Origin of the sequence: Pseudomonas sp. PvP100, assembly GCF_017833055.1 — a bacterium.
GTDB classification, from domain to species: domain Bacteria; phylum Pseudomonadota; class Gammaproteobacteria; order Pseudomonadales; family Pseudomonadaceae; genus Aquipseudomonas; species Aquipseudomonas syringae.
This window is the reverse complement of sequence record NZ_JAFIBO010000001.1, coordinates 230,687-461,372: the sequence shown is the minus strand read 5'-3', so window position 1 is coordinate 461,372 and position 230,686 is coordinate 230,687. Positions and strand designations below refer to the sequence as shown.

Here is a 230,686-nt window from a genome sequence, read left to right as displayed (position 1 = left end):
GCGCGCGACAATGCCACAAAAAAGCTGCAGGCCAGCCGCCAGACCCTCACCGATCTGGACAGTGAGCAAATCCTCAGCAACCAGAGCAAACGCGAATTCGAGCAACTGATCGAAAACCGCCTGGGCCTGAACTTCGAACAGTTCACCCGCGCCGTGATGCTTGCCCAGAGCGAGTTCAGCGCGTTCCTCAAGGCGGATGACAAGGAACGCAGCGAATTGCTGGAAAAGCTCACCAACACCGCGATCTACAGCCAGCTCGGTCGACGCGCCTACAGCAAAAGCAAGGAAGCCGAAGACGCCCTGAAAACCCTGACCGCGCAGGCCAGCAACATCATCACGCTGGCCCCGGAGCTGCTGGCTGAACTGGAGCAGCGTCTAAGCGACGCGCAGCAACAGCTCAAGGCCCATCAGACACAGCAACGGCAACTGGAAATCAAACAGCAGTGGCTCACCGAACTGCACCGTCTGCGTGATGAACAGCTCGCTGCCCAGGAAGCCCTGAACAGTGCGCAACAGGCCTGGGACGACCACAGCGGAGCACGCCAGACCCTCGGCCAGCTGGAACGCCTGGGCCCGCAGCGCCATCGCTTCGCGCGTCGGGTCACGCTGAACGCCCAGCTTGATCCGCTGGCTGAACAGATTCGCCAGTATCAGCAACAGCAGACCTCGCTGCATGACCAGCAGCAACAGCTGGAAAGCCGCCGTACTCAGGCGCAGACCAGTCTGCTGGAAGCCCAGCAAGCGCACGGCAGCGCCAAACCGCTGTTGCTGCAGGCTTTCGAAGCACAGAACACCCTGAATCACCTGGCCCAGGAACTGGCCAAGGCGTCCGACCTGCACCAGCAAAGCGAGCAGCTCTGCGTTCAGGGCCAGACCAGCCTGCAAACCCTGCTCGATCAGCAACAGCAGGTAGCGCAACGTCTGGAGCGTATTGCCGGGCAACTGCAGCACAGCAGCGAACTGGCGCCACTGGCTCAGGCCTGGAACGCGTGGCGTGATCGCCTGAAATCCCTCACGCTGATCGCCAATCGTCTCAAGCACGGCCACAGTGAGCTGCCTGCGCTGCAGCAACGTGCCAACGCTGCCGATCAGCAGCTGACCGAGCAACGCAGCGCGCTGGAGTTGCTGTACCGCGAAGCCGATTGCGAAGTGGAGGCAGTGACCGAGCAGGTGCAGATTCTCGGCAGCCTGTTGCAGGACAACCGCAAACAGCAGCGGGCCTTCGAGGAACTGGCCCGTCTGTGGGCCAGTCAGCAGGACGTCGACCGCCAGCTTGCCGACCTCACCCAGCAACAGCAGAGCGCCCAGCAGCAACGTGAACAGCTCAACAGCGAAGGCCTTCGCGTTCGTGATGAACTGACCGTCGCCGAGCAGACCCTGAGCGTCACCCGGCAACTGCTGGAGCGCCAACGCCTGGCCCGCAGCGCCAGTGTCGAGGAGTTGCGCGTGCAGTTGCAGGACGACCAGCCCTGCCCGGTCTGCGGCAGCATCGAACACCCCTGGCATCAGCCGGAGGCGCTGCTCGAAAGCCTCACGCAACACGACGACAACGAGCAGGCCAACGCGCAGAAAGCCGTGGACCTGCTGACCGAGCAACGCAATCAATTACGTGAACAGGTCGGCGGCGTGATCGCCCGGCAGAAAGAGCTGCTGCGCCAGCATGAGCAGCTCACCGCGCGCCATCAGGCTTTGGCACCGGACCTGGAGTCACATCCCCTCGCCGCCCAATTGCTCGACCGCGACGCCGACAAGCGCGACGGCTGGTTGAGCCAGCAATTGAGTCAACTGAGCGAAGTCATCAGCCGTGACGAGCAACGTCAGCAAGCCTTGCTGGCCCTGCAAAAAGACGCTGCCCGCCTGCAGCAGCAGCTTCAGGCAGCGACCGAAGCCAGCCAGACCGCTGCGGGCCATGTTGCCGAGCAGCTCAAGCAACTGGAGGCCGATGGGCAGCGACTGGAAGAGGAACTGACGGCATTCACGCCGCTGGTATCGCCGCAGGTGCTTGAAGGGCTGCGCAGTGATGCATCGGCGACCGTGCTGCAGCTCGAACAGCAGGTGACCCAGCGTCTCGATCAACTGGAGCAGCAACACGAAGAGCAGCAGGAGCAAACCGAGCGCCAGCAGAAGATCGAGAAGCAGCAGGTCGAGCAGCAGACTCGCGTGCATCGCCAGACCGAACTGGCGCAGGAAGTCACCCGACTCGGCGAGCAACGGCTGAACAGTCAGCAGACGCTTGCCGGTCTGCTGGGCGAACACGCGAGCGCAGAGCAATGGCAGCAGGCGCTGGAGCAAACCATCGAGCAGGCCAGACAGGCGGAAAGTCTGGCGGCGCAGGCGCTGCAGGACATCCACAATCAACTGATTCAACTGGCTGCCGAACTCAAGTCCGGACAGCAACAGCAGCAGGCCCTGCAACAGGAACTGGCTGAACTTGATGTACAGATCAGCGAATGGCGCGCTCAGCATCCGCAGCTCGACGACAGCGCGCTGGATACGTTGCTGACCTACGACGATGCGCATGTCGAGCAACTGCGTGTGCAATTGAGCAGCACCGACAAGGCGCTGGAACAGGCAAAAGTGTTGCAGCTGGAACGCGATCAGCGCCTGCAACAGCATCAGGCGCAACACAGTGATCTGACCGACAGTGCGCAACTGGCGGCAGCGCTGCAACAGGCCCATGAACAGTCGGCGCTCAGTGAGCAGCACTGCGCCGACCTGCGTGCCGAGCTCAGTGAAGATCAGCGTCGCCGCAACGCCAACAGCGAACTGCAGGCGCGCATCGCCGACGCCAACAGCGAATACCTGCGCTGGGCACGTCTGGCGTCGTTGATCGGCTCGGCAGAAGGCGACAGGTTTCGCAAAATCGCCCAAGCCTACAACCTGGATCTGCTGGTCCACCATGCCAATGCGCAGCTCAGACAACTGGTGCGCCGTTACCGCCTGAAACGCGGCGGCAGCATGCTCGGTCTGCTGGTCATGGACACGGAAATGGGCGACGAACTGCGCTCGGTTCACTCGCTGTCCGGCGGGGAAACCTTCCTTGTCTCGCTGGCACTGGCGCTGGGCCTCGCCTCGATGGCATCCAGCACCTTGCGCATCGAGTCACTGTTCATCGACGAAGGCTTCGGCAGCCTCGACCCGGAGTCACTGCAACTGGCGATGGACGCCCTCGACGGCCTGCAGGCGCAGGGTCGCAAGGTCGGCGTGATTTCCCACGTCCAGGAAATGCACGAACGAATCCCGGTGCAGATCAAGGTGCGTCGTCAGGGCAATGGATTGAGCACCATCGAGGTGGGGCACTGAGAGACCTGTGACGCGGAACGTGAGGCACGGCAGTTGACTATCGTTCCTCACGCTCCGCGTCGGAATGCCGTTCTGGACGCTCTGCGTCCGCTCTTGAATGTTGTGCCACCAGCGCTTTCGCGAACAGGCTCGCCTGGCAGTCTTCAGCTTTTGATTCTGCCCGGGAGGGCGTAGGAGTGGACCGGGCGACGCTTCGCTTGTTCGCGAAAGGGACGTAAATTCAGAGAAAATGTAGCGCCCGAAGTACCGCCTTCGCGAACAAGTTCGCTTGTATGGTAAGACTTGAAGGGAGGAGGAGGGACTTAGTTCGCTTCTGACTGTTCGCGCAGTACAGACCCGTAGGAGATTTCACCCCTCCTCCTTTCACCCAAGCGCCGATAAAGAATGCTTAAGGCTCACAACCTACGATAGAAACAAGCCTGCGCCTCTGGGTGGCCCCTTCAAGTCTGTAAACCTTATCCCCGAGGAGGCGTTATGGCAATGCGGGTTACTCTGGAAAAACCGATCATCGGTGTAGATGTCGCCAAGAATGAGCTGGTGATCTACCACGATCAATATGATCGACTTGAGGCAATCCCCAATACCAAAGTCGCCATCACCCAATGGCTGAAGGCCTTGGCGAGCAGCTGCGCCATCGCCATCGAAGCCACTAACGTCTATCACGTCCTGTTCGCGGATGCGGCCTACGAAGCAGGCTGTGACGTTTATATGGTGGATGGCTATCAGCTCAGTCATTACCGTAAAGGCGTCAACATACGCGCCAAAACCGATGCCCAAGATGCTCGTTTGTTGGCCCGATACCTGAAAAACGAGCTTGATGAGTTGCGGCCCTGGATACCTGCGAGCCCGCTTTATCGGCAGCTTCTGAGCCTGTTCCGACGTCGTGCAGCCTTGGTTCAGGCTCGTACTGGCCTGGTACAAAGCTGGACCAACGAGCCTTTTCTGAGAACAGCGTTCGCCAATCAGGTCAACTCGATGAAACGATTTGAGGCGCTCGTTGAAAAGAAGATTCGCGATGTACTGCAGGAAGCCGGGCTGATGAGGCAGGTCAACCGCTGTATGAAAGTAGAGGGGATCGGCTTTCTGACTGCAGCTCGCTTGGTCACTTCTTTTCAGCGAGGCGAGTTCAGCGGAGCGAACGCCTTTATCGCGTTTCTTGGGCTGGACCTGAGAGTATCCAAATCAGGGCAAAGTGATGGACCTCGTCGATTGACCAAACGCGGCGATCCAGAAGCCCGACGGTTGCTGCACAACGCGGCTATGTCCGGGAGCCGTACGCCGGCCTGGAAGCCTTTTTATGAAGAGCAGAGAAAGCGTGGCTTTAGTACAACTCAAGCGCTGGTCATGCTCTCCCGAAAGTTGGCTCGAGTAGTCTTCGCTCTGTTAAAGAACCAGAGCGAATATCAAACAAAAGTGGCTTGAGGGCTTTCCCAAAACCATAGAATCTCCTACGCCCGCGGGGCAGAAGCCTTGTTTCCAGGCGTGGATGTGCCGCCACCAGCGCTTTCGCGAACAGGCTCGCCTGACATTCCGTGCATGGTCTGCCACGCATTGGGCAGTAAGTCGCAGGGACCTGTGTGGGCGAACATGCTCGCGAAAGCGTGACGGCTGATCAATCACTGGACGGATTTGTGGTCCAGCGCTGCGTAGAAATTAGCGCTCTGTTGCAGGTATTTGGTTGTGTAGGTCGCAGTGTAGGTCTGAGCAGCATGAGCTTTCTTGTCGTTCACTTCGACACTGGCGCTGGCCGGGAGAGCGACGCTTGCCGAGATAGCAGATGCAGCGATGATGGAGAAAAGATTGAAATTCATGTCGGTCACCCCTCTTGTCTGTCTTTACGCTGGTTTGAAGTCCGGACCGTTATGGCCGTGACTCAAACTTACGCCCGAGGGTGGTTCAGCAGAAATCTTTTGTAGCACTAACCCATATCATCAAGAATGATAACGGCTTCAGCCCTTATATCGTAAGGGCTGGAGCCGGGGCGGCTTACTTGTCAGTCAGAAAACGCAGGTAAGAAGGTGCATCTGCATCGAATTTCTGTACCGTTTCACCGATCTTCCCGCTCTGCGGATCACGGCGAACGGTCACGATCTGGTTGCTCTTCTGATTGGCGAACAGCATGAACTGGCCAGTCGGATCGAATGCGAACTCGCGGGGCTCCTTGCCTTCCAGGGAACGACGCTGAATTTCTTCAAGCTTGCCGCTGGCCTGATCGATGCGGAACACCACAACCTGATTCGCGTCACCCCGATTGGTCACGTACAGAAACTTGCCATCCGGTGAAGTGTGCAAGGCGCCACCACCGTTTTTCTCGTCCACGCCCTTGTTCTTCATGTCGACCAGCTGGGTCTGCTTGAAGGCGCCGTCATGGTAGTCGAACACCGCCACCTGAGCCGTCATCTCCAGTACCAGCCAGGCATGTTTGCCATCGCCACTGAAGAGGGTATGACGGGGTCCGGAACCGCCCGGCAACTGCACGAACGGTACCTTGGCTGGCTGCAACGGCTTGGCCTGGCTTGCGTCGTAGTGATACACGAACAGCTTGTCAGCGCCCAGGTCGGCAGTCACCACGTACTTGTCATCCGGGGTCGGCACTGCCAGGTGCACATGTGACGACATCTGCCGCTCACTGTTTACCTTGCTTCCAGGCCCCAGCGGCAGCACCTGAACGGCTTCGCTCAACGTGCCGTCCTTGCCCACCGGCACCACGGTCAGCGCACCGCCCGGGTCAGGGTTTACGGCGTAGTTGGCCACGAACAGGTAGCGACCGTCATAGCTCAGGCTGGAGTGCGTTGGTTCTTCACCGCGGCTTTGAACCTGATTGATCGGCGTGATCTGACGGGTTTTCGGGTCAATCGCAAAGCTGCTGACCTTACCGACCGCGTCTTTTTGTCCGGGGCCGTTTTCATTGACCGCGAACAGATAGCGCTGGTCTCTGGAGACGGTCAGCCAGGACGGGTTTTCGGCCTTGACCACTTGCAACGGCTTGGCATCGATCATCCCGGTTTTGCTGTCGAAGGCAAAACGATAGATCCCTTCACTCTTGCCTTGCGTGTAGGAACCTATCAGCAATTCAGTATCGGGCATGGCTTGGGCCTGCAGGGTAAATGCGCTCATGGCACTGGCAATCGCCAGCCACGGCAGAAATTTATGGGGCATGGGGCATCCCTTGTTATCGAAGTTATTGATGCCTGTTACGGCACTGTCGGGGTCTATGACAGCGCCAGCCCGCATTTACTCAATCCTGCGCGGAATCATCTTCATCGGAGGGGGTAAAGGCATCCAGGCAGATGATCCGGTGATCGGCGTTGCCGTCATTGATCACCCAGCTTTGCAGGGACTCATCGAAGGTCGCAGCCTCGACTTGCGCCTTGGTGAAGCGCCATACCTTGCGCTCGCGGCCGTCCATGCATTCGACGTTCAGTTCCTCGCCCAGAGAGAAATCCCAGGCGTGCAGACCGTCGATTTCCAGCATGGTGGAGGCTTCGAGTGCGGCGAGCAGTGTGGTGGGTGTGGTGGTCATGAAATTCATCCGGCCAGCAAAAGCGCGAATGATAGGGCAAAAGGCAGGCGCAGATACAGTCGGAGCGCAAGTAGAGCCGTACCAGCGCCGAGCGCTGGTACGGTGGGCAATCAAACAGGTACGGCGAGTTTGTGCTTACAGCTTGCCGATGCCGCCCGGCTGGAACACTGGCTCGCTCGGTGCCAGGCCATTGACCAGCGGCTTACCGAACTCGGCCTGACTGATCTCGAAACGATCGCCGGGCTGTGTGCGTACGCCATCGGCAAACGACAGGGTCGCGGTGCCGAAGAAATGCACATGCACGTCACCGGGCCTGAGGAACTGTGCATACTTGAAGTGGTGGTATTCGAGGTTTTCCAGGCTGTGGCACATGTTCGCTTCGCCACTGAGGAACTCTTTCTCCCACAGCACCTTGCCGTCGCGCCAGACCCGGCTGGTGCCCGACAGGCTTTGCGGCAAGTCGCCCACGCGCAACTCCGGCCCGAACGAACAGGCGCGCAGTTTCGAATGCGCCAGATACAGGTAGTTGCGACGCTCCATGACGTGATCGGAGTATTCGTTACCGATGGCGAAGCCCAGGCGATAAGGCTTGCGGTCATGACCGATGACGTACAGGCCGCTCAGCTCGGGCTCTTCCCCGCCGTCTTCGGCAAAGGGCGGCAACGAAAACGAATGTCCGGGGCGCACGACAATGCTGCCGTCACCCTTGTAGAACCACTCGGGCTGAACACCGGCCTGCCCCGCCACCGGCTTGCCGCCTTCGACGCCCCATTTGAAGATACGCATGGTATCGGTCATCGAGGCTTCGTCGCCGGACTGCTGGTGCATCTTGTCGCGTGCCGACGCACTGCCCAGATGGGTCAGCCCGGTGCCACTGACCAGCAGGTGCGCCGGATCAGGATGGTCGAGCGGCGGCAGGATCCGCAGCTCCTCAAGCAACTGTGAATAGTCATGCGTTTCGCCAACGCCCCGCTGCTCGACCTGATGCGCCAGAGCCGAACCCGCCTCGATCGCCGCCAGCGCCAGCTCGCGAACACTCTCGACACCCTGGACCTCACGCACCTGATCATCGTCGACCAGACCGACCCGACGCTGACCGTCGCTCAATTCAAACTGTACTAAACGCATGAAATTCTCCTTCCAGATAATGGGCCGCTGAAAACCTATCTCGCCTTGGCACTCACCGCGAAGTCGGACACTGGCAGCACATGCTTGCGCTCCAGCACGTGATAAACGATGCCGGTCAGCAGCAGCCCGAAGACCATGACGCCCGACAGAAAATACAGGCCCGATGCCAGGCTGCCGGTGATTTCCTTCAACGCACCGATCACGAATGGCCCAATGTAGCCGCCCAGGTTGCCGACCGAATTAATCAGCGCGATACCGGCTGCGGCACTGGCACCGGCAAAGAACCGTCCTGGCAAGGTCCAGAACACCGCCGTGCAGGAAAACAGTGCGAACGCCACGACGCACAATGCAGCCAGCTGCGCCACCGGCATGGTCAGCCAGGCGCTGCAGAACAGGCCGATGGCGCCCAGTACATACAGCACGGCCAGATGCCCGTAACGGTCGTTGAGGCGGTCGGAACTGCGCGGCACGATCAGCAGACCGATGATGCCGAAAATGTACGGCACCGACGACACAAAGCCGGTGGTCAGGTCACTGCCACCGAACTGTTTGATCAGCGTCGGCAGCCACAGGCCCAGACCGTAGATGCTCAAGGTCACCGGCAGGTAGAACAGCGCCAGAAGCAACACCCGCTTGTCTTTCAGGGCATGCAACGGATTGCCGTGACGAGTCTGGCCGTACTCTTCAAGATCCTTTTTCAGCTCACCGGTCAGCCAGTCCTTCTCGGCCTGGTCTATCCATTTGACCTGCTGCGGGCCATCCGGCAACCAGCGCAGCACCGGCCAGGTCAGCAGAATCGCCGGCGTGCCGATGACGATGAACAGCCACTGCCAGCCATGCAGGCCGAGTATGCCGTCCATGCCCAGCAAACCACCGGAAACGGGCCCGGTGATCATCATGGCGATGGGTTGCGAGAGGATGAAAAGGCCAAGGATCTTGCCGCGATGGCGCACCGGAAACCACTGGGTGATGTAGTACAGCACACCGGGGAAGAAGCCCGCCTCGGCAGCGCCCAGCAGAAACCGCATCACGTAGAAGCTGTGCGGGCCCTGGACGAAGGCCATGCCGATGGTGATCGCGCCCCAGGTGATCATGATCCGCGCGAACCAGCGGCGTGCGCCGAAACGCTCGAGCATCAGGTTGCTGGGGATCTCCAGCAGGAAATAACCGATGAAGAACAGTCCGGCACCCAGCCCGTAGGCGGCGTCGCCGATACCGATGTCCGCGCCCATGTGCAGCTTGGCAAAGCCCACGGCAGAGCGGTCTACATAAGCGATCAGGTACAGCAGGATAAGGAAAGGAATCAGTTTGAACGTAATGCGGCGTATAAGCCGCAGTTCCTGGCTCATGTGGGCGGTCTCCCATTGTTTTTGTTATGGAACCTGCGGGGATCGCCTCTGTGCCTGGGGGCTGAATAACACTGCACATGCGCCAGGATGATCCCTCGTCTACGAACGACTATATAGTAATACTATTTAAACTGACAACTCTTCCAATACGCGTTTTTTAGGCTTACCTTAGCCAGCAGTATTGCCATTAAGTCTTACAATAAGAGAGCCGATCATGTCTGACTCCGATAAAAAACCGACCCTCCGTTCTGCCCAGTGGTTTGGCACTGCCGACAAGAATGGCTTCATGTACCGCAGCTGGATGAAGAATCAGGGCATTGCCGACCACCAGTTTCAGGGCAAGCCGATCATCGGCATCTGCAATACCTGGTCGGAGTTGACCCCCTGCAACGCGCATTTCCGGCAGATCGCCGAGCATGTCAAACGTGGCGTGATCGAAGCAGGCGGCTGGCCGGTGGAGTTTCCGGTGTTTTCCAACGGCGAATCCAACCTGCGCCCTACCGCTATGTTCACCCGCAACCTGGCCAGCATGGACGTTGAAGAAGCGATTCGCGGCAACCCCATCGATGGCGTCGTGCTGTTGACCGGCTGTGACAAGACCACCCCTGCCCTGTTGATGGGCGCTGCCAGTTGCGACATCCCCGCCATCGTCGTCACCGGCGGACCGATGCTCAACGGCAAGCATGAAGGCAAGGACATCGGCGCCGGCACTATCGTCTGGCAGATGCACGAGTCCTACAAGGCCGGGACCATCAGCCTTGATGAATTCCTCTCCGCCGAAGCCGGCATGTCGCGTTCGGCTGGCACCTGCAACACCATGGGCACGGCGTCGACCATGGCCTGCATGGCCGAAGCGCTGGGCACTTCGCTGCCGCACAACGCGGCCATTCCGGCGGTGGATTCGCGGCGTTACGTGCTGGCGCACATGTCCGGCATGCGTGCCGTCGACATGGTCCGCGAAGACCTGCGCCTGTCGAAGATTCTCACCAAGGCCGCTTTCGAAAACGCCATCCGGGTAAACGCGGCCATCGGTGGCTCGACCAACGCCGTCATCCACTTGAAAGCCATCGCCGGACGCATCGGCGTCGATCTGGACCTGGATGACTGGTCACGCATGGGCCGTGGCATGCCGACCATCGTCGACCTGCAACCTTCCGGGCGCTTCCTGATGGAAGAGTTCTATTACGCCGGCGGCCTGCCCGCCGTGTTGCGCCGCATGAACGAAGCCAGGCTGCTGCCCAACCCGGATGCCTTGACCGTCAATGGCAAGAGCATTGGCGAAAACACCTGTAACTCACCGATCTATGGTGAAGATCAGGTGATCCGCGCGCTGGATAACCCGATCCGCGCCGACGGCGGGATTTGCGTGCTGCGCGGCAACCTCGCGCCGCTGGGTGCCGTGCTCAAGCCCTCGGCCGCGACACCGGCACTGATGCAGCACCGTGGCCGCGCAGTGGTGTTCGAGAATTTCGAGATGTACAAATCGCGAATCAACGATCCGGATCTGGACATTGATGCCAACTCGGTCATGGTGCTCAAGAACTGCGGCCCCAAGGGCTATCCGGGCATGGCCGAGGTCGGCAACATGGGCTTGCCAGCCAAGCTGCTGGCGCAGGGCGTGACTGACATGGTGCGCATTTCCGATGCGCGCATGAGCGGCACGGCTTACGGCACAGTGGTTCTGCATGTGGCGCCGGAAGCCGCAGCGGGCGGACCGCTGGCGGTGGTCAAGGAAGGCGACTGGATCGAGCTGGACTGCGCTGGCGGGCGTCTGCATCTGGACATCCCGGAAGCCGAACTGGCTGCGCGCCTCGCCGACTGGCAGGCTCCGCCTCAATTGCTGCTGGGTGGCTATCGCCAGCTGTACGTAGACCGGGTGATGCAGGCGGATCAGGGCTGTGATTTCGACTTCCTGGTCGGTTGCAGAGGCTCCGAAGTGCCCCGCCACTCGCACTGACAAAAGCGGCGGTTTGCCTGACTCAGGCAGCCGCCGCAAGTGTTACGCAATGGTATGATGCCCAGCAAACACCGCCAGGACCGACCAGCGTTCCCATGGATTATCGAAAGCCTTCCGACCGAAAAAGCATGCACGCCCGTATTGTCCAGGAACTGGGCATGCAGATCGTATCCGGACGTTTCAAGCCTGACGAAAAGTTGCCTGCCGAAGCGCTGCTCTGCGAAGAGTACGCCGTCAGCCGACCGGTCCTGCGCGAAGCGACACGGGTTCTGGTGGCCAAGGGTCTGGTTTATTCGCGTCCGCGTGTCGGCACGGTAGTCAAGGCGCGTCGCGAATGGCATCTGCTGGACCCGGACGTGCTGCACTGGGTCATGCAAAGCTCGCCGCAGAATGAGTTCTTCCATCTGCTGACCAGCGTACGCGCGGTCATCGAGCCAGCGGTTGCCGCACTGGCCGCGCAGCATGCCACCGACGCAGAGATCGAGTCGATCCACGAAGCCTATCTGCGCATGGAAGCTGCGCCGACGCCGGAAGACCTGTTGCAACCCGACCTCGACTTCCACAGCCGCATCGCCGACGCCACCCACAACGATCTGCTGGCGCACTTGTGCAACATGCTGTCACTGGCGTTGCGCGAAGCGCTCAAATACTCCAACAAGCGTCCTAACCTGCACGAACTGGCCATGCCACGCCACAAGGCGATCCTCACCGCCATCCAGAACCGCGACGCACTGGGCGCACGCCACGCGTCACTGGTGCAACTGGACGATGCGCGCAATGCGCTGAGTGTGGTACTCGGCGGAGGCTGATGGGTTGCCAGCGCGAGGATCAACCGTTGCAGGCCGCTGATGTTCTCCCCCTCTGGATGCAGCCTATCGCCAGCACGTACATCAACAGGCTGACTACAAAGGGAGCGCCCAGCCACAGAACATGCTGGCCTGAGCCCAGGTTACCGGCAAATATCAGGGCACCAATCACTGGCGCCAGACCGCCCACCAGACTCAACAGGGACGTCAGCCCGCCTTGCAGCTCGCCCTGGTGCCCCGCCCTGGCATGACGCGAGAGCTCACTGCGCAGTGCCGGCTCGGCAATCAGCCCGACAGCATGGAAACACATCCCTACCACCGTCAGCCAGACGCTTGCAGCGGCCGTATAGAAACCATAACCCAGCAGGCAACAGGCATAACCTGTAACGATGATCCGCTGGTTGGACATGATCGGCGTCAGCTTGCGTACCAGCACGCGCTGCGCGAACGCCATGCCCAGGGCGAGCGCCGCCAATGCGTAAGACACTTCGAGCATGCTCCAGCCATAACGCATCTGATTAGCCAGCACAAAGCAGCTTTGAAATATCCCGTAGGCGAACCACGAGCACGTCGCAGCCAGCAGATACGGCCGCAGGCCTTGCGTACTCCATAGTCCTCGCAGGCTGCCAAACGGGTTGGTTCGCCGCCATTCGAAGGCACGCCGATGCTCGGCCGCAAGGCTCTCCGGTAATCTCATGTAGCCGTACAGCAGATTGATTGCCGCCAGGCCGCCAGCGACCAGAAAGGGCAAGTGCGGTCCATAAGACGCAAGTCCCCCGCCTATCACCGGGCCAAAAACAAGCGCTATGGCGATAACACTTCCCGCGGCACCGTAGAAATGCGTGCGCTGCTCGCCCTCACTGATGTCCGCAATATAGGCCATCGCAGTGGCAATATTGGCGGCAGTGATTCCTGCGATGGCACGGCCTATCAGCAAGACCGTCAGGCTGCCGGCGAAGCCAGCCATCAAATTGCCCAGGCACATGCCGGCCAGCGCCAGAAGCAATATCGGTCGGCGCCCATGGCAATCGCTCAGCGCCCCCAGCAGCGGCGCGCATAGAAACTGCATTGCCGAATAAAGTGTCAGCGCAACGCCCAGCGCCAACGAGACATGCTCGGCAGACGATGGCCAGATAGTCGCGATCAGCGTAGGCATCACAGGGATCGCCAGACCGATGCCAAGTACATCGAGCCCCAATATCAGAAGAATGAATCGCATGGGTGGACGGGTGTCACCTTTTGAGTAACCTCCAGGCATATGTAGACCTCAGACTGATTAATGTAGGCGAGCAGGCGGTGAGCCCGCTCGCCATGTTCGGCAAAGAACGGGTTATCGATCACACTCGGCAAGTTGCTCGATCAATACATCGGCAATTTGCTGGGCGTGGACGGACAGGCAAGTAAAGTGGTCTCCCGAGACATCGACCGTTCTTACCTTCGCCGCACTGAACGACTCCCAGCCCCAGGCATCCGTGTCGCGGATCTCGGGCAGGTTGATGCCGGAGGGCATCGAGTCGACCGCACGAAACAGCACCAGCGAGGCATCAAGCGCAACTTTGGGCGGGTCATAGCGCATACCGAAGGCGGCAGCAGCCTTGTACACGTTGAACAGCCCCCGGATGCTTCCCTCATCGCCACGTGCATCCAGCAACCCGTGACGTTCCAGCGTGTCTTTCAGGTAGCGGATCTTTTCCTCATCATCCAGATGCTCGAGCGCCAGCAACTCCTCGCGGCCAAGCTTGATCGGCTTGTCGAAGTAATGCCCGAAGATACTCAGCAACGAACCCAGTACCTGAGCATCAGTGGGCACCTGCATTTGCGTATACGGAGGTGCCGCCGAGTCGAACAGCGCCAGCAGGCCCACCTGGTCGCCACGCGCTTCAAGACGTCTGGCGATTTCATAAGCTACTTTTCCGCCAAGTGAATGACCACCCAGCAGATACGGCCCGTGCGCCTGAACCGACTTCATGCAGCGAATATAGTGTTCGGCCATCTCCTCGACGCTGAAGTGAGGCTCAGTCTTGCCATCGAGCCCAAGGCATTGCAGACCGTAGAAAGGCCGCTGCATACCCATGGCCTTGGCCAACCCAAGCACTTGATTGACGTTGCCCCCCATGCCCGGCAGACAGAAGAATGGTCTCCCCTCGCCGTTTCGCTGCACCGGCACCAGACAGTAGCGGACGGCGGCTTCATCGGCATCGACGGGCGTATCGTCGGCGCCACTGCCCAACGAGCGAGCGATTCGCTCGATGGTCGGCTCATCGAGGAACTCGGCCAACGTCAGGCACTGCTGAAAGCGCGAACGAATTCGCGAAATCAGCTGGGAGCCCAACAGCGAGTGTCCGCCCAGATCGAAGAAGTTATCCAGCACACCCGGCATATCACCGCCTAGCAGCTCTTGCCACAACTGCGCGACTTCCTGTTCCACAGCATTGCGTGGCGCGACACGCTCGGCCCCAGAGTCGAACAGCGCTGTTGCACGGCCAGCCGATGTCGTGCCGCCGCGCTGCAGTTGATTGATCAGTTGTTGCAGATCCTGCGCCTTGCTCACGACGATCTGGGCCGTGTTCTGCGCCAGGGCCAGCTCGAACAACTGGCAACCTTCTGCGTTGGTCAGCCCGCGCACTTCGTCAATCGGCGCCTGCTCGGGGTGCGCCCTGTCATAGGCAACACGCATACCTGCCTGCGCCCATGCATCCCAGTTGAGCGAAACCACAGGCATGCCCTCCTGACGACACGCCTGCGCGCGAGCATCCAGATAAGCGTTGGCGGCGGCGTAATCCGCCTGGCCCAGACCACCCAGCACTGACGCCAATGAAGAACACAGGAATATGAACTCGACAGGTTCCTCGCGCAAAACCTCTATCAGCACATCGGTGCCGACTACCTTGCTGCCCATGACCTGGGCCCATGCATTCGCCTGGCTCAGTTGGATGAGACCGCTGGCTTGCACGCCTGCGGCGTGTATGGCTCCAGAGATACGCCCGTGCTGACGTCTGACCTGGTGCAACGCTGCGGTGAAAACCTCACGATCAGCACAATCGACCGCCATGTGTTGAATCCGCGCACCCTGCTGTTCCAACGCCTGCAGCGCTTGCCCGACCTCATCCGTGACCGTCGCAGAGCGGGACATCAGGACTAACGTGACGGCTTTTACCTTCGCAGCCAGATGACTGGCCAGCGCAAGCCCCATGCCGCCCAGACCACCGGTAACCACATAGGTCCCGCCCTCCTCGAACTGCTGCGGAGGTTGCAAGACTTGCAGCGCTCGCAGGCAAGGCTCATGGAACGTCTGTTTGCGCAACGCCAGGGTCGAAGCAAGCGGGGATGCCTGGTCTGGATCGATGTGCTGGAGTGCCTGAAGCAGCAGCGTCTCGTTCTCCGCCGCATTGGCCAGCGGCAGATCGAAATGACGGCACTGAATCTGTGGCAGCTCCCACGTAAGTGTGCGAACCACGCCAGACAAGGTCGCTACACAGCTGTTGACCGGCTCATCGTCATCCACCTGGCAGGCACCTTCGGTCACCAGTGACAACACTGTGGTGTTTGCGGCATGAGGGATGTACGCCTGTACCAGCGACATAAGATCGGTAAACAGCGTAATCGCAGCGTGTTCGCCTTGCGTCGGTTGCGCCCCACCAGCCATGTAAATGATCTGACTAGGCAAGGCCTCTTGCGCCGCCAGTGTATTGAACAGTTGCTCATACGCCTGAGCATCGCCGCGAGCAATTATCGCGACCGCAGTGCCGGAATCACCGGCATCTGCTATGCAGACACTGTCCGGCGGCAGCGAGAAGAGCATGCTGTTATCGGCTGCAACGCCGCGCATCACAACCAGCCAGGGCCCTTGTAATGGCGAGTCGCTCCTTGGCGGCAATGCCGGGCGCCATGCAGGCGCCTGGCACCAGTCAAGGGGCTCAGTGCGCTGTGCCTCCGATGCAACTCGCTCCTCGCGCAAAGTGAAGCCGATGACCTCGGCCAGCAGCGCCCCGACTCCGCCGTCGTTGTCGACTTCGAACAGTTGCACATCATAGACATTACTGCGGACCCGCCGTGCATGGCTGTAAAGCCGGGAGCGCAGTGGTGCATGAATAGTCAGGCGCTGGTAATGGAACGGCAATCTGCGGGTGCGGTTTTCCATGATCGAGAGAAAACCGGTCGCCATGTCGAGCAACGCCGGATGCAGCGCAAAGCGCTCAACATCATCGGCAAACGCCTGATCGAGCTCCAGGAGCGCCAACCCCTCATCCTCACTAAGCCAGATCGAACGAAAGCACTTCCAGCGAGGCCCGAACAAGCCGAGACGCGTGTTCAATGCCGCATGTTCGACTTCATCGGCAAGACAGTCGGCATGGTCGGCCTGAAGCTGCATCAGCGCTGTTGGTACGGAACGCTCCCGGTCGTGGCGCTTGATGAAGCCTTGGGCGTGCAGCATTGTGTGCTGCTGCGGACTGTTACCCTCGTCCGATACCGACTCGAGGAAAAACTCAGTGCTCTCGGCGTGATCCTTGAATGTAATCAGCACGCGTTGCGAGGCCTGCTCATCTTCCATAACCAGAGGGGTCGGGAAGTAAACATCACTCAGCTCGATCGACTCGATACCTTCCATACGCGCATAGGCATTGCGCACCAGTTCGACGCATCCGGTGCCGGAAAGCACTGGCCTTCCTTCGAAGACCCGATGTTCGTCCACCAGCCAGAGTTGTGGCGACAGGCTCAACCGGAATTGCCGGCGATTACCATGCATACGCTGCCAGTGCAGGAACAACGGTGCCTCGTGCTGCGCAGAAGAAGCCGTCCCGGCAGCCTCGATCCAGTGGCTGTCCCGCGCGAACGGATAGGTCGGCAGCGGCACGCGTGCGCCGTCTGTACACCCTGTGGCCTGCGCCCAACCGAAACGTGCCCCCTGCCTCCACAATGACGCGATGCCTTCCGCCAACGCCGCCTCGTCCGACCGGCTGTCCCGTGCATGCCGAGTGCAACCAAGCACACACAAGGGCTCAGCATAGGATTTCAGTGCACTCTGAAGAGCACGGCCAGGGCCGACTTCGAGAAAAATCGGGTCTTCCAGTTCGTCGGCAAGCAGCGCGATACCGTCAGAAAAGCGCACGGTATCCAGCAGATGAGACGCCCAATAATCACTCTGGCTGCTCGAATCGATCGAGAACCAACCACCGTTGTGGTTGGACACCAGCGCGATAGTCGGGGGCTGAACAGAGAACCCGTTAACAACTGCCTTCAACGCGTGCGCCGCAGGAGCCATCATGCGGGAATGAAAAGCGTGCGAGGTATCCAGTACACGCCCCACGAGCCCTTCATCGGCCAGTTGTCGCTCGACCCGCGCAATGGCATCAAAATCACCCGCCAGGACACATTGCAGCGGCCCATTGACGGCAGCCAGCTCCACGCCGTGCCCCAGAAAACGCGTGCAGTCTGCTTCCGAGAGGCCAACGGCAAGCATTGCACCGGGCGCTTGACGTTGCATCAGGCGGCCCCGTTCGACAACCAGCTTCAAGCTGTCCTCAAGACTGTAGACACCCGCAAAACAGGCAGCCACCAGCTCACCAAGGCTATGGCCTATGAGCGCCTGCGGTTGGATACCGCGGCCTTGCAACAACAGGGCGCACGCGTACTCGACCACAAAAAGTGCCGGCTGCGCGACCTCGGTCCGGCTCAGGGTGTCGCCTGTTTCGCCACCCGCTGGCGGGTACAGACAGGCCAGGATGTCGACGCCATAGCGCTGCAATATGACTGCACAGCGGTCAACTGTCTGCCGAAATACCGCCTCACTGTCGTAGAGGCCCTTGAACATGCCCGTGTACTGGCTGCCCTGCCCGGAAAACATGAACACGATCGGACGATCCTGTCTGCGTTCCATTAGCGCTGTGGACGAAGGCGCCTGCAGCGCGTGCAAGGCTCCGGCAATACTCTGGCTGACGACGCTATCCCTGAAGGCAAATCGCGTGCGACCCTCTCCCAGCGTGAAGGCGATATCGCGTAGGTCGGCTGCGGGATTCTGCAGGCAGGTGATCAGTTGCCGACGCTGATGATCCAGCGCTGCAGCGGAGCGTGCGGAGAACGGCAGTATGTACCAGCGTTCGCTATCGTCATGCGGGCGTACCGACGGCCGAGGAGGTTCCTCGACAATGACGTGCGCATTGGTCCCGCCGATGCCGAAGGAGCTGACGCCTGCCCGACGTGGCGAGGCCGCTGCCGGCCATGGTCTGGAGGTCGTGTTGACATAAAACGGGCTGTCGCTGAAATCGATTTCGGGATTGGCCCGCGTGAAGTTCAGGCTTGCAGGCAGGACGTCGTGTTGCACGGCAAGTATGGCCTTGACCAGCCCGGCGACGCCCGAGGCCGCATCAAGATGACCGATGTTGCTCTTCAATGAACCAAGGGCACAAAAGCCCGGCGTGACATGTGGCAAAGCGCTGGTATAGGCCTGCGTCAACGCACGGACCTCTACCGGGTCACCCAGACGAGTGCCGGTGCCATGCGCCTCGACGTAACCAATGGAATCTGCGCTGATATTCGCTGCATCGAGTGCAGCGCTCACCACTTGGGCCTGCCCATGAACACTGGGCGCGGTGTAACTGACTTTACTGGAGCCATCATTATTGATCGCCCCGCCCTTGATCAAGGCATGAATATGGTCGCGATCTTCGATTGCCCTGTCAGCCAGTTTGAGGACCAACACTGCACAACCGCTGCCGCCAGTAGTGCCACTGGCCTGGGCATCGAAAGGCCGGCAATGGCCATCGGCAGAAATGATGCTGCCCGGTGCCGCCTGGTAACCGTAGTATTGAGCTTCGACCGAAGCACCGCCGACGATCACCATGTCCGACTCGCCACGCAGCAAGCTTTCGCAGGCCATCTGGACCGCTACCAGTGACGAGGAGCAAGCCGTTTCGACGGTAATCGCAGGTCCCGCGAGATTGAGTTTGTAAGCCACACGCGAAGCCATGAAATCGCGGCCATTACCCAACAACCACTGGATGTTCTCCAGTTGCAGCTCCTGGCGCCTCGGGTAAACGTGATCGAGCAGGTAATGGCTGGTGCTCGCGCTTGCAAATACGCCCACGCGCAAATCGTTCAGAGCGCCGCCATAACCGGCGGCTTCCATCGCGGCCCATGCGCATTGAAGGAAGATGCGCTGCTGAGGATCCATCAACTGTGCTTCCCGCGGTGAGAAGCCGAAGAACTCGGCGTCGAACTTGTCGACGTCCTCAAGACGATTGCCACACTTGACGAAATCGTCACGCTCCAGCAGATCAGGGCTTACGCCATGCGCGAGCATGACTTCATCACTGAAGTAAAGAGTCGACTCCACCCCCTCGGTGAGGTTCTGCCAGAACTCGCTCAGGTCAGCGGCGCCCGGAAAGCGCCCGGCCATGCCGACCACCGCCAGCGTGCGGTTCCCAGGATCAATGACAGGTGATGCCTCGCTGGCTTGGCGAACCTCCGGCAAAGGCCCATGCAAGCGTTCCAGATGAGCGACCAGACCACGCAGCGTCGGGTATTCGAAAAGGTCTGTCATGGCCACGGGCGCCTGCAAAAGCTCGCTCAACCGTTTTTGCGTCTCGACAATGCGTAACGAGTGGCCACCGAGATCGAAAAAGTTATCGTCCGAATCGATTTCCTGGCAATCGAGCACTTCCTGCCAGATCTTTCTGACCGTGTTGTGCAGGCGTTTTCCAGCAGGCCTGACCGCGGCAGGAAGGGTCGCCGTCGTCCCGACTGCAGTACCTTCCTGAGCGCGCTGATCAACGCGATTTTCGAGCGACTTGCGATCGACTTTGCCAGTACGGCTAAGCGGCAGCTCGGGCAAGCAGATAAGACGCTCCGGCACCATGTGCGCTGGCAGCACCTTGGCCAGTTCTGCACGTACCTGCGCAACGCTCGGCTTGCCGATGTAATACCCCACCAGAACCTTGTTGCACTGGTCATCCTGTTTGACGACCACGACCGCCTGCTCCAGCCCGGCTATCGCGTTCAAACGCGTTTCGACATCGCCCAGCTCAATGCGAAAACCGCGAACCTTGACCTGATTATCAATACGCCCGACATAGCTCAGGCTTCCATTGAATTGACGCACGACAAAGTCGCCGGTGCGGTACAGACGCGCCTCGGGCAAAACGCCGTATGGGTCGGGAAGAAACACGTGCTCGGTGCGCTCATCCAGATTCAGATAACCCTGTGCCACCCCGCTTCCGCCAATGTAAAGCTCGCCGGGTACACCGCAGGGAAGAGGGTTCAGATACGGGTCCAGGACGTACATTCTGACGTTGTCCAGAGGCCGCAATACCAAGGCACCTCGTTCATCCCAGTAATCCCGGGCAGATGCATACACCGTCGTTTCGGTCGGACCGTAACCATTGAGGAAGCGTCTGCCCGCTGCCCACGTCTGGGCGACGTTGGCCGGACAGGCTTCACCGGCGCTGATGATGACTTTCAGCTCGGCAAGTTCGGCATGGGGGAGCAAGCGCAGGGCCGTCGGCGTGATCTGCAGATGAGTAATATGTTGCTCGCGCAGAAGCGTCACCAGGTCCGGCCCCGGAAGCAGCTGTTCAGACGCTGCAAATACCAGTGTGGCGCCGCTGATCAGCACCGGAAACACCTCGCCACAAACCCCGTCGAAGACTGGCGAAAAGTACTGCAGCTGGCGCGACTGACCAGTCAGTTCCAGTGTTCGCGCAAATGCATTCGCGGTGTTATCGATATTGCGCTGCGAAACCATCACCCCCTTGGGCTGCCCGGTCGAGCCAGAGGTGTAAAGAATATAGGCCAGATCCTGAAGCTCACGCTGGCAGGCCGGAGCAGACCATTCGCCCTGGGCACCTTCGAAGTCGTCGACCAGTAACGTGTCCAGCCCCAGAGCGGCAAGCTCGTGTGCCAATCCTCGATGACCCACCACGCGGTGCAATGCTGCGTCTTTGATCATGTAGCCCAGCGCACCTTCCATCGAATCCTGCGGATTCAAGGGGACAAAGGCACAGCGCGCCTTGAGGATCCCAAGCATGCCTGCCACCAGATAGGGATGCCGTCCAGTGAACAGGCCGATGTGCTCACCGGCTTGCACACCCTTCTTTATCAACGCGTGAGCGATGCCGTTAGCTAATCGGTCCAGCTCGGCATATGTCCAACAGCGTTGCTGCAACTGAAGGGCAATAGCCTGCGGAGTCTGACGTACACGCTGTTCGAAACGGCTGACGACATCGCCATCGCCAAAGTCGCGTGCAGTATCGTTGTACTGGCTAATCAGCCTCTGGTGTTCAGCTGCAGACAGCATCTTCACCTGAGCGACGGTCTGCTCGTCATTAGCCAGCATATTTTCCAGCAGACACTGAAAATGTCCTGCCATTCCCGAGATAACGGAGCGCTCGAACAGCGACGTGCGATATTTGAATACCCCACTCACCCCTTCGCCTTTGACAGCGCGCAACTCCAGCATAAGGTCCAGCTTCACCTCAGAGGAGGCCAGGGAGATTTCTTCCGATTTCACGTGCGGCAAGGCAAGCGGCACAGCCGTCGTGCTCTGCACCACCAGGCCTGCCTGGAAAAAAGGATGCTTGCCCGGCAGCCGCTGCGGGTTGAGCACTTGCGCCAGGTAATCGATTGGCACCGAATGATTTGCCTCGGCGGCAAGCAGGGCCTGACGACTCTGCTCGATAACCTGCGCCACACGCAGAGGGCCTCGCAAACGCAGCCGTAACGGAAGCAGGTTAACGAAAAACCCGATCAGGTTCGCACTTTCATCATGGTCCCTTCCCGAGAAGGGCATGCCGATCAGAATGTCGTCCTGCCCGGTGTAGCGATGCAATAGCAGCGCGAACGCGGCATGCATGATCATGGCCGGCGTGCATTGCAGACGCAGGCAAAGCTGATCGAGCCTTGCCGAGCAGTCGGCAGGAAGAGTCAGCGCAACGTAGTCGCCAGCCAACGGATTTCCTTCTCGCGGACTGGAACGTACAGGCAGTACCAGAGGCGGCGGCAAGTCCTGCAGCGATGACTTCCAGGCGTCGAGTTGAGTCGCGAAGGCCCCGGTTTCGAGTTGATTTCGTTGCCAGGCAGCATAGTCCTGATACTGAGCCTCCAGTGCGCTCAGTGTGAGGCGTTCACCTTGCGTCAAGTGCCGATAAAACACTGCCAGCTCCTGACGAAGCAAGGCGCTCGACCAGCCATCGTAGGCAATGTGATGCAGCGTCAGGCACAGAACGTACTCATCCGACGCCGTCTGCAGAAGCAACGCGCGTATCGGCAGTTCCTGGTCCAGCACGAACGGCGTGTGCACCTCCCGCTCCAGCGCAGCCGTGAGCGCTTCGCGAGCGATGGTTTGCTGCCTGAACGGTACACGCGCGGTGTCTGCGTGGCTTGTCACGACCAACGGCTCTTTCTGCGTGACGCCCCGAGCGTCTACAAACGTTTCAAGCTCTCGGGTGAAATGCGTGCGCAAGACTTCGTGGCGCTCAAGCAGCAGATTCAACGCACCTTCCAGCGCAGGAATATCCAGTTGGCCGGTCAGCCGGCATATTTCCGGCATGTTGTAGGCAGTGCCCGGCTCACTGTGCTGGGTCAACCATAGTCGGCGTTGGGCAAACGACAGACGTTGACGCTCGATACCGCTGCTGCGACCGATCGCGGCCGGTCTGGAAGCGACACTGGCCCCTTGGGAGATCTGGATCATACTCAGCATGATCTTTTCGGCGACCTGGGCGACGGTGGGCCCTTCGAACAGGTTTGCAATGCTGAGCGCCACGCCAAAGCGTTTTTTAATCTGCGCGATGACTTGGGTGACCAACAGAGAATGCCCGCCACTCTCGAAAAAGTTATCGTCAATGCCGATACGCGGAATGTTGAGCAGACCTTGCCAGTCTTCGACAAGTTGCTCTTCCAGACTGTTACGCGGTGCGGCATAAGCGCGTGAGTCCTGCGTCCAGTCGGGCTCCGGCAGGCTCTTGCGATCGATCTTTCCGTTTGCGGTCAGGGGCAGTGCCGCCAATACCACCAACAGGCGCGGCACCATATGGCCTGGCAGGCGCTCGCCAAGGTAGGCATTGAGTTGTTGCGCTGTAGCACGGGTTTGCACATAACCGATCAGCTCGGCCTCAGCGCCTGGTGACTGGCGGGTGACCACCGCGCATTCATTCACATCCGGATGGTCGGCAAGTACGCTCTCGACTTCCCCCAGCTCAATGCGGAAGCCGCGAATTTTGACTTGGTTGTCACTGCGTCCAAGAAACTCGATGGTGCCGTCGCGCATGTGCCGACACAGATCACCGGTACGATAGAACCGCTGCTCGCCGACGCCAGGTAAAAACCGTCCGCTGGCCGAGAACGAACCTGTCAGGAAGCTCTTCTCGTTCAATTCAGGGCGATTCATGTAACCGGACGCCACTGCACCGCCACCAATCAACAATTCACCGGGGACAGTGCGCGGCACCAGATTCAGCGTTGCGTCGACCAGGTACAGGGACGTGTTAGGCAGCGGACCGCCAATTGGCAAGCTGCGCTCAGGGTCATACCACCCCGCGTCGGGCTCGAACGTAGCGCTTTCGCAAGTTGCCTCGGTGACTCCGTAAACACTGACAACCCTGGTCTGCGGTCCACACAGCGTCTGCATTTTCCGATACTCGTGGACGAACCAGACATCCGCGCCACAGGTCAGCGTACGCAGGGTATCCAGACGCCGTCCCGTCTCTTCCAGGTAACGTATCATCTGCCGCAGGACCGCCGGCACGAACTCGAGCAACGTCACCCGTTCAGCCGTGATCAGCTCATAGAGTTGTTCAGGGTCAGCCAGACTCTGCCGCGGGCACATTATCAACCGTGCGCCAACCGCCAGCGCGCGGACCACATCGCTCATGAATACGTCAAACGTGAAATTGGCCATCTGCAAAATGCCGGTGACACCTGGCTCGGTCTGACCGTAAGTCTGCTCCAGCGCCTGGAGCAGACTTACCCAACTGCCGTGGGAGACACTGACGCCCTTGGGACGCCCGGTAGAACCGGAGGTAAAAATAATGTAGGCGATGTCCTCCGGCTGTGTGTTGCGCCCCTCGAATTCGTTCTCGTGCAGTGTGCCGGTGGCCTGCGGCAAATCATCCTGCAGAAGGCATGGATAACCCCTCAGTTGCTCCTGATAGGCGCTCAGTGTGAGCACCAGTCTGGGCTCGATGTCCTTGAGCAGATCAGCATGACGGGCATCGTCAATCGCCAGCGGCACATAAATGCCCCCGACCTGATGCACCGCCAGTAACGCGACGATGACCTCTGGCCCATAGCGCTGCACCACTGCGACCCGGTCACCATGCCGAACGCCGGCAGCATGCAGGTGACCCGCCAGGACCCGGGCCTCTGCATCCAGTTGCGCATAGCTGTAACGACGGTTTTCATAGACCAGCGCATCCGCCTCGCCCCATTGCGCGGCACTGCGTTTGAACCATTGATGAAAAGGTGCAAAGGGCGCTTGCGGCGCTGCTGGCTGATGATTGGCCAGGCGCAACGCCTGCTCCACAGCTTCGCACGACAATAGCGAAAAATCGTCAATAGCCCCGTCCGGGTTGCGTGACACCTGCTCCATAATAATCAGCAGGCTATCGATCATCCCCTGCACTGCGCGCTCATCCAGCAATGCGGTGTCATACTCGATTGCGCCGCTCATGCCGCGCGCAGTCAGTGCCAGGGTAAGACTCAGGTCATATTTGGCGGTACAGGAGTCGAGCGTATAAACACGAGTGCGCAGGTTTTCCAGCTCGACCGAAAAATCTTCGTTGGCCATATCGAACAGCACCTGAAACACCGGCGCATGGCTCAGGGAACGCGGGGGCTGAATGGCCTCGACAATCTGATCGAAGGGCACATGGGCATGCTCGAACGTATCGAGTACCGAGGCACGAACTCTTTTGAGCAATTCGACGAAAGAGGGAGAACCCGATGCATCGATCCGGTTTGGCAGCGTATTGACGAAGAAACCGATCACGCCTTCCAGGTCATCGGATTGCCGATTCGACATCGGCGACCCGATGACCAGATCCGACTCTTGCGTATAGCGATACAGCAGCACGGAAAAGGCCGCAAGCCCTACCATATAGGGCGTGACGCGACACTCCTTTGCCAGGTTTTTCAGCGCGTCCGAGACGGCTGCAGGCACTTGAAAATGACAACGCTGACCTGCGTAACGCTGAATGGCCGGACGCTTGTTATCCAGCGGTAATGGCAGTACCGGCGGCGCGCCGGCCAATCGCTGCTGCCAGTGAGCGATATCGGGAGCCCGTTCAGCGTTCGATGGGCTCTGACTCAAATAATCGCCAAAGTCGAAATTCAACGGCTCCGCGTTTACCTCGCTGCCCCGCACCAGCGCCGAATAGGCTGAGGCCACTTCGGAGAGGAAAATCTGCATCGACCAACCGTCGAAAACGATGTGATGAACGTTGATCAGCAGAACATGCTCGTCGGTCGCACAGTGCAGCAACGTCACGCGCAGAAGCGCTTCATGCTCAAGATCGAAAACATAACGCGCTTCGCTTTGCTCGAACGCTTTCAGCGCGGCTTCGCTGTCCGGTTCGGCTCGCAGGTCAACCTTGCGAATCAGCAGTTGCTCATCCACAAGGCGAATGACCGGCTGCCCATCAATACAGGGAAAACGATAGCGCAGTGCGCTCTGGCGCTGATAAACGCTGTCCACTGCTCGCTCGAGGGCCGCGCAATCCAGCGCCCCGTCAATACGCAGTGCAAAAGGCACATTGTAAGTGGCGCTGGCATCTTCCATCTGGTGCATGAACCAGAGGCTTTTTTGCGCAGGCGATAAATTCAGGAAACCCCCGGCTGCCGGGGTCGGCATCCTGACAGCGGACTCGGTGGTTGAAGTGACCGGCTTTTTTTGAGACATGACCATCTCCACCTCGACAGCGACCGATGTCGCTGCGAGGAAGGGTAAATTGGGAGGCTGAGAGGTGAGAAAGCGCGTGGGGGTGCTGTTGCTACCCACCACGCGCCTGAAAAACGGTCAGGCCGTCAACGGCTCGGCCGCGCGTTCGATAGCACCTGCAAGCGTCTCGACGCTGGGATACTCGAAGAGCAGGTTCAGCGACAGACGAGTGCCAAATTGCTTGCTCAGCCTCGACATGATCCGCATACCGGCCAACGAGTGCCCGCCGATGGAGAAGAAGTCTTCATTTCTACCCACGTCCGGTACGTTGAGGATGTGCGCCCACACCTCGGCAATGGATTTTTCCAGGGCCGTCGACGGTCGCTCGCTGGTAACCCTTGCACGGCCGTTTTGAGTCGCCAGTTCAAGCAAGGCACGCTTGTCGACCTTGCCGCTCGCATTGACCGGCAGTTGCTCGATCACATGCACTTCGGCAGGCACCATGTAGTCGGGCAGGCACTCTCTCAACGCCACACGAATCTGTTGCTCATCCAGTGCAACACTTCCGTCCAGACTGACGAAGGCGACCAGCTGTTTGTCCAGGTTCAATGTGCGCAGAATCAGTGAGCACGCTGTGACGCCCGGCAATTGACGTATCGCCTGCTCGACCTCACCCGGTTCTATGCGCAAGCCACGGATCTTTATCTGACTGTCACTGCGTCCAAGGAACTCGATGCCGCGGCTGGGGGTCCAGCGCGCCAGATCACCGGTGCGGAAGAGTGTTTTGCCGGGGAACCGCTCCAGCGTCACAAACCGCTCCCGGCTCAGTTCCGGACGCTTGAGGTAGGCACCGGTGATCCCTGTGCCGCCGATGAATAACTCTCCAGGAACACCGGGCTCGGCAAGCTGCCCGAAAATATCCACGATGTAGGCATCGGCCTGTGCAATCGGCCATCCGATCAGGGGCTTGTCAGTCACTTGTTCGACCTTGTCCATGCTGTAGGCCGTGGTAAAGACCGTGCCTTCAGTCGGGCCGTAACAGATGGTGAGCGTCCCGGTGGAGCGTGCCAGCAAACTGCGCATGCTTTGCGGCGAAACAACGTCACCGCCGGTCAGTACGTGCCTGACGCCAGCCATCGCCTGAGGATATTGATCGACCATCTCCTGGAACAAGGCGGACGTCAGCCAGAGCACACTGACCTGCTGATTTTCCAGTGTGTGTGCCAGGTCATCCAGTCCGCCGGCTTCGCCAGGCTGAACCACCAACTGCGCGCCGTTCAGCAAGGCGCCCCAGATTTCAAAAGTCGACGCATCGAACGCGAGGGGCGCGAAAAACAGGAAGCGGTCGTCACTCTTGATATCGATATAGTCCGTACCCTTGACCAGACTCACCACCGCGCGGTGGGTACTGGCCGTGGCCTTCGGAGTGCCCGTGGAACCCGATGTAAACATGTAGTAGCAGTGAGCATCCGCGCTGATGACAGGCTTGGCCAGGGGCGACACGCGTGGGTCGTCCTGCTCATTCAGCAACTGCCCTATCAACAGTGTTGAGGTTGCATCACGTAAAGCCGGAGCACTCTCATCGATCAGTGCCCACTTGACGTCCGCCTCCTCCAGAAGCCAATTACGACGCTCTGCAGGCAATGCACAGTCGATCGAGAGGTAGCACGCACCGGCCTTGAGCACGCCCAATAGCGCCGCAACCAGCAATTCGGAGCGCATCATGCAGATGCCCACGACGTCACCCGGCTGCACGCCCTTGCGAAGCAATGTATCGGCAACTTTGTCGGCGGATTCATTGAGCTGAGCGTACGTCAGCACTGCATCGCCGCACCTTACAGCGATGGCCTCGGGCTGTGTGGCCGCAAAGGCCTCGACGATGGCGTGCAGGGACGTTTCAGGATAGCTCGAGTCAAGCCCTTCACACTGTGTCTGAATGGCAGCCTGGTGCTGGGCCGATAGGCTTTGCGCCAGCGTTTGGTCCAGTGATTCGCTGGCTTTTTCCAGCAAATGGACGTAATGCCCGGCCATTGAAGTCGCTGTTTCCTGAGCGAACAGATCAGCGGCATAGGCGAGTGACAACGAGGCCTTTGTGCTGGAACGGTCCAGGACGAATTCGATGGGCGGGTGCAGACTGCCCGATTCACCTCCCTGCTCGGCACACGCGGAAACGCCGTCGCAGAATACCGACTGTATCAATGACTGCGGCGCTCTTCCCGACGCCGCAACACTGTCATCAAGCGCTTGTTCCAGACCTTGGGCAGAAGATGCGTGCCAGTGACGAGCCTGCTCGCAGTGCTGTTGTGCGCGCAGGAAGACATCGGCAAACGTGTCATGCGCAGCGAGCGTCAACTTGAGTGGCAACGGTGTGGCCAGACGCTGTCCATCGGCAGCAGTACCCAGACCGGCCACGACGGTTTGATGCCCGCCATAACGTGCCATGGTCACGGCATAGAGAGAAAAAAGCGCTGCTTCAGGTTCAATGTTGCGCTGCTCACACGCTTGAAACAGGCGCGCAAGGCTTTCATCCGAAAGAGGGATTTCATGACGCGCAAGCGGCCCGCTGACTGCGCGATTAAGCGCATGGTCAGGCAGAAGCCCCGAAGCTTCGAGGTCGAGTGATTGTTTCCAGAATTCCACACCGGGATTGACAGAAGAACTGCCTGACGGCGCGGCAAGAACAGCAGCCTTGCGTACATTGGCGAGACTTTCTGCAGGTTGCTCGAGCCAGGCGCCAGCCAGGTGAAGAAAATCGGCCATCAGCGCTCTGACATCTGCTTCTTTGGCGACAGCGGTGGAGTACTCAAGCATGAAGCGACCGCCAGCGGCCGGGTTCACTTCGTCATCGAAAACGCAAATGACGTTGAGGTCGAATTTCGCAGAACCGTTTGCCAGCCCTTCAACCACCTCGACATCAATGTCCGCGAAGTCCAGGGTACGGGACATGGAGTTATGAAAGCTGAAAGCAACCTGGATGTACGGCAATTGCTGAGTGACACGATCCGGACTCAGATCGGCAACCATTGTTGAAAACGGCACATGCGACTGCAGGCAAGCCGTGCGGATTTCTTCTTTCACGGCTGCCAGTAGAGGCGCCCAGGACGTATTCGCATCAATGTCGATGCGCAGCGGCAACATGTTGACCAGCATACCGATGGTGTTTTCGATGCCCGGCAAGTCACGGTTGGCGACGGCGGTGCCTATTAGCTGTTGCGTCTGACCCGAACGCGCCGCTACCACGCAGGCAAACAGCGAAAACATGGTCTCGAACAGGGTGGATTTATTTTCCGACCCATACGCCTGCAGTGCGCTGATCAACTTACCCGGCAGCGGCACCGACACCGAACTTCCGACAAAATCTAATGCGGCTTGCGCGTCCTTCTCTGCCGGAAACGGCGAATGCGTGTAGGCCGGCCAGGTTTCAAGACGTCCGTACCAGAAGTCTCGGCCTTGACGGCCTTCAGCAGAATCCAGCCAGTCGCGCTCCCATTGGCAGTAATCGATAAACTGGATCACCGGCTCAAGGGGCTCCTGATTCACGCGGCCCTTTTCTTCATTGTAAAAATGATTCAGCTCTTTGAGAAACAGCCGGAATGACCAGCCGTCATGAATGAGGTGGTGTTCGATATGCAGCAATACGTGGAATTGATCGCTGAATTTGAACAGTACCCAGCGAATCAGCGGAAGCTTCGCCACTTCGATCTTCTGGGCAATTTCAGCTTTCACAATAGAATTCATGTAGGTCTGCCGTACCGCTTCACTGCTGGCAGACAGGTCAACGATCGGAATATTCACGGACCAGGCGTCCTGGATAGTTTGCCGCGGTTCTCCGTCAACCTCATCAAAAACAGTGGACAGTGACTGATGGCGTTCAACCACCCTGCTCAGCGCACGTTCAAGCACTTTGATATCAAGGTTGCCGCGAATGTTCAGCATGGCCTGAAAGTTATAAGCAATACTCTCTGGTACTAACGTCTCAAGAAACCAGGCCTGTTCCTGAGACATGGAGAGTGGCCCTTCGGTACCGGTTATATGCTGTGCGCCGGCCCGCATAGCGAGATCTTGAGAGCGTGACGGTGCGGTATTATCTTTCTCAAAACTGTTCATGACGGCCTCAGATAACATATTGATCAGGTGACATCAACCTCGTAAAAAAACCGGTGTATCCGTTTTTGTTAGCGGTGATTGACTTCTTTAAAAAGACCACACGCCACTGCGAACTGTCTACCTGTAAAAAATATCAGCTTACGCTGCTCCCCGACCCTCTCTAGTCTATATAACGCCCTAATTACCAACGCATTGCAGAGCACAACCTGTCGAGGTAAACGATGCAGACCGTCCAAAGATTTCACTGTAAAAATGCACTAAAACTTGAACTGACGTGTCTTTATAAAAAGAATAACTGGCGATGGCTATTGGGTTGGTCGGGGGATGTTCTTGTCATTGTTTGCGCTGTCGCACTCACCCAATGGTCATTGTATGCTTACCCCCTCAGTGTGCTGATTATCGGTTCACGGCAACGCGCCCTAGCCTCTCTCGTTCATGAAGCAGCCCATTTAACCCTGACCCAAAGCCGCCGCCTCAGTTATGCCATTGGCCACTACCTGACCGGATTACCCATCTTTCAGGATTACGAGGCTTATCGACATTCGCATGTGCACATGCATCACCATCATCTCGGTGACGCCGACAAGGACCCGGACTATCGTTACTATATTGAATCCGGGCTGCAGGCGACCGAAGATCGATTCGACTTCATGTTCAACCACCTGCTTAGAACCGTGCTGTTTCTGAATATATTCAGCTACCTGCGCTACCTCGTCATTCATCGGTTGGGCGCACTGTTGAAATCCCCTCGCAAAGCCCTGACACTGATCGCGGTACACGCTGTTTTATTCTCGCTTTTCTATGCCACCACGGGCGTGTACGGTTACCTGATGTTCTGGCTCGTTCCTTATCTGACGGCCTTTCAGGTCATCGGCTGGCTGTCGGAAGTTTCTGAACATTTTGGATTATTCGGCAGGGAGCAGGAGGCCTTGCGGATCACCCGCAACCGTTTTCCCTCCTGGTGGGAGAGGCTGTTTATCGGCATGCACGGGGACAACCTGCACCTGACCCATCACCTGTTCGCAGGCATCCCCTACTGGAACCTGCACAAGGCACACTCCATTCTCCTGCAAGACCCTGACTATGCCGAAGCCAATCTGGCCAAGGGTGGCATCATCTCGGGTCGTCGCGATACGCAATCGGTCATGCGCCAGATACTGAGTATTTATCGCCTGCAAAACAGACGTCATTCGCCGTACGGCACCGCACCGCAGACACTGTGCGAACAGTCGGCACGCGAAGGTACGCAGACCACGAATGGCGATGACCGATAGCCATCGCGCGGGCATCCAGATGGGGTCAATGAGCATTCCGATCGGCCTAGCGCTGTGTCGGAATCGCACAAGAAGAACCCAGGCTCACTCAACGCGTTGACTGCCTTGGCGCCCGCCACTCAACCCAGTCGTCATGGGTTCCAAAAACCCCTTACAAAATCCCCATCTTGGTCAGTTGTATGCAGGCCTGGAGTTTGGTTCTGACACCCAACTTCGAGATGACATTGGAAATATGAAAATCTACCGTTCTTTTGGATATATTTAGAATGACGGCAATTTCATTACAGGTCTTGCCGATGGCTGTCCATATGTACACCTCCTTTTCACGGTCCGTAATAGTGAAGTTTTCGTCCGACTCATTGACGCCCATGACCAGGCCCGTCAACTTATGATGAAACTCACGAACCAGCGACTTCACCTCTGCCGCAAGACTGTACTCGCCTTGCGTACTTCCTGTTCCGGTTTCTTTATTTGCAAACCGCAGTAAACTGAATGCCTTCTCTTCGCCGAGGTAGAACGCCCTCATCCCGTCAGAGGTGGTACCGGCGTCGATCATTTCGCCGCGGTCATTTGATGATGCCGGCCTGTTCAGTAAACCGGTAAATAGTGGCTCAGAGCAGGCAACGTCCCAAATCGCATCCGCGACGTCCTGCCGCTCTGCGCAATGACTATTATTTTTCCCTGCCTCCGGACCGCTGACCAGAACAAAGCCATGTTGCTGTAACGCTGGCGCGTGATGATAAAAAAAATAGGTATACTGATGAACACCCCGCTCACTTGCACTCTGTTCGAACTCCCATTCCAGCTTTTGTCTGTCGGTGCTTTTTTCATGGCCAAACGTATCACCGCGCAATGAAAGTGCCATCATTCTACTCCATGAACTACTTGAAATGGCTAACTCTCACGTGAGAAGCCCATGCAAATTATGATAACTATGCACCACCCTTCACGCAACTTAAGTAACTCTCAGACTTTAAATACCGGCCTATTGCCCGCACACTGACACTCGCTTTGCGCGATCATAGTATTTCTTACGGCATCTTATTAAGCCGCAAACTAACAGCCCCGCCCGACAGAACAATAGCCTGATATTTCTGATAGGCGTCTCATAAAAACCTTAACTCTATCACCCTAAAAACTCTATTTTTCGCCCTTTTTTTCACCCCGTTGTCCCCCTTTTACAGGTCAAGACAACCTTGACCTGCCACAAGCCGTTCAACAAAGCAACCGCGCGCTGCGAAACGTTCAGCACAGAGCGAAGACACATCACCAAGAAGAGGATGGATAACCTCATGTGTGTCTCAATGCGAAAACAACGAGTTCCCCACCTTCCCCGCCATCTTCTCCGGCTTGATCAGAAACCGCGCCAGCGCGGGCAGCAGCCACAGTGCGCCGAACATGTTCCACAGCAGCATGAAGGTCAGCATCAGGCCCATGTCGGCCTGGAACTTGATCGCCGAGAAGATCCAGGTGCACACACCGATGGCCAGACACAGGCCGGTGAACAGCACGGCCTTGCCGGTGGATTTGAGGGTTTCGTAATAGGCTTCCTGCAATGGCAGTCCGGCGCGCAGGAAGCTTTCCAGACGGCTGTAGATGTAGATGCCGTAATCGACGCCGATGCCCACGCCCAGCGCCACCACCGGCAAGGTCGCGACCTTGACGCCGATGCCCATGAACGCCATCAGGGCGTTGCCCAGTACCGAGGTCAGCACCAGTGGCAGGACGATGCACAGCGTAGCGGCCCATGAGCGGAAGGTGATCATGCACATCGCTGCCACGCAGAGGTAGACCAGAATCAAAATGGTCAGCTCGGATTTTTTGATCACCTCGTTGGTCGCGGCCTCGATACCAGCGTTGCCGGCGGCCGGCAGAAATTGCAGGTCCGGCGTGCTGTTCTGTTTAGCGAAGTCCTGCACTGCGTGCACCGCACGGTCGAGAGTCTCGGCCTTATGGTCGTTGAGGAACACCAGCAGGGGCGCCAGCGAACAGGTGTTGTTGTAAAGGCCGTCGGCGCGGGCGATGGAGTTGTTCAGCACGTCCTTGTTACGCGACAGGCTCTCCCATTTCAGGTTGCCCTCGTTCATGCCCTTGATCATCTGTCTCGACACCGTCACCAGCGAAATGGCCGACTGCACGCCCTGGGTGTTTTCCATCTTCCAGGCCAGCTCGTTGATCGCTGACATGGTTGGATAAGCCGAGCAACCTTCTGGTGGCGTCTTGACCATCACCACCAGCACGTCCGAACTGGTGGAGTAATGATTGATAATGAACGCGTTGTCCTTGTTGTAGCGTGAATCGGGACGCAGCTCCGGCGCGCCCTGGTCCAGGTCGCCGATCTTGAGGTTCTGGCTGTGCCAGAGGCCGCCACCGAAGGCCAGCAGCGCCAGCACAATCGAGACAGGTGCAACCTTTGGGCTGGCAAAGTTGGACAGCAAGCGCCAGAACGGATGCTCGGAGACCGCATCCTGCTTGCTGCGATTGATCGCCCGCTTGCTGATGCCCACGTAGGAAATCGCCACCGGCAGCAGGATCAGGTTGGTGAACACGATCACTGCCACACCAATGGAAGCGCCGATGGCCAGCTCGCGGATCACCCCGATGTCGATAATCAGCAGCGTAATAAAGCCGACCGCATCGGCCAGAATCGCGATCATGCCGGGCAGAAACAGCTGACGAAACGTCCGCCTTGCAGCGGTCAGGGCGTTGTCGGCCTCGCTGGATTGCAGGGCAATACCGTTGATCTTCTGTACACCGTGAGAGATGCCGATGGCGAAGATCAGGAACGGCACCAGCATCGAGTACGGGTCAATACCGAACCCCACGACGTGCATCAGCCCCAATTGCCAGATCACCGCAATCAACGTGGTGATCAGCACGGCGATGGTGCTGCGAAGACAGCGGGTGAACCAGATCAGCAGCACCAGCGTGATCAGAAAGGCGATGCCGAAGAACATCACCACCATGAACAGACTGTCGATCAGATCACCGACCTTCTTGGCGAAACCGACGATATGAATCTTGATGTTGGGGTTCTGTGCTTCGTACTTGTCGCGGATCTTCTCTTCAAGCTGGTGCGAGAACTGCTGATAGTCCAGCGCCAGCAACTTGCCCTGATCTGCCGGGTCGGGGTAGGACTCCTGCAACGGCACATCAATGATGCTGGATTTGAAATCGTTGGCCACCAACCGTCCGACCTGTCCGGACTTGAGTATGTTGTTGCGCAACAGATCCAGACTCTCATCCGAACCGTTGTAACTCTGCGGAATCACTTCGCCTCCGGCAAAGCCCTCCTCCGTCACTTCGGTCCAGCGTACGCTCGGGCTCCACAGCGATTTCAGGCCAGACCGGTCGACGCCGGGAATATAGAACACCTCGTCGCTGATCTGACGCAGCGTCTCCATGTACTGTCTGGAAAAGATATCACCATCCTTGGCCTCCACCGAGATACGAACGGTGTTACCCAGATTCGCCAGATCGTTGCGGTGTTCCATCATGTTCTGAATGAACGGATGAGACAGCGGGATCATCTTCTCGAAACTGGTGGAAGGCCGCACCTGCGTGGCCTGCCAGAACAGAAAGAGGCTGGCCAGCAGGCAGAGGATGATGACTGCCGGGCGATGGTTGAAAATCAGGCGTTCAAGGAAGGTTGCCTTTTCATCCGGATCTTGCGCGTGCTGGTGCGTGCTCATGCCTGAATATCCCCGCCCTGAAAGGTCTTATTGTTGGGTCGTCTCGGCGCCCGTTGGCGAGGCGATGCGAACACCGCCCTGCCCGACCAGAATCAGATTGCCCTGAGGGTTGCCGGTGACCCCGGCCAGCGAGATGCGATCAGGTCGATTGAAGACCGCGAATGTTTCCCCGTCATCGGTGCTGCGCATGACACTGCCGCCATTGCCGACCAGCACCAGCGAGTCATCGGCCAGCAGCGTGGCGCTGGCCAGACCGAACTCGAGCGGCCCGCGCGCGCCCTTAAGTTCGATGGGCTGCCAGCTGTCACCAAAATCGCTGGAGCGAAACAAATTGCCGCGCAGACCATAGGCCAGCAGCGTGGACGGCTGAGCCGTGCCGATCACGCCGAATAACGAGCCTTGATACGGGCCGGCGATTTTCTCCCAGGTCCGTCCCTCGTCGCGGGAGCGAAACATGCTGCCCGCTTCGCCGACAATGAACAGGCCGGCGTCCTTGACCTGAGCGATGCCGTTCAGGTGGTATTGGTCTTCGTTGTCCAGCCGGTCGCTGACATCTTCCCAGTGCTGCCCGCCATCGGCGGTACTTAGCAACAGGCCGTATGCGCCGATGGCCAAACCGTTGTCGAGGTCCTTGAACCAGACATCCAGCAACGGAGCCTCGCGCTTCAAGTCCTCGAACTGCTTGTTCCAGGTCTTGCCGCCATCGCTGCTGGCCAGTACCTGCGCGTCGTGACCGACCGCCCAACCGTGCTGTTCATCCACAAAAAACACGGCCGTCAACAACTGCCGGGTAGGCACGCGGGCCTGACTCCAGGTGTTGCCCTGATCATCGGAAAGCAGAATATGCCCATGGTCACCCACCACGACCAGCCGCGCGCCCGCATGGGCGACGTCCAGTAATAACGTGCGAGAGGCTTTGGCCGACTCGATGGCATAAACAGGAGCGTCTGCAGCAACGGCAGTGGCTAGCGCCTCGGAACCAGCCATGGCTGGCAGCGCAAACAGGGATGACGCAACGACAGCCAGAAACATGCCTGCGCATAACCGGGTGCGACGATGGAAAGACTCACGCATGGACTTTTCCGCTCTTATTATTATCAGGTGGCTGTTATCGGGTGCGGGTGCCGGACAACTCATATCGATGTCGACGCCCGCAGCGCTATGGCGTTACCTGTCTGGAAGCTCAGCCATCCTAGGCAGCTTTGCAAATGCCTGACAATCGACATGTCGTTATCTTTTGTTAAGCGTGCTGAATGTGATTGATGAAACATAACGACGGTTGATCGGACAGATTGACCAGACGCCGGTCAGCGAATGCTTCTGCGCCGCAAGGCCGCTGGTTTGAAGGCGTTCACGCTGGGTACCGGCTGAGAGAAGTCACTGGTGCCAGGCTCCTGATTGTCGAGGTTCTGTACGTGATAACGCCGCGCCTGCAGGTCATGGAAGACGTCCAGAGCGGACCAGGTCGTCGGCAGTTCGTAATAGTTCTTCAGGTACGCCATGGAGACGCGCCACAACTGCCCCCGAGCGTCGTACTGATCGACGATTGCAGCCTGCCAACTGTCCTCGTCCAGGTACAGCGTGCGTCTTGAATAGACATGACGCGCGGTCGGTTTGAGCGTGCCCTCCACCACCCATACGCGATGCAACTCATGGCGCGTATAGGCCGGGTTGAGATGACCCACCTGCAATAATTGCCGATAGGTAATGTCGGGGCTGGAAATCCGGTAGTTGTTGTAGGGAATATAAATCTCGCGTTTGCCCAGTAACGTCCAGTCGTAACGATCCGGCGAGCCATTGAACATGTCGGTGTCGTCGGCCGTGCGCAAGCCTTCAGAGGCCGGGATCGGCATGTCGTAAGCCAGACTCGGCGCGCGGCGTACCCGACGTTGCCGCACACTGTAGGCCCACGCCTGCCGCGGCTCCTGAATCTGGTCCAGTGTTTCATGGACCAGCACGGCAGAACCGGCCATGCGCGTCGGGCACTGGATAAACGACAGGTAATAGAACAGCACATTATCCAGACTGGCAAAGCTGCCCGCAGGATCGTAGAAGCGAAACAGCACTTCCTGACGCGAAGTGTTCAGTTTGAAACTGCCGTCGCGCTTTATAGCGACTTCCGAAGTGCGCCGCACCGCATAATGGCCGCGATACCGGACAATGTGATTCCACACGGCCTGAATGCCCTTTTCCGGAAGCGGAAATGGAATGCCGCCGTAGGCATCGACAAAACCGTTGCCGCCGCCGATCAATCGGGCTTTCTGCGCATTGCGGCGGGTGTTGTCGTACACCCATTGCGGTGCCGATCCGGAACGTCGCGTGGGGTATACCGGCATCCGGTAGCTGTCGGGGTAGGTTTCGAACATCGCCACCTGCCCTGGCGTCAGGCGCGTGCGGTAGTGCTGCATGTTGGCGTGAGTGATGGTGAACAGGGGCTTGTCAGCCGCATACGGGTCGACATGCCGAGTGCCCGACCCCTTGTATCCGGACGGCGGTCGGGTGATTCCGCCCGTCCAGGGCGGAATGGTCCCCGTGGCATTACCTGCCATCTCGCCTCCCAGCGGGGTCAAACGACTCCCGAGTAACGTGGTATCGACTGCCTGGCAGGTGTTGATCGTGAACAGCAGCGCCAGCGCGCTGCCCAGCCGTTGTTTCATGAGCATGTGGGCTCTCCTTGCATGGCCACGTCGGGACGCATGTATGGCGTCCAGGCCGGGATTGGTTCCGTGTAAACGGCAGGTTATGAGGGCGAGACGGTTATTGACGCTCGGCCAATAACCGTATGTTGAACAGGCGAACTGAATTGCCCACGTATTCTTACCGCGAACAGGTTATCTATCGGGTATACGTCTGTAGGAAACTTCACAGAACAAGAAGAATGGACAACACGCTGTTAAACACCAACAAAACAGGCACCCGTAATAGCCCACAGTAATGCAACGCGAATGCCAATACGCGATAAAGAACAGATCACTACTTATATAAGGTACAGATCTGAACTATCGCGCACCCGCGTTATGACCAGAATTAAAAACAACGACAGCGTCTGTTTGATTGTCAGACACCGCACTCACAAGGCAACTCATTACGGCGACTTATTGGCGGGTATATGAACAGAGGGTAACAACAAGAGTGTTACGTGCTCGAAGCCAGTAACACCGGGTGACGACAGGCAAGGCTCAGTCGATGACAACGTGTGGCAGAAAGCGACTGGTGTCCTTGGTGATCAGGCTGTCGTCTTCACGAATACCGATCCCTGACGCAAGATCGCCGATGACCCAGGAGCCGATCAGCGTGTAGCTGTCGCCGAATCGCGGAAGCGGCGAGTAGGCCTGCAGAATGTAGGGCGCATCAGTGTACGGCCCATCGACCGAGATGACCTGATCGCCGGGCGTGCGCATTTCAATGTTGGCGCCCTCACGGGAAAAGTACGGTTTGCGTACCCAGCCTTTGGGGACCGCTTTGTTCGGGTCCTGGTCGACGTGCGCAGGCAGCAGGTTCGGATGGCCTTCGTTGAACTGCCACAACAACGGCAGAATCCCCTTATTGCTGAGAATCGCCTTCCACGCGGGTTCGACGAACTGGGTGCCAGCGGCTGACACGTGCTGGCCGAACTCCTCGTGAAAGATGTGCTCCCACGCATGCAGCTTGAACAAGCGCTCGATCCAGCGCCCGTCCAGATCGACAAAACGCCCGTCAGCGCCGAGCCCGATGTCTTCGATATCGATATGCCTCGCATCAATGCCGACGTGTGCTGCCATACGCCGCAGGAAATCGGTGGTGCCCCGGTCTTCGATGGAACCGGACATCGCCGAAAAGTAGAAGGGAGTCGTGCCGGGAAACTCGGCAAAGGCCCGAACCAGGTCCTCGGCAATCGAGTTGAACTGGGTGGCATGCGCAGGCAACACGCCGCGTGCCATCTGCTCTTCCAGCCAGAGCAGCTGCACCGCCCCCGCTTCCATCAGACTGGTCGGCGTATCGGCATTGATTTCGTACATCTTTGCCGGGCCCGTACCGTCGTAGGCAAAATCGAAGCGCCCGTACAGATGCGGATGTCCCTCCTTCCACGAGGTCTGGATCAGGTCGAAGAACGCTTCCGGAATCGCCAGTTGATGGAGCAGCGCTTCGCTGTCCACCACTCGCGCCACGGCGTCCATGCACATCTGGTGAAGCTCCTGGGTGGGCGCTTCAAGATCGCGGGTAATCTGCTGTTCGCTGAACAGGTAATACCCGCGCTCGTCCCAGTAACGCTCGCCGTCGATGGTGTGAAAGTTGAACCCTTCACGTTCGGCGGTGGTGCGCCAGTCCGGACGTTCCTCGATGCTGATCTTTTTCATGCCGCGAACCGTCAGCCTCCGAAACTGCCGCTGCCACTGCTGCTCTTGCCGCCCCAGCCACTGCGTGCCGAAGCCTGGCTGCCGAAGCCGCCGCGCGAGATAGTCGATGACACCGAGGACGAGCCGGAACCCGAGCTGCCCAGGTTGCGCCCCAGGGTGCTCCTGCCGTAGCTGCGATCCGGGCTGGATTGCGCCTGAGTCGAGCGCCCGAAGGTCTTGCCGCGATCGATCTGGCTGGGCAGAGAGGAGCTGTAATAGCCGCCACGGTCATCGCGCGTCTGATAGATGGGCTGCGAGTAATAGCGGTTATTGCCGAAACCGTTGCTGAGCAGATTGCCGATCAGCAAGCCGGCCATCAGCCCGGTGGTGCCACTCATGCCTGCCGAAGCAGACTGGTTGACTTCCTGATTGGCCCGGTCCAGCGCCTCTTTCGGCACTTGCCCGGAAAAACCCAGTTCGAAGCCGCCGAGCTTGGGCATGTACTTGCCGTCAGAGGTGACCTGGCAATAATCCGGTACGAAGTCCGCATCGCAGGAGGCCTTGTCATCATAGGTGGGCGCAATGCGGCGATGATCGGACAGCGCCTGCATGTAGGCATCCGAACAGATATTAACCGGCACCTTGGCATCGGCGCATTCCTGCACCGAACTGAAGTTGGCCTTGGCGTTGACGGTGTCCTTCTGCTCGGACGGACCGCACCCGGCAAGGGCCAGCGGCAGCGCACCGGCGAGTACCAGTTTTACTGAACTACGTCTCATCGTGAGTCTCCTTGTTCAAGGCTGCCGTCAGACCGACGGGGTCATGCAGGCGGCGTTGAGAAGACCGACGCTGATCGCGACGCTGGCCGAATAGATGGCTGCCGCCATTTCGCCCTTGGCGATACGCGTCGACAGGCCTTTGAGCACCAGGCTGGTAACGCCGAACGCCAGCAGCTGCACGACGGCGGCAATCACTGCCCAGACGATCACGTCCAGAATGCTGATGCTGTAGCTGATGATGTTACTGGCTGGCAGCGCGAAACCGATCAGCGAACCACCGAGGGCAACTGCCGCTGCACTGTTATTCTCGCGAATCAGCGCAAATTCCTTGTGTGGCGTGATCCGGCTGTAGATGAACTGGAACAGCGCGAACAGAATCGCCGCCACCAGGATGTACAGGACGAAGCCGAACACAGCAGTGGCATTGAGCGACATACGCAGCGCGTCGATCATGAGGATTTCCTTGTCAAAGAACGTTGATATCAGTGGATTGCAGCGTGATGCCGACTGCCGTGGTGAGCGTGATGCTGCCCTCCTCGTCTTCCTCTACGGAAAACAGCAGAAACTCACGGCGGTTGATCAGCCCCGTTTCGCGGGCGTACAGCATGCTCAGGTGCTTGACGCGATAAGTCGCGTCAGGACTGACGATGTCTTCATCGAGTGGCGTCAGCTCGGTCTGGCCGGGTGAAGTCCCCCATTGCCGCTCGAAGACCTCGCCATCGTGCTCGTAGGTCGGCAGGCCGATCTTCGACGACGGGCCGGTCAGGCGCAGCAATTCATCCTTGCTGGTGATCGGCTCGGCACTGTAATAGCCGAACAGGATGATGTCCTGCACGTCTTCCGGGTTGGGGCCGTCGCTGACCACTTGCAGAAAGTAGTCCTCGTTATCGAGGTAGAAACGATGCAGCGCCATGGATTGGCCGAGATCGATATGCCCTACGGACCAGACCTTTTCATCGCCCGGGACGACCACTTCCGAGTGACCGTCGAGCAACAGCTTCAGTGAACTGTCCAGGCATAGCATGCGTCCGGACGCCAGCCCCAACGGACTCACCGTGCTGACCGGTTGTGCGCCGTCCCGGCCTGATGCCTTGGGGGCTTCTAGGCCCATGGCCCGTTTGAACCAACTCATAATCCATTTCCTTGCAGTGACGGGTGACGATATATAACGCTCTTCAAGCGCAAAAGGCGCACTGCTTCCGCGCGTGAGACTGACTCACTTCTGTGCCAGCAATGCCCTGGAATGCATCAGCCAGGCCACACAAACGCCCGCAAGTGCGCCAGCGATATGTGATTCGAACGACACGCCGGCCACCGGAACGAAGCCAAACACCAGCCCGCTGTAAGCGGCCAGCACCAGCAACGCGATCAGCACGCTGGCGATACTGCGCTGATACCACGCCCGTGCCAGCAGATAAGCCCACAAACCAAAAATCAGACAGCTTGAGCCGATATGGATATTGCTGCGACCGAAGCTCCAGACCAGAAGCCCGCCCAGCAGGCAGACCAGCCCGGCGACCCATGCATAACGCCTGACACCCTCGGTCGCCACCAGCCAGCTCAGCACAATGAACGGCAACAGATTGCTGAGCAAGTGCTGAATGGACCCGTGCAGGAAGGGGGCAAACACAATGCCGCGCAACCCGATGAGGCTGCGCGGCATGATACCGAAATGGAGCAGACTATTGCCGGTGACCGAGTTGATTGCCTGTACCGCAATCAACACGGCCGAGAGGACGAGGATGACCTTGAGTCGTCGGGAAAACGCCATGCACCACCCTCGCCTGCCTTGTTGCAGCGCTTACTGAGCCGGCGTCTGACTTTTGGCTTTCAGGCGCGCCAATACATCCTGCGCACCGCCGCTTTTGGCACCGATTCCGGCATCCTGCAGACGACGCTCCAGATCGCTGCCGCTGGACTGGCTGGCCAGTTCTTCAGCGGCTTCAAGCTTGGCGTCCTGTTCATCCTGGCGCTGCTTGAGGCGTGCCAGCGAGCCGACTGCGGTTTCTACAGCGCCGCTGGCGCCACCGGTTGCAGTGGCCGTTGCAACGCGGGCCTTTTGCACGGTTTCACGGGCCTTGGCCATCTCGACCTGCTGCTTGAGGCTCTTGATTCGCGATTCGGCCTTGATCACCTGATCCTGCAGCAGGTTGACCTGCTTGCTGAACTGCTCGGCCAGTTCCTGCTCCTGATCACGCAGGGCTTCGATTTCGGCGATCTTGTTCGCGCATTCTACGGCCAGCGCTTCTTCGCCCTTGTCGAGGGCCTGCATGGCGCGACCTTCCCAATTGGCGATGCTGGTGGCGTGCTCTTCAAGACGCTGTGCCGAGAGTTTGTGCTTGGCCTTGATAGTGATCAGCCCGTCGCGGGCCTTGACCAGCGCGTTCTCGGCGTCACGAATTTCCTGGTCCAGGATGCGGATGGCATTGGCGTCGGCAATCGACTCGCCCACTTCGGAAGCACCACCACGAACGGCGGTGACCAGTTTTTTCCAGATACTCGTAGTCATGAATGTTCTCCGCCTGACAGCGCTGTTCAGTAGATGAAATGATCTTCAAAAGCATCGGCCGCACGGATCACGTTGTCCGCGAGGGTGAGGATTTCCTGCACGATTACGGTGAGCGACGAGGCAGCGCTCAGTGCGCCGAACAGGCAGTAGACTTCCTGATCGCCGCCCAGCTTTTCAATGCCGATCGAGGACAGTGGAAACAGGTCGCGACTGCGCAGCACAACGTCGTTGAAGGCCTGCACGTTCTTGATCTTGTTCACTTCGATCAAAGTCGCGTCGGCGAGAATCTGCTCGCCTTCCACGGCGATATAGATAGGCAGGTCGCCGTAGTCAGCCATGGTCAGCCTGATCCCCGAGGCATCGCCCTCGGTCACGTCGAGCTCGATCTTGCCGTTCGTCACCAGCTCCAGTTCGCTGAGTGCCTTCTGCAGAGAGCTGATGGTCCAGTGGGTATTCTCGGTCATGAAGTCCTCCAGTTTTATTCTGTCGCCCAAAAAGGGCTGTCTTAAGGCTTTTTCGATACCCCGCAGGGCATCGACATTTTCGGGCCGGATCCAGAACTCGCGCTTCACCAGCCCCGCCTCCTTGAGCCGCTGACGCATTTCACGCATGTAATCGGTGGAACTCTTGGAAACCTTGGCCGGGACCGCTGCGTTATCGCCCTGGGTTTTACGAGGCATTGGCGCTTCCCTCTGTTGCTGGCCGTGGATCAGGTGAGCAACGTAGCAGATGTTTCTGAAGATAGATATGTATCACATGTGAGATTTTTTATAGGAAGGACCGCCCTTTTTGGATAGCACTACGCCGCAGCGCTCTGTACGTGCTGATTGATCGCGAGGAGGTAAAGCCCTGACCGTGCAGCTGCTGACCGCAGGCACCCGTATTGGCGACTTATTTCAGCGCCAACGTCACTTGAAAACGCCCGAGCGGGCGGAATGTTCGAACAAGGTTAGAGACAGGAAGGCGGGGAAGAAAAGACCTTCCTGTCGATGGTGTGACGCAGCCTGGTCGTTAACGGACTTGGGGTATCCAGTCGTTGATAGCGGCATTCTTATTGTGAACCTGCATACCTACCGATTCGCCACGAATAAGAAATGCCTCGGCCCCCATAAGCGAGACGATATTATTCTTGAACGTGTTCAGTGCCTGCTGCCTCTCGTTGATGGAAGTGTTGGCTTTATCAAGAAAACCGCCGAGGTACATTTCAATATTACTCACGTACATTCCGGATACGCCATGCGGGGCCAGCCCGGCCAACTCTGTTGCGCTGTCACTGGCCATATCTGCCCGGACGAGGCTGACGCCTCCGCGATGCAGGCGCTGCTTTAACGAGTCGAATGACAGATGCTCCTGATTGCGTTGTATCAATAGTTCAAGATGATCTGCATAGCCGGACTTATGCTGGCGTTTCACCTCTCTCAACCACGCCTCTTGACTGCCAGATGATTGAGCAATTGCGAGGACTGATTGCACGCCGGCAAGGTGTGCCTTATCCAGGTCGGCGACAATAACATTACCGTGCCCTTGCCCCATCGCAGCAAGGACCGCCATTGAGTTTGCTACGGATATAACGTCGCCCTGGAACGTCGCGTTGCTTAGAAGGCAAGGAATCTGATTGGCGGCCTTGGTACCCACATAATCAGTGACCTTTGTGGTGTTGGCCCTTACATTTAAATTATCATGCAAACCATACGACTTTACGCCCTCAGAACCTTCAGAGGATGCGGAACTTTGAACGTTATATGACGACGATCCGGTATTGATCCTGAACACGTTTCACCTTATTTAAAGTTAGTTTAACGAGAGTGGGCGAACGTACTTTTTCCGCACCAGGCACCGCTGAAAACAGACCTCCGTGATCTTGATTACTTCCAAGACAGGACGGCCTCTACCGCGTTGCCAACACTGTGTGGCCGTGTCCCGAAGACGGTTCCATTACCTAAATTTCATCTAAAAAGACTTATATTTTTTGTCCATGAGCCATAAGAACTTTAGCGAGTGCTGAATCAGGCGTGATGCGCGGATAGCAGACAATCGCCCCCCATCAACGGGACGCAAAAAAGGCGCTGTCCGCATCAGCAGACAGCGCCTTTATCACCCATGCAGCTCAGGCAACAGGCACAGCACAAACCCTTATTCAGCCAGGCTTTTGCTCACCACTTCATACACGTCCGCAGACAGTTTGCCGGAGGCGAGGATGCGCTCCAGCTCGGCTTTCATCAGCGCCTGACGGGCGCTGTCATATTTGCGCCAGCGGGTCAGTGGTGCCAATTGACGAGAAGCGATCTGCGGATTCAACGCGTTCAGCTCGATGACCAGGTCCGCCAGGAAGCGATAGCCGGAGCCATCTGCCGCGTGGAAGTTGACCAGATTCTGCCCGGCGAAGGCACCGATCAAGGCACGCACCTTGTTCGGGTTCCTGATGCTGAAGGCCGGGTGTTTCATCAATTCCTGCACACGCTGCAGGCCGCCCGGCAGAGTGCTCGCGGCCTGGACGCTGAACCACTGATCCATGACCAGTGCATTGCTCTTGAAGTTCTCGGCAAACACGGCGAGCGCCTTGTCACGCTCGGCAGTGAACGGCGAATTCACCAGCACGGCCAGCGCAGCAAGGCGCTCGGTCATGTTGTCGCTGGTGTCGAACTGGTCGATAGTGGCCGCCAGTACCTCCGGCTTGCCGCTGAGCATCAGGTACGACAGCGCGATGTTCTGCAGCGCGCGACGGGCAAAGTGAGCGGCTTCGGCAACATAAGGCGTGACCTTCGACACTTCACGGTTGGCCTGATAGCGCGCCAGCAGCCCATCGAACAACCCCTCTGCCAATTGCTGACGGGCAAAATCGCGAGCGGCGTGAATGGCATCGACATCGGCCACTTCGCTGATTTCGGCCAGATAAGCTTCGCCCGGCAACGAAAGCATTTCCGCGACCATCGCCTGATCAAGACCATCGTCCGCCAGCACGCTGCCCAGTGCAGTGATCAGACGCTGATCCATGACCAATGGCTGACCTTGCTGATGCTGGCCGATCAGTTCCTGCAATACCTGAACCGACAACTGCTGACCGGCATCCCAACGATTGAAACCATCGCTGTCGTGCTGCATCAGGAACATCAACTGGTCGCGGTCATACGGGAAGCTCAGCTTGACCGGCGCAGAGAAACCGCGCAGCAGCGAAGGCAGCGGCTTTTCGGCGACATCGACGAAGGTGAAGGTCTGCTCGGCGTCGATAACCGACAATACCCGCGTGGTGCCGGTCGCCGCCGTTTCGTTCGCCAGACGCAGGGCAATCTCGCTACCCTTGTTATCCAGCAGCCCCAGTTCGACGGGAATCACGAAGGGTTGCTTCTGGTCGCCAGGCTGGCCCGGTGTGGTCGGGCAGCTCTGGCGGAAGGTCAGACTGTAGGTCTTGGCCGCAGCGTCGTACGACTCGCTGACCGCCAGACGCGGCGTGCCCGCCTGGCTGTACCAGCGCTTGAACTGGGTCAGATCGACGCCATTGGCGTCTTCCATGGCCTTGATGAAGTCGTCGCAGGTCACGGCCTGGCCGTCGTGGCGCGCGAAATACAGATCGCTGCCCTGGCGGAAGCCTTCAGCGCCCAGCAGGGTGTGAAGCATGCCGACCACTTCCGAGCCTTTTTCGTACACGGTCAGGGTGTAGAAGTTGGAGATTTCGATGAAGCTGTCCGGGCGTACGGCGTGCGCCATCGGGCCTGCGTCTTCGGCGAACTGGTGGGTACGCAGGTAGGCAACGTCCTGAATACGCTTGACCGTGGCCGAGTTCATGTCGGCCGAGAAACCGGCGTCGCGGTACACGGTGAAGCCTTCCTTGAGCGACAGCTGGAACCAGTCACGGCAGGTCACGCGGTTGCCCGACCAGTTATGGAAGTATTCGTGGGCGACGATCGCTTCGACACGCTGGTGTGCCGCGTCGGTCGCCGTCTCGGCACGCGCCAGCACGGCACTGGAGTTGAAGATGTTGAGGCCCTTGTTTTCCATCGCGCCCATGTTGAAGTCGTTGACCGCGACAATCATGAAGATGTCCAGGTCGTACTCGCGACCGTAGGTCTCTTCGTCCCAGCGCATGGACTTTTTCAGACTGGTCATGGCGTGCTGGCACTTGTCGACGTTTTCCGGTTCGACGTAGATACGCAGGGTCACGTTCCGCTCATTCATGGTGGTGAACGTGTCTTCGATACACCAAAGATCACCGGCCACCAGTGCAAACAGGTAAGCCGGCTTCATGAACGGGTCTTCCCAGGTCGCCCAGTGCCGGCCACCCTCTTCTTCGCCGCTAGCCACCGGGTTGCCGTTGGACAGCAGGATCGGGAAACCCTGCTTGTCAGCGCTGACGGTGGTGGTGAACTTGCTCATCACGTCAGGACGGTCAAGGTAATAGGTGATCTTGCGGAAGCCTTCGGCCTCGCACTGTGTGCAGAACATGCCACTGGATTTGTACAGCCCTTCCAGCGCGGTGTTGGATTCCGGATGGATGCGCACGGTGCTGTCGACCGTAAAGGTGTCAGCCTGTGGGTGCAGGGTCAGGTGGTCGTCGGTCAGTTGATAATCCGCAGCGCTCAGCTCGACATCGCTCAGCTTGACCGAGACCAGTTCCAGATTCTGGCCGTCGAGCACCAGCGCTGGCAGGCCTGCGCCACGCTCAGGGTTGCGGCGCATGACCAGCTGCGCGTGGACCAGCGAGTGGTCGTCGAACAGTTCGAAGGTCAGGTTCGTCTCATCAATGAGGTACTCGGGAGCCTGGTAATCCTTCAGGTAGATCATTTTCGGTTGTTCGGTGCGCATGCTGGAATCCTTCTACTGATGCACGGCCAGCTGATAGGCCGTGTACTTGCGGATATTGATCACGCCCGTGTCGAAAATCAGGTATTGGCCCTTGATCCCCAGCAGCGTGCCTTCGGCAATCGGGTTCTTGTCCAGATTGAAGCTGACAATCTTGGTCGGATACGCCTCGACCGGGTAACGAAACTCGACAGGCTCGGCGTCATGTAGCAATTGGATGGCCTGCAGCCCGAATCGTTCTTGCAATCCCTGCAGCCCTGCGCCGCAACTGTCGAACAGCGCCTGGCGAATGGCCTTGAGGTCGACAGGCTGAGCGTCACCCTTGAGCAAGGCACGCCAGTTGGTACGATCGGCCACCTGGCTGCGCAGCAGGTCTTCGACGAAGCCGGACTGCTGACGGGTTGCCACGCGCAGGATCGGCAGGGCCTGGCTTGCGCCCTGGTCAAGCCAGCGGGTCGGCAATTGCGTTGAGCGGGTAATACCGACCTTCACGCCTGAGGAATTGGCCAGGTAAACGATGTGATCGGTCATGCAGAACTGCTCGCCCCACGCCGGATCACGGCAGGTACCCTGATCGTGATGGCATTTCTCCGGGCTCATGATGCACAGGTCGCACTGCGCCAGCTTGAGCATGCACGGGTAGCAGTAACCCTGGCTGTAGCTGGACTTGGTCTTGCGCCCGCAATGACTGCAATGAATGGCGCCGAGAAACTCCAGACGCAGCGTCTTGCCGATCAGCGGGTTGACCGCGATCTCGGTCTCACCGAGGCGAAAAGCGTATTGCACACACGACGTGTCATCCTGACGCGCCGACATTTTGTTGACTGCTCCGCGACCAATTTCGATCAATGAATAGCATCCGATTTGAACAGGATATTGGGCACTGGGGCCGATTTAGAGGCGCATTCCTGCGGCCCCATGTAGCCAGTACGCTGGTCTTCCGGCAGGTTCTGCACTTCCCAGGCGATCAGCGCCTGCAGCGACAGCTCACGCTGCTCCTGAGTGAGCTTGCGACCGTCGGACCATTTGCCGATTTCCACAGCCAGTTTCAGGCTCTCGTAGATATCCGGGGTGATGTTTTCGATCATTTCTATAAAAGACGACATGGCGCACTCCAGAAAATAGCGGGTAATTCTAGGCCTTGCGGCGCGCAATCGCACCACCCAGCAGCCCGGTGACACAACCGATGATCAGCCCGCCGACATGCGCACCGTTGGCGATTTCGCCGAAACCGAGCATGCTCACCAGCCCGGACAGGCACAGCGCCAGCCAGACCAGCATCATGATCAACACGCCGCGCGGCAGGCGATAGACCGGGTTGGGCGCCAGCATCTGGAAAATCCAGCAATGCCCGAGCAAGCCATACAACACGCCGGACAGTCCGCCAAACAGGCTTGGGCCGCTGAACAGGTATTGCACGTAATTTGAAACCGACGAAAACAGCAAGGTCAGCAACAGCAGCGACAGGCTACCCTGACGAATTTCAATCCGCCGCCCCAGCTCCCAGAACCACATGCCGTTCATGGCCAGGTGCAGGATGCCGAAGTGGATCAGCATGGGCGAGATGATCCGCCACCACTGTCCGGACGCGAGGCTTTCGGACAACGGCAGAAACGTTGCGTACTCGCCATTGATGCGGAAATCCTGAAAGGTCAGCCAGCGGACGGCTTCGAGGTTATCGCCCAGCAGCGTCAGGCCGGCGACCAGCAAGGTGACCAGCAACACCAGGGCCGTCACCGGACTGCTGCGTAACTGCTCGATCAGGCCGGGCGCCTTGTAGGTGGCGCTTCCGGTGTCTTGCGTCAGTTGCACGTGCTCGTCACCTTCGGGGAAGCGCGTGTACAACTCGCGTACTTCTTCGACCAGTCGCGGCGCGTCCGGCACCCACAGGACTTGCTCGCCAGCCTCTTCACTGACCCGGTGAGGGATCTGCAAGCGCAGCAACAGCCTGACAAAACCGCTCAGGTCGGTGGTCAGCGGCAAACGCAGGACAGCTACAGGACTCATTCTCAAACCTCGGGACGCTGCACGTCGACCCAGACGAATTTGTCCGGATCGATTTGTGTTTCCTGGTCCAGCCGATAGGCGACCAGTTTGCCGTAGAGCACGGCGCTGTAATCCAGACAGGCCAGGTTAGGCCGGATAGGCGCAGGGATGCCGCTGCGCCAGTAATGACCGACAAACAGCAGCGGCTCATTGATGCCATACCGCAGCAACGCGTTCTTTTCCGACGTGGACAATGGCGTCTTGGCGACCCCTTCGGGCAAGGCGTCCGGCTGAAAGACCACGTCGCCATAGGTCTGCGGATCATCCTCCCAGAACTTGGTGCGGAAGAATTCGCGGGTCAGTCCATCACCGCCAGTCAGGGTCAGGCCATGCGGCAGGCGCATGTCGGTGCCACGCAGCAGACGGTTGAAGACATTACTGGCGAAGCTGCCGGGCACTGCCGACGCCTGGACGAAATGCTGGTCGATACACCCAGTGCCATGCAGGCCACGCAGCGGATCGATCAGCGTCGCATCCCAGCAGGCATGCACGACCCTGAAGCGACCGGCATCGAGGTACAGCGGTAGCTCGTAGAACCAGTTGACGAACTCGCTCCACTCATCCGGATACGGCTCGAACTGTGCCAGGGTTTCGCCGATCAGCCGCGCATGACGCGGGGTGTGCTCGCGCACGAACTGGTGACCGCTTTCGGACAGGGCCGGTGTCACCCAGCCCAGCGCGTTGAACTCATGGTTGCCCATGATGCACAACGCCTGACCAGCCTGAACCATGTCGCGCACGATGTGCAGCGATTCGCGAATACGCGGGCCGCGGTCGATGATGTCGCCGAGGAAAATAACGATACGCTCGGGATGACGCCACACGCCAGCCTGCAGACGGTAACCGAGAAGCTCCAGCAAGTGCTCGAGGGTATGGGCACACCCGTGCACGTCACCGATCAGATCATAGCCACGCGCCGGATCGAGCATTAATCGCCCCCGCCGCCGAGCTTGCTGCCCCAGCCGAGCTTGGTGCGGCAGACCTCGTAATAGTTGTGATCCAGCGGATGGATCAGACGCAGTTTCTGCGGTTTCTTGCTGACCGTAATGGTGTCGCCCGGCGCGCAGGTGAAATGATTCTGACCGTCGCACGACACTTGCGGGTAAATGGTCATGTCCTTGGACACCACGATTTTCAGCTCGCTGTTGCCGTCGACCACGATCGGCCGCCCAGACAGGGTATGCGGGTACATCGGCACGATGACGATGGCGTCGAGCTTGGGGTGCATGATCGGCCCGCCTGCCGACAACGCGTAGGCCGTCGAACCGGTCGGGGTGGCGACGATCAGGCCGTCGGCCTTCTGACTGCACACGAACTGACCGTCGATGTAGATCTCGAATTCGATCATGCGCGTGGACTTGCCGGGGTGCAGCACCACGTCGTTGAGCGCATCGCCCTGACCGATGGCCTCGCCATGGCGACGCACTTCGGCCTGGAGCAGGAAACGGTTTTCGACCAGGTAATGCCCGTCGAGCACTTCGGCACATTTGACCTCCAGCTCGTCGGGACGGATGTCGGTCAGAAAGCCCAGGCTGCCTCGGTTGATGCCCAGCACCGGAACGTTATGCCGGGCCAGTGCCCGCGCCGCGCCCAGCAGGCTGCCGTCGCCGCCGACCACAATGACCATGTCGCAGACCTCGCCGAGCATCTTGCGCGATGAGGTCTGCAGGCCATGACCGGGCAGGACCTCGGCGATCGTCTCTTCGAGAATGACGTGCAGGTGGCGGTCCAGCAGGAATCTCTTGAGTCGGCGAACGGTCTCGAGCACCTGAACACTGCCCAGGCGACCGATGATGCCGATATTGCGAAATTGCTCCATGAGGCTCCTGCTGCGGGTTCGAGACGACTTTAAAACGTGATTATGGGCGAAAGGGCCTGATCGCAGCAAACCGGGGTTTAAAAAGGGTTTCGCGGACCTTGCAACAAGGTACGGGCAGCGCGATAAAGTCCGATGCCCGCCTACCGTGTCAGGACGCGGGTTTTATCGCATTCCACACTGATGCCGCCCGCCTGATGGCCGCCTATCTGCGCACCTCGCCAGAATGCCCGGTCCTTGCCGCCCCGCTTGGCCTGATACAGATTGATGTCGGCGGTCTTGAGCACTTCCGAGCTGTCCGCTGCCGCAGGGATGTCGGCCAGCCCGGCACTGCAGGTCAACGGGCTGACAGCGAGGGATTTTCTGATGCACTCCAACAGGTTCAGCACATAATCCCGAGCGTCATCTTCACTGCACATTGGCAGGATCACGCCGAACTCCTCTCCGCCCATGCGTCCGAAGGCGAGACTGCCTACGGTCTTTTGCAGGCAGCCTGCCATAACACGAAGTGCCTGATCACCGGCGTCGTGACCGAATTGATCATTGATCGTTTTGAAGTCATCAATGTCGAGCATCAGAAAATAACCGGCCGAGTTATTCAGCACATGATTGTCCAGTGCCTGCATCAATGCCCGGCGATTCAATATAGCGGTCAGGTCATCGGTCAGCGACAGTTCGCGAAACTGATGTTCCAGACTCAATACCGTACGAAGTGTGCGCGTGTAAGTATGATTCATCACACTGCCCAGACTGACCGACGTGATAAAGAACAGCGTCATGAACACAGCCGCGACACTGTCGGTATCGACCCCCTGAGCGGGAGAGAGAATACACCAGGCGAGTATCGCCACCACCAGATAATCCCGGGTATACACCACTAACAATGTCGAACACAGGATAATCATCACGGCGACCGAGAGTGACCAGTTGATGTCCGTGCCGGTGCGCAAATGCCCAGCCCTTGAAAAGCACAGTGCCACAATGATCACGAATGCCATGCCCACGCAGCGCCAGACTCTGAAGTCGACTGCGCGATATTGCCAGGCGCACGCCCCCAGCAGGCCAAGGGTCAGCAGTATTTCCGGCAGACCGAATTGCAGATACGGCGTGACCGAAAGAACAACCAGCCAACAAACGATGGCAATACATTGCACGCGCGCAATGGCGGGTGAGAGCAGTTGTTTTATACGGGTCTGCATGTCACCGTTCATAGAAAACTCCAGGCATCCGACTTGCCGAGTCAAATATCCGCCGCCTGAAGACCACCTATAATTAAGCAGCCCAAGCGTCGACCGACTGATTGAATGACGTTCACCACAAGGTGACCACAATTGAGACAGACCGGCCAATGAACATAATTGAGCAGTGCCTGAATTGTTTGACGCAAACAATATACTGGATATGAATGACCGTTTGCACAAAGAGAAGGCCACTGATAGTTTTCGATAACCTTTCGTTATTCGATGAACATCCTGTCGCACGTCATACGTCATACGTTGTCTTTGAAGCAGAAACACCAGCGCGAATATGCCGCTTGCCAAACATGCTGTCTGTCGGCGGCGACTCACGCTATCCTCGGCGCATGACTCTATTCCCCGGCCTGATCGATCTCCCCCGCCAATTGCGGCATCCCGAAGTGCGCGACCTTGCCTGGGTGATCCTCGCGCCCCCCATGCTTGAAACCGCGCCTTGGCCGCAGCGCCATCCACTGGCGGGCAGCGACTGGGTAAAAGCCCCGCAGCAACTGACGGATTTTCTCCAGCAACTTGACCGCGACAGCCGCCCGCTCGAAGACTGGCTCGCGCAGGCCAGCACACGAAGACTGGGCCGCTATTACGAACGGCTCTGGCAATTCGCCGTGCAGCATGCCCCAGGGGTGGAAATAATCGCCGCCAACCTGCCGATCAGGCTTGGCAACCAGACCCTGGGCGAGCTGGATATGCTGCTGCGTGATGGTGACGGCGTGCACCACGTCGAACTGGCGATCAAGCTTTACCTGGGGCCGCAGGACGGCGATGGCCGCGATCCGGCGCACTGGCTGGGGCCGGGCTGCCAGGATCGGCTGGACCGCAAGCTGACTCATCTGAGCCAGCATCAGTTGCCGATGTCGGCACGTCCGGAAAGCCGTGCGACGCTGGCAGCGCTGGGGGTCGAGGCGTTCAGTGCGCGGTTGTGGCTGGGCGGCTACCTGCTGTATCCGTGGCCAGGCTCATGCCAGTCCCCCGCCGGCGTTCATCCGCAGCACCTTAAGGGTCGCTGGCTGCATCAGCGTGACTGGAAGTCGTTTCAGGCGCAAAGCCACCCTGGACGCTGGCAGCCCCTGCCGCGCCATGCCTGGCTGGCGCCGGCACTCTACAACCAGGCCTGGAGCGATCAGCAGTTGCACGAATGGCTGAGTGAACTCGACCCGCTGGCCCCGGCGCAGCTATTGGTGCGCCTCAGGGAGAATGCCGAAGGCCACTGGGAGGAAGCCGAGCGGCTGTTTCTGGTGTCGGACATGTGGCCGAATCTGGCCCAGGGTGTGTAAAAACGTCACGAGCGAAGGCAAGACAAGGCAAAAACAGGCGAAAAAGCGGAGTTTAGGTGTTCTAAATGAGCATTTTTCGCCTGTTTTTAACGCAGTATTGCCAAGCGCAGTAGTTTTTACACAGCCTGGGCCGACACCAGTCATCCGCTCAACTCAACCGCAATGCCAGCGCAGCCAGTGTGACCAGCAGTACAGGCACGGTCAGCACGATACCGACCTTGAAGTAGTAGCCCCAACTGATAGTGATGCCCTTGCGCTGCAGCACATGCAGCCAAAGCAGCGTGGCCAGGCTGCCGATTGGAGTGATTTTCGGGCCGAGGTCGCTGCCGATCACGTTGGCGTAGATCATCGCTTCCTGGATGGCGCCGCTGGCATGACTTGCGTCGATGGACAGCAGCCCGATGAGTACCGTGGGCATGTTGTTCATGATCGAAGACAGGAACGCCGTCATCAGGCCGGTGCCCATCGCCGCGCCCCAGATACCATAGCCCGCGAACCAGTCCAGCAGATTGGCCAGGTAATCGGTCAGCCCGGCGTTACGCAGGCCATAGACCACCAGGTACATGCCCAGCGAAAAGACCACGATGTGCCACGGTGCTTCTTTCATCACCTTGCGCGTCTTGATCGTATGCCCTTTGGCAGCGATGCCCAGCAGCAACACTGCGCACACCGACGAGATCGCACTGATCGGGATGCCCAGCGGCTCAAGGGCGAAACAGCCCACCAGCAAAATCACCAGCACCGCCCAACCGGCCAGAAACGTGGCCCGGTCATGGATAACCGTTTCCGGCTTGTCCAACTGCTCGGGCTCGAACTCGGCGGGAATATCCCGACGGAAGTACCACATCAGCACGGCCAGGGTGGCGGCGACACTGGCCAGATTCACCGGCACCATGACTGCTGCGTAACGGTTGAAACCGATCTTGAAGTAATCCGCCGACACGATGTTCACCAGATTCGAGACCACCAGCGGCAGGCTGGCCGTATCGGCGATGAAACCGGCCGCCATGACGAACGCCAGTGTCGAGGCAGGCGAGAAGCGCAACGCCAGCATCATGGCAATGACGATCGGGGTGAGGATCAGCACGGCACCATCGTTGGCGAACAAGGCGGATACCAGCGCGCCGAACAGCACGAACAGGGCAAACAGACGGCGTCCGTTGCCCTTGCCCCAGCGCGCCACATGCAGCGCTGCCCAGGCAAAGAAACCGGCTTCATCGAGCAACAGCGTGATGATGATCAGCGAAATGAACGTTGCCGTGGCATTCCAGATGATGCCCCACACCACAGCGATGTCACTGACGTGCACGACGCCTGTCAGCAGCGCCAGGATCGCCCCGAGTACGGCGCTCCAGCCTACGCCCAGACCCTTGGGTTGCCAGATGACCAGCGTGATGGTGAACAGGAAAATCAGCGTTGCTATCAGCATTATTTGGTCCGAGGCAGAAGAATCGCGAGGATGCCGAGCAGCGGCAGGTAAGAGCACAGCGTGTAGACGAACAGGATGCCGTGGCTGTCAGCCAGATACCCGAGCAAGGCAGCGCCGATGCCACCAAAGCCGAACATCAGGCCGAAAAACAGCCCGGCGATCATGCCCACGTTGCCAGGCACCAGCTCCTGGGCGTAGACCACGATGGCGGAAAACGCCGAGGCCAGGACAAAGCCAATGATCACACTGAGTACGCTGGTCCAGAACAGATCGGCATAGGGCAGCGCCAGGGTGAACGGCGCAGCACCAAGAATCGAGAACCAGATCACCGCCTTGCGGCCAATGCGGTCACCGATCGGCCCGCCGAAAAAGGTCCCCGCCGCCACGGCGCCCAGAAACAGGAACAGGTGCAATTGCGAGCTGGCAACCGACAGGTCAAATTTCTCGATCAGGTAGAAGGTGAAATAGCTGGTCAGGCTGGTCATGTAGAAGAACTTGGAAAACACCAGAAACGCCAGCACTGCCAACGAGGCGATCACGCGCTTTCTGGACAGACCATGAGTGGCGGCCTGACCGGCCTTGAGCTTGAACAGGTTGAGGTGCGCGCGATACCAGCGGCTGATTGCGTACAGCAGCCCCAGCGAGAACAATGCAAACAGGCCAATCCAGGCGACATTGCCCTGGCCGAACGGGATGATGATCGCCGCCGCCAGCAACGGCCCGAACGCCGTGCCTGTGTTGCCACCGACCTGAAAGGTCGATTGCGCGAGCCCGTAGCGACCACCGGAGGCCAGTCGCGCGATACGCGAGGCTTCCGGGTGGAACGTCGAAGAGCCGATGCCGATCAACGCGGCGGCCAGCAGGATCAAGGGGAAGCTGCCTACCATCGACATCATCACGATGCCGATCAGCGTGCAGATCGATCCGACGGGCAGTACCAGCGGGTTGGGATGGCGATCAGTGTAATAACCGACCCAGGGCTGCAGCAGCGAGGCTGTGATCTGAAATGTCAGGGTAATCAGGCCGATCTGGGTGAAGCTCAGGTCGTAGCTGGCCTTGAGCATGGGGTAGATCGACGGGAGGATGGCTTGAATCAGGTCATTGACCAGGTGCGCGAGGGCAACGGCGCCGATGATGCGCATCACCAGCGGACTGGCTTGAGGGGTGGTCGAGGCCTTCGCCGTCGCGGGCGGAGCACTGGTCGCCATGGTATTTATCCGTAAAAGGGTTCGCGGGTCGCCCGGTAAGGATGATTACAAGATGTGTCACGCGTACCGAGGCGCGCCAATGTGCCATTTTTCGGGGCGACTGTGCCACGTTTTGTTGCGTTTTTGCTGACGGGTCGGAACGTGCTCTGCCGGGCATGGTTCTTTCCTGTGTCTGACTATCGTGCCGATGCTCCGCGCTCAGCGTTATACACACATCTGTTTTTGATTCTGGCCGAAGGCCGTGGGAGCGAACTTGTTCGCGAAAGCGCCGGTACAGTCACCGAAAATACATCGTCTGAACCGACGCCTTCGCGAACAAGCGAAGCGTCGCCCGGTCTGCTCCCATGCTCTGCGGGCAGGAGCCTGAAAGCGCCGTCCTCCCGGCTCTTCAGCACTTAAGTATAAAGATGAGCGTTCCGCGTGGTAATGCAGCTCGTGACGCTCCGCGTCACACAGCGTTCTGCGATGTGAGCGATGTTGTGGCCCTAGTCTTCAGGCAATTGACCCCACCACCGGCTCCTCGCTTGCAACAGGTACATCATGTAGCGAGATTTTCGAGGTTTCCGGCAGGGCCATGCCGCCGGCCATTGCCAGTGCTGCCACGGCGATGAGGTAGAACGCGGGCGAAAGGTTGCTGCCGGTCATGCTGATCAGCCAGGTCGCCATCAGCGGCGCGGTGCCACCGAACAGGGTGTAGGCCATGTTGTAGGTGATCGCCGAGGCGGTGTAGCGGGTACGGGTGGGGAAGGTTTCGGACAGCAGTGCCGCTGTTACCACGCCGCATAGCACTGCGCCCACGGCGAGCAGCATGACGCCGATGATCGAGGCGATGAAAGAGCCGGAGCTGGCCATCAGGAATGACGGAAACACCACGACCATTAACAGGATGCAGGCCGTTGCCATGGTGGCGCGGCGCCCTACCCGGTCCGAATAGGCACCGGCCAGTGGGCAGAGGGCGGCGGCGAAGGCCAGAGCGATCAACGAGACCAGCAGCGCCGTTGCCCTGCTCAGTCCACCGGCCACTTGCAGGTAGGTCGCGAAATAGGTGGTGAACATGTAGAACGACAACGCCGTTAATGACACGAATGCACCCAGACAGCACATCGCGGCGGCATGATGGCGCAAGGTGTCCTTGAGTGGCGAGTGAGCAACAGCGTGCTCTTGAGCCACCGCCTGAAACGCCGGGGTCTCATCGAGCTTCCAGCGCAGGTACAGCCCGACCAGCCCAAGCGGTGCAGCAATCAGAAACGGCAGACGCCAGCCCCAGTTACCCATGGCCTCAGTCGACAAAAACGACTCCAGCGCATAGGCCACCACTGCCGCGGCAGCGAACGCGGAGAACGTCGAAACCGGAACGAAGCTGCCATACCAGGCACGTTGCGTGCGTGGTGCGTGTTCCATGAGGTAGGCGCAGGCACCGGCATACTCCCCGCCGGCGGAGAAACCCTGCGCACAGCGAATGATGGTCAGCAGCACCGGCGCCATCACACCGATCGCAGCATAGGTCGGTAACAGGCCGATCAGTGTGGTTGCACCGGCCATCAGCAGGATGGTCATCGCCAGGGTTTTCTTGCGCCCGATCCGGTCACCCAGCATGCCGAAGAAAATCCCGCCCAGCGGTCTGAATGCGAAGGCCACGGCGAACACGGCAAAGGTTTTCAACAACGCTGCACTGCTGTCGCCGGTGGGGAAAAACTGCAATGCGATCGTCGTCGCCAGAAAGCCATACACGGCAAAATCGAACCACTCGACGAAGTTGCCGATGGCCGCAGCAACGATGACTTTTTTCAGCGTGGCAGGATCGACTTGCTCTACGGTAGTAGTTGTCATGGCGGGCCTCGGCGTCTTGATCTGGAATGGATCGATTATCGAGACAGCGACCCGGATGCCCCTCTCCAGAAGTGTCATCCGCGTAGTCAGGGCCGACGTCTTGTCATCGAACTGCGCAGGATTCATGCCAAAGGCTCTGCCACGTGGCTTACAGGCACATGGCGCGTCGTCCCTGGAGGCCTCCGGTGTGAACGAAGACCAGGCGCGTGCCGGGCGCGAAACGACCGGCCAGCACCTGATCATGCAGGGCCAGCAACGCCTTGCCGGTGTACAGCGGCTCTAGAGGTACACCGCTCTGAGCCTCGCTGTCGGCAATGAAATCGAGCAGCGCCGCGTCGGTTCTGGCGAAACCGCCGCGGCTGGCATCGAGCAGAATACAACCGGGGGGCAAGCACGGCTTGACATCGGCCTGAGCCTGCGCAGCGTCATTCAGCACCGCGATAATGTTTGGCGCGACCCCGTGATCCTCGGGCACAGCCATCGCTCCGTACACCGGACGGGCGCCCGCCTCAGCCAACAGCAAGCCGGCCAGCGTGGTGCCGGTGCCTGCCGCCAGCCACCATCCGTGGTAATCGTCCCAGCCCAGATGCGCGAGCTGCGCGTCGAGCATTGCCCGCAGCCGACCGCACCCCAACGCACCGGCAAGCCCGCCACCGCCTTCGGCAATCGGATAAAGACCGGGATAGCGGGCCTGCCACGGCAACCAGAAGCCCGTAGCATGCCGCTCACGATAACCGGCGTAACCCAGCCAGTGCAGTTGCATGCCGAAAGCCTGCAGATCGAGCACCGTCGGCGTCTGCTGCGCATGACCGCGCAACAGGCCGACCGTCGGGAAACCGAAGCGCTTGCCTGCTGCGGCAAGAGCATGCAGATGATTGGAGTGCGCACCACCGAGGCTGATCAATCCCTCGGCACCCGCGTCGACAGCCAGGCTCAGGTGCTCGCTGAGTTTGAACCATTTGTTGCCGCTGATCAGCGCGTCGATGAGGTCCAGGCGCAGAATCGCAACCTCGACCCCGGCTTTTTGCAGCCAGGGCAGGTTCAAGCGTTCCAGGGGAGCAGAGGGTTGCCAGCCAAGGGCGTCGAGCATCATGCGCCGCAGTTTACAGCCAAGCCGTTTCCGGGTCTTCGCCGGTCAGCAGGCTGCGTTGCGAAACCCTTGATCAGGCGTTGTCTGTCACAGGGTGGCGGCCAGACGTGAGCCTTGGTCGATGGCCCGTTTGGCGTCCAGCTCTGCGGCAACATCCGCGCCGCCGATCAGGTGCACGCTTTGCCCGGCATTGAGCAGATCGTCATACAGTTCGCGTAACGGGTCCTGCCCGGCACAGATCACCACGTTATCCACCGCCAGCAGCTTTTCCTCGCCATCTTCGCCAATGCGAATATGCAGCCCTGCGTCGTCGATTTTCAGGTACTGCACAGCATTGAGCATTTGCACCTGTTTGTTCTTGAGCCCCGTGCGGTGAATCCAGCCGGTGGTTTTGCCCAGGCCGTCGCCGACCTTGGAACTCTTGCGCTGCAACAGAAACACCTGGCGTGCCGGCGCGTGGACTTCGGGCTTGACCCCGGCGACACCGCCGCGAGCCTGCAAGGTCGTGTCGATGCCCCACTCTTTCCAGAAAGCCTCGCGATCCAGACTGGTGGCCACGCCCTGATGCACAAGAAATTCAGACACATCGAAACCGATGCCACCCGCGCCTATTACTGCCACCCGGCGCCCGACCGGCTTGCGCTGCAATATGACGTCCAGATAGCTCAACACCATGGGGTTATCGATGCCGGGGATGGCCGGCGTGCGCGGCGCGATGCCGGTCGCCAGAATCACCTCGTCAAAGCCTGCGCCCAGCAAGTCTGCGGCCTTTACCCGATTGCCAAGACGTAACTGAACACCCGTCTCCTGCACTTTGTTGCGGAAGTAACGCAGGGTTTCGGCGAACTCCTCCTTGCCCGGCACGCGCTTGGCGATATTGAACTGGCCGCCGATTTCGCTGGCCGAATCGAACAGCGTCACCTCATGCCCGCGCTGTGCGGCAACGGTTGCCGCGGCCAGACCGGCAGGACCGGCACCCACTACGGCAATTTTCCTGACCTGCAGGGTGGGCAGGTAATTGAGCTCGGTCTCGTGGCAGGCACGCGGATTGACCAGACAGCTGGTCAGCTTGCCGCCGAAGGTGTGGTCGAGGCAGGCCTGATTGCAGCCGATGCAGGTGTTGATGCGTTCGGCATGGCCCGCAGCAGCCTTGTTGACGAACTCGGGATCGGCCAGAAACGGACGAGCCATCGAGACCATGTCTGCATCACCTTCGCTGAGAATGCGCTCGGCGACTTCCGGGGTGTTGATCCGGTTGGTGGTAATCAGCGGGATGCTCACCGAGCCTCGCAGTTTGGCAGTGACCTTGCTGAACGCGGCGCGCGGCACCTTGGTGGCGATGGTCGGAATGCGCGCTTCATGCCAGCCGATGCCGGTGTTGATCAGCGTCGCACCGGCCTGTTCGACCGCCTTGGCCAGCTCGACGATTTCTTCCCAACTGCTGCCGCCTTCCACAAGGTCGAGCATCGACAGGCGAAAGATGATGATGAACTGCGCACCGACTGCCTCACGCACGCGCCTGACGATCTCGACCGCCAGACGCATGCGGTTTTCATAGCTGCCGCCCCAACGGTCGGTCCGGTGGTTGGTATGCGCGGCCAGGAACTGATTGATGAAGTAGCCTTCCGAACCCATGATTTCGACACCGTCATAACCGGCGCTGCGGGCCAGTGCCGAACAGTTCACGAAGTCAGCGATCTGCTTTTCGATGCCTTCTTCGTCCAGCTCTCGCGGCATGAACGGGTTGATCGGCGCCTGAATGGCGCTCGGCGCGACCTGCTTGCGGCTGTAGGCGTAGCGACCGGCGTGGAGGATCTGCAGGCAAATCTTGCCACCAGCCTCGTGAACCGCGCGCGTCACGAGGCGATGGCGATCCGCTTCTTCGACGTTGGTGAGCTTTGCCGCGCCGTCATACACACCGCCCTCTTCATTGGGCGCGATGCCGCCGGTGACCATCAGCCCGACACCACCACGGGCGCGCTCGGCAAAGTAGGTCGCCATGCGCTCGAAACCGCCCGGCCGCTCTTCAAGACCGGTGTGCATCGAGCCCATCAGGGTGCGGTTGCGCAAGGTCGTAAAGCCCAGGTCCAGCGGGGCCAGCAGGTGCGGATAATGAGCAGCAGTCATGGCAAAGCTCCATCGAGTCAATCACGCAATAGCAAGGACCTCTGCGGGTCCTCTGGTTCATTGGGCACCAGTAAAGACGCATCCCGCCACACACTCAATGACCGAAAGTGACAAGTTATTGATCCAAACGCGCAGTGGCACTTGGCAAGCGCCCGACGCAGCCCTACCCTAGTCGACAATTTCCCGATGGCCGTCATTCGATCCTTTTTATGCGCAAACTCTTCGCCATCTGCCTGGTTCTGCTCAGCGTCGCCAGCCTCGTCAGCTACGCAATCTGGACCGATCAACGTCCGGCGGGTCACTACCTGTCCGATCTGCGCATTCGTCTGGCCATCAATGAAGGCCAGCCCGGTGAACGCGGCAACCTGCTGGGGATCGAGCCCGAACTGTTTCCGACTGATTACCAGAACATCGAGCGACTGCACCGCAAGCTCGCCGCTTATCTGCAACAGGCCCGTGACAAAGGGCTGATCAACCCACGCACGGTGGTGGTACTGCCGGAACATATCGGCACCTGGCTGTTCGCAAGTGGCGAGAAGGATCAACTCTATCAGGCTGCCACGCTGGATGACGCCATGGACTGGCTGTCGTGGAGCAATCCGCTGCAATTCATCAAGGCGATGCTCGAGGCTGAAGGCAGAGGCCGTCTGGATGATGCCCACCTGCGGATCAAGGCACAATCGATGGCGCGGGACTATCAGACACTGTTTGGCGGCCTCGCCAGAGAGTTCGGCGTCACACTGGTGGCAGGCTCGATTGTGCTGCCCGATCCCAGCGTTGAAGGCGGTCAGCTGAAAGTCGGCAGCGGCGCCCTGTATAACAGCAGCCTGACATTTGGCAGCGATGGCCTGCCGCTGGGTCAGCCGCAACGTCAGTTGTACCCCGAGCGCTATCAGAAGCGTTATGTGCGCACGGCAAGCGACGCGCCGTTGAATGTGATCGACACCCCGGCCGGGCGTCTGGGAGTGCTGATCGGTAGCGACAGCTGGTACCCGGAGAATTACGCACGCCTGAACCAGAAAGGTGCGCAACTGATCGCGGTGCCGGCCTTTGTGATCGGCAAGGCCGCCTGGTCCGAAGCGTGGCGCAAGCCCCGGCATTCAGACATCGACGTGCCGACTGACACGCCTAGCGAGGGCGAAGCCTGGCATCACCTGACGTTGACCGGACGTGCTCCGCAAAGCACTGCGCAGGCAGGGATCAGTGTGTTCATGCGCGGGCAGTTCTGGAATCAGGGTGTGGCCGGACAAAGTTTTGCCAGCCACGCAGGACAAACGATCGCCGAGCCGCAGCAGGAAAATGCTGCTGGCGGTGCGCGCATGATCAACCTCTGGCTTTGACGATGCCGAACCTGACGCTGCGCCTCGGTGATCTGTCGGTGGGTTTCATCCAGAGCCTGACCGATGCAGTCAACAGCTTCGACAGGAACCCTGACGCGCTGCTGGAGCAGTACGGTCTTGACCCGATTCGCCTGAGCCAGGCGCGAGGGCGGCTGTCGATCCCGCGCTACATGCGCTTGGGGCATGCTGCCATCCAGCTGACCGGCCAGCCAGGGCTGGGTTTGCGCATGGGCCAGCTCAGTCGTTTCGCGCAGGCAGGTCTGGCCGGTATCACCGCGGCCCAGGCACCCAACGTGCGCGAGGCGGCACGTACCCTGATCCGCTTCGAACCCTTGTATGGCTCCAATTATCGCGGTCAGTCGAGCTTCCACGAGGACGCGGCCGGCGCCTGGATGCGCTTCTATTCAATCAGCCCCTATAACGCTTACAACAGGTTTGTGGTGGACTCGATTTTAGCTGGCTGGCTGGCTCAGCTTTCGACGCTGGCAGGTACAGAGCTGCGCGCACAACGCGTCGAGATCGAATTCGAAGCACCTGACTATGCCGCGCAGTACGCCGCTTTGAGTGATAACCCGGTGGTGTTTGGCGCGGCGACCAATCAACTGCGTCTGGATCAGACCAGCCTGGCATTACGCAACCCGGACCATTGCCCAAGTACCTGGCGGCACCTGTTGCAGTTGTGCGAAGGTGAACTGGAGCAACAGACCCGCACCCGCAGCCTGCGTGAACGCATCATTAAATTGCTGGGACCGCTGTTGAACGGCGGAAGTGAACCGGATCTGGAGGAAGTGTCGGCAAGGCTCAAACTGCCGACCTGGACGTTACGCCGCAAGCTGGCCGAGGAAGGCACCTGCTTTCGCGCAGTGCTCAATGACACGCGGCGCGACTTGGCGATGACTTATATTCGCGACACTGAACTGGCGTTCGGGGAGATCGCCTACCTGCTGGGATTCGCTTCTGCCGAAGCCTTTCAACGCGCCTTCAAACGCTGGAACGGTCAGACTCCGGGAGAGTTCCGCCGCAGCCAGCGTCAAAGCGCTTGAAGCCGTTCACAGTTCGGTAGCGTCGTCGGCAGGCTCTACCGGGTCCAGTTCCGATGCGCGGTATTCAAGTAGTTCTTCCTGGTATTCGTCCATTTCTTCGCCCTCTTGGCTGAGTGAGTGGGGGTGATAATCAAAGCTGAAATAACTGACCGCAAGATCAACATTAAAGTGCCAATGTGAAATAAAAATGTTGATTCCTGTCAAACAGACGAAAAAGACCGTGGCTGATTCAGTATCCCCTTCACCCCTGTAGCGGACGGGTGCTATTGACTTGCATGCCAGTGTCGACCTAATCTCGTGCTCATGAACCTCATCAAGCACAACTTCGGCCAGATTATTATTACCGTCATTCCAGTCATGGCGGGTTAGCCGACGTTTGCAAAAAACCCGCCCTGGAGGCGGGTTTCTTCTGTCTCCCGGGCAACAATTGCCGAATCAGGAGTCAGACATGATCGCCATCCCTCGCTCTATCGCCCTTCTCGCCGCTCTGGACCTGATTATCGATCTGCCGCGCGCGTTCGCCAGGTATCCAGGCACGACGTACGAAGAGGCGATGCGATGAGCCAGGACCCGCACGCTCTGCTCAACGACTACGCGCGCAAAATCCTCACCTCGCGCGTCTACGACGTTGCCATTGAAACGCCGCTGCAAGGCGCTCGCCAGCTGTCCGAACGGCTGGGCAATCAGGTGCTGCTCAAGCGCGAAGATCTGCAGCCGGTGTTTTCGTTCAAGATTCGTGGCGCGTACAACAAGCTCGCGCAATTGCCCGCAGAGCAGACCGCACGGGGCGTGGTGACGGCATCGGCAGGTAATCATGCCCAGGGCCTGGCGCTGGCGGCACGTGAGCTTGGGATCAAGGCGACCATCGTCATGCCGCGCACCACGCCGGAGATCAAGGTCGAGGGTGTGCGCTCGCGGGGTGCCACTGTGGTGCTGCACGGCGATTCCTTCCCGGAAGCGCTGGCCTACTCGCTGAAGCTGGTCGACGAACAGGGCTTCGTCTACATCCATCCGTATGACGACCCCGACACCATCGCAGGGCAAGGCACCGTGGCGATGGAGATTCTTCGTCAGCAGCCGGGCCAGCTGGATGCGATCTTTGTTCCGGTCGGTGGCGGCGGTCTGATTGCCGGTATCGCGGCCTATGTGAAATACCTGCGCCCGGAGATCAAGATCATTGGCGTCGAACCGGACGATTCCAACTGCCTGCAGGCGGCGATGGCTGCTGGTGAGCGCGTGGTGCTGAGCCAGGTCGGGCTGTTTGCCGATGGCGTGGCGGTCGCGCAGATCGGCCATCACACCTTTGAAGTGTGCCGCCATTATGTCGATGAAGTGATCACCGTCAGCACCGACGAAATCTGCGCGGCGATCAAGGACATCTACGACGACACCCGTTCGATCACCGAGCCGTCCGGCGCGCTGGGCGTGGCCGGGATCAAGAAGTATGTCGAGCAACGCGGCGTCAGCGGCCAGACGCTGGTGGCGATCGATTCAGGGGCCAACGTCAACTTCGACCGTTTGCGCCACGTGGCCGAACGTGCAGAGCTGGGCGAAGGTCGCGAGGCGATCATTGCCGTGACCATCCCCGAGCAACCGGGCAGCTTCAAGGCATTCTGCGAGGCTATCGGCAAGCGGCAGATCACCGAATTCAACTACCGCTACCACACCGACCGCGAGGCGCACATCTTCGTCGGCGTGCAGACCCATCCCGAGAACGACCCGCGCAGCGCCCTGATCGCCAGCCTGACCGAACAGGGCTTCCCGGTGCTGGACCTGACCGACAACGAACTGGCCAAACTGCACATCCGCCACATGGTTGGCGGGCATGCCGAGCGGGTCAATGATGAAGTGGTGCTGCGCTTCGAGTTCCCGGAACGACCGGGCGCGCTGTTCAACTTCCTCAACCGCCTAGGCGGTCGCTGGACCATCTCGATGTTCCACTACCGCAACCACGGCGCAGCCGATGGCAGGGTGGTTGCCGGGCTGATCGTGCCGGAGGATGAGCGGCATCTGGTCGGCGCTGCGCTGGATGAGATTGGTTACCGGTATTGGGACGAAAGCGAGAACCCGGCGTACAGACTGTTTCTAGGCTGAGGCCGTGGATATCTCTCGTTCCTCACGCTCTGCGTCGCAAGAGGACGCAGAGCGTCCAGACCGGCATGCCCACGCGGAGCATGGGCACGATAGGCTTCGTTACCGACGCTCCGCGCCACTCCTTACTGCGCCGGGGCGGGCTCGACTGGCGTGGGCGCGGTGCTTTCTGCAGGTTCTGCGGCCGGTGTTTCGACCGTTTCTGCCTTGAATGAAGCAGGTTCGGACGGCGCAGGCACAGGTTCGCTTGCAGCAGGCGTGACCGGTTCGGCAGCATGCTCGGCCTTCGGCGTGTTTTCTGACGACGCAGGCGCCAATTTCGCAGGCTCGGCAGCCTTGGCGGGAGCCGCCGGGGCTACGGGAGCTATGTCAGGCACACCGAGATCGGCCTTGGGCTTCTCGACAATATGCGCAGCCTTTTTCACTTCAGGCGGCAGGAAGTTTTCCACCAGACCGAAAAAGCGCTCGTAGAACTTCGCTGACGAGACGGTCTCGCTGGCGACCTTGACCATCGAGTCGTCAGTCGAGCCTATCGGCATCGACACGGAGCCCAGCACGCCTACGCCGAGGCTGGCCGAGTTGTTGGTTTTCTTCAGCGCGTAACGGTCCTGCAGGGCGTTGGCAAACATGGTGGAATTGCCATCCTTCGCATCGGCGGCACACACCAGATTGAAGCTGATCTCGATATGCGTATCGCCGGTCTGCTGGAAGCTCTTGCGGCCTGCAATCATCTTCGGGTCGCTGCTGGTGATGATATAGCCCTGACTCAGCAAGGCACGCCGCCCCGCCTCGCAGTAAGCCATATCGGTCGCAGGGTAGCTTCGGGAGAAGGTCCCGGCGTCGTCGAAGTGTTCATGGTCATACACCGCCTGCTTGGGCGACGATGAGCAGCCGGCTGCCATCAGCACGGCAGAGATCCAGAAGGCGGTACGAACGTTCAGTAGCTTAAACATCGAAAATCCTGAGGAAGGAAAAGACTGCCAGCAAGACTGCGAACTGGGAAATGGCGGTAAGTCTGCAACAAGGCCGACGCTGGATCAACGTACAGTTCAAAAGGATTTGGATACAGTCCATGCTCAAGCGAACCAGATCTCCCCGCAGGCACACAAAAACGCAGACAACAAAAAAGCGACCCTAAGGCCGCTTTCTTGTTTGCTTCAAGGAGTTCAAGGGCCTTGAAGCGGTGTATGGCGCAGCGGACGGGACTCGAACCCGCGACCCCCGGCGTGACAGGCCGGTATTCTAACCGACTGAACTACCGCTGCGTATCGCTGTAAACCTGTTTGAAACAAACTTTTGGTAGCCTGCTTCCTGTACACGTGACTGAAAGACCCTTGGGCTTTTCAATCGCAGACCCGGCGAACCCGATCTGTACAAATATGGCGCAGCGGACGGGACTCGAACCCGCGACCCCCGGCGTGACAGGCCGGTATTCTAACCGACTGAACTACCGCTGCGCATTGTGGACTTGCGTCCGTATAAGCTTTTTAAAATCACTTTTGAAAGCCCTCGTACTTCAGCTTTCAAACTCAACGATGGTGGGTGATGACGGGATCGAACCGCCGACCCGCTGCTTGTAAGGCAGCTGCTCTCCCAGCTGAGCTAATCACCCTTTGCTTCGTTGAGGCCGCGAAATTTACGCACCTAACGAACCTAAGTCAATAGCCTGATTGAAGTTTTTTTAAAAACCGCCTCAATCACAAAACCCTCACCACACACCAAAAGCACAAGCAATAGCTCAATCGAAGCTCGCCCGCACAAACTACTCGGCGTACACCATCTTGCGTGTCATGCCACCGTCGACCACGAACTCCTGCCCGGTCACGAAACCGGCGTTTCTGGACAACAGCCAGGCAACCATCGCCGCAACATCCTCCACCGTCCCTACCCTGCCCGCCGGGTGCTGGGCATGATCGGTCTCGGACAACGGCTCGGCTCTGCGCAACGAGGGGTCGCGAGCGTCGATCCAGCCAGGGCTGACAGCGTTGACACGAATCTCCGGCCCCAGGCTGATCGCCAGCGCATGCGTCAGCGCCATCAGGCCACCCTTGCTGGCTGCATAAGCCTCGGTGTCGGCCTCAGACTGACGGGCGCGTGTGGAGGTCAGGTTGACGATGCTGCCGCAATGCGCACGCAGATAAGGCGCGCAATGCTTGGCCAGCAGCATCGGACCGCCGAGGTTGACTGCCAGCACACGGTTCCAGTGCGACAGCTCAAGGCTTTCCAGCGTAGTGTTGTGCGGATCGGCGACCGCCGCGTTGCACACCAGCGCATCGAGACGACCGAACTGCCGAAGCACCTCGGCCACGCCCGCTGCGACTTGTTCTTCACTGGCAACGTCCATGGCAATGAACAGGGCATTTTCACCCAGCGCACTGGCCACTTTCGAGCCACGCGTACGGTCCAGATCGGTCAACACCACTTGCCAGCCTTCGGCAATCAGCCACGCTGCGATGCCGAGCCCGATACCCCGAGCGGCACCGGTCACCAGGGCGACACGACCATTGTGGACGCTGGCAAATTTCAACGCCCACTCCTCGCCCGGCTTGCCACTGGCCGGATTGCTGGCCTCGCTACTCACAACGCCGCCAGACCACGAGCCAGGTCAGCCTGCAGGTCAGCCACGTCTTCCAGCCCCACTGCAACCCGAATCAAGCTGTCGCGAATACCTGCGGCTTCACGCTCCTGAGGTGCCAGGCGACCGTGAGAGGTGGTGCTCGGGTGAGTGATCGTGGTTTTGCTGTCGCCCAGGTTGGCAGTGATCGAAATCAGTCGCGTGGCATCGATGAAGCGCCATGCGCCGTCCTTGCCACCCTTGACCTCGAAGCTCACTACAGCGCCAAAACCCTTTTGCTGACGCTGGGCCAACTCGTGCTGCGGGTGACTTTTCAGTCCGGCGTAATAGACCTTTTCAATGCCGTCCTGCTGCTCGAGCCACTCGGCCAGTGCCTGAGCATTGGCACAGTGAGCGCGCATCCGCAGGTTCAGGGTTTCGAGGCCCTTGAGGAATATCCACGCGTTGAACGGGCTGAGTGTCGGCCCGGCAGTACGCAGGAAACCGACCACTTCTTTCATCTGCTCGCTGCGCCCGGCAACCACGCCGCCCATGCAACGGCCCTGGCCGTCGATGAACTTGGTGGCCGAATGCACGACAATGTCAGCGCCCAGCAACAGCGGCTGCTGCAAGGCCGGCGTACAGAAACAGTTGTCGACGATCAACATCGCGCCCTTGGCGTGGGCGATCTCGGCCAGCGCCGTGATGTCGACCAGTTCAGCCAGGGGATTGGACGGCGATTCGACGAAGAGCATTTTGGTGTTGGGCTTGATAGCCGCGTCCCAGCCGCTCAGATCGGCGAGAGGAACGTAATCCACCTCGACACCAAAGCGCTTGAAGTACTTGTCGAACAGGCTGATGGTCGAGCCGAAAACGCTGCGTGACACCAGCACATGATCACCGGCGCTGCACAGGCTCATCACCACTGCCAGGGTTGCCGCCATGCCGGTCGCCGTAGCGACGGCCTGCTCGGCACCTTCCAGTGCGGCAATGCGCTCTTCGAACGAACGCACCGTCGGGTTGGTGTAACGCGAGTAGACGTTGCCCGGCACTTCACCGGAGAAACGCGCAGCCGCGTCGGCGGCTGTGCGAAATACGTAACTGGAGGTAAAGAACATGGGTTCGCCATGCTCTCCTTCCGGTGTGCGGTGATGCCCGGCACGTACGGCTAGGGTATCGAAACCTACGCCTTCAAGGTCGCTGTCCAGCCGACCTGCATCCCATTCCTGAGTCATGCCGCCCACTCCTTGCCCAATTAGTTGTTGTACAGATCGATGATCGCGCTCACTGCCTGAGTCTTGATCTTGGAGGCGTCATTACGCGCGCTCTCGATCCGGTTCAAATAATGCTCGTCGATGTCGCCGGTCACGTACTTGCCGTCGAAAACCGAGCAATCGAAGTTGTCGATCTTGATTTTCTTGCTGCCGCTGACCGCTTCGATCAGGTCATTCAGATCCTGATAGACCAGCCAGTCGGCACCGATGAGGTCGGCCACGTCCTGAGTGGTGCGGTTGTGGGCAATCAGTTCGTGAGCACTCGGCATGTCGATGCCGTAGACGTTGGGGTAGCGCACAGCCGGGGCTGCAGAACAGAAGTAGACATTCTTGGCACCGGCTTCGCGGGCCATCTGGATGATCTGCTTGCAGGTCGTGCCACGTACGATGGAGTCATCCACCAGCATCACGTTCTTGCCGCGGAACTCCAGCTCGATGGCGTTGAGCTTCTGGCGTACGGATTTCTTGCGCGCAGCCTGGCCCGGCATGATGAAGGTCCGGCCGATGTAACGGTTCTTGACGAAGCCTTCGCGGAACTTGACGCCCAGATGGTTGGCCAGCTCCAGCGCCGCAGTACGGCTGGTGTCCGGAATCGGGATGACCACGTCGATATCGTGATCAGGGCGCTCGCGCAGGATCTTGTCGGCCAGCTTCTCACCCATGCGCAGGCGCGCCTTGTAGACCGAGATGCCGTCGATGATCGAGTCCGGACGCGCCAGATAGACGTGTTCGAAGATGCATGGTGCGTATTTGGGGTTGGCCGCGCACTGACGGGTATGCAGCTTGCCGTCTTCAGTGATGTAGACCGCTTCGCCCGGCGCCAGGTCGCGAATCAGGGTAAAGCCCAGCACGTCCAGCGATACGCTTTCCGAGGCGATCATGTACTCGACGCCTTCGTCGGTGTGACGCTGGCCGAACACGATAGGACGAATGGCGTCCGGGTCACGGAAGCCGACGATACCGTAGCCAGTGATCATGGCCACGACCGCGTAACCACCACGGCAGCGATTGTGCACGTCGGTCACTGCCGCGAAGATATCCTCTTCGGTCGGCTGCAACTTGCCACGCACCGCCAGCTCATGGGCGAACACGTTGAGCAGCACTTCCGAATCGGAATTGGTGTTCACATGGCGCAGGTCGGATTCGTAAATTTCCTTGGCCAACTGCTCGACGTTGGTGAGGTTGCCGTTGTGCGCCAGCGTGATGCCGTAAGGCGAGTTGACGTAGAACGGCTGAGCCTCGGCCGACGTCGAGCTGCCCGCGGTGGGGTAACGCACGTGACCGATGCCCATATGCCCGACCAGACGCTGCATATGACGTTGATGAAACACATCGCGCACCAATCCATTGTCCTTGCGCAGGAATAACCGGCCATCATGGCTGGTTACGATACCGGCAGCGTCCTGGCCGCGGTGCTGGAGGACGGTAAGCGCGTCATACAGCGCCTGATTGACGTTCGACTTGCCGACGATACCGACGATGCCACACATGCGACACAACCCCTACTTAGTGGAACTGGATTTACCGAGCACATCCTGCGGCATTGTAGACGGCAGGATCTGTTCCTTGAACGGCATGTCAGCGGGTACGCTGATGCCGCTGGCGAGCCACTTGCTGGACATCCCGAGAATCAGGTTTTTCGACCAGTCAGCGACCATGAGAAATTGCGGCACCAGCCTGGACTGCTGCCACCATTGATCCTGTTGCACCGGCCCCAGGCTCAACAGCCCTACCGCCACAACGACAAGCAGGCCTCCACGCGCTGCGCCGAAGACCATGCCGAGAAAACGATCGGTCCCGGAAAGCCCGGTGACGCGAATCAGCTCGCCTATCAGAAAATTGACCATGGCGCCTACCAGCAGGGTGGCGACAAAAAGAATGGTACAGCTCGCGATCACGCGGGCCGAAGGTGTTTCTATGTAGTTGACCAGATACTGCGACAGCCCTGCGCCAAACATCCAGGCCACAACACCTGCAATGATCCACGTCGTCAACGACAGTGCTTCTTTTACGAAGCCGCGCTTCAGACTGATCAGGGCGGAGATGGCGACAATTCCGAGAATTGCCCAGTCAACCGGAGTAAATGGCACGTTGCAGCCTGCAGACGGATAAGGCGGCGCATTTTAGCAGAGCGCCCGCCTGCCGGTAAGCAGCGATTACCGGCGCGAGGCATTTTCCTTTGTGCCAGGGGCACGAGGTGCCGAACGGTCAGCCACCCTGGGGCTGAAAGCGCACCACAATGCCCTTGAGCTTTTGCTGTTTGTCGAGCTGATCGCGCAGGCGATCGGCCTCGGCGCGCTCGATGAGCGGGCCGACAAACACCCGGTTCACGCCATCAGCGGTGCGAATGTAGGCGTTGTAGCCCTGGGTGCGCAGCGTCTTTTGCAGATTGTCGGCATTGGCACGATTGGACATACTCGCCAATTGCACCGACCAACTGATCGACAGGCCGTTGGCGTCGACGCCAGCAGGTGCCGCAGGTTTGGCAGGCGCCGGTGTCGCTGCTGGTGCAGCAGCTGTCGCTGGCGCCGGAGCAGGTGCCGGCTTGGCAGCAGGTTTGGAGGCCGGAGCGGCAGGTGCGGTCTGAGCGATCGGCGCAGGCGCTATCGGCATGGCAGGCGGCTGGTTGCTGCTCATGTCATCATCACCTGGCACAGGCTCCTGAGGCAGAACCTGAGGCTCCGGAACAGGTACCGGATCGACCCGCACCTGCGCAGCTGCAGGCGCCTGAGGCGCGGCTGGCGCTTCGACCTGCACCTGACGTGTTTCATCTTCACGCGTGAAAAGCATGGGCAGGAAAATGACCGCCACGGCGATCAGCACCAGTGCTCCAACCATTCGCTGCTTGAATACGTTATCCAGCAAAGCCATTTGCAGCGTCCTCATCGGTGTACCGGGCCAACCATTCAAGGGCCTCGGCAACACAGTAAAATGAACCGAACAGCAGAATCTCGTCATCGGGCGTGGCATGCGCGCACTGAGCTTCCAGCGCCAACGCGATACTCTGATAGGACGTCACGCGGGCCCCAAGGTTCTGCAAGGCCGCCTGCAACTCTTCTGCCGGCCGGCTGCGCGAGGTCGGAAGCGGCGCAACGGCCCACTCTTCAATGACCGGCGCCAAGTGCGCGACCACACCGTCGAGATCCTTGTCACTGAGCAGGCCAAACACTGCACGACGCTTGCCGCCGAGTGGCTGCCGCGCCAGGCGTTGCCCCAGAAACCGGGCGGCGTGGGGGTTATGGCCTACATCCAGAAGCAGGTTGAGCGACTTGCCGTGCCACTTGACGACCCTGCGATCGAGACGACCGGCGAGCCGGGTCTCGGCAAGCACCTTGCCTGTCGCATCCGGTTGCAATATATACCCCAGCAGGGCGAAGGCCTGAAGCGCCAGCGCTGCATTCTGCATGGGCAGGTCGAGCAGCGGCAGACCGCGCAGCTCGATCCGTTCGCCGTGAGCGATACCGCGCCAGTCCCAGCTGTCATCACCTATGGAAAGATCGAAATCTCGGCCACGCAACAACAACGGACAGCCCAGCTCGCGAGCTTTGGCCAGCAGCGGCTCAGGGGGCGCCGGGTCACCGCACAGTGCAGGACAGCCAGCGCGAAAGATCCCGGCTTTCTCGAAAGCGACCGACTCACGGGTGTCACCCAGGTACTCGGCGTGATCGACCCCGATACTGGTGACCAGCGCCAGGTCCGCATCCACGAGATTGACCGCGTCCAGACGACCGCCCAGACCGACTTCCAGCACCACCGCATCGAGCCGGGCCTGCTCGAACAACCAGAACGCCGCCAGCGTGCCCATTTCGAAATAAGTCAGGGTGACATCGCCGCGCGCCGCTTCGACCGCAGCGAAGGCATCGCACAGTTCCAGATCGGTTGCCTCGACGCCCTGCACTTTCACCCGCTCGTTATAGCGAAGCAGATGCGGGGAGCTGTAGACACCGACCTTCAAGCCCTGAGCCTGCAACAAGGCGGCGACAAAGGCGCAGGTCGAGCCCTTGCCGTTGGTGCCCGTCACCGTGATCACCTGGCGCGCCGGGCGTGTAAGCCCCAGTTGCAGCGCCACCTGTCGAGACCGGTCCAGGCCCATATCGATGGCCGACGGATGCAGTTGCTCCAGGTAGGCGAGCCAGTCGCTCAGGGACGTAGGGGTCATATCGTCGCAGGTGCCGGCGGGACGACGATTGGCTCGATAACGGGTGCGACAAAGCGAGGGGTTGGCAGGTTCATCATCTGTGCCAGCAGGTTACCCAGGCGCGGACGAAGTTCGCTGCGCGAGACGATCATGTCGATAGCGCCGTGATCCAGCAGGAATTCGCTGCGCTGGAAGCCTTCAGGCAGCTTCTCACGAACGGTTTGCTCGATGACCCGCGGACCAGCGAAACCGATCAGTGCTTTTGGCTCTGCGACGATGACGTCACCCAGCATGGCCAGGCTGGCGGAAACGCCACCGTAGACCGGGTCGGTCAGCACCGAGATGAACGGCAGCCCTTCTTCGCGAAGGCGCGCCAGAACGGCGGACGTCTTGGCCATCTGCATCAGCGAGATCAGCGCTTCCTGCATGCGCGCACCGCCGGAAGCGGCGAAGCAGACGAACGGGCAGCGATTTTCCAGCGCGTAGTTGGCGGCACGTACGAAACGCTCGCCGACAATGGCACCCATCGAACCACCCATGAACGAGAATTCGAATGCCGAGGCCACCACCGGCATACCCAGCAAAGTGCCACTCATGGAAATCAGCGCATCCTTTTCACCGGTCTGCTTCTGCGCAGCGGTCAGGCGATCCTTGTACTTCTTGCCGTCGCGGAATTTCAGACGGTCGACCGGCTCAAGGTCGGCACCCAGCTCTTCGCGCCCTTCGACGTCCAGAAAAATGTTCAGGCGTGCACGTGCACCGATACGCATGTGGTGGTTGCACTTGGGGCAGACGTCCAGGGTCTTTTCCAGCTCAGGGCGATACAGCACCGCCTCACAGGACGGGCATTTATGCCAGAGGCCTTCGGGAACCGAGCTCTTCTTGACCTCGGAACGCATGATCGATGGGATCAGTTTGTCTACCAACCAGTTGCTCATGCTTTATATCTCCAGTACCGGTGTGGCTCGAACGACTGACAAATCAAACACCAGTCGCATGCCCTCAGATAAATTCGTATATGGACGACGATGAAAGGATAGCGATCGACTCACGGCCGGACCTGCACACCCCTCACCCCGATTTTTCACAACGACGGCGTTGCACAGTGGCCCCACCGCTTACTCGATTCGACCCGCGTGCCTCTTGGCGCGGACAGGCTTATGGACGGCGGCCGATCAATAGCCGTCACATCAGGTGCCGTGCACCGCACTCATGAACGCCCGGATCTTCTCCCGATCCTTGATACCCTTGCTCTTTTCAACGCCGCCGCTGACATCCACGGCATAGGGCCGGACCTGAGCGATGGCCTGCGCCACGTTGGCCGACGTCAGCCCGCCCGCCAGAATGACCGGCTTGTCCAGGTCGTCCGGAATCAATGCCCAATCGAAGGTTTCTCCGGTACCGCCCGGCACACCTTCGACGTAGGTATCGAGCAGCACGCCGCGTGCATTGCGATAGGTCCGGCAGACCCCGGCAATGTCATCACCGGCCTTGACCCTCAGCGCCTTGATGTAAGGACGATGATACCCGTCGCATTCCTCGGGTGTTTCATCGCCATGAAACTGCAGCATGTCCAGCGCGACCGCATCCAGCGTCTCGTTGAGCTCGCAGCGACTGGCGTTGACGAACAGGCCCACCGTGGTGATGAACGGCGGCAGCGCGGCAATAATGGCACGCGCCTGCAATACCGTCACCGCGCGCGGGCTTTTCGGGTAGAACACCAGGCCAATAGCGTCGGCACCCGCCTCGGCGGCAGCCAGTGCATCTTCTATGCGGGTAATCCCGCAGATCTTGCTGCGAACGGCTGACATGTCGTGAGTAACCTCCGGTTTTTCGGAAAGTCCCGGATGTTAGCAAATGCTGCCAGGATCGTCAGCCGTCCAATTCCGCAAAGCCCGTAAGAAAATGAGGACCGATATAACGCTCTGGCAACGGGAATTCATCACGGTACTCGACGCCGACCAGGTAAAGCCCATAAGGATGGGCCGTGACACCGCCGGTGCGCCGAATCCGGCTTTCCAGCACCTCGCGCGCCCACTCCACAGGACGCTCGCCGGTACCGATGGTCATCAGCACACCGGCGATATTGCGCACCATATGATGAAGAAAGGCATTGGCGCGTACATCGATCACGATCATCTTGCCGTGACGGGTCACGCGCAGATGGTGCAACTGCTTGACCGGCGACTTGGCCTGACACTGACCGGCGCGAAACGCGCTGAAATCGTGAGTACCCACCAGATATTCGGCAGCCTGCGCCATGCGCTCGACATCCAGCGGGCGGTGGTTCCAGGTAATTTCCTGGTTCAGGTGCGCCGGGCGGATCTGATCGTTGTAGATCACGTAACGATAACGCCGGGCAATGGCCTTAAAGCGTGCATGAAAGGTGGCTGGCATGACCCTGGCCCAAGTGACGCTGACATCGTGGGGCAGATTGATATTGGCGCCCATGACCCAGGCCTTCAGGGTGCGTTCGGCCTGGGTGTCGAAATGCACCACCTGACCGCAGGCATGCACGCCGGCGTCCGTGCGACCGGCACACATCAGTGAAACCGGTGACGCGGCCACTTTTGACAACGCGTCTTCAAGGGTCTCCTGCACGGTCAGCACGCCGGACGCCTGACGTTGCCAGCCGCAATAGCGCGAGCCCTTGTATTCAACGCCCAGCGCGATTCGGGAAAAGCCCTCGGCCGCCATCTCGGCGGCCGGGTTATCTATATTCGCCAAAGTGGTACAGCCTGTCGGTTCGCGAAAAGTCGGCCATTATACGGCCGCAAAAAAAACACGCTACTCAAGCCGGACATCTGAAATGCAAACGGCCGCATAAGCGGCCGTGTGCAGGTTGCCGGGGTTGATCAGGCCAGCCGCGAAAGCATTTCCCGCGCTTCGCTTTTCTGACCGTCATCGCCCTCGGTGACGACCTCATCAAGAATATCCCGAGCGCCGTCCGCATCGCCCATGTCGATGTAGGCACGCGCCAGATCAAGCTTGGTCGCCGCCTCGTCAGTACCGGACATGAAGTCGAAGTCCGGCTCGTCATCCAGCGCTGCCGCGTCCTCCGCGGTGAATCTCGGCTCATCGAGCGGCGGATGCTCGAGATTTTGCGAAAGACGCTCAAGCTCGGCATTGACGTCATCGATTTCAGTCGCGAACGCCTGACTTGCCTGATCAGTTTCAATCTCGTCCGCCAGCGACAGGTCGAAATCCTCTGGAAGCTCCAGATCATCACTGACCGGCGGCACAGCCGAGGTTTCACCCAAATCCAGCGGATCCTCGCCAAGCCCAAGCAGGAAGTCATCTTCGCTCTTGAGGGCCGGGTCTTCCTCGGACAAGTCCAGATCGAAGTCGGCGAGGTCCTGCGGCGTTGTCGCTGCACGGGCCTCTTCCTGCTGCTGCATGACCGACTCGAAGCTCAGCTCTTCGTCATCCGCTACCGCCGATACCTTGGGCTCGTCGAGCATCAGGTCATCGAGATCGTTAACAGTAGAGACTTCGGGCACAGACGGTTCTTCGAACTCGTCCAGGCTCAAGTCGAAATCGTTATCGAACGGGTCTGCCTCTTCAACAGGCTCTGCGACCAGCGGCGCGACTACTTCCGGCTCAGGTTCAGGTGTAGCAACAATTTCGGGCTCAGGCTCTGGCTCGGCCTCCTGCTCTGCCGCATCATCGGCCAGCAGTTCTTCGAGATATTTGGCATCAAGCTCTGCAACCAGCGCAGCTGTCGTGGCCGCTGCGGCGGCTGCAGCTACCACTGGGGCAGCCGATGCAGTGGAGGGTTCAGAAGCCAGCGGCGCAGCAACAGGTGCCACCGGCTTCAGGGTCGAGTTAAGTTCTTCCCGCTGCTCGACCTCAGCTTCAAGCTTTCCCGCTGCCACCAGTTTACGTTCGTGGGCGGCATAGGCTTTGTTATTACCCTGCTCGGCGTAGATTTCCATCAGTTTCAGACGGATATCGTCGCGTTTAGGGTCTTCGTTGACGGCTTCTTCCAGCAATTCAATCGCCTGATTCATACGGCCGTAAGCGATATGGATCTCGGCCTGAACCAGCGGATCGGCAGGACGTTCACGACCGGCAGCAGCTGCTGCTGCGCCTCCCATGCGCACGTTGGGCGGCGGCACATCAAGCCCGTCGAAGCTGGCAGGCGGTGCATTCATGTCCATGTCCGAGACGAAATCCGACTCCTCGGCCAGCGCACGCGCCATGCGCTTGTGCTTCTCGGCCTCGGCCTTCGCCGCGCGACGACGCGCCAGGAACAACAGCAGCAAGGCCAGAATCAGCAATACCGCACCGCCGATCAGACCAAGCAACACAGGGTTGTTGATGATTTTCTGCAGCGCGTCCTCGTCTTCGTCCGCTGCAGCAACCGGCTCTACCGCCAGCGGCTGCTCTGGCGCCGGCGTTGCAACTTCGGCAGCTCCGGCAGGCAGCGCATCTTCAGGCGCGATCTCGCCGGCCGGTTTGACCGGGGCACCGTTGGCGTCGACCAGCGAGGCAGGCACCGCCGCGTTGGCAGGCGTCGCCGCTTCCGGGGTGGCGGCAGGAGGAGGCACAGCTGCGCCAGCGGCCTGCATCTTGGCCAGTTGACCGTTTTTCAGCTCGACCAGACGCTGCAACTTGTCGAGCTGGCTTTGCAGGTCGTTCATGCGGCTTTTCAGCTCGGCATTGTCGCGACGCGTAGTGTCCAGGGCTTCCTGAGCCACGGCCAGCTTGTTGCCGACATCGCTGTCGCCCGCCGCACCTTTAGCCGCAGGCTTGCCACTTGCCGACACCAGACTGAGGTTATCGGAGGTATCGACTTTGGAGGGCGCCGCGCCCGCACGGTCACGACGGGTAGCATCGACCTGACGTGTACCGGCCGGCAGACGGCGACCTTCACGCCAGGCGCTGTATTGCCGGGAAACTTCTGCCACTGCCTGTGATTGCGGCAGCGCGGTGGTCTGTTGCGGCGTTGGAAGGCGCAGCACCTGCCCTTTCTTCAGGCGGTTGATGTTGCCACCAATGAACGCATCCGGATTCAACGCCTGAATCGCCAGCATGGTTTGCTGGACAGTCCCGCCAGTGCGCACCTTCGCAGCGATTTCCCACAGGGTGTCGTTATTGGCGGTGACGTACTGCGACTGCTTGTCCGCGGCTGGCGGCGGCACTGCGGCTGGGTTGGCAGACGGTGCCGGTGCTGGTGCCTCGGCTGCTGGCGCTTCAGCCGACGGGGCTACCGTTGCCAGTTGCGCAGGCGCCGCGGGCGCTGCAGCGGGGGCCGGGGCAGCAGCCGCAGCGGCTGCCTCGGGAGAGAATTTCGGCGGATCGAGCAGAAGGCTGTATTCACGCAGCAACCGGCCATTGGGCCAGAGCACCTGAACCAGGAACTTCACATAAGGCTCGCGCACCGGCTTGCTAGATGTAATGCGCAAGACACTTTTACCGCTGGCATTGATAACCGGGGTAAAGGTGAGATCGTTGAGAAATGCCTGACGGGTCACGCCCGCCTGCGCGAAGTCGGCCGTGGTGGCCAGGCTGGGCACAACTTGCGTTGCGTTGAGTCCCTGAGCCTCGGTCAACTCGATTTCCGCTACCAATGGCTGATTCAGGGTCGACTTGACCGACAATTCCCCGAGCCCCAGCGCCTGCGCCATACCCGATGACAGCGCTGATGCCGCAGCGATTGCTAATACCAGTTTACGAACCTGAACCATAGCCCATCCCTTGTTTAAAGATTCCCCGAGATCCGGGGAGGTAGTCCTGCATTTGGGTGTAAGGCGTATCGCCGCTAAAACAATTATTCAAATTGTTGCCAAGTATCTTTTACACATAGTCTTTTATCAACAATTCGCCAACCTGCACAGCGTTGAGCGCCGCGCCTTTGCGCACATTATCCGAGGTCAGCCACAGATTGAGCTGCTCGGAATCGTCGGTTCCCGCCCTGACGCGTCCCACATAAACCACGTCCTGACCCACCGCATCGCCCACCGGTGTAGGGTAATCACCCGCATCGACCAGCTCGATCCCCTCTGCAGACTCGAGTGCAGCATTGACCGCCGCCACGTCGACCGCCCCGGCCGTGCGCAGCGCGACAGTGAAGCTGTCACCAAAGAACACCGGTACCTGAATGCAAGTCGCAGACACTTTGAGCGATGGCAGCGCAAGCAGTTCGCGCAATTCTTCGACCAGACGCCTTTCCAGCGGCAGGTGCCCCGACGCGTCTGGTGTACCCACTTGCGCCAGCAGGTTGAACGCCATCTGGCGATCAAAAAAACGTGCTTCCAGCGGGCGGACATTCAACAGTTCGGTGGTCTGCCGTGCCAGCTCGCTGACGCCTTCACGCCCCAGTGCCGATACCGCCAGACACGCCGTTACCATCACCGACTGAATATCGATCAGGCCGCGCAACGGCGCCAGAGCCAGGGCAACCGCAGTGGCAGAAGCGCTGGGGCTGGCAACCAGACAAGGCGCGATACCACGGCTGTGCAAAAGCGTAGCATTTATTTCCGGCACCACATTCGGCGCCTGGGCTGACGTAAATGCGCCCGACAAGTCGATGACCGTGCACCCCGCTGCTACCGCTTTTTCGGCGTGACTGCGACTGACCGCAGGCCCCGCAGCGAAAAACGCCATGCGCACCGTGCTGAAATCGAATTCGTCGACTTCGCGTACGCGCACATTCTTGCCTCGAAACGGCACCGAGTGGCCTGCGGACTCGATGCTGGCCAGCAGGTACAGATTGCCCACCGGAAAATTGCGCTCCTCCAGAACCTGCACAACGGTTTCGCCGACAGTACCGGTTGCGCCGACTACGGCGATATCAAAGGACTGGCTCATGCAAAAACCTCAGGAAAATCAGGGAGCGGCACTTTAACCGCCGCACTGCCGACAGGCAATTCAAGCCGGCAATCAGGTGTGCATTTCAAGGCTCGAGCCCTATCGGGAAGAACACGCCATGGCTCCAGACGCCCAGCCAGCGCTGTCCGTCTATGTCGCGGGAGACGGCCAGCTCGACCAACTGATAGAAAACATTGCGGTGAATCAGCGCCTCAAGATTGGTTCGCACGTGAATGTACGGCGCCGGTTCCTGGGTGTCAGGGTCGGTTACAACCCGCAAAAGGTGTTCCGGTCCCGCTTCGCTTTGATCCTCGACATTGGTCAGAAAGCGCAATACCTGGCCCTCGCCCTCCCCAAGCACCTCGAGGCTGACAGCGACAAAAGGCGCGTCATCAACTGTGATGCCGACCTTCTCGACGGGCGTGACCAGGAAATAGTCATCGCCATCGCGGCGCATGATGGTAGAGAACAGCCGGACCATCGGTTTGCGGCCAATCGGCGTGCCCAGGTAATACCAGGTACCGTCGCGAGCGATACGCATGTCGATATCGCCGCAGAAGTCCGGATTCCACAAATGAACAGGCGGTAGCCCTTTGGTTTTGGGGATCTGCGCGAACAGATCACCCGCCTTGTTTGAATCGGTCACTCAACTCTCCTGACACGGCTTCTAGCGTTCGACACCCAATAAGGTACGAGCGTAGTCCTCAAGAGGCGGACCCAGCAAATCCTCGGGGCTTTTGTCGTAAAGCGTCAGCAATCCGCCACGGCTGCGAATGCGTGCGCTGTCGATGAGGTAGCGGGTGCCGGTCTCGATCAGCATCAGCTGAATGACGCCGCTGTCGACGCCCAGACGATCCACCGCTTCCTGATCGGCCCATTGATCGCCATTGCCAATGCGGTCGTCAGCCTTGGCGAAACGCGCATAGAGCAAATAATGTGCGCCCGCAGCACGCGCCTCGACCATGGCTTCATCCAGCCCCAATGGGCCTCGGGCACGACGGACCATCGGGAAGTACTCGATAAAGCCCTTGAAAGCTTCTTCAGCCACCACGTTGGGCCGCGGATAGGCGTTGCCTGGCGGCACAAAGGCGCCCTGAGCGATGTAAATGAACGAGTCAGGCTGCACGCGCCAGTTGGCAGTACGCCGGGTTTCGCTATGGTCGAGCAGACCTGCGTCGCTGAATTGCTCGCGAACACCCTCGCCCATGTCACTGACTTTCATGCAGCCACTCAACGCCAGAAGCGCGAGCAGCATAACCAGGCTACGCATTATCCCCTCCCAAATACCGGTGACGGAAAACCGGCGAATGGTCGTCGGATGCAGCTTCCGCGCCATCTCTGGCGCAGCCGGCACCAAAGCCTTGAAGCTGATGCTCAAGGCCAGGCCTGCGCGTTATTCGGCGGCAGGATCTGGCGTGGGTTCGGCGTTGACTTCGCCGTCGCGCTTGCGCTTGTTGCCCATGCGTACGCCGATGTCCATGAGGAAGTGGAAGAAGCCCTCCTGGTCTTCCAGCACGTTGCTCCAGAATGGCGAGTGATACAGCGCAACGGCGCCATGCACCAGCGCCCAGGCAGCGCAGTAATGATAGTAAGGCGGGACATCTTCGAGCTTGCCTTCGCTGATGCGGCCTTTGATCAGCAGCGTCAGGTGTTCGAAGTTCGAAGCGCGAATCTTGTGCAGTTCTTCGACCAGTTCAGGCACCTGGTTGCCCTTGACCACCTTCTCTTCCAGGCGGTCGAACAGGCGATAGCGCTGCGGGTCACGCATGCGGAATTCGAAGTAGGCGCGCGAGAGCGATTCCTTGTCCTTGTCGACATCGGCCGAATGCAGCAGCTCGTTCAGATCCCGCTCGTAGTCGAGCATCAGGCGCAGGTAGATTTCCGCCTTGGACTTGAAGTGCTTGTAGATGGTGCCTTTGCCAATGCCGACGGCGTCCGCGATCATCTCGACAGTGACGCTGTCTTCGCCTTGCTCGAGAAACAGCTTTAGCGCGGTGTCGAGAATTTCCTGCTCACGGCGGCGAAATTCACGGACCTTACGAGGTTCTTTCTGCATAGAGAGGTCTGTCAGGATCGAAATCGAAGCCGGGTATTATGCCCAATCGGCGCTAAATTGCACGGTTCATCCATACTTGTCGACCTGCATGAACGATTCGCACCGGTCAGCCCGGGCGCCCGATACCGTTCCAGTGCGGTGGCAACCTAGTGCGCTGGCAACGCTGGAGAGGCAACGACAAACTCCAGATAACCCGTGATCACCACATACAACGTGAAGTAGGCAAAGATCAGCGCCGAGGCAATGTACGACCAGCGCAACATTCGTTCGCCCATGAAACGCCCACCCTGATGAGCCAGCGCGCACAGCGAGATCGACCAGACCACGCCCGCAGCGACAAACCCGGCGAGAAAGGTCGAAGCACTGACAAGATCAGAGCCTTGCCGGGCAATCAGCGCTCCGCCGACTGCGGCAAACCAGAGGATGGCGCTGGGTGAGGACATCGCCAGAAAGATCCCGCGCAGGAACAGCGCCAGGCTGGATTTTTCCGATTCAACCGCCTGACTGTCGAGACCGTTGCTGACGGTGGTAGCACTCATGATCATTCTGAAGCAGAACCAGGCCAGCACCGCCGTGCCGCCAATCCAGAGCACGTAGCGCACGGCTTCATATTGCAGCAGCACGGCCATGCCGAGCATCGCCAGGATTGCATAGGCCAGATCACCGACGCAGGTTCCCAGCCCGAGCCACAGCCCTCTGGAAAAACCGCGCTGCATGGACAGCGTGATCATGGCGATGTTTGCCAGACCAATGTCCAGGCACAAGGACAGACTCAGCAGAAAACCGTTGGAAAACTCCACCCCACCACTCCATTACTGCAGCGCCCAGGTATTTAGCCCGATAAAAGTGTTCATCGAGCACTCAAGGAGCGCTTTAGTATTCCAAAACTGTTTAAAAAACGATCAAAAGACACTGGACGCTACGCCGTCCTGAACAATACTTAAGCTGCTGCCGCGTCATCATTCCCCAAATGACTCGGCAGTAGAGGCGCCAAAGGACTAGCGCGCCTTTGTTTTACTCCTAATGGTCTTAACCCGGCTTCACCCCCCAGAATCCGGGTTTTTTTTGCCTGCGATTTGTCTGCCCGTGAACGTGTGCATCCGTCAGCGCTGAACGTGCGCCAGCGGAAACAGGCGAGCGAAATTGGCCGTGGTCTGCTCGGCAAAGCGCTCGTAGGACTCGCCTCGCAGCATTGCCAGAAACTCGGCCACCTCACGTACGTACTGGGGCAGATTCGGCTTGCCCCGATACGGGATGGGCGCGAGGTACGGGGAGTCGGTCTCGACCAGCAGACGATCGGCGGGCACCTGCCTTGCAACGTCGCGCAGGGCATCGGCGTTGCGAAACGTCACGATACCGGACAGCGAAATGTAGTAACCCAGGTCCAGCGCGGCCTTGGCCATCTCCCAGTCTTCGGTGAAACAGTGCAGGACACCGGCGTGGGGCAAGGCCGCTTCACGCAGCAGGCTGAGGGTATCGGCACGTGCGCCCCGAGTGTGGATGACCACTGGTTTTTCAGTGATTCTGGCCGCCTCGAGGTGAACCCGGAAAGACGCCTGTTGCAGCTCGGCCGCTTCAGGTTCGTAGTGATAGTCCAGACCGGTCTCACCAATCGCTACCACCCGCGGGTGATCCAGCTCCTTGAGCAACCAGTCCAGAGGCGGCATTTCGCCGGGCTTCACGTCCAGCGGATGAATGCCCACCGAGCAATCGACATCCGCGTAGCGTTCGGCGAGTGCCTTGACCGCACCCGCATTGTCGGCGCTGACACCGATGCAGAGAAAATGCCCGACCCCTCTGCCGCGGGCGGCGTCGAGTGCGGCATCCAGAGAGCCGTCGTGCTGGGCAAGGTCAAGGCGATCGAGGTGACAATGGGAATCTACAAGCATGGGTTAAAACACAACTACATCGTATGGGTTGGACGATCGGACTTGAGAGCGCCGACCAGGTGAGTTTCGATCAGATTGCGGGCGGTGTTGTCGCCGTCATTGAACTGCACGCCAACGCCGGCAGTGCGATTGCCCTGCGCGCCTTTCGGCGTGATCCAGGCAACACGACCGGCCACCGGAACCTTCTCCGGTTCGTCCATCAGATTAAGAAGCATGAACACTTCATCGCCCAGCTTGTAGCTTTTGCTGGTCGGAATGAACAGCCCGCCGTTTCTGATGAACGGCATATAAGCAGCGTAAAGAACGGACTTGTCCTTGATGGTCAGGGACAGAATGCCATTACGTGGACCTGTGCTCGGCGGCAGATTCATGACAACACCTCAACGGTTCCGGATAACGCAGAGTCTACGCCTGTCCCGGCAGACCTGCCCACTGCACCAACAACGCTTCAAGCAGCAAAACCCGATTGAGGTTGGCCTTGGACATGACTTTCTGGCGCTGCGCCAGAATCCAGTCCTGAATATCCAGCACTTTGGCGCGAGAAGACTTCTGCGCCAGGTATTGAATCACCTTGCGCATGTCACCCAGGCCAAGGCCCTCCTCGTCCTGCGTCATCTGATAGCGCAGGATCAAGTGCGACCAGTCACAGAACCAGTCGAACAGCAATAACAGCGGAATATCCTTCCAGCCCTCGGCCAGCTGGGTAGCCGACTGTTGTTGCTTGAGCAGCTTCTTGACGCCGTCGACCACCAGCGCGCGCTGTTCGCGAACACCCTGCGCGTGCAGCGCCACCGCAGCCAGCGGTGACCCGGCGGCCAGCGTCAGCAACTCGAAGCGCTCGTCCTGCGTGCAATCGGGCAATGCGCCGCTCAGCCAGTCGAGACTCATCTGCTCGCCGGGCAACGGGCAGGCCTGCTGCACACAGCGGCTCTTGACCGTTGGCAGCAAGCGGCTCGGTTGATGGCTGACCAACAACAGAACGGTATTGCCTGAAGGCTCTTCCAGACTTTTCAGCAAGGCATTGGCCGCGTTGGTATTCATCGCTTCCACCGGCTCGACGAGCACCACCTTGCGCCCGCCCATCTGGGCGGTCTGCACCACGAAACTGACCAGATCACGCACCTGATCGACCTTGATCGGCTTGTCCGCCTCTTCCGGCTCGAGCACGTAATTGTCGGGATGGCTGCCAGCCGCCAACAGCAGACAGGACTTGCAGTGCCCGCAGGCATCAAGCCCGTCAGGCGTCTTGCACAACAAGCTGGCCATCAGCCGTTCAGCCAGGGCGCGCTTACCGATACCCGCAGGCCCGTGCAGCAGATAAGCGTGAGCGTGCTGGGCGCGACCGGCCATCTGCTGCCAGAGCGAAGCCTGCCAGGGATAGGCTTCAGCCACGTTGCAGCTCCAGCAACTGAGGCAGCAAGGTGTCGAGGGAATCCTGCACATCGGCCAGGGTCTGTCCGGCGTCTACCAGGCGATAGCGCGCAGGTTCAGCCTTGGCGCGCTCCAGATAGGTGCTACGCACGGCGTCGAAGAAAGCCCGCCCTTCCTGCTCGAACCGATCCAGCCGACCGCGTGCAGCGGCGCGTGACAGGCCGATCTCTACCGGCAGGTCGAACACCAGCGTCAGGTCAGGGCGCAGGTCGCCTTGAACGAACTGCTCCAGCGCTGCGATACGCTCATGGGACAGGCCGCGACCGCCGCCCTGATAGGCGTAGGTGGCATCGGTAAACCGATCACAGAGCACCACCTCGCCACGCGCCAGCGCGGGACGAATGACTTCGGCCAAATGCTGGGCACGCGCGGCAAACACCAGCAGCAATTCGGTGTCGGCGCTCATGGCCTCGTCGCTGGGCGCCAGCAACAACTCGCGAATACGCTCGGCCAGCGGAGTGCCACCTGGCTCGCGGGTCAGCAGTACCTGAACCCCCTGCGCACGCAACTGTGCCGCCAGGTAGTCGCGGTTGGTGCTTTTGCCTGCACCTTCCGGGCCTTCAAGAGTGATAAACAAGCCAGTCACAGGTCATCCTTAATCGTCATCATTGCGCACTCGGCTCGGACTGCGGGGCATCTGGAACATCCGCAGGCACGGCTTCCGAAGAGGGCGAGTCAGTTGCCGGTGCCGGTGTGGCAGGTGCCGGGCTGGAGCGATAATCCGCGCGGCGCTTGAGCTGATAGTCACGCACGGCCGCGTTATGGGCATCCAGATCGTCCGAGAACACATGGCTGCCGTCACCCTTGGCCACGAAATACAGGCTGCTGCCGTCTACTGGATTGAGCGCAGCGTGAATCGCTTCGCGCCCCACCAGCGAAATAGGCGTCGGCGGCAGGCCGGCGATCACGTAGGTGTTATAGGGCGTCGCTTCCTTGAGGTTGGCGCGGGTCAGCTTGCCGTTGTAGCGCTCGCCCATGCCGTAGATCACGGTCGGATCGGTCTGCAACTGCATGCCCAGCTTCAGGCGACGCACGAACACGCCGGCTATCTGGCCGCGCTCCTGAGGTACACCGGTCTCCTTCTCGACCAAAGACGCCATGATCAGCGCCTGGTAAGGATTTGAGTAGGGAGCCTCTGACGAACGCGCATTCCATTCCTCGTCGAGTACTTCTTCCAGGCGGCTGTAGGCCTGCTTGAGCAATTCGACGTCGGTCATGCCGCGCACGTAGCGGTAAGTGTCCGGAAAGAAACGGCCTTCAGGAAACACGTCGGGGTGGCCAATTTTCGCCATCAGCTCGCTGTCGGACAGACCTGCCAGCGTTTGATCGAGCTTGGGCTGTTTGGCAAGCGCGGCACGCACCTGGCGGAAATTCCAGCCTTCGACCAGCGTCAGGCTGTATTGCACGACTTCCTTGCGCTTCCAGACGTCGAACAGGCCCTTGACGTTCATGCCCGGCATCATGCGGTATTCACCGCTGTGCAGCGCCTGTCCGGACAGGTTGAAACGCCAGTAAAGACGCAGCCAGAAAGCGTCCTTGATCACGCCATCGGCCTGCAATCGATTGAGTACGCCGGTCGGCGTCGAACCGGCCGGAACGTCCAGCAGTTGCTCCTGAGCCACCTCAAGCGGTTGGTTCAGTGCCTGATACTGCTGCCAGAACGCAAAGCCGAGCAGCAAACCTGCCAGGACAACCGCTGTTTCCAGCAACACCAATATTTTTCGGATCAAAATCAGATATCCAGAAGGCTGCGGGCAATACCTTGCAGTTTACGGGTCAGCGGCCCGACCGGCCAGTTCAACGCTGCAAAGCTGCGAACCGGCCAGACGCCGTACACGCTATTGCATAGAAACACTTCGTCTGCCGATTCCAGGTCAGACATGTGCAGGTCACGGATATCGACAGCCAACCCCAGCTTTGGTGCTTGGTCCAGCAGCTCGGCACGCATCACACCTGCGACCCCGCAGCGGCTGAGATCAGCAGTCAGCAAACGGCCCTGACTGACCAGAAACAGGTTGCTGTAGACACCCTCTATCAGTCGCCCGGACATATCACGCATCAAACCCTCGGCGTGCTCGCTGTCACTCCACTCGGAGCGGGCCAGTACCTGCTCCAGACGATTGAGATGTTTGAGTCCGGCCAGAAGCGGCTGTTCCGCCAGTCGCGTCTGGCAGGCAAACAGGCGCACGCCCTGCTCGGCATGCGCACCGGGATAGGCTGGCGCATGGCCGCCCTGCAGGATTCGACGCGATTGGGCATTGGGGGCCGGGGCGTAGCCGCGCTGGCTGTCGCCACGGGTAAGGATGAGTTTCATGACCCCATCACCAAGCTCTGCAGCGAAGCGGGTCATTTCTGCACGGATCAGCGCGTGATCGGTTGCGATCGACAAGCGTGCGCAGCCGCTTTCGAGACGCTGCAGATGGCGCTCCAGGAGCAAAGGCTGCCCGGCCTTGACGACGATTGTTTCAAACAGTCCATCGCCGTAAGCCAGCCCTCGATCCTTGAGGGACAAGGCGTCTGCGGGGCAGCCATCGACCCAGTCGGGCATTACTCGGCGAACCGACGGAATACCAGCGAGCCGTTGGTGCCACCGAAGCCGAAGGAGTTCGACAGAACAACGTCGATCGGCATGCGCCGCGCTTCGTGAGGCACGAAGTCCAGATCGCAGCCTTCGCTTGGCTCATCCAGGTTGATGGTCGGTGGAGCCACCTGATCAACCATTGCCAGGACGCTGAAGATCGCTTCGACAGCACCAGCGGCGCCCAGCAGGTGGCCGGTCATCGACTTGGTCGAACTGACTGCCAGCTTGTAGGCGTGATCACCGAATACCGACTTGATCGCAGAAGCTTCGGCCAGATCGCCTGCAGGCGTCGACGTACCGTGTGCGTTGATGTACTGCACCTGATCGGGATTGACCTTGGCATCACGCAACGCATTGACGATGCAGCGTGCAGCACCGGCGCCGTCATCAGGAGGCGAAGTCATGTGATAAGCATCGCCGCTCATACCGAACCCGACCAGCTCTGCATAAATGGTCGCACCACGCGCCTTTGCGTGCTCGAGCTCTTCGAGCACCATGGCACCGGCACCGTCGGACAGGACGAAGCCATCACGGCCCTTGTCCCAGGGGCGACTGGCGCGGGTCGGGTAATCGTTGCGGGTCGACAGTGCACGCGCTGCACCGAAGCCACCCAGACCGAGCCCACAGGCGGCCATTTCAGCGCCGCCGGCGATCATCACGTCCGCTTCGTCATAGGCGATGTTGCGAGCCGCCATGCCGATGCAGTGGGTTGCAGTCGTGCAAGCCGTCGCGATGGAGTAATTGGGTCCCTGTGCACCCAGATGGATCGACAGGAAACCGGAAATCATATTGATGATCGAGCCAGGAACGAAGAACGGTGATATCCGCCCCGGACCCTGCTCGTGCAGCAGGCGACTGCTGTTTTCGATATTGGTCAGACCACCGATGCCCGAACCCATGGCAACGCCGATGCGCTCACGGTTTGCATCAGTGACTTCAAGGCCTGCATTACGCACGGCCTGAAAGCTGGCCGCGAGGCCATACTGAATAAAGAGATCGAGGCGACGCGCTTCTTTGGGCGCGAGGTATTCTTCGACGTTGAAACCCTTGACCGAGCCGCCGAAGCGGGTGGTGAAGGCTGACAAGTCCGTGTGCTCGATAAGGCCAATGCCACTGCGGCCCGCCAGAATGCCTTGCCAACTGCTGGGCACGTCATTGCCCAGTGGCGAAAGCATGCCCATCCCGGTGACCACGACGCGTCTACGCGACACAGGACTCTCCTTCTCTCTTGTTTACGGAACAATCACAGCGTTTTTTAAAGAAAAAACCGCACGCCGGTTAAAGCAGTGCGGTTTTCCCGTGACAGCAGTCAGCGATTACAAATCTTAAGCCTGATGGCTAGTGACGTAGTCGATTGCTGCTTGAACGGTAGTGATCTTTTCCGCTTCTTCGTCCGGGATTTCGGTCTCGAATTCCTCTTCCAGAGCCATTACCAGCTCGACGGTGTCCAGGGAGTCAGCGCCCAGGTCCTCAACGAAAGAAGCAGTGTTGACAACCTCTTCTTGTTTGACGCCAAGTTGCTCTGCAACGATTTTCTTGACGCGCTCTTCGATGGTGCTCATACCTAGTTTTAACTCCTAGTGGAAATGTTCAGGCATCTGGCCAGTGGGTAAGTGTATAGAAGAGGTTTTGCGAATTTCAAGCTTAACGCTCTCCCCTTATGCCCAACCGTACCTTTGCCCATTCATAGATTGCAGCTTTATAACGGATTTTAGACAGCTCGTATGACATTTTTTTGAAACAGGTCGTCACATTAGCTCATGTACATGCCGCCGTTAACAGGGATTGTGGCCCCGGTAACGTAGCCTGCGCCTTCGGACGCAAGAAAAGCGACTACGTGCGCAATCTCTTCGGCTTGTCCCAAACGGCCCAGGGGTATCTGGGTAATCAGTGACTCACGCTGAGCCTCAGGCAGCTCACGCGTCATGTCGGTATCGATAAAACCCGGTGCCACCGAATTCACGGTGACCGCCCGCGAGCCCACTTCACGGGCCAGAGCCCGACTGAAGCCTTCCAGACCGGCCTTCGCGGAAGCATAGTTTACTTGACCGGCGTTGCCCATGGCACCCACAACCGAACCAATGCTGATAATACGCCCCCAACGCGCTTTGGTCATGCCACGCAGAACGCCCTTGGAAAGACGGAAAAGGCTGTTCAGATTGGTGTTGACGACGTCATACCATTCGTCATCTTTCATGCGCATCATCAGGTTATCACGGGTGATACCGGCGTTATTGACCAGAATCAACGGTGCGCCGACGCGCTCCTGAATGGTGGACAGAACCGAATTCACAGACTCGGCATCGCAGACATCCAGCATCAGGCCAAAGCCTTCGATGCCGTTTTCCTTGAACGTCGCGCTGATGCGCTCGGCACCGGACTCTGACGTCGCGGTACCCACGACAACAGCACCGTTGCGTCCTAATTCCAGAGCAATGGCTTGACCAATGCCGCGACTTGCACCGGTTACCAGTGCCACTTTACCTTGAAGGCTCATGCAGGCTTCTCCTAATCAGGCCAGTGCCGCGCGCGCGGCGGCAAAGGCGTCCGGGGTATCAAGGTTGTAGGTCATCACGCCGTCGGCGCAACGCTTGTTCAGACCGGCCAGCACTTTGCCCGGACCGCACTCCACAAGCTGGGTCGCACCTCGACTGGCCAGGCATTGAATGGATTCGACCCAGCGTACCGGCTTGTACAACTGCTCCAGCAAATCACGCTTGAGCGTCGCCAGATCACTGACGGCACTGGCGCTGACGTTCTGTACCAGCGCAATTTCCGGCGCTTGCCATTCGATGGCTTCAACGGCCTCGGCGAAACGCTCGGCGGCCGGGCGCATCAGTTCGCAGTGCGATGGCACGCTGACCGGCAATGGCAAAGCGCGCTTGGCGCCACGGGCCTTGCACAGCTCCATGGCACGCTTGACAGCCTCGGCGGAACCGGCGATCACCACCTGGCCCGGCGAGTTGAAATTCACAGCACTGACGACCTCACCCTGTGCCGCTTCGGCGCAGGCTGCGATAACGTCGGCATCATCGAGCCCCAGAATGGCGGCCATGCCACCCTGACCCGCTGGTACCGCTTCCTGCATCAACTGGCCGCGACGCTCGACAAGCTTCACGGCGTCGGCCAGGCTCAGGCTTTGCGCGGCTACCAGTGCACTGTATTCACCCAGACTGTGACCAGCGACGAACGCAGGAACCGCACCGCCCTCGGCCAGCCACACATGCCACAAGGCAACCGAAGCGGTCAAAATGGCCGGCTGGGTCTTGTCGGTCTGATTGAGCAACTCGGCAGGACCGTTCTGAGTCAATGCCCACAGGTCATAGCCGAGGGCTTCGGAAGCCTGCTCGAAAGTGTCGAGGATCAGCGGATGTTGCGCGCCTTGTTCGGCGAGCATACCGAGCGATTGCGATCCTTGACCCGGAAAGACGAATGCGAGGGATGCAGACATTTGACAAGCCTCTGAATTATTGTCGCCAAAATGGGCGTCCGGACAGGCCGAACGCGGGAATTCTAATGTATATGACTGATCGGTTGGATGACTGACCAGTCTGATGCGTCACATTTTCAGCTTCGGTCGTCCTGAAACATCGTTTCAAGCCGCCCCTTCAAGCGCTGTGGCAGGTTTTCACGGGACTCGACGAGCGCTCGCTGAATCGCACTCTGAAAACCTGAAACACTGGCAGAACCGTGGCTTTTCACCACGACCCCCTGCAACCCGAGCAGGCTCGCGCCATTATGACGGGCGGGCGCCAGGTCGGTCTGCAAGCGCTTCAGCAAGGGCAACGCCAGCGCGCCGACCGCCCTGCTGAGCAGATTGCGCTGGAACAGCGTCTCGATTCTGGCCGCAATCATCGTCGCCAGCCCCTCACTCGACTTGAGCAATACGTTGCCGACGAAACCATCACACACCACTACGTCAGCTTCCCCCCTGTACAACCCGTCACCTTCGACATAGCCAATGTAGTTAAGCCCCGAGGCAGACTGCAAAAGACCGGCAGCACGCTTGACCTGCTGATTGCCCTTGATGTCCTCAGTGCCCACATTGAGCAAGGCCACTCTGGGCGTTGCGACACCGAGGATCTCGGCAAGCACCGAGCCCATCACTGCAAACTGATAGAGCGCCTCGGCGCTGCAATCGACGTTCGCCCCCAGGTCCAGCAACTGGCAATGACCTGAGCGAGTGGGAATGGCTGCGATCATTGCCGGGCGATCAATCCCTGGCAAGGTCTTGAGCACAAACCGGGAAAGCGCCATCAGCGCACCGGTATTGCCGGCACTGACACATGCCTGGGCCTGACCGCTGGCCACCAGCTCGAGAGCTACGCGCATGGAGGAGTCAGGCTTGCCACGCAACGCCTGAGACGGACGCTCGTCCATCGCAATCGCTTCACTGGCATGAATGACACGCAGGCGCGAACGGTCCACAGCTTCATGAGCAGAGACGAGTTCTTCAATAAGGGAGGCTTGACCGACAAGGGCCAGGTGAAGCGAGGGAGTAGCTGTCAGGCACGCGAGGCTTGCCTGAACAATGTTGCGGGGACCGAAGTCCCCGCCCATTGCGTCGATCGCGATGATCGGAGCGGACAAGAAATTACTCGTCAGCGCCCTTGTCGATCACTTTACGACCACGGTATACGCCTTCTGGCGATACGTGGTGACGCAGGTGAATTTCACCAGTGGTCTTTTCTACCGACAGAGTGCTTGCCTCAAGAGCGTCGTGCGAACGACGCATGTCACGGGCAGAGCGGGATTTTTTGTTCTGCTGAACAGCCATAATTGATTAACTCCTAAACGTTTGGGTCACGCTTTAACTGCGCCAATACACTGAACGGGTTGGACCGCGTTACCTCGTCCACGCTCGGTTCGGGCTCATCGAGACCCGCCGGTTGCTGGCATTCTTCAGGATGATGAGCAGGCACAATGGGCAAGGCGAGCAATAGCTCCTCCTCGATCAATGCCAGCAGATCCAAAGGATCTTCGCCCAGTTCCAGCACGTCATAACCTTTCGGTAACGACTGGGTATTCGCACCCTCCTTCACCACAACGTAACTGCATTCGCTGTGGATCGGCAGGGTCACCAGCTCAAGACAACGCTGGCAAACCATCTTGACCGGGACGTCTATCGAACTGTGGATAACCACAGAACGACGTTCGTCACGCTCAAAAACGAATTTCGCCTGCACCGTACCGACAGTGTCGGCAAGCGGGTCGCAGAGTCTCTTCAGATCGCCCAGCAGCACTTCACCCTGAAGGGTAGTGCCGCGATCGGACAATTTGCGCGGGTCAACGTGAGATGGAATCGGGTCATTCAACATAGGCGCAGCATTCTAGGGATGCCCCCCGGGCATGTCAAAGGAAATTCAGGCCTGTTCGTCACTCCGGCCACTCTTTAGAATCAACGCTCAGCCTACGGAGAACCGCATGCCATCCCTGCTCCTCGCTTCCAGCTCCTCATACCGCCGCGAACTGCTCGCCCGCCTGCGCCTGCCATTCACCTGCAGGTCTCCGGATATCGATGAAAGCCGGCGACCGAACGAGGCCGCATTCGACCTCGTACAGCGCCTTGCCCGAGAGAAAGCCCAAGCGCTCGCCGCCGAGCATCCACAGCACCTGATCATCGGCTCCGACCAGGTCGCCGTCCTTGACGAACAGGTCCTGGGCAAGCCACACAGCTTCGAGCGCGCACTGGAACAGCTGACGGCAGCGAGCGGCAAAAGCGTGACCTTCCTGACCGGCCTGGCCCTGCTCAATAGCTCGACCGGCGAGTGCCAGGTCGACTGCGTGCCTTTTTCAGTGCACATGCGCGAACTCGACCGGGCCAGCATCGAACGCTATCTGCATGCCGAACAGCCCTATGACTGCGCTGGCAGCTTCAAGGCAGAAGGCCTTGGCGTCAGCCTGTTTCGCAGCACCGAAGGCAGTGACGCGACCAGCCTGATCGGCCTGCCGCTGATACGCCTGGTGGACATGCTTATAAAGGAAGGCGTCAGCGTACCCTGACCCTTACATACAAAGAACCCGGCCATTGGCCGGGTTCTTTATGCCTACATCAAGCCATCAACGCAGGCTTGGGCCGTTGAAACCGACCAGCATGGCAATTCGCTCGGCGATACTGGTGCCCAGCTTTTTCGAAAAGCGATCGAAAGGCGACTCTTCGACGGTGTACTCGACGATGTCCTTTTCCTTGATCACGTCACGCGCAACATAACTTGCACTGCCCAGCCCATCCACCAGACCCAGCGCAACAGCCTGCTCGCCGGTCCAGATCAGCCCGGAGAACAGCTCTGGGTGCTCCTTGTCCTTCAGCCGGTCGCCACGACCCTGTTTGACACTGGCGATGAACTGACGATGAGTCGTGTCCAGCACGCCCTGCCAGAACTGCGTTTCATCAGCCTTCTGCGGCTGGAACGGGTCAAGGAAGGCCTTGTGCTCGCCGGAGGTATAGGTACGACGATCAACACCGAGCTTGTCCATGGCACCGACAAAACCGAAACCTGCCGCCGTGACACCGATCGACCCCACCAGACTGGCTTTGTCGGCATAGATCTGGTCAGCGGCGCTGGCGATGTAATAAGCACCCGAAGCACCGAGATCGGTAATGACCGCATACACCTTGATGTCCGGCTTCGTCGCGCGCAAACGTCGAATTTCGTCGTAGACATAGCCCGACTGCACCGGACTGCCGCCCGGGCTGTTGATACGCAGAATCACACCCTTGGTCTTTTCATCCTCGAAGGCCTTCTGCAGCGCAGTGACAATGTTCTCGGCACTGGCCGCTTCCTTGTCGGCAATCACGCCCTGCACATCGATCAGCGCAGTGTGGCTGGAACGGCGCGAAGTGCCGCCCTCGAAATCCAGCATCGGTACGATCACTGCAACAAACAGGAACGCGAACGTCAGCAGCTTGAAAAAGATTCCCCAGCGACGCGCCCGGCGCTGCTCCTGAACACTGGCCAGCAGCGTCTTTTCAAGAAGCTTCCAGCTTTTTGCCTCTTCCCTGCCATTGATGCCCTCGTCCGCGCTTTGCGAAACGGGTGCCTTCCATTCGTCAGACATGTTCCAATCACTCCAACCCGAAAACTAGACGCCGCGCCCGTTCAACCAGGTGCGCAGCTCGGAAAAATGCTCGATAGCCAGCCGCGGCTCGAACTGACGCAGCGACTCCAGCGGCTGAGCGCCATAGCCCACCGCAACCGAATCCATACCCGCATTGCGAGCCATCAGCAGATCGAACGAAGCATCGCCAATCATCAGCGAACGCTGCGGGGTAACCTCACAGTGCGCCATGATCTCGTTCAACATCAGCGGATCAGGCTTGCTGGCGGTCTCGTCGGCCGCCCGGGTGGCATCGAAGTAATCCTGCCAGCCATTGGCCTTCAGCACACGATCGAGCCCGCGACGCGCCTTGCCGGTAGCGACCGCCAGACGATAACCATCCTCGCGAAACGCCTGCATCGACTCTACAACACCGTCGAACAGCGGCGACGGCACGTTATCCATTGCCATATAACTGTCTGCGTAGCGCTGGCGAAAATCGATTAGCTGATTGCCGCTGATCTGCGGATACAGGGTTCGAATCGCCTCAGGCAGCCCCAGGCCGATAATCCCCTTGATCGCGGTATCGTCGCGAATTTCAAGGTCAGTCTCGATGGCCGCCGTACGCATGGACAGGATGATGCGCCCGATCGAGTCGGCCAGCGTGCCGTCCCAGTCGAAAATCAACAGGTCGTAATCACGGCGCACTCAAACGCTCCACTGTTTTGGCCCACATGTCATCGACAGGCGCCTGCACATTAAGTTTGCTGCCATCGGGCATCGGCACCGTGAGCATGTAGGCGTGCAAAAACAGACGCTTGCCGCCCAGATCGCGAATTTCGCGACTGAAATTCTCGTCACCGTACTTGGTGTCACCTGCAATGGCATGCCCTGCGTGCAAGGTGTGCACACGGATCTGGTGAGTACGCCCGGTGACCGGCTTGGCTTCGACCATGGTGGCAAAATCGCCGAAACGACGCAGCACCTTGAAAATCGTCAGGGCCTCCTTGCCCTCTTCATTCACTTCGACCATGCGTTCGCCGGAGCGCAGGTTGCTTTTCATCAGCGGTGCACGAACCTGCTTCAACGCTGTTGCCCAGTTACCGCGGACCAACGCCATGTAGCGCTTGTCTACGCCGTCGCCGCGCAGGGCTTCATGCAGATGACGCAGCATGCTGCGTTTCTTGGCGATCATCAGCAAACCGGATGTATCGCGATCGAGACGGTGAACCAGCTCGAGCTCCTTGGCATCAGGGCGCAACTGGCGGAACGCTTCGATCACGCCAAAGCTCAGGCCACTGCCGCCATGCACGGCGATACCTGCAGGCTTGTTGAGCACGATAAGCGCCTTGTCTTCGTAGACGATCGCAGCTTCGAGACGCTGCAACAATGCCTGCGCGACCGGCACAGGCTCGTCGCGCTCAGGCACGCGCACAGGAGGAATGCGCACGATATCGCCTGCCTGCAACTTGTACTCCGGCTTGATCCGCCCCTTGTTCACACGCACTTCGCCTTTGCGCAAAATGCGGTAAATCAAGGTTTTGGGCACACCCTTGAGATAAGTGATCAGAAAGTTATCGATGCGTTGACCGGCAAGTTCCGGGGCAACCTCAACCAGCTGGACGCCGGGGGTTGGAGGGGCAATATTCGTCATGCCGCAAATGATAACAATTTTTTATGGATTTGAAGCACTTAATGATTGCTGCTATAGTCGCGAACGCCGCCAAAAGCGGCCGGACAGCGGACCAACGGTTGACAACCGGCCCTGACCAACGCAATTCACAAGGACGGGAGGCCGTCCTACGCAGTGTTCGGTGACAACGGAGCACGCTGAAAACGTAACAAGCGCAGGTGACATGAGGCCGGAAACACGCCTGACAGCAGAGCAGACAGCTCGCGGCCAGTGCGGACAGTTCATGGCCAGTTCACAAAGTGCAGTCGCTTTCAGACGCTACGAGCGAATGCTTCGGGAACAACGCCTCAAGCCATGATGCGCGACCTTCCCTATCGAAGGTCGCGGTAAATGCCAACCCGCTGCGGATTCTGCGCGCGGCAGCACCCGAATTATCAGGGATACGTGTAGGGTGGAGACGCACAACCATCGGACTGTGTAGCACAAGGCTTGTTCTAGACGCTTCATCTCGTCCGCTACCGATGGTCGATTCCTCCTCCTGACAAAGCTTTTGCTGAAAGGGGTGTCTTATGCCACCACAGCAAGCAGGAAACGTCGTCGCGACCCTCCGCCCCCTCTGGGCGAGGACCTCGCTAGACACTGGAGTGTCCAACCACTCCTGACGTGCCCTGACACCGACCGTGAGAAGTCGTGTGTGCCGAACGCCGTTTCCGGCAGCCCGGAAACCGACGGTACTACATGAAAAGAATGCTGATTAACGCAACTCAACCCGAAGAGTTGCGTGTTGCACTGGTAGACGGCCAGCGCCTCTACGACCTGGACATCGAGTCAGGTGCACGCGAGCAGAAGAAGGCCAACATCTATAAAGGCCGAATCACTCGCATCGAACCCAGCCTCGAGGCTGCCTTTGTCGATTTCGGCTCTGAGCGCCACGGCTTCCTGCCACTCAAGGAAATCTCCCGCGAGTACTTCAAGAAAGCCCCCGAAGGCCGCGTCAACATCAAGGACGTCCTGAGCGAAGGCCAGGAAGTCATCGTTCAGGTAGAGAAAGAAGAACGTGGCAACAAGGGCGCAGCCCTGACCACCTTCATCAGCCTCGCTGGCCGCTATCTGGTTCTGATGCCCAACAACCCTCGTGCCGGCGGCATCTCGCGTCGTATTGAAGGTGAAGAGCGCAACGAACTGCGTGAAGCCCTCAACGGCCTGATCGCGCCAGCCGACATGGGTCTGATCGTTCGTACTGCCGGCCTGGGCCGCAGCAGCGAAGAAATGCAGTGGGACCTCGATTACCTGCTGCAACTGTGGACCGCCATCAAGGAAGCGTCCCTCGATCGCTCCGCCCCTTTCCTGATCTACCAGGAAAGCAACGTCATCATCCGCGCCATCCGTGACTACCTGCGCCAGGATATCGGTGAAGTCCTGATCGACAGCATCGAAGCCCAGGAAGAAGCACTGACCTTCATCCGTCAGGTGATGCCGCAGTACGCCAGCAAGATCAAGCTGTACGAAGACAGCGTTCCGCTGTTCAACCGCTTCCAGATCGAAAGCCAGATCGAAACCGCCTTTCAGCGTGTTGTCGAACTGCCTTCCGGCGGCTCCATCGTCATCGATCCGACCGAAGCCCTGGTGTCCATCGACATCAACTCGGCGCGCGCCACCAAAGGCAGCGACATCGAAGAAACCGCCCTGCAGACCAACCTTGAAGCGGCTGAGGAAATCGCCCGTCAATTGCGTCTGCGTGACATCGGCGGCCTGATCGTCATCGACTTCATCGACATGACGCCGGCCAAGAACCAGCGCGCCGTGGAAGAAAAAGTCCGCGAAAGCCTGGAAGCCGACCGTGCCCGCGTGCAGATCGGTCGTATTTCGCGCTTCGGCCTGCTGGAAATGTCCCGTCAGCGCCTGCGTCCATCGCTGGGCGAAAGCAGCGGCATCGTCTGCCCTCGCTGCAACGGCACCGGCATCATCCGTGATGTTGAATCCCTGTCGCTGGCCATCCTGCGCCTGATCGAAGAAGAAGCCCTGAAAGACCGCACTGCCGAAGTGCGCGCTCAGGTGCCGATTCCGGTCGCGGCCTTCCTGCTCAACGAAAAACGCAACTCGATCACCAAGATCGAACTGCGCACCCGTGCCCGCATCATCATTCTGCCGAACGATCAGCTGGAAACTCCGCACTTCGAAGTTCAGCGCCTGCGTGATGACAGCCCTGAAGCGCACAGCAGCCAGACCAGCTACGAAATCGCTGCTGCCGCTGCCGAAGTGGAAGAAATTGCACCACTGGCCGCCGCAACCCGCACCCTGGTTCGTCAGGAAGCAGCCGTCAAGACTGCCCCGGCCCGTGCCAATGCGCCGGTCCCGGTAGAAGCCGCTGCCCCTGCGCCAACGCCTGCACCGGTACCCGTCGCTCACGAGCCAAGCCTGTTCAAGGGTCTGGTGAAATCCCTGGTCAGCCTGTTCGCGACCAAGGAAGAGCCTGTCGCTCCGGTCGTGGTTGAAAAGCCTGTTGCAGAACAGCGTCCAGCCCGCAACGAGGAACGCCGCAACGGCCGCCAGCAGAGCCGTGGCCGCAACAATCGCCGCGACGAAGAGCGCAAGCCTCGTGAAGAACGCGCCCCGCGCGAAGAACGTGCAGAGCGCGCTCCACGTGAGGAACGTGCAGAGCGCGCTCCACGTGAGGAACGTGCACCTCGTGAAGAGCGCACCGTTCGCGAACCGCGTGAAGCCCGCGAGGAGTCGGCTCCGCGCGAAGAGCGTCCAGCCCGCACCACCCGCGAGCGCAAGCCACGTGAAGCGCGCGAAGATCGCCCGGTTCGCGAACTGCGCGAGCCTCTGGATGCAGCCCCGGCGGTGAGCCTCGCTCGTGAGGAGCGCCCTGAACGCGCACCACGCGAAGAGCGCCAGCCGCGCGCACCTCGTGAAGAACGTCAACCACGCGCCGAACAGGCCGCGGCTGCCGTGAGCGAAGAAGAGGAAGTGCTGCTCAACGAAGAGCAGACACATGACGAGAACCAGGAAGGCAACGACGGTAGCGAAGGCGACCGCCCTCGCCGCCGCTCGCGTGGCCAGCGTCGTCGCAGCAATCGTCGTGAGCGTCAGCGCGATGCCAATGGCAACGTGATCGAAGGCTCCGAAGAGAACGGCAACGAAGAAGAAGGCAGCGCCACCGACCTGTCGGCGGGTCTAGGCTTCACCGCCGCAGCTTCCGCTGCCAGCAGCGTGATCAGCGCGCCTGCCGAAGCCGACGCGCATCAGCAGGCCGAACGTGCCAACAGCAACGCAGCCGCTGCAGACGCCGAGCCTGTGCATCAGGAAACTGCTGCCGAAGCGCCTGTGACTGAAACGCCAGCCACCGAAGCACCGGTTGCCGAAAAAGCACCGACCGTTGCCGAGCCGGCTGTCGAAGCACCTGCCGTTGAAGCCCCTGTGGCAGACGATGCTCCTGTAGCACAGCCTGCTCCAGAGGTTGAAGTTCAGCCGGCAGCGGTCGAAGCACCTGCCATTGCTGCACAGTCCGAACTGTTCGAAGCACCTCACGCAGAACGCGTAGTGCCGTTCAAGCCGACGCCAGAGCCAGCACCACAGGCGCCGGTCGAAGCAGCGGCTCATGAGGAAGTGCCAGCCACTGAATCATCCGAACTGCCAACGCCTGCACCTGCTGCTGTCGTCGAGCCGGTAGCGCTGAAAGAAGAGCCTGCTCCTTACGTCGCGCCTCAGCCGGTCGTTGAAGAACAGGCACCTGCCCCACAAGAGCAGGCACCTGCGGCTGAAGAAGCAGCGCCTGCACCAGTGGTCAGCAGCACGGGCCGCGCACCGAACGATCCTCGTGAAGTTCGTCGTCGCAAGCGTGAAGAAGAAGCACGTCGTCAACAGGAAGCCGCTGCTGCCAGCGCTCCAGTCGTCGAAGCAGCGCCTGCTGCCACTGAAGCAGAATCGGCCCAGCCTTCACCGGCAGCCGAGGAAAAGACCGAAGAAGCGGCAACTGAGCAACCAGCAGTTAAACCGCAACATGAAGCCGAGAAAGAAAACGAGCATAAACCCCTCGTCTAACCCCGGCACATGAAAAAGCCCCGCCTGTGCAAACAGGCGGGGCTTTTTCATGTCCGTTGGTTGAGGATTGCACCGCGTTCATCTTCAATACGCGGCGCTTGATCTGATCTCTTCGCGAGCGAGCCTCCACAAGAGCCCCTTTCCAGGCTATCAGTAGAGGTTCGGCTCCATCTCCAGCTCGATACCGAAACGTTCGGCGATATCGGTCTGGATACGGCGCGCCAGACTTAGCAACTGCAAGCCACTGGCCTGCCCATAGTTGACCAGCACCAGCGACTGCAGCTTGTGCACGCCAGCATCACCATCGCGATACCCCTTCCAGCCCGCCTGCTCGATCAGCCACCCGGCCGCCAGCTTCACTTGGCCATCGTCCTGCGGGTAGCCGACCACGCCTGGGTGCTGCTGTTTGATCGTTGCGTACAATTCGGCAGCGATTATCGGGTTTTTGAAGAAACTGCCGGCATTGCCCAGCACAGCGGGGTCAGGCAGCTTTTCACTGCGAATGGCGCAGATCGCACGACTGACATCGAACGGCGTCGGCTGATCGATACCCTGCTCGTCGAGACGCTGACGAACCGGGCCATATTCGAGGTGCAGGCGAGCGACGCGACTGAGCTTGAAACGTACACGCAGGATTAACCAGCGCGCGACCTGATGCTTGAACACGCTGTCGCGGTAGCCGAACGCACAATCCTGCAGAGAAAACTCGCGCAATTCGCCCGTTTCACGATCCAGCGCCGTCAGGCTATGGAAAACATCCTTGATCTCGACGCCATAAGCGCCGATGTTCTGCATGGGTGCCGCGCCAACGGTACCTGGAATCAGACTGAGGTTTTCCAACCCCGCCAGCCCCAGCTCCAGACAGGACTGCACAAACGGATGCCAGGGCTCGCCGGCCTCTGCCTCGACAATCGACTCGAGACAGTCCTCGTGCACGATGCGAATGCCGCGGCTGGCCATGCGCACCACCAGTGACTGCACGTCAGCGCTGAGCAGCAGGTTGCTGCCACCGCCAATCACCAGCAGTGGCACATCGTGCTCGGCCGAATAGGCCAGCGCCTCGCGAACGTCATCATCGCTATGCGCTTCGGCAAATAACCGGGCTTGCACATCAACACCGAACGTATTGAACGGCTTGAGGGAAATCGCGGACTGCACCTGCAAGGTCATACCCTCGCCTTCCCGAACCACTGGACGAAGCGCATCAACCCTCCAGCAAGCGCCTGACGCGCTCCAGGTCTTCAGGCGTATCGACGCCACCAGGTGGCGCCTCAAGGGCATCGGCAACGTGAATCCGCACGCCATTCCACAGCGCACGCAATTGTTCCAGGCTTTCGGTGTTTTCCAGCCAGCACGGCCCCCAACTGACGAAGTCATGCAGGAAGCCCGCACGGTAGGCGTAGATACCGATGTGCCGACGATAAGGCACGCCGGCAGGCAACTGGTCGCGGTTTGCTGCGAGCGCATCGCGCGCCCACGGCAAGGGAGCCCGGCTGAACGTCAGCGCCAGGCCGTTGATGTCCGTAGCCACCTTGACGATGTTGGGGTTGAACAACGCGGCCACGTCGTCGATAGGCTCGGCCAGCGTAGACATGCCGGCTTCGGGATGGGCGGCCAGATTGGACGCCACCTGGTCGATCACCGCTGGCGGGATCATCGGCTCGTCGCCCTGCACATTGACGACAATCGCGTCAGCCGCCAGGCCAAGTTGCGCGGCCACCTCGGCCAGACGATCGGTGCCGGAGTTGTGATCGTCGCGCGTCAGCAGCACTTCGGCACCAAAAGCCTGACAGGCTTCGACAATGCGTGCATCGTCGGTGGCAATCACCACACGCTCGGCGCTGCTCTTGCACGCCTGCTCCCAGACCAGCTGAACCATGGGTTTGCCGGCAATGGTTTTCAGCGGCTTGCCCGGAAAGCGGCTGGAGCCGTAGCGCGCGGGAATGACAACGGTAAACGCTGCGGTCATTTTTCCAGCCGCTCGTCGGTGCTCAGGGTGCGAGCTTCGCTTTCGAGCATCACCGGGATGCCGTCGCGCACCGGATAGGCAAGACCTGCGCCCTTGCTGATCAGCTCGGTCTTGTCGGCGCTGAGCTTCAATGGTCCCTTGCAGACGGGGCAAGCGAGGATATCGAGTAGTTTGGTGTCCATAGGAGATCCTGAAGCAATCATGGAGAAAGACGTAGCAGTTGCTGGTCGAACCAACCGACAAAGGCATCGGAAGGTAGTGCATCCACTGCCAGATACCACCAGTCATCAGCGGCAAAGGCACGGCATTTCACCGCATCCTTCTCGGTCATGACCAAAGGCAGCGCGGGTGTAAATGTCAGCGCCTCGGCACTGTAGACAGCATGATCGGCGAATGCGTGAGTCACCGGCCGCCAGTGTAATCCTTCGAGGGTATTGAAGAAACGTTGGGGATTGCCGATTCCGGCGACCGCATGCAGCGCCTGACCGGCAGGGAAATAATCCACCGGCTGACGTTCGCCACTGCGCAGATTGATCAGTGCCGAAGGCTTGAGCCTGAAGGCATAGCCGTCGTCCCTGTCAGCTGTCGCGCCGTTATAAAGCAAGGCGTCGACACTGCTCAGCCGCTCGACCGGTTCGCGTAACGGCCCGGCAGGCAGACAACGGCGATTGCCCAGACCACGGGCGGCATCGATCAGCACCAGCTCCAGGTCGCGGGCCAGCCGGTAATGCTGCAAGCCGTCGTCGGAAAGAATCACATCCAGCGGTTCGGCAGCGAGCAAGGCCTGTACGGCGCGACTGCGATCCGGATCGATCATCAGCGGCACGCCGCAGCGCTGCACGATGAGCAGGGGCTCGTCCCCCGCCTCGCTGGCACTTTGTTCAGGCAGGACGCGCCACGGCAGGCTTGGCGGCGTGGCGCCGTAACCGCGGCTGACCACACCGACACGCAGGCCGCGACGGCGGCAGTGCTCGATCATCCAGAGAATCAACGGCGTCTTGCCAGTGCCACCGACGGTGATATTCCCCACCACGATGACCGGCACCGGCGCTCGATAGATATCACCCTCGCTCGCCAGAAACCGTGCCCGTTTGCGCTCTACGACACGCCGGTAAAGACCTTCGAGCGGGCGCAATAGCGCCAGCGCAGGGTGGCCCTTGTACCAGGCATCGAGCAAACGGTCAGTGAATGCCATCAGTTAGCCGGTGTGGCCTCGACGGTGGTCATGCGCAAATGACTGAAGCCCAGCTTGCCCGCCGCATCCATGGCCGTGATGACCGACTGGTGCGGGGTCTTGCCGTCGGCGCTGATCGACAGCGGCAGGCTGGTATCGCCCCCCGACTCGCGCTGAAGCGCCTCGATCAGCGTCGCCAGGTCGTTTTTCGGCAACAACTGATTGTTCAGCGAGAAAATCCCGTCGGCGTTGATGGCAATGTCCAGCTGTTTGGCGCTGGCGTCCACGTCCGGCGTTCCGGTAACGGCCTGTGGCAGATCGACCCGCAACTGGGTTTCGCGAGTGAAGGTGGTCGTCACAATGAAGAACAGCAGCAGGATGAACACCACGTCAATCAGAGAGACCAGATTGATGTCGATGTTTTCCCGGGGTCTGCGACGGCGAAATTTCACTTCTTCTTGCCCCCGCCCGCTCTGGCCAGCGACTTGAGATCGATCTTGGCGTCGATCAGATCGACATCGCGGTCGCCCTGCACCACTTCAACCAGACGAATGGCCTGTTGTTCCATGCCGACCACCAACTCATCGACGCGGCTCTGCAGGAAGCGATGAAAGAAAATCGCCGGGATCGCGACGATAAGACCCGACGCCGTACAGATCAGCGCCTTGGAAATACCACCTGCCAGCACGCCGGCATTGGCGGTGGCCCCGGAACTGTTGAACGAGCCGAAGATATCGATCATGCCCAGCACGGTGCCCAGCAAACCAAGCAGCGGCGCCATGGCAGCGATCGAGCCCAGTGCGCTGAGGTAGCGCTCCAGCTCATGAATGACCCGGGCAGCGGCTTCTTCAATGCACTCCTTCATGATCTCGCGACCATGCCTGGAATTGGCCAGACCTGCGGCAAGGATTTCGCCCAGCGGCGAGTCAGCGCGCAGCTGCTTGAGTTTTTCGCCGTCCAGCTTCTTTTCCTGAATCCACTGCCAGACCTGCCCGAGCAGGTGCGGTGGCGTGATACGGCTGGCACGCAACGTCCACAGGCGCTCGATGATGATGCCGGCGGCGGCGATGGAGCTCAGAATAATCGGCAGCATCATCCAGCCGCCAGATTTGACCAGTTCCCACACAGTGATCACTCCCTCGAAAAATTGGCGCCACTCTACCATAGGGTCGCCAAGTGCCGAACGCCGAGATCGATATCCATTCACTCAATCACGCCAGAAGCGTCGTTGTGCGCGCTCGGCCTGTGGCACCCCGAACGTACCCAGTTGCAGACGCACAGCGCCCAGCTCGGCACTGTCGTAACTGGCGATGCCCAAGCCTCGATAGCGCGCCATGACCAACGGGTGTGGGTGACCGAACGCATTGTTGCGACCACGGGAAATCAGCACGCCGACCGGTGCGACGGCGCGAAGAAACGCTTTGGACGATGAGGTCCGGCTGCCGTGATGCGGCGACTGCAACCAGTGGGCACGCAGGTCGAACCCGCTGTCGATTGCCGCGCGCTCGGCGCTCACGTCGATATCGCCCGCCAGCAGCAGACGCTCGCCCCCGGCGTCGACGCTGAGGATGCAGGAGGCGGGGTTGCCGTCAGGCCCCTGCTCCCAGCGCCACGTGGAAAACACCACGCCATCCCACTCCCAGCGCGCACCGCTCTCGCACAATCGGGCGTCGAGTTGCGGCGCAAGTCTGGCCAGCTCGCCACCCAGCACCCGGCTTACCGGAAAAGCCTGATGAACCGCTGCTGCACCGCCGGCATGGTCTGCGTCGGAATGGCTGATCAACATCAGGTCAAGATGGCGGACACCTGCCTTGCGCATGGCGGGCACGACCACGCGCTGACCGATATCGAACTCACCGAAACGCGGACCTGCGTCATACAGAAGTGTGTGATTGCGAGTGCGCAGGAGAATCGCCAGGCCCTGCCCCACATCCAGTTGCAACACGTCTACCTGGCCTTCAGGCACTGATTCGAGCGGCGGAAAAACGCACAGCAACAGCAACGGCCAGCCCAGCGGACGCATGGGCACGCCCTTGGGCAGTAACAAGAGCAAGGCCCCGAGCAGACTCAACCACCATGCCCAGACCGGCACCGCACTGGGCAGCCAGGCCGGCAACGCTGCCGCCACCGCGTCGAGGAACACGAACAGCCACTGCAGCGCCCCGCCCGCCAGCCACAGCAGACCTTCCCCGACTACAGGGACTGGCAGCAACAGCGTTCCGAGCAATGCCGGAGGCAGGACGATCACGCTGACCCAAGGCACGGCAAGCAAGTTGGCGAACGGCCCACTGAGGCTGATCGGCAAGTTCAGCGCCAGCAAGATCGGCAACAAGCCAACGGCGATCAGCCACTGCGCCCGTGTCCAGCTTTGCCACCAGCGCCAGGCGCCGAGACGCCCACTGAAAATCAGGATCAGAATGCCGACCGCCGCGAAGGACAGCCAGAAACCCGGCTGCAGCGTCACCAGCGGCTCGAAGATCAGCACCGCGTTGAAGGACAGCAACAAGGGCCAGACCACGCCCAGATGACGAAAACGCAAGCGCCACAGCAGCACCATCGCGACCATCACACAGGCGCGCCGGACTGGCACCTCGAAACCGGCCAGCAGCCCGTAGCCCAGTGCAGCGCTGAACGCCAGCGCACACGCCCACGGCAGCCAGGGCAAAGAGCGTGGCCACAGCCCCCAGCGCGCCAAGCCTGCGACCAAAGCGTAAATCACCCCGGCCAGCAAACCGATGTGCTGGCCGGAAATGACCAGCAGATGCACAGTGCCGGTATCCTGCAACACCTGCCAGTCGGTGCTCGATAGCCCTGAGCCATCGCCCAGCACCAGCGCTGCCAGACCGCCCTCCCGGCCCTGCGCATCGACCGCCAGCAGGCGCTGACGAAGGGCATCGCGCCAGGCGGCACGCGCGGGTGCCAATAGCTGACCATCCACCACCGTGCCGGTCGCACCGATGCGCTGCGCCAGCAGCCAGGCCTCATAGTCAAAAGCATTGGGATTGACCAGCCCGGCCGGCCGCTTGAGTTTGACCGCCATGCGCCAGCGCTCCCCGCTGTTAACGGGCTGGCCGCCATACCAGGCCACCCGGATTCGCGCGGGCAGTTTGGCACGTCGTGACCAGGCGCCTTCCAGCTCGAAACGCACCACACCTTCGGCGACACTCGGCAAACCGACCACCTTGCCCTGTACCCACAGCGTCTGACCATCGAGACGCGGTGCCAACCGGTCACTCAGCGCCCACTGCGCCGAAACGCACGCCCACGTGAAGCCGAGCAGGAACAGCGCCAGTGGGTAGGTGCGAAACGGCAGCAGCATCAACGCCAGTATCGGCATCAGCAGCAATAGCCAGGTCGGCGGCAGCGCCGGTAGAAAACGCAGGGCAAGCAGCCCGAGCGCGAGCGCGATCATCCCTGTGCGCATGACGGTTCCCTACAGCGGAAAGCCTCAAGAATCAGCGTACAGGGGAAATGTCGGAAGTGATGGTGTGTTGCAGAATCTGAACGGTCGGTGCCGGCCAGCGTTCGACCCGCCAGCCTGGCGGGTCGAAGCCAATATGTTACTGACGCATACCGCGACCGCTCACCAGCAACCTTGCGCAGCCGATATACAGCACGAAGGTCGCCACGATCATGAACGCCAGGGCGATGCTGATCTTGATGTCGGAGACGCCCAGAATGCCGTAACGGAAGGCATTGACCATGTGCAGGACCGGGTTGGCCAGCGACACGGTCTGCCAGAACGGCGGCAGCAGGTTGATCGAGTAGAACACGCCGCCCAGGTAGGTCAGCGGGGTGAGCACGAACGTCGGGATGATCGAGATATCGTCGAAGTTACGCGCAAACACTGCGTTGATGAAACCCAGCAACGAGAAGATCGTCGCCGTCAGCACGACCACGATGATGGTCACGCCCAAGTGGTGCACTTGCAGGTCGGTGAAAAACATCGACAGCATGGTGACGATGAAACCGACCATCAGCCCACGCAACACACCGCCCAGGGTGTAGCCGACCAGAATGGTGTGCGGCGAGACTGGCGACACCATCAGCTCTTCGATGGAGTGCTGAAACTTGGCACCGAAGAAGCTCGAGACCACGTTGCCGTAGGAGTTGGTGATCACCGACATCATGATCAGGCCCGGCACGATGTACTGCATATAGGTAAAGCCGCCCATGTCACCGATCTGGCGACCGATCAGGTTACCGAAGATGACGAAGTACAGAACCATGGTGATGGCTGGCGGCAGCAGGGTCTGCGGCCAGATCCGCATGAAGCGGTGCACTTCACGGTAGACGATGGTTTTCAGGGCAATCAGGTTGGGGCGCAACTCGCCGTTGGGTACGGTCATACCGCCACCTTCGCGAGGTTTTTTTCCACCAGGGACACAAACAACTCCTCAAGGCGATTGGATTTGTTACGCAGGCTCAAGACTTCGATGTTCTGGAAGGCCAATTGGCTGAACAACGCAGTGATGCCGACGTTCTTGTCGACCTGCACTTCCAGCGTGTGGCTGTCGAGCAGGCGGCAAGGGAAACCGGGCAATTGTGGCGCGGTCTGCCAGGACGCCTTGAGATCAAGCACGAACGTCTCGACGGTCAACGTGCTGAGCAGCTGCTTCATGCCGGTGTTCTGAACGATCACCCCGTGGTCGATGATGCCGATGTTGCGGCACAGCTGTTCGGCTTCTTCCAGGTAGTGCGTGGTGAGGATGATGGTGATGCCTTTGCTGTTCAGCTCGGTCAGAAAGGTCCACATCGAACGGCGCAACTCGATGTCCACGCCTGCGGTGGGTTCGTCGAGGATCAGCAGGCGCGGCTCGTGAATCAGCGCACGGGCGATCATCAGACGCCGCTTCATGCCGCCGGACAGCGAACGTGAAGGCACATCACGCTTTTCCCACAGTCCCAGCTGCGTCAGGTACTGCTCAGCTCGCTCCTTGGCGATTTTCGCCGGGATGCCGTAGTAGCCCGCCTGAGTGACGACGATGTCCAGGGTCTTCTCGAACTGGTTGAAGTTGAACTCCTGCGGCACGACACCGATGCAACGCTTGAGCGCAGCAGGCTCGCGATCCAGGTCGTGACCAAAGATGTTCACCGTACCGCTGGTCTTGTTGACCAGTGTCGAGATGATGCCGATGGTGGTGGATTTGCCAGCGCCGTTGGGGCCCAGCAAGGCGAAGAAATCACCTTCGGCGACGTCCAGATCGATGCCATTCAAGGCCTGGAAACCGTTGCCGTAGGTTTTGGTTAACTGCCGAATGGACAGAGCGGAAGACATATCGGGAAAGGTACTCATCAGAAAAAGGAATTGAAGATGACTGTCACCAGCCGCCTGCCGTGACGACCCAGCCGCGCAATGGTGCTCGGCTGCGCCGTTCAAGTACAGACACATCTGTTAATAGTAAATATCGAGCACCGGACATGCACCCGACCAGCCCTTTCTCCTGCTCACATCACATGCTCAGGTCAAAGGGGTCATGACCGCATTGCGATAAGCCGGGCGCATCTTGAGACGCTCATACCAGGCTTGGAGGTGAGGCAGCGGCGGACGTTCAATCGGCATTTCAAACCAGCCGTAGGCGAAGCATCCCAAGGGAATATCGCCCATACCGAACGCATTGCCAGACAGATAGGGCTGTCGCGACAGCGCCTCGTCGGCCACCAGCAGCAGGCTGTGCAGCGTCTTGATGCCTTGCTCGATGGCCGGCCAATCCTGTTTCTCGGCCGGCGTGCGTACTACGCCCCAGAACACCGGGCTAAACGGCGCGGCGATGGTCGAGGTGGTCCAGTCCATCCACTTGTCTGCATTGGCGCGGGCCTGCAGATCTGCGGGGTATAAATCAGAATCGGGGGCATGGCGGGCGGCCAGATAGCGCACGATGGCGTTGGACTCCCACATCACGAAGTCGCCGTCTTCGATCATCGGAATCCGGCCGTTGGGGTTTTTCGCGCGATAGGCCGCTTCGTTGACCAGGCCGAATGCACCACCGGCGTCCTGCGTCTCGTAGGGCACGCCCACTTCCTCGGCAATCCAGAGTGCCTTGCGCACATTGCTGGAATTCTTCCGCCCCCAGATCTTGAGCATTGCGTTCCCCTCGCAGTCGCTGATAAATACAGGCTCACAGTCTACCCCGAAGCGGCGGCAACTTACTCGTCAACCAGGGGTCACTATCGATGTCGCCCCACCACTGCCTGGCGACCAGTTCTTGATCGCTGCCACGGCGGCGGTCATCACGGAGGAATACTTATGCTGTTGTTGTGGATTGTTGTGCTGGTCGTCGGCATTGCCTGGCTGGCTCATCGGCGAACCGCCCCGCTCCCGGCGCTTGGTGTGGTAGCTGTCTACCTGCTGGCCATGGGTATTTTCAGTCACGCGCCAGGATGGCTGCTGACGGTGTTCTGGTTGCTCTGGCTGGCAGTGTTCATACCGGTAATGCTGCCCGATCTGCGCCGTAAGCATTTCACTGCGCCGATGTTCAGCTGGTTTCAAAAAGTCCTGCCGCCGATGTCGCAAACCGAGCGTGATGCGATCGATGCCGGCACGGTCTGGTGGGATGGCGAGCTGTTCAGCGGTCGCCCGGACTGGGACAAGCTGCTGGCCTACCCGAAAGTCCAGCTGACCGAAGAGGAACAGGCCTTTATCGACGGGCCGACCGAAGAACTCTGCGCGATGGTCAGCGACTGGGAAATCGGCCAGGCCATGGACCTGCCGCCGCAAGCCTGGGCGCACATGAAAGCGCACGGCTTCTTCGCGCTGATCATCCCCAAGGAGTTCGGTGGCAAGGGCTTCTCTGCCTATGCCCACTCTCAAGTGGCCATGAAGCTGGCCACCCGCAGCGGCGACCTGGCCTCCACGGTGATGGTGCCCAACTCCCTCGGCCCGGCTGAACTACTGCTGCACTACGGCACCGACGAGCAACGCAATCATTACCTGCCACGTCTGGCACGCGGTGAAGACATTCCCTGCTTCGCGCTGACCGGTCCGCTGGCCGGTTCCGATGCAGGTGCGATGACCGACACCGGGATCATCTGCAAAGGCCAGTGGCAGGGTGAAGAAGTCATCGGCCTGCGCCTGACCTGGGAAAAACGCTACATCACCCTCGGCCCGGTCGCCACTCTGCTCGGCCTGGCCTTCAAGGCTCACGACCCTGAGCACCTGCTCGGCGAAAAAGAAGATCTGGGCATCAGCCTCGCGCTGATTCCGACCGAGACGCCCGGCGTGGAAATCGGCCGCCGTCACCTGCCTCTGGGCGCGGCGTTCATGAACGGCCCCAACTCGGGCAAGGACGTTTTCATCCCGCTGAGCTACCTGATCGGTGGTCAACCGATGCTGGGCAAGGGCTGGATGATGCTGATGAACTGCCTGTCGGTGGGTCGTTCGATCTCGCTGCCGGCCGTCGGCACCGGCGCTGCGAAGTACACAAGCCTGGTCACCGGCCAGTACGCGAAGGTGCGTGAGCAATTCAATGTGCCTATCTCCGCATTCGAAGGCATCCAGGAAGCGTTGGCGCGTATCGGCGGCAACGCCTGGCTGATGGACAGTGCGCGCATGCTGACGGCCAATGCGGTCGACCTGGGCGAGAAGCCATCGGTGCTCTCGGCGATTCTCAAGTACCACCTGACCGAGCGTGGCCGCGAGTGTATCGGTCACGCCATGGACGTGCATGGCGGCAAGGGCATCATCATGGGCCCGAACAATTACCTGGGTCGCAACTGGCAAGGTGCGCCGATCTTCATCACTGTCGAGGGCGCCAACATCCTTTCGCGCAACCTGATGATCTTCGGCCAGGGCGCGATTCGCTGCCATCCGTTCGTGCTCAAGGAAATGGCCTTGGCCGGGCGTGAGGACAAACAGCAGGCGCTGATCGAGTTTGACAGCCTGCTGCTCAAACACATCGGTTTTGCGGTGAGCAATGCCGCCAGCACCTTCATCCTCAACCTGGGCTTCGGTCATTTCGAAAGAGCGCCGGGCAACGGCCTCAGCCAGAGCTACTTCCGCGCGCTTAACCGTCAGGCAGCCGCGTTCGCAATGCTCGCTGACTTGAGCATGATGCTGCTGGGTGGCGAACTGAAACGCCGCGAACGCCTGTCGGCGCGCCTGGGTGACGTGCTCAGCCATATGTACCTGGCCTCGGCAGCGCTCAAGCGTTATCACGACCTCGGATCGCCGGACCACATGAGCCCGTTGTTCCGTTGGGCGATGGAAGAAAGCCTGGGGCATTCGGAACGTGCGATGGACGAGATCCTCAGCAACTTCCCCAACCGCATACTGGGCGGGGTGCTGCGTGCCGTAGTGTTCCCGTTCGGTCGCCGGCACAAGGGGCCGTCGGACAAACTGGATGCCGAAGTTGCTCAGGTACTGGGCCGCGCCAAGGGCGATCCGACGCTGGAAGAGCTGCTGGCAGGCTGCTATCGCCCGCAATCGGCAGACGATCCGGTCGGCGCGCTGCAACAAGCCATCGATCTGCTCAGCGCTGCGTATCCGCTGCACAAGAAGCTGCAAGTGGCCATCAAGAGTGGTCAGGTCAAGCCGGACGCCGGCGAGCCGGTCATTGACGCCGCGCTGCGCATCGGTGTGTTGCAGGCCGACGAAGCGCAGACCCTGCGTACCGCCGAGGCAGCGCGCCGCAAGGTGATCGATGTGGATGATTTCGACAAGGAAGAACTGACCCTGGCAGCCGGCAAGATTCGCTGATAGTCAGGTCGCACCACACAGCAGGCGCGTAGAGCTTTATACTCTCGCGCCTGTTTTTGTATTTGAGGATTACCCAATGGCCGACGCCACTCTCGATCACCAACTTGGCCTGCTGGCACACCTGCGCAGCATTCTGGTCGCGCTGGGCGAGGCCGAGCAGGTTCCGGAAGAAAGCCACGCGCTGTTCATGGAGCGTTTCGACGAACTGGTCGAGCTGTTGCCGCAGGATCCCATCGAAAGCCAGTACCTGGGTCAGGACATCCTCTGTCAGGTCATCCAGCGCTACCCGCAAATCGCGCACCTGGTACCGCGCGACCTGCTGTGGTTCTTCGCCGGTGACTGCCTGCATTTCATGCCGGATGATGAAATCGAGCTGTATCAGGCGCTGGAAGAACGCCGTTACGAAGCCGAGCAGAACGAAGAACCGTTCGACTGGAATCAGGAGAAACAGCTGCTGAGCATGTCGACACAGGGCAGCAAGCACTGAGCATCCCTGGCTCCAAGCCTGCCCCGGAGATCATTCCGGGCAGGTGGCCTGTCACACCGCGTCAATGCGCTATCCAGCGCAACCCATCGACTTAAACGATCATCAAGTCCCGGCATTCGAATAAATTTATCGAATAAACAGGTATACCATGACACTTCGTATCACCTGATAAGGAGTGCCCTCTCTCCCATGACTCAATTTCGTAAAGTCCTGTCCATTCAAGCGGGTCAACCAGCGTCCGATGGCGCGGGCGTCAAACTGACGCGTGTCTTCGGCGGGCGTGGCGTGGAGCAGTTCGATCCGTTTCTGATGCTGGACGAGTTCGGATCGGACAAGCCGGATGACTACATCGCCGGCTTTCCACCTCACCCGCACCGGGGCTTCGAAACGGTGACCTACATGCTTGAGGGCCGTATGCGTCACGAAGACCATATGGGCAATGTCGGCCTTCTGCAGGGCGGCGGTGTGCAGTGGATGACTGCGGCACGCGGGATCATTCACAGCGAAATGCCTGAACAGGAAGAAGGCACCATGCGCGGCTTTCAGCTTTGGCTGAACCTGCCGGGCAAGAACAAGCTGAGCGATGCCAGCTACCAGGACATCCAGCCGGAAAACGTTCCGAGTGTCACCACTCAGGCCGGTGTGCAGGTGGTGGTATTGGCCGGTCATTTCGACGATGGCCAGGTTCGCCAGGCCGGGGCGGTACAGCGCCCGGACACCGAGCCGTTGTACTTTGACTTTGACATGCCTGCCGGCAGCTGTATCAGCCCGCACGTACCCGAAGGGCACCTTGTGCTGCTGTACGTCTATGAAGGCAGTGTCGAGCTGGAAGGCAGCACCCAGCCGATCGGTAAACGCCAAATGGCACGCCTGTCAGAAAGCGGTGAAGTGCAGATCAGCAGCGCCGCCGGTGCGCGGCTGTTACTGATTGCAGGCAAGCCGTTACGTGAGCCGATCGTGCAATACGGCCCCTTCGTGATGAACACCAAGGAAGAGATCGAGCAGGCGATTCGTGACTTCCGGGAAGATCGTCTGACGGCGTGACGACGTCGGTCACTGGGCCCTGCGCCCGCCGATCAACAGACAGGGGCCCCGCCTCTGTCTGGCCGCGTTAATCCAGACGCAAAAAGCGCTTAAGTTCGGCACCCTGAGCAATCGCATCGTGACGCCCCAGTTCGATCAATTCGCTGCAATAACCTGACTCGAACAGCAGATAGCTCAGCACACTGGCCCCGCTGCTCTTGGTCGCACCCGGCCCGCGCAGAAAGGTGCGCAGCGCGGGGGGCAGCTCGCGGCGGTGACGGGCGGCGATTTCATCCAGCGGACGGCTCGGCGAAATCACCAGCACTTCCACCGGCTCCATGCCCGGCTGCCGGGCCTGATCCTCGGGCAGCAACGCACTGGCGGTGTTCAAGCGTTCCAGCAGTTCGATATCGCTTTCCAGATTGTCGATGAAGGTGCTGTTGAGCATGTGGCCGCTGATCTGCGCCAAGCTTGGCTGAGCGCCGCGTGGCGCGCGGGGTGCCGGTCTTTCGGCCTTGAGGCCGCGCGGGTTGCCGCTGACGCCGACCACCAGCACACGATTGGCGCCCAGATGCAGCGCTGGGCTGATCGGTGCCGACTGGCGCACGGCCCCGTCGCCAAAGTATTCCTCGTCCAGCATCACGGGGGCGAACAGCAAGGGAATGGCTGAGCTGGCGAGCAAGTGATCCACGGTCAGTTGCGTCGGACGGCCGATGCGGCGATGTCTCAGCCAGGGTTCAATCGTACCGCGGCCCTGATAGAACGTGACCGCCTGACCCGATTCGTAACCGAAGGCCGTCACCGCCACTGCACGCAGATGATGAGCATCGATGGCCGCTTCGATTCCGGACAGGTCCAGCCGATCATTGAGCAGGTCACGCAGGGGCGAACTGTTGAGCAAGGCGACCGGGATATTGCGTCCGAAACCCAACAGGCTGCGACCGAAAAAACGGCTGGCCTGATGAATCACCCCGGACCAGTCGCTGCGCAGCACCTGATGGCTGCGAAATGACTGCCAGAACTCGGTCAATTGATGGATGGCGATTCGAAAATGCAGCGCGCCACTGGCCAGCTTGACGGCATTGATCGCGCCAGCCGACGTACCGACGATGACCGGAAAGGGATTGGGCGAACCGGGCGGCAGCAGATCGGCAATGCCTGCCAGCACGCCGACCTGATAGGCCGCACGCGCCCCGCCACCTGACAAAATCAGCCCGGTTACAGGCTCGACACCACTTACTGCACTGCTCGTTACTGCGCGATCCTGCATCTACAACTGACCTCGGTGATCAACGACGCTTTTTATCTATGCTTCTCGTATAGCTTCTGTTCACCGGCTGGTCGACTTTTAAAGCGTCGATGGGCCCAAAGATACTGTTCCGGGCATTCAGTGACAGCCTTTTCTACCCATTGATTGATGCGCAGGCAATCGGCTTCGTCGCTCTCACCCGGAAAGTTGTCCAGCGGCGGATGAATCACCAGCCGGTAACCACTGCCGTCTGCCAGACGCCGCTGAGTGAAGGGCACGACCTGCGCACGGCCCAGACGGGCGAACTTGCTGGTGGCGGTCACCGTCGCGGCCTGAATGCCGAACAGCGGCACAAAAATACTCTGCTTGACGCCATAGTCCTGATCCGGCGCGTACCAGATCGCCCGGCCGGCACGCAGTAACTTGAGCATGCCGCGCACGTCATCGCGCTCCACAGCCAGCGAATCAAGGTTATGGCGCTCACGCCCGCGACGCTGGACGAAGTCGAACAACGGGCTCTTGTGTTCGCGATACATGCCGTCGATGGTGTGCTGCTGGCCCAAAAGCGCCGCGCCGATTTCCAGCGTGGTGAAATGCAGCGCCATCAGAATCACGCCCTCGCCTTTTTCCTGGGCATTCTGCAAATGCTCGAGCCCTTCGACGTGGGCAAGCCTGGCCAGACGTTTTTTCGACCACCACCAGCTCATGGCCATCTCGAAGAAGGCAATCCCGGTGGAGGCGAAGTTTTCCTTGAGCAGACGCTTGCGCTCGGCCGCGGAAAAATGCGGGAAGCACAGCTCCAGATTGCGTGACGCGATTTTTTTTCGATCAGTGGCCACACGGTACATGATGGCGCCCAGTGCCCGACCGATGACCAGCAGAACGCGAAATGGCAATTGGACAATCAGCCACAAGAGCCCCAGCCCCAGCCATAGCGGCCAGAAACGGGGGTGAAGGAAACTGGCTTTAAAGCGCGGGCGATCCATTTGGGCTTCCGTCAGAACAAAGGCCGCGCATTCTACAACGGTTCTAGCCGCTTGCGGCTCGCGGGCGTTCTCGCTATAAGTCTCGGCACTTTTAGCGACAAGCTGTTGTGTATATCAACCATGAGCCAGATTGAATCGCAAAACCCGGAACCTGTATTTCAGCTCAAGGGCAGCATGCTCGCCATCACCGTGATGGAGCTGGCCCGAACCAACCTTGAAGCGCTCGACAGGCAGTTGGCGGCCAAGGTTGCACAAGCCCCCAACTTCTTCAGCAACACGCCGTTGATCCTGGCTCTGGACAAACTCGCACCGCACGAGGGTCCGGTGGACCTCCCGGGCCTGGTGCGTATCTGTCGCCAGCACGGCCTGCGAACCCTGGCGATCCGCGCCAACCGTATCGAAGACATTGCTGCGGCGATTGCCGTCGACCTCCCGGTCCTGCCACCGTCCGGCGCACGTGAACGCGTGATCGAACCGGTTGAAGCCGAAGCACCGAAAAAAATTCCGGAAAAACCGCCCGAACCCCTGATCAAGCCGACCCGCGTGATAACCGCTCCAGTACGCGGCGGTCAGCAGATATACGCCCAGGGCGGCGACCTGGTGGTAGTCGCTCCGGTCAGTCCCGGTGCGGAACTTCTCGCTGATGGAAACATCCATGTCTACGGCCCGATGCGTGGCAGGGCACTGGCGGGAATAAAGGGCGATACCAAGGCACGGATCTTCTGTCAGCAGTTGAGTGCCGAGCTGATTTCGATTGCCGGGCAATACAAGGTGTCCGAGGACTTGCGCAGGGACCCGTTATGGGGCTCGCCGGTCCAGATCAGCTTGTCAGGTGATGTGTTGAACATCATTCGTCTTTAACGGATACTGCCGCAATTTTCAAAGCATCTCTGATTCGTCGCGAAATTGTCGTGAAGGCGGCAGGAAGTTCTAGAAAGCACTGCTTTTCAGCGGGTATATGAGTCGAAAGTAATAGCTTAGTGCTAGCTTTCCGGAATCAGACCCCAGGATTTCCAGAATGCTTCGGCGGGCGCGGCGTCAAGAGATGCCTTTCAGGGACTCAATGTCCTTTTCCTCTAGGGGTGATACACCTTGGCCAAGATTCTCGTTGTTACATCCGGCAAGGGTGGTGTGGGCAAGACCACCACCAGCGCCGCCATCGGTACCGGTCTCGCACTGCGCGGCCACAAGACAGTCATCGTCGACTTCGACGTCGGCCTGCGTAACCTCGACCTGATCATGGGTTGCGAACGTCGTGTCGTGTATGACTTCGTCAACGTGGTCAATGGCGAAGCCAACCTGCAACAGGCGCTGATCAAGGACAAGAAGATCGAAGGCCTGTTCGTGCTGGCCGCCAGCCAGACCCGCGACAAGGAAGCACTGACCAAGGAGGGCGTCGAAAAAGTCCTCATGGAACTGAAGGAATCCTTCGAATACATCGTCTGCGATTCGCCGGCCGGTATCGAAACCGGTGCTCACCTGGCCATGTACTTCGCCGACGAAGCCATCGTCGTGACCAACCCTGAAGTCTCGTCGGTGCGCGACTCCGACCGCATGCTGGGCCTGCTGGCCAGCAAATCGCGTCGCGCCGAACGTGGCGAAGACCCGATCAAGGAACACTTGCTGCTGACCCGCTACAACCCTGAGCGCGTCAGCAAGGGCGAAATGCTCGGTGTGGAAGACGTCAAGGAAATCCTTGCCGTCACCCTGCTCGGCGTGATTCCCGAATCCCAGGCTGTACTGAAAGCTTCCAACCAGGGCGTGCCGGTCATTCTCGATGACCAGAGCGACGCGGGTCAGGCCTACAGCGATGCGGTTGACCGCCTGCTGGGCAAAACACTTGAGCACCGGTTTCTGGATGTGCATAAGAAAGGATTCTTTGAACGCCTGTTCGGGGGTAATTAATGAATATTTTTGACTTCTTTCGTGACCGCAAAAAAGGAAGCACGGCCTCGGTAGCGAAAGAGCGTCTACAGATCATCGTTGCTCACGAACGCGGCCAACGCAGTACTCCGGACTACCTTCCTGCGCTGCAGAAAGAGCTGGTGGAAGTGATCCGTAAATACGTCAATATCGAGTCTGACCAGGTACAGGTCGCTCTGGAAAGCCAGGGCAGCTGTTCGATTCTGGAACTCAATATCACCCTGCCCGATCGCTGATCAGGCAGTCGCTCGCGGCGGTATCGGCGCACTTCTACGGAAGCTGTGCCCTTGCCGCCGTTGGCGTTTCTAGCGTTTCGAGGCCGTTGCATGCCGTTGTCGAACATCCGCATCATTCATCAGGACGCCGCCGTTCTGGTGATCGATAAGCCTACCCTGCTGCTTTCCGTTCCCGGCCGTGCCGACGATAACAAGGATTGCCTGATTACCCGCCTGCAGGAAAACGGTTACCCCGAAGCGCGTATCGTCCATCGCCTGGACTGGGAAACCTCGGGCATCATTCTGCTGGCCCGTGATGCCGATACGCATCGCGAGCTGTCGCGTCAGTTTCATGACCGAGAAACCGAGAAAGCCTACACCGCGCTGTGCTGGGGCCAACCGTCACTGGACAGTGGCAGTATCGATCTGCCATTGCGCTATGACCCGCCTACCAAGCCCCGGCATGTGGTGGATCACGAGGGTGGAAAACACGCGCTGACGTTCTGGAAGGTTGTCGAGCGGCATGATGCTCACTGTCGTGTCGAGCTCACACCGATCACCGGCCGCTCGCATCAGTTGCGGGTGCATATGCTGTCGATCGGGCATCCGCTGTTGGGTGATGGTCTGTACGCGCATCCGGAAGCGCTGGCGGCCTATCCGCGTCTGTGTCTGCATGCCAGTATGCTGAGCTTCACGCATCCTGGGACTGGCGAGCGAATGACCTTCGAGTGTGCTGCGCCGTTCTGATCTGAATGATGCGCTGACTATCTTGCAGATGCTCCGCGTCACGAAATGCATGCAACATAGAGCGTCGGCACGAGAGCCCGTCGGGCTTGTGTATCGCGATGAGCGCAACCCAAGGCAGCACATCATCCAATACGGTAAACTCGCGCCATTGTTGTCTGGAGCTATTTATGCGCGCAGAGTTGAACAAAGGCCTCATTGATTTCCTGAAGGCCTCTCCTACCCCCTTCCACGCCACTGCCACACTCGTGCAACACTTCGAAGCCGCAGGTTTTCAGCGGCTGGACGAACGTGACACGTGGGCGGTAGAAACCGGCGGTCGTTACTTCGTTACCCGTAATGACTCTTCTATCGTCGCTTTCCGGATGGGTCGTCAGTCGCCACTCACTGGCGGCATCCGCATGGTCGGCGCACACACCGACAGCCCGTGCCTGCGGGTCAAGCCGCAACCGGAACTGCAACGTCAGGGTTTTTGGCAATTGGGCGTCGAAGTCTACGGCGGCGCCTTGCTGGCTCCCTGGTTCGATCGTGATCTGTCGCTGGCCGGTCGTGTCACTTTCCGCCGTGATGGCAAGGTGGAAAGCCAACTGATCGACTTCAAGCTGCCGATCGCCGTGATTCCCAATCTGGCGATTCACCTGAACCGCACGGCCAACGAAGGCTGGGCGATCAACGCGCAAAACGAACTGCCCCCCATTCTGGCGCAGGTTGCCGGTGACGAGCGAGCGGACTTCCGGGCGCTGCTGACCGACCAACTGGCCCGCGAACACGGACTCAATGCCGATGTGGTACTCGATTACGAGCTGAGTTTCTACGACACTCAGGGCGCCGCCGTGGTCGGCCTCAACGGGGACTTCCTGGCAGGTGCACGCCTGGACAACCTGTTGTCGTGTTTCGCCGGGATGCAGGCACTGCTCAACACCGAGAGCGACGAAACCGCCCTGCTGGTGTGCACAGATCACGAAGAGGTCGGCTCGTCTTCCGCTTGTGGCGCAGACGGTGCGATGCTCGAGCAGATCGTCCAGCGCCTGTTGCCAAGCAGCGAAGACTACGTGCGCACGATTCAGAAGTCGCTGCTGATCTCTGCCGATAACGCCCACGGCATTCATCCCAACTACGCTGACAAGCACGACGCCAATCATGGTCCCAAGCTCAACGCCGGGCCGGTGATCAAGGTCAATAGCAACCAGCGTTACGCCACCAACAGCGAAACCGCCGGTTTCTTCCGCCATCTGTGCATGGCCGAAGAAGTCCCGGTGCAGAGCTTTGTGGTGCGCAGCGACATGGGTTGCGGTTCGACAATCGGACCGATCACTGCCAGTCATCTGGGTATTCGCACGGTAGACATCGGCTTGCCGACGTTCGCCATGCACTCTATTCGCGAACTGGCCGGCAGCCATGACCTGGCGCACCTGGTCAAGGTACTGAGCGCGTTCTATGCCAGCCACGAGTTGCCATAACGGCTGAGGCGATCACCGATAACGTGGGAGCGGCCTGCTGCTCCCGCATGTTGGTGTTGACGCCCGCTAAAATGCCCATGGAAAGAAATAAAACGTTCTCTAATCACAACGATAAAAAAGATGCGTTTGCCTGCGTCAGGCATACCCACCTGGTACGCAACAACAAGTCGTTAGTTTATAAAGGGACTTCATGTCCCGAATTCCATCGACGCACCCTGTCGATGATTCAGTCGTGGAGTGCTGGAATAACGCGGGCTACTCGACCTCTATCCAGTCATCGTCCTCGTCGGGTTTATCGACAATATCGTCATCTTCGTTCACGTAATACGGTATGTCGGCTTCAACACCGTTCTCACCCGTTCTGGCAACCAATTGCCTGTACCTCTTCCCGTCCCAGAGCCTGAAAATAAGGGTGGAGTCTTCTCCCGCCGAGAGCGTCGAGCCTTCACTGCCAATAAGCTTGCTACGCGCGCCTGCCGTCAAGATACTGTTCTTTCCAGCGGTCAATCTGCTTTGGTCTCCCGCCATCAAGGTGCAGTCATGTCCGCCGGTCAGTTTGCTTCGATCGCCGGCAGTCAGATAACTGTTATTACCGGCCAGTAGTTTGCTGCGGTCACCCGCGGTCTGATTACTGTCTGCACCGGCAATCAACCTGCTGCGATCACCCGCCAGTTGTACGCTGCCCGCACCGGCAATCAGCGTGCTGCGAAAACCTGCTGTCTGCGAGCTGCCCTTGCCGGCGATCAGCATGCTTTTATTTCCGGCGACCTGAATGCTTTCATGGCCTGCAATCAACGAGCTGCCGTAACTTGCAATCTGGTTACTGCCATAACCCGCAGTCAATGTGCTGCGAATGCCCGATGTAAGACTACTGCCATAACCGGCGATCAAAACGCTGCGAAGTCCGGCGATCAGCGTGCTGCCATAGCCTGCGGTCAGAAAACTCCTGATTCCGCTGGTCAGGGAGCTGCCATAACCGGCTATCAATGAACTGTCCTGCCCGGCCGTTGCAGTGCTGCCGTAGCCCGCAGTAAGCGAGCTTCCGTACTCTGCGGTCTGAGTACTGCCGTAACCGGCGGTCAACGTGCTCTCGTAGCCTGCCGTCTGGGTACTGCCGTAACCTGCGATCAGCGAGCTGGAATAGCCGGCAGTGGAAGTACTTCCGTAGCCGGTGGTGAGCGAGCTGTTTTCCTGCGCGGTTTGCGTACTGCCGTAACCGGCGGTCAAGGTGCTCTCGTACCCCGCAGTCTGCGTACTGCCATAACCCGCAATCAACGAACTCGCGTAGCCAGCAGTGGAAGTACTGCCATAACCTGTCACCAGGTCACTGCGCTCCTGCGCGGTTTGCGTACTGCCGTAACCGGCGGTCAACGTGCTCTCGTAGCCTGCCGTCTGGGTACTGCCGTAACCTGCGATCAGCGAGCTGGAATAGCCCGCAGTAGAGGTACTTCCGTAACCTGTGGTGAGCGAGCTGTTTTCCTGAGCGGTTTGCGTACTGCCATAACCGGTCGTCAAGGTGCTCCCGTAGCCTGCCGTCTGCGTGCTGCCATAGCCGGCGATCAAGGAACTGGAATAGCCCGCAGTCGACGTGCTGCCGTAGCCTGCGACCAGGTCGCTGCGCTCCTGTGCTGTCTGTGTACTGCCATAGCCTGCGGTCAGTATGCTTTTGAAACCCGCCGTCTGAGTGCTGCCGTAGCCGGCGATCAGCGAACTGTTTGACCCTGCCGTCGAAGTGCTGCCATAGCCTGTGACAAGGTCACTGTGTTCTCTGGCGGTCTGGGTACTGCCATAACCGGCGGTCAGCATGCTTCTGTAGCTCGCGGTCTGGGTGCTGCCATAACCTGCGATCAGCGAACTGCCTGAGCCTGCGGTCCCCGTACTGCCATAGCCCGCAATCAGGTCGCTACCGTCCCTGGCCGTCTGGGTACTGCCATAACCAGCGGTCAGGATACTTTTGTGGCCCGCTGTCTGTGTACTCCCGTAACCCGCGATGATGAAGCTTTCATGCCCTGCGGTGCCTGTACTTCCGTAGCCGGTGGTGAGGTTACTGGCAGCCCCGGCCGTTTGCGTACTGCCATAGCCTGAGGTGAGTACGCTGCCCTGCTGTGCGGTCTGGGTACTGCCATAACCTGCCGTGAGCGAGCTTTCACTGCCCGAGGTTTGTGTGCTGCCGTAACCGGCGATCAACGAGCTGTCAGCGCCAGCTGTTCCCGTACTGCCATACCCGGCCGTCAGGGTGCTGCCTTCACGGGCAGTCTGGGTACTGCCATAGCCTGCGGTGAGCGAACTTTCGCTGCCTGATGTCTGCGTGCTGCCATATCCTGCGATCAGCGAACTGTCGGCACCTGCCGTTCCAGTACTGCCGTAGCCCGCAGTCAGGTTGCTGCCCTCCTGGGCGGTCTGTGTACTGCCGTAACCTGCTGTCAGCGCACTGTCACTTCCCGAGGTCTGCGTGCTGCCGTATCCCGCGATCAGCGAACTGTCGGCACCTGCTGTGCCAGTGCTGCCGTAGCCCGCAGTCAGGTTGCTGCCTTCCTGAGCCGTCTGTGTACTGCCGTAACCTGCTGTCAGCGCACTGTCACTTCCCGAGGTCTGCGTGCTGCCGTACCCCGCCGTCAGATTGCTGCCCTCCTGGGCCGTCTGCGTACTGCCGTAACCCGCCGTGAGCGAACTGTCGCTGCCCGAGGTTTGCGTGCTGCCGTAACCGGCGATCAGCGAGCTGTCGGAACCTGCCGTGCCGGTGCTGCCATACCCAGCAGTGAGATTGCTGCCTTCCTGAGCCGTTTGCGTGCTGCCGTAACCTGCGGTCAGGGCGCTGTCGCTTCCCGAAGTCTGCGTGCTGCCATAGCCGGCGATCAACGAGCTGTCGGCACCTGCGGTACCAGTGCTGCCGTACCCGGAGGTCAGGTTGCTGCCTTCCTGAGCCGTCTGCGTGCTGCCGTAGCCTGCGGTCAGCGAACTGTCGCCGCCCGAAGTTTGGGTACTGCCGTAACCGGCGATCAACGAGCTATCCGAGCCCGCAGTGCCGGTACTGCCATACCCTGCGGTGAGATTGCTGCCTTCCTGAGCCGTTTGCGTGCTGCCGTAACCCGCCGTGAGCGAGCTGTCTTCTCCGGAAGTCTGAGTACTGCCGTAACCGGCGATCAACGAACTGTCCGAGCCCGCCGTGCCGGTGCTGCCGTACCCGGCCGTCAGGTTACTGCCTTCCTGGGCCGTCTGCGTGCTGCCGTAACCCGCCGTCAGCGAGCTGTCACCTCCAGAGGTCTGTGTACTGCCATAACCGGCGATCAGCGAGCTATCGGAGCCCGCCGTGCCGGTGCTGCCGTACCCGGCCGTCAGGTTGCTGCCTTCCTGAGCCGTTTGCGTGCTGCCGTAACCCGCTGTGAGCGAGCTGTCTTCTCCGGAAGTCTGAGTACTGCCGTAACCGGCGATCAACGAACTATCCGAGCCAGCTGTTCCCGTACTGCCATACCCTGCCGTCAGGTTGCTGCCTTCGCGGGCGGTCTGGGTGCTGCCGTAACCCGCCGTCAACGCGCTGTCCCCACCGGCGGTCTGGGTGCTTCCATAGCCTGCTACCAGCGAGCTGTCGGAGCCGGCGGTGCCCGTACTTCCATAACCGGCAATCAGATCACTGTGGTTGCCAGCAGTCTCGTTACTGCCATAACCGGCAATGAGTCGACTGTGGTTGTCGCCGCTCAACGTGCTGCCGTAAGTGGCGGTCTGCAAATTCTGCGGCGTCGTCACCGGCAGGGTATTTACCGGGGGGGCAGCCGCGCTGACCAACGCCACATCGAACACTTCATGACCGGCCTGTTCGGCGACCGGTAACGTGACATTTGCTGTCGCGGGCGTGGGTGGGGGCATGGCCGCGGTCATTGGCGTTGGCGTTGGCGTTGGCGTTGATGCAGGATCGGCCTGACGTGCCGAAATAAAGTGTGACGCGCTGATCCTGTCGCCGACATGAACCACCTCGGCCCGCGGAAACTTGACCATTCCCGGTTCTTCCAGACTGATGATGTCGGCAACGGCGACTTCACAGACAATCCATCGCGCATCGGCATGCACGCTTAGAAAAGCGCTGGTTCCAGCGCCCCACAGTAAACCGACCAGACCATTCTCATGCCGCCTGGTTGACTGCCAGTATTTGGATTCCACCGTGCCAGAAGCGGGCCATATAAGGCCGCAATGATCGGCCATGTTATTTGCACAGGTACGCAGCACCAACGCCTTGTCGAGATTCATTACAGCATCCTCATAGATCCTTTAAATAAAAGCAGCTGCACTTATCAAGCATTGCTTTACAGGACAACCGCCATGTCAGCCTTAATCCTAAAGTGGAACGATGGTGCACATAACACCAACTAAGCAGTGCACCCCCTTCCACACTAAAAACCTACCACACCCTATTAAGAAGTATTAATTAAGATTGAGATTTTTCTTACAGCCCGCTAAAAATTAGAATAATTACTCTGGAAAATCTCATGAAAAAAAACCAACTAATTTAACCCTGCGCCGCCAGCAGCAATAGAATAACGCTCATTGATTTTTTTTGTTAATCAAACGCAGGCTTTATACAAAACCTATTAAAGCGGCGGTGGACTGCACAAATTTTTATCAACGAGACGAGTATTTACTTATAAAAAACAGTCAACTAACGAGTTGCAGGTCAGTGCCTACAAAGCCGGTTTGCCACCCCGGCATTCAGTCTCCATGCACCTCGGCGCGCACATGAATAGCATCATGACGCCAGTATTCGAGGTCACAGTCGATCAACCGATCTTTGCGATCATAATTGACACGTGCAATGCGCAGGCCCGGGCTGCCAAGCGAAACCTTCAGGGCGGCAGCCGCGTCGGCATGCAACGCGGTCGGCACCATGTCGAAACGCACTTGCCCGTAATGCACGTCATAACTGCGAGCATAAAGCTCGGTGAGTGATTCGTTCAGATCATGCTCGAGAATGCCGGGGAACAACTCCGGTCTCAGGTAATGCTCCACGTAGAGCACCAGGCGCTGATCGATACGACGCGCACGGCAGATCTGGATCACGCTCGACAGCGCCGGCAGTTCCAGCATTTCGCAGATCAGCGCTGAAGCAGGTTGCAGGCGTGCTGACAGAAGCTGGGTGTGCGGCACCCTTCCCTGGGCACAGACCATCGCGTGGAAATGGCTGCGCCTGATCAGGTCATAGGCCAGTCGCGGCGGGGAAATGAACCAGCCACGCCGCTCTTCCCGATAGATCAGCCCCTGCGCCTCGAGCTGCAACAGCGCTTCACGCAAGGTGATGCGGGTGGTTGCGAATACCTCGCTGAGCTTGCGCTCTGCAGGCAACTTGCTGCCATGCGGCAACAGGCCATGTTCGATCTGCTCCTGCAGCGCATGGCAAATCGTTGTTACCGCCCGTGGCACATCTTCGCGCATTCCGGTATCCATCTGGACTAGACCAGCCCTGTTACGAGGCGTACATCAGTGCGGCCAACGCCGTTGGCTCCTTTGCGATGAGCCTAGGCCGGGTAGATGACTGTCCTGTTACAGGACAAATCACGTTCCATGCCAACTGTGCCGAGAACAGCCCTGAAACCCTTGCTCAGCGGGGACGTTGCGATGGTCTACGCTTAGCGCCAGGCACTGCCGGAGCCCGTGAAAAACGGTTTTGTCCGCGTAACACGACACGAAAATGTCATGCAAAACGCCTAACTTGGCTCAGGTATTGCTGATCTAGACCAAACAATCCGCAACGAACACTTCTCTCAAGAAGTGCACTAGGAGCTCCGAATGAAACATCTTTTGTTGGCATCACTCCTCGGTTCAGCCATGGCAATGAGTTCTCTGGTCATGGCTGCGGACACAGATCTTAAAACGCTGGAGGCTGCTGCCAAGGCTGAAGGCGCGGTCAACAGCCTCGGCATGCCGGATGACTGGGCAAACTGGGGCGGCATCTGGAAAGACCTGGAAGCCAAATATGGCCTCAAGCACATGGACACCGACATGAGTTCGGCCCAGGAGATCGCCAAGTTCGAGGCGGAAAAAGACAACGCCAGCGGTGACATTGGCGACGTAGGCGCAGCGTTCGGCCCTATCGCCACAGCAAAAGGCGTTACCCAGCCTTACAAGCCAACCACCTGGGAGCAAATCCCGACCTGGGCCAAGGACAAGGACGGCCACTGGGCGCTGGCCTACACCGGCACCATCGCCTTCATCGTCAACAAAAACCTGCTACACGGCTCTGAAATCCCGAAAAGCTGGGCTGACCTGAAAACCGGCAAATACAAGGTTTCCATCGGCGACGTGAGCACTGCGGCTCAGGCTGCCAATGGTGTACTGGCAGCCGCCATCGCCATGAAAGGGGATGAAACCAACATCGCACCAGGCCTGGCACTGTTCACCGATCTGGCCAAACAGAAGCGTCTGTCACTGGCCAACCCGACCATTCAGACCATCGAGAAAGGCGAAATCGAAGTCGGTGTGGTCTGGGACTTCAATGGCCTGAGTTACAAAGCCAAGATGACCAAGCCCGATGATTACGTGGTGCTGATCCCGTCGGACGGCTCGGTGATTTCCGGCTATACCACCATCATCAACAAATACGCCAAGCACCCGAACGCCGCCAAGCTGGCGCGTGAATACACCTTCAGCGATGCGGGTCAGATCAGGCTGGCAGAAGGCAATGCACGCCCGATTCGCGTAGAGCACATCAAACTGCCTGAAGACGTTCAAGCCAAACTGCTGCCGCAAGACCAGTACAAAAATGCCAAGCCGATCGAGAAAGCAGACGCGTGGGAGAAAACCTCCAAAGCGCTGCCGCAGATGTGGAACGAGCAGGTCATCATCGAGATGAACTGATTCTCTCCTGCGGCTCAGGGATGAAGTCGTGTACACCGGGCGAGCCAGTCTCGCCCGTTCTTTCAAAGCGAGTCGCCCATGAAACACAACGTCATCCTGATCGTGCTAGACGGCCTCAATTACGAAGTCGCCCGCCATGCGATGGGCCACCTTCAAGCCTGGCACGCTGCAGGCCGGGCCGCGCTCTACAAGATGGAATGCGAACTGCCCGCCCTCTCCCGCCCCCTTTACGAATGCATACTGACCGGTGTCGCGCCCATCGACAGCGGCATCGTGCACAACAACGTCTCGCGCCTGTCGAATCAGCGCAGCATCTTTCACTATGCTCGCGACGCCGGGCTGAGCACGGCAGCGGCGGCCTATCATTGGGTCAGCGAGCTGTACAACCGCACGCCGTTCGACCCGTCACGCGATCGCCACACCGAGGCAGCGGATCTGCCGATTCAGCACGGGCTGTTCTACTGGGCCGATCACTACCCTGACTCGCACCTGTTCGCCGACGCCGAGAGTCTGCGCCTCAGGCACGCCCCGAACTTTCTACTGATCCACCCCATGAACATTGACGACGCCGGGCACAAGCACGGCCTCGACACTGCGCAGTACCGCAACAGCGCCCGCAGCGCCGACATCATTCTGGCTGACTACCTGCAACGCTGGCTGGACGCGGGTTATCAAGTGCTGGTGACGGCCGACCACGGCATGAACAATGACCGCTCGCACAACGGGCTGCTGCCGGAAGAGCGTGAAGTACCGCTGTTCGTCATCGGCGATGCCTTCAGCCTGAATGTCGACGCTGCGCCGCGCCAGACCGATCTGTGCGGCACCGTTTGCGAGCTGCTGGGTATCCCTCACGACAAACCGGTCTGCCGGGAGATCTTCAATTGACGACCTTTTCCCGAGGCAAGTGGCTGGGGCTGTTGTGCCTGCTGCCGTTCGCCGTATTTTTCATCGTGTTTCAGATCGCACCGCTGTTGTGGGTCGCGATCCACAGCCTGCAAAGCGATGCCGGCTGGGGCTGGGAAAACTTCACCCGGGCGTTCAGCTCGAAGTTCTATCGGCAGGCCATTCAGTACAGCCTGGAGATCAGCTTCTGGTCGAGCCTGTTCGGCATCATCATCTCCGTTCTGGGCGCCTATTCACTGCGCAAGGTGGATTCGCGGCTGCGCGATTTCGTCAACTCGTTCGCCAACATGACCAGCAATTTTGCCGGCGTTCCACTGGCGTTCGCGTTCATCATCCTGCTGGGGTTCAACGGCGCGCTGACCCTGATCCTCAAGCAGACCGGGATCATCGATGACTTCAACCTGTATTCCAAGACCGGACTGATCATCCTTTATACCTACTTCCAGATCCCCCTCGGCGTGCTGCTGCTCTACCCCGCATTCGATGCCGTCCGCGAAGACTGGAACGAGTCGGCAGCGCTGCTGGGGGCCAGCAGCTATCAGTTCTGGCGCTACATCGGCCTGCCGGTGCTGACCCCGGCGCTGCTCGGCACTTTCGTCATTCTGCTGGCCAATGCGCTCGGCGCCTATGCCACGGTCTACGCGCTGACCACCGGCAATTTCAACGTATTGCCCATCCGCATCGCGGCGATGGTCGCGGGCGATATCACGCTGGACCCGAACATGGCCAGCGCGCTGGCGATGATTCTGGTGGGGCTCATGACCCTGGTCACCGTGGTCCATCAGTGGTTGTTGAGAAGGAGCTACCATGTCACGCGTTGAACGAGGGCCTGCGAGCATTTATCACAAGACGGTGGTCTACCTGCTGTTCCTGATCCTGTTGCTGCCGCTGGCCGGCACTTTCCTGTACTCGATCGCGACCAGTTGGTCGGCGACCATTCTGCCCAGCGGCCTGACCTTCAAATGGTACGTGGCGCTGTGGAGCGACCCACGCTTTCTGACAGCATTCGGCCAGTCATTGCTGGTCTGCATCGGCGCACTGGTTCTTTCGGTGGTGCTGATTCTGCCCCTGCTGTTCGTCGTGCATTACTACTTTCCGCGCCTCGACGGGCTGATGAACATCCTCATCCTGCTGCCGTTCGCCGTGCCGCCTGTGGTCTCCTCGGTCGGCCTGCTACAGCTATATGGCTCAGGTCCCATGGCGATGGTCGGCACACCGTGGATTCTGATCGGCTGTTACTTCACGGTCGCCCTGCCCTTCATGTACCGCGCCATCACCAACAACCTGCAGGCCATCAACCTGACAGACCTGATGGACGCCGCCCAGTTGCTCGGCGCCAGCACCTGGCAGGCGGCGTTCATGGTCGTGCTGCCCAACCTGCGCAAAGGTCTGATGATTGCCCTGCTGCTGTCGTTCTCGTTCCTGTTCGGCGAATTCGTGTTCGCCAACCTGCTGGTCGGTACGCGTTATGAAACCCTGCAGGTCTACCTCAACAACATGCGCAACAGCAGCGGTCACTTCAACAGTGCGCTGGTGATTTCCTATTTCCTCTTCGTGCTGGTGCTGACCTGGGCCGCCAATCGACTGAACAAGGACAAAGACTGAGATGAGTTTTGTCAGCATTGAAAACCTGCAGAAAAGCTATGCCAGCACGTCAGTGTTCAGCGACATCAACTGCAGCATCGCGAAGGGCGAATTCGTTACCTTGCTGGGCCCGTCGGGCTGCGGCAAATCCACCTTATTGCGCTGCATCGCCGGGCTGACCCTGGTCAACAGCGGGCGCATTCTGCTCGATGGCAGCGACCTGGTGCCGCTCACGCCGCAAAAGCGCAACATCGGCATGGTGTTCCAGAGCTATGCGCTGTTTCCCAACATGACCGTCGAGCAAAACGTTGCCTTCGGGCTGCGCATTCAGAAAGTCAGTACCGACGAGAGCGCAAGGCGCGTTGCCGAGATTCTGCGCATGGTCGAGCTGCACGATTTTGCCACGCGTTACCCACATCAACTGTCCGGCGGGCAATGCCAGCGGGTGGCGCTGGCGCGCTCACTGGTCACTCGCCCGCGTCTACTGCTGCTCGATGAGCCGCTGTCAGCGCTGGATGCGCGGATTCGCAAGAACCTGCGCGAACAGATCCGCGCCATTCAGCGCGAGCTGAGCCTGACCACTATTTTCGTGACCCACGACCAGGAAGAAGCGCTGACCATGTCAGACCGTATCTTCCTGATGAACCAGGGCCGCATAGTGCAGAGCGGCGACGCCGAAACCCTCTATACCGCGCCTGTGGACGTCTTCGCCGCAGGCTTCATCGGCAACTACAACCTGCTGGAAGCCGACGACGCCACTCGCCTGATGCAGCGCCCGATCAACAGCCGCGTGGCGATCCGCCCTGAGTCGATCCAATTGAGCCTGACGGGCGAACTGGAAGGCGAAGTACGCAGTCACAGTCTGCTCGGCAACGTCATCCGCTATCGGGTGCAGGCCCGTGGCGTAGACCTTGTGGTCGACGTACTGAACCGCAGCGCCGACGACCTGCACCCGGACGGAAGGCGTGTAACACTGAACATCGAACCATCGGCGCTGTGCGCGCTTGACTGACGCAACCGCCGAGCTTTCGCTTGAAGCTTGAAGCTTGAAGCTTGAAGCTTGAAGCTAACGTAACCAACACTGAGGATAAGCACACATGCCCCTGGCAATTTTCGACCTGGACGAGACCCTGATCGGTGGTGACTGCGCCACGCTCTGGAGCGAGCAGATGGGTCGCCTGGGCTGGGTTGACTCGACGTCGTTCATGCAACGCAACGACGAACTGATGGCCGCCTACAGCGCGGGCGAGCTCGCGATGGAAGACTACATGGCCTTCAGCCTGGAACCCATGGCTGGCCGTACCCCCGAAGAAATCGATCATCTGGTCGGCCCTTGGGTCGAGGACGTCATCGAGCCGATTATCTACAGCGACGCCTGCACGTGCATTGCAAAGCACCGCGCCAAGGGTGACCGCATTCTGGTGATCTCGGCGTCCGGTGTGCATCTGGTCAAGCCGATCGCCGAACGCCTCGGCATCGACGAGGTGCTGGGTATCGAGCTGGACGTGCAGCATGGCGTCTACAGCGGGGCCACCGTCGGCGTGCTGACTTATCGGGAAGGCAAGATCACGCGCCTGATGGAGTGGCTGGATGCCGAGGGGGAAAATCTCGAGGGTGCGAGTTTCTATTCGGATTCGCGCAATGACCTGCCGCTGCTGCTCAAGGTTGACCACCCTAACGTGGTCAACCCCGATGCCGTGTTACTGGAACACGCGCAGAAAGCTGGCTGGCCGGTGCACGACTGGAGCTGAGTCCAGAGGCACCGCCTGATCAGACCAGGCTTTCGTCGATGACCAGCACGATCTTGCCGGACACCGTGTTGGTCGCCAGCTCTTCGAACGCCGCTTCGGCATCCTTGATCGCAAAGGATTTCGCAAGTTGCGGCTTGAGGCGACCTTCGGTGAACAGCGGCCAGACGTGCTGACCCAGATCGCTGAGCAGGTCGGCCTTGAACGTGTCGTCGCGGCTGCGCAAGGTCGAACCCATCAACTGGATACGTTTGCCCAGTACGTGAGCCAGGTCCACCTGCGCCTCGCGGCCGCTCATGATGCCGATCAGCACCCAGCGACCGTCCAGGGCCAGCAGTTTGACGTTGAGCTCGGCGTAGCTCGCCCCCACCGGGTCGAGAATGACGTTGAACGGTGCAAAGTCGCTCAGCCCTTCAAGACTTTCGCTGCGTACCACACCGCCCTGCGCACCCAGTTCGACGCAATAGGCCAGCCGTTCGGCCGAGCCGACGCTGACCCACACCGGGTTGCCAAACGCCTTGCAAAGCTGAATCCCGGCTGAACCAACCCCACTTGCGCCAGCGTGCAGCAAAACCTTCTCGCCAGGCTTGAGCCCGGCGAGTTCGAACAGGTTCAACCACGCCGTGGCATAGACCTCAGGAATGGCCGCCGCCTCGTGCAGCGAAAGACCTTCCGGGACCGGCAGCACGTGTCGCCCATCGACCACCACTTCTTCGGCCATCGCCCCGCCCGCCAACAGCGCACAGACGCGGTCTCCGACCACCCAGGACGAACCCGGACCGACTTCGGCGATCACGCCGGAGCACTCCAGACCCAGTGTCTGAGTGACTCCAGGCGGCGGCGGATACTTGCCTTCGCGCTGCAACAGATCGGCACGATTCAAACCTGCAGCTGCCACTTTGATACGTACCTGCCCCACATCAAGGGCCGGACTCGGCTCCTCGACCCATTCCACATGTCCTTCAACGCCTTGCAATGCCTTCACGGTGCCTCCATAGTGAGTCCAGACTGAGCCCGTGGCTGTTTTGCCCGGGCTTTTGCATTATGCGGCCGGGTCCAAAGGAACCGGCGACCTCAAAGACGGCCTAATATGCGTTATCAATTGTCCTCGCGTCGAATCAGCATGAAGCAATTATTCCCCAGCACTGCCCTCGCACTGTTTGTCGGCCTTAGCGTTTTGCCGATGTCAGCCAGTACCTTTGCCGCCAACAGCTGGGATAATCTTCAGCCGGACCGCGACGAAGTGATTGCCAGCCTCAACGTGGTTGAGCTGCTCAAACGACATCACTACAGCAAGCCGCCCCTTGACGACAAGCGTTCGGCGATTATTTACCAGAGCTACATCAAGCAACTGGACCCCTCGCGCAGCTATTTCATGGCCAGCGACATTGCCGATTTCGACAAATGGCAGTTCCAGTTCGACGACTTTCTGAAAAGTGGCGACCTGAACGCCGGCTTCATCATCTACAAGCGCTATCTGGACCGCGTCAACGCGCGTCTGAACTTTGCGCTGGGCGAGTTGGGCAAGGGTGTCGACAAGCTCGACTTCAACACCAAGGAAACCCTGCTGGTCGACCGCAAGGACGCCGCATGGCCCAAGGATACAGCCGAGCTCGACGAACTGTGGCGCAAGCGCATCAAGGATGAAGTCCTGCGTTTGAAGATTGCAGGCAAGGACCCGGCGAAGATTCAGGAAACCCTGACCAAGCGCTACAAGAATCAGCAGGCGCGTCTGAACCAGACCCGTGCCGAAGATATCTTCCAGGCCTACATCAACACATTCGCCATGTCCTACGACCCGCACACCAACTACCTGTCACCTGACAGCGCGGAGAACTTCGACATCAACATGAGCCTGTCGCTGGAAGGCATAGGCGCCGTGTTGCAGAGCGATAACGACAACGTCAAGATCGTGCGCCTGGTCCCGGCAGGTCCGGCGGCCAAGACCAAACAGGTCGCGCCGGCCGACAAGATCGTGGCCGTTGCCCAGGGCGACAAGGAAATGGTCGACGTGATCGGCTGGCGCCTGGATGAAGTGGTCAAGCTGATCCGCGGTCCGAAAGGCTCGGTGGTACGCCTGGAGATCATCCCGGCCAGCAATGCGCCGAATGACAAGACCAGCAAGATCGTTGCCATCACCCGTGAAGCGGTGAAACTTGAAGAACAGGCGGCCAAGAAGTCGATCCTGCACATCAAGCAGGATGGCAAGGACTACAAGCTCGGCGTCATCGACATTCCGGCCTTTTATCTGGACTTCAAGGCCTACCGTGCCGGCGATCCGGAATACAAGAGCACCACCCGTGACGTGAAGAAACTGCTCACCGAATTGCAGGCCGAGAAGGTCGACGGTGTGGTACTGGATCTGCGCAACAACGGTGGCGGTTCGTTGCAGGAAGCCACCGAACTGACCAGCCTGTTCATCGACAAGGGCCCGACTGTGCTGGTGCGTAATGCCGACGGCAAGGTCGATGTGCTTGAAGACGAAGCCAAGGGCGCGTTCTACAAAGGCCCGATGGCATTGCTGGTCAACCGTCTGTCTGCGTCGGCTTCGGAGATTTTCGCCGGGGCGATGCAGGACTATCACCGCGCGCTGGTGATCGGTGGTCAGACCTTCGGTAAAGGCACCGTGCAGACCATTCAGCCGCTCAATCACGGCGAACTGAAACTGACGCTGGCCAAGTTCTACAGGGTTTCCGGTCAGAGCACCCAGCATCAGGGCGTGGTACCGGACATCACTTACCCGTCGCTGATCGACACCAAGGAAATCGGCGAGAGCGCGCTGCCCGAGGCCATGCCGTGGGACAGCATCAAACCGGCGATCAAGCCGGCCATTGATCCGTTCAAGCCGTTCCTTGCCCAGCTGCAGGCACGTCACGAAGCACGCTCGGCCAAAGACGCCGAGTTCGTGTTCATCGAGGATCGTCTGGCATTGGCCAAGAAGCTGATGAACGAGAAGACCGTCAGCCTCAATGAAGCCGACCGTCGTGCCGAGCATGCCTCGATCGAAAGCAAGCAACTTGCGCTGGAAAACACCCGCCGCAAGGCCAAGGGTGAGGAGCCGCTCAAAGAGCTGAAGAAGGAAGACGAAGACGCGCTGCCGGTGGAAGACGAGAAGACCAAACCCGAGGACGATGCCTATCTGGCAGAGACCGGGCGCATTCTCATCGACTACCTGGGCCTGAGTGCCGCTGTAGCGAAAAAGTAACGCAGGCTCATTGATGGCTATTTAGCTTCAACGTCATCAAACAGTCATGAAGCTGTCGTGAAATACGGGGCTGAACGCGAAATCGTTCAGCCCTTTTTCATTCTCTCCGAGACGACCATGACCATAACAGAGCAGCTGAGCGCACTGAGTTCCATTCTGGCTCGTGGTGATTTGCACAGTTTGTTCCAGCCCATCGTCTCGCTGTCGGAGCACCGGATTCTGGGCTATGAAGCCCTGACCCGCGGCCCCTCCAACAGCGCCCTGCACTCACCCTTGAACCTGTTCGCCATCGCCCGCCAGGCCGGTCGCCTGAGCGAGCTGGAGTTGAGTTGCCGGGACAGCGCCTGCCGACGTTTCAGTCAGCAGAAGTTACCGGGCAAGCTGTTTCTCAACGTTTCCCCCGAATCGCTGCTCGAAACCTCTCACCCTCCGGGCCGGACCCTGGAAATGCTGCGTCGCTACCAGATCGCGCCCAAGGACGTAGTCATCGAACTGACCGAGCAGATGCCCACCGATGATTTCGACCTGCTATACAACGCCTTGCACCACTATCGCGACATGGGTTTTTCCATCGCGCTGGACGATCTGGGTGCCGGTTATTCGAGCTTGCGACTCTGGTCGGAGCTGCGTCCGGACTACGTGAAAATCGATCGGCACTTCATCGACGGCATTCACCAGGATGCGGTGAAGCGCGAGTTCGTCGGCTCCATGCTGCAGATGGCCAAGGCCTCCAGGGCGACGGTGATTGCCGAAGGCATCGAATTGCCGGAAGAGCTGGCGACCCTGAAAGACATGGGCGTGAACCTGGTTCAAGGCTATCTGCTGGCGCGTCCTCAGGAGCGCCCGCCGCGCGACACCCGCGCCATGCTGCCCAGAACAGAGATCACCGTGGTGCCGCTCAACGAAGAAGCGGCCGATCTGTCTGCGCTGCTCAACCCACAGCCATCGGTCAGCCAGTCCACCCCCACGGCTGAAGTGCTGGAAGCGTTTCGCAGGCAGGCCAACCTCAACTCGCTGGCGGTGCTGGATGACGACGCCCGACCGTGTGGCATCGTCCACCGGCACTCGTTGTCCGAGGCGCTGCTCAAGCCCTTCGGCACCGAGCTGTTTGCCCGCAAACCAATCAGCCGCCTGATGAGCAGTGACTTTTTGGCCGTGGAAATCAGCCAGTCGCTGCAACAGGTCAGCCGGCTGTTGACCAGCCGTGCCCGGCAGCGCATCGAGGAGGATTTCATCATCACCTCGAACGGCACCTATCTGGGGCTGGGCCGGGTGATCGACGTGCTCAAGCTGATTACCGAAATGAAGATCCAGCAGGCACGTTACGCCAACCCGCTGACCCTGTTGCCCGGCAACGTTCCGATTCAGCAATGCCTGACTCGGCTGCTGCAGCAAGGCCGTGCGTCGATGATCTGCTACGTGGATATCGACAGCTTCAAGCCCTTCAACGACATCTACGGTTATGCGCGTGGCGACGAGGTGCTGCTGTGTCTGGCGCAATGCCTGAACGACCGCATCGATCCGGCCAGAGACTTTGTCGGGCACATCGGCGGGGATGATTTTCTGATGGTGCTGGGCTTTGAGGACTGGGAAAGACGCCTGAAAACCCTGCTGGATGATTTTCAGAATCAATGCCGCCGTTTCTACCGCGCAGAACACCTGGAAGCCGGTTGCTTCATCGCCCTCAACCGACAGGGCCAACGCCAGGAATTCCCCCTGCTGTCGCTGTCGATTGGCGTGGTGCACCTGCATGAAGAAAGCTGCACGCTGGTCGATGCCAGCCAGTTGGCCGACCTCGCTTCACAGGCCAAGCACTTCGCCAAGGATGTCGCCGGCGCCAGCATTCACGTCATCGATTCGACGCGGCTGGATTTGTTGATGCAGGCGTGAGGGCCGGCGCCATACGCCTACTGCGTTTCAGCTTCAGGATAACTGTACTCAAACACCCGAACCACTTCCGAGGCGTGCCATGAGGCTGCCGCGACGCCGTCCGAAGGTCCGGTGAAGCGGCCCAGCCGTTCAGCGCACTCGAAAAAACCGGGACGTGGCAGGCGGCTTGCGCCCTGGCTGATGACCAGCGAACTGCGCAAGGGCTGTTCAGCGCGGGCATCCATGGCGGCGAGGTGCTCAAGGGCGGCGGTCAGGGTCTGCATGGCCGGGCTGGGCAGTTGCAGGCGTTCCACCAGCGCGCGATAGGTCAGCAGATGCCGTTGGCGACGGGCCAGATCGAGCTCATTGAGCAGCCCATCCCAATGCTGACGACTGATGCGCACGCTCACGACTCACCTCGCCAGCCCGACACCCCAAGCTCCCACGCCAGGCTGCGCTTGATGGCACCGTCCGGCTCACGAGTACCGTTCTCGATCAGCTCCAGGTAGGACGGGCTGATGCCGACGGTACGCGCCAGGCTCGCCGCTTCAAGGCCTTTGGCCTCGCGCAGGGCACGCAATTCATCGAAGCCGGGAAGCTCACTGGCGGTGGTGCCGGAAGTCGATGCAGCCGGCTCGCTGGAAGGCTTGCCGGCCAGTCCGGCAGCCTTGAGCAGGGCTTGATACTGCGCCCAGGGCAGCACTGCGTATTCAGGCTCCCCGTCACGGGATATCACTTGAAGATCCATAGAATCACCTTGTACTACACGACTGCAGACTGATCAGGCTTGATCCATAGGCAGGCATCTTAACAGCGGAACGCCAGGGCTTGTGTTCAATCCGTGAGACTTACACCTTGCCTCGCTCTTGCTCCAGCAGTGCCTGAGTCTTCGGCAGTTGCTCGACCACGATGAGTTTCTCGGGCGATTGCTGCGCGCGCCATGCACGAAAGGCGTCCAGTTCATTGCTCAGGTGCTTGGTAACCCACGCCAGCACGGCGATGTCATCGAGCATGCCGAGGCCGGGTATCCAGTCGGGGATCGCATCCAGCGGGCTGAGGAAGTACATCAGACCGGCGACGATGGACAGGATCGCTTTAGGGCTGATGGCGCGGTACTCGCCCCGCCAGTAAGCCAGGCACAAGGCCTGCAGCAAACGCAGGTCTTCCTTGAGTTTGCCCAGACGACTGCCTTCACTGTTGCCTTTACGCGCGACAGCGAACAGCAATCCTGGCAATCGTCCAGCGGCCAGCAGACGCCGGGCTCCGGGCAGATAACGGATAAAGTTCCACGGTGCTTTCATACCCACTCCCGTTCAGCAAAATGTCGTTCGATAAAGCAGATTCGCTGAACCTGCCTGGCCAGCGCCATAAGGTTATCCACAATAATTGTGGATAACCTTGTGAACAGTGGCTTTTTTCCAGCCTCAACACCCCGTTTTCGGGGGACCATAGTCAGATCGGGCGTTTTTTACTCACAAAAAAACTACAAACGTGTGAACCCGCCACCCTCGATGAAACGAGTGCCTTGATCTTGCCGGACTGTCGGACAATGCTTTTGCATGCATCCATGATAGTGGGACTGCCCGAATGGCCAAGCGTTCGGGAAATAAGCCGGACACAAAAACGCCCTGTCGAGACAGGGCGTTTTCTGTAGCCAGGTGGTGCGTTACTTCTTGGCCGGAGCCGAAGCGGCAGGAGCTGCCTCTTCTTCGTCGGCATCAGCACCAGGCGTTGGTGCCGCTGCAGGGTCCTTGATACCCAGCAGTTCAAGATCGAACACCAGTACCGAGTTGGCCGGGATCGCCGGGCTCGGGCTCTGTGCGCCGTAAGCGAGATCGCTCGGGATGAAGAGTTTGATCTTCTCGCCGACGTGCATCAGTTGCAGACCTTCGACCCAACCCGGAATCACACCGCCAACAGGCAGGTCGATCGGGCTGCCGCGCTCAACGGAACTGTCGAAGACCTTGCCATCGATCAGCTTGCCTTCGTAGTGAACAGTCACAACATCGGTAGGCTTGGGCTGAGCGCCATCGGCTTTCTTGATGATCTGATACTGCAGGCCGGAAGCGGTGGTGACCACGCCGTCCTTTTTACCGTTCTCTTCGAGGAATTTCTTGCCAGCGGCAGAAGCTTCTTCGCTCATCTTCGCCAGACGCTCTTCGGAACGCTTTTGCAGCGCGGAGAAGGCTTCAACCAGCTCTTCGTCCTTGAGTTTCTGATCTTTCTTGCCAACAGCGTCTTCGATACCCAGGGCTACAGCCTTGGAATCCAGATCATCCATACCTTCCTGAGCCAGGCTTTTGCCCATGTTCAGACCGATGCCATAAGACGCTTTTTGTGCTGGGGTTTTCAGCTCTACGGTGCTGGCTTGCTTGTCACAACCTGCGAGTACCAGACCGACCAGGGCAATCGCCGCTGCCAACCGATGCTGTTTCATGCTAATTCCTTGTTCATGCGCCAAAAGGGCAAACGAGTAAAGCCGCGAGCTTATCAGGCCGCCGCGATCAATGGCTACCGGCATGAGAGGCAGAAAACGCCGATAAGTTCAGGTATCCAAAGGTTTTCCCGGATCTGTACCGCATTGTTCAGTTGCAGTTCAGTTTGTGATTCGCACAGGCAAGGCGCTGGCTCGCTGCACAGGGCTCAGGCTACGGGACTGATCACACCGGCATCCGGCCAGCGCGCACTGGTCTGTAGCACGCGCAGAAGCCCGGCCCGCGCCACCCGACGGACGAAATCCTGCACGCTGAGGGTACCGGCTTCGAGTTGCGCCTGAATGGACTCGGCCCCGGAGTACACGCGCGATACGCTTTGCAACAGTTGAAACTCCTCGGCGGACTGGCTGGGGGTGTAACAGAGCAGCGCGCCGTCGGCTGCCGAGAAATAGACGGCGGACATCTCGAAACCATAGCGAATCGGCAAGCCTTTGCGGCGCTGTGCCGGTTTGTGCCGATAGCTGAACATCCGATGCAGGTCATCCGGCTCGAAGAAATCGTTCATCACTTCACGCCCACCCTCGACGGCCAGATTGGCTGAACAGAAATACATACCGTCCACACGATAGCCGTCAGGCAATGCAGGCCGGTAATACGCATCGGGATGGAACGCCGAACACGGCGCATACACTGGCATGCCGTCATCGAGAATCGGCTCGGCAATCAGATAGGCTCGCTCGACCGGATTGAACAGAAGAAAACCGATGATCTGCGAATGAATACGACTGCCGATACGGCCATGTGCGTAACGTGCAGCCTCATCGGCGCTGTCGAACGGCGCGCTGAGACTCAGGGGTCGGGGTGGCCATTGCGCGTCGCAGCTTGCAGGCGATTTGGCGGGAGGTGTACGAGCGGCAGCGTCGTCCGGGTAAGGCTGCCAGTCGGCCGGCACTTTGCCTGACCGCCCCCACAGTCGGCTGGGCACTATCACATGCAGATCCCCGGCTCCGGCCAGCAGGCGGACCACATCACTGGGCATCATGCTGAGGTTCTGCAACGCCTTGTGGATCTGGCTGAGTTCACACAAGTGCGGCATGCTCCGCGGACCAGAAACGCGCGCAAACAAAGCGTCTTCGGCAGCAGAGCGGGACAGCGTGTATTTGATCAGGGAGCCGTCAGGCCCGGAAAGATAGGTCGCCGCACACACCTCCTGATCGTCGATCACCGCGTAAATGTCGCCGACAGAAAAACTGTTCGGGTAAGTGACCTTTTCACTGTCCGGCCACTCGTCGAGCCCGGCCGGCAGTGACGGGTGAGAATGGTAGACCGCATAGTCCTCATGCCCTTGCGGGTAGAGCACATAACCTTCCTGCTCGTTGCGCGGGAAAACCTCGTTGGGATCGAAGCTGAACTGGCTGCCGTTCATGGGCTCGGTCGCAATGTACTTGCCATCCTTGCGAACCAGGATGAAACCGCCGTATTCGCGATCACGCCGGTCGCCGATCCGCTCATGGGCATAACGCGCGGCATCGTCAGGATGATCGAACGGCGCGCTGAGCGTCGGCATGTCGGGGTGCTGATCGATGGATCGTTTGTAGAGTCTTTTTCTGGGGTACATCCGGGGCTCCTTGAAAGCCTGACTGATTGAGTCATGAGCGTAAGGAAACCCGACACGGCAAGTGACATAGATGAATATGACCTTACGTAAGTCTGCCGGCGCCGGACAACATGAAATTAAAGATAATTTTTAAGCATTTCGGGATGTGCTTCGATCCGCGGCGTGGGCGAGTCTGCCCAGCCCCTGCGTCGACCATCGCGACTGGCGATCAGGGCTCATGCAGTTTGTCGTGTTCAGGAACGTTTTATGCAATCGACCACTCGTTTTCGTTCAAAGCGCACGACAGCCCGCCAGTTGGCAAGCCTGGCCGTGATCGCCGCAGCAGCCATGTTGCCGGTCAGCGCAGCCTATGCCGCCAAGAAACCGCCTCTGGTTGTCACTGAGGGCATCAAGGCCTACCGCCTGTGCACAGGCTCCGACAAGCTTTCACACGTCATCGAAGGCTCGATCGATCAACAGGCCATGACCGATGTCAGCGCCCTGCACTTCAAGGAGACCCCGGCGCACTCGACCTTTGACTGGCATCCGGCACCCGAAGAGCAGTACGTGATCACCCTGTCCGGCACGCTGGAATTTTCCACCACTGGCGGCGAAAACTTTGTCCTGCACCCCGGGGAAGTGTTGCTGGCGCAGGACACCACAGGCCCCGGCCATCGCTGGAAGCTGATCGACGATCAGCCTTGGCGACGTGCGTACGTCATCACCAAGCCAGGCGACAAGGGCGCGTTCGTGCCGAAGGACGGAGCGTCTGCGAAGGGCTGCTGATGCAGTGATTCAGCCGCCTTCATCGACCGTGATTACATCGACGCATCAGCCGCTGGCTCGGAAATTTCGATCAGGTTCAGATCCGGATCACGCACATATACCGACCAGATCGGCCCGGTAGCACCGGTGCGCTCGACTGGACCTTCGACGATCGGCCAGTCCTGCTCCTGCAGGTGCACAATCACCTGCTCGAGCGGGATGGTGGCGATGAAACACAGATCCAGCGCACCCGGCACTGGCAAATGAGCCTTGGGCTCGAATTCCTTGCCGCGTTCATGGACGTTGATTTTCTGATTGCCGAAGCGGAATGCCAGACGTCCCTGACGAAAGCGTTCAGGGGTCATACCCAGGACGCGTACGTAAAAGTCCTTGCAGGCGTCGATATCGGCAGTGGTCAGTACCAGGTGGTCCAGATGATCAATCACGGGATCAGCTCCGTTTGGAATAGAGTTCTGTTTACGACAACGGCCACGTTTCGGATCAGATAATGCCAAGCCGACGCCACTCGGCACGTGTGCCAGCATCGATGCCATGGGCTTCAAGCACGGCATCGGTGTGTTGGCCGAGTGTCGGCGCAGACGATCGTACCTGACCCGGCGTGTCTTGAAGTTTAGGCACAATCCCCGGAAGGGTGACGGGTGTTCCGTCGTCCAGCGTGCCCTGCAACAGCATGTCTCGCGCCTGATAATGCGGGTCACTGGCGATGTCGGCAGCGTCGTAGATCTTGCCTGCCGGGATACGTGCTTCGTTGAGCGCCGCAAGGACTTCGTCCATCGAGCGCTCGGCGGTCCAGGTCGAAATGGCCGCATCGATGCGCGCCACATGCCGGACCCGCCCGTCGTTGTGCTGAAGCTCGGGGTCGCTGGCCAGGTCCATGCGACCGATCTTTTCCATCAGGCGCCGGAAGATACTGTCGCCATTGCCCGCGATCAGCGCGTACTTGCCGTCATTGCAGCGGTAGGCATTGCTAGGAGCGATGCCAGGCAGACTGCTGCCAGCCGGCTCGCGGACAGTGTCGAACACCGAATACTCGGGAATCAGGCTTTCCATCATGTTGAACACTGACTCGTACAACGCGACATCTATTTGCTGCCCCTCGCCGCCATTCTGCTCACGGTGACGAAGCGCCAGTAGAACGCCGATCACACCGTGCAACGCAGACAGCGAATCGCCAATCGATACGCCGACACGCACTGGCGTGCGCCCTGCCTCGCCCGACAGATGACGCAAACCGCCCATGGCCTCACCGATCACGCCAAACCCCGGCCGGTCGCGATACGGCCCGGTCTGCCCGTAGCCAGAGACACGCAGCATGATCAGTTTCGGATTGAGGGCGTGCAGCGCTTCCCAGCTCAACCCCCAGCCTTCAAGCGTGCCGGGGCGAAAGTTCTCGACCAGTACATCGGCATCCCGGATCAACCGTCGTGCCATTTCCTGCGCTTGAGGCTGGCGCAGATCAAGGGTCACCGACTGTTTGTTGCGGGACTGCACCGCCCACCAGACGGACGTGCCGTTATGCAGCAAACGCCATTTGCGCAGGGGATCCCCGGTCAGCGGCGGCTCGACCTTGATGACCTCGGCACCGAACTCGGCGAGGATCTTCGCCGCGAACGGACCGGCAATGAGCTGACCCAGCTCCACCACCTTGATGCCCTGAAGAGGTAGGCTCATGACACGTCCTTTCTTGTTTGGGAGGTGGAGGAATGATCTGCGCAAATGCGCTGGATGGAAAGCCGGACGGTGCGCTGCCAGACCAGACCGCCGTAAAAACCCCGCACCAGGCGGGGTTCATTGAATCAATTGCTGCAGGCTAACTGGAAACTCATCGAGGAATCACCCGAGGCCCCCCGTTTACCGACCATAAGCCCCAATACATTGACCTGCTCCGTAGTTGCCGCGCCGCCCAACTTGGCGTGCCCATAGAACAGCCGTTCATGATCACTGGTATCAATGGAAGACACCGAGCAGAAACCTGGAGAGTTCTTAAACTGTCCTTCCTTGAAGAACACTTTATAGGTTGCGAAGTAGTCTTTCTGGCTGCTGTAACTTACAGACTTGATCCAAGGGGACGACTGAGCAACAACATTACCGTGCTGGTCGATGGTCGCGGTGTGCAGCACTGGCTTGGCCAGCGCGCTCGCAGACAGGATCAAGGCCGTAGTGCCTATAAACAGTTTAAAACGATTTTTCATAGTCATCCCTTTACTCACTGAAGTATCAGACCGCCTCGATTCTGCGGTCGGTCTGGATTAATTATTTGGGGTCATCAAGAGAACTTCTGATGACTGAATACCCCATCAACCCATTCAGCTAATACCAGCAAAGAGAATAAATCAAGCGTTCACCAAGGCTAACTAACAGGCCTGGTTTAAACTTCAACAATTAAGGATGTTACTGACATCCGCGCAGAATAATTCTTACAAAACTTCAATAGAACTGCAGCGGGGCATTGCACGTTGCACGTTGCACGAGGGGGGCGGGATTTCCAGACGACAGAAAGCAAAAAGCCCGCACTAGGCGGGCTTTCTGTTTGCTTCAAGGAGTTCAAGGGCCTTGAAGCGGAATATGGCGCAGCGGACGGGACTCGAACCCGCGACCCCCGGCGTGACAGGCCGGTATTCTAACCGACTGAACTACCGCTGCGCGTAACACTAAAAGCGAGTTTGGTGGGTGATGACGGGATCGAACCGCCGACCCGCTGCTTGTAAGGCAGCTGCTCTCCCAGCTGAGCTAATCACCCTTCACTCTCGGTGTGGCGCGCATTCTACGGAGCGACCTGTACTCTGGCAAGCACTTTTTTAAATAATTTTTATAATCCTTCCAAAGGCTTACAAACGCTCTGTACAGGGTTGGCCCCAGCGGCTGAGGAGCGAATAATGCCCGCCTTTGTATAGAAAGAGAGATTCACCTCATGTGGTTCAAAAACCTGCTTGTCTATCGCCTGACCCAGGACGTGCCTTTTGATGCCGAAGCGCTGGAGACAGCACTGGCGACCAAGCCGGCGCGCGCCTGCGCCAGCCAGGAGGTAGCCACCTATGGTTTCGTCGCTCCTTTCGGCAAGGGCGAAGACGCTCCATTGGTACACATCAGTCAGGACTTCATGCTGATCGCTGCACGCAAGGAAGAACGCATTCTGCCGGGCAGCGTCGTGCGTGACGCGCTCAAGGAAAAGGTCGACGAGATTGAAGCCGAGCAGATGCGCAAGGTCTACAAGAAGGAACGCGATCAGCTCAAGGATGAAATCATCCAGGCCTTCCTGCCGCGCGCCTTTATCCGCCGCTCCGCCACCTTCGCCGCCATCGCGCCGAAGCAGGGCCTGATCCTGGTCAATGCCTCCAGCCCTAAACGCGCCGAGGACCTGTTGTCCACCCTGCGCGAGGTCATCGGCTCGCTGCCGGTACGTCCGCTGACGGTCAAGGTTTCACCGAGTGCGACCATGACTGACTGGGTCAAGACTCAGAAAGCAGCCGACAACTTCTTCGTGCTGGACGAGTGCGAGTTGCGCGACACCCACGAAGATGGCGGCATCGTGCGCTGCAAACGTCAGGACCTGACCGGCGACGAAATCCAGCTGCACCTGAGCACAGGTAAGGTCGTGACCCAGCTGTCGCTGGCCTGGCAGGACAAGCTGTCGTTCGTGCTGGACGATAAGCTGGTGGTCAAGCGTCTGAAGTTCGAGGACCTGCTGCAGGATCAGGCCGAACAGGACGGTGGTGACGAAGCGTTGGGGCAACTGGACGCCAGCTTCACGCTGATGATGCTGACCTTCGGCGAGTTTCTGCCGGAGCTGTTCGAGGCATTGGGCGGCGAAGAGATTCCGCAAGGCATCTGATACGCGCTTTTGCAACACTGCCGCTCGAAACACCGCGCCGTCTCGTCAGACGGCGCATTCATTTCATCCCGGTTATTCAACAAGAAGGAACAGGCCATGCGTGCGTTGGCAGCCTTGAGTCGTTTTGTCGGCAACACGTTTGCCTACTGGGTGTTGTTGTTCGCCATTCTGGCGTTCCTTTTTCCGCAGGCATTCATTGGCCTTAAGAGCTGGATCGTGCCGCTACTCGGCCTGGTCATGTTCGGTATGGGCCTGACCCTGAAACTCGACGATTTTTCCGAAGTGGCGCGTAACCCGTGGCGAGTGGCGCTGGGTGTGGTTGCGCACTTCGTGATCATGCCCGGTGTGGCCTGGTTGCTGTGTCAGGTGTTTCAACTGCCGCCGGAGATCGCCGTGGGCGTGATTCTGGTCGGCTGCTGTCCGAGCGGCACTTCATCCAACGTCATGGCCTGGCTGGCAAAGGGTGATCTGGCGCTGGCGGTGGCGATCGCTGCGGTCACTACCCTGCTCGCCCCGCTGCTGACCCCGACCTTGATCTGGTTCCTCGCTTCGGCGTGGCTGCCGGTGTCTTTCCTCGATATGTTCTGGTCGATCCTGCAACTGGTCATGCTGCCGATTGTGTTGGGCGTGGTTGCCCAGCGTCTGTTGGGCGCGCGGGTCAGCTATGCGGTGGACGTGCTGCCGCTGGTGTCGGTGGTCAGTATTGTGATGATCGTCTGCGCTGTGGTCGCGGCCAGTCAGGCGAAAATCGCTGAATCCGGCCTGCTGATCATGGCGGTGGTGATTCTGCATAACACGTTCGGTTTTCTGTTGGGTTATTTCACTGGCAAGGTTTTCAAGCTGCCATTAGCACAACGCAAGTCGCTGGCGCTGGAGGTCGGTATGCAGAATTCGGGGCTGGGCGCTGCGCTGGCCAGTGCGCATTTCTCGCCGCTGGCGGCGGTGCCAAGTGCGCTGTTCAGTGTCTGGCACAATATTTCCGGGGCGTTGCTGTCGACGTATTTCAGGAAGATGCCGGAGGAAGAGAATACGTCCGTCCGTTGATGCCAGTTGACTGTCGTTCCCACGCTCCAGTGAACTGACCCCAAAAAGTTGGACGGTTGACTATCGTTCCCATGCTCCGCGTGGGAATGCAGTTCGTGACGCTCTGCGTCACACGGCGGTTCTGCGAGGTCAGGTGGATGTGGGTTCCAGCTCAGGTCACCTTTGGCCATCGTGCCAATCCGAAGTGATTGGCACGTCAGTTGTACAGAGCGTAAACGCTACTGCACTTTCCCTCTCAGCGCTTTCACTTCTTCGCGCACGTCCACGGGGGTTGCCACGTCGGCGGCAATGGGCGAACCGGCAACCAGCACGACGCGCGACCAGAGGCGGCGAAACAGGGTCTTGCTCGGGTCGCGGCTGAAGAAGCTGCCCCACAGGCCTTGCAGTGCCAGTGGAATGACCGGTACCGGGGTTTCCTGGATGATGCGGCTCATGCCGTTCTTGAAGCCATTGATTTCGCCGTCGGTGGTCAGTTTGCCTTCCGGGAAGATGCACACCAGTTCGCCTTCCGCGAGGTACTGGGCGATGCGCTTGAACGATTTCTCGTAGATGTCCATGTCTTCGTTACGCCCGGCAATGGGGATGGTCCCGGCCGTGCGAAAGATGAAGTTGAGCACGGGCAGCTGGTAGATCTTGTAGTACATGACAAAGCGGATCGGGCGCCTCACTGCACCGGCAATCAGCAATGCATCGACAAAGGACACATGGTTGCAGACCAGCAGCGCCGCGCCTTCGTCCGGGATCCGATCCAGATTGCGGTGTTCGACGCGGTACATGGAATGGCCAAGCAGCCAGATCATGAAGCGCATCGTGAACTCGGGGACGATCTTGAAGATGTAGATGTTGACCGCGATGTTCATCACCGACACGGCCAGAAACAGCTGCGGAATCGACAGCTTGGCAACGCTCAGCAGCAGGATCGAGACAATCGCCGAGACCACCATGAACAGCGCGTTGAGAATGTTGTTGGCGGCGATGACGCGCGAGCGCTCTTTCCGCGGCGTGCGCGACTGGATCAAGGCGTACAGCGGCACTATGTAAAAGCCACCGAATACGCCGATACCCAGAATATCGAACAGCACCAGCCAGCCCTGCCCTGAGGACAGCACCGCCAGCCAGTCGTTGGCCTGCACGTTCTGCGGGAAACCGCCCGAATGCCACCACAGCAGCAGGCCAAAAATCGTCAGACCCATCGAGCCGAACGGCACCAGCCCGATCTCGACCTTATGCCCGGACAAGCGCTCGCAGAGCAACGAGCCCAGCGCGATGCCGATGGAGAATACGGCCAGAATCAGCGTAACGACCGTTTCGTCGCCGTACATCCATTCCTTGGCATAGGCCGGGATCTGCGTCAGGTAGATAGCGCCCACGAACCAGAACCACGAGTTGCCGACAATCGAGCGCGAAACCGCGGGCGTCTGCCCAAGCCCCATGCGCAAGGTGGCCCATGACTGGGTAAAAATGTTCCAGTTGAGCTTCATCTCCGGCGAGGCAGCATCGGCGCGCGGGATACCGAAGCTGGCCAGGAACCCCAGGCAGGCAACCAGCACGATGGCAGCCGCCACCACCCAGGCATAGTGCGAAGAAGACATCATCACACCCGCGCTGATGGTGCCGGCCAGAATTGCCAGAAAGGTGCCCATCTCGACCAGCGCGTTGCCACCGACCAGTTCGCTCTCGCGCAGGTGCTGGGGCAGGATCGAATACTTGACTGGCCCGAACAGCGCCGAGTGCGTACCCATGGCGAACAGCGCGGCCAGCATCAACTCCAGATGATTGAACAGAAAGCCTGCGGCGCCGACCACCATGATGACAATCTCGCCGAACTTGATGATCCGGATCAACTTGTCCTTGGGGTACTTCTCGCCGAACTGCCCGGCCAGCGCCGAGAACAGAAAGAACGGCAGGATGAACAGCAAGGCGCACAGATTGACGTAGATCGAGCGATCCCCGTCGATGCTCAGCTTGTAAAGGATGGCAAGGATCAATGACTGCTTGAAGATGTTGTCATTGAATGCCCCGAGGGACTGCGTGATGAAAAACGGCAGGAAACGGCGTTTCCCGAGCAGGCTGAATTGTGACTGTTGGCTCATCGTCCGTGGTCCTGAGAGGCTGGGGAGAACTGACGCAGCGGCCAATCCGAGGCACATTGAAGACGTAACGCCGCCGAATGTCGATAGGACATTTTCTTTTACAAAACCTGTGTCGCTATTTTTATCACTTCGGGCTTGGCCGGGACCGCTGCGACACCGCGCCACGCTCGACCTTGGTCGACAAAGACGAAGCGCGGCCATCGTGCGAGACTGCGCGTTATCGATACAGTGTGGAATTTGATATGTCGCTGTCCAGCGGGCTGATTGCGGCCGTTGCTCTTACCTATATGGCCATCATGTTCGCCATCGCCTTCTACGGCGACCGCTACAGCGCGTCGCTGCGCCCGACCATGCGTGCCTGGGTCTACAGCCTGTCGCTGGCGGTGTACTGCACCAGCTGGACGTTTTTCGGCGCAGTGGGTCAGGCCGCCGAGCAGTTGTGGTCGTTTCTGCCGATTTATCTGGGGCCCATCGTGCTGATGGTACTGGCACCCTGGGTGCTGCAAAAAATGGTGCTGATCAGCAAGCAGGAAAACATCACCTCGATAGCCGACTTCATCGCGGCTCGCTATGGCAAGTCCCAGTCCCTGGCGGTGATGGTGGCGCTGATCTGCCTGATCGGCATGCTGCCGTACATCGCGTTGCAGCTCAAAGGCATCGTGCTGGGGGTGAATATCCTGATCGGTGCCGTGGCTGACTCCACCGGCACCCGCGCGCAGGACACCGCGTTGGTGGTGTCGCTGATTCTCGCGCTGTTCACCATCGTCTTCGGCGCACGCAATCTGGATGTCACCGAACACCATCGCGGCATGGTGCTGGCCATTGCCTTCGAGGCGCTGGTCAAGCTGTTTGCGTTCATGGCGGTCGGCGTATTCGTCACGTTCGGCCTGTATGACGGATTCGACGACCTGTTCAATCAGGCCAAACTCGCGCCACGTCTCGAGGAATACTGGAAAGACACGATCAACTGGCCGTCGATGTTCGTGCAGACCGGCGTGGCGATGATGGCGATTGTCTGCCTGCCCCGCCAGTTCCACGTGACGGTGGTCGAGAACATCGAGCCTCAGGACCTGAATCTCGCCAAATGGGTGTTCCCGGCGTATCTGGCGCTGGCTGCACTGTTCGTGGTGCCGATTGCACTGGCCGGACAAATGCTCCTGCCGGGCTCCATGCTGCCCGACTCGTTCGTGATCAGCCTGCCGCTGGCTCACGCTCACCCTTCACTCGCGCTGCTGGCCTTCATTGGCGGAGCATCGGCGGCAACCGGCATGGTGATCGTCGCCTGCGTAGCGCTGTCGACGATGATTTCCAACGACATGCTGCTGCCGTGGCTGTTAAGACGCAAAAACACCGAACGGCCGTTCGAAGCGTTTCGTCACTGGATGCTTTCCGTCAGACGCATCAGCATCGTGATGATTCTTCTGCTGGCCTACGTCAGCTACCGGATGCTCGGGTCGACGGCCAGTCTGGCGACCATCGGCCAGATCGCCTTTGCCGCGATCACCCAGCTGGCTCCCGCCATGTTTGGTGCGTTGTACTGGAAGCAGGCCAATCGGCGTGGTGTATTTGCAGGCCTGGCGGCCGGTATCTTCATTTGGTTCTACACCCTCGTGCTGCCGGTGGCGGCGCATGGCATGGGCTGGTCTTTGAGCACTTTCCCACTGCTCTCCTGGCTGCACAGCAACCCGTTCGACCTGCCTATCTCGCCGATGACCCAGGGCGTGGTGCTGTCGATGGCCGGCAACTGCACGTTGTTCGCCTGGGTGTCGATGCTGTCGCGCACGCGAGTGGCCGAGCACTGGCAGGCGGGTCGTTTCATCGGCCAGGAAACCCAGGGACGCGACTTCAGCCGCCCGCTGCTTGCGGTACAGATCGAGGACCTGCTCAGCCTGTCGGCACGCTTCGTCGGTGAGGACCGCGCGCGGCAGAGTTTCATCCGCTTCGCCCAACGGCAGGGCAAGGGTTTCAACCCCAGCCTGAATGCCGACGGAGAATGGATCGCGCATACCGAGCGACTGCTGGCCGGCGTGCTCGGCACCTCTTCGACCCGCGCGGTGGTCAAGGCTGCTATCGAAGGTCGCGACATGCAGCTGGAAGACGTCGTACGCATCGCCGACGAAGCCTCCGAAGTACTGCAGTTCAACCGCGCGCTGCTGCAGGGTGCTATCGAAAACATTACCCAGGGCATCAGCGTGGTCGACCAGTCCTTGCGTCTAGTCGCCTGGAATCGTCGCTACCTTGAGCTGTTCAATTACCCTGAAGGCCTGATCGGCGTTGGCCGGCCGATTGCCGACATCATCCGTTACAACGCCGAGCGCGGACTCTGCGGGCCGGGCGAGGCAGAAGTTCACGTTGCGCGGCGTCTGCACTGGATGCGCCAGGGCCGCGCTCACACCTCGGAACGGTTGTTTCCCAATGGGCAGGTGATCGAGCTGATTGGCAACCCGATGCCGGGCGGCGGCTTCGTCATGAGTTTCACCGACATCACCGAGTTCCGCGCCGCCGAGCACGCCCTCAAAGGCGTCAATGAAAGTCTTGAGCAACGGGTAGCCGCACGTACCCACGAATTGTCCCAGCTCAACCAGGCGCTGACCGAAGCCAAGGGCACCGCTGAAGCCGCCAACGAATCGAAGACCCGTTTCCTGGCCGCGGTGAGCCACGACCTGATGCAGCCGTTGAACGCTGCACGACTGTTCTCCGCCGCGCTGTCACATCAGCAGGAAGGGATTTCCAGCGACGCCCAGCAACTGGTTCGGCACCTGGACAGCTCGCTGCGCTCTGCCGAAGACCTGATCAGCGACCTGCTGGATATTTCCCGCATCGAAAACGGCAAGATCACCCCGGATCGCCAGCCGTTCCCGCTCAGCGCGCTGTTTGACACCCTCGGTGCCGAATTCAAGGCGCTGGCTCAGGAGCAAGGCCTGAGTTTTCGTGTGCGCGGCAGTTCACTGCGCGTCGACAGCGATATCAAGCTGTTGCGCCGGGTGTTGCAGAACTTTTTGACCAACGCTTTCCGCTATGCCAAAGGTCCTATTCTGCTGGGTGTCAGGCGCTACGGTGACAGCCTGAGCCTGGAAGTCTGGGACCGGGGGCCGGGCATTCCCGAAGACAAGCGCAAGGTGATCTTCGAAGAATTCAAACGCCTCGACAGCCACAAGACTCACGCGGCCAAGGGGCTGGGCTTGGGGCTGGCGATCGCCGATGGTTTGTGCCGCATCCTCGAGCATCCTTTGCAGGTGCGCTCATGGACCGGCAAAGGCAGCGTATTCAGCGTCCGGGTACCGCTGGCCGCGCCCCAGGCTGCACTCCCCGCAACACTGCCTGAAGTCAGCCGCCCCGCGCTGAACGGCACACAGGTGCTGTGTGTCGACAACGAAGACAGCATCCTGATCGGTATGCACAGCCTGCTGTCACGCTGGGGCTGTCAGGTCTGGACCGCGCGCAATCGCCAGGAATGCGAAGCGCTGTTGAACAATGGCGTTCGACCGCAGATTGCCCTGGTGGATTACCACCTGGATGAAGGCGAAACCGGTACTGAACTCATGGTCTGGCTGCGTACCCGACTGGGTCAACCGGTGCCGGGCGTGCTTATCAGTGCCGATGGGCGTGCGGAGTTGATCGCTCAGGTGCACGCGGCGGGGCTCGATTACCTGCCCAAGCCGGTCAAGCCTGCAGCGCTGCGCGCACTGTTGAGCCGGCATGTGAGTCTGGACGGGTAACGGAATGCCGGTTGTTCGCAGAGGCCTCGAACAACCGGATCAGGGGAAAACCGGAAACACTGTCGCTTAACCAAACAACCAGTAGCCCAGCAGCGTCAGTACCGCCACGGCCAGAACAGGGCGCAATATGCGATAAGCCTTAGGGTTGGCGCGCTTGAACTGCTTGACCTTGCCACTGAAGCCATCACTGAAACGCTTGCTGAACGCATACGCCTGGTTGATTCCGCCGACGCGCTCGTCGTCGAGGTTCTGCGGAGCGGTGGCGCGCCCCAGAAACGCGCTGACACTGCGGTTCATACGGGTCATGAAGCGGTTGGTCAGCGGACGCTCGATGTCACAGAACAGAATCACACGAGTCTGGTCGGTCTCGTTCTTGACCCAGTGAACGTAGGTCTCATCGAACATGACGTCCTGACCGTCACGCCAGGCGTATTCCTTGCCATCGACGAAGATCCGGCAGTCATCGGAGTTGGGCGTGGACAGGCCCAGGTGATAGCGCAGCGAGCCGGCAAACGGATCGCGGTGCGGATTGAGGTGACTGCCACCCGGCAACAGCGCGAACATCGCGCCCTTGACGTTGGGAATGCTGTTGACCAGTTCGACTGTTTTCGGGCACAGCGCCTCGGCAGACGGCAAGGCCTTGTCGTACCACTTCAGGTAAAAGCGCTTCCAGCCCTTTTTGAAGAACGAGCCAAAACCGGCGTCGTTGTTTTTCTCCGCCGCCCGAATATAGCCTTCGTCGAACAGGTGCATGGCTTCGTCGCGAATGGTTTCCCAGTTGTCCTTGAGGACGTCCAGTTCAGGGAATTTGCTGCGGTCCAGATACGGCTCGGACGGCACGCGGGAAAACAGGTACATCAGTGCGTTGTACGGTGCGAACAATGCCGAATGGTTGACGAACTGCCGCAACAGTGGCAATCGGGCCCGACCGCGCAAATGAACGTACAGCGTGCTGCCCAGAAACAGCATCAGGATCGATGCCTTGGCAACAAATGAAAGGGTCATGAAGCTCTCCTTGAAGCGGGCAGATAACGCCAAACGTCACGCGGGCAGTGCTGATGCATGATTCTGAATAATGACTGGAGCGCCGGGCGGACAGCGCTGATCGTCCGGCGAGTCGTAAGCTGGCCATCATAAACCCTTGCGTTGCCCGCATGAAGTGCGCGCTTGCGAAGATGTGTTACTGGGAAAGCTCCTGATCGGTAAACAGATCGCTGAACAGCATGCTCGACAGGTAACGTTCGCCGGAGTCCGGCAGGACCACCACGATCGTCTTGCCCTGCATCTCCGGCTTTTCAGCCAGACGGACGGCAGCCGCCATTGCCGCGCCGCAGGAGATACCGCAGAGAATGCCCTCCTCCTGCATCAGACGCCGCGCCATGGCCTTGGACTCTTCATCGGTGACACGCTCCACCCGGTCAACAATCGACAGGTCGAGGTTTTTCGGGATGAAGCCGGCACCGATGCCCTGAATCTTGTGCTGGCTGGGCGTGATCGTTTCACCGGCCATCGCCTGGGTGATGATCGGCGAACCGTCCGGCTCGACCGCGACCGACAGGATCGGTTTGCCTTCGGTGTGCTTGATATACCGGGAGATACCGGTGATAGTCCCGCCAGTTCCTACGCCTGCCACCAGGACATCGATGGCACCGTCGGTGTCTGCCCAGATTTCCGGGCCAGTGGTTTTTTCATGAATGGCCGGGTTGGCCGGGTTTTCGAATTGCGCCGGCATGAAATATTTCCCGGGGTTGCCTGCCAGCAGTTCTTCGGCCTTGGCAATCGCGCCTTTCATGCCCTTGGCCGCTTCGGTCAGCACCAGTTCTGCGCCCAGTGCCTTGAGTACCTTGCGACGTTCTATGCTCATGGAAGCGGGCATGGTGAGCATCAGCTTGTAGCCACGGGCAGCGGCAACGAAGGCCAGACCGATGCCGGTGTTGCCCGAGGTCGGCTCGACGATGGTCATCCCCGGCTTGAGCCTGCCGCTGCTTTCGGCGTCCCAGATCATGTTGGCGCCGATACGGCATTTGACGGAATAACCCGGATTACGCCCTTCTATCTTGGCCAGAATGGTGACACCGCGCGGCGCAATACGGTTGATCTGCACCAACGGTGTATTACCGATGGAATGGGCGTTATCAGCGTAGATACGGCTCATGAGGGTGTCCTTGTGCACATCGGTTAAAGACCCAAAGCCTATGCCGCCAACTGTGGGGCGTCCAGTCTGACCGAACGGATGACGGCGCAAGCAGTCAATCCTTCATTGAAACAGGAGACTCATGTCATGAAACGTCGCTACAGCTGGCCGCTACGGACCCTGGCCGCTTTGGTAGTCCTGCTGATCGCTGTCAATATCGCTCTGCCGTATCTGGTGCGTGACTATCTGAACGACAAACTGGCCGATATGGGTGACTACCGCGGCGAAATCACCGATGTGGACCTGGCACTGTGGCGAGGGGCGTACCGGATCAAGGGCTTGAAGATCGTCAAGACCGATGGCAAGGTCCCGGTGCCCTTCTTTGACGCGCCGATGATCGAACTGGCAGTCAGCTGGCACTCACTCTGGTATGACCATGCAGTGGTCGCGAAAGCCCTGTTCACTGGCCCGCAGATCAACTTCGTGGACGGCGGCAGCAAGCAGGACTCGCAGACCGGTCAGGGCACCGACTGGCGTACCCAGATGAACAAGTTGCTGCCTATCACCCTCAACGAATTGCGCATCGACGACGGGCGTATCACGTTCAATAACTTCAACTCCACGCCCAAGGTAAAAATCGAGGCGGATCAGGTCAATGCCAGCATCTATAACCTGACTAACGTGGTCGACGTGGAAGGCAATCGCGATGCCGAGTTCAAGGGCAAGGCGCGCCTGCTGGGCCACGCCGATCTGGAGAGCACAGCCAGATTCGACCCGTTCAGCAACTTTGAAGACTTCGACTTCAAACTGCGCGCTACCGGTATCCAGCTCAAGAAACTCAACGACTTCTCGTCGGCCTACGGCAAGTTCGATTTCAACGCCGGCGATGGCGACGTGGTGATTGAAGCGCAGGCCGACAAAGGCCAGCTCAAGGGCTACATAAAGCCGCTGTTGCGCAATGTGGACGTATTCAACTGGCAGCAGGATGTCGAAAACAAGGACAAGGGCGTTTTCCGTTCGATCTGGGAAGCGCTGGTCGGTACCAGCGAAACCGTGTTGAAAAACCAGCGGGAAAACCAGTTCGCCACACGCGTCGACCTCAGCGGCAGCGTTCATCAGCAGGACATCAGCGGCTTCCAGGCGTTTCTGCAGATCCTGCGCAATGCGTTCGTGCAGGCATTCAATGCGCGCTATGAGAGCAGCAAGGGTTCCTAGCGTGCTTTTTTGTCTTTGCCGTAGACGCCCCGCTCTTCGGCGGCCTGTGCCTGTTGCTGCAAAGCATCCCAGCCCAGGCAAGCCAGCGCTAGGGTGCGTGGTGTCGGCTCGCGGGAGTTGCTGTAGCGGGTGATGCTGCGCGGGCTCACACCCAATGCTTTTGCGGCCTGAGCCAGGGGCAAACCCGTGCGGGCCCGCCACCCGATGAAAATACGCGTGTTTTCATCGGTGGCCGCTTGAGCCTGAGCGTCAAGGTACAAGGTATCGGCACCGATCTGGATATCCGGCTCCGGCCATTCAACCGTCCAGCCATCATCGCCCACCTGGGCCTGGGCAAAGGCATCGGCAGCGATCAAAGGCCGTAACCCAGGAAAAGTCTGCACATCCGCGCTCATGTCGAGCACGAATTGCTGATCGTCGATGAACGTCAAGGCTAGTCGATATCCGGACTGGGCCTGAACCTCCTTGAGCCGTGGGCGTTTCATGGATGCCATCGTTTCCATTCCTCCATCAGTTCGTTACGGTGAGTTCGTATCCATTCAAGAGCTTCCCTTAACACAACAGCCGGTGCGGTTCCGCGCATGGGCTCTACAAGCTCAAGGCAAATCAGCACGTCCAGCCCTCCACCGGTCAGGTGAACATGCGGCGGCAGGTGGTCTTTTTCTCTCAGCTGAATCCTGTATTTATCCCTGAATCTGTATTTGGTCGACATGGCACGCATGGTATCGCCAAATTAGCCATACCAGAAGCAGCGTTACAATTTAGACCCGGTCACAGCGTGACGCGCCATTCAAGAACTGAATGAGGCGTCTTCGTTCACAGCACTCGGGCAGCCACGTTATAGTCAGGGCATTGCTTGCCCCTCTTACGGCGTGCGTGCCGACCGGTTACGCGCGCCCACGCGAAAAGGATGGATCAATGAAGTTCGAAGGTACGCCGGCCTACGTTGCCACCGACGATCTCAAGCTGGCGGTCAACGCGGCCATCACGCTGGAACGTCCACTGCTGGTCAAGGGCGAGCCCGGCACCGGTAAGACCATGCTCGCCGAGCAACTGGCCGAGTCCTTCGGCGCGAAACTGATTACCTGGCATATCAAGTCCACGACCAAGGCCCATCAGGGCCTGTACGAATACGATGCGGTGAGTCGTCTGCGCGACTCGCAACTGGGCGTCGACAAGGTCCACGACGTACGCAATTACCTGAAAAAGGGCAAGCTCTGGGAAGCCTTCGAGTCCGAGGAGCGTGTGATTCTGCTGATCGACGAAATCGACAAGGCCGATATCGAGTTCCCCAACGACCTGTTGCAGGAGCTCGACAAGATGGAGTTCTACGTTTACGAGATCGATGAAACCATCAAGGCCAAAAAGCGACCGATCATCATCATTACCTCCAACAACGAGAAGGAGCTGCCGGATGCCTTTCTGCGTCGCTGCTTCTTTCACTACATTGCCTTTCCGGATCGGGCCACGCTGCAACGCATCGTCGATGTGCATTACCCGGACATCAAGAAAGACCTGGTGAGCGAAGCGCTGGATGTATTCTTTGACGTGCGCAAGGTGCCGGGGCTGAAGAAGAAGCCCTCCACATCCGAGCTGGTCGACTGGCTGAAGCTGCTGATGGCCGACAACATCGATGAAGCCGTGCTGCGCGAACGCGATCCGACCAAGGCGATTCCGCCACTGGCCGGCGCGCTGGTCAAGAACGAGCAGGACGTGCACTTACTGGAACGTCTGGCGTTCATGAGCCGTCGCGGCAATCGCTGATCGTGTCTATCCAACCTGCCATGTAAAAGGGCAACAGCCATGCTGCTCAACCTGTTCAACGAAATGCGCGCGGCCAAAGTGCCGGTGTCTCTGCGTGAACTGCTGGACCTGATCAATGCGCTGAAACAGCGGGTCGTCTTCGCCGACATCGATGAGTTCTATTTTCTGGCGCGCACGATTCTGGTCAAGGACGAGCGCCATTTCGACAAGTTCGACCGGGCCTTCGGCGCATATTTCAATGGCCTGGAAAATCTCGACGAGCATTTGCAGGCGTTGATCCCGGAAGACTGGCTGCGCAAAGAGTTCGAGCGTTCGCTGACGGACGAGGAACGCGCGCAGATTCAGTCGCTGGGCGGCCTCGACAAACTGATCGAGGAGTTCAAGAAACGCCTGGAAGAACAGAAGGAACGCCATGCCGGTGGCAACAAATGGATCGGCACCGGTGGCACCAGCCCGTTCGGTTCGGGTGGCTATAACCCGGAGGGCATCCGCGTCGGCGATGCAGGCGAGCGCAAAGGCAAGGCCGTCAAAGTCTGGGACCAGCGCGAATATAAAAACCTGGACGATCAGGTTGAACTGGGGACACGCAATATCAAGGTGGCCCTGCGTCGCCTGCGCAAGTTCGCTCGTCAGGGTGCTGCGGATGAACTGGACATCGACAGCACCATCGATCACACCGCACGCGATGCGGGCCTGCTGAACATTCAGATGCGCCCGGAGCGGCGCAACACCATCAAGTTATTGCTGTTGTTCGACATCGGCGGCTCGATGGATTCGCACATCAAGGTCTGTGAAGAGCTGTTCTCCGCGTGCAAGACCGAGTTCAAGCATATGGAGTATTTCTATTTCCATAACTTCATCTATGAATCGGTGTGGAAGAACAATCAGCGCAGAAGCTCGGAGCGGACTGCCACCCAGGACCTATTGCACAAGTATGGCGAGGACTACAAAGTGATTTTCATTGGCGACGCCTCAATGGCGCCCTATGAAATCACCCAGCCCGGCGGCAGTGTCGAACACTGGAATGAAGAGGCGGGCTATGTATGGATGCAGCGCTTCATGGCCAAATTCAAGAAGATCATCTGGATCAACCCCTACCCGAAAGATGCCTGGGACTACACCACCTCGACGCATATCGTGCGTGATTTGATCGAGGGGCAGATGTATCCGCTAACCCTTAGCGGTCTGGAAGAAGGCATGCGTTACCTGGCGAAATGAAATAAGGCTGCTGCCAATGCTGTACAAGCCGGTCATCGACCGGCCTGTACCACCCGACCAGCAGCATGATCATTTTGAACACCCGAACTACGCTGACAGTTCCACACAACCAATCAGACGCAAAAGTGCTGATTGAGTAGGTCGTTTTGCAGTTACTCCATCGTTTTGCCTGAGCAGCCGTCGCGACGTCGCGGGTTACTTATGAACGAAACGCTCGGGATCATGCAGCCTTACTTTTTCCCCTACATCGGTTACTTCCAGCTCATTGCGGCGGTCCAGCGCGGGCTGGTCTTCGACATCGTCAAATACAAACGCAAAAGCTGGATGAACCGCAATCGGGTACTGGGCAGCAAAGGCGACTGGCAATACATCAATGTTCCGGTCTGTGTCAGCGAGGGCGCACTGATCAAGGACGCGACCATCATCGACCTTGCCTGTGCCCACCGACGAATCACGAATCAGCTCGAACACTATCGAAGCAAGGCACCCTACTTTCGGGAAACCTTGCAGGTGGTCGAACAGACATTCGGCACACCTGCCACCCACCTGTGTGAACTCAACACACGCGCGCTGAAAGTGGTCTGCGAGTATTTAGGCATAAGCTTTAACTGGGAAAGCTGTGCAGCGATGAACCTTGATCTGCCGCCCATTGAACATGCGGGCCAATGGGCGCTGGAAATAAGCACCGTGCTGAAAGCGCGCCAGTACATCAATGCCACAGGTGGACGCGAAATCTTCATACCCGGCGAGTGGCAGGAAAGAGGCATAGAACTGAGGTTTCTCGAGCCCGCTTCATTCAGTTATTCCACGGGACCTATGAATTTCGTCGAAAACCTTTCAATCATCGACGTGCTGATGTGGAACGCACCTGAAACAGTACTCACCTATCTACGCAATGAAACACGGGCAGTCATATGAACTGCCCACCAATGTTTCGCTACGCCCCGACCCAGAGTCAATTCCAGTCGCGTTCGAGCTGAGGCTTGCGTCGTCCGCCGTGGACCACCCAGCCAAGCAACAGCACGAAGCTTTCGATCACCAGCGCCAGCAGCAATGCGCTGATGATGCCCCAGGCAATCACTTCCGGGGCCAGCAGAACTTGCCACGTATAACCATTGAAGGTCTCGCGACGGATATCCGGATCGGAAGAGGTAGCCACGAAGATGGCTTTGGAATACCAAGGTCCCTGAAGCCCGAGCCACTGACGCTCAAGGATGTGCGTGCGGTTCATCAGGGTGTCGATGGTGTCCGCATCGCTGCGGAAAACCGGGTCCTCACTGCTGCGATAGTGCTGGATCAGCGCCTGGATATCGCCCTTGAAGAACTGCTGCGCAGTAGCGGTATAGCCCTTGACGGCTTGCTGCGCCTCGATCAGATGCGCTTCGACACGCTTGCTGTAATCACTGATGAAACCGGGAATCTGTACCCCGAACAGCAGGCCCATGGTGAACAGGACCAATCGCAGATAACTTCGCAGCATTAATATCCCTCTTCTTTTTTGTCCATTAAGCCGATGTGATGGTGTCTTACGACCTGGCCGTCTCGGTGACGGTGCCGACCGAACCTTGCGCCACGCTCTCGCCCTTGCGCCACAGGCTCCACTGGCCCGGTTCATAGCGGTTCCAGTTTTCGTTCTCGGTCAAGGGTTCGGTCGCGATGACCGTGACCACGTCGTGCGGTGTGGTTTCAGCCTGAAAATCGACAATCACGTCGACATCTTTCAACCTTGCCGGACCGAACGGAGCTCGGCGGGTGATCTGAACCAGTTTGGTACTGCAAAAGCAAAACAGCCAGTCACCGTCGCTCAACAGGCAGTTGAACACGCCCTTACTGCGGTATTCAGCACACGCCTGGATCAACGTGGGCAGCAATTCCTCGACGTCGACGGGCTCGGGAAAGGCTTCGCGGACGCGATTGAGCAAGTCGCAGAATGCCGCTTCGCTGTCGGTATCGCCCACCGGCCGGTAAAAAGTAACGCCCGGGGTGAAATCCGCCAATTGGCCGTTATGGGCAAAGCACCAGTTACGGCCCCAGAGCTCACGCACGAAAGGATGGGTATTGGACAGGCAGACCTTGCCGACGTTGGCCTGACGAATATGGCCGATCACGACTTCGCTCTTGATGGGATAACGCTGCACCAGTTGGGCGACTTCCGATTCACTGCTGGCTGCCGGGTCCTGAAACAGGCGCAGGCCACGGCCCTCGTAGAAGGCAATGCCCCAGCCATCGCGATGCGGACCGGTGCGGCCGCCACGCTGCATCAGCCCGGTAAAGCTGAAGACTATGTCGGTCGGGACATTGGCGCTCATGCCCAGTAGTTCACACATGCTCAGGTTCTCGCTTCAAGACGTTTTGCAGCAGGTCATGCGCCGCAGGTCGCGGCGCTTACCAACGAAGCGGGATCTACAAACGCGGCTCGACCCGCGCAGCCCTGGTCGGCGCAAGAGGCGCAGCGTTCTTGCGAGCGTAGTGATCGTCTTCGGCGAAAGGTTCGTCAGCAGGGTCTGTTTCGACGGGCTGGGCCGCAGGCTTGGGCTGGCGAGCCTTGCGGCTGCGTTCGATCGGCCAACGGATCAGCACGAACAGCAGGTACGCGGCGAAGGCGAACATGCCATACATGGCCAGGTCCGACACGGCGGTCCAGACGTTGCTGCCGACCTTGAACATCAGGTCAAGCGCGGTGATCGCCACGGCTGGCGCCATCGCATCCTTGGCAGGGTCGACCATGGTCGGCGTAAACAGCAGCACCGCGACCGCCACCAGCAAAGGCTCCTTGAGATACCGCCACATCCAGCGGGTCATCAGAAACCATACCAGCAGGCAACCCAACGCGGCGAAGGCGTAGACGCTCCAGGCGATCAGATAGTCGTTTTCGGTCATGACGTCCGTGGTAAGCCAGGTAAAGAGGCGCTTATGATAACGGCTTTTGCCTGACGCGGCTTGCCTCGCTTCAGTATTCGGTTCAGCGTGTACCGATATTTTCCTGATTGATGCCTTAACAGAGAGCCCAGCATGTCCTTCTCGAATGCAACCTCCAGCGCCCCGATCGCTCGCAAGGCCGACGGTCCCGACCCTTATGCCTGGCTGCAGAACCGCGACACCGACGAAGTGCTCGACTACCTCAACGCCGAAAACGCCTGGCAGGAGCAGCAACTGGCAGAGCAGGCCGGGTTGCGCGAAAGCCTGTTCGAGGAAATCAAGGGCCGCATCCTCGAAACCGACCTGTCGCTGCCCTCCCCCTGGGGCCCGTACCTTTATTACACCCGCACCACACAAGGCGACGAATACGCCCGTCACTACCGCTGCCCGCGCCCGGCCGACGACAGCAACACGGTGGATGAAAGCGCCGAGGAATTGTTGCTCGACCCTAACGAGATGGCCGATGGCGGCTTTTTCTCGCTGGGTGCATTCAGCATCAGCCCTGACCACCAGCGTCTGGCCTACAGCCTGGACACCAGTGGCGACGAGGTGTACGAGCTTTACGTCAAGGAACTGAGCACCGGTCAGATCAGCAGCCTGCCCTTCGAAAACTGCGACGGCAGCATGACCTGGGCCAACGACAGCCAGACCCTGTTTTTCGGCGAGCTGGACGAAACCCATCGCCCGGGCAAGCTGCATCGCCATACCTTGGGAACGGCATCGGCCGAGTTGGTGTTCGACGAGCCGGACGGCCGCTTCTTCCTGCACTGTTTCCGCAGCAGTTCCGAGCGCCAACTGATCATTCTGCTCAACAGCAAAACCACCAGCGAAGCCTGGGTGCTGGACGCCGATCATCCGCAACAGGCCTTCACCTGCCTCGCACCGCGCAGCGAAGGTCACGAATACTACCCGGACCACGGACTGCTCGATGGCGTCTGGACCTGGTTCATCCGCAGCAATCAGAGCGGCATCAACTTCGCGCTGTATCAAGCAGCGCAACAAGCCAGTGGCGTACCGGTGCGCGAGGACTGGCAGACGCTGGTCGCGCACGACGACAAGGTCATGCTCGAAGGCGTCAGCCTCAACGCCAAAGGCATCAGCCTGAGCCTGCGCGAGGGTGGCCTGCCGATCATCGAAGTACGTCCTCAGGCGCTGCCGACCTATCGCGTCCAGCTGCCTGATGCCGCCTACAGCCTGTATGTGCAGGACACGCTGGAATTCGACAGCGACAAAATCCGCCTGCGCTACCAGTCGTTGAACCGGCCAGCCCAGGTCCGTCAACTGACCCTGGCCAGCGGCGAGCAGGTGGTGCTCAAGGAAACCCCGGTACTGGGCACCTTCGACGCCGATGCCTACGTCAGCCAGCGTTTGTGGGCCACGGCCAGCGATGGCACCCAGGTGCCGATCAGCCTGGTGGTCAAGCGCGAACTGGCCGGACAGGCCACCCCGCTGTATCTGTACGGCTACGGCGCCTATGGCGAGAGCCTCGACCCGTGGTTTTCCCACGCCCGTCTGAGCCTGCTCGACCGTGGCGTGGCGTTCGCCATTGCCCATGTGCGCGGCGGCGGCGAGCTGGGCGAGGCCTGGTATCGCAACGGCAAGCAGGAACACAAACAGAACACCTTCGGCGATTTCATTGCCTGCGCCGAACACCTTGTCGCCCAAGGTCTGACCAGCGCCGAACAGCTGGTGATCAGCGGTGGCAGCGCCGGTGGCCTGCTGATCGGTGCAGTACTCAACCAGCGGCCCGAGCTGTTCAAGGCAGCGATTGCCGAAGTGCCGTTCGTCGACGTGCTGAACACCATGCTCGACCCGGACCTGCCGCTGACCGTCACCGAATACGACGAATGGGGCAACCCGCAGGAGCCCGAGGTCTACGCGCGCATCAAGGCTTATGCGCCCTACGAAAACGTCACGGCCCAGGCCTACCCGGCCATGCTGGTCATCGCCGGTTACAACGACAGCCGCGTGCAGTATTGGGAAGCCGCCAAATGGGTCGCGAAGTTGCGCGCCACCAAGACCGACGACAATCCATTGCTGCTCAAGACCGAACTGGGTGCAGGGCACGGTGGCATGAGCGGTCGCTATCAGGGCTTGCGTGATGTGGCGCTGGAGTACGCGTTTATCTTCAAGGTATTGCAGATCGCTGAATGAACTTGGTGTGAAACACCTGTCTTACTAGGATCGGGGGCAGCGGAGTTGCCCCTTTGTCAGGATTACCAGACCTCACATGTCAGAACCACTGTCCAACCTGAACAACGCCATACGCGACATGCTGCTGGATTGCGGCCTGTTCGACACCCTGCTGCCGGGCGATTTCTTTACCGTAGCCGGCTATTTCAGCATTACCGATATCGATAAGGGCGAGACTATTTTCGCCGAGGGCGATGCCGGAACCTTCATGTGCATCATCCATCAAGGCACCGTGTCTGTGCAGAAGCTTGCTGCAGACGGTCAACAGGTGGAAATCGCCGTTCTGCGGCGCGGACGCGCTTTTGGAGAAATGGCAGTGCTGGATGGCGAGCGCCGTTCGGCCAGTTGTATCGCTGCCACCAGTTGCCAGCTATTGAACCTGGGCCGTGATTCACTGGACAAGATGCTCGAGGACGCGCCGAAAATCGCCGCCAAGATCATTCGCGCCTTGGCCATCTCGTTGTCCAAGCGCCTGCGCATGGTCGATGGTCAATTACTCTCCCAGCAGGTGTGAGTTTGCCCATCTGGCGCTAAACTTGCCGACATTCCGCTTTCAATGCGCACACGCACAGGTGACACCATGAGCACGGCCAATCCCCCTTCCCATACTGCCAAGCTGGACCGCATCCTGGCCGACGCCCAGCGCGACCGCGAGATGGGCTACCGCGACAAGGCGCTGCGCATGTACCCGCATGTTTGCGGCCGCTGCGCGCGCGAGTTCGCAGGCAAACGCCTCAGCGAACTGACCGTACACCACCGCGACCACAACCATGACAACAACCCGCAGGACGGCTCCAACTGGGAGCTGCTGTGCCTGTATTGCCACGATAACGAGCACTCGCGCTACACCGATCAGCAGTACTTCGCCGATGGCTCCCTGGGCAGTCCGAAAACCGCCAAGGCCACCCACAACCCGTTCGCAGCACTGGCCGGGCTGATGAAAAAGGACGAGTGACCTTCGGTACGACCGACCAGCCACGCTCCCCGCCCTACCCGCACTTCCCCTGGCCTGCGGCCACCCGACCGACCGGATACTTTGTCATGCCCACCCGAACCTCAAGACGAACCTTTGTGAAAGGGCTGGCCGCCAGTGGCCTGCTCGGCGGCCTGGGGCTGTGGCGCAGCCCGGCGTGGGCGGTTGCCAATCCGGGGCAGCCCAACGGGTTGTCCGGCACCGAGTTCGATCTGTATATCGGCGAAACCCAGGTCAACATCACCGGCAGTGCCAGGACAGCGCAGACCATCAACGGTGGCATCCCTGGCCCGCTGCTGCGCTGGCGCGAAGGCGACACCGTGACCCTGAGGGTCAAGAACAGGCTCGACGAAGCCACATCCATCCACTGGCACGGCATCATCCTGCCGGCCAACATGGACGGCGTGCCGGGGCTGAGCTTTGACGGCATTGCGCCGGATGGCCTGTATGTCTACCGCTTCAAGGTCAGGCAGCACGGCACCTACTGGTATCACAGCCACTCTGGCTTCCAGGAACAGTCGGGGGTCTACGGGCCGCTGGTGATCGACGCAAAAGAGCCGGAGCCGTTCGAGTACGATCGCGAACACGTGATCATGCTCAGCGACTGGACCGACGAAGAGCCGGTCCAACTGATGAAAACGCTGAAGAAACAGTCCGATTACTACAACAATAACCAGCGCACCGTCGGCGACTTCATTAACGACGTGGGTGAAAAAGGCTGGAGCGAGACCACCAGGGATCGGTGGATGTGGGCGAAGATGAGAATGGACCCGACCGATCTCGCGGATGTCAGCGGCGCAACCTACACCTACCTGATGAACGGTCAGGCGCCGAACATGAACTGGACCGGGCTGTTCAAGCCTGGCGAACGGATCCGACTGCGGCTGATCAACGGCTCGGCAATGACGTACTTCGACGTGCGCATCCCGGGCCTGAAGATGACCGTGGTGGCCAGCGACGGCCAGCACGTCAAGCCGGTGACCGTCGACGAGTTGCGCATCGCAGTGGCGGAAACCTTCGACGTGATTGTCGAACCGGCGGAAGGTGCCTATACCCTGTTCGCCCAGTCGATGGACCGCACCGGTTACGCCCGTGGCACCCTGGCCAGCAGGCCCGGCCTGCAGGCTGTCGTGCCGCCTCTCGATCCACGCCCGCTGTTGAGCATGGATGATATGGGTATGGCGGGCATGGAGCATGGCAGCATGAACCACGCCGCAGCCCCGGCAACGCACGACATGTCAGGCATGGACCACAGCAAGATGGGCCACGACGCGATGCCCGCAATGGACCACGCGCAGATGCCGGCCAGGAAAACGCCGACCCCGCAATCGCACCCAGAAAGCGAAAACAACAACCCACTGGTCGACATGCAAGCCATGAGCACCTCGCCCAAGCTCGATGATCCGGGCATCGGCCTCCGGGGCAATGGCCGCAGAGTCCTGACCTACGCCGACCTGCGCAGCACCTTCGAAGACCCGGACGGCCGCGAGCCGAGCCGCACGATCGAGCTGCACCTGACCGGGCATATGGAAAAATACGCCTGGTCGTTCGACGGTGTGAAGTTCTCGGACGCCAAACCGTTGATGCTCAAATACGGTGAGCGGGTGCGTGTCGTGCTGGTCAACGACACGATGATGACCCACCCCATCCATCTGCATGGCATGTGGAGCGACCTCGAAGATGAAAACGGCCGGTTCATGGTGCGCAAACACACCATCGACATGCCACCGGGGTCACGCCGCAGCTACCGCGTGACCGCCGATGCGCTGGGCCGTTGGGCTTATCACTGCCACATGCTGTACCACATGGAAATGGGCATGTTCCGCGAAGTTCGGGTGGAAGAATGAGGACCTTGATGTTGAGCAGAACGCTGAATTCGCCCCGCCTGCCGATGCTGCTGCTGGCCGCCGGGCTGATTGCTACACCGTGGACCTCGAGCATGGCCGCCGGAATGGAAGGCATGGACCACGGCAGTCATGCGATGCACATGGACGCCAGCGACAGCGAGGACGCGACCTCGACGCAGACTGCGCCCACCCAGAGCCGAACCCCGATCCCGCCGATCACCGATGCGGACCGGGCTGCGGTGTACACCAGCCACGCGGGCCATCAGGTCCATGACAGCGCCATCAACAGTTACTTTCTGGCCGACAAGCTGGAATGGCAGGACGCCAATGACGGCAGCGCGCTGGCCTGGGACCTGTCCGGCTGGATTGGCGGTGATATCGACCGCCTGCTGCTGCGCTCCGAAGGTGAGCGAACCAACGGCAAGACCGAAGAAGCGGAAATCCAGGCGTTGTGGGGCCACTCGATCAGCCCTTGGTGGGACATGGTCGCCGGAGCACGTCAGGATTTCAAGCCGGGCGCACCGCAAACCTGGGCCGCCTTCGGCCTGCAGGGCCAAGCCATTTCGGATCTGGATATCGAGGCCACCGCGTTCATCGGCGAAGCCGGGCAGACCGCCGCTCGCCTGGAAGCCGACTACGACCTCCAGCTGACCAGCAATCTGGTGCTGCAGCCCACCGCGGAGCTGAACTTCTACGGCAAGAACGACCCGCAACGCGGCAACGGTTCGGGCCTGTCGACCAGCGAGTTCGGCCTCAGGCTGCGCTACGAAATCACCCCGCAATTCGCACCTTATATCGGCGTGAGCTGGGACCGCTCCTACGGCAAGACCGCCGATTACGCGCGCGAGGACGACGAGGACACCCAGGACGCGCGACTGGTGGTCGGCGTGCGCATGTGGTTCTGAACACAGTCAATGGCATTGCTCTGAGGCTGCCGTATAATCCCCGGTTTTCTTCAGAGCACCCTCCCCGTGGCCAACAAACGGTACGCCTGCATCGGTCTTTACAACCCCAAGTCCCCGGAAAACGTCGGCTCCGTCATGCGTGCCGCCGGCTGTTACGGCGTGGCGTCGGTGTTCTATACCGGTAAACGCTATGAGCGCGCGCGGGACTTCATCACCGACACCAAGAAAATCCATCAGGACATCCCGCTGATCGGCATCGAAGACCTCAAAAGCATTCTGCCGCTGGGTTGCATTCCGGTGGCTGTCGAACTGGTCGACGGCGCCCGCGCACTGCCCGAATACACCCACCCTGATCGCGCGCTGTATATCTTCGGCCCGGAAGATGGCTCGCTGGATCAGGAGATTCGCGACTGGTGTGAAGACGTGGTCTATATCCCGACCGAGGGCTGCATGAATCTGGCGGCGACCGTCAACGTCGTCCTCTATGACCGCATGGCCAAAGGTATCAATACCCGTTCGGGCCCGCAGTTCGGTCGCGAGAAAATTGATCCGGCCAGCGACCGCTGACGGAAAAGCATTGAACCTGTGTCGCGCACGGGCAGTCAGTTTCTCTGAATCGAGCAACTGCTTCCAATTTGCCAACTCCGACCTACTACCTCATGGAGAGCCATCATGCGCGACACCCCAATCATCGAACGCATCGACACACCTGAACTGCTTCAACGCAACCCCGAGCAGAACGTAAACGGCTGGGAGCGCATTGGCTCGCTGGCTGGCGGCGTACTGCTGATGGGTAAAGGCGTCCGTCGTGGCGGCTTTCTGGGCCTGATCCAATTGGCCATCGGCGGCGCGGCCCTGGCGCGCGGCATCAGTGGCCACTGCTCGGCCAAGAGCCTGATGGAAAAAGGCCGCAGCGATCTGCAAAGCGCACGCTCGACCATCGAACGTGCCGGTGCGCAACTGAATAACCTCAAGGACGACGCTGAAGATGCCGTGAAGACGGCGGCTGCCAAAGGCGTGGAAGCGCTGACCGAGCCAAAGCCGGTCATTTAAGCGTTCAACCCGCGCGAAAAATCAGGTAATCCTCCCAGTCGTCCTCGGCCACATTGTTCTCGCTGAGCATGCGGCCTGACTGGGAGATGCGTTCGTGATGCACGGCCGTGCGATCACCGCACACCAGATGGTGCCAGAGCGGCAAATCCTTGCCCTCACTGACCAGACGATAGCCGCAGGTTGGCGGCAGCCATTTGAATTCATCGGCCTGACCAGGCGTCAGTTGAATGCAATCGGGCACCGAGGCACGACGGTTTGCGTAGTCGGAGCACTGGCAGGTTTTCAGATCCAGCAGCTTGCAGGCAATTCGCGTGTAATAAACCGCGTTGTCTTCCTCATCCTCAAGCTTCTGCAGGCAGCACAAGCCACAGCCATCGCACAACGACTCCCACTCCTGGGTGTCGAGCTGGTCAAGGGTCTTGCGAATCCAGAAGGGTTCAACTTTAGCGGCCATGGTTCGGACAACGGTATCGAGAATGAAAAGGCCGCCAGTCTAGAGGTACACGGGGTGCGGGCCAAGCACTTGCGACTGCCGGTAGCCGGGACTTGTCAGCGACGGGGCAAAACAGTAGCGTTAACGGGTTTTCAGTGCGTTCAAGCGATGCCTGCCGACCACGGCCCATCAAGCCACGCTCGTTTTCAACCTTCGCTATCAAGGACTCTCATGAGCACGAACCCTCGCATCGCCGATCACCCTATCGACCCGCAATTCACCGAACGCTGGTCGCCACGTGCCTTCAGCGGCGAAAGCATCGACCAGGAAACCCTGCTGAGCTTTTTCGAAGCCGCACGCTGGGCGCCCTCAGCGTATAACTCGCAGCCCTGGCGCTTTCTCTATGCACGTCGCGATACGCCGAACTGGGAGCGTTACCTCGGCTTGCTGAACGAGTTCAACCGCAGTTGGGCACAACACGCAGCGGCCTTGGTGATCGTCATTTCCAAGACCACCTTCGTCGCCCCCGGCGCAAGCGAAGAGAGCCCTGCCCTGTGGCACACCTTCGACACGGGTTCGGCATGGGGTTACCTGGCACTGCAGGCCAGCCTGAGCGGCTGGCACACCCACGGCATGGCCGGTTTCGATCAGGATCTGACCCGCAAGGAGTTAAATATTCCCGAAGGCTACGCAGTGCATGCGGCCATCGCGATTGGCAAGCTGGGGGACAAATCGACCTTGCCGGACTACCTGCAAGGCCGCGAAGTGCCAAGCCCGCGCAAGCCGCTGGCAGAACTGGCCGCCGAAGGTGATTTTTCGCTATAACCGACTGTCTGCTGTAATCAATGTCTGCGAGCCGACGCCTGAAACGTCGGCTCGTTGGTAAGGGCGTCAGTAACCTCGCGAAAAATCGACCTCTCCGCGCAGCGCTTCTCCCGCCTGAAAAGCGTTCAGGTTATGCACGAAAAGCTCGGTCATGGCCACTGGCGAGGTAGGCGCCGAGCTGTGACCGGTCAACAGCAGACCGTAGGCAGTCCAGAACGGATGGCGCTGCGGCAAAGGCTCCTGACGGCAGACGTCAATCACCGCGCCAGCCAGATGCCCTTCCTTCAACGCCTCGACCAGATCTGCATCGACAACAGCCACCCCGCGTCCGACGTTGATGAACAGCGCCGTGGGCTTGAAGCTGGCGAACAACTTGGCGTCGTACAGGTCGTGCGTCTCGGGCGTATTGGGCAGCAGGTTGATGACGTAATCCATGTCGCCGAGCAGGCGCGTCATGTCTGACAACGCTGTCACTTCAATGAACGGTTCCTGAGTGCGCGCACTGGAGGCCACACCGTACACCTGCACGCCGAACGGCAGGAGGAACTCGGCAACGCGCTGACCGATATCGCCGGCACCGACGATCAATGCCTTGCGGCCCGACAGGCTCTGCCCGGTCCGGTTGTCCCACTTGCGCTCGACCTGACTCATCAGGCGCGCCAACACCTCACGCTCATGGCCGAGCATATAGGTCAAAACGAACTCAGCCATGACCTGACCGAAAATCCCGACTGCACGGGTCAGGCGATAGTCTCGTGACAGGCTGTCAGCCAGCAGCGGTGTGATGCCCGCCCAGGTGGATTGCAGCCATTGCGGCGTGTGCCCCTGCCGCAGCAGATTGGCCATCAGGTCGGGCTGTCCCAGCCAAACCGGGCAGTCGCTGGCCATGCGCGACAACTCGGCAGAATCGCCAGTGCTGAAAACTTCCAGATCAGGCGCAGCCTTGCGCAACAATTGGGTGTAAACGTGGTAATCGTGCTCGGCAATCAGAACGCGCATGTTTCAAAAACCTTAAAAACAGGACAGGCAACCCACGTCGATGTGGGCCGCTTTACAACGTGAGCAACGATTACATGGGATCGTTGCGGCGCAGCAGCTCTTCGGGCAAGTGCTCGATGTAATCGTCTTCAGCCGGCGGCATCTGCAAGTGATAGCCCTGGCTGTCGAGGTTCTCCAGCACCACATTGATATCTTCGCGCGACAGCGCCCGCTCGGGACTCAGCACCAGATCGAACGCATGAACCGGCTTGCCGAAGGCCACCATCAGCTCGGGCGGCACACGCTTGAGGACGTCGCTCTTCAGGACGTAAAGGTACATCTCGTTTCTTTTCGGGCTGCGATAAATCGAGCAGATGCGCTTCAAGACGGTTCTCCGGGGGTGGCCAGGCTGTCCAGCAGCGCCTGACCCATCAACTCGCGACGCCAGCCACGCAGCGAGTCGGGTAATTGGTAAGGACCGTCGGGGTAGCCGCTCTTGAGCAGGGCTTCGAGGGTCTTCTTGCGCAGCATCAGCTCCGGGGCCATGTCCAGTTGCTCGGCGTACTGCTGACCGATGGCACGCAGACGCTTGATCGACCCGGCCGCATCGATGGGCAACGGCTCGGGCAACGCAGGTGGCCATTCTTCCGGCGGCAGCACGCTCGCGGTCTTGATCAGCTCGAGCAGAAACTCGCCGTCATGACGGACCGTCCGCGGGTGCATGTCTTCGATCCGTGCCAGTGCGCCGAGGTTGTCCGGCTGGGTTTTGGCCAATGGCCAGAGCGAGTGCTCACGCACTATACGGTTGCGCGGCAGGTTGCGGGCACGCGCCTCGCGCTCGCGCCAGGCACACAACTCGCGCAGCACGGCCAGCTGGGCGCGGGACAACTTCCAGGCCAGCTTGGCGTCGCGATACACCTCGTACGGGTCCACCTCACGGCGCAGGTTGGCGACCAGTTCGGCGCCGTCATCCAGCAGCCAGGCGTATTTGTCGTCGGACAAGCGCGGGCGCAGGATGGTGAACAGCTCGGCCAGGTGCACGGCATCTTCGGCCGCGTAGCTGATCTGCGTTTCCGACAGCGGGCGTTGCAGCCAGTCGGAGCGGGTTTCGCCCTTGGGCAGGTCGATGTCGAGGACCTCCTGCACCAGACGCGAGTAGCCCATGGAAAAACCCAGGTTCAGGTAGGCAGCTGCCAACTGAGTATCGAACAGCGGAACCGGCAGGCTGCCGGTCAGGCGCAGCAACACCTCGAGGTCTTCGCTGCACGCATGCACCACCTTGATGACGTCGGGGTTTTCGAGCAACGCAGACAGCGGCCGCCAGTCGTTGATCAGCAACGGATCAATCAGCCAGGCGCTCTGCCCGTCGCCGATCTGCAGCAGCGCAGCGATCGGATAAAAAGTGTCGACCCGCATGAACTCGGTGTCGAGCGCCACAAAAGGCAGTGACTGCCATTGTGCGCAATGCCGGGCGAGGCTGTCGTCGTCGCGAATCCAGTGAATATCGATGGCCACACGGCTCTCCCTTCAACAATGGCGCGCAGTATATATCGTCATGGGAGATTATCGCGCGTCTGTCGTCCGGGTCTGGCGCATCTTCATGCAAATGACGGACAGGAGGAGCTATTGCCGGGCAGACGCGCTGCCGATGATCGTCCCCATAACGTGAGAGGACGATCAATACCCGGAACGCCGCGCACGTGGTTACTTGTCGGTGGCCGCCGACTCGCTGCGGCACCCGGCAAACATATCGAGGCTGGGGTCATAAACCTTGGTATCGACTTTTAACAGGCCGAGCATGGAATGGAAAAGGTTGTCCTGGCTCAAGGGGGCATTACGTTGTTTGGCCAGACACTCCGGCGTGACGGCAAAGGACTTCTGATAGTTATCGGACAACCAGACCATCATCGGCACATGCTTTTGCTGATCAGGCGCCAGCACATAAGGCGTGCCGTGCAGGAACAGATTGTACTCGCCCAGCGACTCGCCATGGTCCGACAGATACACCATGGCGGTATCGACCTTGTTTTGATTGGCGCGTAAAAGATCAATCAGCGTGGCCAGTACATGGTCGGTGTACAACAACGTATTGTCGTACGCATTGACGATGCTGTCCCGGCTGCAATTGTTCAACGCATTGCTTTCACACACCGGGGTAAACTTTTCAAACTCTTTTGGGTAACGTTTGTAGTATTCAGGCCCGTGGCTGCCCATCTGGTGCAGAACAAGCACGGTGTCCTTATCGAGGCTGTCGATAAAGGTCTGCAGGTGTTGCAAGAGTATCTCGTCCCGGCATTCATGGTTGTTGCACAACAGCGGGTCCTTGAGATTGCTCACGTCCTGGAAGGTCACTCGATCGCAGGTGCCTTTGCAGCCAGCCTGATTGTCACGCCATATCACGTCTATGCCCGCGCGCTTCAGTACATCCAGCAAGCCTTCCTGATTGCGCGCCTGGGTAGCGTTGTAATTCTTGCGTCCCATATTGGAAAACATGCAAGGCACCGACACGGCGGTTTCGGTGCCGCAGGAATACACATCGGTAAACGCCACCAGCCCGCTTTCCTTGTTCAGGTTGGGCGTGGTGTTACGACCGTAGCCAAGGATTCCGAAGTTCTCGGCCCGGGCACTTTCGCCCACCACCAGCACGGTCAAGGATTTGCGGGCATGCGTGGCCCAGTCCGCGGAGCGTTTGGCGTCCTCGCCGATCTTCACGAACGGGCGCCTTGCGGAGATCACCTGCTCACTCAGGTAGCCCAGCGACGCACCAATGTAATTGCTTGGCACGACCATCAGGCGCAATTCATGGTGATTGCGGAACAATGACGACAGTCCTTGGTAATTGGCCAGTGCAACGCCGCCGATTGCCACGCAGCACGCCACCGTCACCAACAGTTTGCTGAACAGTTCAAGGTGCCAGCGACGGTAGCTGATCGGCAGTTTCCAGAGGATCAACGAGGGCACTACGCCCAGCAGAAGGATATACAAGGCCAGTTTTAAAGACAGCAGCCCCTGCACTTCCGTCACGTTGGTTTCGGCGAAGTTTCGAAACATGCCGGCGTCGATCATGACCCCGTATTCGGTCATGAAATAAACCACCCCCGCGCTGATCATAAACAGACTGATCAACACCGGTTTAAACACACGACGGAATGCCAACAGCGTCAAAACGATATTGAACACGCAGAAAATCATCAAGCCAAACGCAAAGCGCATGGCCAACCCTTTGCTATCGGCGCTGGTAATCGAGAAAAGATGCTGCCAGAGATTGATATTGAAACCCAGTAACAGAAACGCACTGGCAAGTAGGGTTACAACCTCTGGACGAACAGTTCTGGGTGTCGGCATCGTGGTCTGCTTATCGAATTAATATGCATCGGGCATTCAGGAGCCAGTGAACGCCCCAATGGCGCGCACTGTAGGCAGCGCATCATCAATTTTATGTGAAAACGGTGAGAGGATTGGGTTGAATGAAGCTTATTTCACTGTAAAGAAATGCGTTGCAGCATTAACGCATTTGCGAGCAGCGTGTCTCCGCAAGCAAGCTTGCGGAGACATCAGCCGTTCAAACGCGCCTGATCAGACCGAGCGACGACGATAGGCCCGATAGCCCGGCAACCAGAAATTGCGCTCGATGGCCTCAAGCAGCGCCTCTTCGGTGGTTTCCAGTGCCAGCCCTTCGGCTTGCGCTTCCCTGGCCACAGCCAGGGCGATCTTGCGGCTGACCTGCTGGATTTCCTTGAGCGGCGGCAACACCGCATCACCCTTCCCTGTCACCATCGGCGAGCACTCGGCCAGCGCATTGGACGCCGCCATGAGCATCCGGTCAGTGATGCGCGATGCCTTGCAGGCCACCACGCCGAGGCCGATGCCCGGAAAGATGTAGGAGTTGTTGCACTGCGCGATGTGCACCGTGCGACCGTTGATTTCCACTGGCGCAAACGGACTCCCGGTGGCTACCAGTGCATTGCCGTCGGTCCAGCGCAGGATTTCTTCCGGAGTGGCTTCCACTTTGGACGTCGGATTGGACAGTGGCATTACCAGGGGTTTGGCGCAATGCTTGTGCAGTTCGCGAATCACTTGCTCGGTGAACAGACCGCGCTGCCCGGACACACCGATCATCACGGTGGCCCCGGCGTGGGTGACTACATCGAGCAATTGCGGGAAGGCTTCCGAGCCGGCAGTCCAGCCAGACACGTCGGCAGTCTTTTGCGCCAGTCGTTTCTGGAAGTCGAGCAAATTGTCCATGCCTTCGATCAACAGGCCGAAACGATCAACCATGAAGATACGTTTGCGCGCTTCGCTTTCGCTCAGACCTTCGATGCGCATCGCTGCGATGATGTGCTCGGCAATCCCGCAGCCTGCCGAACCGGCACCGACAAACACCACCTTCTGCTGGCCGAGGGTTTCATTTTTGGCCTTGCAGGCTGCCAGCAACGTCCCCACGGCAACCGACGCGGTGCCCTGGATGTCATCGTTGAAGCAGCACAGTTCGTCGCGGTACTTTTCGAGCAGCGGCATGGCGTTGGACTGGGCAAAATCTTCGAACTGCAGCAGCACGTCCGGCCAGCGACGCTGCACCGCGTCGATGAACAGCGCGATGAAGTCTTCGTATTCCTTGCCCGATACCCGCTCGTGACGCCAGCCCATGTACATCGGGTCGTCCAGCAGCTCACGGTTGTTGGTGCCGACATCCAGCACGATCGGTAACGTGTACGCCGGGCTGATCCCGCCACACGCGGTGTACAGCGACAGTTTGCCGATCGGGATGCCCATGCCGCCGATGCCCTGATCGCCCAGACCGAGAATTCGCTCGCTGTCGGTCACGACAATGATCTTGATCCGGTCCTTGGTCGCGCTGCGCAAAATGTCATCGATGCGGTCGCGCTCAGGGTAGGAAATGAACAGGCCGCGATGCGTGCGGTAGATCTTGGAGAATTCCTGACAGGCCTGCCCCACCGTCGGCGTGTAGATGATCGGCAGCATCTCGTCCAGGTGGGAGTCGAGCAGGCGGAAAAACAGGGTTTCGTTGTTGTCCTGGATGGAGCGCAGGTAAATATGCTTGTCCAGGTCGCTGGCACACTGTTTGTACTGACTATAGACCCGGGTGACTTGCTCTTCGATCGTCTCTACGTTCTGCGGCAGGAGCCCGATCAGATTGAATTCGACCCGCTCTTGCGGGGTGAAGGCACTGCCTTTGTTCAGCAGGGGCATTTCCAGCAGTGAGGGTCCTGCGTAGGAAATGTACAAAGGTCGCGAAGTTTTGGTCATTTTCTCTAATCGCCTTTTTCGTCTACTCATTAATTCTTTATGTCGACCGGGGCGGGCAGCCTGGCTCAGTTCTTGTTGTTTTTTCTTGTCGCCAGCTCTCTATCAGGCCATGCCGAAAACCATTCGGCAGATAAGGTCAGGGCGAACATATTACTCGCCTGACCTTGGCTTGCGACATTTTGTCGCGCAAAGAGTGGCTAAGTGACGCTATTACAGACGCAGCGTCCCATGACCAGCCAGTGCATTCAGCACTCCGGAAGCGATCATGAGACTGAGTGAAAAAGCCCCGACGGACGTCGAGGCTTCAAAGGGTCAGGCTGCGTCAGGCTTTTCGGCGATAAGCCCGATGGTGAACCCATCGACGGCCGAGATCCGGCCCCGCCACAGCACACCGGCATCACAAATCGGGTTGCCGTCAGTAGAGTAGGTGCGGCAGTCCTTCAGGTGAAGGAAATGGAAGGCCGGAGTGTCTTCAGACGACTCACCGGGCTTGAAGGACAGGATCATCTCTTTCATGGTCGCGTCAGTACCGTTGGCGAACGAGCTGAACGGTGCCGAGATATCGTCGGCCAACTGCTCGAAATACGCATCGTGAGAAATCAGATGCCCGGAAACCAGATTCCCGCCCACCGACAGCGTCACGCCCATCTCAACCTTGGTGTTGGCAACAAACTTGACCAGCCATTGCAGCAACCAGTCGATCTGCTTGCCCTGCCACTTGAACTGAGCAATCACGTCATCGTGGCTCTGGCTGGGAGAAGGTTGCGACTTTTGTACCTGATCTGCGTCTGACATCTGAAAGCTCCTCGCCTCACAAAACGTTGAACCCAAGGTATAGATCAGATCGGGCGAAAGCGAAACCGGGAGGCAGGATTAGTTTGCGAATCGCCAAGGGGGACGTGTGAAACCAGACGATTTCGCAGGAGGATGATGACAGTGTTTCTAATCTGCGCGGGATGCCAGTGGCTCGGTTAAGTGTTGCAGACCGAATATTGGTGATTTTTTTTCACAATGACTGATCCAAAAGATCGGAGATCCGCCTAAAGGTCATCTATAGAATCGAATGATCGATTTCCGAAACGGAGTAAAACGATGACTCAGAACAATCAATCGCTCGGCCTGGAGAACCATACGGTGTTCAGCGGTACATTCCAGCCCGATCAGTTGACCATCGGATTCATCTCGCCCGCGCGCGGCTATCCTGACGGCCCTTTTCCCAGCCTGGAGGACCAGGCCGAGATCGTGCAGCGCCTCGATCAGAGCGATGCTGCGGCACTGTGGCTGCGCGATGTGCCGTTTTACGACCCGTCATTCGGCGATACCGGCCAGGTCCTCGATCCGCTGGTGTACGCAGGCTGGCTGGCAGCGCTCACTCATAGAATCGCCATCGGCACTGCCGGCATCGTCAGCCCGTTGCGAGAGCCGGTCATCACTGCCAAGCAGATCGCTACGGCGGACCAACTCTTGGGAGGCCGCTTTCTCGCTGGCATGGCTTCGGGTGACCGGGCAACAGAGTACCCGGCTTTCGGGGTCGACTTTGCCAGCCGAGCGGAACGCTATCGGGAAGCGCTAACGCTGATCAAAACGCTGATTTCAGAGTCATTTCCGCGCCTGAAGACACAGCATTTCGGCCAGTTGCGGGGCGATATCGATCTGGTACCCAAACCCGCAGCTCAACGGGTCCCTATCATTGCTATCGGTCGCGCTGGACAGAGCCTGGAGTGGCTCGCGGCCAATGTAGATGCCTGGATCTGGCATGGCGACGCGCTGCGCATGCCGGAGGCTGTGCCGCATTGGCGTGAGGCAACCGCTTCCAGGGGATTCGTCCCTTTCGGCTACGGCGCGATGTTCGATCTCGACGCCAATCCTGACGCGCCGCTACAAACGGGTCGAGTGCTGAAGGGCGGTCGAAAGGCGTTGAAAGACTTCTTCTCACGGCAACGCGAAGCCGGGATCAATCATGTCGCATTGAACCTCAAGCCCACGCGGCGTCCCTCTGTGGAGGTGATCGATGAACTCCAGGAGCACATCCTCCCCCAGTTTTCCATTACGTCAGGCTGAGGAGACAGGGACAGCTTCGCGCTTCTGTGTTGTAAGCGGCTTTGCGATCATCCCCGATTCGATGATTATTCAAGCCCGCTCAACACGCCCGGCAGGCGTGAGATTGGCTCCCAGGTAGGCGACCAGCGCGCTGACTTTTGGCAGCGCCTCGCGACTTCGAAGCCAGACAAGATTCATCGGAAGGCCTTCGGTAGCAAGATCCGGCAGCACCTCCACCAGTCTGCCGCTATTGAGATGACACTGGACCAGCCAGGTCGGTAGCTGAGCGATGCCAAGCCCCGCCAACACTGCCATTACCTCACCCTCTCCGTCTCCCACGGCAATGTGCGGATGCATGATCCTGCGCTCCATGTCCCCCGCTTGGCGGCCCTTGAAATACCAGGGGATCGCCATACCGTCATTTTGCCCATAGCCGATGCACTGGTGGTCATCGAGGTCCGACACCGTTTTGGGCTCGCCGTGTTGGTTCACATACTCGGGTGACGCGCAGAAAATCAGCTTCTGCGTTCCAAAAAACTGGTGAGCCATGGCGGCTGGCCAGGCATCTGAACCACCGATCCTGACGACGATATCGATGCCCTCGTGCACCGGGTCGACGTAGCGATCGGAAAAAGACACATGGGGCTGCAACCTGGGGTGCTGCTTCATGAAATCAAGAATCAACGGCAGGACATGTAAACGCCCATACGAAGCTGGCAAATCAATACGCACCTTGCCCTGTGGCTCGGTCTGGGTTGAGGTCAGCGCAATCTCGACTTCCTCCAGATCCGAAAGGACCGTTGTGCAGGTACGGTAAAAGGTTTCCCCTGCCTCGGTGAGCGACAGCCGACGCGTGGTGCGCTGAAACAACCGGGTGCGCAGACGCCCTTCCAATCGCGCAATGCTCTTGCTGATCGCCGAGTTGGTCAGGTTCAACCGTTCAGCTGCGGCCGTGAAGCTGCCCATGTCGGCGACGATGACGAACACATCGATACCCTTGAGTCGCTCAGAGGAAAACATAAACGCTCCGATTATTGAATTCCATTCCACTCACTTGATAGAAACCAGCAAAAATAAAACGCCATTTCTCCAATAGACTATGTCAAAACCTGTTCGGAGTTAAGCCTCATACAGCGCTGCACTGGCCCCGGACAACACCTAACGCTCGGACTATCAGTCCTGATGATGGCGTTCGCAACATCCCTGCTGGGCAAGTTGGCGGGTGGCTAATGGGCTTCGGAGTGATCGTTGCGCTGCTGCTGACGCGTCGCCAGTCATCCCCTGACAGCCGCCTTCCCCAAGGCTGCTGCCGTCATTGTCCTTTTAATTCCCCCTCCACAGGAGAGACTGCCTTGACTCTGTTCAACGAATTCAAACTCGGCAACACGACCCTCAGCAACCGCGTCGTCATGGCGCCCATGACCCGCTCGCGTGCCCCCGAGGACATCGCCACCGAACAGATCGCGCTGCATTACACCCAGCGCGGCACCGCCGGCCTGATCGTGTCGGAAGGTACGCCGATCTCCCGTGAAGGCCAGGGCTACCTGTTCAATCCAGGCATCTATACACCGGAGCAGATCCAGGGTTGGAAGCTGGTGACGGACTCGGTCCACAGCGTCGGTGGTCACATGTTCGCGCAGCTCTGGCATGTTGGCCGCGTGTCCCATACCTCGATCCAGATCGACGGCCAAGCACCGGTCAGCGCCACCACCAAACAAGCACAGGGCGCAGTCGCATTCGCTTATGACGAAGACGGCGAACCCGGCTTCGTGCCTACCTCCGTGCCGCGCCCACTCACCACCGAAGAAGTGGCGCGAGTCGTCGAGGATTTCGCCCAGGCCGCGCAGAATGCGATCGACGCCGGTTTCGACGGCGTGGAAATTCACGGCGCCAATGGTTACCTGCTGGAGCAGTTCCTCAACCCGCTGGTCAACGATCGCACCGACCAGTACGGCGCGAGCAACCTGCAAGATCGCCTGCGCTTCGTCTTCGAAGTGGTCGATGCCGCCTGTGCCAGAATCGGTGCCGACCGCGTTGGGATTCGCATCTCGCCCTATGGTCAGTTGTTCGATATGCCGCTCTACCCGGAGATCGACGAAACCTACTCGGCGCTGTGTGCAGGCATGCGCGAACGCGGCATCGCCTATGTACACGTCATGGACCAGACGCACTTCTTCATGGCCGGCGAAAGCTCCGCCGCGCAGGAGCAGGCATTACGCAAACTGCTCAAGCACTGCAAGGCCGAACTGGGCAACACCGCGCTGATCCTCGCCGGCGACATGACCCGTGAACGCGCTGATGCGCTGCTGGAAGAAAACCTGATCGACCTTGCTGCGTTTGGCCAGCCTTTCATCGGCAACCCCGACCTGGTCGCCCGCCTGAAAAACGGCTGGCCACTGACGACCCCGGACCGTGACACCTACTACGGTGGCGATGCGCACGGCTACATCGACTACGCGCCCTACCGCGCTTGATCTACTGGCCGGGACGCCGCGTTCGAGCGGTGTCTCGGCTGGTCTCGCGGTGAAAGCTGCCTTTCAGCCGGGCACGGGCAACTGTGTCAGCGCAGCCATATCCTTGCCGTGAGCAGTTGGGTCTGAATGACGACGAGTTGGAAGTCCTCAGGGATAGGCTTGTACGGCATCTGACTGAACCGCTAGACGGATGAGAAGCCGATAAAAGTAAACTCTCAGTAAAATCTGTTTTGACTGAACATTGACAGACCCCGTGCGTGAGCAAGTACACTGAGTATACCGTTTAATTTTTTGTATACATTGTTTACAGCTAGCAGCCGTGGAGGCCAATATGGCATCGCCTGTTCTGTCATTCCGAGTAGAAGAAGGCTTGGTCGAAATGCTCGACCAGCTTGCCCTTGCCACGGACCGTGATCGTCAGTACCACCTGAAACGTGCTCTGTCTCGCTACGTTGAAGCAGAAGCGTGGCATTTGAAAGCCATTGATGAAGGCTTGGCCGACATCGATGCAGGGAAGACGATCGATCTGGAAACCGTTAAAGCCAAGTGGGTAGCACGTGCCGCAAATCGAGCTAAGTGAAAAAGCCGATAGCGATCTGGAAGCGATTCATGAGCATTACGCGGGGCTGATGGGCCACCAGAGAGCTGACGAAGCCGTAAATACCATTCTGGAATCCATTGAGCAGCTTGCAACGTTTACGGGGATGGGACGCCCTTCCCAAACCCCGGACGTGCGCGAGCTGGTGCTTACCCGCTACCCCTTCGTAGTGAGCTATGTGGTTCGCACCCAGGTCGTATTCATTGTTCGCGTACTGCATGAGCGGAACGAGCGCCTGAACACTGCAAAAATCCCGGATCAATTCCGCTAGGCCCCGCGCCTGTAGCCCTGCCATTTACATCCCCCATCAGCTGCGTTTATGCCCGTACCACCGCGCCAAAGGCCGCATGAACGACTTGATGACCCTCGCCAGCCTGATAGAAAAACCTCATCCGCTTCGGTCATTACTGGCATTTACTGCGATGCGCTCCCGGCCAACGGCGAAAGAGCGGGTCTGCACCGACGCACCTGTGGTCATCTAATACCACTGCATTGCCTATCGACTACGGGCGCATTTACCGGAAGGCGGGACCACTGAACTGATCATCTGCGCGGCATTCACCTAGCGAGGCCAATCCCCATTAAGGCGACCAAACCCAGCAGTGCAAGCACACGCAAACAGGCAGCTTCAGTCAGACCGAAGACCAGAGAGTGCGACCGGCTCCAGTTACCGTCAGTGCGGACGTGGTCGCTGCAGGCATCTGCAGTCGAGTCGGCCAGAAAGCAAGGTGACATTCAACCAAACGCCCGGACCAATGCGTTCCAATTGAGAGACATACGACCCAGACTGCGAGCAAGAACGACAATCTGAATCCTGTCAGCGGGCTGCAGGGACATGAAAGAAAGACTTACGCAGCACGTGTATCGCGTGCGGAAGAGGTCGTAAATCCGACCGAATGAGGCAGGGATGCGGGACCAATTTCCAGAAGCCCTGGAATGATGGTTATTTTGGCCACAAAAAAACCCGTAGCTGAATCAGCTACGGGTCTTTATTTGTATGGCGGAGAGATAGGGATTCGAACCCTAGGTACCGGTGAAGGTACAACGGATTTCGAATCCGTCCCATTCGGCCACTCTGGCATCTCTCCAACGGCGCGCATCATAACAGCATCAACGCAGAAGGCGAAGCCCTTCTGCTGTTTTTTTTCGTGCTATCAAGCGCTTGCGTGTTTTTTCCGCTTACAGCGGCACGCCCAGACGGTTTGCGACTTCTTCGTAGGCTTCGATGACGTCGCCCAGACCCTGGCGGAAGCGGTCCTTGTCCATTTTCTTGCGGGTGTCCTTGTCCCAGAGGCGGCAGCCGTCCGGGCTGAATTCGTCGCCGAGGACGATTTCACCGTGGAATACGCCGAATTCGAGTTTGAAGTCGACCAGCAGCAGGCCGGCGTCGTCAAACAGTCTGGTCAGCACGTCATTGACCTTGATCGACAGCTCTTTCATGCGAACCAGTTGCTCGGCAGTGCCCCAGCCGAACGCCACAACGTGGGATTCGTTGATGAACGGGTCGCCCTTGGCGTCGTCCTTGAGGAACAGTTCGAAGGTGTACGGGTTGAGCCTGGTGCCCTCTTCGATGCCCAGACGCTTGACCAGGCTGCCAGCCGCGTAGTTACGCACAACGCATTCGACCGGGATCATGTCGAGCTTCTTGACCAGGCACTCGTTGTCGCCCAGCAGCTTGTCGAACTGGGTGGGAATACCCGCTTCTTCGAGCTTCTGCATGATGAAGGCGTTGAACTTGTTGTTCACCATGCCTTTACGGTCGAGCTGTTCGATGCGCTTGCCGTCGAACGCCGAGGTGTCGTTGCGGAACAGCAGGATCAAGCGGTCAGCGTCGTCGGTCTTGTAAACCGATTTGGCTTTGCCGCGGTAGAGTTCTTCACGTTTTTCCATGATGGGCTCCGCTTGCTAAGTAGTTGGGCTAGGCGATATGTCGCCAGTCGAGCCCTGAATCTTGATCGGCCAGTTGCAGCCAGTCCGGGTCGCACCCGAGGGTGTCGACGAAACATTGCCGGGCCAGGTGCGGCAGGTTGTTCTTGCTGCTGAGATGCGCCAGCACCAGGTGCTGAAGGTCCTGCCATCCCAGTTCGCTCACCAGGCTGGCAGCCTGATGGTTGTTCAAATGACCGGTTTCACAGCCAACGCGTTGCTTGAGAAAGACCGGATACTGGCCTCGGGCAAGCATGTCGCGACAGTGATTGGCCTCGATCATCAAGGCATCCAGGCCTTGATAACGCTGTAATACGTTGGAGCAGTAAGAGCCAAGGTCGGTCAGCAGGCCAAAGCGGCGCTTGCCGTCACTGAAGACGAACTGCGTCGGTTCCAGTGCATCGTGAGCGACCGACACCACATCGATGTCCAGTGCGCCGATCTGCAGACTCTCCCCGCCTGCCAGCAGGCCAGTAATCTCCACCGGCTTGCGCATTCCGCGCAATGTCCCGCTGCTGAGGTAGACCGGCACATTGTAGCGCCGCGACAGCAAACCCACGCCATGCACATGATCGGCATGTTCGTGGGTCACCAGTATGGCGCTCAGCTGGCTTGCCGAGACGCCCAGACGAGCCAGGCGCCGCTCGGTTTCCCGCAGGGAGAAACCGCAATCGACCAGTATGTACGTATCGTTGCTTGCGACCAGCGTGCCGTTGCCACGACTGCCGCTGCCGAGAACCGCGAAACGCACTTAACCCAGGTTGTCTTGAATAACGCTCAACACCCGACGTGCGATATCCGCAGGTGCGACGGTGTTGATGTTCTTCTCGACGGTCACTTGAACGTTGTCACCGACCTTGCTCAGGCGGACCTGATAGCGCTCGGCGCGGGCATCGATCTCTTCCTTGGTCGACTTGCTGCCAAACATGCGGCCGAAGAAACCAGGCTCGTTTTCAGGCGTCTTGGCTTTTTCAGCCAGGTTGATGTAGTACAGACCCAGGCTGCGGTTGATGTCCTCGACACGCCAGTCGCCCTGATCCAGCGCACGACCAACGCTCGACCATGCGCGGTCCAGATCGGCACCGAGGTTCAAGACCGGGTTGCCGCTGCCGTCTTCGCTCAAGGCGACACGGCTTGGGGTGTCGTAGTCACGTGCCGCCAGCAGGGAAATCGAACCGCCCTTCTCGGCGTTGCGGCCCATGCTGGCCAGCAGATCGTCGGTCAGTGCGGCGTCAAGGCCCAGGTTGGTGGTGCGTGTCGGGAAGGCCACGTCGGCAGTGCTGCCGGCAGGACGCTCGACGCTGACCACGTAGACTTCACTGGTATTGCGCTGCACGCCCGGCTCGATGCGAACCCGTACACGGGTTTCCGAGTCGGCCGATACGCCGGCAGCGCTCAGACGCTTGGCCACCGAAGCGGACAGCTCATCGAGGCGCTGCCACGAGGAGCTGAATTCGCCCGTCTGTGGACGCTCTTCGGCGATACGGAAACCGTTGTCTTCGAAATACTGGTGGGCCACCGGCCAGACTTCGGCTGGCTGACGCTGAGCCAGGATCCAGTGCGCATCACCACTCTTCTGCAGGCTGAAGTCGCTCGACTCGGAAGTTGTGCCCAGCGGCTGAGGACGCGGCACGATGTACTCGCCGTCTTTCTGGGTGCTGTCAGCCACGTTACGCGGGATCGGCAGCAAAGGATCCAGACGCTTGACGCCGGTAACATCGGCAGGCAACTGCATGGGTGGGGTCTGGGTCGCCTGGAGGTAATCACTGCCGCGATCACGGAAGTAACCATCTTCGCCCCAGAGCCAACCGCAACCGCTGGTGCTGGAGATAATAAGAGCAAGTGCGGAAAGTCCGGCCAATCGCTTCATTGCGTGATACTTCCTCAATTAAACCAGGACGCCGGACTGGCGCATGGCCTGACGCAGCGGTTCATGACAGGCTTCGCTGAGCCAGGTAAGCGGCAGACGGATACCGTCTGGCATCAAACCCATTTCATGCAATGCCCACTTCACGGGGATAGGGTTGGATTCGATGAACAGGGTGTTGTTGAGCGGCATGAGCTTTTCGTGAATCGCCCGGGCCGTTTGCGCATCGCCACGCATGGCCGCTGCGCACAGATCGCTCATGGCGCGCGGTGCAACGTTGGCGGTCACGGAAATATTGCCCTTGCCGCCCAGCAGCATCAATTCGACTGCTGTAGCGTCGTCGCCGGAGTACACCAGAAAATCGCTGCTGACGCTGGCCAGGATGTCCTTGGCGCGTTGCAGGTTGCCGGTGGCTTCCTTGATGCCGACGATGTTTTTTACCGTCGACAGACGCGCAACGGTCTCTGGCAGCATGTCGCAGGCCGTACGGCCCGGCACGTTGTAGAGGATCTGCGGAATGTCGACGGCATTGGCGATGTGGCTGAAATGCTGGAACAGGCCTTCCTGAGTCGGCTTGTTGTAGTAAGGCGTCACCAGCAGGCACGCGTCGGCACCCGCATTTTTGGCGTTGGTGGTCAGTTCGACGGCTTCACGCGTCGAATTGGCGCCTGTACCGGCGATGACCGGAATGCGACCTGCAACCTGAGTGACCACCCGGCGGATGACTTCGATGTGTTCGTTCACATCCAGCGTCGCCGATTCACCGGTGGTGCCTACGGCAACAATGGCGTGGGTGCCCTCTTGCAAGTGGAAGTCAACCAGTTTGCTCAGGCTGTCCCAGTCCAGACGACCTTGTGCATCCATTGGTGTGACCAGTGCCACCATACTGCCCGCAATCATGCAACCGCTCCTGCCGGAAAAAGAGAGCCGTAATGGTACTGGCGCTATCAGCCTTGTACAAGCGAAGTACCGCGCTCTGAGCATTCCCCTGAGCGATGGTTTTCGCTACCCTTCGTCCTTTGATCGGTACTGGTCACCTGCGCACCTCGCTCAATCGGTCGAATTTGTCGCCAGAAGCCCCGCCCCAGCGCACTCCAGCCCAGTCATGGTATATCCATGCGAGCCAGGCGCCGAGGGACCCGGCAAGTAATCTTGCGCCATCGATTGTCGAAACAGCCCCGCAAGTCCGAAAAAGTACCGACCGCTCATCGTCTAGGAATGCTGCATGTCGTCCACCCCCACAGTTCGCGAACAATTCCTTGTCATCAGTGCCCTTGGCGCAAACCCCATGGAGCTGACCAACGTCCTGTGCCGCGCCAGCCATGAAAACCGCTGCTCGGTCGTCACCTCGCGTCTCACCCGCCACGGCGAGTGCAGTGCGCTGATTCTTCAGGTGTCGGGCAGTTGGGACGCTCTGGCGCGCCTTGAAACCGGTCTGTCGAGCCTCTCCAAGAAGCATGCGTTCACGACCAGCGTCGTGCGCAGCGCCACTCTGGAGAACCGCCCTGAAGCCCTGCCCTACGTGGCGTACGTCAGCTCGGCGTACCGCCCGGACATCATCAATGAGCTGTGCCAGTTCTTCATCGACCACAACGTCGAGCTGGAGAACCTGATCTGCGACACCTATCAGGCCCCGCAGACCGGCGGCACCATGCTCAATGCCACGTTTACGGTGACACTGCCTGCCGGGACACAGATCAGCTGGTTGCGTGATCAATTCCTCGATTTCGCCGACGCGTTGAATCTGGACGCACTGATCGAACCCTGGCGCCCACAAGCCCCAATGTAAGGAGTCCTCATGACTGTCACAGTAGATCATCCGGTTCCCGATTTTCAGGCACCCGCTACCAGCGGACAAACTGTCGAACTGTCTGCGCTCAAGGGTCAGCAGGTCGTCATTTATTTTTACCCGAAAGACAACACGCCCGGCTGCACCACGCAGGGCCAGGACTTTCGTGACCATATCGCGCAGTTTCAGGCAGCCAACACGGTTGTCCTCGGTGTTTCCCGCGACAGCCTGAAGACCCACGAAAACTTCAAGGCCAAGCAGTCTTTCCCGTTCGAGCTGATATCGGACAAGGACGAAGCCGTCTGCCAGCTGTTCGACGTCATCAAGCTCAAGAAGCTCTACGGCAAGGAATACCTGGGCGTCGACCGCAGCACCTTCCTGATCGACAAGGAAGGCGTACTGCGTCAGGAATGGCGCGGCGTGAAAGTGCCTGGCCATGTGGCTGAAGTATTGGCACAGGCCGAAGCCCTGAACAAAGGCTGAGCAACGTGCCCCGCTGCGGCGCGCAAGGTGCCGCAGCGATTCAGCGCTGCGGCTGTGACTATCGCGTCAAAGCAGCGGAGCCACCGTCGGCTCATTGCGTGGCCAGGCGTCGAGCACGGCCTTGAACAGCGTGGCCAGCGGAATCGCAAAGAAAATCCCCCAAAACCCCCACAGCCCACCGAACAGCAGCACGGCGCAGATGATTGCGACCGGGTGCAGATTGACGGCCTCGGAAAACAGCAGCGGCACCAGTACGTTGCCATCCAGCGCCTGAATGATGCCGTGAGCGATCATCAGGTAGATGAACTGATCGCCCCAGCCCCACTGGAACAGACCGATCAACGCCACAGGCACGGTGACCACTACCGCGCCGACATAAGGCACGACCACCGATATACCGACCAGCATTGCCAGCAGCGCCGCGTAATTGAGTCCTAGCGCGGCAAAAGCGATGTAGGTCACGCCGCCACAGATGAAAATCTCGATGACCTTGCCGCGAATGTAATTGGCAATCTGGCGCTTCATCTCATCCGCCACCCGGTTGATCAGGGCACGCTCACGGGGTAAATAGCCGCGCGCCCAGCGGCCGATCATGTGCCGATCCTTGAGGAAGAAGAACACCAGAATCGGCACCAGCACCAGATAGATCATCAGGTTAACCAGCAACGGCAGGCTGGAAATCGAGAACGTCAGCGCCAACTGGCCGATCTTGCCCACTTCACCACGGGCAACCTCGATGGCCAGCAGCACTTGCTCGTCGGACACCAGATGCGGGTAACGCTCGGGCAGCAACAGCAGCACCGATTGCCATTTGGCAAGCATGCCCGGGGCTTCGTTGAACAAGGTGATCAGCTGGTGCCAGAGCAGCGGCACCAATACCAGCAGGAACACCAGCAATACGCCGATGAACAGGGTGAACACCAGACCGACGGCGGCCATTTCGGGCATGCGCAGGCGTTCCAGAACACTGACCAGGCCGTGCATCAGAAATGCCAGCACCAGACCGGCGATGACCGGCGCCAGCATGCCGCCCAGCGTCAGGACAAGGGTGAACGCCAGAAACAGCAAAACCGCCAGGACCACCGCCTCCTCGTCAGAGAAGTAGCGTTGCACCCAATTGCGAAGCACATTGAACATCAAACATCCTTTTCAGAAAAAACGCGGCAGTGGGTCAGGCCTTACGCAGCCAGTAACGATAAATGCCGACATCGACCTCTTCATGCAGCAACTCATGCCCGGCGAGCCTGGCAAAGGTTCGAAAATCGCGCTGCGAACCGGCATCGGTGGCAATTACTTTCAGCACCGCGCCGCTGGCCAGGCGGTTGAGCTCCATCTTGGCTTTCAGCAGGGGCAGCGGACAGTTGAGACCACTGGCATCCAGTTCGGCGTCACAGGCCTCGGGGCGCTCTACAGCGTCAGACATCGTTTATCTCCAGGCGGACACATCGAATTACAAAGCAGGTCCGAAAAGGCAGGACGAACAAGGCGGCAAGAATACCTCACTCTGGTCAGCACGCCATCGAGCCAGCTACAGTACAGGTTCTTCTGACCAGAGCTTCGTGCATGAATTTTTTGCGTCCTACACTGCTCACCCTAGCCTGCCTGTTCGCTACACACGGCATGGCGGATGACCTCCCCTCGCTTGGTGACGCCAGCTCCTCGATTGTCTCCCCCGAACAAGAGCACCGTCTGGGCCGTGCGTGGCTGGGGTTGCTGCGCGGCCAAGTGGCGCAGCTGTCGGACCCGCAGCTCAAGGACTACGTCGAAACTTCGGTCTACAGCCTGGCCGAGACCAGTCAGGTTCAGGACCGGCGGCTTGAATTCATCCTGATCAACAGCCCGCAACTCAACGCCTTTGCCGCACCCGGCGGCATCATCGGCGTCAACGGTGGTCTGTTTCTCAATGCTCAGACCGAGGGCGAGTATGCCTCGGTACTGGCTCACGAACTGGCTCACTTGTCGCAGCGCCACTTCGCCAGGGGCATCGAGGCCCAGCAGCGCATGCAAGTGCCGGTCATGGCCGCGATGCTGGCGGGTATCGTCATGGCAGCCGCAGGTGCCGGTGATGCGGGTATCGCCACCATCGCCGGCTCACAGGCTGCCGCGATCCAGGAACAACGGCGCTTTTCGCGCCAGAACGAGCAGGAGGCTGACCGCATCGGCATTCTCAACCTGGAGAAGGCCGGTTATGACCCGCGCAACATGCCAACCATGTTCGAACGCCTCATGCGCCAATATCGATTCGACGCCAGGCCTCCGGAGTTTTTGCTGACTCACCCGGTCAGCGAGTCGCGGATCGCCGATACACGCAACCGTGCCGAGCAGGCCAAACCGGGCGGCAAGGAAGACAGCCTGCTGTATCAACTGATGCGCGCCCGTGTGGCACTGATCTATGAAGAAACCCCAGGCATCGCCGCCAAACGCTTCCGTGCGCAACTGGTTGAAAACCCGAAATCCGATCCGGCGCGCTATGGCCTGGCCATCGCGCAGATCAAGGGCGGACAACTGAACGAGGCCAGGGAAACCCTCAAGCCACTGCTCGAAAAAGCGCCGAACGACATTACCTATAACCTGACGCAGATCGACCTGGACATCACCAATAACCGGCTGGCCGATGCGCAGCAGCGTGTCGATCGCATGCTGACGCTGTACCCCGGCAATTATCCGCTCAATGACGTGCGTATCGACGTGCTGCTCAAGCAGAACCGCACCGCCGAAGCCGAGAAAAGCCTTGAAGCGCTGCTCAAGACCCGCCCGGATGATCCGGACATCTGGTACGTCGTGGCGGAAACGCGTGGCCTGAACGGCAACACCATCGGCCTGCATCAGGCGCGCGCCGAATACTTTGCGCTGGTCGGCGATTTCCGTCAGGCGATCCAGCAACTGGACTTCGCTAAACGCCGTGCGGCCAATAATTTTCAGCTGGCATCACGTATCGATGCGCGGCAAAAGGATTTGATCGAGCAGGAGCGGATGGTCAAGGACATGATGAACTGATCGTCCGGCGCCGCGAGGCGCCCGATACGACCGGCAATGAAAAAGCCCGACACTTTAGTCGGGCTTTTTCATCACTGCTGTCAGGCGTTGCCTGCCTGTCGCAAGCGCGCAGCCTGGGTGAAGTCCAGCATGCGCTGCAATGGACGCACGGCATTGGGGATCAGCGCCGGGTCGACGACTATCTCGTTACTGCCCTCACGCAGGCACTGCAAGGTACGCTCAAGCGTATTCATCGCCATCCACGGGCAATGTGCACAGCTCCGGCACGCCGCGCCGTTGCCGGCCGTAGGCGCCTCGATGAAGATCTTGTCCGGGCACAGCTGCTGCATCTTGTAGAAGATGCCCCGGTCAGTGGCGACGATGAACGTCTTGTTGGGCAAGCGTTGCGCTGCGGCAATCATCTGACTGGTGGAGCCGACCACGTCAGCCAGCTCGATGACTGCTTCCGGCGACTCCGGGTGAACCAGAATCGCCGCCTCGGGGTACAGGGCTTTCATGTCTTCGAGCTGCTTGGATTTGAACTCTTCGTGGACGATGCAGGCACCGTCCCACAGCAGCATGTCGGCACCGGTTTCACGCTGAATGTAACGACCCAGGTGCTTGTCTGGCGCCCAGATGATTTTCTCACCGTTGTCCATCAGGCTCTCGACGATCTCCAGCGCGCAGCCAGAGGTTACCACCCAGTCCGCACGGGCTTTGACGGCTGCCGAGGTGTTGGCATACACCACCACGGTACGCTCCGGGTGCTGATCGCAAAAAGCGGAGAACTCGTCGACCGGGCACCCCACATCGAGCGAGCAGGTGGCTTCGAGCGTCGGCATGAACACGCGTTTTTCCGGGTTGAGAATTTTCGCGGTTTCGCCCATGAAACGTACACCCGCCACCAGCACAGTGCTGGCCGCATGGTTATTGCTGAAGCGCGCCATTTCCAGAGAGTCGGCCACGCAACCACCGGTTTCCTCGGCCAGCGCCTGGATAACCGGATCACAATAATAGTGAGCGACCAGCACGGCGTCCTGCTTCTTGAGTTCCTCAGCAATGTCGGCACGGTAACGCGCCTGCTCTGCCGGGCTCAACGTCCTGGGCTGTTTGGCATCAAGATGCGCCTGCACCAGGAAACGTTCGGAGATCTGTGTCATGTTCACGGGACCTGAAAGCGCCAGTGCGCGAAAGGCAAGTTTACACCCGAAATACAGGCAATAAAAAAAGCCTGACAGAGGCTGCGCCATCTGCACCAAGGCTTATGGCTGATATCCGGTGGATATCGGCCAGACTTCTTAAGGCGCGCCGATTCTAGCGCCAAAAAACTGATTTAACAGCTGTTTCTGGCTCAGCAGGCAGCGATGAGAAGCGTTCCTGAAAACCCGCTTGCCGAGGCGTGATTCCGACCGGCGACTCAATGAAACGACACCCGTTATGCCCTGTCACAAGCATCAGTCCCCCTTATGAAGGAGAAAATGACATGGCAAGCGAATCGACCAATACCCCGGTGTGGCTCATCACCGGCTGCTCCACCGGCTTCGGCCGCGAACTGGCCAAACTCGTCATCGCTCGCGGCTGGCGTCTCGTCGCAACGGCCAGGGACAAGTCGCGAGTCGCTGACCTGGCCGAGGCACGCAAGGCCAGGTACTGGCTGTCGACCTCGACGTCAGCAAGGCAGACCAGATAGAAGCCGCCGTGGCCGCCGCGAAGTCGCAGTTCGGCAAAATCGACGTGCTGGTCAACAACGCAGGTTACGGTTATCAGAGCTCGATCGAAGAAGGCGAAGACGCTGAAATCCGTGCCCAGTTCGATGCCAACGTGTTTGGTCTGTTCGCCATCACCCGCGCCGTGCTGCCGATCATGCGTGAGCAACGCAGCGGCCACATCATCAATATCACTTCGGTTGCCGGCCTGATCGGCTTTCCGGGATCAGGCTACTACGCAGCCTCCAAGCACGCCGTCGAAGGTTTTTCCGACGCGCTGCTCGCGGAGGTCAAGCCACTGGGGATTTCCGTCACGTGCGTAGAGCCGGGGCCGTTTCGCACCGACTGGGCGGGACGCTCACTACGCCAGACGCCATCGCGCATCGACGACTACAAGGACACTGCCACCAAGCGTCTGCAGTCGACCAGGCAATCGAGCGGCAATCAGGCCGGGGACCCGGTACGCGCCGCAGAGGCGATGATCGCCCTGACCCAAAAAGCCAATGTGCCGCGTCATCTTGTATTGGGCAGCTGGGGATATGACGCCGTGGTGGCTGATCGTCAGGCACGCTTGAAGCAGATCGAGCAGGTTCGTGACATCAGCACCGGCGCGGACTTTCCGAAAGAGTGAGGTGCTGAGCACTGCACGGCTGCCAGGCAGGGACGATGATGCTGTCAGGCACGCATCGCCTGCCCGTTCTCAAACTTTGGTCCAGGCCCTTAAATCGCCAGCCCGCAGTTGAGAATTGATGTCCTGCAACTGATGCAAAGGAAGTGCTCCCAGAGGCTTCCCCTTTGCCTGCTCGGCCACTTGAGCTACCAGGTTTTGCCGAAATGCCTGTATTTGTTGCGCGTCCAGATACTGAGCTTTTTCGCTTTTTTGGCCTTTAACACGCACGACTATATTGGCAGGCAATTCAAAGCCCTTGGCTGCGCACCCCAGGCACAATGTGGCGAAATCACCCAGGCTACGCACCTCCACTTCTTTCAGTTTTCCACCATTCTCCGGACTTCCGGCAAGTGGGTGCTCGGTATCCTGATAAGAGTGCTGTGTGGTTTTTGAGCGTAATTTGATTTCATGCGTAGACAGGTTGTTGATTTTCTCGAAACCGAACACCAGTGGAACAATAGCCCCCTTGTTCAACAAACCCAGGTAGGGGGCCTTGCCATTTTCCAGAGAACGCTGCAGTTCACTCGCTGCCTGATGATAAAAGCGATTCAGCTCTTCGCCCCGTAACTTCTTTACCTGCCCATCGACTCTCAACTCAATCGAGCCCGGTAACTTCAGCGTGTCCAGATGCTCGCCCAGTGGGGCATTGATGAATGGGAGCCCGCCTAATTTATTGATATACCCGGCATGCAGTAAACGCTGCAGCCACGCAGCACCTTCGATATGCAGCGTCTCTGGGCTGCTCACTTCAATCGATGGCGCGAGTTCATTGGTGGAGAGCGATCGGCCGTTGTCCAGCGCATGCAGGATCACTTGTGCCATGCGGTGTTGCTGAGCGCGCGAGTACGCGTTGCTGGGATGCATCCCTCACCTTTCGCATAGACTCGGGGCTTGCTGCGCAAGTCTGCACGAGTGGTTTCAGCGCTCGCACTTTCCCGCGTTCGATCAGAGAAAAACACCTTGCCTTCAAGAGACTGGGTTCCACCCTTTGCATCATTGACACCGCCCCTGAGCGCTCCCGATTGCAGGATTTCCAGCCCCCAGGGCGTTCCGTGCAGAGCCTCGGGCTTGGTATAGCCCAGTGGCGCGGTGGGGTTGAGTGACTGCAGTAATGCCATGCGCAGACTGGAACGGCTGCGCTCGTCGATATCGCGCATGGTGTCGAGGACGTCCAGAGGCGAGTGCCCTTGTGCGTCCAGTTTATTGGCGCGCGCGCCCTCATTGCGCAGGCGCGCTACGGCCTTGCTGTCGCGACTGGCCACTGCAGAATGCAGCGCAGTGCCAGACGATGGCGCTTGAGTTGCTGTCGAATGAGCGGGCGGGATGAAAGACGGAGAATTACGAATCGGGTTCATGGCGGGTCTCATGGCTAACCCCCCTTGGTGGACCCGACGCAGACCGCGGTTCCAATGCAGGCAAGCCTCTGTCCGTCACTGAAGGATGTCTTGCTGTTACACCGACTCCACCACCTCAATCATGCGTCGCCCTGGATCGGCGACGCACATACCGTACCAACGCCGCAACAGTCACCAGTGCTACCACCGCGAGGAAGATCGGCAGGCGATAGGGCTTCAGGTCGCCGAATAAATGCTGTAACGCTTCTCCGGCCCAATAGCCGGCGCAGACAAACAGGGTCGCCCAGACTGCCGCGCTAAGCACATTGATCAGCGCGAAACGCCAAGGCGACAGGCGACTTGCACCTATCACCATAGGCCCCACCAGGCGCATGCCGTAGAGAAAGCGAACAGCGAATACCGAGGTCGTGGGGTAACGCTGGATAAGACCCTCGACCCGCTTAATGGCAGATTGGTGACGCTTGAGCTTGGGCAGCAGACGCTCCCCGGAATAACGTCCGGTCCAGAATAGCAACTGATCGCCGAGCATACCGCCCAACGTGGCCAAGCCGATCACTTGCAGCAACTGCAGAGCACCTTGGTGCGCCGCCATACCGCCAAGGATCAACACTGTTTCGCCTTCCAGCAAACAGCCCAGGAAAATCACCCAATAGCCGTAGGCGGCGATCAGCGCGTTGAGGTCGAGATGTTCGAACATGGTCTTTCCTGTACGTCTGACATCACTTGAATCCAGGCTGAAATGCCAGCTTCGTCACTTTCTTCCCACCAGGTACCGTACGCCATGCTCACCAAACACTTCCGAATGGGGTTGGTTACATTCCAGGTGAAAAATATCTCCTGAGTTGTAGGTGAAATCGCCATCGGATTTACGGATGACCAGACTACCGTGCAGAACCAGCGCCATCGCCTCGAAGTTATGGGCGTGCGAATCGAGCGTACCAAACGCTTCGCGCTCAACTTCAACAACGGTGCCGAACCCTTCGGCAGCAAGCAGTTGCAAAAAAGCCTCTTTTTCCATTTCCACTTTTCCTGAATCTTTTGATGGGGTGGTGAACCCAATTGGCACCCGGAATGGCGGCGCCGTGACCACCCACTACGACAATGAATACAGCCTCGCAACATTCAAAAACGCCGCCCCTATAGATCCCCCCTTGAGAACAACATTCAATAAGTTTTCCAGCGCTTGGAACACGTGCCTAAGATCAGCCCAACCTGCCCTGTCGCTGGGGTAACCCGCCGGTAATTAGTCTTTGCCGCCAGGCTAATCCCCTCGTGCTGCATTGCTGAGTTTTTGCAGATCGAGAATTGTGACGGCACCGTATCGAACGACCAAAACGCCTTCGGCTTCCCACATTTTCAGCTGGCGGTTGACGCTCTGACGAGAAACACCCAGGTGTTGGGCGATATTTTCCTGGCTTATCTTCAGGTATGCCGCTTCTTCGATACCTGGACGTTTGACCAAGGCAATGAGTCGGTTAGCCAATCTGACAGGCAGAGGATTCAGGATCGTGTTCCCGGCCCACTCGAGCGCCATTCGAAATCTGCCACACACCAAACGAGTAATGGCTAGCAGAACATCCGGTCGGTGCTCAATGATTTGCCAGAATGCGCTTGCCGGAAGAACTGCAATACGCGCTTGCGAGGCGGCTCGAACGTCATACGTCCTGGGTAAGCCATCTAAAAGTGGCACTTCTCCGAACCAATCTCCGGACACCAATTGAGTAAGAAAGAGTTGGCGTCCGTTAGCGCCCAGGCTACTCACTCGCAAAGTGCCTTGAATCAGACGAAACATTCCCAGTGGTTCAGAGCCTTGAGGGAAGACTGCCTCTGATTTTACCAACGTCCTGACCCGCGAGGCCTCAAGCAAAATCGCGTCCACATCCGGGGGGAGGGAAAAGGATGAGGGAATAGCTTTAGCAGACAACTCAGACATTGCCAAAACCCGACAATCTTGGTTTGAAGGCTCGGATAGTATCAGACGCATCTGGCCTGTAGACGACAGGCATACCTGAATCAGGAACGTAGAATGTACGTAGGTCACTTCGCCATAGGCCTGGCAATCAAGGCACGCTATCCAAGGATCCCCGCGCTCCCCATCATGATGGGAGTCGGCTTCCTGGATCTGCTGGATGGGATATTCATCATTCTTGGCTTCAACACCGTCACCCCGAATTTAAACAGCGGGCCGTATCTGTTCTTTGATCTGACCTTTATCGACTGGGATCACTCATTGCTTGCCGCTGTGTTCTGGTCAGTGCTTTGGGGACTGCTTTTCGTAAAGCATCGACCAGTAGCCATTGTGGCAGCGCTGGCAGCTTTCTCTCACTTCATCGCGGACTGGCCGATGCACAACAGCGATCTGGCGCTTTATCCCCGCGCAGTTGAGCATTACGGTTATGGCCTATGGGGCAAGCTGGGGACTGCCTCCTGGATTCTCGAAGGCGCTTTTTCAGCCGTGCTGGCAGCCTATGCATGGCGGCTAAGTAGGCAACGTGGCGTGAGTTTGACCTGGCCTTGTGTGGTGCTGCTTGTCTTGTTCTTGCAGCTATCCCCGTTCGCTTCGCCCATGAAGTTTGTTGCCACTCTCGATGAACCTCTGACGCATATACTTCACGGGGTTCTGGTCTCGTCAGGCTTCCTGATTCCAGGGCTGCTGATGTCATGGTTGTTGAATAGAAGTGAGCGTTTACGAGGACAGCGGGGGCAATGAAGCGGTCGTTGGATCATTGAATTTGAGGCCTGACCCAAGCTGCAAACGCATTGGGCCAGACCTTCAGGCTAGACTTTAAATCGGTTGGTCATCTCCTGCAGCCTGGCGCTGACTCTGGCCAATTCAACGCTTGATGTCGCTGTCTCTTCACTGGCGGAAGCCGTTTGGTCTGAAATGTCCCTGACATTTGTGACGCCCCTGCCTATTTCTTCACCGACGTTAGTTTGCTGCTCAGTAGCAACGGCGATCTGTTCGTTCATCACCTCAATCTCATGAACAGATGCGGTAATACTCTGCAGCACCTCACTGGCTTGCGTGGACAGTTCGACACTGCTGTCCGTCAGTGCCAGATTTTGCTCTAGAACCTGGCCCATATGATCGGTACTGGTTTGCAGTTCGTTTATAAGCAGCGCGATCTCGTCTGTCGACGTGCGGGTGCGCACGGCCAGGCCTCTTACCTCGTCCGCGACGACAGCGAAACCACGTCCTGCCTCCCCGGCACGCGCAGCTTCAATGGCCGCGTTCAACGCCAGAAGGTTCGTCTGATCAGCCACCGTCTTTATCACATCCAGTACGCCACCGATGCTCTGAGTATTCCCTCTAAGCGCCGCCATCGCCGTCCTGGTCATGTTCATCTCACGCGCCAGGGTCTCTATCTGGGTACGAGTCCTGTCAACGACTTGCCCACCTTTTTGGGCCAGCTGACTGGCGATTTGCGCAGTATTTACGGCTTGAGCTGCATTACGAGATACCTCATGAGTAGTGGCTGTCATCTGCTGCATCGCAGTGGCAATCTGCTCAGTCTCCAGTTTCTGCGCGTTCACGCCCGCACTGGTCTGCTCCGTTACGGCTGAAAGCTGCTCTGCCGCGCTTGCCACCTGCACGATTCCGTCTTTCATTTCCCCAATCAAGCTTCGAAGCCCGGACGTCATGCGCAACATGCTGCCCTGCAACGCGCCAAGTTCATCGTTTCGAGTCACTTCTGTTCTGTACGTAAAGTCTCCCTCTGCAACGACTTCAACGATTTCAACAGTCTCTTTGAGAGGATGAACAATTGATCGGGTGATCAACCAGGCAGCAAGAACACCCAACAGGGCAGAGAGGGCCAGCCAGAGCAAAATCTTCTCCTGTGCTTTCTCTGCATCGGAGGCACGAAGCTCGTTCTGGATAGAGGTCATCTTGTCCGTAATGCCAAGAATGGTAGCGATCGACGTTGTGATACCGCCTTGAGCCTCATCAACTTTGGCTTGAGCGGCGACTAATGTTTCCAGTTGCCCGCTATAGGTGGCCATTCCTGCCGCCAACGCTTGAACGTCAGCACTGGGCAAACGGGTATTTTTGAGCGTATCGATACTGGCCACGACCTGCGCTATCGCCTGACGAACAGTGTCTTCCCCGCTTTTACTCGGGGATGCCGTATAAGAGCGAAACGCGGTACGCATCTTCTGGACCGAGATAAACAGTGCCGGCAGTTTCTGACGATCCGCTGCATTCCCGCTCTCGTCGTTGGCAGCGTCTGCGATCTTCAGCAACAAACCGTTAATCGTTTCGCCCGAAGCGCCGGCAAGGGTCCGCAGTTGCTCACGCTCTCGAGTAGCCTCGACTGATCGAGTATAGAACCCACGGTAAAGCTGCATCGTCGTTTGGGCTTCTTTGAGCAGCGCGATGTTATTGGCTGTTTTGAAACGTGGCGAGATGCTCACCAGCTGACGCTCCGTCCGCTCGAGTGCCTCCAACCACTTTGAAGCCTGTGCATCATCCGCTTTTAAAAAATAAACCAAACGCTCGATACGCATGTCTCGGGCGATTGAACTGAACTGAGCAATGTCTCCAGACAAATCAGCTCGACGCTTCAATGTATCGGTGGCGTCCTTTCCCGTGTAAGCCATTAACAGAATCATTAAAATCAACAGTCCGAAACCCACCAATAGCTTCGCCCGAACCGTCATATTACTTAACACACCAGATGTTGCGCTGGACATATATCTTTACTCATTGATTTTTTCGAAAACAAAAGTCCGCCGGACAGGTAGCGGAACATAGAGTCCGATACGCATCAGGATGAATTGATAATGTGAATCTGCTGAAACCCTCGACACGCTCGGTAAAAAGGTCACGTCACAGATCTGAAGTCACTGCGGCGTCATCCGGAGGGCCATTGAAGTACTTGAGTAAATACTCGAACTGTATGTGTTTTCTGGACAAAGAGGTGCCGAGGCAGGATAAACCTGTTCATAACCGAGGATCTCGAATTAAAGATGAAAGGCCGGTCCATGGCTATAAGCCATTATGTCGTCACTCTTTTCATTTTCTATAATTTTTTTGAGGCATGTCGACGAACGGACGAATAAAATTCGTCTCGGCACATGCATCTCAATGCTGAAAGCCACAGCTCATGATAATAATGAGTTACACAGAGAGGCAGCGACAATTAACTTTATTATCAAACAAACCGTTTGCATTATTGCCATCGCTGGCGCACTCATTTTAAAAAGACGTAAGGAACGCTGCTGTCGTTTGGCACGCTCGCCGTTGGCTTTGGCAAGACTATCAGCGCCCACGACACCAAAGCTCGGGCATTGAGTTTGATATCGGACGGATCAGAAATGGCAGTTGACATCACCGCTTGCCGGCGCATGTGTCGCGATAGGTGACTGCGGGTCTGGGTGCGCGACATTTGAACGGTCTTCTTCGAAAGACCTGCCAACTGCTTCACAGATCGCTGCATCAACCCCATGACGGAAGCCCAGAGTAGCTATCCGAGCATGACAATCCGCAACGCAAAAAAAAACCTGGAAATCCGCATTTTCATGGGCCTTCCAGATTTTCGAAATGGTGGGTCGTGTGGGATTCGAACCTACGACCAATTGGTTAAAAGCCAATTGGTCGTAACGCTGAGGCAGGACCCCGCTTGAGATCGTTCAGTATCCCAAACCGCAGTCTCTAATGTCCCCATTAGAGGCTTTAAATCATGTATATAACCTCGCTTTTGTCCACCAAAGGTGGTGTCGGTAAAACCACTTTGGCTGCCAACATCGGCGGCTTCTGCGCCGACGCCGGCTTGAGGGTCCTCCTCCTCGACATGGACCCTGTCCAGCCTTCACTGTCCTCCTATTACCCAATGGCACAGGAAGTCAGCGGCGGCATATTCGACCTCATCGCACATAACCTGACTGATCCAGAGCGAATCATATCGAGGACAAGCATCCCGAACCTGTCCTTGATCTTGTCGAACGACCCCAACAACCAGTTGATTAGCCTCCTGCTTCAGGCTGCGGATGGTCGTCTGCGATTGGCTTCTCTGCTGAAAGCTTTCGAGGGTCAATTCGACCTGATTCTCATTGATACCCAGGGCGCACGAAGCGTCATGTTGGAGATGGTGGTTTTAGCGTCAGATCTTGCTGTATCCCCGTTGCCACCGAACATGCTCAGCGCCCGCGAGTTTAACCGTGGGACGTTGCAAATGCTTGAAGGACTGCGTCCTTACTCGAGGCTTGGACTGCACGTCCCTCCAATCAAGGTTGTAGTCAACTGCCTCGACCAGACCGTTGACGCTCGCGGGATTCATGACGCCATCAGAAAGACCTTCGCAGACAACATGGAAGTCGATGTCCTCAACAGCACAGTTCCTGCTTCAGTAATTTTCCGCGAGGGATCTACAGCAGGCATGTCGGCACATCGGCTCGAATACAAAAAACCTTCCAATCGACGCGCGCCGAGCGCGCTACAGGTCATTCGAGAGCTTGTGGTTGAGCTTTTTCCGCAGTGGACCGACCGTTTCGAGGCGATGACTGAATCCGCTGTAGAGGCCCTGGTAAAAGGGGGTCAATGAGATGGCAAAGACAAATCTCACGGAAGCTTCCGGCATTACTCCTCAGTTGATGCAGAAGCTCAACGAGCAGTACGACTCATCACAACTGCGCGCCGCTCAGACCAAGCTTACGAACACGTCACGTGAGCTCCGCAATTTAAGCTCCGGCCATAAGATGGGCCGCGGCTTGATTAGTCGACTGGGTGATTACTTGAGCGTGGAACAGCGTGAACTGCTCTCACAGGCCGCGCAGCTCCTTGAATCAGTGAACTCTCATGTCGAGCATGCCAAGGAAAAACGTGTACGCGACGAGAAAGCGGTTAAACGTCGGCAGGAGGCTCGGAACGCAAGAGCGAAACTACTGATTGCGGCCACATATCCCCTACCCACTGAGAGCCTGGACCAGAAACTTGAGCTCCTGAAAACGGCGCTGTTATTCAACCGCATCGGCGCATATGACAGTTTCTACTCCGCAGTCGAGCTTAATAGCGAGATCCGAAGCACCTTACTGACGCCGTTCAGCAGACTGATAGGTTGGGGAAGCCTGACCGCTTACCGACTCAGTTGCCTAGGCTCGCTTCGTATCCGGCTCGTTGAGGCATTGACTAATGACATCTCTTACGACGATGGATCTGAGGTCGAGGATCGGCTAGCCGCTCTGCAGTCAAAAGTCCGTGATGCGAATGCTAAAGCCGCGCTCACAGCTGAAGAACATGAAACCCTCAGACTCTGGAAAGAGGCTCTGGCAGTTGAGGCAGTACCGGAGGTACGGCCATGAGCATTGACCGCCAACGGATAATCGACAAAGTCATCAAATGCTTCGCACTGGCACGTTCTGCGGGTGCCTCTCCTAATGAGGCTGAGACAGCCCTGCGGCAAGGCCGCAAGCTTATGGAGCAGTACCAGCTCGAAGAGCTTGAGGTGGACGCCCACCTCGCACGTGAGGCGTCAGTATCTGCCGGCACAAAGCGAGCGCCAGCGAGTTGGCTGCACAGCCTGGCAGGCACGTGCGCGAGCGCTTTCGACTGCGATTGTTTTGCTTTCCCCTCACGGCCTGGAGACTGGCATTTCAAGTTCGTCGGGTTAGGTGTATCGCCCGATCTGGCGTGCTATGCCTATTCCGCGCTTCATCTGCAGCTTGTTTCGGCGCGTCGTCAGCACGTTTCGCAGCTCAAACGCTGCAATCCAACCACCAAAAGACGGCGTGGACGGATTTTTGCCGAAGCATGGATCAATGCGGTGGCCACCAACGTTTACAAATTCGCCGGTCGACAAAATGCTGAAGCTCAGCAAGCGATAAGCGCTTACCTCAGCCTGCACCACCCCACCGTAGTCGAAAAAGAGCTTGAGCCCACCTCTGTTAAGGGCCACGACCTGAAATCTCAACATCAGGGCTGGACGCAAGGTTCTAGAGCAGCGTTGCACAGAGGCGTCGATCAGCACTCCCAGTCCCCGGCAAGAATCGGGAGGGCTTGATGGACATTTCTCATATGTCACCTCCCCACTCCGTGGAAGCCGAACAAGCTGTGCTTGGCGGACTGATGCTTGATAACGAGTCCTGGGACCTGATCGCAGACCGTATTAAAGCCGATGATTTCTACCGGGCCGAGCACCGTCTGATATTCCAGAGCATTGCTGGGCTGGCTGAATCGAATAGGCCATTTGACGTGGTCACGGTTTCCGACTCCATTACAGCAATAGATGCTGCTGGGGGCTTGGCTTATCTCAGTGAGCTCGCCAAAAACACGCCTTCTGTGGCCAACATCAAGGCTTATGCAGAAACAGTGAGTAACCGAGCTCATCTACGCCGGATTATTTCACACGGCTATGCATGTACCCGGGAGGCTTCAGATCCTCAAGCGAATGCGTCTGAGGTTCAGGACGTCATCGAGCAGCAACTTTTTGCTTTGGGGCAAGGACGGCAGACTTCCGACTTTGTGGACGTCAACCAGATGCTTATGCAGGTGGTCGACAAGATCGATCTTCGCTTCAACGCTGGGGAGTCGGTCGTTGGATTGCCCACAGGGCTTTCCGATCTTGATGAATTGACGGGCGGACTACAACCAGCCGATCTGATCATTATTGCGGCCAGACCCTCCATGGGCAAAACCAGCCTGGCGCTCAACTTGGTAGACGCTGCGCTTCAAAAAGATACTCAGGCCACTGTTCAGGTCTACAGCCTCGAGATGCCGGCAGAGGCGATCATTTACAGGCTCATCTCGATCCTGGGGCACCTGAACCTGGAGAAGTTGATACGCGGGCAGTTGGAGGATGAGGACTGGCCGAAGCTCGCGATGGCAGTGCAAAAGATCAACTCGTATGGCGATCGCCTTGTAATTGATGATCAAGCTGACCTCACTCCCTCGGCAATTCGTGCGCGGGCTCGCAGAGGCGCACGGCGTTTCGGAAAGCCAGTCCTGATATTGATCGATTATCTGCAAATGATGAAATGTCCAGGTAAAGAAAATCGGACCAATGAAATCAGTGAGATATCTCGGTCACTCAAGGCTTTGGCCAAAGAGTTCGACTGTCCTGTCGTGGCGCTCTCTCAGCTCAACAGAGAACTTGAGCGGCGTCCGAACAAGCGACCTATCAATGCAGACCTCCGTGAGTCGGGCGCGCTTGAGCAAGACGCTGACCTGATTCTGTTCGTATATCGGGACGAGGTTTACAACCCCGACAGCGAGCAAAAAGGGGTCGCCGAACTCATTCTCAGCAAGCACCGAAACGGCGCGCTCGGCACCGTCCGAACGGCCTTCATCCCCCAACACACCCGTTTCGAAAACCTCTCGGCCGCCGCATGGCAAGGAGCTCGATCATGAGCGCGCGCAATAAACCTCTTTGCATAACTCATGAGTGCCGCACGTGCGGCCACCACCACCCTTTCACCGCGGTCATGCCAGCAGGAAAACGTGCGCCCGAGTGCCCTTCGTGCCATAGCGGTGAAGTCGTAGAACTGGAGCTGGTGCACCCACAGTGGAGCGTTGTGGCCTCCAGTAAGGCACCAGACAGCAAGGAGTACACCGTCGTGTTCCGCATGAGCCCAGGTACTTCCAGAAAAGCCTTCATGAAAAAACTCACTGACACCTTTGTCGACCACGAGGTTGAAATCCTAGAGATCCAGTCGGGTGACAAGCTCGGCGGATTGGGAGGCCAGTGACATGCAGCTATATCACACTACTGAAGAAGATCTGCCGGTCCAGTCGGACCGGGAAAAAGAGCGCCTCCGGAGCGATATCGAGAAGGCGATGGCTGATTACTTAAGTCGTGGGGGCGCTATCAACCAGGTTGAAGCGAGCCAGCGCTCGAATGACAGCTCATTCATTATCAACTCTGAAAAAACCGCACAGTTGAAGGCGGATACCAGCGCTCGTGGGCGGAAAAAAACAAACGATCTGACCGACACAGAGCTGGCGCGACTGCTGAAAGCCCACTGCACAGCAGGGGCATCACTGGCGTCCGCCGCTGCGACGCTCAATCAAACGCGGAAGCGTTGTGAAGCCATAGCTCGTCGCTATCAGATCCCCTTCCGCTCTGCTGCTTTTACAAAAGCGAGGGCGCGGTCATGAGCAATACATCTACGTCTCTTCGAGGCAGGAAAAAGTCTCTGCAGGACTTGGCTGACTTCGCCATCTCACAGGGATGGGCAGTGCATCGCACTCATGGTGGGCATATCAAGTTCACCAAAGGTGGGTGTTCACCCATCTTCACTTCTTTCACACCCAGCGACCACAGGGCCGGCCTCAATGCTCGCGCTCAATTGCGCCGCGCACAAAACCAAAGCCAGATTGGAGATCGCCATGCTGAATAACGAAGCTGTGAATATTCGTGAGGACGACAAAGACGAGAAGTTCGTCATCCGCCTACCTACCGGAATGAGGGGCCGGGTCCGTGGGGCTGCAAAAGCAAACCATCGCTCAATGAACTCAGAAATCATAAGCCGTATTGAAGCGACGCTTCGTCACGAGCAGGAGATTGCGAGGCTTACGGCTGTGATCGATGTGCTGCTCAAAGGCGGAACACCCACCAGCAACGTCATCCAACTTCCTGAGGCGGGCCAATAATCATGGCAAGCAAACTGACTGCAGATGACATCTCGGGCAAGTTGTTACAAGGCTCATTCAGTCGATCTGGCCCCGCGGTCGATCAGCTGCCGGATCCGATTGTAGATACGCCCATGGTTCTCACCCTGGACGAGATGAAAGCTTTCGAGCAAAACCCGCGCACCGTGACCAATGCGAAGTACAAAGAGATCAAAGATTCCATCAGGCAGCGCGGCCTGGATCATCGCCCTACAGTTACGCGTCGACCTGGCGAAATTAAATTCACAATCAACAACGGTGGCAACACACGCCTGCAGATTCTCCGGGAGCTATACAGCGAAACCGGCGAAGACCGTTTCTATCGACACAATGTTCTGTTTCGGCCCTGGGACTCAGCACGTGGGGAGATTATCGCTCTCACAGGTCACCTTTCGGAGAACGATCTTCGCGGTTCTCTAATGTTCATAGAAAGGGCTGTGGGCATAGAAAGTGCCCGCGCCATTTATGAGAAAGAAGCCGGTGAGTCCATATCTCAAAGGGAGCTGGTTCGAAGGCTAAGTGCCGACGGCTATCCGGTTTCCCAGTCACATATCAGCAAGATGCAGGATACGGTTCGCTGCCTTCTTCCAGTAATACCCAGTGCGCTTTATTCAGGGTTAGGAAAACCTCAGATCGAGCGTCTCCTTTCGCTACGCAAGGCTGCTGGCCAGACCTGGCTCACGCATACAGAGGGGAAAGAACACATCCCTGACTTCGAAGGTTTGTTCCAGGACGTACTTTCGCTGTTCGATGGAGATGCAAGCGAGTTTGTATACGAGCGGGTTCAGGATGAGCTGATCAGTCACATGCAGTCGGGAACGGGGCTATCTTACGAGCAGCTCCTGCTCACACTGAGTGAAAATCAGAACCAAGCACGGCGTTCATCTGTGATCGACACGCCAGTGAGTTTGACGCCAGCTCAACAGCCTCGACCTGACGGTCTTCCGCCTGAGGGTGACGTTCCGGGTATCGATCAGCAACAGGAACCAGGCATTCAGGCTCCCCCATCTGAGGCTGACAAAACCAAGGGCAAACAGGACGTCTCACCGAAGTCCTCAAAAAACGAAGCTGACAAGCCGCCTCAGGCTCCTGAACTCACAGAGGAGGAGCGCGCAGCAAGGGTTGCCGGGCATATCGTTAGCCCGATATCCACCACTGAACGTGTGCAGGATGTAAAGCGGCAGTTGGCAGCCCTCGATGGGGAAAATCTGCCCGACTTCAAGACAAATGCACTGATTTCGATACCCGTCCAAGCGGGTGGGTTACATCCTATCTCTGACGTCTGGTACATCGAACGTATCCTCGATCAGCCGGATGAATTGCGGCCGGTAATCGCTCAGCTCGCCCGGGAAATCGCCCACCTGTCAGGCATCAATCCTGACAGCGTGATTGATGTACCAGGTGGTTTGGGCTTCCTCTGCCAAGACCCTCCTGAGGATGTAGACCTCAGCGATCTGGCCAATAACGTACTGACCCTTCTCCAGTCGATTAGTGGCGTATACGCAATTGCCTTGATCAAAGAGTCCCCAGAGCAACCACTGGATGTGTCCGAGTTTCAGTTCACCGCAGCGCTGGCCCAGTTGCTGTTAGGTAGCCCGAGATACGAAGACCGTGAAGCAATTCTCCAGGGACGCTTGGACGATACCTGCATCGTGAAGCTTTTCCGACTCATTCGCCTCGGCCGACGGCTGGTGGAGCTGGAGATGGGAAGCGTCAGCGTGGTTCAGACCCCATGAGGTTTTTTTCCGACGTTGTGAGACAGGAGTTTGGTCATGTCGAAAAAACATAACCCCCTCAACGAAGCCATGGTCGCGCAAATTCTGCATCACTTGCGCAACGGTGAAGTGAGGCGTTGCCTTGATATGGGACTGGACCCAGAAATTCTGGCACTGCTCCAGCATCCCTCATCACAAAGTGTGTTGCTGAACTCTGCAGTTATCTGGTGCCGCGTGGCAGTTGATCCGGACATGGTGAAGCGTCTGCTGGCGAACAAGGAGCGCACTGATCAGGAAAACCGAATCGTGCAGCGCGCGCTTCGTTTGGGGGCGACGACCCCAATGCTGCAGGAGTTCTTCGGCATGTCCCCCCAAGAAGTTTCCTTGCAACGGGTACTGGTAGGTGTTCCTGGACGCCCTGGGCGATTCAGAGACATTCCCGATGACGCACCTCTGTGGCATAGGTTTGTGCAGTTGATGGAAGAGTACAACGTGGATCATACGGATGGTGTCGCATTACTTGATATCGCGATGATGCTGACGGAGGAGGTAAACGTCCCTCCTGAAGAGCCCCACATCGTGCCTCCGGATCAGATCACCCTGGGCCTCGTCTGGAACAAGATTCAAGGATGGCTGGCTCAGGACCTATACCCGACTGGCAAGAAGCGTAAATCGGCAAGCCTCGTAATGCTGGGGGAGTCTCGGCAACAGTCGAAAGCAAACGCTAATCGGAGCCGGCCGGGTCAAAGCCAGGCGAACAAGCCCGTGGGCAAGGTAGAAGGCGACCGGATGTGATAAGGATGAACCGGCGCCCTTCTCTGGGGGGAGCCATTAATGCCGCTGCCGGGGCTCTACAAAATCATCTGCTGCTCCAGCAATTAAAGCTGGCCCAACAGCAGAGCTCTGGCTCAGATAATAGAAAGTCGGTTGCTGGCTCAGATACTGAGGAGACACTCGACGGTATCGTTTTCAGTGGAAATCCACATGAGACGGTGCCGCGAAGCCTCCTGCTTGATGATCGACTTTCACCGCTTGAGCGCAATGCTTGGCAAGTCTTCAGATTGCTTATTAACGCAGATGGCATCACAGCCTTTCCGACTTATGAACAACTTCGTCCCTACCTTGGCTCCGTCCCAGGAAAATTCGCATCCAGAGAGACTGTAGCGAAGGCTCTGACAGTGCTTCGCTTGACGCGCTGGCTTAGTCTTGGACGCCGAGTAAGAGACTCTCTGAGCGGTCGAATGCAGGGAAACGTCTACATCCTGCATGACGAACCGGTCGGGTGTGTTGAGGCTATGGAGCTTGATCGCGACTACCTGTTGCTTGTAGGCCATTCCCTCGAGCATGCAAATAAAGCTGTCAGGACCGTGGCAGATTTGGCATTCAAAGAATTCGCAGCCGACCCTAATCAATCGACAGGTGTGCTGCCCACGCGACTTGATGTCATTGAGGGTAGATGGCGTAGTCAGGGTTGGCATGATGCACCGAATGCCGTGGATCGCGAAGAAAACCAGCCTGAGTTCGGAATCCGAACTCAGCAAGAAAGCCGGCCCTCAGCACTGAGTTCGGATTCCGAACTCAGTAAAATCAGCGAGAAAGCGAATCTCGATAGACCGAGTTCGGAATCCGAACTCAGTCTAAAATCAGCGTCATACGGCACAGTTCGGATTCCGAACTCATATAGTACGTATACGAATACAAATACATCTGTATGTAAAAGCTCTGTACCGCGCGAGGCTGTGAGCGCTCCAGTCGATCTACCTCCAGGGTTTGAAAGGTTTACAGAGGATCAACGCTTCAGGGCGATGACCGCATTGCAGAGCGTCGAGCCGACACTGCGAGAACCGTTACTTGATCAATGGCGCCATCGTTGCAATAGCGGTTCCGTGAAGAACCCATTCGGTTATCTATTGAGCTGCATGCAGAAAGCCCTGAGTGGGGAATTCAATGCCCAGTGGCAGGCTCCTAGAGCGTCAGCTCAAAATCCACAGGCGCACTCCCCCCAGCCGAAACATCTCAGCAACGCGCCTGATCAACCAAAGCCAACTCCCCCGCCTCCCGTCAAAAAAGTCTCGCCGCAAGATCGTGACGAGTCTTCACTGGCTGCCGGGCGCAGCTCAATGATGGACATCAAGCGGATAATTCGACCGAGATCACAGGGTTGAACAGATCAGCTGAATGCTGCAATCAATGCAAGCACTGTGATTCCACTGGAATCACTTTGAGCACCGACCACAGTGATTTCCCGGGAATCACTTCCAGCTCCAGTCTGGGTGATGCCACTGGCATCACTTTCAGCGCCGATCAGGGTGATTCCACTGGAATCACTTTGAGCACCGACCACGGTGATTCCCCGGGAATCACTTCCAGCTCCAGTCTGGGTGATGCCACTGGCATCACTTTCAGCGCCGATCAGGGTGATTCCACTGGAATCACTTTGAGCACCGACCACGGTGATTCCCCGGGAATCACTTCCAGCTCCAGTCTGGGTGATGCCACTGGCATCACTTTCAGCGCCGATCAGGGTGATTCCCCGGGAATCACTTCCAGCACCGCTCTGAGTCATTCCACACGCAAGCCCACGAAAATCAGGGTCTCCGCCAAAAAACCATTCCGATCAAGAAACGGTTTGTTACTGACCCTGAGTTATACGCGCAGGCAGTCTTGCCTCGCCCTATCAATCATTTCTTATAAAGGAAGCGCTCAGCATGGCTGACAACTTTCAGCTCAACCTCGGTTCATTGCGAAGCAGCGTCAACCTGACCCTGCACACCCACCATGCTTCGCGCCTCTGGTTTGGGCGTCAACGCACCGAAGGCAAGCCTGGCATGATCGGCCTGAGCGGCTTTGCCAACATCCTCAATCGCATCAAGCGTGGCTGTGAACAGGACGATCCTTATTCAGACTGGTTTCTGATCCTTATAGAAGAAAAGATCGAAGCCTCTGAACAGGAAATGAAAGATATCGACGCCAGGCTGGACGAAGTTATGGCCTCACTGCCGCCGATGCTTTCAATAGGTCAAAACCTATCCGTGCAGCCGGTGACACTGCCGCTGTTCCTGTCCACGCCGCTGGCGTTCAAAGCGGTCTTTTTGCTCACTGCCTACGACGAGCTCGTGCGGCGCATTCTTCTGGCCAGCCACGTCGGCCTTATAGACAACAACGCCAAAGGCCAGTGGCTCGATGAGGGGGCTGCAATCCTGCGTCGTCTTTTCGGTTTGAGTCAGCGCTGGAAGTTCTCGGGAGCAAGCCGAGATGATTTTGCGGCCAAGAACGCACGTTCCGAGCAGGCTCGTGAGATGTACGCATCGTTTGGTGAAATCCCCCAAGACATTTTGGAAGGAACTCGCAAATCAAGCTTCGCGCCGTCCCCCTCTTCGGCATCAAATGCCGCGGTCAGTGAAGACGGTGATGACGACGGCTTCGAGGAGACCATCACGCTGGGCCAGCCGCACCCTGACAAGCCTGAACCTGAGTCCGCAGAGTGACTAACGTGACGGCCAACCCCGCGCACCAGAATCAAGAGCGCCAGAGCCTGCAACAGGGTGCCTTCCAACCCCTGCAACAGGATGCCTTCGTAGCACTGCAACATGCGCCCTTCCTAAAAGGCCTTTTAAAACCTTTTAAAGGTAAGGGGGGGATGCTCCAGTTGGCAGAGTTATGCCGGTCCCTTGAAGGTGATCTGAACGCGCTGGCCGAGGATCAAGTGCTTGCCCAGGCCAACAGACATCCCTTCACTCTTCTGCCTGTTCGGATGGTCCGGCAAAGAACAAGCGCTGGCACAGTTTTTCTCCGCTGGCAGGAAATGGGAACGCGGCAGATGGGCGTCAATGTTTGGTCCAGCTTGCTGGCCGACCCCAGAACACCCGAATCACTGCTCCAGGATCTGCACTCCATGGAACAGCAACGCGTCGCTTTGAATATGCAAATAAGTCTGGTCCATACCATCGGCCGGCAGGCCGCCGAATGTGCCGAAAAGATGGCCCAGGCAGATGCCGTTTACTCAGGACGGCTGCAACAGATCTCACAATCCAGCGGCATTTCACCGCACACGTAGAAGGAGTCCTAACATGGGCACATCAGTAGACTGGGAAGGTAACCTTGGCTCTGCTCCAGAATTCAAGGAATTCCCCAACGGCAACAAAGATCCGCGCCGCTTGCTAAAGCTGAACGTTTACTTTGACAATTCAATTCCGAAAGCCGATGGATCAGGCTTTGAGGACAGAGGCGGTTTCTGGGCCAACGTAGAATATTGGCACCGCGATGCAGAACACTATGCCAACTTATTCCAAAAAGGCATGCGGGTCATGATCCAAGGTCGAGCGATCATTGATAACTGGACCAAGGACGAAAAAGAGTTCTCTGCGTTAAAGGTGCAGGCATCGCGGGTGGCCATTCTTCCGCACAGGGTGGAAATGGTCCAATTGGCCCCATCTAGGGTGACCAACCAGCAGCAGAGCGATCAGGGTTCAAGTCAGAGCTACCAGGGATCAACCCAGAGTGATCCTGCTCTGGATTTTGACGACGACATTCCTGTGTAGCCAAACCCTCTGAAAAATCGCGCCCTCTGCGTGATGCTGCTGGTGGAAACGACACTGATCTACGTTGTTCTCCATCAGCAGGCGGGTAATTCTGAATTGCTCAACCGCTGGAGCAAAAAACGCCCTTCTCGTGGATCTACTGGTGAAATGAATCTACGAATCGGGAAGCTAACTTCACGACTATTCTCTTACAGGTCGAATCCAATGAGTGACATCAACAACTTCGTTACCTATGTCATCCGCATGCCGGACGACACCGCATCAAGGACCGCCCTGACTACTGAATTGAATGAGGCGGTTATCAGGAATGGTGGGGAGTTGACCGGAACATCACTAGAGGATGAAATCACGCTCAATGAGCTGTTTGAAGCACGTATGAACGACCTGGATGTCCAAGAAGCCCGGCGGGAAGCTAGGGAGCTGGCGGCAGCTGAATACCTTGAAGATTGAAAAATTCGCCTCGTTCGTGAAGCCTTGGATGTATCCGATCTACTCCACGGGAATCCTCAGTTGTGAGAGCAGCCCCTGCAGCGACGCATGAGACTTCCGATCGGCGTCGTTTCAACAACCCTCATCATGCCGTAATGCTCGCGGGTGCTGACGCGGCGCGTAAAGGCGTCCCCTTACACGAATGCCCCTACCGGCATCCAGCCATGCGCGCATCGTGGCTAAAGGGGTTTGCCCAGGAGCAACAGCAAAGCTTCAAGTTTTGACTCAGGGCGATTAACCCACTCCCCCCACATTTACGGTTACGCATGGCGAGCGCACATCAGGTCTAGGACAGTGCTGCCTCAAGTCACTTTGAGCTCATTGATTCATGACTGCCGAGCCTATTTGCGAAACAACTTTCGTCAAAACTCTTCTCGACATTGCGAAATTCCCAGAGCGGCACCGGGCTGTTGCCAACACTTGGGCTGATCATTTCGACGTACCGGCGGAAGGACGTGACGAGTTCATACTGCACTACCTGACTCACACCTCATCAACTCGATGCTGGTGCGTTGCTCTCCATAACGATGACTCGGTTGCACGTCCAACTGTGGCGCGGCTCGGCAGGCAGCTGCAATATTTCGATGGCCAGCTGATTTCAGCTGTGCGATTTGATGAGAAGAGAAAAGTCCCCGGGCACGCACCAAGTCCGAGCCAAGCTTTGAAGCTGGCTCATCAGTTGATTAATCATGACAGCGCGGATGCACTTCTGACCTCATTCTGCAAACCAGCACGGGACCTGGCGCGGGGTGAAGCGGAACTTAGTATAAGACCGCTGGTGAAATACAATATGGGCGCGCTTAGTTCAGAGGGCCGGAACAAACGTTTCTACGCGCCACGCGGCCGCTTTTACATCACCTGTATCGGCGCGGCACTGAAGAGGTTTTGTCAGAACCTCGACCAGGAGCTGTTGCATGCAGTGCGTTCTGTGCAGTGCCCTTCTGCCAAACTTTACAACTGGCTCGCTCAAGGCGATCGCACACGTCGACTACAGGCCTTGAAAGCACAACCGGTGTTGGTGCCGGTGTTGATCGTTGGGGTTGGAATGCCGTGGCCCATGATCGCAGGTGGACTGCTGGTGGAATGCCCATGGTTCGAACTTCAGGGGTTTTGCTGCTCCTGGGAGGGTGAAACCATCATGGACGGGGCCGGGTTCGTGGGAAAGGCAGCCGACACTGGCTTGCCGCTTAACAGGGTTCTGGCATGGCTGTTCTCGGTACCGACGTCCTCGATCCGTTTCCTTGGCCAGCAGCGGGTCTACGACACCGGCAGCGCGCTCAGTCGTTTGAATTCTGAGGGCCTTGAGGCAGGCTGGGAGCATTTGATCGCGGGCTCTCTGCTAGGCAATCGTCGCCCGAGAACCAAAGCAGAATGGCGTTTTTTCTATTCGTTCAGATCAGCGATTCCATGGGAATTACTCCGACCATTGCGTGATATGAACAATCTTTTGGCGGGCTGCCCTACTGACTGGGCGGACCCCGCCTGGTCAGGCATAGCGACCAAACTTGTTGATTTCAGAGAGCTGTTCGACAATCTAGACCGCGCTGGAAGTTGCGAGGCTCGTAACACCAAGCGCCGGCTGTACGCGTTCTTAAGCGGTTTAAACTTCCGCCAAATATCCAATGTAGTCGATGCGTTCCATGGCGCACTCGCAGACATCAGAGCGGGGCTGGAGCGGGATTTCCCGCCTGAGCCATCTGACTGTTTCACAAGGTGGCCGGGGCTGCTGCTGGGCAGTGATCCAATCACCTGCAGTACGACCGGTTTGCAGATCGTCGAATTACGCTGCCCAGCAGACTTAGACCAGGAGCATCGCTCTCTGGGTCACTGCATCGACACATACGACTTCCGTGCATATTCGGGCAACTGCCGACTCTTATCCATCCGATCTGAAGGGCTGCCGCTGGCATCGGTCGAGCTCACACTCAGAACAGGCCGCAATGAGCGAGTGACTGGCGATTTTACACCTCAGCATTTGCATATCGCTCAGATTAGAGAACACGAAAACAAAACCCCAGATGCTCACTCGGCAGTGATGAACGCTTTTGAGTTATTCATGGCCGCAGTCAGAAGCGGTCGTATGCCCGTGCTCCTGGAATGGCCAAATATGGCGATGAAGATGGCGCGTTACGCTGATGAAAAATCGATGTTCAACATCCGCTTTGGGGAAGAGATCGTGGGCTGGGCTAACAGTTTGTTGGACAAGGGGCTCTGAAGATGGCATCGGCCCAATTGATGAACAAGCGTCCGGTATTGCTTCGCAAAGCCATTTTCGATGGCTACGACTTCGGGCTGTCCCTGAGTTACCTACAGGGTGCAAACAAGCTTTTGCTTCGCCGGAGGGGCTTTTTCATACGCAGGTCTGATCACCCACTGAACCAGTTTTGGCGTGTGCCCAAAGACAAGCTACTCGATGACCTCGATGTGCTCTATCGGGAGCTGGCAGAGCTCGCAGATGGCAAACACATCGAAAGCTGGCAAGCATTCAGAGACAGGATTACCTCTGCCCAGTCCGACGTGCACCGTGACGCATTCACCTGGGGGATGAAGTTCAGGCTCGCGCCGCTGGCGGAAGGCGGTGTGATCCTGTCGGGAGATTTTCATCCTGGTGCTGTAGCGATCGCCAAGCGCATGCGTGGGGTGTTCCTCTCGGCGGGCAAAGCCTGGCGAGTGCAGGGCACACCAGAATTGGTTCGCAGTAACCTGATTCTGGAACTGGGATTGGACGAAGATCAGTTCGAAATTCTGGACACGCTGCAGGAGTTGCTCGCTGACGGGTCGGTCAAGGCGGTGAATGAGGTCACCAGTATCAGTCTGGGTGGCCACTCTCCGGAGTCGACCAAAAGCGAAGAGGAAGTTTCAGATTCAGGTATCTACCTGGCATCTGTCCCATCCATCAGAAACACCGAGTTGACCAGTGCCGATATCGATAAGGCGCTGGAAGGATTCTCGCTGATGGATCATCAGCCAGCAGGAATCAAGCACCTGCTGCAGCGCACGAGCGCGCTTTTGGCCGACGACATGGGACTGGGTAAAACTCGCCAGGCTGTGATCGCCGCTGGTATACGCGCGCAAGGTAAACCGGTTCTGGTGATTGTGCTCAACAGCCTGATCATCAACTGGCAGCGTGAGATCCTGATGGTGTTTCCTCAGGCTCAAATCGCAATGCAAACTTTTGATGCGAACGCTGGCTGGATCATCGTGAACTACGAGAGGCTGGGTGATTTTGTCATGCACGCGAATCGTTTCGCGGTGATGGTCATTGACGAGGCTCACCGACTCAAGGAACCCACTGCTGCATGGACACGCCACGGCTTCGACATCGCGGCTCAGGTACAAAACCGCTACTTGTTGACGGGCACGCCTGTGCTCAATCGCGAAGCCGAGCTGCACACACTCCTCAGGCTTTCAGGCCATCCAATCGGACAACTGCCCCTCAATGAGTTCTGCGAGCGATTCGCCGGCAGTCCTGAGTTTCGCAAGACGCTTAGAGATGAGATATCCGACTGGATGCTTCGTCGCCGCAAGGATGTGCTGCCCAACCTGAAGGGGAAGCAGCGGCAGACTGTGCCGGTGATACTCAGCCAGACAGAACGTGACGAGTACAATCAGATCATGCGCAGCGACCAGCACCGATTCGCAAGGCTGGGCGCACTGCGTCAGCTGCTCGAGCGCGTGAAGGTACGGATCCTTGCGGATCTGATGGCCGAGCTGGACGTCGACGACAAGGTGATCCTCTTCTGCGAGTATCAGGAATCCGTCGCCACGTTGCGCGAGCACTGCCTCAAGTTGGGCGTCGGGTGCGTGACGTTGGTGGGAAGTGACTCGCCCAAGAAGCGCCAGAAGGCGATTGATGCTTTCCAGCAGGACCCGGACTGCAGGGTGTTCATCGGGACCAGATCGGCCGCCGGAACAGGTTACAACCTGACTGCTGCGAACTATGTCTTTTTTCTGGGGCTTCCATGGACACCGGGGCTGCAGGACCAAGCTGAGGATCGAGCCTATCGCAACGGGCAGTTGCGCATGGTTGTCGTCAAAATCCCTCTAGCTGAGGACACCATCGACCAGCAGCTGTGGCAGATGCTCATGGACAAGTGCGCCCTGGCCAGCGATCTGATCGATCCGGAAGCGGAGGAGTCGAGCAAAAAAGCCCTTGCCGAGATTCTTTAACCGGCTGTGGCAGGAGGCCATGACTTCGAGCTATGTTGCTTAGCCAAGCCGCATGGAGTCGATACATGCCATGCCCCTTCAAAGCGCGCCAAAGAAAAAGGACGATCTGAGTGCTGAAACCAATTCTGAAAGAACCCAGTGTCAACGAGAGTGAGAGGGTCCTGTCTGCCATCGTGTCAAACACGTTCTTCAGTCTCTGGTGTTATCCGAGCCTGTTCCGCTCAACAGGCAAGGGTAAGGAGTTCGCCGACCTGACGATCTATTTCAACAACACTCTCGTCATTTTCTCGGACAAAGGCCATGTCAACTTTCAGGAGCACAATGATATCCAGTTGGCCTGGAGCCGCTGGTACCGGGCTGCAGTCAAGGAGTCTGCAAAGCAGCTGCATGGGGCTGAGAGTTTGGTCAGAAACCATCCCGACAAGCTCTTTCTCAACAGTAAGCTGGAGGATCCGTTCCCGTTCGATTTGACTAAACCAGGGTTGAAGATCCATCTGGTAGCGGTCACTGGCGGGATTGGTCAGCACGCCCAGCGGTACTATGATTCACAAGGGGCCGGTAGTAGAGGAACACTTGTGTATAGCTACGAGGCAGCTGAAGATTATTTGCTGGAGAAGCCGTTTCTAGTAGGGGATGTCGATCCACGAAAAACATTCGTCCACGTACTCGATGAAAGCGGTCTGAAGCTCCTGTTTGAGGAGCTCTGTACACCGGAAGATTTCATCCACTTCCTAGACACAAAGGAACGGGTTATCAGAAGAGGAGCCTTCTTATCCAGCGCTGGGGAGGAGGAGACGCTCGCGTCGTATTTGCAAGAAGAAAGTGAACACGGCTTCGGCGATCTCAGGGTAACAGCTGGCTATGAAGGCCACTGCTTCAGGATCCCAGAAGGGGAATGGAAATATTACAGGCAGACTGTTGCATACGCGCTCCGCCATGCCCACAAGAAAAACGCAAAGCTCTGGAACCAGATCATTTCTCGGTTCGCTGATGCCATTACTGATGCATGTGTGGGAGAGGCCAAGGATGTTCCTTTGCTTGGGCATTCAGATGCTCTTCAAATCCTGGCTTCTGAGAACCTGTATTCAAGCAGCTTTCTAGCATCTTCCTTGTTCGAGAAGTTCAACCAGGTGCCCAAAGGCATGCGCTCTGCGCGAACAGCACCGTCCACTGCCAAGCCAGACCGTTTGTACATATTCCTGTTCTTCCCTTGGGATGACAGCTTTGCGTCATATCAGGAATACCGTGAGGCACGGAGGGATTGCATGCAATTGTACGCAAGCGTGGCGATGTACAAATATCAGAAGGCGAAGGAAATATTGATTTTCGGAGCTGACACAAAAGGCAGCCAAGTTGCATCTGAGACAATCATCGCCGTTGATGCGAGTGTTCCCCTCACAAGCGAGGGCCGAAAGATGGCTCAGCATGCAATGAAGACCTTACACATCCTCGATCACGTTTCAGAAAGAGTGATCCAAACATCCAACTCTGGCGCGGATCTCGGACGTAATGACCCGTGTCCGTGTGGATCGAAGAAAAAATACAAAAAGTGCTGCATGGTTACCGGCATGCATTGAGCTGTGGAGTTGTCGCGTAATTGAGGACCGCTTCCGTCCTCATGCATCTCTACCATGGATAACCTGAATCGATCCGTTAAGGGTTTAGCAGTGCTTTGCAACCTGAGCGCTGGCACCTTGGCCACCATCAAGAAATGGGGTCAAGGCACACATGATCAGGCAGCTTTCCACACTTTCCATACTCGCGCTGTTCGCCGGATGCACGTCTGTTGCGGACAAACCGGTTGGACCAGCTTTCGACAGCAGTCAGAATCCTGAACTGCTGTCGCCAGACCTGTATTCAAGTGGCGCAAAGTCCGGTCAGGAGCCGATGGTCCGCTACGGTCGATACGCCCTGGTGAATACTGCTCCAGAGGCCGAACAGCGGGACCTGATGGCCCAGATCATCGATGTCAGCATTCCGGCCAATATGCACCCGTCCGTCCAGGATGCGATGCAGTACGTGGTCAGCCGCTCAGGCTACACCTTGTGCCCACCGAGCACCGGTCACGTAAACATCTTGTTCACACGCCCTCTTCCTGCTGCCCAGTACAAGCTAGGGCCAATGAGCCTGCGCAACACTCTGCAGGTACTGGCCGGTCCGGCATGGCAGGTCAAGGTCAACGAAGTAACGCGCGGTGTGTGTTTTGTACTGCGGCCAGGTTACCAACTGCCGGAGACGTCTAAGCCCGTGGCACTGGCTCAACCTGCGCAACCGGCCAGCACTGGATCAACCTCGGTAGCCAGCACCTCCCCTGCCGTTACCGTTGTAACTGCCCCGGCAACCGGAACCCCATTCAGCAAGGACACATCGCCTGCAGGGCAACCGCAAACCACGGTCGTCACGCAGGCAAAAGCGCAACCAGCTGCATCCATCAGCACCCCAGCCAAGGAAGGCACCCCTACACAGCAAAAGCCGACTCCTGTGAGCGCGGCTCCGGCGAAGGCCATATCTCAGACCACCGTCACCAAGAGCATCGCTTCGACCAGCCAGGCTCCGATGAAACCTGAACCAGCAGCGAAACCCGTAGCAACCGTTGCGCCACAGCAAACGTGGAATGCGCCTGTGGGCAGTACCTTGCGTCAATCGGTCGAGGATTGGGCCAAACGGGCCGGCTGGCAGGTGATCTGGGTGCCGGAAGACCTGGACTACCCCATCGAAGCACCGTTGAGTTTTACAGGCTCTTTCAGCTCGGCGGTCAGGCAGATATTCCCTCTGTACGACAACGCCAAACGGTCCTTTGTGGTGGACGGTAATGAGGGCAATGGTCAGCAGGTTCTGCACGTATCGGAGAGGAAAAAATGAGCATGCCCTTCATGCGTCAGACCGCTCTGAGTCTCGCTGTTCTAACGGCATCAGCATGCTCAGTGCAACGGGTGGATGAAGCCGCTGCACGGGCAGAGGCTACCGCCGATTCTGCCGGCCGTTACGCGGCTATCCAGCGTAACAAGCAGCAACAGGAACGTCGGGACACAGTGATATTCAGCGACAAACCCTGGGTTTCAACGCAGCCAGTTGTTGCGAGACGAGGCATCCCCACCAAGTATGACTGTGAGGTCGCATATAGGCCTGCTGGCAGTGTCGGAATTGCTGAAATTGCCCAGTACATTTCCAGACAGTGCGGGATCCCTGTCCTGGTCTCGCCGGATGCGCTCAATCCTGGCCTGCTGAACGCTAATGCACCTGCACAGGGCAACAATGCGCCTCCAATCAGCACGGCCCCCAACCCTGATAGCCTGGCCGGGTTGCTGCCTGCAGGTATTACGGGCGGCTCCAACCTGGCGCAGGCCTCTCAGGGGAGAAGTTCTGACTTCGCATCCATGCTGACACCGAACCTCGTCAGTGGGTTGCGCTTCACAGGGAAAGCCTCGGGTCTGCTGGATGAGGTCACCGCGCGGCTGGGACTCACCTATCGATTCAATCCCACCTCACGGTCAGTGCAGGTCAGCTATTTCGACACCAAGGTGTTTGACGTCTACGCATTTGGAGACGTGCAGGAAATCAAAAGCACCGTCAGATCCGGTATGACCACCTCCTCAGGTTCGGGAAGTGGTTCGTCGAGCGGATCATCGTCAGGTAGCAGTTCCTCAGGCGTTTCGGGTGACTCGGGCAGCAACCAGAGCACTACAGTCACTCTCAACACATCGATCCTGACTGACATCCAGAGCAACGTGAGGGCAATGCTGAGTACCTCGCCGCCTGGTCGCATGTATCTGTCACCGTCGACCGGGACGTTGACCGTGACTGACCGGCCCGACGTGCTTTCGAACGTTGAGACCTATCTGGCCAAGACCAACCACGCGATCACCCAACAAGTGCTGTTCAATGTGAAGGTGTTTGAGGCGACGCTGACCGACACCGATCAGCTGGCTTTGAACTGGGCGGCCGTCTACAACTCGCTGAGCACAAAGTGGGGCCTGTCTCTCTCGAATACTGTGCCAGGCATCAGCTCCAGCGCAATCTCGGGCTCTGTTGGCATTGTCGATACGGCCAACTCTGCCTGGGCAGGTTCGAACGCGATCATCCAGGCAATCGCAGAGCAGGCCCGGATCTCGAATGTTCGATCGCCGTCTGTGACCACATTGAATCTGCAGCCTGCTCCGCTGCAGATCGGCAACGTCCAAGGCTACATCCCATCGGTTCAGACCAACACCACGGCGTCAGTGGGCTCCAGCACGGCAATTACTCCGGGCACTATCACCTCTGGCTTCAACATGACACTGCAGCCTCGCTTGATGGACGATGACGAGATGTTGCTCATGGTATCGATCAATATGAGCTCCAAACCTACCTTCGAGCCATTCACGAGCAACGGCTCCAGCGTCCAGATCCCCAACTACGATGCGAAAAGTTTGTCACCGAAGGTGAAGCTGCGCAGCGGTCAGACATTGATCCTGTCGGGCTTTGAGGAGCTCAGCGACAACACGGACAAGATCGGCACAGGTTCCCCCGGATTCTTCGGGCTTGGAGGTGGGCGTAAGCGCACCTCGTCAAAAAGCGTTCTGGTAGTGCTGATCACCCCGATTGTGACCAACTGACATGGCGAACCTGTTCTCTCTGATACGAAAGCGCGCTACTCGCCCCCCAACGCCCAGCGATGGCAAAGTTCAGATTCTGACTTATCACGGACGATCTTTCGTTACAGGCCTGCTGTGGCACCCGTTGGGTAGCCTTACCGGCTACATGAAGGAAGCACGCCAGTTTGGTCGCACCCAGCAAATGGACATCGTGGCCATCAGGCATACCGAGTCGGTGATTCAGGCTGGATTTGTTTCGCAGAATGACGGTGCAGTCAAAGGTATGTATTCCCTTGCAGCTGCACTCGCCGGGCAGCTGGGCGCATCGTGGCTGGCTGCCTGGAAGATCGAGGACGCCGAGGATAGATACGCCTTGGTCGCAGTGTACCGAGGTGCGGTCATACCCGGTGCAGACCTGGTAGGCAGCAGTGAGGAAATAAAAAAGAAGGTGGCTCAGCAACTGAGCCGCTCGATGAGCTTCGACAAGATTTTTCTCCCCCCGGAGTTTGGTCGCGGTGGCGAACAATTCGACCCTGAAGCATTGTTGCAGCCATCAAATCTCAAGCGCGAATACAAACTGACACCGCTGGCATTCGGCCTGTCCAGACAGGAACTGCTGAAAGCCGGGGTGATTGGTGCCTTGGTCGTGGCCGGCCTGATTGGGTGGCACCAGTGGAATGAACATAAGCTGCAACTTGCTCGTCAGGCGCAGCAAGCGGCAGAAGCTGCAAGGCAAGCCGAATTGGATGCCCTGAACCAGCGAACAAACTCCCCAGTTGTGATCGAGGCGCTTGTACATCCGTGGGTAAAACAGCCTTCTGTCCCAGTATTTCTTAGAGGCTGTAACGGCGCAATTGACCAGTTACCACCGGCAATCGAAGGATGGCTATTCGTCTCAGCTAAATGCGACGGAACGCTGATGTCAGCCAACTACAACCGGACCGGCAACAGCACCACGCTCGCTTTCAGCGCCGCTACGGCGGGCTACTTTGCAGATACGCCCGCGTTCTACGACGAAGGCAACATGGCCGCGGTGAAGCTCACCTTCGAGCTGCCGCTGGCGGGTGATGACGTTCTGAACCCGGCAACGCAGGCCTTGGACAGCATCACTTCATGGCTGCAAGCCCAGAACGTCCAGCCCAAGATCACGGAAGTACCTGTGACGGTTGTCCAGCCACCAGCTTTGCCTGGCCAGCCAGCCCCTCCACCACCACCGCCTCCGGATTATCGACACTTCGAGATCCGCTACACGAGCCTGTTACCGCCAGCGACTGTTCTTCAAGGCGTGGAAAGCACGGGCATGCGCCTGCGTGAAATCAAAACCGACTTTCAAGACGGCAAATTAACCTGGAACGTCATAGGTGACCTCTATGTGCATTAACCCTCGCGCCTCCATTCTGATGACGTTTCTATTGTCCTGCGTGGCTGCCGGCAACATGGCCGTCGCTGCCGACCCATCTCCCACCGACCTGAGCCGGATCAACATTGGTGAGTTGTCCCAGGTGCAGAGTGAAACCCTGCTCTTCACAGCACAGGCGGCGCGGGCTCGTGCCAAGGAAGACATCGTAAACGGAGCCAAAACAACCACGTCTGTGCCGGTTCAGACTACGCAGAACGCTTACACGACGCCCGCCCCGGCCAGCAACAGCACACCGCAGTTGCCGGTGGTCAAGACCGTGTTCAGGATGAATAACGCTCTGTATGCAACGTTACTGTACGGAAGTGGTTTCGAGGTCGATGCATCTGTTGGTAATGCTGAGCTGCCAGGAGGATTCAAGGTAATCAGCGTGTCACTCGACAGCGTGGTACTGGGCCATGACGGACGCCGATATCCATTAGGTTTCTCGACCCGGGCACCAAGTGGCTCGGTTGACGCGCCCCAAATGTCACTGCAGACACTCAAGCCTGTAGCTCCGGGGCAGCCCTCGGCTATGAGTCCGCTGTCCAGCATGTCGCAGGAGTTTCAGCGATGAGCGGCGCGGTACGAATTGAGCCAGACATTGAGGCTGATCCGTTGGCACGCCAGGTCGCCCGGCCGACCGCAGTCGTGCAACCGATCACCATTGCCATGCAATCTGACGTGGTCGGAACCGTCCTGACTGCGGAGGGAAATCGGTGGGGGGACATCACCAGCGAGTTGCGTCAGCTCGTTGCCTTGTTAGCACCTGCCCCAGAGGCTGAAGAAGCAGAATTGCTCGTGTCGTCTCAGCACATGCACGACCCTTATGTGATGGCATTTATGGACCGCCTGGACCGAGCCGGCGTGCCGTTTCAGACCATCAGCAGCACGCTCAGCGACATCAAGTCTCTGTATCAGAATGCGGGTAAAGCTTTCGCCGGATCTATAGACAGTACCCAGCGTCAACAAGAGGTGATTCGTATCATCGGCGCGGCCCATGCACGACGTGCTTCCGACGTTCACTTCATCGTTGGCCACGAAATCACCTACATCAAGTTTCGTGAGGACGGTCTCTTGCGGGAGTACGGGCAGATCCAGAGCGCCGTAGGAAACGAGCTCTGTTCTTCACTTTTCAACTCAATGTGTGACGTCAAATCTGAGGGCTACTATCAACCGGAACTGAAACAAGATGCGCGCATGGCTCGCACCTTCCTCGATCAATTGGGACTGTCAGGGGCCCGTGTAGCAACCCGCCCTCTCGTCGAAGGGCCTTTAATGGTGCTGCGACTGATTTATGACGATCAGGAGAAACAGTCCGTCGACGATCTGGGGTTTCTGCCAGAACAGAATTTGCTGTTCAAGCGGCTGAGAAGTCTTCCTTACGGCGTGATCATATTGACCGGTCCGACTGGATCAGGGAAATCGAAGTCGCTCCAGGTGCAGATCAACCTTCTGGCTGAAGAGTGCAAAGGCACAAAACATATCCTGACCGTTGAGGACCCGCCCGAATATCCGATGCGTGCAAATCAGTCCCCTCTTGGCAGCAATGAGTCATGGGGAGAATCCATTACAAACTCCGTGCGACTCGACCCCGACATACTGATGTATGGGGAGATTCGAGACCTTGAATCAGCTCAGGGGGCACTGCGAGGGGGGATGACCGGCCACCTGGTTTTATCGACTCTGCACACCAACAACGCTGTAGCAGCAATTCCTCGCCTGATCGACATGGGGGCTGATACAAGCCTGGTCACCGACCCAACACTCATTGTCGGCCTTATCAACCAGTCACTGCTGCCAACGCTGTGCAAGAAGTGTCGCGTGCCTGCGCGCAGCCAGATCAGTACCTTGGATCCGCAGCTGGTCGAGCGGCTCGAAAAGATGACCGTGCTGGATCAGGTCTATCTGGCTGGGCCGGGTTGCTCTCTATGCCGTGACGGGGTAAACGGCAGGGCCGCTGTCGCCGAGATTCTTCTCCCGACCCACCGGTTCATGGAGGAGATCCGAAAAAATGGCCCAAGCGCTGCGCGCCAGTATTGGGTCAAGCACATGGGTGGTATCACGAAGGTTGCCCACACGCTCATCAAGATAAATACAGGACTGATTGACCCGCGCATGGCAGAGGCCGTAGTCGGTCCATTGGATTTTGACAGCTACATGCTGGATGCCGAAGCGCCTGAGGCAGAAGTCCATGCTCAGTAAGGTGATGGATGCCTGGTCTGGGCTTGTAGATGGCTTTTACAGGAACCAGTTTGGAGGCAATGAGCGGATCCGGCTTTACGAGAGCATGACCGCTCTGCTCGAGAACGGGGTGCCGCTCGACCTGGCCCTTGATCGTATTGGATCGATCTACAGTGATGGAGGACGACGTGCTCGACATCCGATCGCGCTTGCCAGCTATGGCATAGGCAAAGCTGTGGACGGCGGCAAGACGCTGGCCCAGGCCTGCCTTAACTGGGTGCCTTATCAGGAGCACGCCGTTATCAGCGCCGGCGAGAAATCAGGGAACTTGATCCAGGCATTCAGCGACTGCGTGCGGATCATCGAAGCTCGGCAAAAAGTGATGAAGCTGGTGGTCTCAACGGCCTCGTACCCGGTTTTTGTCTGGAGCCTGATGGCCTACTTGCTGAACGTAATCGCCACCCGGGTGGTGCCGGCCATGAGCCGCTCATCCAACCCAGAAGCCTGGTCCGGCGCACCCATGGTTCTGCACATGATCGCCACCTTTGTGACTAACTGGGGACTTCTGACTTTGTGCCTTGTGGTAGTCCTGGTTGTCACCAGTGTCGTCACTCTGCCTTACTTCCGTGGCCCTTGGCGGACAAGGCTGGAGATCTTGCCTCCCTGGTCAATCTACAAAGCGCTCCACGGCTCAACGTTCCTCCTCAATATCGCGGTCATGCTGCGAGCAAACATCGATCCGCTCGGAGCGTTGGACACGTTAAAGCGTGGGGCAAATCCGTGGCTGCGTGAACGCCTGGAAGCCGCCCACTACGGGGTTCGGATGGGTAAAAACTTTGGGGAGGCTTTAGATCTTTCCGGGCATGAATTCCCAGACCACGAAGCGATTCAATTTCTGATTGTTCTCTCCACTACGCAGAGCTTCTCGGCTGCAGTGCACCGCTACAGCCTTCGCTGGTTGGAGATATCACTGAAACAGGTCGAGCGTTACGCAAAGACACTGTCCCTCGTATCCATGGTTCTGATCGGCCTGTTGATGATTCTGGTCATGGTCGGGGCCTACAGCATGACCGGCAATGCCACACAAGGCATGACGCACTGAGCACTACACCCGTTACCCACATACCCAGGACCACACACATGCAAAACACCACTCACTCCGCTCGGGCGAACCAGATCGGTTATATCTCGATTGAATTGCTCTTCGTTCTCATCGTTATCCTGATCGGGATGGGCTACGCCCTTTACAACGGTTGGGGCGCGATGGGCAGTTCGGACGTCAACAACGAACAGGGTAACGTCGGTCAATTGATCGCGAACACTCGCAAGCTCAAAGGCAGTACCGGTTACGGAGCGTCAGGGACCGATCTGATCGCCCAGCTCAGCTCGATACGTGGCCTGCCCAATATGTCGTTCTCCAGCGGCAAGCTCTACAACGCCTGGAGTGGCCAGGTCACTGTGGTTGCCAACGGGATGACATTCACCGTGACCGAGGCCGGTTTGCCCCAAGATGCCTGTGTGACACTGGCCACGAAGATTGGACGCGGGCAGAAGGTCACCACCTCTATCAATGGCGGCACAGCTGTGAACGGCGAGGTGAGTTCAGCTGCTGCCACCAGTGGCTGCTCTACTGATAGCAACACGTTGGCTTGGACGGCCTACTGAGCATGAACCCAATTATCGACACGCCTTTTAGTGACCTCTACTTGGGGCCGGATTTTACGGACGTAAAAGGCCTGGATGGCCAGAGCGGACGTGTCGAGGCTCCGGAAAACTGGAAAGAAAGCGCCCTGCTATTACGGGAGGAATGCGCAAAGCATTTTGAAGTGCATCAGGATCCTGAGTTCTCGTTGATCAAAGAAGGAACGGTGCTTCGCGTCACTCAGATACCCGATGCCTTTGGCCAGGCCGTGTTCGTACTGCGCAGATCAAATGCGCAGGTCCGGCAGTTCGACCAATTGGGTTTTCCTGAAGACCTTGTCGAATCGCTGCTTACGAAGCAGGTGCGCGGCCTGGTGATTTTTTGCGGCGAGATTTGCACCGGTAAGACGTCAAGCGCAGCTTCGCTGATCATCGCCAGGCTAAATGCGTGCGGTGGAATCGCGTTGGCTGCAGAGGATCCAGCTGAGACAGATTTGAACGGTCGTCACGGACCTGGTCGTTGCATCCAGATGCAGGTTTCGAGACGCAATGGCGGGTATGAGGAGGCTTTGATGAGAGGCCTCCGCTCTGGCGCGGACATGATGCTTATCGGTGAGATCAGAGACACCCCCACGGCAGTTCAGGCAGTGCGAGCGGCAATCAATGGCCTGTTCATCATCACCACAGTTCACGCGGGAACAGTACCGCAGGCGATCGAGCGAGTAGCGACTCTTGCGGAGCCGGCCATCAGCAACGTCCGATCAATTCTGTCACAGGGTTTGGTAGCTGTAGCTGCGCTTGCCCTCGAAGGTGAAGGCGAAATGCGACATCTGAAGATCCAGAGCCTTTCACTGACTGGACCTGACGGCCCTGGTATTCGCGAGAAGATCCGTTCGAATCAGATCGCGATGCTTAGCCAGGATGTGGATCAACAATCGAACAGGAGCCTCTGGGGATGAATGTTCTCAAGCATGGCCAGACCAGAAAGAATGGTTTTGTGGTGATCGAGCTGCTCTTCGGCCTGATCATTTTCGCCATTGCGTCGGCCATAGGCGTCTCGCTGATGGCCGACAGGATGGATGCGCAGAACTATCAAATCGCAGCTCAGCAACAGCAGCAGATCGCAGAGGCCGCTTCTAAATACTTGAAGGACAATTTCGCAACGGTCTATGGATCGGCGGGCACAACCACGCCTGCGACGATTACCCCTCAGATGCTACGCAACACCAACTATCTGCCAGCCAGCTTCAGTGACACAAATGCATTCGGTCAAAGCTTCGTGGTGCTTGCTCGAAGGGTCAACGTCAACCAGCTCGAATCCATCGTGATCACTACCGGTGGCCAGGCTATCGATGAGATCGGTACCCGGACGATTGCGGAAAATATGGGTGCGCCGGGTGGCTTCATCCCGTTCAACAACACCGGCGTTATCCAAGGAGTACGAGGCGGCTGGCAACTTGCGCTGAGCAACTATGGGATCAACCCAGGCGTTGGCCACACTGCGAGTGCCTTGTTTCTCCAGGATGGCACGCTCTCCAACGACTACCTGTACCGCAACGCCATCCCAGGAAAGCCTGAACTCAATCGCATGAACACGGCGCTCAGTATGGGAGGAAACAATGTCAACGATGTGGCTGCATTGAACGCCTCTGGAACAGTGACGGTTGGAGGTAATGTCGACACTGCTGGGTCAGTCAACGCCGTTGGCAATGTGAGTGCCTCGGGATCTGTCACAGCCCAGGGGAATGTGAGTGCGTCGGGGAGCGTCACAGCCCAGAGCAACGTCATCGCTGCAGGTGATGTATACGCGCAGTCGGTGAATGCCTCGGCCAACCTCACGGGGGCGGCTGCCCGCATATCAGGCGAGACTGTCACAGGCGGTTGGTTTCGCACTCAGGGCGACACCGGCTGGTACAGCGAAAAATGGGGTGGTGGCTGGTACATGAGTGACTCGGACTGGGTTCGGGTCTACGGCGACAAGAACCTCTACACAGCCGGGAACATCCGGGGTGGGACAGTGACTTCGGAAGGTCGCGCGACCGTCGGTGAATACCTGCAGCTGAATGGCGTTGCAACTGCCGGCACTGCCTGTGCTGCAAACGGTATGGTTGGTCGAACCAGTACGGGTCGATCCCTTTCTTGTGATAACCAGGTCTGGGTGGTGAACGGTTCCAGTGCCCCTACCTGCACGGCAAAAACCATCCCCGGCTACGACGCAAACGACGTCACTACCTACGCTTGCCCAGTCGGCTACACAAAAGTTGGTTGGGACACGGCCGGCTCAGGCCAACGATTCAGCAGTACCCCAGGAATCGTGGTCGGCCAGAACGATTACGCCACCATTTTCTGTTGTCAGTTCTGACCAGGCTCATAACTGTCATCGAGGACGTAGAGTGAACATTTACTGGCTTGCAATGGTGGTGATTACAGCAGTGCTCGGAATGGTTTATGAGAAGTCACACCAGGCAGAACAGAGCTCCCAGACCGTAGAAATCTCCTTGATTGCTCATAACGTCCTCGTCTACAGAAATGCCTTGGCCGAGTATGCCTACGCTCACAAAGCTGCATCAGGAACGGTGGCCGATAACCAGTTGGCACTGCCCACCTGGTACGCGCGTTACCCTGGGGTGGAGGGAGTGATCGATGCTGGACGAAGTTACGCGTTCGTCGGATCCCCTCCTCCCGGTCTTGTTTCAGAGATGATCAATTTGACTGGGGGGTCGCTGGCCATCGGAACGGCGTCGTCTGGCAGCCTTGTCACCCCGTCATCTGGTAACGTGGGGGTCGCACTGCCGGCGACAGTACCCAACGGCGCAGCCGTGGCGTACCAATGAGTCAATTGACGGATCGTCACAGATGCGAACAGAAAGGCAGCAGGGGCGCATGCCCCTGCTGGTGTTGCTTAGACTTGTTGAATTAGTCGAATCAGACGAATAGACCAGTAAACGGTCTGCAGCGCTCTAATCAACTCTTCAGGTATGAATCGCAGCATGGCGATGTCCTCGCAGAGTGAATGGGATCAGGATTAGGCTCCTGACATATCCACACGACAGCGAGTAAACCCCCTAGAGGAGTTGACGCAGAGGGTTACCAGCAATACTCTGAGACTTCCTAGGTCCCGTTGTATGCGTCATGTGTTGCACCGATGTTAAACGCAAGAAAATTGCATTGCCACCTGATAAAGACAGTGATGCACTCTGCCCCCGCCTCGCGCGGGGGTTTTTATGACTACGCGATTTTCGTAGAAATGGTGTTTTGAGGTATCTGGAAGCATCCGGGAGACCTCTACGAGCCTTTCCGTCAAATTTCGAGATTTGGAGTGAGCAGTAATTACCAACCTTAATTCTCCGACGAGTGGTAGTGGTTGAAGGGTGGCCCACAATCCGCGGTTCTCAGTATTTGACTTTAAACGTCGGAGAGTCTTCCGGTCGCTGGCCGCGCCGATCATACAAACGCGTCGTGCTGATGTTTGCGTGCCCCAGCCAGATCTGCACCTTGGCAATGTCCGCGTCATGCTCAAGCGCGTTTGTCGCCGCCGTGGCCCGCAAACCATGGACGCCCAGACCATCAACCTTGATGCCGGCAGACATCGCCCAATGACACACGATCTTATAAATGCCATCGGCGCTCAGCCCGGTACCAGAGGCGCGACCTCGTAGTGACCTAAACAGCGACCCATTCCCTGCTCCTCGCTCAAGATCCTTTTCCATATATGCGTAGATACGTTCGGCGGCCACGGGGTGCAGCGGTAGCCAGCGCAGCTTGCCGCCTTTGCCGTTCACCCGCAGGTGCTTAATGCCCCGTCGCTCCTGCAAGTCGCTGGTTTTCAACTGCGCGCCCTCCTCCCGGCGCAGGCCGTGGTACAGCAGCACGGCCAGCACAGCACGATCTCGTAGTCCCTTGAGGCTGTCAGCCGGCGGCGCATCGAGAAGCGCCTTGGCCTGGTGGTCCGCGAGCGCGGGCGTCTTCCCTTCGTTGCTTTCGATCCGGGGCCGCTTGACGCCGTGGACCGGATTGCCCCCTGCCACTGCATTGTTCTCGAGCAGATGATCAAACAGGCTGGCAAGCGCGGCGAGTTTACGCCGGATCGTTGCTCCGGCCAGACCACGCTGCTCCAACCGAGCGCGCCAGGCCAGGACATGTGCGCGCGTCACGGCCCGAAACTCTTCGGCCCCGGCCAAGCCGACGAAACTGCAGAAGTCTTGTAGGTCGATCTGATACGCCCGGCGGGTACGTGGATTATCGATATTGGCAAACCACTCCACGGCTGAGGGTACAGCCGTCAGTTGCTGGAACTCCGCCGCCGTAAGCCGACGTCCGCCATCCTCAATTGAGATCAATTCTCCCGGCATGGACCGTACTCCGCGTCCCATTTAGCCTTAATAGCAGGCCACTCATCCGATGCCATGAGCTCACGCTGCAAGCGCTCATGGATCGGCTCAGGCACTAGGTGCTGCCAGCGATCCATTTCGGCGATCATTTCCATGCTACGAATCTCATCTCCGATTACGGCTCCCACCGCCGCAAAACGTATCCGCGCCTTGTGCCAGAATCCATCTGATGTGCCAAATTGATACAGGGGCACTATGGGCAGGTGGTGCTTTTGCCAGAGTTGCCAGAGCGCGCTTAAGGCGAACCCGCGTCGTCGATAATCTGCGTCGATTTCGATCTTGTCGATGTAGAGCCGGTCCTGCAGCGGGTTGATGCAGTAATCAATGTGGCCCACTCGCTTGCCCTCGACCTCCAGCCTGGCCAAATAGTCCATCCCAG

203 protein-coding genes and 6 tRNA genes (2 of these 209 cut by a window edge) are annotated in these 230,686 nt (G+C 58.7%); 82 read left to right on the top strand and 127 right to left on the bottom strand.

The genetic code is table 11. The annotated features are described in order from the left end of the window. Window positions 1-3,303, top strand: the 3' portion of a protein-coding gene (locus JOE39_RS02150; RefSeq protein WP_210077968.1) for an AAA family ATPase. 342 nt of this gene lie to the left of the window's left edge; the window shows 3,303 of its 3,645 coding nt (coding positions 343-3,645); its start codon lies off the left edge, out of view; the stop codon is at window positions 3,301-3,303. A 474-nt stretch (window positions 3,304-3,777) separates the two neighbouring features. Further along, entirely contained in the window at window positions 3,778-4,725 is a 948-nt protein-coding gene (locus tag JOE39_RS02145; RefSeq protein WP_003304874.1) for an IS110 family transposase, read from the top strand. A 194-nt stretch (window positions 4,726-4,919) separates the two neighbouring features. Here JOE39_RS02145 and JOE39_RS02140 read toward each other — a convergent pair whose 3' ends face one another. The 5 genes from JOE39_RS02140 to JOE39_RS02120 form a co-directional block, all read right to left on the bottom strand. Beyond that, window positions 4,920-5,114, bottom strand: a complete 195-nt coding sequence (locus tag JOE39_RS02140; protein ID WP_003423191.1) for a hypothetical protein — start codon at window positions 5,112-5,114, stop codon at window positions 4,920-4,922. Window positions 5,115-5,289: 175 nt separating this feature from the next. Continuing rightward, on the bottom strand, window positions 5,290-6,462 hold the full coding sequence (locus tag JOE39_RS02135; protein WP_003423190.1) for a lactonase family protein: 1,173 nt from the start codon (window positions 6,460-6,462) through the stop codon (window positions 5,290-5,292). A 79-nt stretch (window positions 6,463-6,541) separates the two neighbouring features. Beyond that, complete coding sequence (locus JOE39_RS02130) at window positions 6,542-6,826, bottom strand: DUF5629 family protein (protein WP_003390727.1); 285 nt, start codon at window positions 6,824-6,826, stop codon at window positions 6,542-6,544. Window positions 6,827-6,961: 135 nt separating this feature from the next. Next, window positions 6,962-7,954 (bottom strand): AraD1 family protein, encoded by a 993-nt coding sequence (araD1, locus tag JOE39_RS02125; RefSeq protein WP_209996705.1) that lies wholly within the window; start codon window positions 7,952-7,954, stop codon window positions 6,962-6,964. Window positions 7,955-7,989: 35 nt separating this feature from the next. After that, entirely contained in the window at window positions 7,990-9,303 is a 1,314-nt protein-coding gene (locus JOE39_RS02120; protein ID WP_210077969.1) for an MFS transporter, read from the bottom strand. Window positions 9,304-9,517: 214 nt separating this feature from the next. Here JOE39_RS02120 and JOE39_RS02115 point away from each other — a divergent pair, with 214 nt between their 5' ends. Both JOE39_RS02115 and JOE39_RS02110 read left to right on the top strand, forming a co-directional pair. Next, window positions 9,518-11,260 carry an IlvD/Edd family dehydratase gene (locus JOE39_RS02115; protein WP_003318618.1) on the top strand — a complete coding sequence of 581 codons (1,743 nt, stop codon included), beginning with the start codon at window positions 9,518-9,520 and terminating at the stop codon, window positions 11,258-11,260. A 95-nt stretch (window positions 11,261-11,355) separates the two neighbouring features. Continuing rightward, window positions 11,356-12,069 carry a FadR/GntR family transcriptional regulator gene (locus JOE39_RS02110; protein ID WP_003318617.1) on the top strand — a complete coding sequence of 238 codons (714 nt, stop codon included), beginning with the start codon at window positions 11,356-11,358 and terminating at the stop codon, window positions 12,067-12,069. Between the two features lie 19 nt (window positions 12,070-12,088). Here JOE39_RS02110 and JOE39_RS02105 read toward each other — a convergent pair whose 3' ends face one another. From JOE39_RS02105 to JOE39_RS02095, 3 genes are all read right to left on the bottom strand, one after another. Continuing rightward, a complete protein-coding gene (locus JOE39_RS02105; RefSeq protein ID WP_003423180.1) occupies window positions 12,089-13,285 on the bottom strand; it encodes a tetracycline resistance MFS efflux pump in 1,197 nt (398 codons plus the stop codon). A 111-nt stretch (window positions 13,286-13,396) separates the two neighbouring features. Continuing rightward, window positions 13,397-25,957, bottom strand: a complete 12,561-nt coding sequence (locus tag JOE39_RS02100) for a hybrid non-ribosomal peptide synthetase/type I polyketide synthase (RefSeq protein WP_057445237.1) — start codon at window positions 25,955-25,957, stop codon at window positions 13,397-13,399. Window positions 25,958-26,074: 117 nt separating this feature from the next. After that, window positions 26,075-29,941, bottom strand: a complete 3,867-nt coding sequence (locus JOE39_RS02095; protein WP_024664717.1) for a non-ribosomal peptide synthetase — start codon at window positions 29,939-29,941, stop codon at window positions 26,075-26,077. 323 nt (window positions 29,942-30,264) lie between these two features. On the opposite strand from JOE39_RS02095, the gene gntB reads away from it, so the two are divergent. After that, window positions 30,265-31,317: a guanitoxin biosynthesis L-arginine gamma (S) hydroxylase gene (gntB, locus tag JOE39_RS02090; protein ID WP_004418555.1), complete on the top strand. Its 1,053-nt coding sequence runs from the start codon at window positions 30,265-30,267 to the stop codon at window positions 31,315-31,317. Window positions 31,318-31,468: 151 nt separating this feature from the next. Here the strand turns inward: gntB and JOE39_RS02085 are convergent, their stop codons facing one another. The 19 genes from JOE39_RS02085 to JOE39_RS01995 form a co-directional block, all read right to left on the bottom strand. Beyond that, complete coding sequence (locus JOE39_RS02085) at window positions 31,469-32,185, bottom strand: LuxR C-terminal-related transcriptional regulator (RefSeq protein WP_210077971.1); 717 nt, start codon at window positions 32,183-32,185, stop codon at window positions 31,469-31,471. A gap of 433 nt (window positions 32,186-32,618) precedes the next feature. Continuing rightward, complete coding sequence (locus JOE39_RS02080) at window positions 32,619-35,009, bottom strand: RND family transporter (RefSeq protein ID WP_057445241.1); 2,391 nt, start codon at window positions 35,007-35,009, stop codon at window positions 32,619-32,621. Window positions 35,010-35,036: 27 nt separating this feature from the next. Beyond that, window positions 35,037-36,083, bottom strand: a complete 1,047-nt coding sequence (locus JOE39_RS02075; protein WP_024664715.1) for a YCF48-related protein — start codon at window positions 36,081-36,083, stop codon at window positions 35,037-35,039. A 233-nt stretch (window positions 36,084-36,316) separates the two neighbouring features. Then, on the bottom strand, window positions 36,317-37,672 hold the full coding sequence (locus JOE39_RS02070; protein ID WP_024662464.1) for a DUF1329 domain-containing protein: 1,356 nt from the start codon (window positions 37,670-37,672) through the stop codon (window positions 36,317-36,319). A 516-nt stretch (window positions 37,673-38,188) separates the two neighbouring features. After that, window positions 38,189-39,346: a glutathionylspermidine synthase family protein gene (locus JOE39_RS02065; RefSeq protein ID WP_004418558.1), complete on the bottom strand. Its 1,158-nt coding sequence runs from the start codon at window positions 39,344-39,346 to the stop codon at window positions 38,189-38,191. Between the two features lie 11 nt (window positions 39,347-39,357). Further along, window positions 39,358-40,104 carry a DUF1190 domain-containing protein gene (locus tag JOE39_RS02060; RefSeq protein ID WP_003390775.1) on the bottom strand — a complete coding sequence of 249 codons (747 nt, stop codon included), beginning with the start codon at window positions 40,102-40,104 and terminating at the stop codon, window positions 39,358-39,360. Between the two features lie 27 nt (window positions 40,105-40,131). Next, window positions 40,132-40,557 carry a DUF350 domain-containing protein gene (locus JOE39_RS02055; RefSeq protein ID WP_024693774.1) on the bottom strand — a complete coding sequence of 142 codons (426 nt, stop codon included), beginning with the start codon at window positions 40,555-40,557 and terminating at the stop codon, window positions 40,132-40,134. 13 nt (window positions 40,558-40,570) lie between these two features. Then, complete coding sequence (locus JOE39_RS02050; protein ID WP_003409663.1) at window positions 40,571-41,236, bottom strand: DUF2491 family protein; 666 nt, start codon at window positions 41,234-41,236, stop codon at window positions 40,571-40,573. Window positions 41,237-41,320: 84 nt separating this feature from the next. Then, entirely contained in the window at window positions 41,321-41,875 is a 555-nt protein-coding gene (locus JOE39_RS02045; RefSeq protein WP_210077973.1) for a rhomboid family intramembrane serine protease, read from the bottom strand. A gap of 30 nt (window positions 41,876-41,905) precedes the next feature. After that, entirely contained in the window at window positions 41,906-42,613 is a 708-nt protein-coding gene (locus JOE39_RS02040; protein ID WP_210077975.1) for a PspA/IM30 family protein, read from the bottom strand. 26 nt (window positions 42,614-42,639) lie between these two features. Continuing rightward, window positions 42,640-43,293, bottom strand: a complete 654-nt coding sequence (locus tag JOE39_RS02035) for a YjfI family protein (RefSeq protein WP_003415706.1) — start codon at window positions 43,291-43,293, stop codon at window positions 42,640-42,642. A gap of 331 nt (window positions 43,294-43,624) precedes the next feature. Next, window positions 43,625-44,386 carry a hypothetical protein gene (locus JOE39_RS02030; RefSeq protein WP_229636543.1) on the bottom strand — a complete coding sequence of 254 codons (762 nt, stop codon included), beginning with the start codon at window positions 44,384-44,386 and terminating at the stop codon, window positions 43,625-43,627. Between the two features lie 360 nt (window positions 44,387-44,746). After that, entirely contained in the window at window positions 44,747-47,413 is a 2,667-nt protein-coding gene (pepN, locus tag JOE39_RS02025; RefSeq protein ID WP_210077977.1) for an aminopeptidase N, read from the bottom strand. Window positions 47,414-47,425: 12 nt separating this feature from the next. Further along, entirely contained in the window at window positions 47,426-48,259 is an 834-nt protein-coding gene (locus tag JOE39_RS02020; protein WP_024647953.1) for a DUF2797 domain-containing protein, read from the bottom strand. Further along, window positions 48,256-48,516, bottom strand: a complete 261-nt coding sequence (locus tag JOE39_RS02015) for a DUF1315 family protein (RefSeq protein WP_002554502.1) — start codon at window positions 48,514-48,516, stop codon at window positions 48,256-48,258. The genes JOE39_RS02020 and JOE39_RS02015 overlap by 4 nt, the downstream gene beginning before the upstream one ends. Window positions 48,517-48,544: 28 nt before the next feature. After that, window positions 48,545-49,417 carry a rhomboid family intramembrane serine protease gene (locus JOE39_RS02010; protein ID WP_024682927.1) on the bottom strand — a complete coding sequence of 291 codons (873 nt, stop codon included), beginning with the start codon at window positions 49,415-49,417 and terminating at the stop codon, window positions 48,545-48,547. A gap of 2 nt (window positions 49,418-49,419) precedes the next feature. Beyond that, window positions 49,420-50,385 (bottom strand): metallophosphoesterase, encoded by a 966-nt coding sequence (locus JOE39_RS02005; protein ID WP_003423161.1) that lies wholly within the window; start codon window positions 50,383-50,385, stop codon window positions 49,420-49,422. Further along, window positions 50,385-51,275, bottom strand: coding sequence for an NAD(+) kinase (locus JOE39_RS02000; RefSeq protein ID WP_003409651.1), 891 nt, complete (start codon window positions 51,273-51,275; stop codon window positions 50,385-50,387). The genes JOE39_RS02005 and JOE39_RS02000 overlap by 1 nt, the downstream gene beginning before the upstream one ends. 140 nt (window positions 51,276-51,415) lie before the next feature. After that, window positions 51,416-52,483 carry a diguanylate cyclase gene (locus JOE39_RS01995; RefSeq protein WP_003390801.1) on the bottom strand — a complete coding sequence of 356 codons (1,068 nt, stop codon included), beginning with the start codon at window positions 52,481-52,483 and terminating at the stop codon, window positions 51,416-51,418. 371 nt (window positions 52,484-52,854) lie between these two features. On the opposite strand from JOE39_RS01995, the gene JOE39_RS01990 reads away from it, so the two are divergent. Continuing rightward, window positions 52,855-53,799, top strand: coding sequence for a DUF1853 family protein (locus JOE39_RS01990; RefSeq protein ID WP_024664713.1), 945 nt, complete (start codon window positions 52,855-52,857; stop codon window positions 53,797-53,799). Window positions 53,800-53,947: 148 nt separating this feature from the next. Here the strand turns inward: JOE39_RS01990 and JOE39_RS01985 are convergent, their stop codons facing one another. The 5 genes from JOE39_RS01985 to JOE39_RS01965 all read right to left on the bottom strand — a co-directional run bounded on the left by JOE39_RS01985 (window position 53,948) and on the right by JOE39_RS01965 (window position 61,483). Continuing rightward, entirely contained in the window at window positions 53,948-55,228 is a 1,281-nt protein-coding gene (locus JOE39_RS01985; RefSeq protein ID WP_003423158.1) for an arsenic transporter, read from the bottom strand. Next, on the bottom strand, window positions 55,228-56,436 hold the full coding sequence (locus tag JOE39_RS01980) for an MFS transporter (RefSeq protein ID WP_003390808.1): 1,209 nt from the start codon (window positions 56,434-56,436) through the stop codon (window positions 55,228-55,230). The genes JOE39_RS01985 and JOE39_RS01980 overlap by 1 nt, the downstream gene beginning before the upstream one ends. 492 nt (window positions 56,437-56,928) lie before the next feature. Further along, entirely contained in the window at window positions 56,929-58,266 is a 1,338-nt protein-coding gene (locus JOE39_RS01975) for an MFS transporter (RefSeq protein WP_024647948.1), read from the bottom strand. Between the two features lie 148 nt (window positions 58,267-58,414). Then, window positions 58,415-59,359 (bottom strand): pyridoxal-phosphate dependent enzyme, encoded by a 945-nt coding sequence (locus tag JOE39_RS01970; RefSeq protein ID WP_134943394.1) that lies wholly within the window; start codon window positions 59,357-59,359, stop codon window positions 58,415-58,417. Window positions 59,360-59,443: 84 nt separating this feature from the next. Continuing rightward, on the bottom strand, window positions 59,444-61,483 hold the full coding sequence (locus JOE39_RS01965; protein WP_024647946.1) for an NADPH-dependent 2,4-dienoyl-CoA reductase: 2,040 nt from the start codon (window positions 61,481-61,483) through the stop codon (window positions 59,444-59,446). Window positions 61,484-61,692: 209 nt separating this feature from the next. On the opposite strand from JOE39_RS01965, the gene JOE39_RS01960 reads away from it, so the two are divergent. Further along, on the top strand, window positions 61,693-62,823 hold the full coding sequence (locus JOE39_RS01960; protein WP_210077979.1) for a carbon-nitrogen hydrolase family protein: 1,131 nt from the start codon (window positions 61,693-61,695) through the stop codon (window positions 62,821-62,823). Window positions 62,824-62,825: 2 nt separating this feature from the next. After that, the gene (locus JOE39_RS01955; RefSeq protein WP_210077981.1) at window positions 62,826-63,866 is read left to right on the top strand and encodes an AraC family transcriptional regulator; all 1,041 of its coding nucleotides are present in this window, start codon (window positions 62,826-62,828) and stop codon (window positions 63,864-63,866) included. A gap of 6 nt (window positions 63,867-63,872) precedes the next feature. Here the strand turns inward: JOE39_RS01955 and JOE39_RS01950 are convergent, their stop codons facing one another. After that, a complete protein-coding gene (locus tag JOE39_RS01950) occupies window positions 63,873-64,187 on the bottom strand; it encodes a hypothetical protein (protein ID WP_032660289.1) in 315 nt (104 codons plus the stop codon). A gap of 258 nt (window positions 64,188-64,445) precedes the next feature. Between JOE39_RS01950 and ilvA the strand changes: the two genes are divergently transcribed. After that, window positions 64,446-65,960 (top strand): threonine ammonia-lyase, biosynthetic, encoded by a 1,515-nt coding sequence (gene ilvA, locus JOE39_RS01940; RefSeq protein WP_245227508.1) that lies wholly within the window; start codon window positions 64,446-64,448, stop codon window positions 65,958-65,960. 122 nt (window positions 65,961-66,082) lie between these two features. Here the strand turns inward: ilvA and JOE39_RS01935 are convergent, their stop codons facing one another. The 32 genes from JOE39_RS01935 to JOE39_RS01780 form a co-directional block, all read right to left on the bottom strand. Next, on the bottom strand, window positions 66,083-66,910 hold the full coding sequence (locus JOE39_RS01935; protein WP_210077985.1) for a DUF2242 domain-containing protein: 828 nt from the start codon (window positions 66,908-66,910) through the stop codon (window positions 66,083-66,085). A 235-nt stretch (window positions 66,911-67,145) separates the two neighbouring features. Then, a tRNA-Asp gene (locus JOE39_RS01930) sits at window positions 67,146-67,222 on the bottom strand. Window positions 67,223-67,337: 115 nt separating this feature from the next. After that, window positions 67,338-67,414: transfer RNA gene (locus JOE39_RS01925), tRNA-Asp, on the bottom strand. A 79-nt stretch (window positions 67,415-67,493) separates the two neighbouring features. After that, window positions 67,494-67,569 (bottom strand) — tRNA-Val (locus JOE39_RS01920). A 150-nt stretch (window positions 67,570-67,719) separates the two neighbouring features. Beyond that, window positions 67,720-68,484, bottom strand: coding sequence for an SDR family oxidoreductase (locus JOE39_RS01915; RefSeq protein ID WP_161420916.1), 765 nt, complete (start codon window positions 68,482-68,484; stop codon window positions 67,720-67,722). Window positions 68,485-68,534: 50 nt separating this feature from the next. After that, window positions 68,535-69,746, bottom strand: coding sequence for an O-succinylhomoserine sulfhydrylase (locus JOE39_RS01910; RefSeq protein WP_210077988.1), 1,212 nt, complete (start codon window positions 69,744-69,746; stop codon window positions 68,535-68,537). 20 nt (window positions 69,747-69,766) lie between these two features. After that, window positions 69,767-71,275, bottom strand: a complete 1,509-nt coding sequence (purF, locus tag JOE39_RS01905; protein WP_003347797.1) for an amidophosphoribosyltransferase — start codon at window positions 71,273-71,275, stop codon at window positions 69,767-69,769. Between the two features lie 12 nt (window positions 71,276-71,287). After that, window positions 71,288-71,875, bottom strand: coding sequence for a CvpA family protein (locus JOE39_RS01900; RefSeq protein ID WP_003318487.1), 588 nt, complete (start codon window positions 71,873-71,875; stop codon window positions 71,288-71,290). Window positions 71,876-71,993: 118 nt separating this feature from the next. Further along, window positions 71,994-72,656: an SPOR domain-containing protein gene (locus JOE39_RS01895; RefSeq protein ID WP_210077990.1), complete on the bottom strand. Its 663-nt coding sequence runs from the start codon at window positions 72,654-72,656 to the stop codon at window positions 71,994-71,996. Then, a complete protein-coding gene (gene folC / locus JOE39_RS01890) occupies window positions 72,640-73,944 on the bottom strand; it encodes a bifunctional tetrahydrofolate synthase/dihydrofolate synthase (RefSeq protein WP_210077992.1) in 1,305 nt (434 codons plus the stop codon). The genes JOE39_RS01895 and folC overlap by 17 nt, the downstream gene beginning before the upstream one ends. Further along, window positions 73,941-74,861, bottom strand: a complete 921-nt coding sequence (gene accD, locus JOE39_RS01885; protein ID WP_003318491.1) for an acetyl-CoA carboxylase, carboxyltransferase subunit beta — start codon at window positions 74,859-74,861, stop codon at window positions 73,941-73,943. The genes folC and accD overlap by 4 nt, the downstream gene beginning before the upstream one ends. A 252-nt stretch (window positions 74,862-75,113) precedes the next feature. After that, window positions 75,114-75,734 carry a phosphoribosylanthranilate isomerase gene (locus JOE39_RS01880; protein ID WP_003318492.1) on the bottom strand — a complete coding sequence of 207 codons (621 nt, stop codon included), beginning with the start codon at window positions 75,732-75,734 and terminating at the stop codon, window positions 75,114-75,116. A gap of 61 nt (window positions 75,735-75,795) precedes the next feature. Beyond that, on the bottom strand, window positions 75,796-76,620 hold the full coding sequence (gene truA / locus JOE39_RS01875; RefSeq protein ID WP_003390841.1) for a tRNA pseudouridine(38-40) synthase TruA: 825 nt from the start codon (window positions 76,618-76,620) through the stop codon (window positions 75,796-75,798). Between the two features lie 158 nt (window positions 76,621-76,778). Next, the gene (locus tag JOE39_RS01870; RefSeq protein WP_210077994.1) at window positions 76,779-79,613 is read right to left on the bottom strand and encodes a FimV/HubP family polar landmark protein; all 2,835 of its coding nucleotides are present in this window, start codon (window positions 79,611-79,613) and stop codon (window positions 76,779-76,781) included. A 109-nt stretch (window positions 79,614-79,722) separates the two neighbouring features. Then, the gene (locus tag JOE39_RS01865; protein ID WP_003421348.1) at window positions 79,723-80,736 is read right to left on the bottom strand and encodes an aspartate-semialdehyde dehydrogenase; all 1,014 of its coding nucleotides are present in this window, start codon (window positions 80,734-80,736) and stop codon (window positions 79,723-79,725) included. An 85-nt stretch (window positions 80,737-80,821) separates the two neighbouring features. Beyond that, entirely contained in the window at window positions 80,822-81,382 is a 561-nt protein-coding gene (locus tag JOE39_RS01860) for a DUF1285 domain-containing protein (protein WP_003390850.1), read from the bottom strand. A 21-nt stretch (window positions 81,383-81,403) separates the two neighbouring features. Further along, window positions 81,404-82,006, bottom strand: coding sequence for a DUF4823 domain-containing protein (locus tag JOE39_RS01855; RefSeq protein WP_003318496.1), 603 nt, complete (start codon window positions 82,004-82,006; stop codon window positions 81,404-81,406). 123 nt (window positions 82,007-82,129) lie between these two features. Then, window positions 82,130-82,792: a TetR/AcrR family transcriptional regulator gene (locus JOE39_RS01850; protein WP_003347824.1), complete on the bottom strand. Its 663-nt coding sequence runs from the start codon at window positions 82,790-82,792 to the stop codon at window positions 82,130-82,132. A 146-nt stretch (window positions 82,793-82,938) separates the two neighbouring features. Then, window positions 82,939-83,592, bottom strand: coding sequence for a LysE family transporter (locus tag JOE39_RS01845; RefSeq protein ID WP_024662238.1), 654 nt, complete (start codon window positions 83,590-83,592; stop codon window positions 82,939-82,941). A gap of 303 nt (window positions 83,593-83,895) precedes the next feature. Continuing rightward, window positions 83,896-84,681: a TatD family hydrolase gene (locus JOE39_RS01840; protein ID WP_003318499.1), complete on the bottom strand. Its 786-nt coding sequence runs from the start codon at window positions 84,679-84,681 to the stop codon at window positions 83,896-83,898. A 14-nt stretch (window positions 84,682-84,695) separates the two neighbouring features. Beyond that, a complete protein-coding gene (locus tag JOE39_RS01835) occupies window positions 84,696-85,052 on the bottom strand; it encodes a PilZ domain-containing protein (protein ID WP_003318502.1) in 357 nt (118 codons plus the stop codon). A gap of 34 nt (window positions 85,053-85,086) precedes the next feature. Then, complete coding sequence (locus tag JOE39_RS01830) at window positions 85,087-86,073, bottom strand: DNA polymerase III subunit delta' (RefSeq protein WP_003347832.1); 987 nt, start codon at window positions 86,071-86,073, stop codon at window positions 85,087-85,089. Beyond that, entirely contained in the window at window positions 86,066-86,698 is a 633-nt protein-coding gene (gene tmk, locus JOE39_RS01825; protein WP_010405696.1) for a dTMP kinase, read from the bottom strand. Before tmk ends, JOE39_RS01830 begins: the two co-directional genes overlap by 8 nt. 19 nt (window positions 86,699-86,717) lie before the next feature. Continuing rightward, window positions 86,718-87,842, bottom strand: coding sequence for an endolytic transglycosylase MltG (gene mltG, locus JOE39_RS01820; RefSeq protein ID WP_010405692.1), 1,125 nt, complete (start codon window positions 87,840-87,842; stop codon window positions 86,718-86,720). Window positions 87,843-87,844: 2 nt separating this feature from the next. Continuing rightward, on the bottom strand, window positions 87,845-88,660 hold the full coding sequence (gene pabC / locus JOE39_RS01815; protein ID WP_024664689.1) for an aminodeoxychorismate lyase: 816 nt from the start codon (window positions 88,658-88,660) through the stop codon (window positions 87,845-87,847). After that, window positions 88,660-89,904, bottom strand: coding sequence for a beta-ketoacyl-ACP synthase II (gene fabF / locus JOE39_RS01810; RefSeq protein WP_210077996.1), 1,245 nt, complete (start codon window positions 89,902-89,904; stop codon window positions 88,660-88,662). Before fabF ends, pabC begins: the two co-directional genes overlap by 1 nt. A 114-nt stretch (window positions 89,905-90,018) precedes the next feature. Next, complete coding sequence (gene acpP, locus JOE39_RS01805) at window positions 90,019-90,255, bottom strand: acyl carrier protein (protein WP_003227051.1); 237 nt, start codon at window positions 90,253-90,255, stop codon at window positions 90,019-90,021. A 191-nt stretch (window positions 90,256-90,446) separates the two neighbouring features. Continuing rightward, the gene (gene fabG / locus JOE39_RS01800) at window positions 90,447-91,190 is read right to left on the bottom strand and encodes a 3-oxoacyl-ACP reductase FabG (RefSeq protein WP_003318510.1); all 744 of its coding nucleotides are present in this window, start codon (window positions 91,188-91,190) and stop codon (window positions 90,447-90,449) included. A 15-nt stretch (window positions 91,191-91,205) separates the two neighbouring features. Next, window positions 91,206-92,144 (bottom strand): ACP S-malonyltransferase, encoded by a 939-nt coding sequence (gene fabD, locus JOE39_RS01795; RefSeq protein ID WP_004418598.1) that lies wholly within the window; start codon window positions 92,142-92,144, stop codon window positions 91,206-91,208. A 116-nt stretch (window positions 92,145-92,260) separates the two neighbouring features. Beyond that, window positions 92,261-93,283: a phosphate acyltransferase PlsX gene (gene plsX, locus JOE39_RS01790; protein WP_017279271.1), complete on the bottom strand. Its 1,023-nt coding sequence runs from the start codon at window positions 93,281-93,283 to the stop codon at window positions 92,261-92,263. 4 nt (window positions 93,284-93,287) lie between these two features. Next, window positions 93,288-93,470, bottom strand: coding sequence for a 50S ribosomal protein L32 (gene rpmF, locus JOE39_RS01785; RefSeq protein WP_002552688.1), 183 nt, complete (start codon window positions 93,468-93,470; stop codon window positions 93,288-93,290). A 13-nt stretch (window positions 93,471-93,483) separates the two neighbouring features. After that, window positions 93,484-94,011, bottom strand: a complete 528-nt coding sequence (locus tag JOE39_RS01780; protein WP_003390869.1) for a YceD family protein — start codon at window positions 94,009-94,011, stop codon at window positions 93,484-93,486. A gap of 106 nt (window positions 94,012-94,117) precedes the next feature. Between JOE39_RS01780 and JOE39_RS01775 the strand changes: the two genes are divergently transcribed. Then, the gene (locus tag JOE39_RS01775) at window positions 94,118-94,696 is read left to right on the top strand and encodes a Maf family nucleotide pyrophosphatase (protein ID WP_003390872.1); all 579 of its coding nucleotides are present in this window, start codon (window positions 94,118-94,120) and stop codon (window positions 94,694-94,696) included. A 57-nt stretch (window positions 94,697-94,753) separates the two neighbouring features. On the opposite strand, the gene sppA is transcribed toward JOE39_RS01775, so the two are convergent. The 3 genes from sppA to rluC are packed head-to-tail and all read right to left on the bottom strand — an operon-like array spanning window position 94,754 to window position 97,385. Further along, on the bottom strand, window positions 94,754-95,752 hold the full coding sequence (gene sppA / locus JOE39_RS01770; protein ID WP_003421328.1) for a signal peptide peptidase SppA: 999 nt from the start codon (window positions 95,750-95,752) through the stop codon (window positions 94,754-94,756). A gap of 24 nt (window positions 95,753-95,776) precedes the next feature. Continuing rightward, window positions 95,777-96,439: an HAD-IA family hydrolase gene (locus JOE39_RS01765; protein WP_074908186.1), complete on the bottom strand. Its 663-nt coding sequence runs from the start codon at window positions 96,437-96,439 to the stop codon at window positions 95,777-95,779. After that, entirely contained in the window at window positions 96,429-97,385 is a 957-nt protein-coding gene (rluC, locus tag JOE39_RS01760) for a 23S rRNA pseudouridine(955/2504/2580) synthase RluC (RefSeq protein ID WP_003317474.1), read from the bottom strand. Before rluC ends, JOE39_RS01765 begins: the two co-directional genes overlap by 11 nt. A 726-nt stretch (window positions 97,386-98,111) precedes the next feature. On the opposite strand from rluC, the gene rne reads away from it, so the two are divergent. Then, entirely contained in the window at window positions 98,112-101,411 is a 3,300-nt protein-coding gene (gene rne, locus JOE39_RS01755; protein ID WP_210077997.1) for a ribonuclease E, read from the top strand. 150 nt (window positions 101,412-101,561) lie between these two features. Here the strand turns inward: rne and murB are convergent, their stop codons facing one another. The 10 genes from murB to JOE39_RS01705 all read right to left on the bottom strand — a co-directional run bounded on the left by murB (window position 101,562) and on the right by JOE39_RS01705 (window position 110,639). Then, window positions 101,562-102,581: a UDP-N-acetylmuramate dehydrogenase gene (murB, locus tag JOE39_RS01750; RefSeq protein WP_044311729.1), complete on the bottom strand. Its 1,020-nt coding sequence runs from the start codon at window positions 102,579-102,581 to the stop codon at window positions 101,562-101,564. 34 nt (window positions 102,582-102,615) lie between these two features. After that, window positions 102,616-103,380: a 3-deoxy-manno-octulosonate cytidylyltransferase gene (gene kdsB / locus JOE39_RS01745; RefSeq protein WP_003317470.1), complete on the bottom strand. Its 765-nt coding sequence runs from the start codon at window positions 103,378-103,380 to the stop codon at window positions 102,616-102,618. Continuing rightward, window positions 103,377-103,562: a Trm112 family protein gene (locus tag JOE39_RS01740; RefSeq protein WP_002552679.1), complete on the bottom strand. Its 186-nt coding sequence runs from the start codon at window positions 103,560-103,562 to the stop codon at window positions 103,377-103,379. The genes kdsB and JOE39_RS01740 overlap by 4 nt, the downstream gene beginning before the upstream one ends. Before the next feature lie 17 nt (window positions 103,563-103,579). Next, window positions 103,580-104,575 carry a tetraacyldisaccharide 4'-kinase gene (gene lpxK, locus JOE39_RS01735; RefSeq protein WP_198722681.1) on the bottom strand — a complete coding sequence of 332 codons (996 nt, stop codon included), beginning with the start codon at window positions 104,573-104,575 and terminating at the stop codon, window positions 103,580-103,582. Further along, entirely contained in the window at window positions 104,575-105,006 is a 432-nt protein-coding gene (locus tag JOE39_RS01730) for a biopolymer transporter ExbD (RefSeq protein ID WP_003317468.1), read from the bottom strand. The genes lpxK and JOE39_RS01730 overlap by 1 nt, the downstream gene beginning before the upstream one ends. After that, window positions 105,003-105,719: a MotA/TolQ/ExbB proton channel family protein gene (locus tag JOE39_RS01725; protein WP_003317467.1), complete on the bottom strand. Its 717-nt coding sequence runs from the start codon at window positions 105,717-105,719 to the stop codon at window positions 105,003-105,005. Before JOE39_RS01725 ends, JOE39_RS01730 begins: the two co-directional genes overlap by 4 nt. Window positions 105,720-105,761: 42 nt before the next feature. Next, complete coding sequence (locus JOE39_RS01720) at window positions 105,762-107,978, bottom strand: DNA internalization-related competence protein ComEC/Rec2 (protein WP_210077999.1); 2,217 nt, start codon at window positions 107,976-107,978, stop codon at window positions 105,762-105,764. A gap of 136 nt (window positions 107,979-108,114) precedes the next feature. After that, window positions 108,115-108,903: an ABC transporter permease gene (locus JOE39_RS01715; RefSeq protein ID WP_003421319.1), complete on the bottom strand. Its 789-nt coding sequence runs from the start codon at window positions 108,901-108,903 to the stop codon at window positions 108,115-108,117. After that, entirely contained in the window at window positions 108,900-109,832 is a 933-nt protein-coding gene (locus tag JOE39_RS01710) for an ABC transporter ATP-binding protein (protein WP_003317464.1), read from the bottom strand. Before JOE39_RS01710 ends, JOE39_RS01715 begins: the two co-directional genes overlap by 4 nt. Window positions 109,833-110,015: 183 nt before the next feature. Further along, window positions 110,016-110,639: a glutathione S-transferase gene (locus JOE39_RS01705; protein ID WP_024662229.1), complete on the bottom strand. Its 624-nt coding sequence runs from the start codon at window positions 110,637-110,639 to the stop codon at window positions 110,016-110,018. A gap of 162 nt (window positions 110,640-110,801) precedes the next feature. Between JOE39_RS01705 and JOE39_RS01700 the strand changes: the two genes are divergently transcribed. From JOE39_RS01700 to JOE39_RS01690, 3 genes are all read left to right on the top strand, one after another. Then, the gene (locus JOE39_RS01700) at window positions 110,802-113,249 is read left to right on the top strand and encodes an acyl-CoA dehydrogenase (RefSeq protein WP_024662228.1); all 2,448 of its coding nucleotides are present in this window, start codon (window positions 110,802-110,804) and stop codon (window positions 113,247-113,249) included. A 76-nt stretch (window positions 113,250-113,325) separates the two neighbouring features. After that, a complete protein-coding gene (locus tag JOE39_RS01695) occupies window positions 113,326-113,736 on the top strand; it encodes a PA2817 family protein (RefSeq protein ID WP_003317460.1) in 411 nt (136 codons plus the stop codon). A gap of 189 nt (window positions 113,737-113,925) precedes the next feature. After that, window positions 113,926-114,780, top strand: a complete 855-nt coding sequence (locus tag JOE39_RS01690) for a pirin family protein (RefSeq protein ID WP_024662227.1) — start codon at window positions 113,926-113,928, stop codon at window positions 114,778-114,780. Between the two features lie 67 nt (window positions 114,781-114,847). Here the strand turns inward: JOE39_RS01690 and JOE39_RS01685 are convergent, their stop codons facing one another. Both JOE39_RS01685 and JOE39_RS01680 read right to left on the bottom strand, forming a co-directional pair. Beyond that, on the bottom strand, window positions 114,848-116,029 hold the full coding sequence (locus JOE39_RS01685; protein WP_003421307.1) for a patatin-like phospholipase family protein: 1,182 nt from the start codon (window positions 116,027-116,029) through the stop codon (window positions 114,848-114,850). 32 nt (window positions 116,030-116,061) lie between these two features. After that, a complete protein-coding gene (locus JOE39_RS01680; RefSeq protein WP_210078001.1) occupies window positions 116,062-116,994 on the bottom strand; it encodes a lipid A biosynthesis lauroyl acyltransferase in 933 nt (310 codons plus the stop codon). Window positions 116,995-117,114: 120 nt separating this feature from the next. On the opposite strand from JOE39_RS01680, the gene minC reads away from it, so the two are divergent. From minC to JOE39_RS01655, 5 genes are all read left to right on the top strand, one after another. Continuing rightward, window positions 117,115-117,855, top strand: coding sequence for a septum site-determining protein MinC (minC, locus tag JOE39_RS01675; protein WP_003421295.1), 741 nt, complete (start codon window positions 117,115-117,117; stop codon window positions 117,853-117,855). A 231-nt stretch (window positions 117,856-118,086) separates the two neighbouring features. Continuing rightward, on the top strand, window positions 118,087-118,899 hold the full coding sequence (minD, locus tag JOE39_RS01670; RefSeq protein ID WP_003317454.1) for a septum site-determining protein MinD: 813 nt from the start codon (window positions 118,087-118,089) through the stop codon (window positions 118,897-118,899). Then, the gene (gene minE / locus JOE39_RS01665; protein ID WP_003317453.1) at window positions 118,899-119,153 is read left to right on the top strand and encodes a cell division topological specificity factor MinE; all 255 of its coding nucleotides are present in this window, start codon (window positions 118,899-118,901) and stop codon (window positions 119,151-119,153) included. The genes minD and minE overlap by 1 nt, the downstream gene beginning before the upstream one ends. 90 nt (window positions 119,154-119,243) lie before the next feature. Then, window positions 119,244-119,879, top strand: coding sequence for an RluA family pseudouridine synthase (locus JOE39_RS01660; protein WP_003390888.1), 636 nt, complete (start codon window positions 119,244-119,246; stop codon window positions 119,877-119,879). 167 nt (window positions 119,880-120,046) lie between these two features. After that, window positions 120,047-121,336, top strand: a complete 1,290-nt coding sequence (locus JOE39_RS01655) for a M18 family aminopeptidase (RefSeq protein WP_003368366.1) — start codon at window positions 120,047-120,049, stop codon at window positions 121,334-121,336. A 255-nt stretch (window positions 121,337-121,591) separates the two neighbouring features. On the opposite strand, the gene JOE39_RS01650 is transcribed toward JOE39_RS01655, so the two are convergent. Together JOE39_RS01650 and JOE39_RS01645 are read right to left on the bottom strand one after the other, a co-directional pair. Beyond that, window positions 121,592-125,578 (bottom strand): Ice nucleation protein, encoded by a 3,987-nt coding sequence (locus JOE39_RS01650; RefSeq protein ID WP_210078003.1) that lies wholly within the window; start codon window positions 125,576-125,578, stop codon window positions 121,592-121,594. A 459-nt stretch (window positions 125,579-126,037) separates the two neighbouring features. Continuing rightward, window positions 126,038-126,757 carry a UTRA domain-containing protein gene (locus JOE39_RS01645; protein ID WP_003390893.1) on the bottom strand — a complete coding sequence of 240 codons (720 nt, stop codon included), beginning with the start codon at window positions 126,755-126,757 and terminating at the stop codon, window positions 126,038-126,040. Window positions 126,758-127,111: 354 nt separating this feature from the next. Between JOE39_RS01645 and JOE39_RS01640 the strand changes: the two genes are divergently transcribed. The 6 genes from JOE39_RS01640 to JOE39_RS01615 all read left to right on the top strand — a co-directional run bounded on the left by JOE39_RS01640 (window position 127,112) and on the right by JOE39_RS01615 (window position 132,417). Continuing rightward, entirely contained in the window at window positions 127,112-128,179 is a 1,068-nt protein-coding gene (locus JOE39_RS01640) for an ABC transporter substrate-binding protein (RefSeq protein WP_003317446.1), read from the top strand. Window positions 128,180-128,257: 78 nt separating this feature from the next. After that, on the top strand, window positions 128,258-129,064 hold the full coding sequence (locus tag JOE39_RS01635; protein WP_210078005.1) for an alkaline phosphatase family protein: 807 nt from the start codon (window positions 128,258-128,260) through the stop codon (window positions 129,062-129,064). Next, on the top strand, window positions 129,061-129,903 hold the full coding sequence (locus JOE39_RS01630) for an ABC transporter permease subunit (protein WP_003421288.1): 843 nt from the start codon (window positions 129,061-129,063) through the stop codon (window positions 129,901-129,903). The genes JOE39_RS01635 and JOE39_RS01630 overlap by 4 nt, the downstream gene beginning before the upstream one ends. Then, on the top strand, window positions 129,890-130,687 hold the full coding sequence (locus JOE39_RS01625) for an ABC transporter permease (RefSeq protein WP_003346546.1): 798 nt from the start codon (window positions 129,890-129,892) through the stop codon (window positions 130,685-130,687). The genes JOE39_RS01630 and JOE39_RS01625 overlap by 14 nt, the downstream gene beginning before the upstream one ends. 1 nt (window position 130,688) lies before the next feature. Continuing rightward, the gene (locus JOE39_RS01620) at window positions 130,689-131,678 is read left to right on the top strand and encodes an ABC transporter ATP-binding protein (RefSeq protein ID WP_210078006.1); all 990 of its coding nucleotides are present in this window, start codon (window positions 130,689-130,691) and stop codon (window positions 131,676-131,678) included. 85 nt (window positions 131,679-131,763) lie between these two features. Continuing rightward, window positions 131,764-132,417 carry an HAD family hydrolase gene (locus JOE39_RS01615; RefSeq protein ID WP_003409519.1) on the top strand — a complete coding sequence of 218 codons (654 nt, stop codon included), beginning with the start codon at window positions 131,764-131,766 and terminating at the stop codon, window positions 132,415-132,417. Window positions 132,418-132,436: 19 nt separating this feature from the next. Here JOE39_RS01615 and JOE39_RS01610 read toward each other — a convergent pair whose 3' ends face one another. Beyond that, complete coding sequence (locus JOE39_RS01610) at window positions 132,437-133,399, bottom strand: NAD(P)H-quinone oxidoreductase (protein WP_003409516.1); 963 nt, start codon at window positions 133,397-133,399, stop codon at window positions 132,437-132,439. 138 nt (window positions 133,400-133,537) lie between these two features. Between JOE39_RS01610 and JOE39_RS01605 the strand changes: the two genes are divergently transcribed. After that, window positions 133,538-135,619, top strand: a complete 2,082-nt coding sequence (locus JOE39_RS01605; RefSeq protein ID WP_210078008.1) for a carboxy terminal-processing peptidase — start codon at window positions 133,538-133,540, stop codon at window positions 135,617-135,619. A 117-nt stretch (window positions 135,620-135,736) separates the two neighbouring features. Further along, the gene (locus JOE39_RS01600; protein WP_210078010.1) at window positions 135,737-137,509 is read left to right on the top strand and encodes a bifunctional diguanylate cyclase/phosphodiesterase; all 1,773 of its coding nucleotides are present in this window, start codon (window positions 135,737-135,739) and stop codon (window positions 137,507-137,509) included. A 17-nt stretch (window positions 137,510-137,526) separates the two neighbouring features. Here JOE39_RS01600 and JOE39_RS01595 read toward each other — a convergent pair whose 3' ends face one another. The 5 genes from JOE39_RS01595 to JOE39_RS01575 form a co-directional block, all read right to left on the bottom strand. Beyond that, window positions 137,527-137,898: a hypothetical protein gene (locus JOE39_RS01595; protein WP_024648617.1), complete on the bottom strand. Its 372-nt coding sequence runs from the start codon at window positions 137,896-137,898 to the stop codon at window positions 137,527-137,529. Beyond that, window positions 137,895-138,236 (bottom strand): helix-turn-helix transcriptional regulator, encoded by a 342-nt coding sequence (locus JOE39_RS01590; RefSeq protein WP_024959867.1) that lies wholly within the window; start codon window positions 138,234-138,236, stop codon window positions 137,895-137,897. The genes JOE39_RS01595 and JOE39_RS01590 overlap by 4 nt, the downstream gene beginning before the upstream one ends. Before the next feature lie 100 nt (window positions 138,237-138,336). After that, on the bottom strand, window positions 138,337-138,789 hold the full coding sequence (locus tag JOE39_RS01585) for a YkvA family protein (RefSeq protein ID WP_003317434.1): 453 nt from the start codon (window positions 138,787-138,789) through the stop codon (window positions 138,337-138,339). A 365-nt stretch (window positions 138,790-139,154) separates the two neighbouring features. After that, entirely contained in the window at window positions 139,155-139,925 is a 771-nt protein-coding gene (locus tag JOE39_RS01580) for an FKBP-type peptidyl-prolyl cis-trans isomerase (protein WP_003346532.1), read from the bottom strand. 206 nt (window positions 139,926-140,131) lie between these two features. Further along, a complete protein-coding gene (locus tag JOE39_RS01575) occupies window positions 140,132-141,541 on the bottom strand; it encodes a DUF4329 domain-containing protein (RefSeq protein ID WP_210078012.1) in 1,410 nt (469 codons plus the stop codon). A 246-nt stretch (window positions 141,542-141,787) separates the two neighbouring features. Here JOE39_RS01575 and JOE39_RS01570 point away from each other — a divergent pair, with 246 nt between their 5' ends. Then, window positions 141,788-142,306 carry a hypothetical protein gene (locus JOE39_RS01570; RefSeq protein WP_003390910.1) on the top strand — a complete coding sequence of 173 codons (519 nt, stop codon included), beginning with the start codon at window positions 141,788-141,790 and terminating at the stop codon, window positions 142,304-142,306. Between the two features lie 32 nt (window positions 142,307-142,338). On the opposite strand, the gene JOE39_RS01565 is transcribed toward JOE39_RS01570, so the two are convergent. The 5 genes from JOE39_RS01565 to JOE39_RS01545 form a co-directional block, all read right to left on the bottom strand. Continuing rightward, window positions 142,339-142,731, bottom strand: a complete 393-nt coding sequence (locus JOE39_RS01565; protein ID WP_003346527.1) for a VOC family protein — start codon at window positions 142,729-142,731, stop codon at window positions 142,339-142,341. 55 nt (window positions 142,732-142,786) lie between these two features. Beyond that, complete coding sequence (locus tag JOE39_RS01560; RefSeq protein WP_024663508.1) at window positions 142,787-143,977, bottom strand: CoA transferase; 1,191 nt, start codon at window positions 143,975-143,977, stop codon at window positions 142,787-142,789. A gap of 125 nt (window positions 143,978-144,102) precedes the next feature. Further along, on the bottom strand, window positions 144,103-144,498 hold the full coding sequence (locus tag JOE39_RS01555) for a hypothetical protein (RefSeq protein WP_010420590.1): 396 nt from the start codon (window positions 144,496-144,498) through the stop codon (window positions 144,103-144,105). A 374-nt stretch (window positions 144,499-144,872) separates the two neighbouring features. After that, a tRNA-Asp gene (locus JOE39_RS01550) sits at window positions 144,873-144,949 on the bottom strand. A gap of 21 nt (window positions 144,950-144,970) precedes the next feature. Further along, a tRNA-Val gene (locus JOE39_RS01545) sits at window positions 144,971-145,046 on the bottom strand. A gap of 171 nt (window positions 145,047-145,217) precedes the next feature. On the opposite strand from JOE39_RS01545, the gene rdgC reads away from it, so the two are divergent. Both rdgC and JOE39_RS01535 read left to right on the top strand, forming a co-directional pair. Continuing rightward, window positions 145,218-146,138: a recombination-associated protein RdgC gene (gene rdgC, locus JOE39_RS01540; RefSeq protein WP_003317427.1), complete on the top strand. Its 921-nt coding sequence runs from the start codon at window positions 145,218-145,220 to the stop codon at window positions 146,136-146,138. A gap of 96 nt (window positions 146,139-146,234) precedes the next feature. Continuing rightward, window positions 146,235-147,182 (top strand): bile acid:sodium symporter family protein, encoded by a 948-nt coding sequence (locus JOE39_RS01535; RefSeq protein WP_210078013.1) that lies wholly within the window; start codon window positions 146,235-146,237, stop codon window positions 147,180-147,182. 218 nt (window positions 147,183-147,400) lie between these two features. On the opposite strand, the gene JOE39_RS01530 is transcribed toward JOE39_RS01535, so the two are convergent. Further along, window positions 147,401-149,275, bottom strand: a complete 1,875-nt coding sequence (locus JOE39_RS01530) for an MFS transporter (RefSeq protein ID WP_210078015.1) — start codon at window positions 149,273-149,275, stop codon at window positions 147,401-147,403. Between the two features lie 242 nt (window positions 149,276-149,517). Between JOE39_RS01530 and JOE39_RS01525 the strand changes: the two genes are divergently transcribed. Next, the gene (locus tag JOE39_RS01525) at window positions 149,518-152,994 is read left to right on the top strand and encodes a PAS domain-containing hybrid sensor histidine kinase/response regulator (RefSeq protein ID WP_210078017.1); all 3,477 of its coding nucleotides are present in this window, start codon (window positions 149,518-149,520) and stop codon (window positions 152,992-152,994) included. Between the two features lie 66 nt (window positions 152,995-153,060). On the opposite strand, the gene JOE39_RS01520 is transcribed toward JOE39_RS01525, so the two are convergent. Continuing rightward, on the bottom strand, window positions 153,061-153,999 hold the full coding sequence (locus JOE39_RS01520) for an aspartyl/asparaginyl beta-hydroxylase domain-containing protein (protein ID WP_024648339.1): 939 nt from the start codon (window positions 153,997-153,999) through the stop codon (window positions 153,061-153,063). A 175-nt stretch (window positions 154,000-154,174) separates the two neighbouring features. Beyond that, complete coding sequence (gene cysK / locus JOE39_RS01515) at window positions 154,175-155,149, bottom strand: cysteine synthase A (protein WP_024664561.1); 975 nt, start codon at window positions 155,147-155,149, stop codon at window positions 154,175-154,177. Window positions 155,150-155,275: 126 nt separating this feature from the next. Between cysK and JOE39_RS01510 the strand changes: the two genes are divergently transcribed. After that, window positions 155,276-156,343 (top strand): DUF748 domain-containing protein, encoded by a 1,068-nt coding sequence (locus JOE39_RS01510; RefSeq protein WP_024639949.1) that lies wholly within the window; start codon window positions 155,276-155,278, stop codon window positions 156,341-156,343. Here the strand turns inward: JOE39_RS01510 and JOE39_RS01505 are convergent. Both JOE39_RS01505 and JOE39_RS01500 read right to left on the bottom strand, forming a co-directional pair. Next, window positions 156,340-156,828 (bottom strand): DUF2442 domain-containing protein, encoded by a 489-nt coding sequence (locus JOE39_RS01505; protein ID WP_024683811.1) that lies wholly within the window; start codon window positions 156,826-156,828, stop codon window positions 156,340-156,342. The two genes, JOE39_RS01510 and JOE39_RS01505, sit on opposite strands and share 4 nt — an antisense overlap. Next, window positions 156,825-157,055, bottom strand: a complete 231-nt coding sequence (locus JOE39_RS01500) for a DUF4160 domain-containing protein (protein WP_074952281.1) — start codon at window positions 157,053-157,055, stop codon at window positions 156,825-156,827. Before JOE39_RS01500 ends, JOE39_RS01505 begins: the two co-directional genes overlap by 4 nt. Before the next feature lie 206 nt (window positions 157,056-157,261). On the opposite strand from JOE39_RS01500, the gene JOE39_RS01495 reads away from it, so the two are divergent. The 3 genes from JOE39_RS01495 to JOE39_RS01485 all read left to right on the top strand — a co-directional run bounded on the left by JOE39_RS01495 (window position 157,262) and on the right by JOE39_RS01485 (window position 160,243). Further along, entirely contained in the window at window positions 157,262-158,107 is an 846-nt protein-coding gene (locus tag JOE39_RS01495) for a MoxR family ATPase (RefSeq protein ID WP_161420782.1), read from the top strand. Between the two features lie 39 nt (window positions 158,108-158,146). Continuing rightward, window positions 158,147-159,325, top strand: coding sequence for a VWA domain-containing protein (locus tag JOE39_RS01490; RefSeq protein ID WP_003317418.1), 1,179 nt, complete (start codon window positions 158,147-158,149; stop codon window positions 159,323-159,325). 201 nt (window positions 159,326-159,526) lie between these two features. Further along, window positions 159,527-160,243, top strand: a complete 717-nt coding sequence (locus JOE39_RS01485) for a WbqC family protein (protein WP_003390925.1) — start codon at window positions 159,527-159,529, stop codon at window positions 160,241-160,243. Between the two features lie 37 nt (window positions 160,244-160,280). On the opposite strand, the gene JOE39_RS01480 is transcribed toward JOE39_RS01485, so the two are convergent. From JOE39_RS01480 to JOE39_RS01470, 3 genes are all read right to left on the bottom strand, one after another. Continuing rightward, complete coding sequence (locus JOE39_RS01480; protein WP_003390926.1) at window positions 160,281-160,805, bottom strand: DUF2937 family protein; 525 nt, start codon at window positions 160,803-160,805, stop codon at window positions 160,281-160,283. 46 nt (window positions 160,806-160,851) lie between these two features. After that, on the bottom strand, window positions 160,852-161,652 hold the full coding sequence (locus JOE39_RS01475; protein ID WP_017279581.1) for a class II glutamine amidotransferase: 801 nt from the start codon (window positions 161,650-161,652) through the stop codon (window positions 160,852-160,854). Between the two features lie 76 nt (window positions 161,653-161,728). Beyond that, a complete protein-coding gene (locus JOE39_RS01470; RefSeq protein ID WP_010420532.1) occupies window positions 161,729-162,205 on the bottom strand; it encodes a hypothetical protein in 477 nt (158 codons plus the stop codon). 132 nt (window positions 162,206-162,337) lie between these two features. Between JOE39_RS01470 and JOE39_RS01465 the strand changes: the two genes are divergently transcribed. From JOE39_RS01465 to JOE39_RS01435, 7 genes are all read left to right on the top strand, one after another. Continuing rightward, window positions 162,338-164,398 carry a S9 family peptidase gene (locus JOE39_RS01465; RefSeq protein WP_210078019.1) on the top strand — a complete coding sequence of 687 codons (2,061 nt, stop codon included), beginning with the start codon at window positions 162,338-162,340 and terminating at the stop codon, window positions 164,396-164,398. Between the two features lie 76 nt (window positions 164,399-164,474). Further along, window positions 164,475-164,951, top strand: coding sequence for a cyclic nucleotide-binding domain-containing protein (locus JOE39_RS01460; protein ID WP_003345583.1), 477 nt, complete (start codon window positions 164,475-164,477; stop codon window positions 164,949-164,951). A 66-nt stretch (window positions 164,952-165,017) separates the two neighbouring features. Further along, complete coding sequence (locus JOE39_RS01455; RefSeq protein ID WP_003317410.1) at window positions 165,018-165,392, top strand: YajD family HNH nuclease; 375 nt, start codon at window positions 165,018-165,020, stop codon at window positions 165,390-165,392. Window positions 165,393-165,478: 86 nt separating this feature from the next. Further along, window positions 165,479-167,257 (top strand): copper resistance system multicopper oxidase, encoded by a 1,779-nt coding sequence (locus JOE39_RS01450; protein WP_210078021.1) that lies wholly within the window; start codon window positions 165,479-165,481, stop codon window positions 167,255-167,257. 11 nt (window positions 167,258-167,268) lie between these two features. Next, on the top strand, window positions 167,269-168,162 hold the full coding sequence (locus JOE39_RS01445; RefSeq protein ID WP_280922649.1) for a copper resistance protein B: 894 nt from the start codon (window positions 167,269-167,271) through the stop codon (window positions 168,160-168,162). Window positions 168,163-168,228: 66 nt separating this feature from the next. Beyond that, entirely contained in the window at window positions 168,229-168,729 is a 501-nt protein-coding gene (locus JOE39_RS01440; RefSeq protein WP_003317406.1) for an RNA methyltransferase, read from the top strand. Between the two features lie 105 nt (window positions 168,730-168,834). Continuing rightward, window positions 168,835-169,215 (top strand): DUF2892 domain-containing protein, encoded by a 381-nt coding sequence (locus tag JOE39_RS01435; RefSeq protein ID WP_003390932.1) that lies wholly within the window; start codon window positions 168,835-168,837, stop codon window positions 169,213-169,215. 4 nt (window positions 169,216-169,219) lie between these two features. On the opposite strand, the gene JOE39_RS01430 is transcribed toward JOE39_RS01435, so the two are convergent. Continuing rightward, entirely contained in the window at window positions 169,220-169,669 is a 450-nt protein-coding gene (locus JOE39_RS01430) for a YcgN family cysteine cluster protein (protein WP_003368281.1), read from the bottom strand. A gap of 210 nt (window positions 169,670-169,879) precedes the next feature. On the opposite strand from JOE39_RS01430, the gene JOE39_RS01425 reads away from it, so the two are divergent. After that, window positions 169,880-170,473, top strand: a complete 594-nt coding sequence (locus JOE39_RS01425) for a nitroreductase family protein (RefSeq protein ID WP_003317403.1) — start codon at window positions 169,880-169,882, stop codon at window positions 170,471-170,473. A gap of 66 nt (window positions 170,474-170,539) precedes the next feature. Here the strand turns inward: JOE39_RS01425 and JOE39_RS01420 are convergent, their stop codons facing one another. The 6 genes from JOE39_RS01420 to gvpU all read right to left on the bottom strand — a co-directional run bounded on the left by JOE39_RS01420 (window position 170,540) and on the right by gvpU (window position 177,514). Next, complete coding sequence (locus tag JOE39_RS01420; RefSeq protein ID WP_003390934.1) at window positions 170,540-171,472, bottom strand: D-2-hydroxyacid dehydrogenase; 933 nt, start codon at window positions 171,470-171,472, stop codon at window positions 170,540-170,542. 70 nt (window positions 171,473-171,542) lie between these two features. Then, entirely contained in the window at window positions 171,543-171,836 is a 294-nt protein-coding gene (locus JOE39_RS01415; RefSeq protein ID WP_003317401.1) for a YcgL domain-containing protein, read from the bottom strand. Beyond that, a complete protein-coding gene (rnd, locus tag JOE39_RS01410) occupies window positions 171,833-172,966 on the bottom strand; it encodes a ribonuclease D (RefSeq protein WP_010432132.1) in 1,134 nt (377 codons plus the stop codon). Before rnd ends, JOE39_RS01415 begins: the two co-directional genes overlap by 4 nt. Window positions 172,967-173,155: 189 nt before the next feature. After that, a complete protein-coding gene (locus JOE39_RS01405; RefSeq protein WP_032658528.1) occupies window positions 173,156-174,796 on the bottom strand; it encodes a phosphoethanolamine--lipid A transferase in 1,641 nt (546 codons plus the stop codon). Window positions 174,797-175,027: 231 nt separating this feature from the next. Continuing rightward, window positions 175,028-176,719: an NAD-dependent malic enzyme gene (locus JOE39_RS01400; RefSeq protein ID WP_209996740.1), complete on the bottom strand. Its 1,692-nt coding sequence runs from the start codon at window positions 176,717-176,719 to the stop codon at window positions 175,028-175,030. A 312-nt stretch (window positions 176,720-177,031) separates the two neighbouring features. Continuing rightward, the gene (gene gvpU, locus JOE39_RS01395) at window positions 177,032-177,514 is read right to left on the bottom strand and encodes a gas vesicle accessory protein GvpU (protein ID WP_003345567.1); all 483 of its coding nucleotides are present in this window, start codon (window positions 177,512-177,514) and stop codon (window positions 177,032-177,034) included. A gap of 297 nt (window positions 177,515-177,811) precedes the next feature. On the opposite strand from gvpU, the gene JOE39_RS01390 reads away from it, so the two are divergent. Then, window positions 177,812-178,780 (top strand): LLM class oxidoreductase, encoded by a 969-nt coding sequence (locus JOE39_RS01390; protein WP_209996742.1) that lies wholly within the window; start codon window positions 177,812-177,814, stop codon window positions 178,778-178,780. Between the two features lie 69 nt (window positions 178,781-178,849). On the opposite strand, the gene JOE39_RS01385 is transcribed toward JOE39_RS01390, so the two are convergent. Next, window positions 178,850-179,779, bottom strand: coding sequence for a LysR substrate-binding domain-containing protein (locus tag JOE39_RS01385; protein WP_161420776.1), 930 nt, complete (start codon window positions 179,777-179,779; stop codon window positions 178,850-178,852). Between the two features lie 332 nt (window positions 179,780-180,111). Between JOE39_RS01385 and JOE39_RS01380 the strand changes: the two genes are divergently transcribed. From JOE39_RS01380 to JOE39_RS01370, 3 genes are all read left to right on the top strand, one after another. Beyond that, window positions 180,112-181,233 (top strand): alkene reductase, encoded by a 1,122-nt coding sequence (locus tag JOE39_RS01380; RefSeq protein WP_122242375.1) that lies wholly within the window; start codon window positions 180,112-180,114, stop codon window positions 181,231-181,233. A gap of 331 nt (window positions 181,234-181,564) precedes the next feature. Further along, a complete protein-coding gene (locus tag JOE39_RS01375) occupies window positions 181,565-181,813 on the top strand; it encodes a ribbon-helix-helix protein, CopG family (protein ID WP_161420775.1) in 249 nt (82 codons plus the stop codon). After that, on the top strand, window positions 181,791-182,102 hold the full coding sequence (locus JOE39_RS01370; RefSeq protein WP_080343838.1) for a type II toxin-antitoxin system RelE/ParE family toxin: 312 nt from the start codon (window positions 181,791-181,793) through the stop codon (window positions 182,100-182,102). The genes JOE39_RS01375 and JOE39_RS01370 overlap by 23 nt, the downstream gene beginning before the upstream one ends. A 727-nt stretch (window positions 182,103-182,829) precedes the next feature. Here JOE39_RS01370 and JOE39_RS01365 read toward each other — a convergent pair. From JOE39_RS01365 to dapA, 5 genes are all read right to left on the bottom strand, one after another. Then, window positions 182,830-182,919 (bottom strand) — tRNA-Ser (locus JOE39_RS01365). Window positions 182,920-183,010: 91 nt separating this feature from the next. Continuing rightward, window positions 183,011-183,721 carry a phosphoribosylaminoimidazolesuccinocarboxamide synthase gene (gene purC, locus JOE39_RS01360; RefSeq protein ID WP_024661989.1) on the bottom strand — a complete coding sequence of 237 codons (711 nt, stop codon included), beginning with the start codon at window positions 183,719-183,721 and terminating at the stop codon, window positions 183,011-183,013. 28 nt (window positions 183,722-183,749) lie between these two features. Then, on the bottom strand, window positions 183,750-184,508 hold the full coding sequence (locus JOE39_RS01355) for an MBL fold metallo-hydrolase (protein ID WP_003421240.1): 759 nt from the start codon (window positions 184,506-184,508) through the stop codon (window positions 183,750-183,752). Further along, the gene (bamC, locus tag JOE39_RS01350; RefSeq protein ID WP_003421238.1) at window positions 184,509-185,627 is read right to left on the bottom strand and encodes an outer membrane protein assembly factor BamC; all 1,119 of its coding nucleotides are present in this window, start codon (window positions 185,625-185,627) and stop codon (window positions 184,509-184,511) included. It abuts the gene before it with no gap. Between the two features lie 18 nt (window positions 185,628-185,645). Continuing rightward, a complete protein-coding gene (gene dapA / locus JOE39_RS01345) occupies window positions 185,646-186,524 on the bottom strand; it encodes a 4-hydroxy-tetrahydrodipicolinate synthase (RefSeq protein ID WP_003317384.1) in 879 nt (292 codons plus the stop codon). Window positions 186,525-186,849: 325 nt separating this feature from the next. On the opposite strand from dapA, the gene JOE39_RS01340 reads away from it, so the two are divergent. Together JOE39_RS01340 and JOE39_RS01335 are read left to right on the top strand one after the other, a co-directional pair. Then, window positions 186,850-187,413, top strand: coding sequence for a glycine cleavage system protein R (locus JOE39_RS01340; RefSeq protein WP_003317383.1), 564 nt, complete (start codon window positions 186,850-186,852; stop codon window positions 187,411-187,413). A 9-nt stretch (window positions 187,414-187,422) separates the two neighbouring features. Next, the gene (locus JOE39_RS01335; protein ID WP_003317382.1) at window positions 187,423-187,896 is read left to right on the top strand and encodes a peroxiredoxin; all 474 of its coding nucleotides are present in this window, start codon (window positions 187,423-187,425) and stop codon (window positions 187,894-187,896) included. Between the two features lie 66 nt (window positions 187,897-187,962). On the opposite strand, the gene JOE39_RS01330 is transcribed toward JOE39_RS01335, so the two are convergent. Together JOE39_RS01330 and JOE39_RS01325 are read right to left on the bottom strand one after the other, a co-directional pair. Next, window positions 187,963-189,033 carry an AI-2E family transporter gene (locus JOE39_RS01330; protein ID WP_004406094.1) on the bottom strand — a complete coding sequence of 357 codons (1,071 nt, stop codon included), beginning with the start codon at window positions 189,031-189,033 and terminating at the stop codon, window positions 187,963-187,965. Between the two features lie 34 nt (window positions 189,034-189,067). Next, a complete protein-coding gene (locus JOE39_RS01325) occupies window positions 189,068-189,319 on the bottom strand; it encodes a sulfurtransferase TusA family protein (RefSeq protein WP_210078024.1) in 252 nt (83 codons plus the stop codon). A 140-nt stretch (window positions 189,320-189,459) separates the two neighbouring features. Between JOE39_RS01325 and JOE39_RS01320 the strand changes: the two genes are divergently transcribed. Further along, window positions 189,460-190,893, top strand: coding sequence for a M48 family metalloprotease (locus tag JOE39_RS01320; RefSeq protein ID WP_003409438.1), 1,434 nt, complete (start codon window positions 189,460-189,462; stop codon window positions 190,891-190,893). Between the two features lie 80 nt (window positions 190,894-190,973). On the opposite strand, the gene nadA is transcribed toward JOE39_RS01320, so the two are convergent. Continuing rightward, the gene (gene nadA / locus JOE39_RS01315) at window positions 190,974-192,032 is read right to left on the bottom strand and encodes a quinolinate synthase NadA (RefSeq protein ID WP_003345534.1); all 1,059 of its coding nucleotides are present in this window, start codon (window positions 192,030-192,032) and stop codon (window positions 190,974-190,976) included. A gap of 323 nt (window positions 192,033-192,355) precedes the next feature. Here nadA and JOE39_RS26500 point away from each other — a divergent pair, with 323 nt between their 5' ends. Together JOE39_RS26500 and JOE39_RS01310 are read left to right on the top strand one after the other, a co-directional pair. Then, a complete protein-coding gene (locus JOE39_RS26500; protein ID WP_348635288.1) occupies window positions 192,356-192,562 on the top strand; it encodes an SDR family NAD(P)-dependent oxidoreductase in 207 nt (68 codons plus the stop codon). Between the two features lie 8 nt (window positions 192,563-192,570). After that, window positions 192,571-193,209 carry an SDR family NAD(P)-dependent oxidoreductase gene (locus JOE39_RS01310; RefSeq protein ID WP_348635286.1) on the top strand — a complete coding sequence of 213 codons (639 nt, stop codon included), beginning with the start codon at window positions 192,571-192,573 and terminating at the stop codon, window positions 193,207-193,209. Between the two features lie 69 nt (window positions 193,210-193,278). Here JOE39_RS01310 and JOE39_RS01305 read toward each other — a convergent pair whose 3' ends face one another. From JOE39_RS01305 to JOE39_RS01290, 5 genes are all read right to left on the bottom strand, one after another. Beyond that, a complete protein-coding gene (locus tag JOE39_RS01305; protein WP_245227464.1) occupies window positions 193,279-194,070 on the bottom strand; it encodes an ankyrin repeat domain-containing protein in 792 nt (263 codons plus the stop codon). Next, entirely contained in the window at window positions 194,058-194,603 is a 546-nt protein-coding gene (locus JOE39_RS26250) for a hypothetical protein (RefSeq protein WP_245227463.1), read from the bottom strand. The genes JOE39_RS01305 and JOE39_RS26250 overlap by 13 nt, the downstream gene beginning before the upstream one ends. A gap of 115 nt (window positions 194,604-194,718) precedes the next feature. Then, complete coding sequence (locus JOE39_RS01300; RefSeq protein WP_010415198.1) at window positions 194,719-195,300, bottom strand: DedA family protein; 582 nt, start codon at window positions 195,298-195,300, stop codon at window positions 194,719-194,721. Window positions 195,301-195,354: 54 nt separating this feature from the next. Next, the gene (locus JOE39_RS01295) at window positions 195,355-195,621 is read right to left on the bottom strand and encodes a hypothetical protein (RefSeq protein ID WP_003345526.1); all 267 of its coding nucleotides are present in this window, start codon (window positions 195,619-195,621) and stop codon (window positions 195,355-195,357) included. A 243-nt stretch (window positions 195,622-195,864) separates the two neighbouring features. Beyond that, on the bottom strand, window positions 195,865-196,536 hold the full coding sequence (locus tag JOE39_RS01290; RefSeq protein ID WP_162885482.1) for a Crp/Fnr family transcriptional regulator: 672 nt from the start codon (window positions 196,534-196,536) through the stop codon (window positions 195,865-195,867). A gap of 93 nt (window positions 196,537-196,629) precedes the next feature. Between JOE39_RS01290 and JOE39_RS01285 the strand changes: the two genes are divergently transcribed. Next, window positions 196,630-197,313, top strand: coding sequence for a hypothetical protein (locus tag JOE39_RS01285; protein WP_024648310.1), 684 nt, complete (start codon window positions 196,630-196,632; stop codon window positions 197,311-197,313). Window positions 197,314-197,381: 68 nt separating this feature from the next. Here the strand turns inward: JOE39_RS01285 and JOE39_RS01280 are convergent, their stop codons facing one another. Together JOE39_RS01280 and JOE39_RS01275 are read right to left on the bottom strand one after the other, a co-directional pair. After that, a complete protein-coding gene (locus tag JOE39_RS01280) occupies window positions 197,382-199,295 on the bottom strand; it encodes a methyl-accepting chemotaxis protein (RefSeq protein ID WP_024692505.1) in 1,914 nt (637 codons plus the stop codon). 500 nt (window positions 199,296-199,795) lie between these two features. Next, on the bottom strand, window positions 199,796-200,029 hold the full coding sequence (locus tag JOE39_RS01275; protein WP_210078026.1) for a hypothetical protein: 234 nt from the start codon (window positions 200,027-200,029) through the stop codon (window positions 199,796-199,798). Between the two features lie 255 nt (window positions 200,030-200,284). On the opposite strand from JOE39_RS01275, the gene JOE39_RS01270 reads away from it, so the two are divergent. The 11 genes from JOE39_RS01270 to JOE39_RS01225 are packed head-to-tail and all read left to right on the top strand — an operon-like array spanning window position 200,285 to window position 209,086. Beyond that, on the top strand, window positions 200,285-201,145 hold the full coding sequence (locus JOE39_RS01270) for a ParA family protein (RefSeq protein WP_005895559.1): 861 nt from the start codon (window positions 200,285-200,287) through the stop codon (window positions 201,143-201,145). A gap of 1 nt (window position 201,146) precedes the next feature. Continuing rightward, window positions 201,147-201,902 (top strand): hypothetical protein, encoded by a 756-nt coding sequence (locus JOE39_RS01265; protein WP_017699424.1) that lies wholly within the window; start codon window positions 201,147-201,149, stop codon window positions 201,900-201,902. Continuing rightward, complete coding sequence (locus JOE39_RS01260) at window positions 201,899-202,600, top strand: DUF2786 domain-containing protein (RefSeq protein WP_004409822.1); 702 nt, start codon at window positions 201,899-201,901, stop codon at window positions 202,598-202,600. Before JOE39_RS01265 ends, JOE39_RS01260 begins: the two co-directional genes overlap by 4 nt. Continuing rightward, window positions 202,600-203,946: a replicative DNA helicase gene (dnaB, locus tag JOE39_RS01255; protein ID WP_024666891.1), complete on the top strand. Its 1,347-nt coding sequence runs from the start codon at window positions 202,600-202,602 to the stop codon at window positions 203,944-203,946. Before JOE39_RS01260 ends, dnaB begins: the two co-directional genes overlap by 1 nt. Further along, entirely contained in the window at window positions 203,943-204,284 is a 342-nt protein-coding gene (locus JOE39_RS01250; RefSeq protein WP_003424982.1) for a hypothetical protein, read from the top strand. The genes dnaB and JOE39_RS01250 overlap by 4 nt, the downstream gene beginning before the upstream one ends. A 1-nt stretch (window position 204,285) precedes the next feature. Then, window positions 204,286-204,693, top strand: a complete 408-nt coding sequence (locus JOE39_RS01245) for a hypothetical protein (protein ID WP_003424983.1) — start codon at window positions 204,286-204,288, stop codon at window positions 204,691-204,693. Continuing rightward, complete coding sequence (locus JOE39_RS26245; protein ID WP_024661822.1) at window positions 204,690-204,935, top strand: hypothetical protein; 246 nt, start codon at window positions 204,690-204,692, stop codon at window positions 204,933-204,935. Before JOE39_RS01245 ends, JOE39_RS26245 begins: the two co-directional genes overlap by 4 nt. Then, window positions 204,871-205,188 (top strand): Arc family DNA-binding protein, encoded by a 318-nt coding sequence (locus tag JOE39_RS01240; protein ID WP_003317584.1) that lies wholly within the window; start codon window positions 204,871-204,873, stop codon window positions 205,186-205,188. Before JOE39_RS26245 ends, JOE39_RS01240 begins: the two co-directional genes overlap by 65 nt. Before the next feature lie 2 nt (window positions 205,189-205,190). Further along, window positions 205,191-206,942 carry a ParB family protein gene (locus JOE39_RS01235; RefSeq protein WP_003317583.1) on the top strand — a complete coding sequence of 584 codons (1,752 nt, stop codon included), beginning with the start codon at window positions 205,191-205,193 and terminating at the stop codon, window positions 206,940-206,942. Between the two features lie 36 nt (window positions 206,943-206,978). Next, window positions 206,979-207,716, top strand: coding sequence for a DUF2857 domain-containing protein (locus JOE39_RS01230; protein ID WP_003317582.1), 738 nt, complete (start codon window positions 206,979-206,981; stop codon window positions 207,714-207,716). A 5-nt stretch (window positions 207,717-207,721) separates the two neighbouring features. Beyond that, entirely contained in the window at window positions 207,722-209,086 is a 1,365-nt protein-coding gene (locus tag JOE39_RS01225; protein ID WP_161937021.1) for an STY4528 family pathogenicity island replication protein, read from the top strand. Between the two features lie 5 nt (window positions 209,087-209,091). Here JOE39_RS01225 and JOE39_RS01220 read toward each other — a convergent pair whose 3' ends face one another. Continuing rightward, entirely contained in the window at window positions 209,092-209,487 is a 396-nt protein-coding gene (locus JOE39_RS01220; protein ID WP_210078029.1) for a mucin 17-like protein, read from the bottom strand. Between the two features lie 142 nt (window positions 209,488-209,629). On the opposite strand from JOE39_RS01220, the gene JOE39_RS01215 reads away from it, so the two are divergent. From JOE39_RS01215 to JOE39_RS01130, 18 genes are all read left to right on the top strand, one after another. Further along, window positions 209,630-210,409 (top strand): PFL_4669 family integrating conjugative element protein, encoded by a 780-nt coding sequence (locus tag JOE39_RS01215; protein WP_003424989.1) that lies wholly within the window; start codon window positions 209,630-209,632, stop codon window positions 210,407-210,409. Continuing rightward, the gene (locus JOE39_RS01210) at window positions 210,406-210,978 is read left to right on the top strand and encodes a DUF3158 family protein (RefSeq protein WP_003317580.1); all 573 of its coding nucleotides are present in this window, start codon (window positions 210,406-210,408) and stop codon (window positions 210,976-210,978) included. The genes JOE39_RS01215 and JOE39_RS01210 overlap by 4 nt, the downstream gene beginning before the upstream one ends. 13 nt (window positions 210,979-210,991) lie before the next feature. Continuing rightward, window positions 210,992-211,462, top strand: a complete 471-nt coding sequence (locus tag JOE39_RS01205; RefSeq protein WP_003317579.1) for a single-stranded DNA-binding protein — start codon at window positions 210,992-210,994, stop codon at window positions 211,460-211,462. Window positions 211,463-211,666: 204 nt separating this feature from the next. Further along, the gene (locus JOE39_RS01200) at window positions 211,667-211,912 is read left to right on the top strand and encodes a hypothetical protein (protein WP_016567505.1); all 246 of its coding nucleotides are present in this window, start codon (window positions 211,667-211,669) and stop codon (window positions 211,910-211,912) included. 62 nt (window positions 211,913-211,974) lie between these two features. Further along, on the top strand, window positions 211,975-212,175 hold the full coding sequence (locus tag JOE39_RS01195; protein ID WP_080231810.1) for a CrpP family ICE-associated protein: 201 nt from the start codon (window positions 211,975-211,977) through the stop codon (window positions 212,173-212,175). Between the two features lie 104 nt (window positions 212,176-212,279). Beyond that, complete coding sequence (locus JOE39_RS01190) at window positions 212,280-214,166, top strand: hypothetical protein (protein ID WP_058444039.1); 1,887 nt, start codon at window positions 212,280-212,282, stop codon at window positions 214,164-214,166. A 2-nt stretch (window positions 214,167-214,168) separates the two neighbouring features. Further along, complete coding sequence (locus JOE39_RS01185; RefSeq protein ID WP_210078031.1) at window positions 214,169-216,121, top strand: DEAD/DEAH box helicase; 1,953 nt, start codon at window positions 214,169-214,171, stop codon at window positions 216,119-216,121. A 110-nt stretch (window positions 216,122-216,231) separates the two neighbouring features. Next, window positions 216,232-217,698: an SEC-C domain-containing protein gene (locus tag JOE39_RS01180; protein WP_210078033.1), complete on the top strand. Its 1,467-nt coding sequence runs from the start codon at window positions 216,232-216,234 to the stop codon at window positions 217,696-217,698. Window positions 217,699-217,849: 151 nt separating this feature from the next. Continuing rightward, window positions 217,850-218,983 carry a TcpQ domain-containing protein gene (locus tag JOE39_RS01175; RefSeq protein ID WP_074952344.1) on the top strand — a complete coding sequence of 378 codons (1,134 nt, stop codon included), beginning with the start codon at window positions 217,850-217,852 and terminating at the stop codon, window positions 218,981-218,983. Beyond that, window positions 218,980-220,716, top strand: coding sequence for a PilN family type IVB pilus formation outer membrane protein (locus JOE39_RS01170; protein WP_011267069.1), 1,737 nt, complete (start codon window positions 218,980-218,982; stop codon window positions 220,714-220,716). The genes JOE39_RS01175 and JOE39_RS01170 overlap by 4 nt, the downstream gene beginning before the upstream one ends. Window position 220,717: 1 nt before the next feature. Next, entirely contained in the window at window positions 220,718-222,076 is a 1,359-nt protein-coding gene (gene pilO2, locus JOE39_RS01165; RefSeq protein ID WP_099266532.1) for a type 4b pilus protein PilO2, read from the top strand. Next, complete coding sequence (pilP, locus tag JOE39_RS01160) at window positions 222,066-222,668, top strand: type IV pilus biogenesis protein PilP (protein ID WP_003317569.1); 603 nt, start codon at window positions 222,066-222,068, stop codon at window positions 222,666-222,668. Before pilO2 ends, pilP begins: the two co-directional genes overlap by 11 nt. Further along, the gene (locus tag JOE39_RS01155; protein WP_011267067.1) at window positions 222,665-224,296 is read left to right on the top strand and encodes an ATPase, T2SS/T4P/T4SS family; all 1,632 of its coding nucleotides are present in this window, start codon (window positions 222,665-222,667) and stop codon (window positions 224,294-224,296) included. Before pilP ends, JOE39_RS01155 begins: the two co-directional genes overlap by 4 nt. After that, window positions 224,286-225,377 (top strand): type II secretion system F family protein, encoded by a 1,092-nt coding sequence (locus JOE39_RS01150; protein WP_003348930.1) that lies wholly within the window; start codon window positions 224,286-224,288, stop codon window positions 225,375-225,377. The genes JOE39_RS01155 and JOE39_RS01150 overlap by 11 nt, the downstream gene beginning before the upstream one ends. A 38-nt stretch (window positions 225,378-225,415) precedes the next feature. Then, the gene (locus JOE39_RS01145; RefSeq protein ID WP_003317566.1) at window positions 225,416-225,940 is read left to right on the top strand and encodes a type 4 pilus major pilin; all 525 of its coding nucleotides are present in this window, start codon (window positions 225,416-225,418) and stop codon (window positions 225,938-225,940) included. A gap of 2 nt (window positions 225,941-225,942) precedes the next feature. Further along, window positions 225,943-226,875: an ATPase, T2SS/T4P/T4SS family gene (locus JOE39_RS01140; RefSeq protein ID WP_003425013.1), complete on the top strand. Its 933-nt coding sequence runs from the start codon at window positions 225,943-225,945 to the stop codon at window positions 226,873-226,875. After that, the gene (gene pilV / locus JOE39_RS01135; RefSeq protein WP_003425014.1) at window positions 226,872-228,278 is read left to right on the top strand and encodes a shufflon system plasmid conjugative transfer pilus tip adhesin PilV; all 1,407 of its coding nucleotides are present in this window, start codon (window positions 226,872-226,874) and stop codon (window positions 228,276-228,278) included. Before JOE39_RS01140 ends, pilV begins: the two co-directional genes overlap by 4 nt. 31 nt (window positions 228,279-228,309) lie before the next feature. Next, window positions 228,310-228,750 carry a type IV pilus biogenesis protein PilM gene (locus JOE39_RS01130; protein WP_003425016.1) on the top strand — a complete coding sequence of 147 codons (441 nt, stop codon included), beginning with the start codon at window positions 228,310-228,312 and terminating at the stop codon, window positions 228,748-228,750. Window positions 228,751-229,308: 558 nt separating this feature from the next. On the opposite strand, the gene JOE39_RS01125 is transcribed toward JOE39_RS01130, so the two are convergent. Together JOE39_RS01125 and JOE39_RS01120 are read right to left on the bottom strand one after the other, a co-directional pair. Next, a complete protein-coding gene (locus JOE39_RS01125; RefSeq protein ID WP_058444032.1) occupies window positions 229,309-230,268 on the bottom strand; it encodes a tyrosine-type recombinase/integrase in 960 nt (319 codons plus the stop codon). After that, on the bottom strand, window positions 230,253-230,686 hold the 3' portion of the coding sequence (locus JOE39_RS01120; protein ID WP_003425019.1) for a GNAT family N-acetyltransferase. Its footprint extends 127 nt past the window's final position; the window shows 434 of its 561 coding nt (coding positions 128-561); its start codon lies beyond the right edge, outside the window — the gene reads right to left on this strand; the stop codon is at window positions 230,253-230,255. Before JOE39_RS01120 ends, JOE39_RS01125 begins: the two co-directional genes overlap by 16 nt.

Bases quoted from the DNA above. Each gene is read 5' to 3' on its own strand.
- JOE39_RS02145 (WP_003304874.1), top strand. From the start codon at position 3,778: ATGGCAATGCGGGTTACTCTGGAAAAACCGATCATCGGTGTAGATGTC.
- JOE39_RS02140 (WP_003423191.1), bottom strand. From the start codon at position 5,114: ATGAATTTCAATCTTTTCTCCATCATCGCTGCATCTGCTATCTCGGCA.
- JOE39_RS02135 (WP_003423190.1), bottom strand. From the start codon at position 6,462: ATGCCCCATAAATTTCTGCCGTGGCTGGCGATTGCCAGTGCCATGAGC.
- JOE39_RS02130 (WP_003390727.1), bottom strand. From the start codon at position 6,826: ATGACCACCACACCCACCACACTGCTCGCCGCACTCGAAGCCTCCACC.
- araD1 (WP_209996705.1), bottom strand. From the start codon at position 7,954: ATGCGTTTAGTACAGTTTGAATTGAGCGACGGTCAGCGTCGGGTCGGT.
- JOE39_RS02120 (WP_210077969.1), bottom strand. From the start codon at position 9,303: ATGAGCCAGGAACTGCGGCTTATACGCCGCATTACGTTCAAACTGATT.
- JOE39_RS02115 (WP_003318618.1), top strand. From the start codon at position 9,518: ATGTCTGACTCCGATAAAAAACCGACCCTCCGTTCTGCCCAGTGGTTT.
- JOE39_RS02110 (WP_003318617.1), top strand. From the start codon at position 11,356: ATGGATTATCGAAAGCCTTCCGACCGAAAAAGCATGCACGCCCGTATT.
- JOE39_RS02105 (WP_003423180.1), bottom strand. From the start codon at position 13,285: ATGCGATTCATTCTTCTGATATTGGGGCTCGATGTACTTGGCATCGGT.
- JOE39_RS02100 (WP_057445237.1), bottom strand. From the start codon at position 25,957: ATGTCTCAAAAAAAGCCGGTCACTTCAACCACCGAGTCCGCTGTCAGG.
- JOE39_RS02095 (WP_024664717.1), bottom strand. From the start codon at position 29,941: ATGTCTCAGGAACAGGCCTGGTTTCTTGAGACGTTAGTACCAGAGAGT.
- gntB (WP_004418555.1), top strand. From the start codon at position 30,265: ATGCAGACCGTCCAAAGATTTCACTGTAAAAATGCACTAAAACTTGAA.
- JOE39_RS02085 (WP_210077971.1), bottom strand. From the start codon at position 32,185: ATGATGGCACTTTCATTGCGCGGTGATACGTTTGGCCATGAAAAAAGC.
- JOE39_RS02080 (WP_057445241.1), bottom strand. From the start codon at position 35,009: ATGAGCACGCACCAGCACGCGCAAGATCCGGATGAAAAGGCAACCTTC.
- JOE39_RS02075 (WP_024664715.1), bottom strand. From the start codon at position 36,083: ATGCGTGAGTCTTTCCATCGTCGCACCCGGTTATGCGCAGGCATGTTT.
- JOE39_RS02070 (WP_024662464.1), bottom strand. From the start codon at position 37,672: ATGCTCATGAAACAACGGCTGGGCAGCGCGCTGGCGCTGCTGTTCACG.
- JOE39_RS02065 (WP_004418558.1), bottom strand. From the start codon at position 39,346: ATGAAAAAGATCAGCATCGAGGAACGTCCGGACTGGCGCACCACCGCC.
- JOE39_RS02060 (WP_003390775.1), bottom strand. From the start codon at position 40,104: ATGAGACGTAGTTCAGTAAAACTGGTACTCGCCGGTGCGCTGCCGCTG.
- JOE39_RS02055 (WP_024693774.1), bottom strand. From the start codon at position 40,557: ATGATCGACGCGCTGCGTATGTCGCTCAATGCCACTGCTGTGTTCGGC.
- JOE39_RS02050 (WP_003409663.1), bottom strand. From the start codon at position 41,236: ATGAGTTGGTTCAAACGGGCCATGGGCCTAGAAGCCCCCAAGGCATCA.
- JOE39_RS02045 (WP_210077973.1), bottom strand. From the start codon at position 41,875: ATGGCGTTTTCCCGACGACTCAAGGTCATCCTCGTCCTCTCGGCCGTG.
- JOE39_RS02040 (WP_210077975.1), bottom strand. From the start codon at position 42,613: ATGACTACGAGTATCTGGAAAAAACTGGTCACCGCCGTTCGTGGTGGT.
- JOE39_RS02035 (WP_003415706.1), bottom strand. From the start codon at position 43,293: ATGCCTCGTAAAACCCAGGGCGATAACGCAGCGGTCCCGGCCAAGGTT.
- pepN (WP_210077977.1), bottom strand. From the start codon at position 47,413: ATGCGCACCGAACAACCGAAAATGATCTACCTGAAGGATTACCAGGCT.
- JOE39_RS02015 (WP_002554502.1), bottom strand. From the start codon at position 48,516: ATGTCGTCTTTTATAGAAATGATCGAAAACATCACCCCGGATATCTAC.
- JOE39_RS02010 (WP_024682927.1), bottom strand. From the start codon at position 49,417: ATGAGTCCTGTAGCTGTCCTGCGTTTGCCGCTGACCACCGACCTGAGC.
- JOE39_RS02005 (WP_003423161.1), bottom strand. From the start codon at position 50,385: ATGCTCGATCCGGCGCGTGGCTATGATCTGATCGGTGACGTGCACGGG.
- JOE39_RS02000 (WP_003409651.1), bottom strand. From the start codon at position 51,275: ATGGAGCAATTTCGCAATATCGGCATCATCGGTCGCCTGGGCAGTGTT.
- JOE39_RS01995 (WP_003390801.1), bottom strand. From the start codon at position 52,483: ATGAACGGTGACATGCAGACCCGTATAAAACAACTGCTCTCACCCGCC.
- JOE39_RS01990 (WP_024664713.1), top strand. From the start codon at position 52,855: ATGACTCTATTCCCCGGCCTGATCGATCTCCCCCGCCAATTGCGGCAT.
- JOE39_RS01985 (WP_003423158.1), bottom strand. From the start codon at position 55,228: ATGCTGATAGCAACGCTGATTTTCCTGTTCACCATCACGCTGGTCATC.
- JOE39_RS01980 (WP_003390808.1), bottom strand. From the start codon at position 56,436: ATGGCGACCAGTGCTCCGCCCGCGACGGCGAAGGCCTCGACCACCCCT.
- JOE39_RS01975 (WP_024647948.1), bottom strand. From the start codon at position 58,266: ATGACAACTACTACCGTAGAGCAAGTCGATCCTGCCACGCTGAAAAAA.
- JOE39_RS01970 (WP_134943394.1), bottom strand. From the start codon at position 59,359: ATGATGCTCGACGCCCTTGGCTGGCAACCCTCTGCTCCCCTGGAACGC.
- JOE39_RS01965 (WP_024647946.1), bottom strand. From the start codon at position 61,483: ATGACTGCTGCTCATTATCCGCACCTGCTGGCCCCGCTGGACCTGGGC.
- JOE39_RS01960 (WP_210077979.1), top strand. From the start codon at position 61,693: ATGCGCAAACTCTTCGCCATCTGCCTGGTTCTGCTCAGCGTCGCCAGC.
- JOE39_RS01955 (WP_210077981.1), top strand. From the start codon at position 62,826: ATGCCGAACCTGACGCTGCGCCTCGGTGATCTGTCGGTGGGTTTCATC.
- JOE39_RS01935 (WP_210077985.1), bottom strand. From the start codon at position 66,910: ATGTTTAAGCTACTGAACGTTCGTACCGCCTTCTGGATCTCTGCCGTG.
- JOE39_RS01910 (WP_210077988.1), bottom strand. From the start codon at position 69,746: ATGACTCAGGAATGGGATGCAGGTCGGCTGGACAGCGACCTTGAAGGC.
- purF (WP_003347797.1), bottom strand. From the start codon at position 71,275: ATGTGTGGCATCGTCGGTATCGTCGGCAAGTCGAACGTCAATCAGGCG.
- JOE39_RS01895 (WP_210077990.1), bottom strand. From the start codon at position 72,656: ATGGCTTTGCTGGATAACGTATTCAAGCAGCGAATGGTTGGAGCACTG.
- folC (WP_210077992.1), bottom strand. From the start codon at position 73,944: ATGACCCCTACGTCCCTGAGCGACTGGCTCGCCTACCTGGAGCAACTG.
- accD (WP_003318491.1), bottom strand. From the start codon at position 74,861: ATGAGCAACTGGTTGGTAGACAAACTGATCCCATCGATCATGCGTTCC.
- JOE39_RS01880 (WP_003318492.1), bottom strand. From the start codon at position 75,734: ATGTCAGCCGTTCGCAGCAAGATCTGCGGGATTACCCGCATAGAAGAT.
- truA (WP_003390841.1), bottom strand. From the start codon at position 76,620: ATGGCGGCCGAGGGCTTTTCCCGAATCGCGCTGGGCGTTGAATACAAG.
- JOE39_RS01870 (WP_210077994.1), bottom strand. From the start codon at position 79,613: ATGGTTCAGGTTCGTAAACTGGTATTAGCAATCGCTGCGGCATCAGCG.
- JOE39_RS01865 (WP_003421348.1), bottom strand. From the start codon at position 80,736: ATGAGCCAGTCCTTTGATATCGCCGTAGTCGGCGCAACCGGTACTGTC.
- JOE39_RS01855 (WP_003318496.1), bottom strand. From the start codon at position 82,006: ATGCGTAGCCTGGTTATGCTGCTCGCGCTTCTGGCGTTGAGTGGCTGC.
- JOE39_RS01850 (WP_003347824.1), bottom strand. From the start codon at position 82,792: ATGCAGAAAGAACCTCGTAAGGTCCGTGAATTTCGCCGCCGTGAGCAG.
- JOE39_RS01840 (WP_003318499.1), bottom strand. From the start codon at position 84,681: ATGCTTGTAGATTCCCATTGTCACCTCGATCGCCTTGACCTTGCCCAG.
- JOE39_RS01835 (WP_003318502.1), bottom strand. From the start codon at position 85,052: ATGAATCTGCCGCCGAGCACAGGTCCACGTAATGGCATTCTGTCCCTG.
- pabC (WP_024664689.1), bottom strand. From the start codon at position 88,660: ATGCCCGACTGGGTCGATGGCTGCCCCGCAGACGCCTTGTCCCTCAAG.
- acpP (WP_003227051.1), bottom strand. From the start codon at position 90,255: ATGAGCACCATCGAAGAGCGCGTCAAGAAAATCGTTGCAGAGCAACTT.
- fabG (WP_003318510.1), bottom strand. From the start codon at position 91,190: ATGAGCCTTCAAGGTAAAGTGGCACTGGTAACCGGTGCAAGTCGCGGC.
- fabD (WP_004418598.1), bottom strand. From the start codon at position 92,144: ATGTCTGCATCCCTCGCATTCGTCTTTCCGGGTCAAGGATCGCAATCG.
- rpmF (WP_002552688.1), bottom strand. From the start codon at position 93,470: ATGGCTGTTCAGCAGAACAAAAAATCCCGCTCTGCCCGTGACATGCGT.
- JOE39_RS01780 (WP_003390869.1), bottom strand. From the start codon at position 94,011: ATGTTGAATGACCCGATTCCATCTCACGTTGACCCGCGCAAATTGTCC.
- JOE39_RS01775 (WP_003390872.1), top strand. From the start codon at position 94,118: ATGCCATCCCTGCTCCTCGCTTCCAGCTCCTCATACCGCCGCGAACTG.
- sppA (WP_003421328.1), bottom strand. From the start codon at position 95,752: ATGTCTGACGAATGGAAGGCACCCGTTTCGCAAAGCGCGGACGAGGGC.
- rluC (WP_003317474.1), bottom strand. From the start codon at position 97,385: ATGACGAATATTGCCCCTCCAACCCCCGGCGTCCAGCTGGTTGAGGTT.
- rne (WP_210077997.1), top strand. From the start codon at position 98,112: ATGCTGATTAACGCAACTCAACCCGAAGAGTTGCGTGTTGCACTGGTA.
- murB (WP_044311729.1), bottom strand. From the start codon at position 102,581: ATGACCTTGCAGGTGCAGTCCGCGATTTCCCTCAAGCCGTTCAATACG.
- kdsB (WP_003317470.1), bottom strand. From the start codon at position 103,380: ATGACCGCAGCGTTTACCGTTGTCATTCCCGCGCGCTACGGCTCCAGC.
- JOE39_RS01740 (WP_002552679.1), bottom strand. From the start codon at position 103,562: ATGGACACCAAACTACTCGATATCCTCGCTTGCCCCGTCTGCAAGGGA.
- lpxK (WP_198722681.1), bottom strand. From the start codon at position 104,575: ATGGCATTCACTGACCGTTTGCTCGATGCCTGGTACAAGGGCCACCCT.
- JOE39_RS01725 (WP_003317467.1), bottom strand. From the start codon at position 105,719: ATGGTAGAGTGGCGCCAATTTTTCGAGGGAGTGATCACTGTGTGGGAA.
- JOE39_RS01720 (WP_210077999.1), bottom strand. From the start codon at position 107,978: ATGCGCACAGGGATGATCGCGCTCGCGCTCGGGCTGCTTGCCCTGCGT.
- JOE39_RS01715 (WP_003421319.1), bottom strand. From the start codon at position 108,903: ATGACCGTACCCAACGGCGAGTTGCGCCCCAACCTGATTGCCCTGAAA.
- JOE39_RS01710 (WP_003317464.1), bottom strand. From the start codon at position 109,832: ATGTCTTCCGCTCTGTCCATTCGGCAGTTAACCAAAACCTACGGCAAC.
- JOE39_RS01705 (WP_024662229.1), bottom strand. From the start codon at position 110,639: ATGCTCAAGATCTGGGGGCGGAAGAATTCCAGCAATGTGCGCAAGGCA.
- JOE39_RS01700 (WP_024662228.1), top strand. From the start codon at position 110,802: ATGCTGTTGTTGTGGATTGTTGTGCTGGTCGTCGGCATTGCCTGGCTG.
- JOE39_RS01695 (WP_003317460.1), top strand. From the start codon at position 113,326: ATGGCCGACGCCACTCTCGATCACCAACTTGGCCTGCTGGCACACCTG.
- JOE39_RS01690 (WP_024662227.1), top strand. From the start codon at position 113,926: ATGACTCAATTTCGTAAAGTCCTGTCCATTCAAGCGGGTCAACCAGCG.
- JOE39_RS01685 (WP_003421307.1), bottom strand. From the start codon at position 116,029: ATGCAGGATCGCGCAGTAACGAGCAGTGCAGTAAGTGGTGTCGAGCCT.
- JOE39_RS01680 (WP_210078001.1), bottom strand. From the start codon at position 116,994: ATGGATCGCCCGCGCTTTAAAGCCAGTTTCCTTCACCCCCGTTTCTGG.
- minC (WP_003421295.1), top strand. From the start codon at position 117,115: ATGAGCCAGATTGAATCGCAAAACCCGGAACCTGTATTTCAGCTCAAG.
- minE (WP_003317453.1), top strand. From the start codon at position 118,899: ATGAATATTTTTGACTTCTTTCGTGACCGCAAAAAAGGAAGCACGGCC.
- JOE39_RS01660 (WP_003390888.1), top strand. From the start codon at position 119,244: ATGCCGTTGTCGAACATCCGCATCATTCATCAGGACGCCGCCGTTCTG.
- JOE39_RS01655 (WP_003368366.1), top strand. From the start codon at position 120,047: ATGCGCGCAGAGTTGAACAAAGGCCTCATTGATTTCCTGAAGGCCTCT.
- JOE39_RS01650 (WP_210078003.1), bottom strand. From the start codon at position 125,578: ATGAATCTCGACAAGGCGTTGGTGCTGCGTACCTGTGCAAATAACATG.
- JOE39_RS01645 (WP_003390893.1), bottom strand. From the start codon at position 126,757: ATGCGCGAAGATGTGCCACGGGCGGTAACAACGATTTGCCATGCGCTG.
- JOE39_RS01640 (WP_003317446.1), top strand. From the start codon at position 127,112: ATGAAACATCTTTTGTTGGCATCACTCCTCGGTTCAGCCATGGCAATG.
- JOE39_RS01635 (WP_210078005.1), top strand. From the start codon at position 128,258: ATGAAACACAACGTCATCCTGATCGTGCTAGACGGCCTCAATTACGAA.
- JOE39_RS01625 (WP_003346546.1), top strand. From the start codon at position 129,890: ATGTCACGCGTTGAACGAGGGCCTGCGAGCATTTATCACAAGACGGTG.
- JOE39_RS01620 (WP_210078006.1), top strand. From the start codon at position 130,689: ATGAGTTTTGTCAGCATTGAAAACCTGCAGAAAAGCTATGCCAGCACG.
- JOE39_RS01615 (WP_003409519.1), top strand. From the start codon at position 131,764: ATGCCCCTGGCAATTTTCGACCTGGACGAGACCCTGATCGGTGGTGAC.
- JOE39_RS01605 (WP_210078008.1), top strand. From the start codon at position 133,538: ATGAAGCAATTATTCCCCAGCACTGCCCTCGCACTGTTTGTCGGCCTT.
- JOE39_RS01600 (WP_210078010.1), top strand. From the start codon at position 135,737: ATGACCATAACAGAGCAGCTGAGCGCACTGAGTTCCATTCTGGCTCGT.
- JOE39_RS01590 (WP_024959867.1), bottom strand. From the start codon at position 138,236: ATGGATCTTCAAGTGATATCCCGTGACGGGGAGCCTGAATACGCAGTG.
- JOE39_RS01585 (WP_003317434.1), bottom strand. From the start codon at position 138,789: ATGAAAGCACCGTGGAACTTTATCCGTTATCTGCCCGGAGCCCGGCGT.
- JOE39_RS01580 (WP_003346532.1), bottom strand. From the start codon at position 139,925: ATGAAACAGCATCGGTTGGCAGCGGCGATTGCCCTGGTCGGTCTGGTA.
- JOE39_RS01575 (WP_210078012.1), bottom strand. From the start codon at position 141,541: ATGTACCCCAGAAAAAGACTCTACAAACGATCCATCGATCAGCACCCC.
- JOE39_RS01570 (WP_003390910.1), top strand. From the start codon at position 141,788: ATGCAATCGACCACTCGTTTTCGTTCAAAGCGCACGACAGCCCGCCAG.
- JOE39_RS01560 (WP_024663508.1), bottom strand. From the start codon at position 143,977: ATGAGCCTACCTCTTCAGGGCATCAAGGTGGTGGAGCTGGGTCAGCTC.
- JOE39_RS01555 (WP_010420590.1), bottom strand. From the start codon at position 144,498: ATGAAAAATCGTTTTAAACTGTTTATAGGCACTACGGCCTTGATCCTG.
- rdgC (WP_003317427.1), top strand. From the start codon at position 145,218: ATGTGGTTCAAAAACCTGCTTGTCTATCGCCTGACCCAGGACGTGCCT.
- JOE39_RS01535 (WP_210078013.1), top strand. From the start codon at position 146,235: ATGCGTGCGTTGGCAGCCTTGAGTCGTTTTGTCGGCAACACGTTTGCC.
- JOE39_RS01530 (WP_210078015.1), bottom strand. From the start codon at position 149,275: ATGAGCCAACAGTCACAATTCAGCCTGCTCGGGAAACGCCGTTTCCTG.
- JOE39_RS01525 (WP_210078017.1), top strand. From the start codon at position 149,518: ATGTCGCTGTCCAGCGGGCTGATTGCGGCCGTTGCTCTTACCTATATG.
- JOE39_RS01520 (WP_024648339.1), bottom strand. From the start codon at position 153,999: ATGACCCTTTCATTTGTTGCCAAGGCATCGATCCTGATGCTGTTTCTG.
- cysK (WP_024664561.1), bottom strand. From the start codon at position 155,149: ATGAGCCGTATCTACGCTGATAACGCCCATTCCATCGGTAATACACCG.
- JOE39_RS01510 (WP_024639949.1), top strand. From the start codon at position 155,276: ATGAAACGTCGCTACAGCTGGCCGCTACGGACCCTGGCCGCTTTGGTA.
- JOE39_RS01505 (WP_024683811.1), bottom strand. From the start codon at position 156,828: ATGAAACGCCCACGGCTCAAGGAGGTTCAGGCCCAGTCCGGATATCGA.
- JOE39_RS01500 (WP_074952281.1), bottom strand. From the start codon at position 157,055: ATGTCGACCAAATACAGATTCAGGGATAAATACAGGATTCAGCTGAGA.
- JOE39_RS01495 (WP_161420782.1), top strand. From the start codon at position 157,262: ATGAAGTTCGAAGGTACGCCGGCCTACGTTGCCACCGACGATCTCAAG.
- JOE39_RS01490 (WP_003317418.1), top strand. From the start codon at position 158,147: ATGCTGCTCAACCTGTTCAACGAAATGCGCGCGGCCAAAGTGCCGGTG.
- JOE39_RS01485 (WP_003390925.1), top strand. From the start codon at position 159,527: ATGAACGAAACGCTCGGGATCATGCAGCCTTACTTTTTCCCCTACATC.
- JOE39_RS01480 (WP_003390926.1), bottom strand. From the start codon at position 160,805: ATGCTGCGAAGTTATCTGCGATTGGTCCTGTTCACCATGGGCCTGCTG.
- JOE39_RS01475 (WP_017279581.1), bottom strand. From the start codon at position 161,652: ATGTGTGAACTACTGGGCATGAGCGCCAATGTCCCGACCGACATAGTC.
- JOE39_RS01470 (WP_010420532.1), bottom strand. From the start codon at position 162,205: ATGACCGAAAACGACTATCTGATCGCCTGGAGCGTCTACGCCTTCGCC.
- JOE39_RS01465 (WP_210078019.1), top strand. From the start codon at position 162,338: ATGTCCTTCTCGAATGCAACCTCCAGCGCCCCGATCGCTCGCAAGGCC.
- JOE39_RS01460 (WP_003345583.1), top strand. From the start codon at position 164,475: ATGTCAGAACCACTGTCCAACCTGAACAACGCCATACGCGACATGCTG.
- JOE39_RS01455 (WP_003317410.1), top strand. From the start codon at position 165,018: ATGAGCACGGCCAATCCCCCTTCCCATACTGCCAAGCTGGACCGCATC.
- JOE39_RS01450 (WP_210078021.1), top strand. From the start codon at position 165,479: ATGCCCACCCGAACCTCAAGACGAACCTTTGTGAAAGGGCTGGCCGCC.
- JOE39_RS01435 (WP_003390932.1), top strand. From the start codon at position 168,835: ATGCGCGACACCCCAATCATCGAACGCATCGACACACCTGAACTGCTT.
- JOE39_RS01430 (WP_003368281.1), bottom strand. From the start codon at position 169,669: ATGGCCGCTAAAGTTGAACCCTTCTGGATTCGCAAGACCCTTGACCAG.
- JOE39_RS01425 (WP_003317403.1), top strand. From the start codon at position 169,880: ATGAGCACGAACCCTCGCATCGCCGATCACCCTATCGACCCGCAATTC.
- JOE39_RS01420 (WP_003390934.1), bottom strand. From the start codon at position 171,472: ATGCGCGTTCTGATTGCCGAGCACGATTACCACGTTTACACCCAATTG.
- JOE39_RS01405 (WP_032658528.1), bottom strand. From the start codon at position 174,796: ATGCCGACACCCAGAACTGTTCGTCCAGAGGTTGTAACCCTACTTGCC.
- JOE39_RS01400 (WP_209996740.1), bottom strand. From the start codon at position 176,719: ATGACCAAAACTTCGCGACCTTTGTACATTTCCTACGCAGGACCCTCA.
- gvpU (WP_003345567.1), bottom strand. From the start codon at position 177,514: ATGTCAGACGCAGATCAGGTACAAAAGTCGCAACCTTCTCCCAGCCAG.
- JOE39_RS01390 (WP_209996742.1), top strand. From the start codon at position 177,812: ATGACTCAGAACAATCAATCGCTCGGCCTGGAGAACCATACGGTGTTC.
- JOE39_RS01385 (WP_161420776.1), bottom strand. From the start codon at position 179,779: ATGTTTTCCTCTGAGCGACTCAAGGGTATCGATGTGTTCGTCATCGTC.
- JOE39_RS01375 (WP_161420775.1), top strand. From the start codon at position 181,565: ATGGCATCGCCTGTTCTGTCATTCCGAGTAGAAGAAGGCTTGGTCGAA.
- purC (WP_024661989.1), bottom strand. From the start codon at position 183,721: ATGGAAAAACGTGAAGAACTCTACCGCGGCAAAGCCAAATCGGTTTAC.
- bamC (WP_003421238.1), bottom strand. From the start codon at position 185,627: ATGAAGCGATTGGCCGGACTTTCCGCACTTGCTCTTATTATCTCCAGC.
- dapA (WP_003317384.1), bottom strand. From the start codon at position 186,524: ATGATTGCGGGCAGTATGGTGGCACTGGTCACACCAATGGATGCACAA.
- JOE39_RS01340 (WP_003317383.1), top strand. From the start codon at position 186,850: ATGTCGTCCACCCCCACAGTTCGCGAACAATTCCTTGTCATCAGTGCC.
- JOE39_RS01335 (WP_003317382.1), top strand. From the start codon at position 187,423: ATGACTGTCACAGTAGATCATCCGGTTCCCGATTTTCAGGCACCCGCT.
- JOE39_RS01330 (WP_004406094.1), bottom strand. From the start codon at position 189,033: ATGTTCAATGTGCTTCGCAATTGGGTGCAACGCTACTTCTCTGACGAG.
- JOE39_RS01325 (WP_210078024.1), bottom strand. From the start codon at position 189,319: ATGTCTGACGCTGTAGAGCGCCCCGAGGCCTGTGACGCCGAACTGGAT.
- JOE39_RS01320 (WP_003409438.1), top strand. From the start codon at position 189,460: ATGAATTTTTTGCGTCCTACACTGCTCACCCTAGCCTGCCTGTTCGCT.
- nadA (WP_003345534.1), bottom strand. From the start codon at position 192,032: ATGACACAGATCTCCGAACGTTTCCTGGTGCAGGCGCATCTTGATGCC.
- JOE39_RS26500 (WP_348635288.1), top strand. From the start codon at position 192,356: ATGGCAAGCGAATCGACCAATACCCCGGTGTGGCTCATCACCGGCTGC.
- JOE39_RS01305 (WP_245227464.1), bottom strand. From the start codon at position 194,070: ATGGCACAAGTGATCCTGCATGCGCTGGACAACGGCCGATCGCTCTCC.
- JOE39_RS26250 (WP_245227463.1), bottom strand. From the start codon at position 194,603: ATGAACCCGATTCGTAATTCTCCGTCTTTCATCCCGCCCGCTCATTCG.
- JOE39_RS01300 (WP_010415198.1), bottom strand. From the start codon at position 195,300: ATGTTCGAACATCTCGACCTCAACGCGCTGATCGCCGCCTACGGCTAT.
- JOE39_RS01295 (WP_003345526.1), bottom strand. From the start codon at position 195,621: ATGGAAAAAGAGGCTTTTTTGCAACTGCTTGCTGCCGAAGGGTTCGGC.
- JOE39_RS01290 (WP_162885482.1), bottom strand. From the start codon at position 196,536: ATGTCTGAGTTGTCTGCTAAAGCTATTCCCTCATCCTTTTCCCTCCCC.
- JOE39_RS01285 (WP_024648310.1), top strand. From the start codon at position 196,630: ATGTACGTAGGTCACTTCGCCATAGGCCTGGCAATCAAGGCACGCTAT.
- JOE39_RS01280 (WP_024692505.1), bottom strand. From the start codon at position 199,295: ATGTCCAGCGCAACATCTGGTGTGTTAAGTAATATGACGGTTCGGGCG.
- JOE39_RS01270 (WP_005895559.1), top strand. From the start codon at position 200,285: ATGTATATAACCTCGCTTTTGTCCACCAAAGGTGGTGTCGGTAAAACC.
- JOE39_RS01265 (WP_017699424.1), top strand. From the start codon at position 201,147: ATGGCAAAGACAAATCTCACGGAAGCTTCCGGCATTACTCCTCAGTTG.
- JOE39_RS01260 (WP_004409822.1), top strand. From the start codon at position 201,899: ATGAGCATTGACCGCCAACGGATAATCGACAAAGTCATCAAATGCTTC.
- dnaB (WP_024666891.1), top strand. From the start codon at position 202,600: ATGGACATTTCTCATATGTCACCTCCCCACTCCGTGGAAGCCGAACAA.
- JOE39_RS01250 (WP_003424982.1), top strand. From the start codon at position 203,943: ATGAGCGCGCGCAATAAACCTCTTTGCATAACTCATGAGTGCCGCACG.
- JOE39_RS01245 (WP_003424983.1), top strand. From the start codon at position 204,286: ATGCAGCTATATCACACTACTGAAGAAGATCTGCCGGTCCAGTCGGAC.
- JOE39_RS26245 (WP_024661822.1), top strand. From the start codon at position 204,690: ATGAGCAATACATCTACGTCTCTTCGAGGCAGGAAAAAGTCTCTGCAG.
- JOE39_RS01240 (WP_003317584.1), top strand. From the start codon at position 204,871: ATGCTCGCGCTCAATTGCGCCGCGCACAAAACCAAAGCCAGATTGGAG.
- JOE39_RS01235 (WP_003317583.1), top strand. From the start codon at position 205,191: ATGGCAAGCAAACTGACTGCAGATGACATCTCGGGCAAGTTGTTACAA.
- JOE39_RS01230 (WP_003317582.1), top strand. From the start codon at position 206,979: ATGTCGAAAAAACATAACCCCCTCAACGAAGCCATGGTCGCGCAAATT.
- JOE39_RS01225 (WP_161937021.1), top strand. From the start codon at position 207,722: ATGAACCGGCGCCCTTCTCTGGGGGGAGCCATTAATGCCGCTGCCGGG.
- JOE39_RS01220 (WP_210078029.1), bottom strand. From the start codon at position 209,487: ATGACTCAGAGCGGTGCTGGAAGTGATTCCCGGGGAATCACCCTGATC.
- JOE39_RS01215 (WP_003424989.1), top strand. From the start codon at position 209,630: ATGGCTGACAACTTTCAGCTCAACCTCGGTTCATTGCGAAGCAGCGTC.
- JOE39_RS01205 (WP_003317579.1), top strand. From the start codon at position 210,992: ATGGGCACATCAGTAGACTGGGAAGGTAACCTTGGCTCTGCTCCAGAA.
- JOE39_RS01200 (WP_016567505.1), top strand. From the start codon at position 211,667: ATGAGTGACATCAACAACTTCGTTACCTATGTCATCCGCATGCCGGAC.
- JOE39_RS01190 (WP_058444039.1), top strand. From the start codon at position 212,280: ATGACTGCCGAGCCTATTTGCGAAACAACTTTCGTCAAAACTCTTCTC.
- JOE39_RS01185 (WP_210078031.1), top strand. From the start codon at position 214,169: ATGGCATCGGCCCAATTGATGAACAAGCGTCCGGTATTGCTTCGCAAA.
- JOE39_RS01175 (WP_074952344.1), top strand. From the start codon at position 217,850: ATGATCAGGCAGCTTTCCACACTTTCCATACTCGCGCTGTTCGCCGGA.
- JOE39_RS01170 (WP_011267069.1), top strand. From the start codon at position 218,980: ATGAGCATGCCCTTCATGCGTCAGACCGCTCTGAGTCTCGCTGTTCTA.
- pilO2 (WP_099266532.1), top strand. From the start codon at position 220,718: ATGGCGAACCTGTTCTCTCTGATACGAAAGCGCGCTACTCGCCCCCCA.
- pilP (WP_003317569.1), top strand. From the start codon at position 222,066: ATGTGCATTAACCCTCGCGCCTCCATTCTGATGACGTTTCTATTGTCC.
- JOE39_RS01155 (WP_011267067.1), top strand. From the start codon at position 222,665: ATGAGCGGCGCGGTACGAATTGAGCCAGACATTGAGGCTGATCCGTTG.
- JOE39_RS01150 (WP_003348930.1), top strand. From the start codon at position 224,286: ATGCTCAGTAAGGTGATGGATGCCTGGTCTGGGCTTGTAGATGGCTTT.
- JOE39_RS01145 (WP_003317566.1), top strand. From the start codon at position 225,416: ATGCAAAACACCACTCACTCCGCTCGGGCGAACCAGATCGGTTATATC.
- JOE39_RS01140 (WP_003425013.1), top strand. From the start codon at position 225,943: ATGAACCCAATTATCGACACGCCTTTTAGTGACCTCTACTTGGGGCCG.
- pilV (WP_003425014.1), top strand. From the start codon at position 226,872: ATGAATGTTCTCAAGCATGGCCAGACCAGAAAGAATGGTTTTGTGGTG.
- JOE39_RS01125 (WP_058444032.1), bottom strand. From the start codon at position 230,268: ATGCCGGGAGAATTGATCTCAATTGAGGATGGCGGACGTCGGCTTACG.